A 230,686-nucleotide genomic window follows, 5' to 3' on the forward strand; every position below is an offset into this window, starting at 1 on the left:
TTACGCTTAACTTAGATGCACAAGTTTGTAAAGAATACTGTTTACCTTTTGATGAAGATTTCACATTTTCTTTAACAGGAGAAAAGGTTACTCAAACGGTTGCTGAAGTTGATGATAAAAGTCAATCATTATCGCAATCATTAAACTTAAATTTAAAAAACACAGCCTTATTAAAAAGTACCGCTGAAAAATCATCTGAAGATGGTGGTGACACACTATTAAACATCTTTTTATTAGGGTTTGTAGGTGGTTTATTAGCTTTTTTAACTCCTTGTGTTTTTCCAATGGTGCCATTAACTGTATCGTTTTTCACAAAGCATAGTGAAAACAGAGGAAAAGGAATTGGAAGTGCAGTATTATACGGGTTCTTTATTGTATTAATTTATGCTTTATTAAGTGTTCCTTTTCATTACTTAGACACTTTAGATCCTGAAATTTTGAATAGTATTTCTACCAATATGTGGTTAAACTTATTCTTTTTTACTGTTTTAATTTTCTTTGCTGGTTCTTTTTTCGGTTTTTACGAATTAACATTACCTAGTTCATGGAGTAATAAAGCAGATAGTGCTTCAAATATTGGAGGAATTATTGGGGTTTTCTTTATGGCTTTAACTTTAGCTATTGTTTCTTTTTCTTGTACAGGACCTATTTTAGGATCTTTATTAGCTGGATCATTAGGTAGTGATGGTGGAGCTATGCAATTATCAGCTGGTATGGTTGGTTTTGGTTTAGCATTAGCTTTACCTTTTGCTTTATTTGCAATGTTCCCAAGATGGCTAAACTCTTTACCTAAATCTGGTGGATGGTTAAACACAGTTAAAGTATTTTTAGGTTTCTTAGAATTAGCGTTTGCTTTTAAATTTTTATCAAATGCCGATTTGGTAGGGCACTGGGATTTATTAAAAAGAGAAATTTTTATTGGTATATGGGCCTTAATATCTTTACTAACTGCCTTATATTTATTTGGATTTATTGGGAAAAAATACGGAAAACTAACTTTCTTTAGAGTTCTATTAGGATTAGGTGCATTAGCTTTAGCTATTTATTTAGCTCCTGGTGTTATGAAAAAACCAATGTGGGATCAAAACAAGCTATTAAGCGGATTTGCACCACCGCAATTTCATAGTATCTACAAAAAAGACAATAAATGTCCATTAGGGTTAAATTGTTTTAAAGACTATGAAGAAGGTATTGCATATGCAAAATCAGTAAACAAACCTGTTTTGTTAGATTTTACAGGTTGGGCATGTGTTAACTGCCGTAAGATGGAAGAAAATATTTGGGTAAAACCAGAGATATATTCATTAATAAATGATGACTACGTATTAATTTCATTATATGTTGATGACCACGAAAGACAACTACCTGAAGAAGAACAATTTGATTTTATAAAACCTAATGGTAAAGTAAAAAGAATTAGAACCTATGGTGATAAATGGGCTACCTTACAAGTTGCAAACTTTAAAACAGCCTCTCAACCATTTTATGTATTAATGAGTCCAAATTTAGAATTACTAAACACACCTCAACAATACTCTGACCATACAACCTATTACAATTGGTTAAAAACTGGATTAGATAACTTTAATAAAAATTAATTTTAAAAATAAAAAAAGCCTCTTTTTTAAAGAGGCTTTTTTTATGCTTTATTTTTAGCTATCTTTAACATAAAGAGAAAGTTATGCTAATAAAAACTTATGGATCTGCTGTTTTTGGCATTGAAGCAACCACAATAACTATTGAAGTAAATATTGATAAAGGAATCGGATATCATTTAGTGGGCTTACCTGATAATGCCGTACGAGAAAGTTCCTATCGTATTTCAGCTGCTCTTAATAATAACAATTATAAACTTCCTGGTAAAAAAATAATCATAAACATGGCTCCTGCTGATATTAGAAAAGAAGGTGCAGCTTATGATTTAACAATAGCTCTTGGCATTTTAGCAGCATCAAAACAAATTAGCTCTAACAATATTAATGACTATATTATAATGGGCGAATTATCATTAGATGGAAGTGTACTACCTGTTAAAGGTGCATTACCAATTGCTATAAAAGCGCGTGAAGAAGGTTTTAAACACTTTATTCTTCCAAAAGAAAACGCCAAAGAAGCAGCAATTGTAAATGATTTGGATATACTCGGGGTTGATAATATTTTGGAAGTTATTGATCACTTTAATGATAAAAACAAAATTGAACCAACTGTTATTGATACTCGGTCTGAATTTTATAAACATGTCGATTTTCCTGAGTTTGATTTTAGTGATGTCAAAGGACAAGAATCTATAAAACGCTGTATGGAAATTGCTGCTGCTGGCGGACATAATATTATTCTTATTGGTCCACCAGGAGCAGGAAAAACAATGCTAGCTAAAAGACTTCCATCCATACTACCTCCAATGTCTTTGCAAGAAGCTCTAGAGACCACAAAAATTCATTCAGTAATAGGTAAAATTAAAAATTCAGGTTTACAATACAACCGCCCATTTAGATCCCCACATCATACCTGTTCAGATGTAGCTCTTATTGGCGGTGGTAATAACTTACCGCAACCTGGTGAAATTTCATTAGCACATAATGGCGTATTATTTTTAGATGAATTACCCGAATTTAAACGCGGTGTTTTAGAAGTTATGCGACAACCTTTAGAAGATAGAGAAGTTACTATTTCAAGAGCACGATTTGCCGTAAATTATCCTTGTAGCTTTATGTTGGTAGCAAGTATGAACCCAAGTCCATCAGGTTTTTTTAATGACCCAAGCTCACCAATGACCTCTTCTCCTGCAGAAATGCAACGCTATTTAAGTAAAATATCTGGCCCCCTGTTAGACAGAATTGATATCCATATTGAAGTAACTCCCGTTCCTTTTGAAAAATTATCAGAAGAAAGAAAAGGAGAATCTAGTATCGAAATAAGGAAGCGAGTAACTAAAGCACGTGAAATACAAACCAAAAGATTTAGTAAATCAAACACTGTGCATTACAATGCACAAATGAATGTAAAACAATTACGAGAATATTGCAAACTATCAAACGAAAGTAAAAATTTACTAAAAATTGCAATGGAAAAACTCAATCTTTCTGCAAGAGCCTATGACAGAATACTTAAAGTAGCTCGCACAATTGCCGACTTAGACAGCGCTGTTTCTGTAACAGGAACACATATAAGTGAAGCCATACAGTATAGAAGTTTAGATCGTGAAGGTTGGTTAGGATAATCTATTAAAACACATTTATTTTATAGAATAATCAGTATTTTAGTTGTCTATTAAACCAACATAAAAACATATCTATATAATGAAAAAAATAATTTATTTAATGGCAATTGCAATTATTGCCGTTTCATGTAAACCTGCTACAAATAACTTTGTTACTTTTTCAGGAAAAATCACCAATAAAAATGCTGATTCAATAATTGTCTCTAATCCACAATTAAAGTTTAACAGGGTAATTAAATTAGATGAAAATGGCCTATTTAAAGACACCATGAATATTAAAGATGGGTTTTACCGTGTTTTTGACGGAAAAGAAACTACTTCTTTATATTTAAAAAACGGCGCAATTATTAACATGACACTTGATACTAAAGAGTTTGATGAAACTGTTACTTTTACCGGTGAAGGATCAGACGAAAGTACTTTTTTAGCAAAAACCTCTTTACTGCAAGAAAACCTTCTTAACGACGAAATGTTATTTACTTTACCAAAAGAAAAATTTGATACTAAAGTAAATAATTACGTAAACGACTTTAACTCCCGAATTGCCAATACTAAATTAGACTCTACTTTTGTTGCTTTTCAAAAACAAAACATTAAAGGCTTAACAAACTACCTAAACAAAACACATGCCGATAAGTTATATTTGGCTACAAAATTAGCCGTAGGTGCCGTATCTCCTAAGTTTGTAGACTATGAAAACTTTAACGGTAAAACAACATCTTTAGACGATTTAAAAGGAAAATATGTTTATATTGATATGTGGGCAACATGGTGTAACCCTTGTAAACAAGAAATTCCTTTTTTACAAAAAATTGAAAAACAATATCATGATAAAAATATCGAATTTGTAAGTATTTCAGTTGATAGCGAAAGAGATCATGGAGCATGGAAAACCATGGTTAAAGAAAAAAACCTAACCGGAATTCAATTATACTCTAAAAGAGATAAAACTTTTGCAAGTGCTTATCGTGTAAATAGTATCCCTCGTTTTATCTTAATTGATCCGCAAGGAAATATTGTAACTGCAAATGCACCAAGACCTTCTAGTCCGAAATTAATTGAATTATTCAACTCTTTAAGTATTTAATAAACAATTAAAAAAATATTATAAAAATATTATAAAAAGGACACTTATCAGTGTCCTTTTTATATTTAAATAATCTTAATACCTTCTGGAGACAGAACAATTATTAGTTAAAATTATCCTATAAAACATTTTACTTTTTTAATTATTAGTTTTTATCAAAAAGTATTCATCACATAAGTCTATATAAAAACAACTTATGAATTAACAAAACCCTACTTTTAACTATATTATACCCTTCTTTATCTTCATGCCATAGCCTAAAGTAATATAATAGAAAGATATATTATTTTAGATATAAAGCTATTAGGTTTATTAAGTTATCAAACCATAATGAAACAAAAGGTTTTCTCAAAACATTTACGATAAATAAAAATATTTAAGAGATAGCGTAAACTATTTTTAGAGCCAAATTGAAGAAAAAAAATAAGAGATATTTTAGATATAATCAACTTAACAAGAGATGTGTCTCTAAATTTATTCTTCCCTAATAATCTTCGAAAACAAAATGAAGATTGGTTTTATTATGAAATAATAAATTTACATAACCTCCTTAATAAGAGAGCAATTTTTAAGCTATCAATGATGACAAGATGCGTATATTATGATCTACCTTAAAATCATAGGCTTCTATTTTTAAATTTTCTTAAAACAAGAAAAAAAATTATATTGCACGTAAATTAGTTGCTATAATATTACAAGTCATAAAGCTATAAATGACTCTAAAAAAAATAATCATAAACTTTCTATTCTTTTAGTATTTTATTTCCGTACATAAAAGACTAAAACAATAGTTATTTAAAATATTCTTTCGCGAAGAATAGACATACACCTTGAGTGTCTTTAAATAGTTCAAGGATTTAATCAAATTTATAATTAATTAAAAATGAAAAAATCTATTTTAAACTTAGGAAAAGCATTAAACAAACTTGAACAAACAGAAATTAACGGAGGAGGGCCTTCTGGAAGAAGATGTGATCGTTTATTAAGAAGAGCAGATAGATACTTAGATAACGGAAATCTAAACGGAGCAGATAGAGTATTAGATACTTATGATAGAATTTGCTAATAAAATTAAAAAACCTCGCCAATGGCGAGGTTTTGTATATATACTAAAAACTACCTTTTAATATCTATAATGTTCTGGCTTAAACGGCCCATCAACAGTTACACCGATATAGCTTGCTTGCTCTTCGCGTAACTCAGTTAATTCAACACCAATTTTAGCTAAGTGTAATTTTGCTACTTTTTCATCTAAATGTTTTGGTAACATGTATACATCGTTTTTGTATGCTTCTTTGTTATTCCAAAGCTCGATTTGCGCCAACGTTTGGTTTGTAAATGAGTTAGACATTACAAAACTTGGGTGCCCTGTTGCACAACCTAAATTTACTAAACGTCCTTCTGCTAAAATAATAATATCGTTTCCTGCAATGTTGTATTTATCAACTTGAGGTTTGATAGTATCTTTTGTGTTTCCGTGATTTTTATTTAACCAAGCCATGTCAATTTCGTTATCAAAATGTCCAATATTACATACGATAACTTTGTCTTTCATTGCTTCGAAATGACGTCCTTGAATAATATCTTTGTTTCCTGTAGTTGTAATAATAATATCAGAATTACCAACAACAGTTTCTAAACGCTTCACTTCAAAACCATCCATTGCAGCTTGTAATGCACAAATAGGGTCAATTTCAGTAACTGTAACGATAGATCCTGCACCTTTAAAAGAAGCTGCTGTACCTTTACCTACATCACCATAACCACATACTGTAACACGTTTACCTGCTAACATAATATCGGTTGCACGACGAATTGCGTCTACTGCAGATTCTTTACATCCGTATTTGTTATCAAATTTAGATTTTGTTACAGAATCGTTTACGTTAATTGCTGGCATTGGTAATGTACCTGCCTTTACTCTATCGTATAAACGGTGAACTCCAGTAGTAGTTTCTTCTGACAATCCGTTAATTCCAGCTGCTAATTCTGGGTAACGATCTAACACCATATTTGTTAAATCACCACCATCATCTAAGATTAAATTTAATGGCTTTTTGTCTTCTCCAAAGAATAAAGTTTGTTCGATACACCAATCAAACTCTTCTTCCGTCATATCTTTCCAAGCATAAACAGCTGTTCCAGCAGCAGCAATTGCAGCAGCAGCTTGATCTTGTGTAGAAAAAATATTACAAGAACTCCAAGTTACCTCAGCTCCTAAAGCTTGTAATGTTTCTATTAAAACCGCAGTTTGAATGGTCATATGTAAACATCCTGCAATTCTTGCTCCTTTTAATGGTTGTTCGTTTTTATATTCTTCACGCAAGCTCATTAATCCAGGCATTTCAGCCTCTGCCAATTCAATTTCTTTTCTTCCCCAATCAGCTAAAGAAATATCTTTTACTTTATAAGGAACGTATGTAGCGGTTTTTGTGCTCATATTTTTGTATATTTATGTATCTTAAATTTTAAGTCGCAAAATTACGAAATAACTTTCTAAAATATGCCTGTTCACAAAACATTAACGGTAAACGAAACTACTAAAGTATTGATTTGGAAGATTGAAGAATCTTTTGAAGATTTAGCTGATGGTATTACACTTACGCAAAGAAGTAGCGATCGACTAAACAATATGAAATCAGATTTACATCGACGCGGGTTTTTAAGTGTACGTCATTTACTAAATAAAGTTGGCTATACTGATGCTGATTTAGTTTATGATGAGTTCGGAAAACCGCATTTAAAAGACGGTAAATTTATTTCAATTACCCATTCTTTTACCTTTTCTGGTATTATAATTTCTGATGATAAACCTGTTGGAATTGATATTGAAAAACAACGTGATAAAATTTTAAAGATAGCTCATAAGTTTACGCCGATTGAAGCCTATAAATCAATTGCAAATCATGATGCTTTGGTTAGTAAGTTAACTATAGTTTGGGGAGCTAAAGAAAGTTTGTATAAAATTTATGGAAAGAAAAAACTACTCTTTTTAAATCATATTTATATTGAAGATTTTTCTTTTGAGACTAACGAAACTACTGGTAAAATTTTATATGAAGGTGTTACCGATGAATACCAAATTAACTTTTTAGAAACCGAAGGCTTTACTTGTGTGTATGCGCGTTAAAAAAACATGTATTGCTAAATAGCATTTACAATATTTGTAACTTTGCTTTTTAAAAACATTGGTTATATGAAAATATCAGTAGAACTTACGTTAACACCACTTCAAAACGAATTTGAAACTCCTATTATTAATTTTATAAAAAAGCTAAGAGCTTCGGGTTTAACAATTCTTGAAAATCCGTTAAGTACGCAAGTGTATGGTGATTACGATACCGTAATGAAAATGGTAACAGACGAATTAAAAAATACTTTCGAATTAATAGATAGCGGAATATTATTTATGAAAATTGTAAAATCTGACCGTAGTAACTATGAACCAAGCTTTTAGTTTTCTTTTTGAGCAATACTCAACCTACGACACTATTGATGTTTGGCTAGAAATTATTGCCGTAATTTTTGGTTTTTTGTCTGTTTGGTTTTCTAAACTAAATAAAATATTAGTATTTCCTACCGGAATGATTAGTACCGCAATTTTTGTATATCTTCTCTTAAAATGGGAATTACTAGGTGATATGATGATAAACGGTTATTATTTTATAATGAGTGTTTATGGCTGGTATATTTGGACTCGTAATGTTAATGATACTACTAACGTTACGCCTATTTCTAGCACAACTTTAAAAGAAAAAAAAACAAGTGTTTTTATCTTTATAGCTACATTAGTTTTTGTTTTTGGAGTGTATACCTATTTTGATAAATGGAACAATTGGACAGCCTATGTAGATACAGTTACTACCGCAATATTTTTTGTAGGAATGTGGCTAATGGCAAAAAGAAAAATAGAAAATTGGATTTATTGGATTATTGGGGATATTATTTCTGTTCCTTTATATCTTTACAAAGGTTTTACATTTACAAGTTTTCAATACTTAATATTTACCTTTATTGCCGTTAGTGGCTATTTAGCATGGAAAAAAAACTTACACAAACAAAAAGCAATCTTGTAAAAGTTGTATTGTTCGGGCCCGAAAGCACTGGTAAAACAACACTTTCTGGACAATTAGCGCGTTATTACAATACGGTTTGGGCGCCTGAATTTGCGCGTAAATATTTACAAGATAAATGGAACAACGAACGCAAAATTTGTGAACAAAAAGACATAATTCCGATTGCAGAAGGACAGATAAAACTAGAAAATGATTTAGCACTTAAAGCAGATAAAGTTTTAATTTGCGATACCGATTTACTTGAAACCAAAGTATATTCAGAAGAGTATTATGGCGGATTTGTTGAAGATGAATTAGACGAAGCTGCTATAAAAAGCGAGTATGATATTTACTTTTTAACCTATATCGATACTCCTTGGGAAGCGGATGATTTACGTGACAGACCCGAACAGCGCTTACAAATGTTTACTGCTTTTGAAAATACGCTAAAAAAATACAATCGACCATACGTTTTATTAAAAGGTGATAAAGAAACTCGATTAAAAAAAGCCATCGAAGTAATTGATGAATTACTTGCTAAAAAAGAAAACTTATATTCTTTTTCAAACACCTTAAATAAGCTTTCTTTATAAAATGAATACGCTAGAGTTACTTAAAGAATTAAAATTTAAAGCCATTAGAAGTTCTGGGGCTGGCGGGCAGCACGTAAACAAGGTGTCTTCTAAAATTGAGCTAACTTTTAATCTTACCGATTCTAGCCAATTGTCGGAAAATCAAAAAGAAATCCTATCTAAAAAATTAGCTAACCGGCTTACCAAAGAAGGTGTTTTAATTCTTTTTTCTGATGAAACTCGTTCGCAACACAGAAATAAAGAATTAGCTATAAAACGTTTTTTAGAACTAATTACACAAGGTTTAAAAAGGCCTAAGATTAGAAGAACCACCAAACCTACAAAAGCATCTGTAAAAAGAAAGGCTGAAAACAAACAACGGAATGCCCTAAAAAAAACACTTCGAAAAAAACCAAAACTGGATTAAGTATTCTAATATTAGGCAAACAAACTTAGCCCTGATTGAACGGTTTGTTTGAGCTCTTTTGAGGCACGAAAAAAGCGAGTAGTGAAAGCAGGAAATAGCTTCAAAAAACAGGTGTTAATTTGTTTTTCAATTATAAAATTCGGTTTACCTTTGCACAGTTCTCATAAAGGGGTGCCTATATCGGCTGAGATCATACCCAATGAACCTAGAACAGGTAATGCTGTTTAGGGAGGCGATAATCGCCATTTTGTAAACAAGTTGTTCGTGGATATTTATATGAAATAATCTTATAAAAAATTCTTGTAATAACGTTTTAATTATTCAAAAAAAAACAGAGTAATTACCTCTTTTTATTCGATTTTATTTAAAAAAAATGAGACCGATGTCTTTTATTAAACAAGTGAAGATAGTAGCTTTTTTAATGGTAATTTTTGCAACCTTAACAGCAAACGCACAAGATTTTATTTTATCAGGAAAAGTAGTTAATAATAATCAAGAACCTCTTGTAGGCGCTACAATTGTGCTTGAAGAATTAAAAAAAGGAACAGCTACCGATTTTGAAGGTAACTTTCAGTTAAAATTAGCTAAAGGAAGCCATACAATTAAGGTTACTTATCTTGGTTTTAACACGTACACTCAAAAAATTAAAATCTCAAAAAACAAAAAAATAAGTATTCAATTAAGTACCGGTTCGACTATTTTAGAAGACGTATTGGTTGCTGCTGTTAGAGTACAAGCAGATGCGCCTGTAACACATTCTAACCTTACTAAAAAAGAAATTTCAAAACGTAATTTAGGGCAAGACATTCCGATGTTATTAAACTATTTACCTAACGTCGTTTCATCATCAGATGCAGGTGCTGGTATTGGCTACACCTATATGAGTGTTCGTGGTTCTGATGCATCAAGAGTAAATGTTACCGTAAACGGAATTCCGTATAATGATGCTGAAAGTCAGGGAACTTTTTGGGTAAATATGGGCGATTTTGCTTCGTCTACACAAAGTTTACAATTACAACGTGGTGTTGGAACTTCTACTAACGGAGCTGGAGCTTTTGGTGCTAGTTTAAATATTTTAACAGATGCTGCTGCTACCGAAGCTGGTGGAGAAATTTCAAATTCTTTCGGATCTTTTAATACTCGCAAACATACTGTAAAATTTACCACAGGAAAAGTTAACGAGCATTTTGAGTTTTCTGGTCGTGTATCAAATATTTATTCTGATGGATATATCGATAGAGCTTCGACTGATTTAAAATCGTACTTTTTACAAGGTAGTTATACCGATGAAAACACCTTAATTAAAGCCTTAGTTTTTGGTGGAAAAGAAAAAACTTACCAAGCTTGGGATGGAATTTCGGCGCAACAATTAAAAGAAGACAGAAGACAAAATCCGTTAACCTACGAAAATGAAATTGATAATTTTCAGCAAGATCACTATCAATTACATTGGAATGAAAAATTAAACAACAACTGGACAACTAATGTTGGTTTAAATTACACACGTGGTAAAGGATATTTTGAACAATTTAAAGATGATAGAGATGCTGCAGATTACAACAATTTAATTGTTGATGGTAGCGATGTAATTGTGCGTCGTTGGTTAGATAACCATTTTTATGTCGGTAACTTTAATGCTACTTATAATAATGATAAGTTAGAAATTATTACTGGTACCTCATACAGCCATTATACAAATAACCATTACGGAGAAATTATTTGGGGAAGCGATTTAGCTGCCAACACAAATATTAGAGATCATTATTATGATGGAAAATCAACTAAAAACGACTTTAACGTTTTTTCTAAAATATCATTTAATCTTACTGAAAAATTAAGAACTTTTATCGATTTACAAAGTAGGTTTGTGAGTTATAAAACAAACGGATTAACATCAAAAAGAAAACCTTTAAATGTAGATGAGAATTTTAATTTCTTTAATCCTAAGTTTGGTTTAACTTATACTTTAAATGATAACAACAGTTTTTATACTTCGTTTGCCAAAGCAAATAGAGAGCCTAATAGAAGTGATTTTAAAGATGGTGTAAACACCCATGAAAGCTTAAATGATTACGAATTGGGTTGGCGTTTTAAAAACGATGTCGTTAAATTAAACACCAATGTATACTTTATGGATTATCAAAACCAACTGGTATTAACAGGTGAAATTGATGACACCGGAGATCCTTTACGTGGTACAAGTGGTAATAGTTATCGATTAGGTTTAGAGATTGATGCTGATATAAAATTAACAAACAACCTTTCTGTTCGTCAAAATATTGCGGTAAGTCAAAATAAAAACGTAGATTTTTTTACCAACAGAGATGGCGCTTTACAAGAATTAGGAAATACTACAATTGCTAACTCTCCAAATATTGTAACTGGTAACACATTTACGTATCATCCGTCAGAAAATTTTAAAATTGCATTTTTATCAAAATTTGTAGGCGAGCAATACTTGAGTAATACCGATACCGAAGCTTCAAAATTAGATAGCTACTTTACAAGTGATTTAAATATTATTTATGAGATAGAAACGAAATCTATCTTTAAATCAATTGTATTTACTGGTTTAGTAAACAATATTTTTAATAAAGAGTATGTTGATAGAGGTTATATTTATTTAGATTATTGGTCTACACCTGGTACGACGCAAGAAGCGCAAGGGTATTACCCGCAAGCAACTATTAATTTTTTAGCGGGAGTAACTTTAAAGTTTTAAAATGTTTTTTTAAATATAACATCTTAAAATAATCTTATAAATTATAAGGTAGTAATTTTATATTGCTACCTTTTTTATTTTTTTCAACATAACTTTGGTGAATCTTTAAAAAAGATGCATATTTACTAGCAAATCAATAGCAACTTATAAAAATGAGAAAAATTATAATCTTAACAATCGCCTTTAGCTTTTTATATAGTTGTGAAGACGATTGTACTAAAGTTGTTAATTTACCAAAGTATGACCACCACAAGGGCTTTATTGATAATTATGAGGAAGTTCCGTGTGATTTTGAAGAACCTGTAACCGACCCTGTTAATGATCCTATTTAAAATAAAAATCCGAGCAAAATTGCTCGGATTTTTATTATTTATTTACTCTACCCACGGCACAACTCACAAAAGATTTTGCCTTGTGTAATACTGTATTTTTGTCGCCAACCTCAGGATACCCAAGCTTTGCTAACTTTTCTTTTACTACAACTAAGGTTGTTTCATTTGTTATTAAAGTAACTAACGATTTTTCAACATCAACACTTACTTCACTTACTTTATCAATTGCTTTTAATCCGTTTGTAATTGTATTTGCACAACCACCACATTTTAAATTCTCGATATAAATTTCTTGTTTCATTTTACTTCTTTTTTTGTTTCCATGCGTTATAGCCACCTAAAACATTATAGGTTTCAAATCCTTTTTTTAATAATAATTCTGAAGCTATTTTAGAACGTCCACCAGATCTACAATACAAATAAACTGGTTTTGCTTTATCTAATTTTTTTAAAGCTATATTTTCAAAACCATCTGCAGTTACATTTATTTCTAACGCATTACTAATGGTTCCTTCGGCACACTCAGTTGGGGTACGAACATCTACTAACTGAATAGCTTTATTGTCTTTCAATAACATTTGCAACTCATCAACAGAAATATTTTTTACCTCTGCTACTTTTGATGTACAAGAAAATAACATCACAAAAAACACTCCTAACAAAACAATACTCTTTTTCATACTTTATTTATTTTAATGTTGATGAACAAACTGGAGCTGTTCTAACAATATTAGTTTCTCTAATTGCCTTATAACCACCTGCTACATCAATTACATTATGATACCCTCTTGCTTTTAAAATAGAAGCAGCAATTACCGAACGATACCCACCGGCACAATGAATATAAAAATCTTCTTTTTTAGGAAACTCTTCGATATGCTCATTTAAAAAATCTAACGGAGTATTTGGCACCTCAACAATATGTTCATTATCATATTCACCTGGTTTACGTGCATCAAACACCTTTGCTTTATTATTTAAAGCCTCTTCTAAATCATTCGCTGAAACTGAACGTAAAGTATCTATTTCTTTACCTGATGCTTTCCAAGATTCAAAACTACCTTCTAAATACCCTAAAACATTATCAAATCCAACGCGAGATAGGCGCGTTATTGCTGTTTCTTCTTCTCCTTTTGATGTTACTAATAAAATCGGCTGAGTTACCTCTTTTATTAAAGCTCCAACCCAAGGAGCAAATGTACCCCTCAAACCAATAAAAATAGATTGTGGTATAAATCCTTTTACAAATTCAAATTGATGACGTACATCTAAAATAATTGCGTCTGTTGTATTGGCTACTTTTTCAAAATCTGAAACCGATAACGCTTTTGCACCTTTTTTTATAACCTCATCGATAGATTGATATCCTTCCTTATTCATTTTTACATTTAAAGGAAAATACGCTGGTGGTGGCAACAACCCGTCTGTAACTTCTTTTACAAACTCTTCTTTAGTCATATTTGCTCGTAAAGCATAGTTTGTTTTCTTTTGATCACCAATAGTACCAACTGTTTCTTTACTCAGGTTTTTTCCGCAAGCGGATCCTGCTCCGTGCGCTGGATATACAATTACATCATCTGCTAAAGTCATAATTTTAGTACGTAAACTATCGTATAAAAAACCTGCTAAATCATCCTGTGTTAAATCTCCTTTTTGCGCTAAATCTGGACGCCCGACATCCCCTAAAAATAAAGTATCTCCACTAAACAACGCATGATCTTTTCCATTTTCATCTTTTAACAAATACGATGTACTTTCCATGGTATGACCAGGAGTATGCAATGCGGTTATTGTTATTTTACCTAACTTAAAAACCTCTCCGTCTGTTGCTGTATGTGCTTTATAGTTCGTTTTTGCTGTTGGACCGTACACTATTGTAGCACCAGTTTTTTCGGCTAAGGTTACGTGTCCACTTACAAAATCAGCATGAAAATGGGTTTCAAAAATATATTTAATATTTCCTGTATCCTTTGTTGCTTTTTCTATGTATGCTTGTACTTCTCGCAACGGATCGATAATTGCGACCTCACCATCACTTTCTATATAATAAGCTCCTTGTGCTAAACAACCTGTATAAATTTGCTCTATTTTCATAATATTAATTATTCATACGCTTGATGTATATACTGTGCGTATTTTTTTTGATTTTGATTATCTCCTGTTTTAAAAAAATTTACAGCGCCATTGGCACGCATAAAAAAATGATTTATACTTACCACATCTAAGACTCCTCCTTTAAAAAAATCGTCTCTTACGGGGCCTTTTACTCCTGCAAAATAAAATTCTATATTTCTTTTATTATAGTACTTAATACGTTCTTTAAGCATCTCTACTCCTGTACTATCAACTCTGTTAATACTTTCTGCATCTAATACAATTAACTTTAAATTTTCTCCCTTTTTTGCTGTCATCTCCTCTAACTTTTCTCTAAAATAATTTGAATTAGCATAAAAAATTTGTGCGTCAAAACGAAACACTAGAATATCTTCATCTGTAATTACTTCTTTAAACCTGTTTTTGTTTCTGTAAAAATCAGAATTTGGTACTTTCCCTAATTCTACCACATAAGGTCTAGAGGTTCTGAAAATCAAAACAATTAATGATAATCCTACTCCGATTAATATTCCGTGCTCTATCCCAAAAAAAATTGTTGAAAAAAAAGTTGCCACTAGCAGCCAGAAATCTAAATTATTAGCTTTCCATAATCTTTTTGCTTCTTTTATATTTATTAAATTAAATACTGCAACAATGATAATAGCCGCTAATATTGTTTTAGGTAAGTGATAAAATATAGGTGTCAAAAAGAGTAAAGTAATTACAACCATAATCACAGACACTATTGCTGCAACTCCTGTTTTGGCTCCTGCTTCTTCATTTATTGCCGAACGAGAAAAACTAGAGGTTGATGGATATGATTGAAATAACGAACCTACGATATTACTTAATCCTAAGGCTACTAATTCTTGATTAGGTCTAATTCTGTATTCATCTTGCTTTGCTTCTAATGTTTTTCCTATTGATATAATTTCTAGATATCCAACCATTACCAAAGTTGCTGCTATTGGAAACAATTCTCTAATTAAAGCAACATCAATAATAGGAATGCTAAATTTTGGCAATCCAGAAGGAATTTCTTTTACGATAGCAACATCAATAAAATGATTTTCAAAAAACCGAAGTGTTACTATTCCTAGCGCAACAACTATTAATGCATTGGGTATTTTTTTACTTATTTTTCTACAAAACATAATTATAATACAAGCTACAACTCCTATAATTGTGGTGTTTTTATTAAAATAGTTTACCCTATTCATAATATCTTCAATAAGAATATGTACTTGATCGCTTTGCAAAAAATCGACGCCAAGTAAATTACGAAACTGATTTAACCCAATAATAAGTGCTACTGCTGATGTAAATCCAATAATTACCGGTCTTGATAAAAAATTTACAATAAAACCTAAACGAAATACCCCCATTAAAAACTGAATACTTCCTACCATTAGCGCTAATAAAATGGCTATAGCAATATAACTTTCAGACCCCATTAAAGCTAATGTAGAAACACCTGTTGCTACTATTAAAGAATCCATTGCCACAGGCCCAACTGCTACTTGCCGTGACGATCCAAAAATTGCATACATTAATTGAGGCACTAGTGCTGCATACAAACCATAAATAGGCGGTAAACCTGCAATTAAGGCATAGGCAATTCCTTGCGGAATTAACACCGTTGCTACAGTTACACCAGCTACAACATCACCTTTAAACTGTGATTTTTTGTAGTTTGGTAACCACGTTAATATTGGTATGAGTTTTTTTAAATTCATTTAAAATACTCGCTTAGTTATTTTTTATAAAATAAAATGGAATTTTCCATTTTAATGTTTCATTATCTTCAAACTTTTTTCTTACCTCTATATTATGCATTCCTTTTTTTAGGTTTGAAATGTCTAAATAAGAAACTACCCCAGCTTGCTTGGTTCTTGAATGCCCATTATGCCTTAAAAAATCTACAGGTACTTTTTTATCGTCTATATAAATATGATAGTACTTTTGATAACAATTTAAAGCATAAATATTTTTAGCTTCTCTTTGTAATTCTAGTGAGTTTTCAATTTCTTTTTCAAAACGATTACATAATCTTGTTTGAAAAGTTTTTTCGTAGCTATAAACTGGAATAAATATTTTTAACACATTTGACTCAATTTTATCCGATTCTATTTCTGGTGTTAATAAAAATGTATTCGTTTTATTTTCAGCTTTATAAAAACTCGCATGTACTTTTGTAACGTTAAAATATTTTTCATGTCCTACTAAGTAAAATATATTCGTTTTTATTATTTGGTTTCCAAATAGAAACATACCTGCAAACAAAAAAGATATTACAAGATATATTAATGATTTTTTCTTTTTAAAGTTAGACCCAAAAATCATTGTTATTTGTAAGATCGATTTATATAATGGTCCGTAAGTTACCATTGATGCAAATTTATTTACTTTAAATGCAATCGTTTGCAGTTTCTCTTTTTCTCGGTTATTTTTTAAATTTGAGATAAAAGTAACAATCATCTGTAAAAATATAAGTACACCAATAAACCCAACTGGTATTAATAGGATATAAGTAGGTAAATATTTTGACAACAAATTAAAAACAAGTAGATAAACACTTGTAGATAAAGACATATAGGCATAGATAAATAACAATGTGAATGCAGCTGAAAAAATTACACTACACAATTCATCTGTTTTTTGAATAGAGTCTTTTAATTTAGGTAATATGCTTAATATTTTTTTTGTGTAAATTTTAGAATACACACTATCTTCAATACTATAATCTGGAAAAACTGAATTTAACCCCACTAAACCAATCCAATAAGCTCTTAAAAAAAAATGTATTACAAACATTGCCGTTAACATACTTACAGCTAAAAGACCGAAAGTTATAATAAAATACCCTATAAAATATTGATTAGGATTCAATACATCTATAAAAAAATTGGTTGCCCAATTAACAATATCAAATAATTTAAAGGTTCCAAAAATAGCGATTGCAGAAACCAAGAGCTCTGCCTCCCAACTCTCTTCTTTTAACCTTTGTATCCAGCCACCTGAAGTTGGTTTTAAAATATTTTTTTTCTTTTTTTCAGCTGCCATTTATTATTTATTAAAAAAGCTCTCCTTGATTTTTTTCTTTTACCCTTCCTAAATGTTTATAGGCTAAATCTGTTACTTCTCTTCCGCGTGGGGTACGCATTATAAACCCTTGTTGAATTAAAAAAGGTTCATACACTTCTTCAATCGTTTCTGTATTTTCACTAACTGCTGTTGCAATGGTGCTTATTCCTACGGGACCTCCTTTAAATTTATCGATAATAGTGGCTAATATTTTATTATCCATTTCATCTAAACCATGAGCATCAACATTTAATGCCTTTAAAGCATATTTTGCAATTTCAATTGTAATACTCCCATTTCCTTTTATTTGGGCAAAATCTCGTACTCTTCGTAATAATGCATTGGCAATACGAGGTGTACCTCTACTTCTACCAGCTATTTCAATAGCTCCTTCCATAGATATTGGCACTCCTAAAATATGTGAACTTCGTTGAATAATTGTTGTTAATAGTTCTGTTGAATAATAATGTAAGCGACTACTGATTCCAAAACGTGCTCGCATTGGCGCTGTTAACAATCCTGAACGAGTTGTTGCTCCGATTAGAGTAAAAGGCTCTAAATTAATTTGAACCGTACGTGCATTTGGCCCAGACTCAATCATAATATCGATCTTATAATCTTCCATTGCTGAGTATAAATACTCTTCTACAATAGGGCTTAATCGATGAATTTCATCAATAAATAATACATCACGTTCATCAAGATTTGTTAGTAAGCCTGCTAAGTCTCCTGGTTTATCTAAAACCGGCCCTGAGGTTACTTTTATACCGACTCCTAATTCGTTTGCTAAAATATGTGCTAGGGTGGTTTTACCTAATCCTGGAGGACCGTGAAATAATGTATGATCTAACGCTTCATCTCGTTGGTTAGCTGCTTCTACAAATATTTTTAAGTTTTCAATTGCTTGGTCTTGTCCTGAAAAATCATCAAAAGATAATGGACGTAGTTTTTTTTCTACATCGAGTTCTTCAGTTGAAAAATTGGTGTTTTCAGGGTTTAAATTTTCATTCATATTGGCACAAATATACTTGAAATATAATGGTTGGTTTGTAATAATTGTTACGTAACAATATTAGTAATGCTAAGATACATATTACTAAATAAAGGTATCAAACAAAAAACCTGAAACAAAAAATGCTTCAGGTTTTATTTATTTTATAGTATGTTATGCTTACTTTTTATCTTGTAAAGCAAACACTTGTCGTAACAAAGCAGTATCACGTAAACCTACTTTTTCGCGAATTCCTTTTTCTTCAACAGCAATCATTGTAAAAACTCCTTTTAAGGCTTCAGCTGCTACATAATCTGTTAAATCTGGATTTACCTTATTTACAAATGGAATACTATTGTATTTATTTATTAAATTATTCCAAATTTTATCAGCCCCTACCTTACCAAAAGATTTTTTTATTACAGGGTTAAATTGATTATATAGTGCTGTATTTGTTTTTCCTTTTAAGTAAGAAGTTGCTGCGTTTTTATCTCCTAATAAAATATTTTTTGCATCGTTAAAACTTATTTCTTTAACTGCGTTTACAAAAATTGGCGTAGCTGTTTTTACAGCATCTTCTGCTGTTCTGTTAATTGCTTTTAATCCTTCATCAGCTAAATTACTTAAACCTATTTTTCGTAAGCCTTTATCTACTGCCTGTAATTCTTTCGGCAAAATAATCTTTACCAATTCATTACGATAAAAACCGTCTTTTGCTGTTAATTTAGATACTTGATGTTGAATTCCTTTATCTAACGCTTGTCTTAAACCATTACCTATTTGTTCTTGAGATAAAACACCTCCTGTTGGTAATTGCTTTACAACTTTTTGCAGTTCAGCGCATCCTGTTAATAGAACAATGAATGCTAGTGCTATAATTTTTTTCATTTTTATTTAATTTTTATACTCTATTTATTAGAAACAGTTATTTAATAATTGTCACACTATTTAAAACTATCTGTTTTTTTATCATAACCATACGGACAATGTTTACAGCCATTTTTACAACAATAACCGCGTCTTAAATGATACGACTCTTTAAAAACTCGATATCCATCTTCATTTACATAATACTCATCTGGAGTAGCTTTTAAAATTTTATTTATCATATTACAAATATCAAAAAAAAAGCAACATTAAATCAAATTTTAATCACTTTTGATTTAATGTTGCTTTTATCTTTATTGAAAATTTATTTTACTTATTAATACCTACCGGATATTTAGCCATTATTTTATTTACAAACTCTTTAACTCGCGCTTCCTTTTTTTCAACACTACTTATACTTAATGCTCCAGTACCAATACCTTGCCAAACCAACTCTTTTCTTTTAGCATCTAGCAAATCTATAAACAATGTACCTTCTGTATGTTGTGTTACTGTTAATGTACTTGGGTTATAATACCAAGGATACCAATAATCATTAAAACGATTGTCATTGATATTTATTTTTTCGCGCGATTTTGTAAACAAACTTACTAAAACATCTGGATTTGCCGATTTTTGCATTCCTTTAGCAATCAATTCTGCCTCTACCGCTCTCATAATTCTTTTTTTATCAAGGTCTGAAATTGGTGCTTTATCAATTCCTTTTTTATAAAAAGCAAAGGTTTTATATTGATTAAAATCAACCTGTGTGTCATAATCTGTAGTTACTCTAACCGAGCTACATGATGAAATTATAAAAGCAATAACTGGTAATAAAAGTAGTTTTGATATTTTCATTTTCTTAAGATTTTACATATTTTCTAATAATACATCATTTACTAAATTAGGAATTGTAACGGTTAATTTTTTCTCAACCTTCATGGCTCTTTTCACTGTAAAAACAGCTTCTTCGTTTCTTGCCCAACTTCTTCTTGCTATTCCGTTATTAACATCCCAAAAAAGCATTGATTTTAAGCGTCTTGATGCGTCTTTAGAACCATCAAGAAGCATGCCAAATCCACCATTAATAACTTCTCCCCAACCTACTCCACCTCCGTTGTGAATAGAAACCCAAGTAGCTCCTCTAAAACTATCTCCAATTACATTTTGTATTGCCATATCAGCTGTATAACGAGAACCATCATAAATATTAGAAGTTTCACGGTAAGGAGAATCAGTACCAGAAACATCATGATGATCACGACCTAATACAACATTTCCTATTTTACCTTTCTTAATCGCTTTATTAAAAGCCTCTGCTATTTTCGTACGTCCTTCTGCATCTGCATATAAAATACGTGCTTGAGAACCTACTACCAGTTTATTTTCTTGTGCTCCTTTAATCCACTGAATATTATCAGCCATTTGTTGCTGAATTTCTTCTGGTGAATTCTTTTTTATCTTTTCTAAAACTTTACATGCAATTGCATCTGTTTTTGCTAAATCTTCTGGATTACCCGAAGTACACACCCAACGAAATGGTCCAAAACCATAATCGAAACACATTGGCCCCATAATATCTTGTACATAAGATGGATATTTAAACTCTCTTCCAATTGTTGGATTTTCAGCCATTACATCTGCCCCTGCTCTACTTGCTTCTAGTAAAAAAGCGTTTCCGTAATCAAAGAAATAAGTTCCCTTAGCTGTATGTTTATTAATCGCTTTTGCATGACGACGTAATGTTTCTTGCACTTTTTCTTTAAACAACTCAGGCTCATTTGCCATCATTTCATTGGCATCATCAAATGAAATATCTGCTGGATAATAACCTCCTGCCCAAGGATTGTGTAATGATGTTTGATCTGAACCTAAATCTACATGAACATTTGCTTCATCAAACTTTTCCCAAACATCAACAATATTACCTAAGTAAGCTAGTGATACTGTTTCTTTACTCTCTTTTGCTTTCTCTACTCTTGCTACTAATATATCTAAATCAGTAATTTTTTCATCAATCCAACCTTGATCTAAGCGTAATTGCGTAATTTTTGGATTTACCTCAGCACAAACCGTAATACAACCAGCAATGTTACCAGCTTTTGGTTGTGCTCCACTCATTCCACCTAAACCTGCAGTAACAAATAAGTTTCCTTTTGGCTCTTTATTTATTTTTCTAAATCCGTTTAAAACGGTTATTGTTGTTCCGTGTACAATTCCTTGTGGGCCAATATACATGTAACTACCAGCAGTCATTTGCCCGTATTGAGAAACTCCTAAAGCATTAAACTTCTCTAAATCATCTGGCTTAGAGTAATTAGGAATTACCATTCCGTTTGTAACCACAACTCTTGGCGCATCTTTATGTGATGGAAATAATCCCATCGGATGACCAGAGTACATGGTTAATGTTTGCTTATCTGTCATTTTAGACAAGTACTGCATCGTTAATAAATACTGTGCCCAATTAGAAAAAACAGCCCCATTACCACCATAAGTAATTAATTCATGTGGGTGTTGCGCAACTGCATAATCTAAATTATTCTGAATCATTAACATGATTGATTTCGCTTGTTCACATTTACCTGGATATTCTTTAATATCTCTAGCATGCATTTTATAAGTAGGGCGAAAACGGTACATATAAATTCGACCGTATTGTTCTAATTCATCAGCAAATTCAGGTAATAAAACTTCGTGATGTTTTTTATCAAAATATCGTAAAGCATTTCTTAAAGCTAACTTTTTTTCTTCTGCAGTTAGAATTTCTTTACGTTTTGGTGCTCTATTTATTGAAGAATCGTAAACTGGCATTTCAGGTAATTCATTTGGAATACCTTGTTTAATCTGTTTTTTAAATGACATCATAATTTCTTTTTTTAACGAACTGTAAATTCTTGATTTTTAACCATACTTATTAATGCGTTTATATCATCTTTAAGTACACGATCTTCTTCTAATTTAGCAACTTTACTTCTAATTAACTTAAAGTTTTCTTCAATAATAGGAGAAAATGTATTTGGCCTTCTAAAATCCATTGCCTGCGCAGCGTACATAAATTCAATTGCCAATATCTTATCTAAGTTTCCTAAAATTTGATTAAATTTTCGTCCAGAGATACTTCCCATAGAAACATGATCTTCTTGTCCTAATGAAGTTGGAACACTATCTGCTGATGGAGGAAAACATAATGATTTATTTTCAGTAACCAATGCTGCTGTTGTGTATTGTGGAATCATAAATCCTGAATTTAATCCTCCTGCCTCGGTTAATAACCTAGGTAAACCATGCTTTCCTTCTAATAATAAATAACAACGTCTGTCTGCTATATTTCCTAACTCAGAAACGGCTATTGATGTATAATCTAATGCCATTGCTAATGGCTGACCATGAAAATTACCTCCTGAGATTGCTTCTGTTTCACTTAATACAATAGGATTATCAGTTACAGAGTTCATTTCTATTTCTGCTAATTCTTTTAAATGCGCATATGCATTTCTCGATGCTCCATGTACTTGAGGCATACAACGGATTGAGTATGGGTCTTGTACTCTTGGAAAACTATCATCAGCTGCGTTTTCAGAATCTTTTAACAACATACGCATACGTTCAGCTACTTTTAAATTCCCTTTAAACGGACGAATCTTGTGTAATTCTTCTTTAAACGGAGAAACATTTCCTGAATACCCCTCTAAAGTCATAGCCCCAGTAACATCAGCTAAATCTAACACATATTCCATTTTATTTAAACCTAAAATAGCATGCGCTAAAATAAACTGCGTTCCATTAATTAAGCCTAAACCTTCTTTTGCCATTAAAGTTAACGGTGCTAAGTTATTTTTCTCTAATACTTCTTTCGCTGATAAAATATCATCTCCTTGCCAAAATTCTCCTTCTCCTAATAATGGTAAAAACAAGTGAGATAATGGTGCTAAATCTCCTGAAGCACCTACTGATCCTTGCTCAGGAACAACAGGTAATAAATCGTTTTCAATAAAATAAATAATACGTTCAATCAATTCTATACGTACTCCTGAAAAACCTTGACAAAGTGCTTGCACCTTACAAATCATCATTATTTTAGATAATTTTTTATCAATAGGATTTCCAACACCAACTGCATGTGTAATTAATAAATTCTCTTGTAATTTACTTGTTTCTTCAGGTGTAATTTGCACATCGCACAAAGGACCAAAACCTGTGTTTATTCCGTAAGTAGCAACATCAGAATTTGCCATTACCTCTACCTTTCTTCTACATTCATTTACTTTTTCTTTAGCCTCTTTTGTAATTACTGCTTTTAAAGTCCCTTCTGCTATCGCAATTACCTTATTTACAGTTAATTTATCTATTCCGTACTTAAACATTCGTTTCTATTTTATAGTTATCAAAGTTATTTTTATTTTTGATAACTAACAATATCAATAAAGTTAACCTTTAATAACTATGAGTTATCAAATAGAATTGCGTCATTTTAAATATTTCTTAGCTGTTGCTGAAGATTTACATTTTAGAAAAGCTGCAGAACGTTTGTTTATTTCACAACCAGGTTTAAGCAGACAAATAAAACAAATGGAAGATGACCTAGGTATTCAGCTTTTTATTAGACATAACAGAAAAGTGCAATTAACAACTGCAGGGTTACATTTAAAAAAAGAATTATCTAGAACTTTAAAAGATATTGACAACATTTTTGATGCTGCAAAATTATTGCAAGAAGGAAAGCAAGGAAAACTAAATTTTGGATATGTAGGATCTGCCATGTTAGAAATTATTCCTGATTTGTTACTTCGCTTTAAAAAAGAACATCCTAACGTACAATTTGGGTTAAAAGAAATGGACAATCAAAAACAAATAGAATTGTTACTTTCTCAAAAAATAGATATTGGCTTTGTACGTTTAAATCGTGCTCCAAGAGGTTTAATCATTAAACCTATTTTACACGAAACTTTTTGTTTGGTTTTACCCGAAAACCATTCGGTAAATAATGATAATTTTAAAGGTTTACATACTTTAAAAAATGAGCCTTTTATTTTATTTGATCCTTCTTATAGCCCTTCGTATTACGAAAAAGTAATGCAAATTTTTGATGATAGTAATTTTGCACCAATTGTATCACACAATACCATTCATGCTGCCTCTATTTATAAGTTAGTTGAAAATAATTTTGGTTTATCTATCGTACCAAAATCGCTTTTACAAGGTTATAATATGCGTATAAAATATATAGAACTTAATAACATTCCGCAACGCACCACATTATCTATAATTTGGAATATTAATAATCTAAACCCTATTTTAAAATCGTTACTTAAAACGATAAACTCACAAAATTAAAAACACATCTAATTTAAAATTCTTATTTTTATCCAAAGAAAAAGTTATGATTAACCTATGATTTTCATTTCTAAACATATGGTTCCTAAAGGTTTTATTGGTATAACCTTGTATCCTTTTATTTTTTTAAAACGAAAAGAGTTGAAACACGATTCAGAACTTATTAATCACGAAAAAATTCATTTAAAACAACAACAAGAGCTTTTAGTTATTTTCTTTTTTATTTTTTATTTTATCGAGTGGACTTACAAACTTATAAAATATCGAAATCGATTTTTAGCTTATAAAAACTTAAGTTTTGAGCGTGAAGCTTATGCTAATGAATATAATTTATACTACATTGAATCACGTAAATATTGGGCTTTTCTTAATTATTTATAATCCTTAAACAATTCTTATATCTTTTAAGAAATTCGTAAATTGCCACATCAATTTTCTATAAAATTTACGAATGGAACAAATAGCACCTTATAAACCAATACATAAAGTTAGAATTGTAACAGCAGCTTCATTATTTGATGGGCACGATGCTGCCATAAATATTATGCGACGAATTATTCAATCTACCGGAGTAGAAGTAATTCATTTAGGGCATGATAGAAGTGTTGAAGAAGTGGTTAACTGTGCCATACAAGAAGATGCCAATGCTATTGCAATGACGTCTTACCAAGGTGGACATACTGAGTATTTTAAATACATGTATGATTTATTGAAGGAAAAAGGTGCTGAACACATCAAAATTTTTGGTGGTGGTGGTGGTGTAATTCTTCCTGAAGAAATTAAAGAACTGATGGATTATGGAATTACGCGTATCTACTCTCCAGATGATGGTCGTGAGCTTGGTTTACAAGGAATGATTAATGATTTGGTAAAAACTTCGGATTTTGCTATTGGAGATAAATTAACGATAAAGCTTGATGATTTAGCAAAAAAAGAAATTGGAAGCATTGCAAGAACTATTTCTTCTGCTGAAAACTTTCCTGAAGTTGCCAAAGAAACTTTAGATGCTATTCACGAAAAAAATAAAAACTCTAAAACGCCTGTTTTAGGAATTACAGGAACTGGTGGAGCAGGAAAATCAAGTTTGGTAGACGAATTAGTACGTCGTTTTTTAATTGATTTTCCAAATAAAACAATTGGATTAATTTCTGTTGATCCATCAAAAAGAAAAACTGGTGGAGCTTTATTAGGAGATCGTATTCGTATGAATGCCATTAACAACGAGCGTGTGTATATGCGATCGTTAGCTACGCGTCAATCTAATTTAGCTTTATCGAAATATGTAAATGAAGCGGTAGAAGTTTTAAAAGCTGCTGAATTTGATTTAATTATTTTAGAAACTTCAGGTATTGGGCAATCTGATACCGAAATTATAGAGCATTCTGATACTTCTTTATATGTAATGACTCCTGAATTTGGTGCTGCTACGCAATTAGAAAAAATCGATATGCTTGATTTTGCCGATTTAGTCGCCATCAACAAGTTTGACAAACGTGGTGCTTTAGATGCAATTCGTGATGTGAAAAAGCAATATATGCGCAACAACAATTTATGGGATGTTCATATGGATGATATGCCTGTATTTGGAACCATTGCATCACAATTTAACGACCCAGGAATGAATACGTTGTACAAGCGTATTATGGATAAATTGGTAGAAAAAACTGGTGTTGATTTAAAATCTAACATGGAAATTACCAAAGAAATGTCTGAAAAGATATTTGTAATTCCGCCAAGTAGAGTGCGCTATTTATCTGAAATATCAGAAAGTAATAGAGCGTACAATAAAAAAGTTGATGATCAAGTATTGGTTGCTCAAAAATTATATGGTATTCATCAAACAATTGAATCTATTACAAATTCAGCTGTAGAAATTATTAAAAGTGGATTAAGTGAAGATAAGATTCTGAAACAAATTCAGAATGATGAACAAGATTTTGTTAAACTATTGGTTGCTCAGTTTGATAAGGTAAAATTAAATCTAGATCCACATAATTGGGAAGTTATTTTAAACTGGCAAGAAAAGGTTAAAAAATACAAAAACCCTATTTATACTTTTAAAGTACGTGATAAGGAAATCAATATAAAAACACATAGCGAATCGTTATCGCACACGCAAATACCAAAAGTATCTTTACCAAAATACCAAGCTTGGGGAGATTTATTACGTTGGAATTTACAAGAAAATGTTCCAGGAGAATTTCCGTATGCATCCGGATTATATCCGTTTAAAAGAACAGGTGAAGACCCAACAAGAATGTTTGCTGGTGAAGGTGGTCCTGAACGTACCAACAGACGTTTTCATTATGTGAGTTTAGGCATGCCTGCAAAACGTTTGTCTACCGCTTTTGACAGTGTTACTTTATATGGAAATGATCCTGGTGTAAGGCCCGATATTTATGGTAAAATTGGTAATGCAGGAGTTTCTATTTGCTGTTTAGATGATGCTAAAAAATTATATTCTGGTTTTGATTTAAGCCATGCAATGACTTCGGTTTCTATGACCATTAATGGGCCTGCACCAATGTTGCTAGGTTTTTTTATGAATGCTGCCATTGATCAGAATTGTGAAAAATACATCAAAGAAAATAAATTAGAAAAAACTGTTGAAGCTAAATTTAAAGAAATTTACGATTCAAAAGGGTTAGAAAGACCAAAATATCAAGGAGATTTACCAGAAGGAAATGATGGTTTAGGACTAATGCTTTTAGGTTTAACAGGAGATATGGTTTTACCTGTTGATGTTTATCAACAAATAAAAACAAGCACTTTAGCACAGGTTAGAGGAACTGTACAAGCAGATATTTTAAAGGAAGATCAAGCACAAAATACTTGTATTTTTTCTACTGAATTTGCCTTGCGTTTAATGGGAGATGTACAAGAATACTTTATCGAAAAGCAAGTACGTAATTTTTACTCAGTTTCAATTTCTGGATACCATATTGCCGAAGCTGGTGCCAACCCAATTACGCAATTAGCGTTAACATTATCAAACGGATTTACCTATGTTGAGTACTACTTATCTCGTGGTATGGACATCAATAAATTTGGCCCAAATTTATCGTTCTTTTTCTCAAACGGAATCGACCCTGAATATTCAGTAATTGGTCGTGTAGCTCGTAAAATATGGGCAAAAGCCATGAAACATAAATACGGAGCTAATGCAAGGGCGCAAATGTTAAAGTATCATATTCAAACTTCTGGACGTTCTTTGCATGCTCAAGAAATTGATTTTAATGATATCAGAACTACGTTACAAGCTTTGTATGCAATAAACGACAACTGTAACTCCTTACACACAAACGCCTACGATGAAGCCATTACTACGCCTACCGAAGAATCGGTACGTAGAGCGATGGCAATTCAGTTAATTATCAACAAAGAATTAGGATTAGCTAAAAACGAAAACCCGATTCAAGGAGCTTTTATTATTGAAGAGTTAACCGATTTAGTAGAAGAAGCAGTATTAACTGAGTTCGATAGAATTACCGAACGTGGTGGTGTTTTAGGAGCTATGGAAACGATGTATCAGCGTAGTAAAATACAAGAAGAAAGTTTGTATTACGAAACCTTAAAACATACAGGAGAATTTCCTATTATTGGAGTAAACACTTTTTTGAGTTCTAAAGGATCACCAACAGTTCAACCTGCCGAGGTTATCCGTGCAACGGAAAAAGAAAAGCAGTTTCAGATTCAAACTAAAGAATTGCTAAACAAAGCTAATGACGGTAAAGTGCAAGAGCAATTGGCTATTTTACAACAAGCTGCCATTCAAAATGAAAACTTATTTGATAAGTTAATGGAAGCTACAAAGTTTTGTTCTTTAGGACAAATCACTGAAGCTTTATTTAAAGTTGGTGGTCAGTACAGAAGGAATATGTAAGTAAACAATGTTTACAAATAAGTTAAAAACCTCACATTAATTTGTGAGGTTTTTTTTAGGCTTTTTTTCCTATAATTTGTAATGTTTTAGATAAAAATAGACCAATTGGATAAATGAGATAATATGACCCTTAGAAATCAATTAAAAGAGCACGCTGATAACAGTGCCAAAAACATACCTAAAGAAGCAAAAGATATAATGCTAGCTGGTATTGATAAACTAGAAAAAACTGATATTATAAAAAACGCAACAAAAAAAGGTGATATTTTCCCAGACTTTTCTTTACCTAATGCAAAAGGAGAATTAACTTCTCTTAACGCGCTTCTTGAAAAAGGAAAAGTTGTACTTACTTTTTATAGGGGTGGTTGGTGCCCTTATTGTAATCTTGCTTTAAAAGCATTACAAAATGTAGTGCCACAAATTAAAGAGAAAAATACTACACTAGTTGCTGTTACTCCTGAAACACCCGATAACACGCTTTCGGTTAAAGAAAAAAACGAGTTAGATTTCGAAATTTTAACTAGTAAAGACAACGGACTAGCAAGATCTTTAGGTTTAACTTACAAGTTACCAAAAGAGCTAGCTGATTTATATAAAAAATTCGGAATAGACCTATTAGAAAGTCAAGGAAATAAAACTAATGAGTTGCCTATTGCTGCAACCTATATTATTGAAACCGATAAAAAAATAACCTACAGCTTTATTACTGAAGATTATAAATTAAGAGCAGAGCCTTCTGATATTATTGCTGCACTTTAATTTACTGATTTAAATTTAAAAAAAGTCAGCTCAAGTATTTGAGCTGACTTTTTTTATGTTAAAAGAATCGATTTTAATTACTATTTATTTTCTATTTGTAAAGTAGCTTGTTTACTTGCTTTTCTTCCTTTTAAAAAAAAGAGAATAAAAAATATCATTACAACTCCTAAATAAATGGAGAACCCTCCTATTTTTGCACTTAAAGTTTCTACCAAACCTTTATAGCTAGATAAACTATATATTTCTAAAATACGTAGTGCAAAACCAACATTTAATAAATAAAAACCAATTTTAAAAAGCTTATTTGTAGCCATTGCAATTTCTACCTTTTGATGAAAAATATCTAACATAAATATTTTACTATTTTTAAAAAGGTGATATGACACAAACGTTGTTAATCCAATTGCTATTGGTAAATAAATAATGTAGGCGATTAATTCTAATGAAGTGTTCATAGTTATTGATTTTTAAAGTGTTTGTGAATTAAATAAACTGTATAAATATTAATAAAATGGAGTGAGGCAATTATAAGAATCATATAACTTAACCTATTTGTTATTTCTAGTATTACTTCTTCTAAACTATTTATATGATTCATTGTATTTAAACTCCAAACGATTAAACCAATGTTTAACAAATAATAAGCGATTCTTAAAAGATTATTTATACCGTTTCCAAAATTGATTCTATCAAGAAAATAATTTAGAATATATACTTGCCCATTTTTATAACAAGCCTCTCCTACCCAAAGAACAATTGTACTTGATAGTAATAGGTATATCATGTATGTGAATTGACTCATATTTCTTTTTTTATCATTTCTAAAATATAAGTCCAATGAATTGATAAAATTACTGGTATAGCACATAATATGTAATAAATAATATGGTTTTTGCCGATATTATACTCACCAACAAAAAAACAAGCACTAAAAAAAAGCACAACTGACGCACCATAAATCAACATTAATTTCCGTTCTAACTTGCTAATAGTACCTGAATAAAATAAAGTGAGTAAGAATGAAAACACATGAAAGATTCCTATCACAAAGGCTAAAACAGCTGCTAAAGAGAGGAAATCATTTTCTAAAATTGATAAAATTAAGAGCATTAAAAACGGAATCATTAAAACTCTATTAATCCATGTTATTATTAAGATGTTTATTTTCATAGTTTCAGAAATATTTGAAAGTTTTATTTTAAATTTTTTTACTTTTTTATCATTTTTGTAAAACTCGATAATAACCAGTGTTCATCAGCCTTAATTGTTTTATCAAGAATAGTATTAACTGCATTTGTTACGGTAGCTAAATCTTTCATTACTTTTTTAAACTCCATCGCATCTTCAGAATTATCATTTACATCGTTTTGTAACTCATCTAAAACTTTTAAAACAGGTTCAATCTCTCTTTTCTTGCGCTCTTTGGTAACTTGTTTAAATAATTCCCAAATATCTTTATCAGCAACAAAAAATTCCTTGCGCTCTCCTATTACAAACTCTTTGCTTACGATTCCCCAATCTATTAACGCTCTTACATTCATATTTACGTTTCCTCTAGATATCTTTAGAGTTTCCATAATAGCATCTGCAGACATTGGTTTGTTGGAAACTAACAATAAAGCGTGTACTTGCGCCATTGTTTTATTAATTCCCCAACTTGTAGCTAAGCTTCCCCAAGTATGAATGTATTTTAATTTTGCTTCATCTAAATTCATACTACAAATATAACACTAATTATTAAACTTTCAATAATTACTGAAAATAAAATATTGATTTTTTTTAAATTATTTTGTAATACTTTTAATTAAGCGAATACTAATTAATAAAAACAACTTTGAGTAACGATTTTTATATAACATCTATATTACCACATGCAGGTCTTATTATTAAGTTATGCAGGGCATATACAGATTCACAACAAGATTTTGAAGACTTTTACCAAGAAGCATGCTTACAAATTTGGAAAAGCAGAGATGCTTTTCAGGAAAAATCGAAATGGAGTACTTGGATTTATCGAATTACTTTAAACGTTTGTTTAACCTTAAATAAAAGAAACAAACGAAGAAATAATATCCCTGAAACACTTCATGAAGAGTCAGAAAAAAACACTGCATTTAAAAATGAAGATTTGAATCTTTTATATGATGCTATTAAAAAATTATCTGAAACCGACAGGGCTATTATTTTATTGCATTTAGAAGAAAACCCTTACAAAGAAATTGCTGCAATTATAGGAACGAGCACCAATAATATTGCGGTTCGTATTAACAGAATTAAAAAACAATTAAAAATATTATTAGATGGAAAAATCAATTGAAAAAATATGGGATGAAGCCTTTATTAAAGAAGATACTTTAATTACTCCTAAAATAAATAACCTATACAATCAAAAATCTAAATTAATTATTAATAAAATTAAAAGAACCTACGAACTTGATAATAAAGGTTTATTGCCTATGGCAGGAATTGTTACTATAGGAGGTATTCTTTTATCTGAAACCATTATTGGATTGTATGGTACTTTTTTAATTTTATGTTTGTACATTTTTAATTCACGGCTTTTAAAAAGGTTTCATACTATTGATGTTAAATCAGATAATTTAACCTATTTAAAGGAATATAAAAACGTTATGTATTCGATAATGAAAGCTACAAAAAAACTGTTTATCTTTGGAATACCTGTTGCCATTATCTCAATTTTTGCGCTTTCTTTTTTTATAAAAGAAAATAGTTTTTTATCACGATTTATTTCTGATGATGCCATTTTTATTGAAGTTTTAGGTATTGGTTTTGTTATCGCATTATTTGTTTCGCTTATAAGTACTTTAGTGTATCTGTTATCAACTAAAATTATGTACGGAGTGTATGTATCAAAATTAAATACTATTATTAAAGAAATGGAAGAATTAAAAGCCTAATAAAAAAGGAATTACTATAAATGTAATTCCTTTTTATTTTTAGTATAATTTACTACTGTTTTTTCTGTAAAATCGTCAATGCTATTCGTATTTGTTCATAGGGAACTTTTTCGCCTAAAAATTCGAAATACGGTTTTAAAGCTGTTTCATCTTTTAGTACTTTTTTGGCGTTTGCTACTAGCTTAATAGTTGATGCATCAATAAATTCATCTAAACTTACCTCTTTACCTTCTAAATACAACTTGGATAAATGCGAAAATATGGTTTGTGGTTTTAAATTTCGCTTATTTGCTATTTCATCAATTGAAAACCCTTCTTTGTAAAGCTTATAGGTTTCTAAAGTCGTGTCTTTTTTTCCTTTCTTTTTTTCTTTTACAAAACTTTTTATTTCTTCCATAAACTCACCACCATATACTTCTAACTTTCGTTGTCCTACCCCGCTAATCGCTAAAAATGCACTATCCGTTTGCGGTCGTTCATTTTCTAATTCACGTAAAGTTGCATCACTAAATACTAAGTATGCGGCAATATCTTCTTCTTGCGCTATACGATATCGTAATTTTCGTAAACGTTCAAACAAAGTATCTTTAACGGTTGCTTTAATAGCTTTTTTGCTTTTTGATTTTGCAATTTTAGCTACTGTTTTGATTTCAACAGGAATTGTTAATTGAATTTTTTCTCCATCAAAAAGTACTCTTTTAGAAAACTCAGTTAACTGTAACGTATTGTTTAAATGAAATGCTATTTGACAATACCCTTGATTCATTAACTGAATTATATAGTGTTGCCAATCTTTCCAAGAGATATCGTTTCCAACTCCATAGGTTTTTAAGGTTTGGTAATTTTTATCTAAAATATTAGCATTTTTTGCGCCTCTAAGTACATCTATAACCGTCCCCATTGCTTCTTTTTCTTGTAGTCGATAAATAGCGGACAGTGCTTTTTGTCCAATTACTGTTCCGTCGAAAAACTTAGGAGGGTTTTTACACACATCACAATTGCCACAATTTTCTTCAATTAACTCTCCAAAATAGCTCAACAATATTTTACGCCTACAAACCGTTGCTTCTGCAAACTGTTTCATTCGTTCTAATTTTGCCTCTTGTACTTCTTTATTCCCCGTATTTGCAATAAATTGACGTAATTGAATTACATCTGCATAACTATGAAAAAGTAATGCTTGTGCTGGCAATCCATCTCTACCCGAGCGCCCTATTTCTTGGTAATATCCTTCAATATTTTTAGGCATATTGTAGTGAATTACCCAACGAACATTAGATTTATCAATTCCCATTCCAAAAGCTATGGTTGCACAAATAATTTGCACATCATCTTTTATAAAATCTTCTTGTGTTTTTGCACGTTCATCAAATGCTAAACCTGCATGATATGCCTTAGCATTGATATTTTGTTGTTTTAATTTACTTGCTAGTTGTTCGGTCGCTTTTCTACTTAAACAATATACAATTCCAGATTCATTTGGTATTTTATTAATGAATTTTATAATTTGTTGTACTCTATCATTTGCAGGTCGTACTGTTAAACTAATATTTTCTCTATTAAAAGAACTTACAAATTTCGTGGCATTAGGAATTGATAATTGTTCTAAAATATCTTGTTGTGTTGCTTTATCAGCTGTTGCTGTTAAGGCTACTATTGGAACGTCTGGTAGTGATTTTTTTAAGAAAGAAAGTTGTTTGTAGGCTGGCCTAAAATCATGCCCCCATGCCGATATACAATGAGCTTCATCTATGGCAATACAACTAATATAATTTTGATTTAAAATATTATGAAGCAATGATAAGCTTTCTGGAGCCACATATAACAACTTTATATTTTTTTGTACCACCGCATCAAAAACTTCTTGTTGTTCTTCTGGAGATTGACTACTATTATAATACGTTGCAGGTATTCCGTTTGCCTTTAAACTATCAACCTGATCTTTCATCAAAGCTATTAATGGAGAAATAACAATGGTGATACCTTCAAAAAATAATGCAGGAAGTTGAAAACAAATCGATTTTCCACCACCAGTTGGCATAATTACCAAGGTATCTTTTTTGGTTAAAACATTTTCAATTATTTTTTGTTGTGCTAATCGAAAGCTATCATATCCGAAGTTTGCCTTTAATTTTTCTAATAAATCTTTTGGGGTTACCTGCATCATATTACAAAAATAATCATAAAATTATTCGTATAGTCAAACACAAACTATTTTCAATAAATTAAACAAGGGTATTCTTCTTTATATAAAATAACTAAGAGCTATTATGGTTGTAAATCTTATGACAAAAAAACCTGAACAATAATATATTGTTCAGGTTTATAATGTAATAATCTAAAATTGATTATTTATAATTTTGTTTAAGATGGCTCTTCTCCGTCTAATAATGGTGTTGTTTGTAATACGAAATCTTTTCCGTGTACATACTCATCATTTTCATCGGTTTTACTATAATCATAAGCCCATCTGTGAACTTCAGGAATAGCACCTGGCCAGTTCCCATGAATATGTTCAACTGGAGTAGTCCATTCTAAAGTATTCGATTTCCAAGGGTTTTGTTCTGCTTTATTTCCTCTATAAATAGAGATAAAGAAGTTGGCTAAAAATATTAACTGAGCAGCACCTCCTAAAAATGCCATTAAAGTCATAAATACATTAATTTCTACTAAATCATCAAACATTGGAAAGTTTGAGTTTGTATAGTAACGACGTGGTAAACCTGCTAATCCAACAAAGTGCATTGGAAAGAATACTCCGTAAGCAGAAATAATTGTTAACCAAAAGTGCCAGTAACCTAATGTTTTATTCATCATTCTACCATACATTTTAGGGAACCAGTGATATACACCAGCAAACATACCTAATAATGCAGATACCCCCATTACTAAGTGAAAGTGTGCTACAACGAAATAGGTATCATGTACATTAATATCTAAAGCAGAATCTCCTAAAACTAATCCTGTTAAACCACCTGTTACAAACGTAGAAACTAATCCGATAGAAAATAACATAGCTGGATTTAATTGTAAATTACCTTTCCATAAAGTAGTTACATAATTAAATGCTTTTACTGCTGATGGAATTGCAATTAATACTGTTGTAAAAGTAAACACAGAACCTAAGAATGGATTCATTCCTGAGATAAACATATGGTGTCCCCATACAATTGTAGATAAAAATGCAATCGCCATAATAGATCCAATCATTGCACGGTAACCAAAAATTGGCTTACGAGCGTTTGTTGAAATTACTTCTGATGTTAATCCTAATGCTGGCAATAATATAATATAAACTTCAGGGTGACCTAAAAACCAAAATAAATGTTCAAATAATACTGGTGATCCTCCTTGGTAGTGTAACACTTCTCCTGAGATAAAAATATCTGATAAGAAAAATGATGTTCCAAAACTTCTATCAAAAATTAATAATAATGCTGCTGATAATAATACTGGAAATGAAATTACACCGATAATTGCTGTAATAAAGAATGCCCACATTGTTAATGGCAATCTTGTCATTTTCATTCCTTTGGTACGTAAATTTAAAATAGTTACGATATAGTTTAACGATCCGATTAATGATGATGCAATAAAAATTGCCATCGATACTAACCATAATGTCATCCCTGTACCTGAACCTGGAATTGCTTGTGGTAATGCAGATAAAGGAGGGTAGATTGTCCATCCTGCTGATGCTGGTCCTGCTTCAACAAATAATGAAATAATCATAATTACTGATGATAAGAAAAATAACCAGTAAGATACCATATTTAAGAAACCAGATGCCATATCGCGAGCACCAATTTGTAATGGAATTAACAGATTTGAAAATGTACCACTTAAACCAGCAGTTAAAACAAAGAATACCATTATTGTACCATGAATTGTTACCAATGCTAAGTACATATCAGGATTCATAATTCCATCTGTTTGATGGTTTCCTAAAAATGCTTCAATTATTGAAAATGATGTTTCTGGCCATGCAATTTGCAAACGAAATAACATAGACATAAAACCTCCTATAACTCCCATAAATATACCCGTAACAAGAAATTGTTTCGAAATCATTTTATGATCTTGACTAAAGATGTATTTAGTTACAAATGTTTCTTTGTGGTGATGATCTGACATAATCTATATATATACTTTAAAAAAATATCTTATTTAATAACTTGAGCTAATGTTTTTTGTTCTGATAACCACTTGTTGTATTCAGCTTCTTCAACAACGGTGATTTTCATTTGCATATTGTAGTGAGAAGCACCACAAATTTTATTACATAACAGTAAATAATTAAACTCATAAGGATCTTCTCCTTTTGCTTTTCTTATTTTGTTAATTCCTTCGGTTTTTGCTATTACTTCTGATTGCATACGCATTTCTTCAGTAGTATATTTAGGTGTAAATGCAAATTGAGTTACCATACCTGGCACACAGTTCATTTGTGCTCTAAAGTGAGGCATATAAGCTGAGTGTAATACATCTTGTGAGCGGAATTTAAACAATACTTTTTTACCTTTTGGTAAAACCAATTCGGTTACTTTTTTATCGTCTTGTGCACTTGGATCAGACATATCAACTCCCATAGAATTGATACCTTTAATAAAGTTTACATTTCCTAAACCTAGCTCATTATCTTCACCAGCATAACGTGCTTGCCAATCAAATTGTCTTGAATACACTTCAATTTCAATAGGATTTTCTTCATCACCAACGTACATAATGTTATTCCAAGCCCATAAACCGTAACCAATTAAAAGAACAATTGTTATAGCTGGAATAGTTGTCCATATTAATTCTAACTTATGACTATCTGCATAAAATAACGCTTTGTTTTCTTTTTTTCCTCTGTACTTATAAGTAAAAAAGAAAATTAAGAATTGCATTGCAAACTGTACAATACCGATTAGCCAAAATGTAATATTAAATAAGTTATCATCGTGTTCTCCTTCGATCGAAGCAGATTCTGGTAACATAATTACATTCATTGCTATTAAGCAGTAAATCATCATTGCGTATAGGAAAACTAAAAACCCTATTGCTAATTTACCTTGTGTTTCGTTGTCTTTATCTGTAGCAATTACAGAACGAAGATTCATAATACGAGTAATTTGCCAAAAACTAACTCCTATTGCAACTGCTATGAAAATATAAAATAAAGCGAGCATATTATCTAAACTATTTGTTTATTAATTATAATTATTAATGTTTACTATCTTCTCCTCTGTGTTGGATATTGTAGTAATGGTGTGTTTCACTTTCGTGTAAGAATGGGTTTCCTTTTGCTAGTGGATTTGCTTTTGCAAATGCGCTAAATGTTGCGTAGATAAATAATCCTAAAAAGAATAATATACCACTAATTTCTCCCACTCCAAATCCGTATTGAGCACCAACTGTTCCTGGCATAATCATTACGAATAAATCTAAGTAATGACCTGCTAATATTACAACACCTCCAATAGTTACAAACCAAGGAATGCTTTTAAAATCACTGTTGATTAATAATAATATTGGAAAGATAAAGTTCATTACTACCATTGCTAAGAAAGGTACTTTATATTCGTTAAAACGTAACAAATAATAAGTTGTTTCTTCAGGAATATCGGCATACCAAATTAACATAAACTGTGCAAACCATAAGTATGTCCAGAATACTGAAAAACCAAACATATATTTTGCTAAATCATGAATATGACTATCGTTAACAAATGGTAAGTGTCCTTTTGATCTTAAATAAATAGTTACAAACGCAATTACTGTTAATGCTGATACTAAGAAAGTAGCTAATACATACCATCCGAATAATGTAGAAAACCAGTGTGGGTCTATTCCCATAATCCAGTCCCATGACATCATAGATTCAGTAATCATAAATAAGAATAAGAATATTACTGAAAGATTATAATTTTTCTTATGCAATTTTAAATCTCCATTATCTTGTTCAATAGAACTTTTTCTAATAATGAAACGGTAAGCATTCCAAACTACTAAATAAAAGATACTCCTAATTAACCATCCCGGCGTATTTAAAAACCATTTTTTACCATCTACAACTGGGTCATAATTTGGACTTTGAGGGTCAAAAACACCTTCACCCATCCAAGGAAATAAATGATTCATATGCATAAATGTAGCAATTAAAAACACTAACATTACAACACTTACATAGTGAATGTTTGCTGTAATAGCCTCCATTACTCTAAATAATACGATTGACCAACCTGCTTGTGCTACTCTTTGAATTGCATAAAATGCTAATACTAATAATGTAACTCCTAAAAAGAACATTAGTGCTACAAAAAATGCTGCCCAAGGACGATTTTGCATTTGATGAAAAGCATGTTCTGCGTGTGCATCTTCATGATTTTCAGCATGAGGATTGGTTTTATCGTCATGTGCTACATTTGCTGTTTCTTTATGAGCTTCTTTTATTACTTCGGTATGAGTAGCTACACTATCTTTAGTATGTGCTACTGAAGTTTCTTCTTTTGCCTTAGTTATTGTACTATCATCAATGTGTGTATCAGTTACTGCTTCTTCTTTTGCAGCTACAACATGTGTTGTTTGTACTTGGTGAGAATCAGCTACTGCATGATCACTTCCGTGAGCATCGTGCTGTTTTGCTAAAATTTCTTTTGCTTCTTTTAATGTTTTTGGAGCACTATAGAAACTATAAACAGTTCCTATAAGTCCTAAAGCCATTAAAATAATAGCAAGCATTTTTAATTTTCCTGAAAACTTGTACATATCTTAACTATCTATTATATACTTATTTTAATTCGCTTCTTAATTTCTCAACGTACTGTACAACTTGCCAACGCTCATTGTACTTTAATTGTGCTGCGTGAGATCCCATTAGGTTTTTACCATACATGATTACGTGGTAAATATTACCAGGATTTAAATCTCTATCCTTATAGTTTGGTATACCGTTAAATTTATCTCTTTGAGATAAAACTCCGTTACCATCACCTTTTGTTCCATGACAAGTAGCACAATAAATTCCGTATAATTCTTTACCTTTTGCTAAACTTTTTTCAGTAGTTGGTAATGGGTTCTTTAACTCTGCTTTTGCTTTCTCATACCCTTCTTGCGTATTTGGAATATCATAAGCTACAATACCTTTTCTACTTACTGTACCTGCAACAGGTAATCTGTTTACCATTTTTGCATTTAAACCATCAGCACCATTTACATCATAAGGTACAGATACATACATATCTGGCATATATTGTACTTGTGGTTTACGTTTATTGTTACAAGAAGCTAAGCTTACTATTGCAACTAAAGTGATAATTATTTTTAAACTTTTCATATCTCTTTATTAGTGCGTTTCTACTACATTAATTTCAACAGCTCCTGTTGTTTCTAATAATGAAGTTAATTCTTCTTCATTACCATTTACAGGTATTTCCATTAAAAAATGGTCATCTGTTGTTCTTGGGTCTGGGTTTTCAGCTTCTTTAAATGGCCATATTTTACTTCTCATGTAAAAAGTAATCACCATTAAGTGTGCTGCAAAGAAAACTGTTAATTCGAACATGATAGGCACGAATGCTGGCATGTTAGTTGCCCATGAAAAATTTGGCTTTCCTCCAATGTCTTGCGGCCAATCAGCAATCATAGTATACCATGTTAACCAAATAGCAACTGATAAACCTGTAATACCATACATAAAAGCTGTAATTGCTAAACGTGTTGGTGCTAATCCCATTGCTTGATCTAGTCCGTGAACTGGAAATGGACAAAATACTTCTTCAATATGATGATTTTCTGCCTTGACTTTCTTAACAGCATCCATTAAGATATCATCATCATTATATAATGCGTGAATTACTTTATTAGTGCTCATTGTTTTCTCTTGATTTTTTAAAATTCTCACCTGATGATTTCAAAATAGTTTTAATCTCTGCTGTTGGAATTACAGGGAAGGTTCTTGCATATAATAAAAATAATACAAAGAAAAATCCGATAGTACCAATAAAGATTCCTACATCAACAAAAGTTGGTTCAAAACGCCACCATGTTGATGGTAAATGTCCTTTACTTAATACAATTGCAATAATATCAAAACGCTCAAACCACATTCCTATATTAATAATAATTGAAATGATAAAAGACCAAATAAAACTTCTTCTTATTTTTTTAAACCATAATAACTGTGGTGTAAAAATGTTACAGATTAGTAATGACCAAAATGCCCATCCATAAGCCCCTGCTTCTGCACCAAATGATAAGTACGTGTAATTTTCATAAGGAGATCCTGTATACCAAGCTATAAAAAACTCAGTTGCGTACGCTACTGCTACAATACCACCTGTTAAAATAATTACGATATTCATATACTCAATATGCAAACGTGTAATGTATGCTTCCATATTAGTAACCTTACGCATAATACCTAATAAGGTTTGTACCATTGCAAAACCTGAAAAGATTGCTCCTGCTACGAAATAAGGTGGAAATATTGTTGAGTGCCATCCTGGGTTAATAGAAGTAGCAAAGTCCATCGATACGATTGTATGTACTGAAAGTACTAATGGAGTAGCTAAACCTGCTAATACTAATGATACTTCTTCAAAACGTTGCCAATCTTTTGCTCTACCAGACCATCCGAAAGATAACAATGCGTAAATTTTCTTTTGAAATGGCTTTACAGCTCTATCACGAATTGTTGCAAAATCAGGTAATAAACCAGTCCACCAGAAAACTAATGATACTGACAAGTACGTAGAAATTGCGAATACATCCCATAATAATGGTGAGTTGAAGTTTACCCATAACGATCCGAATTGATTTGGAATTGGCAATACCCAATATCCATTCCATGGACGTCCCATGTGAATAATTGGAAATAAACCTGCTTGGAATACCGCAAAAATTGTCATCGCTTCGGCAGAACGGTTAATTGCCATTCTCCATTTTTGACGAAATAAAAGTAGTACTGCTGAAATTAGTGTACCAGCATGACCGATACCTACCCACCATACGAAGTTGGTAATATCCCATGCCCAGCCAATGTTTTTACTTAATCCCCAAACACCAATTCCTGTTCCGACGGTGTAAAAGATACATCCAAATCCCCAAAGCATTGCTGCTAAAGAAATATAGAATGCTACATACCAATGTTTGTTTGCTTTACCTTCAATAGGTCTTGCAATATCTTCAGTAATATCATGGTAACTCTTGTCACCAAGTATTAAAGGTTCTCTATAAGATGATTCGTAATGAGACGACATATATCTGTATACTTATTAATTTACTATTAAGCTTCGTTTGTATTTCTTACTTTCACTTGGTACACTACGTTTGGTTTTGTACCAATATAATCTAACACGTGGAATGCTCTGTTATCTTCTTTTAATGCTGCAACGGTGTCTTCAGAGTTATTAATATCTCCAAAAACCATTGCTCCTGTAGAACATGCTGATGAACAAGCTGTTTCAAATTCATCTTTATTTACTGCTCTACCTTCTTTTTTAGCTTTTAAAATAGTTGCTTGTGTCATTTGAATACACATTGAACATTTTTCCATAACCCCACGAGAACGAACTACTACATCTGGATTCAATACCATTTTACCGTATTCGTTGTTCATGTTAAAGTCAAACTCTTCATTTTCTGAGTAATTAAACCAGTTAAAACGACGCACTCTATATGGACAGTTGTTTGCACAGTATCGTGTACCAACACATCTGTTATATGCCATTTGATTTTGACCTTGACGACCGTGAGATGTTGCTGCTACTGGACATACTGTTTCACATGGTGCGTGATTACAGTGCTGACACATCATTGGTTGGAAAGCTACTTCTGGATTTTCAGCAGAATTTTCTAAAGCGTCAAATAAATCTCCTTTACTTAATTCTAAAACTCTTTCTGTATACTTTCTCTCAACATCTTTATTTGCTAAACTTGGATTTTCAGCTCTAAACTCTTCAATTGTCATTGAAGCTTCGTGTTGTTTATCTGAAACAGTAGATGAATAGTAACGATCAATACGTAACCAGTGCATATCTCTACCTACACGAACTTCGTCTTTACCTACAACTGGCACATTGTTCTCTGCATGACATGCTACCACACATGCTCCACAACCTGTACAAGATGTTAAGTCGATTGATAAGTTAAAGTGATGACCTATACTTCTATCGTGATCATCCCATAAATCGATGCTTTTCGCTTCAACTTCTTGATGATCATAAGAAACCATTGCTGGCTTATTCCAAGTATGTTTTGGATCTAAGTTCTTGTTAGTTACTTGTTTTAAAGTAGCTTCTTTTAAAATATCATGACGACCTGCAAGAGTACTCTGCACCTGTGTACAAGCAAACTTATGCCATCCTGAAGTTTTTTCTATCGAAACATTGTATTGTACATTGTTTCCATCTTTTAAGAAAGGATACGCGTTGATACCAACTTGCATCTCTTCTTTTAAATTTTGTGTTCTACCGTAACCTAATGCTAAACCAACCGATCCTTTTGCCTGACCTGGCTGAATCATTACTGGTACATTTTTAATAGTTACTCCGTTTACTGTTACACTTGCGTAGTTACCATTAATCGCTCCGTTGTCTTTTACTGGATTTTCAAAACCTAATTCTTTAGCATCAGCCATAGAAACGGTTAAATAGTTATCCCAAGCTGCACGTGTAATAGGATCTGGTAATTCCTGTAACCAAGGGTTATTTGCTTGCTTACCATCACCTAATGCCGTTGATGAATACAAGTTTAATTCAAAACCTGATGCTTTATTTGCTGATCTTACTAGCTGAACTGCTGTTTCATTTATAACTACTGAAGTTTCAAAAGCTTCCTCTCCTAATAACATCTCAGATTTAAAGAAACCGTCATGTAATGCTTGATTCCATGATGCCCCACCTAACACATTAGCACTCCAAAATTCTTTTAAGGTGTCGTAATAATTTACTGAACTACCAGACCATTTTAATAATACATCTTGTAACTGACGTGTATTAAATAATGGAGATATAGTTGGTTGCATTAAACTATATATGCCTTTTGTAGCCATTACATCTCCCCAACTCTCTAAATTATGAGGTGCAGGTAATGCATATTCTACAGCACTAGTTGTTGCATCTTTTTGAGTAGATATTGCAACAGATAATTTTAACTTTTTAATTCCTTCTGCTAAATCAGCTGCATTTGCTAAAGAATATAAAGGGTTTGTATTATAAGTAATTAAACCTTTTACTTTACCATTTTTAATATCAGCTACTAATTGAGCTACGTGAGTATCGTTACCTTGGCGAGTTAAATTAACATCTTTGGTATTAAATATCTCACTATTTAATTTTTCGTTAATTGCAAATGCAATTAACTGTGCGTTTTTATCATTTAATCCTGTAACAACAACCCCCTTAGATCCTGCTTTCTTTAAATCGCTTGCTAGCTTTTTAATTTCCGCATCTAATTTCGTTGCTTTTGACGGAAGAGATTCCCCAGTTACAGCGTTATATAAATTAAGTAAGGCAAATACTTGTTCAGAAGGTTTTACAACCATTCTTTTATCTGCATTTGCACCTGCTAAAGACATATTACTTTCTATTTGAACATGGTAAGACATTTTACCAGATTCAGGTCTACGACCATCAGCATATGATTTTTCATAACCACCTTGCCAATCTCCAATGAAGTCAGCACCAATAGAAACAATTACTTCAGCTTTACTAAAATCGTAGTTAGGTAAAGCACGCGTACCATACATAGCCTCAAAAGCATCTGCAGTTCCACTTTCTGAAATTGCATCATAAACAACATGTTTTACATTTGGATAAGCAGTTGTAAAATCAGCGATTACCTTATCAGTAGACGGACTCGCTAAAGTACCTGTTAATAAAACTACTTCTTCTTCAGCAGATTTTAATTCGTTTAATTTTGCTATAATTTTCGAATCCGCATCTTGCCAAGTTAAAAAAGACTCTCTATCTTGAGGTTCTTTTAAACGTAATTCACTATCATATAATGATAAAACAGAAGCTTGTGTACGTGCATTTGTTTCTCCTCCTGCCAATTTGTTTGGCATTACAAGAATTGGACGTCCTTCGCGCGTTTTTACTAATACGTTTGCAAAATCAAAACCATCAGCAATTGTAGTTGCATACCAATCAGCAACACCTGCAACAATATCATTTGGTTGTACTACATAAGGGATTGATTTTCTAACTGGACCTTCGCAAGCTGCCAAAGAAGCTGCCGCGGTTGTAAATCCAACATATTTCAAGAAATCTCTACGCGAAGTTGATGATGTTTCTAACGTTTCTTTATCACCTAAAAACTCATCTGTAGGAATATCTTGTACAAACTCATTATTACGTAGCGTTTCAACAACAGAACTACCTTTTAGTTCTTCAACACTTTGCCAGTATTTTTTGTTTGAAGCCATTTATATACGTGTTTTTCTACTTTCTAATTGATTAATAGTGGCACTTACCACACTCTTTTCCTCCTAACTGCGCAATTGTCACTTGCTCTACACCGTACTTAGCTGCTAATTCTTTATGAATTTTAGCATAGTACTCATTTCCTTTTAAGTCAACTTTTGTTTCCTTATGACAATCAATACACCAGCCCATTGTTAATGGAGAATGTTGATACACTTCTTCCATCTCCTCTACTGGACCGTGACATTTTTGACATTTTAAACCTGCAACAGTAACGTGTTGAGAGTGATTAAAATACGCAAAGTCTGGTAAATTATGAACCCTAACCCATTTTACTGGCTTGGTTTCTCCTGTATATTCTAAATTTTCAGCATCCCATCCGGCTGCTTCATAAATTTTAGCAATCTCTTTATCTAAATCAGACTTCACTAAAGTATGGTCATCCATCACAACTTTAGTATCTTCAGCTACTTCTGAAATATTTTTATGACAATTCATACAAACACTTACTGAAGGAATCCCTGAAGTTTTACTATGCTTTGCAGAAGAGTGACAGTATTGACAATCTATCTTATTGTCACCTGCGTGAATTTTATGAGAAAAAGCTATTGGCTGAATTGGCTGATACCCTTCATCGACACCAACTTTAAATAACGTCCCAAATAAAACATAAGCCGTAATCAAAGCCCCAAACAACACTACTAATACATGTAAAAAAGTATTCTGCTTAACTCCTTGCCACAATTCAGCCGTTTGTCCTAAGACACCTGGTGTTTTAGGCGCTCCTTTTAACTCACTAATAGTTTTTAACAAACTAGCAATAATTAAAAAAGCTACTATAATAGCGGCAGCCAATATATATATTAACCACTTTGGTGCATCTTCTTTTTCAGCTCCTCCTACTGCAACAACTACCTCTCCTGCTTTTTTAAGCTCTCCAACAGTAGTATAATACAAAATATCATCAATATTCTTATCAGTTAACTGAGGAAAAGCGGTCATGTTTGACTGCTTATACTCTTCAAAGATTTCAATTGCATCTTTATCTCCAGAAGCTCTTAACGCTGCGTTATCTTTAATCCAAGACTTCAACCAATCGTTCTCTCTTCTTTCTTCAATACCTGCCAACTTAGGCCCAACAAGTTTTTTATCCAACTTGTGACATGAAGCACATAAAGATTTAAATAATTTTTTTCCTTCTTTCTGACGCGCCTCATCAACATCTTGTGAAAACGCTGAAAAGCTTACAAATAAAACGAATAAGAAAGCTAAACTCTTTACGAGTGTTTGGGTTAATCTACTGTGATGTTTCACACTTTTCATACTATTAAATATAAGTTTTGTATCGGTTTTGGTACAATTTTTTCTAGTAAGCTACAATAAAAGCAACATAATAGAAAGCTTGACAAAAGTACTACTTATCTCTAAATTGTGAAATGTTAAGAGATTGCTAATTTATAATTTATAACTATTCTAAATAATTAAAACTAACAATCTATTAAATTGCAAGTCGTTACTTTTGTAAAAAAATTATAAAAATGAAAAAAAAGAATTTCTTATTAACATTATTATTGGTGCTTTTTATTAGCATTGTTAATACTTACGCTCAAGATACTTTTACCAGCAATAAAGAAATCACCTCTTTAATTGCTAAAAAAAGAGAGTATAATAAACACAACGGAACTGGTTACCGCATTCAACTATACAACGGACTAGAAAGAAGAGCAAAAAGCTTACGAAACAGATTTCAAGTTGAATACCCTGGCGTTTACACCAAGTTAACATACGACCAACCTGACTGGAAAGCGCAAGTAGGAAATTACAAAACAAGGATACAAGCTGATAGAGCCTTAAATGAAATAAGAGAAAAATTTAATGGCGCTATTGTTATTCCACTATAAGAACAGACTTTATAAAAAAAAGCGAAATCAAATTGATTTCGCTTTTTTTTATAAACTTAAATCTCTTTTTAATAAGCTCTTTCATCACTCCCTTCATAGAAGTTTATAAATGCTTGATTTACCACTCGATTTCCGCCATCCGTAGGATAATTACCTGTAAAATACCAGTCTCCTAAATTATCTGGGCATGCTTTATGCAAGCTACTTACTGGCTGAAATATCACTTCAATATCTGAAGTAATATTTTTAGTTTTTAACATCTGAGCAATTTTAGCAGAAATTTGTTCATCTGTAAAAGGAGCATACATTTCCTTTACATAATTAACAACATCTTTGTCTTCACTAACCTCTTGCGCTTTACACTTTTTATATACTGTATCAATAATATGGTATTGATCTGTTTCTTTCAACAATTCTAACGTTGCCTTAAAAGCGATAAAATCATTAATTTTTGCCATATCGATACCATAACAATCAGGGTAACGAATTTGTGGAGCCGATGAAACTACTACTATTTTTTTAGGATTTAATCGATCTAGTATTTTAATAATACTTTTCTTTAATGTTGTACCACGCACAATACTATCATCAATAATAACTAAATTATCGGTCGATTTTACCACTCCGTATGTCACATCGTATACATGTGCTACCAAATCATCACGACTACTATCATCTGTAATAAAAGTTCTAAGTTTTGCGTCTTTAATGGCTATTTTTTCAAAACGAGGTCTTTTAGATAAAATTTCAGTTACTTTTTCTTTTGATAATTTACCTTCTCCTGCTAAAATAGCAGCTGTTTTTTGCTGATTTAACACATCTTCAGCAGCTTCAATCATTCCGAAAAATGAAGTTTCGGCTGTATTTGGAATGTATGAAAAAACTGAATTTTCGATATCATTATCTATTGATTTCAAAACCTCTGGAAAAACGTATTTTCCCAAGTTTTTTCTTTCTTCATAAATAGCTGCATCACTCCCTCTTGAAAAATATATACGCTCAAAAGAACAAGCTTTCTTTTCACGCTGTTCTAAAACAGGCTTCATTGAAGTTTCTCCGTTCTTTTTAATGATTAGCGCATGCCCTCTATCGATTTCTTTAATCTTGTCAATAGCAACATTAAATACTGTTTGAATTACTGGGCGCTCAGATGCCACCACTACAACTTCATCATCTTGATAATAAAAGGCTGGTCTAATAGCCGATGGATCTCTTAATACAAATGCATCTCCATGTCCTAACAACCCTGCCATCGCATAACCACCGTCCCAATTTTTTGCTGAACGTTTTAATATTCGCTGTATATCTAAATGTTCTTCTATAAACGGAGAGGCGTTTTGTTTATTAAACCCAGCTTCTTTTGCTTTTATATATAAATCAGAAACTTCATCTTCTAAAAAATGTCCAATTTTTTCCATCACTGTTACCGTATCGGTAGCCTCTTTTGGATGTTGCCCTAACTCAATTAAATCATTTAATAGTTGCTTTGAATTGGTCATATTAAAATTACCTGCAACTATTAAGCTTTGATGTTTCCAGTTACTTTGACGTAAAAATGGATGTACACTTTCAATAGAGTTTTTACCAAAGGTTCCGTAACGAACGTGTCCTAAAAACAAGTTTCCTAAGTACGGTATGTTTTCTTCTTGCCATTTAACGTCATCAACTTTTGTTGGATTTTCTTCAAAAACTCCGTTAATTCTTTTATTAACTTTTCCGAAAATATCCTGTATTGGTTGCGATTGATTAGAACGCACTCTACTAATATATCTTGTACCCGGATCTACATTAAATTTGATACTAGCCAAACCCGCACCATCTTGACCACGGTTGTGCTGTTTTTCCATTAATAAGTACATTTTATTTACTCCATAAAATGCTGTTCCGTATTTATCTTTATAGTACTGTAATGGTTTTAATAATCGAACCATTGCGATACCACATTCGTGTTTAATAGCATCACTCATTTAATAATATATTTAATTGCGTATTGTTGTTAGTGTTGTTTTGTTGTATAAAAAAATCCGCGGCAAAAAAGCGCGGATTTTTATTTATGATAATTCTATATCAAACTGTGTTAACTCTTTAAAAGCCTGCAAACGAGCTTGTACTTCATCTTTTGTTAATTCCTCCATACGTTGTGTTCCAAATTTCTCAACACAAAAAGAAGCAAGATTTGATCCGTAAATAATTCCGTTTTTCATATTTTCAAACGAAATATCTTCTGTTTTAGCTAAATATCCACAAAAACCTCCTGCAAAAGTATCTCCGGCTCCTGTTGGGTCAAAAACCTCTGCTAATGGTAATGCTGGTGCAAAAAACATCTTTCCTTCATTAAATAATAAAGCTCCATGTTCTCCTTTTTTAATCACAACGTATTTTGGTCCCATTTCATGGATTTTTTTCGCTGCATTTACTAACGAATATTCTCCGCTTAACTGACGTGCTTCTTCATCATTAATTGTAATAACATCTACACGTTTTAAAACTGTGTGTAAATCATCTAACGCAATATCCATCCAAAAATTCATTGTATCTAACACAACTAATTTTGGTCTTTCTGTCATCTGATCTAAAACCGATGCCTGTGTTAACGGGTGTAAATTACCCAACATAACAATACCTGCATCCTTAAATTCTGTTGGTACTACTGGTGTAAAATGTTCTAATACATTTAACTCAGTAATTAAAGTATCACGAGAGTTCATATCATTATGATATTTTCCGCTCCAGAAAAAAGTTTTTCCTTCTTTAACAACCTCAATACCATCGGTATTAATACCTTTATTGTTCATCATGTCTATATATGACGGCAAAAAGTCGCCTCCAACAACAGAAACCACGCCTGTTTTTACGCCAAATTGCGATGCTGCTAATCCTACAAACGTTCCAGAACCTCCTAATATCTTATCCGTTTTACCAAAAGGTGTTTCAATAGCATCATAAGCTACGGTACCAACTGCTAATAATTTACTCATTTCTTATTTTTTTACTGTAATTTTGCACTTTTAAGTAAAGTGTCTTTTAAAGGTGCAAAAATAGTTTTAAAAAATGACTATCAAAGAAATACAAGAAGAAATTATTGATGAGTTTTCTATGTTTGAAGACTGGATGGAACGTTATGAGTATATAATTGACTTAGGTAAATCATTACCTTTAATAAATGACACTTATAAGTTAGATGAAAATTTAATAAAAGGATGTCAATCAAAAGTATGGTTATATTCTGAATTGAAAAATGATACTATTGAATTTACCGCCGATAGCGATGCTATTTTAACTAAAGGAATTGTGGCGCTATTACTAAGAGTATTTTCAAATCAAAGTCCGCAAGCAATTATTGAAGCTAAAACCGATTTTATTGATGAAATAGGCCTTAAAGAACATTTAAGCCCTACAAGAGCCAACGGATTAGTTTCAATGATAAAACAAATAAAAATGTATGCGATTGCACAGCAATCTAAACTAACAAATTAAAAGAACAAAAGTAATGACTGATAAAGAATTAGACGATTTAGGAGATAAAATAGTTGGTGTTTTAAAAACAATATATGACCCAGAAATTCCTGTAGACATTTATGAATTAGGATTAATTTATGATGTATTTGTTTCTGAAGAAAACGATGCTAAAATATTAATGACATTAACATCACCTAACTGTCCAGTAGCAGAAAGCTTACCTGTTGATATTGAAGAAAAGGTAAAATCATTAAAAGAAATTAACGCTTGTGAAGTAGAAATTACTTTTGACCCTACTTGGACTCAAGAAATGATGAGCGAAGAGGCTAAATTAGAATTAGGAATGTTATAAAATGATTGAAGAAATTACAAACAGAGTTGCCAACAGTAAATTAATAACCGTTGACCTTGAAGATTATTACCCAAAAGGACAACGTATTGTTTTTGACATTAAAGATTGGTTGTATGAAGAGTTAATTCTTCGTGAAAAAGACTTTAGAGAACAGGTAAAAAATCACGATTGGTCTCAATATCAAAACAATTACGTTGCTTTAACTTGTTCATCAGATGCCATTATTCCATCTTGGGCATATTTATTATTAACCGCTCATTTATCGGAATTTGCTAACAAAATTGTTGTTGGTAATTTAGAATTATTAGAAACTGTTATTTATCAAGAAATAATTTTAAAGCTAGACACTACTGAATTTGCTAACAAACCAGTTATTATAAAAGGTTGCACCAACAAACCCATACCTGCATCTGCTTATACTTTTTTAATCAAAAAAATTCAGCCAATTGCCAAAACAATTATGTTTGGCGAAGCGTGCTCAACTGTTCCTTTATACAAAAAAACTAAATAACTCTCTTACCTCCTTTTCAATGAAAAAACTTCTGCTTTTATTGCTTACAGGTTGTTCTTTCATGGTTTTTTCTCAAGAAAAAACAAAAGACAGCATACCTAAAAGACTAAAAATAACTGGTAAATATACTTTTTTATTCAATCAATCTTCTTTTTCTAACTGGGCAGCTGGAGGTAACAATACTGTGGCAGGAAATATGGGACTTGAATATGATTTTAATTATAAAAAGAACAAGTGGAATTGGGACAATAAACTAATTACAAGTTATGGCTTAAGTCATATTGATGAAAAAGGTTTAAGGAAAACAGATGATAACTTTGAGTATAACTCCTTATTGGGGTTAAAAACATCTAAACTTTGGTTTGTTTCTTTTTTTACTAATTTTAAAACACAGTATAGTAGAGGTTATGAATATAAAGACAACATAAAAACACCTATATCTGACCTATTTTCTCCTGCTTATTGGAGTTTTGGCCCTGGTATGTTATGGAAAAAATCTGATAATCAAAGAATAAATATAGCGCCAGCAACTGCACGTTTTACTTTTGTTAGCTCAGAGTTTTCAGGTAAATATGGTGTACAAGAAGGGAAAAACACAAATTTCGGATTAGGATTCAATCTATCAGCTTATTTTAAACAAGAAATAATGAAAGACATTACCATGGAAAACATTATTGCTATTTATTCCGATTATTTAAGAAACCCTTTTAATATTGATGTTAATTATCAATTAAATTTAGTTGTTAAAATAAACAAATATATATCAACCAACCTTGGTTTTCATACTATTATTGATGATGATGCCTCTAGTAAGATACAATTTAAAGAAGTATTTGGAATTGGTGTAAATTATATTTTCCATCAAAAGTGACTTTTAAAAAATTATATTGTCTAAAGCCTAGATAAGGTGTAATTTTACACCCAAAAATAAAACTTATTATAATGAAAAAATTAGTAGCAATAGCTATTTTACTAGGTGCATTATCTATAAATGCTCAAGAAGAAACAGAGAAGAAAGAAGCTAAAGATGGTTGGAAAAGAGGTGGAAATATTTCTTTTCTATTTAACCAATCGGCTTTTAATAATTGGTTAGCTGGTGGTGCAAACAACATTTCAGGAACACTGGGTTTAAATTATGATTTTAACTACACCAAAGGAGATTGGACTTGGGATAATAAATTAATTGCTTCTTACGGATTAACAAAAATTAAAAAAGAAGCTGTTCAGAAAACAGATGATCGTTTAGAGCTAAACTCTTTATTAGGTAAAAGAGCTTCTGGGTATTGGTACTACTCAGCCTTTTTAAATTTCAAAACACAAATGTCATCAACTTATGTTGACAACGTACAAACATCTCATTTTTTCTCTCCTGCATACTTCCAATTTGGACCTGGTATGTTGTGGAAAAAATCTGATAATTTAAAAATAAACATTGCGCCTGCAACTTCTAAATTAATTTTAGTTGACGCTCACTTAACAGATTTAGGACCTGCTTTTGGTGTTAAACAAGGAGAAAGCTCAAGATATGAATTAGGTGCCGCAGTAAATGCTTATTATAAGTTAGATATAATGAAAAACATTTCAGTTGAAAATATTTTAAATCTTTACAGTAACTACCTTGAAGATGCTCAAAATATTGATCTTGACTACACTGTTAATGTTGTAATGAAAGTCAACAAATACATCTCAGCAAATCTTTCTATGCAAGCAATTTATGACGATAATGCATACCGCGGATTTCAAACAAAAGAAGTATTTGGTTTAGGAGTTAATTACGGTTTTTAACAACTTAACACTTATAAAAAAGAAAACCTCAAGGATATTTTCCCTTGAGGTTTTCTTTTTTGTTTATTTTAGCTAAAATTTTAAAAAGAATGACTTTATTAATAATTTACGCAACAGCATCTATCTTTTTTTCTTTTATCTGTTCGATATTAGAAGCCGTATTACTTAGTGTTACTCCAACCTTTGTAAACGTAAAAAAGAAAGAAGGTAAAACATTTGCAATACAATTAGAAGCTTTAAAAAAAGATGTAGACAAACCTTTAATTGCCATTCTTACATTAAACACGCTCGCACACACAGTTGGAGCTATTTTAGTAGGTACTGAAGCAAAAAAAATATTTAATGATGATGGTTATGGTGTTTTTATAGTTTCTGCAATTATGACTATTTTAATACTTGTTGCCTCTGAAATTATACCAAAAACAATTGGTGCTACTTACTGGAAACAACTTGCTAATTTTACAACCAAAGCCTTAAAAATAATGATCTTTCCATTAAGATGGACAGGGGTTTTATGGATACTACAATTAACCACAAAATTAATTGGCGGAAGAAGCGGACATGGTGAAAGTGTTTTAAGTAGGGAAGATTTTTCTGTTATGACAGATATTGCCGAGCAAGAAGGTGTGTTTCATGAAAATGAAAGTAATGTGATTAGAAACATGTTAAACTTTAAAGATGTTCAAATAAAAGATATCATGACACCTCGTACTGTTATTACAATTGCAAATGAAAACGACACTATTCAATCTTTTTTTGACAACAACAAGCAATTACACTTCTCAAGAATACCTGTGTTTTCAGAAAAAACAGATAACATAACTGGTTATTTTTTAAAAAATGAACTATTACTTGCCTTGATTGATAAGAAAGGAAATGAAGCCTTAAAATCAATTAAAAGAGAAATAATAATCGCAAATAGAGATTTATCTATTCCTGACTTATTTGACAAACTAATCAAACAACGTGAGCATTTGGCTTTAGTTGTTGATGAATATGGCTCAGTAAGTGGATTAGTAACACAAGAGGATGTAATTGAAACCTTATTAGGTTTTGAAATTATGGATGAAAGTGATAATGTTGCCGATTTACAAAGTTTAGCAAGGAATAATTGGAAAAAAAGAGCAAAAAACATAGATACTATTGATCATTCTAACGATTCTTAATTCTTAAATTTACATCATAAAAAAACCGAGCAAATGCTCGGTTTTTTTATGATGTAAATTAACTATAGAAATTAGTTATTTATTGTCCAAGAAACATAATATAATTGCCCTATTTGACCAGAACCAGGTGCTACAAAATATTCTTTTCCGAATAAGTTTGTTCCCCCAATTTTAAATTTAGATTTCATTGATGGTATGCGATAATTTAACTGTGCATCTATTACTGTTCTTGCAGACACATTACCTCTTACAAAGGTAGAAACCCATTTGTAATTATCTGACCATCTTGCATTAACATTAAAACCAAAATCTTTAAAAAGTTTATTGTTTCCAAACTGTAATTTTACTGCGTGCTTAGGCGTATTAAAGTTAGGCTCAAATTGACCATTATCTTTATCTTTCATAGAATAATCATTAAAGCTATAATTTACTCCAAAGTCAAAATTTTGAAATAATTTTGTATGTGCTCCTAAAGTAAACCCATATGATTCAATTAATGATTTACTATTGGTAATAATATTAAACTCATTTACAAAACCATTATTAAATGCTATATTAGCTTCTTCATCTAATACCAAAACACCATCCACAATTAAACCGTAAGCATTTTTTGATTCTAATAGTTCATCTGCTGTTAACTTTCTGTTTCCATAAGGATATACTTCACCTCCATTAGGCACAACTACATCTTGAGTAAATACAAAATTATCATGTTTACTATAATAAGCATTTACATCTAAATCAAAATTTGTTTTATTATTTAAACGAAACATACTTCTGTATCCTAGTTCAAATGTTTTTACAACCTCAGGCACAACTTCACCATAATTCGATTTTTGATAAGACTCTCCAGTGTATGAATCAACATCATAATACACCGTTTTTGTTAGTAATGAATTATTAATTATTTCACCACCTGTTAAAGTTCTATATGCACCAACATATTGTCCTGATGCTTCATCCCAAACATTATAAAAACTATTTGGTATATATATCCTATTTAAATTGTCTTTTACTGTACCCACACTAGTTTTAACAGCTGGGTTTAAAAACATATACTGTTCTTGTACAGTTGGGTTTCTAAATCCTGTTTGATAAGAAGCTCTTAAAACATGATTTTTTTCTTCTCCTAACGAGTAATTTAGAGCAATTCTTGGTGAAAAATTACCATCAAAATTATCTGCCTTATCATAACGAAGTGATCCAGTTACTTTTAATTTTTCATTAAATAGTTTCTTTTGAATTTGAGAATACATACCATACTCTTCAATTTCAATAGCTTGATAATAATCATTAAATAATGTTCCTTTAGATGCTGGGTTATACTCTCTAAATGATCCTCCGATTTGTATATCTGCCCAGTTATTTAATAACCTTTTAAAGTTATAATTTCCGTCTAAGTGTATATAACTACTTTTTTCATATAAAGCACTACCCCCTTCAGAGGTTAAAGTTGTAGTAATTTTATTAAATTCGGTATTGAAAGAACTTGTATTAGGCTGTAACCTATTTACGTCAGCCAAACGCCTTGCTTCTTCAATAGTTGTGTTATTAAGGTATCGTTGAGTTACATATTCATCTCTCCAGGCAGCACTATTTGTAGCACTTTCATTAAGCGCAATACCTGTTCTTGTTAAATCATATGAATCACCAGAATCATTACCTGTATAGTAAGCCCTTAAATAAAAGTCTTTACCTTTTACATTAAATTTATGTTGTTGCGTAAAGTACTTTCTTTGAGCAAATCTACTAGTTCCTTGAAAAAGGTTATCTCTTAATGAAAACCTAGAAGATAATTCAATTTCTAAACTTTCATCTTCAAACGGACGAAAATAAAGAGATCCAGAAAATCTTAAATTATTAGTTTTAAAATCATTTCTTAAAAGTTCACTTTCCTTGTATCCTGTTCTTCTCGAAAGTGTTCCCCATGGAATTTCCTCAATACTAGGGTCTATATTTTGTAATGCATTATTATACAATGATAAATCTCCAAAAATTTCGTCTCCGTAAGTATTTACTCCATCATAATTAATTGTTGAAGTTTTATTACCTAAAATTAATTTATTAGTATCAACTTCTTTATTACGTAAATCATTGGCATGCCATTCTTCTGCTTCATAATATGATAAGTTTACTTTTGCTGCAAAAGATTCGTTAAACTTATAAGCCATTCTTACTGCCACATCATAAAAAGGGTTATTACCGCCTTCATTTTGACTCATGTATCCGCTCTTAAACATCGTACTAATTCCTGTATAATTAAACGGGTTTTTAGTATTCATAAGCATTAAACCATTATAAGCATTAGCTCCATATAAAGCAGATGATGCTCCTGGTAAAATCTCAACACTTAGTATATCTAATTCTGAAACACCTGAAAAATTACCAGTACTAAAACTTAAAGCCTGAGCCGCAGTATCCATACCATCTATCATTTGTACAAAACGAGAGTTACTAAAATCAGAAAAACCACGGGTGTTTATAGATTTAAAACCATAACTACCTTCTCTTGATTGAACTCCTTTTAAATTAACCAACCCATCATAAAAAGATTTAGAAGATGTATTTTTAATATCTGTCATACCAAATCGCTCAATTGTAACTGGAGATTCTATAATCCTTTCAGGTACTCTAGAAGCAGAAATTACTATTTGATCTAGTAATACATTTTCTTTTAAAATAATATTAATTGATTTTTTTAGAGTTGTAATAACAAGTTGCTCTGTTTGATAACCAAAAGCAGATACTCTTAATGTAATTGGTAATTTTTTACTCGTTTTTAAGGTAAATTGACCTTCTACATTTGAAGAAACATGTTTACCATCAAAGGTAATATTAGCATTGTAAAAAGGCTCTAGGTATTCATCGTATACCAATCCTTTTATTTCTACTTGTGCGTATGACATTATACTGCACAATGTAAAAACAATTAGTGTTAATTGTTTATTGAACATTTTAAAAAAATTTAATATAAATAATTGTGAAGTTATTCCTCTAATGAGAAGTTTATAGGAAATCCATACTTTACTGAAGTACGTATTCCGTCTTTTTTTGCGGGTTTAAATCTTGGTAATTTTGAAACTACTCGTTGAGCTTCATTATTTAATATTTCGCCATTATCGGGACCTAAAGTTTTGATGTTTTTTACATATCCATTTTTATCAATAATGAATCTTACCCAAACTTCTCCTTCAGTATGCGATATAACAGCTTCTCCAGGATAACTAAAGTGTTTTGATATGTGTTTTACCATTTCTGTATTAAAGCAATCAGACCTTTCATTTCTTTTTGCTTTTTCACAGCTTTTAAATGTTGGTATTTTGTCTACCGCTGTAAATCTTAATGCTTTATCAACCTCTTCTTTAGATAATTTGTTTTTAAGGCTCTCTATATTCTTTTTTAAATTTACCTTTTTAGGTAAATTTACAACATTTAAGGTTGCTGTTTCTTTTTTCGCGGGTGAATTAGCTATTCCTGAAGTACTTAAACTATTCGTTGACGCTATAGTTCTTTTCTTTAACGCTCTTCTTCTAGCAGAAACATTCACTCTAATTTGACGAGATCTTTTATCTTTAGATTTTTTAATTGGAGTAATTGCACATTTGGTAATACTTATAGTATTTAAATCTGCTTCAGCAGCATCAGGTGACTCACAAACCTCTTGAGAAAAAACTGTCACCACACACATCAAGAATCCTAAAAACAATAACTTATTCATAATAAAGGGATAAAAAATAAAAATTAACCTATTTTTAAAGGCCGCAAATTTACAACAAAAACAACAAATAACCACTTAAAACAAAAAAAAAGAGACAAATACATGATTTATCTCTTTTTAACCTTATTTTACTATTAGTTTATAGTCCATGATATATAATACATTGAACCTATTAATCCTGATCCAGGTGCAACAACATATTCTTTTGTTGTTAAATTAGTACCTCCAACTTTAATTACCGATTTTAATGATGGTATTCTATAATTCATTTGTGCATCTAACACTGTTCTACTTTCAACATTACCACTTAAGAAAGCTGATTGCCATAAAAACTCATTTTGCCACCTTGCATTAATATTAAATCCAAAATTATTAAATAAATTATCGTTTCCAAACATTAACTTCACTTGGTGCTCTGGAGTATTGAATCCTGGCTGAAATTCTAAATCTTCTTCCTGATCAAAAACTAGCTTACTTAAAGTGTAATTTAATCCTAAATTAAATGCTTTAAAAACTTTAGTATTCAATCCTATTCCTATTCCATATGACTCTACATTTGCTGTTGTATTTGAATTTATCGCAAAACCTGTTGCATCAAAAGGTTTACCATCAGCGCCAATCATAATTGAATTACCATAATTGGGTACTAAAACATTTTTAGTTGCTACAAAATTATCATATTGATTATAATAACCATTTACATCTAACTCTAAAATATTAGTATCACTTAAATTTACAATACTTCTATAACCTAATTCATATGAAGATACTTTTTCAGGTTTTATAGGCGTAGGGTCTACACTAACAAAACCTCCTGCACCTAATACAAATGCTTTTTCAAAAACATCTGCTCCAGTAATCTCACTGGTTGTTCCATTACTATTTAAAACCTGAGCAGAAAAGCGATCTATATTTTCTTGAGATGTACCTATTAAAAAGCTATCAGGCCCTGATCTTAAACCTAAATATTGCTCAATGGTACTTGGGGTTCTAAAACCTGTTTGATACGAAATTCTTAATATTTTGTTCTCTTTAATTGAGTAATTTAATGCTATTCTTGGTGAAAAATCACCATCAAAATTTTTAGATTTATCATAACGAACAGATCCTGTAAATTTTAAACGATCGTTTAAAAACTTTTTTTGCACTTGAGAGTATACCCCATACATGCTGGTTTTGATAGGCGCTTCTTTATCAGTAAATAATGTTCCTTGAGAATCAATAATAAATTGACGATATGAACCTCCTATTTGAAACTCAGCCCATGTAATTAAATCTCTAAAATTATAGTTTGCATCTGCATGATAAAAACCTGTCTTATCTCTTATACCAGCACCACCTTTAGCTATTGGCGTATCTATAACCTCGTTTAATGCTTGCTCAAAAGCACTTGTTCCTGGCTGTAATCTATTTCTATCAGCATAAGCTCTTGCTGCTGTGTCACTCCCCGGTGCCACACCCAAAATAGCTCCTGAAAATGCTGCTCCATATTCTCCAAACCAGATATTACTTGGATTATATTTTTCATTTAAAGCTATACCTGCAAATCGTAAGTCATGTGTTTTATCTCCTCCATTATTACCTGTATAGTAACCTCGAACAAAATAGTTTTTTCCTAAAACCTCTAACTTATGTTGCTCTACATAAAAATCTTCTTGTGAAAAACGGTTTGATGCTTGATACAAATTATTTCCTTGTGAAAAGCGAGAGTTATAAACAATTTCTAATTTTTCATTACCCATCGGTCTATAATGTAATGACGCATCAAACTTTACTCCTTTTCCATCGTATTCATACAAATCTTTTTCAGCGTAACCTGTTCTACTAACTGTTCCAATACCTGGAAAAGTATAAGTAACTTCATCTCCATAAACATTTACCCCATCATAATCTGGAGTATCTATTCTATTTCCACTTTTTACAACACCTCCAACACCTGTTGTATTTGAATCATCTTCTGCGTGCCATTCTTCAGCCTTATAAGACACTAAATTAACTTTTGCAGCAAAATAGTTACTAAACTTATGAGCCATTCTAACTCCTACATCATAAAACTGATTATTTCCTGAAGCTTTTTGGCTAATAACACCACTTTTAAAATATGCACTTATTCCATCATATTTAAAAGGATTCTTACTCCTCATCAATAAGATACCATTAAAAGCATTTGCTCCATACAAAGCTGACGAAGCTCCTGGCAATATTTCAACATCTCTAACATCCAATTCAGATAGACCGACAACGTTACCCGCAGAAAAATTTAATGCAGGGATTGACGTTTCTACACCATCTACCAACTGAACAAATCTTGTATTATCAAAAGTAGAAAAACCTCTAGAGTTTACCGATTTAAACCCATAACTAGCTTCACGTGATGAAATTCCTTTTAAGTTTGTAACTCCATCATAAAACGACACCGAAGTATTTCTTTTTATATCGGAAATCCCCATTCTTTCAATAGTTACTGGTGATTCAATAACACGCTCAGGGGATCTAGACGCTGAAATTACAACTTCATCCAAGCTTGTATTTTCTTTTAATATAATATTTATTTCTTGATCGAGGGATATTACCTCTACAACTTCTGTTTGATACCCAAATGCTGAAACCTGAATAGAAAACGGTAGCTCTGATTTTAAAGTCAAAGTAAAATTCCCATCAACACCTGAAATTGTTTTACCTTGTAATGAATTAATTAACGCATTAGGGAAGGGTTCTAAATATTCGTCATAAACTTTTCCTGATATTGTAACTTGAGCTGACAACAAGAAACTATAAGTCACAAAAAAACCTAAAAGTAGTTTTTTAAGCATAGTATTTAATTTAAGTTGATTTAATTTTAATATTACTCTTCTAAAGCAAAAGAAATAGGAAAACCATATTTCACTGAAATTCGTCCTCCGTCTTTTTTTGCAGGTATAAATTGAGGTAATTTAGAAACCACTCTAACAGCTTCTTGATTTAAAATCTGTCCATTTTTTGGTCCTAAAGTTTTTATATTCTTTACTTCTCCATTTTTATCAATAATAAAGCGAACCCAAACCTCTCCCTGAATAGATTCTTTAATTGCATCACTTGGGTATCTAAAATGTTTGGATATATGAGTTACCATCTCTTGATTAAAGCAATCAATTCGCTCACCTTTTTTGGCTTTTTTACATGAATTAAATAATGGTATCTTATCAACTGTACTAAATTTTGATGCTTTTCTCAGCTCTTCAGCAGATAATTTATTTTTAATATCCTTTATATTATTTTTTAACGAAATCGATTTCGTTATTTCCGAAGATTGTACGGTATTTTCTATAGAAGCCACTCCTAAATCACTAAACCCTGCTGTTTTTTGTTTTTTTACAGCTTCCCTCTTCTTCAAATAGCGCCTATTTGCAGAAACCTTTACTGTAATTTGTCTTGATTTTTTATTATTTTTATTTTTTGATTCTTTTATAGTACACTTAGTCACACTAATACTATTTAAATCTAACTCTGCTTCTTCTGGTGACTCACAAACTTCTTGTGACATAATGCTGACAGAAAAAGAACACATTAATAACAATAAGATTTTTTTCATAAAAAACGGGATATTACTCTATTAATAAACTATCTACAGAATAACAATTACCTAAGATAGTCTGCAAAGATATTGCTTTATTTATTAAATAATTGAATACAACAACAAAAATAGGAAAAACCCTGTCAAATTAAACATCTATTCCAACGTAAAACTCATAGGAAATGAATATAGAACTTTGACCTTAATTCCTTTTTCTTCTCCTGGTAAAAATTTAGGAAGTAACAAGACAATTCTTTTTGCTTCGTTTTTTAAAAGAACACTTTCACTCGTACCGGTTACTTTTACGCTTGTTACAGTTCCTTTTTCGTTGATAATAAAACTCACTTTTAAATCACCTTGAATTCCTTTCTGCAAAGCTTTTTCAGGGTACCTAAAACTATTTACAATGTGGTTTTGCATTTCTTTATTAAAACAAGCTGTTTCATCTAACTCATTGTCACTACAGGAAATAAATAATGGTATTTTTTCAACAGAATCAAAAGAAATACTTTTATTTGATGCGTTTTTTAGCACTGACAACAGCTGAGTATCTAATTTACTGTCCGTTTTAAAAGTTGAAATATTATTTGTTTTTAGACTACTACTTAAAGAAATTGCTTCATTTAAATAAACTCGTTTTTTTAAATATCTTCTTCTAGATACAACAGCAGTATTTTTGTAGGCTCTTCCTGTTTCTACTTCACACTTACTAATAGTATTTACATCTATCAAAACCTTATCTTTTGACTCACAGATTTCTTGTGAATACATTTGTTGCATCCAAAAAAAAGTGACTATAATTATCGCTAGCTTTTTCATTACATTTCTATTTTACATTAAATCAAGACTCTAATAGTTAAAACTATTCTAGCTCTCTTTAAAAATCATAAAAAAATAATTGAACCTATTTAAACTTCTGGTAATTAAGTTTTCTTTTGGTAATTTAAACCGTGAAGTGTTATTTTTTTTCATTTTTAGGGGGAATAAAATGTATAAAATATTGTTTTTCTTACACTTAACTTTTTAATTAAGCGTTATTAAAAATAATAAAAAATCTTATAAACACAAAGAATTTATAAGATTTTTTATTATTTAGGTTACCAATCAATTAAAATCACTCATAATTTTGATACAAAAAATCATTGTATGGAAAGCGCTGAATGTGTATTTTCTTTACTTCTTCATACACTTTTTCTTTAAAATTCTCTAAGTTATCTTTATTTAAAGCTGATATAAAAAGGCTCTCTTTACCTAAATCATTTATCCATGTTTTTTTCCAATCGTCAAGTGTATAATGAATTTTTGATTTTTCAGTTATCATATCATCTTCAGCAATTGTTTCATGTGTATAAGCATCTATTTTATTAAATACCATTACCACAGGTTTGTTTGCACTACCAATTTCATCTAAAATTTTATTAACCGATGCAATATGATCTTCAAAATTAGGATGACAAATATCAACCACGTGCAACAATAAGTCAGACTCACGCACTTCGTCTAAAGTAGATTTAAATGACTCTACTAATTGAGTTGGTAATTTTCTAATAAAACCAACGGTATCTGTCATTAAAAAAGGTATATTTTTTATAACTACTTTTCGTACAGTGGTATCTAAAGTCGCAAACAGTTTGTTTTCAGCAAATACATCACTTTTACTGATAACATTCATTAATGTAGATTTACCTACATTCGTATACCCTACTAATGAAACACGAACCATTCTTCCTCTATTTTTTCTTTGCACTGCCATTTGCTTATCAATAGTAATAAGTTTTTTCTTAAGCAATGTGATTTTATCTCTAATAATACGTCGATCTGTTTCGATCTCGGTTTCACCAGGACCTCGCATACCAATACCTCCTTTTTGCTTATCTAGGTGAGTCCACATCCTTGTTAAACGAGGTAATAAATATTGATATTGCGCTAATTCTACTTGCGCTTTTGCTGAACTTGTTTGCGCTCTACTTGCAAAGATATCGAGAATTAAATTTGTTCTATCTAAAATCTTACAGTCTAAATAATTTTCAATATTTCTGATTTGAGCTGGAGTCAATTCGTCATCAAAAATTGCAGTACCAATATTATGTGTTTCTATATACGCTTTTACTTCCTCTAACTTACCTGTACCTAAAAAAGTTTTTGGGTTTGGTTTTTCTAATTTCTGAACAAAACGTTTTACTGTTATTCCTCCTGCAGTTGAAGTTAAAAATTCTAATTCATCTAAAAATTCTTCAGATTGTTTTTCATCTTGATGCTGGGTTATAATACCTATTAAAACCGCCTTTTCTGATATCGCTTCTCTTGTTTCTAACATAGAATGCAAAAATACAAATTTATCAACTTATGAAATCTAAATTATTTCTGTTACTTTCTTTTTTAACTTTGGGGGTATTTCTTTTCGATCCAAGGATTTTTTTTCAATCAAAATCTATTTTCTTGGTGATGGGTGTGGCAATACAAAATATGTAGGTAAATATTCTTTATGAGTACTAATCGTTGCTATTAAGGTTTTTCTTTCAGGCAATACTTTTGTGCGTATGCCCCTATTAAAATAATTATTTTTACATTGGTTGTTTTATTCATCAACAGGTTATGCCATTGCGGAGCACATTCTTTCATTTGCGGTAAATCTCCTGATTTGCCTTTTCCTTGATAACAGAAACCCATAGGGATAATACCAAAATTATTAGTATCATAAAACTGACCAACTGTAACTCCTAACCATTTTCTTAATTTTTTTCCACTAGCATCATCCCATGGAATTCAAGATTGATGAACCTTTAACCCTGGCGCTTGACCAATAATTATAATTCTTGATGTTTTATTTACAAGTACAATAGGTTTTGGATCAATACAATATTTACATATTTTACATTCCTTTATTTTTGCTGATAAATTATTCATAGCAAAAAAATTAAAAAAGCATAAAAAAACACTCATTTTCCCTAAAATGAGTGTTTTTCTTCAAAACTTATGTTAAATTAATGATTTATAGCATAGCCAGCAGCTTTACCAAACTCAGCTAATTGCTCAAAAATGTTTTTAAAAAAGTCTTGAATCCCCTTAAATAATTGATTTTTCATAATTAAAAGTTATTAATTAATATTCCCTTATCACAAATATACAAAAACACAACCATCTAAAAAACAGGATAATAACTGTTTTATATAATTAGCTTTTAAAGATGTATAACTGGTATTTATCTTTATTGTAAACAACCAGTATACTCAAGAAACTAAACTTAGGTAACTTTTATTAAGTAAACTTAATGAAAAATCCTACTTTATATAAGTAGGATTTTTTTTGTTATTCGAAAAAGTGGTTTTTTAACTTGTTATAAAACTTTCACAAAATCATCAAAAGCGACATAATAAGGTTGATCTTTAAAAACAGGTGAACCAACACTTTGAGAATTAGCAATACCGATTCCTGCAAACCATATTTTAGCATGTTGTTTTTTTGCATGCTCTTTAAATGTTTCCATCCACAATACATCGTATTCTTGTGGTGTTTGAATATTATTTGTCGTTTTTACTAAAACAAAAATGGTAGGCTCTCCTTTTTTAAACAATACAAACTGGGGATGTTTTTTAAGTTCACTATTTATAGCAACAAATTCGTATCCCATTTCTTGTAGTTTTTTTCCTACAATATTCATTCCTAAATTATGCAGTTCTTGTTTGGTAAGTGCTTGCATTATTTTTTCTTGTTTCGCATATTATAATTCTTATCTCCTCTTGTTTTTGGCTTTTTGTATTTTTTAGCAATTTCTCTACGATATGAACCTCCTTGGTTGGTTTTTTGGTTTTTTTCTTTCTTTTCATGGAAAGCTGGACCTGGAACATACTCTTGAGATGTTCTGTTTTTATTAACCTCTCTTTCTTCCTTCGGACGTTCTTCTTCTGTTAATTGCTTTGATATTTCAACTTGCTCAGGAATTTCTAACTTAGGAATCTCATAATTCATTAACTCCTCTATTCGTTGTTTTGCTTCTTGTTCTTTTTCAGTAGCAAATAAAATTGTTTTTCCTTCATGCTCTGCACGACCTGTACGACCAATTCTGTGCATGTAATTTTCAGGAAAATGTGGCGTATTAAAGTTAATTACGTGTGTAACTTCCTCTAAATCTAATCCACGTGCAATAACATCTGTAGCTATTAAAATTCTCTTTTCTCCTTTATTAAATTGTTCGATAGATCGCAATCGATAATTTTGTGTTTTATTCGAGTGAATTACACATGACTGTGATGGAAACTCTTCTTTTACACATTCAAATAATCTGTCTGCATTTCTTTTGTTATGTGCAAAAATCAATACTTTGCTGTATTCTTTTTTATCAAATAATAATTCATTTAATAAATTAACTTTGGTATAAAAATTAGGCACATCATAACTTATTTGTTTGATGTTATCTAACGGCGTACCACTAACTGCAATAAATATTTTTTTAGGCGCTGTAAAAAAATCATCAATCAAAGCTTCTACATCCTCTGTCATTGTTGCTGAAAACATGATGTTTTGACGTCGTTCAGGTAATAAATCAAAAATATTTAATAATTGAAATCTAAATCCTAAATCTAACATTACATCAACTTCATCAATCACCAACTTTTGAATTGACTTCATTTTTAAAACATTACTCAACGCTAAGTCATATAAACGTCCTGGTGTAGCTACAATAATATCTGCTCCTTGAGCCACCGCTTGTTTATGCCTATTTAAAGGAATTCCTCCAAACACACCAACGGTACGTAGTGTCATAAATTCTGACAACTTTTCAATTTCACTAACCACCTGCACTACTAACTCACGCGTTGGCACCAATACCAATACTCGTGGATGTATTTGTTTTGAAAATTTTAAATCTCTTAATATCGGTAACATGTACGCAAATGTTTTACCGGTACCTGTTTGTGCAATACCTACTACATCCTTACCAGATCTTATAATCGGAAAGGCTTCTTCTTGAATTGGTGTTGGGTTTACGAAACCTAATTCTTCAATTGAATTTCGTAGCGGATTTGATAAATCTAAATCTTGAAAAGTAATCATTTACAGTAATTTGCCGCAAAGGTACGCTTTATAACTTCAAATACCATAAGTATGTTACTTTGTAAAAAACAAACTAAAATTATACGAAAACAAAAAACCGACACATTGCTGTATCGGTTTTAACTATATTATAAAATAATCTATTTTTTATTGAAAAGATTACTTTGTCATATTTACTCGTAATGACATTGAGTTTTTATCCTCCAAAATCATCAAAACGGATGTTTTCGTCGTCAAGACCAAAATCTTCACCCATTTTTTGTACTGCTTGGTTCATTAATGGTGGTCCACAGAAATATAATTCTAAATCTTCTGGTGAATCATGTTTAGATAAGTATTGATCTATTACTACTTGGTGAATAAATCCTACAAATCCGTCTCCAGCTTCATCATTAATATCAGTTTTAACTTTCCAGTTATCTTGTTCCATTGGTTCTGATAATGCCAAGAAGAATTTAAAGTTTGGAAAATCTTTTTCTAATGCTCTAAAGTAGTGAATATAAAACAATTCTGCTTTAGAACGACCTCCGTACCAGTACGTTACTTTTCTACCAGTTTTTAACGTTTTAAATAAGTGATAAATGTGTGAACGCATTGGTGCCATACCTGCTCCACCACCTACGTATAACATTTCAGCTTCTGATTCATTTATAAAAAACTCTCCATAAGGACCTGAAATTGTTACTTTATCTCCTGGCTTTTGATTGAAAATGTATGAAGAGGCAACACCTGGATTTACATCCATCCATCCGCCTTTGGCGCGATCAAAAGGTGGCGTTGCAACACGAACATTTAACATGATCTCTCTTCCTTCTGCAGGGTAAGAAGCCATAGAGTATGCACGCTCTACTGTTTCAGTATTTTTCATTACTAATGGCCTAAGGTTAAACTTATCCCAATCAGCCTCAAACTTATCAGGCTCACCTGGGTGATCCTGTGGATGTGCTGTAATATCCATCTCTGAATATTTTATTTCACAGTTTGGAATTTCAATTTGAATATATCCACCTGCTTTATAATTCATTTCTTCAGGAATTTCAACTACAAATTCCTTAATAAATGTTGCTACATTATAGTTACGTACAACGGTAGCTTCCCATTTTTTTATTCCAAAAATTTCTTCTGGAATAGAAATATCCATGTCTTGTTTTACTTTTACCTGACAAGATAAACGTACTCCACTAGCTAATTGTTTACGTGTAAAGTGTGGTGTTTCTGTTGGTAAGGCTTCACCTCCACCAGCATTTACGTGACATTCACATTGCACACAAGATCCACCACCACCACATGCTGATGGTAAGAATATTTTCTCGTTACCTAAGGTTGATAACAACGTACCACCTGAAGCTACTTCGATTGTTTTATCGCCATTAATTGTAATTTTTACTGGCCCAGATGGAGCCAGTTTTTGTTTTACAAATAATAGCAATCCTACTAAAACTAATACAATTGCTAAAAAAGATATAACTGTTACAGCTATTGTACCTCCTGTACTTACTTCTAAAAATATCATTATTCTATAATTTTTTTAGTATTATCAGCTAATTTTTCAGCTTGCTGTTTTGCTTCTTCTTTCTTTTCTATTTTGATTGCTGCTTTAGGAGCTTCTTCTTTCTTTGCTTCATCATCACCTCCTGTTAACATACCTCCGAAACTCATAAACCCTATTGCCATTAACCCAGTAATAATAAACGTTATTCCTAACCCTCTTAATGCTGGTGGCACAGATGAATATCTGATTTTTTCACGAATTGCAGCAATAGCTACAATTGCTAAAAACCATCCAATACCCGAACCAATACCATAAGTTAATGATAAACCTAAAGTTGGTATTTCACGAGATTGCATAAATAAAGACCCTCCTAAAATTGCACAGTTTACGGCAATTAGTGGTAAGAAAATACCTAAAGAGTTATATAATGCTGGTGCAAACTTCTCAACAATAATTTCTACCAATTGTACCATAGTTGCAATAGTTGCAATGAACATGATAAATGATAAGAAACTTAAATCGTAATCTGCATATTCTGCTCCTAACCAAGATAATGCTCCTGGTTGTAATAAATATTGGTCTAACAACCAGTTAATAGGTACTGTTACTGCTAATACAAAGATTACAGCAGCTCCTAAACCTACAGCTGTTGTTACTTTTTTAGATACTGCAAGGTAAGAACACATCCCTAAAAAAGTGGCAAATACCATGTTATCAATAAATATCGACTTGAAAAATAATTCTAAATGTTCCATTTTTCTATATTTTAATGAATCCTAACTAGGTTAGTCTTCGATTAATGCTTTGTTTCTACTACGCTGTACCCAAATAATAATACCTACAACAATTAATGCCATTGGCGATAATAACATGAATCCGTTATTCTCATATCCTAAAGCATATAATCCTGTTTGTTCTATTGGATCTCCTAATACTTTAAATCCTAATAAAGTACCAGAACCTAACAACTCTCTAAAGAAACCTACCGCAATTAAAATTACTGCATATCCTAAAGCATTTCCAATTCCGTCTAAGAAAGATCTCCATGGTCCATTACCTAAAGCAAAAGCTTCAAAACGTCCCATAATAATACAGTTGGTAATAATTAACCCGACAAATACCGAAAGTGTTTTACTTAACTCGTAAGCAAATGCTTTTAATACTAAATCAACAATAATTACTAAAGCGGCAACTACGATTAACTGTACAATAATTCTAATTTTTGATGGAATGATGTTTCTCATTAATGAGATTACCACATTACCTACCCCTAATACAAATAATACTGAAATAGACATTACAATAGATGCTTTTAACTCAGCTGTAATTGCTAAGGCAGAACAAATACCTAATACTTGTATTGTAATTGGGTTATTATCCGCTAACGGATCCGTAATTAATCCTACGTCTTTTTTTGATAAAAGTCCCATAATTATTTTAATGTTTTAAAGTAAGGTACGTATAAACCTAATTCAGATTTAATCATTGCTGCAACACCGTCTCCTGTAATTGTTGCTCCTGCAATTGCATCTACCTCGTTATCATTTTTATCTTCGTTTTTCGGATCGTTGTTTGATTTAGATACAGTGATTCCTTTAAAAGAACCGTTGTTCATTAAATCTTCACCGATAAAATCATCCATAAAATAACGTTGCTTAATATTGGCTCCTAATCCTGGTGTTTCTCCTTTATGATCAAAAAATGCTCCTTGAATTACCATATTTTTATCCATTGCAACGTATGCCCATACAGCATCCCATAAACCTTTACCTCTAATTGGTGCGATATAAAACATTTTACCGTCTTTTTCACCCACAAATAATGGCAGTTTTCTTACGTTTCCTGCTTTGGCAGCTGTTTGTTGTTTTTTAACATCAATTAAATAAGCTTCAGCATTTTCGGTAACATTATCACCTTCAATAACTAATTGCTTTTTGATGTATTTTGAAAACTCACCAGCTACTTTATCTTTTGATACAAAAACGGCACTACTTTCGTCGTTTTCGTTAACGCCCATAGCATACAATATGTTTTGTTGCTTTTCGATACGTTTATTTCCGTCAATCATTGGGCGAAGTGATGAAGCTGTAAAAGCTAACAACGCACCTACTACTAATACCATTCCGATGGCAAAAAGTAGCGTATATCCATTACTATCTGTCTTCTTACTCATAATTAGGCAGTTTTAACTTTAGCACGTTTTAATCTTCTCTTTACATTTCCTTGAACCACATAATGGTCAATTGTTGGCGCAAAAACGTTCATTAATAAAATAGCTAACATTACTCCTTCTGGGTATGCTGGATTAAATACACGAATCATAATTGAAATAAATCCGATTAAGAAACCGTAAATCCATTTTCCTTTATTGGTTTGTGATGCTGATACTGGGTCAGTTGCCATATAAACGGCACCGAATGCAAAACCTCCAATTAGTAAATGTTTCCAAAAGTCTAAACTCATTAATCCGTAAAACTTACTTGTTTCACCAATCCATCCAAAATCTACTACTTGATTAAAGATGAATCCCATTACTAAGGCTCCGATTACTGCAGATAACATAATTCTCCAGCTTCCAATCTTTGTAAAGATTAAGAAAAGTCCTCCTAATAAAATTAATAATGTTGAAGTTTCTCCTACTGAACCTGGAATAAATCCGAAGAACATATCAGAAACCGAATGTGTTAATGGCTGCGATTGTGCTAAACTACCTAAAATAGTTTCACCAGAAATAGCATCAGCTGTACCAGCTAACTCTCTAGCATCGGCAACCCATACTTTATCTCCACTCATCCAAGTTGGGTATGCGAAAAATAAAAATGCACGAATTGTTAAGGCTGGGTTTAAGATATTCATCCCTGTACCTCCAAATACTTCTTTACCTATTACCACACCAAAAGCTACTGCTACTGCAAGCATCCATAATGGTAAATCAATTGGTACAATTAACGGTACTAACATACCTGTTACTAAGTATCCTTCTTCTATTTCGTGTCCTTTTATAATACAAAACACGAATTCTATTGCTAAACCAACTACGTATGAAACAATTACTAATGGTAAAATTTTAACCGCCCCAACTAATAAGTTGTCTAGGTTCCAAAAATCGCCACTAAAGAAAGACATTCCTTCAGTAAATCCATTAATTGCTGCATAGTGCTGATATCCTGCATTAAACATACCGAACAATAAACATGGTACTAAAGCCATGATTACGATATTCATTGTACGTTTTAAATCATCTGCTGCCTTTATATGAGTTCCTCCGTGAGTAGTCTCATTAGGCAAGTATAAAAAAGTATGAAAACCATTAAATAGCGGTGCCATTTTAGTTCCTTTATACTTTTCTTTTAAATTATGTAAATTTTGTTTTAAGCCCATATCTTATCCTAATTCTTCTCTCATTAAATCTAATCCTTCACGAATTATTTTCTGGTGAGGTTGTTTAGATACACAAATAAATTCTGTTAAACCGAAATCTTCAGGCGCAACTTCATAAGCTCCTAACCCTTCCATTTCGTCAAGATCCTTATACATACATGCTTTTAATAATTGCATTGGATAAATATCTAAAGGAAATACTTCTTCATACGCTCCTGTAACAACAAATGCTCTGTGTTCACCGTTTGTATTGGTGTTTAAGTCGTATTTTTTCTTCGGATTTAACCAAGAAAATGTAAATGCTCTTGAAGTAGAAACTTTGTTAAATACTGGTTTATTCCATCCAAACAATTCATAATCGTCTCCTTCAGGAATCGCCGTAATTGTATTTTCGTAATATCCTAAGTAGCCTTCTTCACCAACCTGAACTCCGCTTAAAACGTTTCCGCTTATTACACGAGCGTTGTTAGCTTCTAAATTTCCTTTTACTATATCAGCAATACTTGCCCCTGCTAAAGCAGTTACGTATTGAGGTTTACTAAATTTAGATCCTGCTAAAGCAATTGTACGCTTTGCATTAAATTTACCTGTTAACAATAATTCACCGATAACAACTAAATCCTGTGGTGTAACTACCCACACAACTTCTCCTTTATTTATCGGATTAATTTGTGCTATTTGCGTACTTACATTACCAATAGGGTGTGGCCCAGATACATTGTATAATTCAACACCTTTGATATCTCTAAGTGGAGATAATGTTGAATCTTTTGCAACTGAAACGTTTACTTTCCCTTCTGTTAGTTTAGTTAAAGCAGTTAAAGCAGCTTGTAATTCGGCTTCTTTACCTTTTAAAGCATAATCATAATCGGCTGCTAGTGGTGCACTTGCGTAGGCAGATACAAAAATTGCTTTTGGTGCTTGATTTGGATTTGCAACAACATCATACGGACGTTGTTTTACAAATGGCCAACAACCGGTAGCTAATAAGTGATTTTTCACTTCTTCACCAGACATTGCATCAATATCTTTTTTACCAAAATCTTTGTATTCCTGCTGTGCATCAGCAGTGATTTTAAATGCTAAAACTTTTCTTCGGGCTCCACGAACGATTTCTGTAATTTTACCACTTACCGGACTTGGAAATAAAATACGTTCATCACTTTTTGAATGAAAAAGTGCTTGACCCGCCTTTACTTCGGTACCTTCTTTTGCTAAAACTTTTGGAATAACGCCGTGAAAATCATCAGGCTTAACTGCAAATGTAGTACCTAACGAAAGTTCGGTAGTTACTTGCTCTGCGTCGCCAACTAGCTTGATATCCAAGCCTTTCTTAATACGGATGTCTTTTGACATAGGAACTGATTAAATTGATTTTCTAAAAACAAGCAAATTTACAGATTTTGATTTTTTTGGATACGAATTTGTATTTTTATCTTTTCAATACCTCTTTATTTATACTTGTTCTAAATAGATATTTGTCTTTGGTCTACATTTTGATACATTTGCACTTATGATAAAACACCTTGCATTACTTTTACTTTTTAGCTCGTACCAAGCGACTTACGCACAAAATATCAAAACAATTCAATTGCGACCTAAACACAATGCCCAACAATTTTCGGCAATTGTAAGATTAGGCCAAGTTTTAGAATTATCTTTTGATGATTTGGATGCCGATAACAAAGAATATCAATATAAAATTGAACACATGACACATGATTGGAAGCCTAGCAATTTAACTTCTAATCAATATATTGATGGCTTTGATGAAAACGAAATCATAAACATCACCAACTCATTTAACACACTTCAACCGTACACTCATTATTCGGTAAACATTCCAAATCAAAATACTATTATTACTAAAAGTGGTAATTATTTAATTTCAGTTTTAAATGATAATTACGAAGTGGTATTTACAAGACGCTGTGTTTTTTATGAAGACATTACTACCGTAGGTGTTGCCGTTTTTAGAAGTAGAGACACAAAGTCTAATAACCAAAAACAAACTGTTCAGTTTACCATAAACCATCAAAACTTAACCATCAACAATCCTAGCCAAGAAATTAACATCTCTTTGTTTCAAAATCATAATTGGAATACGGCTATCAACAATTTACAACCGCAATTTATAAAACCACAACAATTAGTTTACAACCATGTTTTAAAAACAAACTTTTGGGGAGGCAACGAATTTTTAAATTTTGATAGCAAACATTTACGCAACACAAGTTTAAACATTGCTAAAACCGAACGAGAAGAACTCTATCATAGTTATTTATATACTGATGATCAACGAGTAAACAAAATATACACCTACGCTCCTGATATTAACGGACAATTTGTTGTGCGAACTTTAGAAGCAAACAACTCAAAAACAGAAGCCGATTACTCTATAGTTCATTTTTCATTAGATGCCTTTGAACCTTTTGAAGACAAAGAAGTATTCATATACGGGGCGTTTAATAATTATCAACTTACAGACGAAAACAAGTTAAAATACGACCCCGTTAATGAACTATATGAAACTTCAATAAAATTTAAACAGGGTTTTTACAACTATAATTACGCCACCTTAAACAATGATAAAATTGTAAATTTAAATGAGATTGACGGTTCTTTTTATCAAACTGAAAATGAATACACTGTAATAGTTTACTACAAACCCTTTGGCGAAATTTATGATCGTGTTATCGGCGTTGGAAACGGATATTTTAACCAAAACAGGTAATTAAAATTGACAAAAAACTTAAAAAAGAGTATATTTATAGCATGTTTCAACAAATAACAAAAGGCATAAAAATAGCTGTTAAAACTACTTTTAACGGAGTTGTTTATCGTGGCTATCAACAATACCATTCTTTTAGCTATTATATTCTTATCGAAAACAACTCGAAAGATACCGTAAAACTAACCACCCGTTTTTGGGAAATTTTTGACGCACTAAACCATACCGAATATGTAGAGGGTGAGGGGGTAATTGGCGAAACACCTGTTTTAAAACCAAACGAAAGATACAATTACCGATCTAACTGTTTTTTACTTTCAACAACCGGCGCAATGCAAGGCAATTACAAAATGACAAATATGGAAACCTCTGAAGAGTTTTTAGTAACTATTCCAACATTTCAATTAACTAGCACCCCTACTTTAAACTAATGGCTAAAAAAAACAACGTTGTAATTATTAAAGAGCCTAATTGCTTAAATTGTGGATACCCTTTTACCAAAGATGAAAAATTTTGTCCTGAATGCGGTCAAAAAAACAAGGGTAAAAAAATTACATTAGGTAGCTTTATTCGCGATGTTTTTGCTGGGTTTTTCTCTTGGGATGCCAAATTTTGGAGAACAATAATTCCCCTATTAATTAACCCTGGAAAAGTATCGACTGATTACATTGAAGGCAAAAGAAATCGTTATTCTAATCCTTTTCGATTTTACTTAACCGTATCTCTTATCTTCTTTTTAATTATAGGAATCACTCAAAGCTACGACTCTTTTAAAGAACTTCAAAATGGGAAAAAAGTAAGTGAAAACAGTCCGAATATTAAGATCGACGAAAATGGCATCAAAGCACTTGAGGTAAATTTAGATTCGATACAACAAGTTGTTGTTAATGAAATTAGCGCACAAGATTCTACCGAAGCTAAAATGGTTAATGACAAAATAGACTCTTTAAAGGTTGGAGTAAAATCAAAACAATCATTATTAAACATTGGTTTTGATGACACAAATAAATTTTCAAGAATTATAAAATTTCAAAAAGAAAACCCTGACATTACAATAGACACTGCTTTAGATAGTTTAGACATGCAAAAAACTTTCGGAAACAGATTTTTATATTCACGAATTGAAGTTTTTAATACTTTTATTGCTAAAGATAGCGAAACTCAAAAATTTTATCGTCAAATATTATCCTATGCTTCGATAGCCCTTTTTATTTTACTACCGCTTTTTACGTTATTTTTAAGCATCATATACATCAGAAGAAAGTTTACCTATGTTGAGCATTTGGTGTTTGTTTTTCATACCCAAACCGTGTTCTTTTTACTATTTTCTGGCTTTTATTTAATTGGCTACTTAAAGGACACTGAATTTTTATTAGGTATCTTTTTAACCCTTTTTACCATTTACCTTTTTATGGCGATGAAAAAATTTTATGGACAAGGCTACTTTAAAACATTCATTAAATATTTAATGGCAAATTTTATGTTTTTTTTATTAGCACTTATTGGATCATTTACAATTTCATTTATCGCTTTTGTTTTGTACTAGCCTGTTTTAACAGTTGATAGAAATAACTTTGTGGAGAATTTTTAAAACAAATAGAAATTGTTATTTTATTTTTATTTGTCACAAAAGCCTCCAACTTCTTAACTGATTGTAAATATCTATTAAATGTAATAGATGTGTTTTTACTTGTTTTAAGATAGTTTTCAGCATCAAAAGAAAAGGAAAATTTATGCTGTTTATCACTCATAAAGTTAGGCGATTTTTCTCTATTAGAATACAACACCAATTCGTTCGGTCTATTTTTTACATATGTTTTAAAAAGAGGGTTTACTACTAGCAAACTATCGTTAGCCACATACTTAATTGCTTGTTTATTGTATAAATAGTTAAAAAAATTATTACCCCCAAACTTAACCTTAAGATCTGGTTTTATTGTTTCTTGAATAGTTGTTTTTGCTACTTTATTAAAATCATCGTCATACTCGTACGTTACTATGGTATCTTTTTGATTGATAAAAGATGTTATTACTGCATCAACCTCTCCGTTCCAATGTTTTTTTATCGAATCTAACGATAGCGTTGTTAATTTTTTAACCTTGTTTTTTTGTTCATTTTTCACAAAACCAAAAAGCAATTCTTTATTTATTTTTGCTGAAATATGCGCTAAAGATTCAATATTATGCCGAGCTTTATATGGTAAAAAAAAGTCTGTATCATTATTTAAATTACCTAAAAAAAACAACTTATTTTTAGCAATACCTAATTCAATAAAACCATCTTTTTTGGTGGCTATTACTATAAGATTATCTGTTTTTTTAAGATAATCTATAACTTTATTTTTTTCAGGTAAATAGCTATTCTTTTTTAAAATAAAATCAAGGATATGAGTTATATCTTTCTCATTATTAAAATCAAACAACAGTTTTAGTTCATTGTTTTGCACAATACAACTAAAGTTATTTCGCGTAAAAAAAGTAACATTTTTCGAATATTGTTTTTTGATGAAATTTTCTTGCTCTAAAAAAGCCAGCAACTTTTGTTTATCATCAATTTTAATTGCACTACTAATCCAACTATTTTTTAAATTATTATGATTTGTATAGCAAAAAATATCTGTAGGAATATCTACCGCATCTAACAATGATGTCTTACTCTTACTAGTGTTTGTTTTAATTGTTTTTTTACTGGATGAAAAATACAAAAAAGGATGTTTTACAACATCCTTTAATATTTTATATTCTATTTTTCGTAAGTTAACACGAACAACCACATCTGCATAAGCAGGTATTGTATTCGCTATATTTACAGTTGGATTATATCTAAAATACCCAACTGTAAACAAAACACCGACTATAATTAAAACAGTAAAAACTACTTTTTTTAGCATCTAATTACTTTGCTATATCATTAATAATTTTAAACAATAATTGTAACGTATTTTCATCTTTTCCTTTGGTATTTAATCGTAATTCAGATGAAATTTTATTTCCTTTTAATTTTGACACTCTAAAACTAACATCTTTAACATTAGCTTTTGAGATACCTGCCATTTTTTTCTCATCTCTTCCAAACCATTCAGTTGGCATATTTTTAATTAAAGCATTAACATCAGTATAAATAACACTTGAGTTTCTTTTTATTAATTTACCGTGTTTAGTTGCTTTATAATTTATCCTACCAGCTTCAATATTAACAGCTCTTACTTTTGATGTTGTTATATACAACACATCGTTTTTAATTACTGCATATATATTAAAAGGAATATCTTTACTTTTTTTAATAAATTCAAAAACATTGTTAGATACAGTTACAGTTTTGTGTTTTTGACCTAATTTAAATATTTTAGTTAATAATTCTTTTTCTTCTGAACCAATCATTAACGTAAAATCTGGCACTACTGTTTTTTTAGTTTTTGTTACCTCTTTACGCTTGTAGTTTTCATCATACTTATAACTTGTGTAACTAACCTCTTTTTCTGAAAAATCATTTAAAACAAATAATGCATCACCAGTTACTAATTTAGCAATTGCTGCTTCATCAACTAATAATGAAAACAGATCTGCAACAACCGATATTTCTTCTTTAAACTTTGGCACAATACCGCCATACATTTTATTTATCATTGTTGGATACTGCTTTAATAATTCTTCCGTATTCATCGAAACACTCCAAAAAGCCAATGCTTTATTATGATCAAAGCTATTAATTAAAGTACTATTCATTTTTTGATTGTAAATCTTCTTAAAAGATTTCGACATATCATCACTAACAGCCATATCTAAAGTAATGCTTGCATTATTTTCATTAAAAAACAAATTTGCAGTAACCTCTTCTACTCCGTAAATATTTTCTCCTTCTTTAGGCATAAAATAAGTCATTGAAGAACTTAAATTCCTACTAAAAGAACCTATTAAGTCAGACACTAACATTCCGTAATTACGAACCCAAAGCGTAGCAACTGAACCCTTTTTCTTTCCTTTTTGAAAACTTGAATTTGTAGCAATTCCGTTAGATGTTGAATTTTCTAAGATTGAAAAAGCATATTTTTTTGTCCATAATTGTGCAAATCTCTTTCTAACCGAATATATCGATTCTCCTTTTTCTTTTAATTTTTCAAAACGCTCATCATGTTTTTTAAAGTAGCTGCGTGACTTATCTCCGTTAACAATTAAAAGAATTTTATCATTCCAAATTCTTAAATCGTTATACCCCTCAATAAAATTATACCCGTCTTCTTTTCTAATTTTCTTAATATCTCTTTCCGATAACATAGATTCAAACAATGCTCGGTCGTCTAATTCCACTAAGAAAGTATGGTATGAAATACTATCACTTTTTTGAAAAAAGTAATATCCATTCGATTCAATATTAAAACCAGCCTTGCTTACTGATGTAATTTTATCTTCTCTTTTTCTATTAATATTTTTTAATATTTTTTTTCCAATAATATTTTCATCTACATCAGAAACACTTATTAAATCAAATAAATTATCTGCATTTGCCATAATAACAACATCTGCATTATTTGGTATTTTATTTTCTAATTTTTGGGCCTGTAAAACAACAATAGTGTTTACAAATAATAGGATAGCAATAATCTTTTTCATGGTTAATTTTAATTGTTAAGTTGTATTTTATTTTTTATGGTTTGCTTGTTTGATATAATATCTTGGGCAGTAACACGTAACATTACTGCCTTTTTATTTTTTGAAATTTTTGCTTGTTGATTCGTACATGATTTCACTGTAGATTCAAATCGATAAACACCAGTATATGTAGCTGTTTTAAAAACTTTACGATCTTTAATTTTTGTGCTTTGAAATGCTTTACCAATATTAAAATGATGACTACGCACAAATGTTTGTGTTGTTTTATCGTACTTAAAATGCTTGTGTTTTTGCATCACCAAAGCATCTCTTTTAGAGCTAAATGCCTTTAAAACTGTATTAAGTGCCTCAACAGTATCAAAATCACACGATACTGCAACTATATACTCATCAAAGTTTAAAGTGCTTTTTACATGATGAATCCCTTTAGTTACTTTAATTTTTTGAACAATTTTATCCAGCTCTTTTTTTATCGTTTTTTTTGATGGCACTTTATAACCATTAACACTATCTAACAACATTATCGATGCTATTTTAGTTTTACTTTTACTTAAGTTTATGGTTAACATTGCCGACCCTGAGCCATCTTTATTAAAAGATATTTCTTCAATAAACTCAAAACAACTTGTAAATAAAAAGAGAGAAATTACTGATAAAAATAACAGTCGTTTTTTACACATAGCTTTTTTTGGGCAAAAATAACAAAAATCTTTTGTTCGTTACCTCCCTATTTGTAGCCAAAAATGAAAAGTGTAACTATACAAATGGTTGATATTTCATTCCTGTTTTATTTCCTTCTTTTAAAACAGTCGTAACACTTACAGTTTTTACTTGCAATCTTTTCATTTTCAAAGACACATTAGCAGTTCCTTTTGTTTCGTCTGTATGAAAATCAAAAATATCTTTTTGAGAAAATTTTTCATTTTCTTGCAACCATTCATTAAACCAATCACGTCTTAATTGTTTCATTTCATGAGTATACAGCGTAGATGACGACCAAATTTTAGGTTTATTTGCTAATTTTTCGAAGTATTTTTGCGCTCCATCCCACACCAACTCATAAGCATTTAAACCGTTATTCCAATCAATTAAAACGATCGTAAAAGGCTCAATTCCCTCAAAATTAAACTGCTCTATTACAGTTATTACATCGGTTACTTTTAAAAATTCTTTTACAATTACTCCCCTACTCAATCGGTAACTTTCGGCTCGTTTATGTTTTTCAAAACCACCATTTAACAAACAAATTAATCGTTTTTTTTCAGACAAACCAATCCAAGTTCCACCCGCTAATTCATCTTTCGGATACGTTAATTTAACACCCTCTTCAACATATTCTTTAGGCGCTATTGTTTTCCTTTTCGGGTCTTCATCTCTATTTGAAGTTAATATAAAATTATGATCTCCTAAAGGTAAATAAGTTACCGTGCACATATTGTATTATTTTTTGATAAATGAGACGTAAAAACAACTTAGTAATTACTAAAATAAATGGTAACTTTGTAGTACCAAACAATTAAAATTTGTTTGACAAAACGAACCACATAATCTTTGCAAATTAATAGCATTAGATTTTGTTTTTCAATTTTTATTAAAAAATATTTTTTAACACAAACAACATACTAAAATGACAAGAGGATTTTTTAATGTTCCTAAAGCAGTAAACGAACCTGTAAAAGGGTATGCTCCTGGATCTCCAGAAAGAGAAGAATTATTAGCAACATACAAATCAATGTTTAATAGTAATATTGATGTGCCAATGCACATTAATGGTGAAGAAATAAGAACTGGAAACACCAAAAATATTACACCTCCACACGATCACCAACACGTTGTTGGTCAATACCACACAGCCGATAAATCGCATGTAGATACAGCAATTTCAACTGCTTTAGCTGCAAGACAAGAATGGTCTAGTACAAGCTGGATGGAAAGAGCTTCTATCTTTTTAAAGGCTGCAGAATTATTAGCTGGTCCTTATAGAGCAAAAATGAATGCTGCAACAATGATTGCACAATCTAAAAATGTACACCAAGCAGAAATTGATGCTGCTTGTGAAATGATTGACTTCTTCCGTTTTAACGTAGAATTCATGATTGACATATTTAAAGAACAGCCTGCTTCTGCTCCTGGAATTTGGAACAGAGTTGAATATAGACCATTAGAAGGTTTTGTATATGCAATTACTCCTTTTAACTTTACATCTATTGCTGCAAACTTACCTGCTGCTGCTGCTTTAATGGGGAATGTTGTTGTTTGGAAACCATCTGATCATCAAGCATACTCTGCACAAGTAATTGTAGATTTATTTAAAGAAGCTGGTTTACCTGACGGTGTAATTAACGTTGTTTACGGTGACCCTGTAATGATTACCGATACTGTATTAGCTTCTCCAGATTTCTCTGGATTACACTTTACAGGTTCTACACATGTTTTTAAACATTTATGGAAGCAAATTGGTAACAACATCGACATTTATAAAACATACCCAAGAATTGTTGGAGAAACAGGTGGTAAAGATTTTATCTGGGCACACAACTCAGCAAACCCTTTACAGGTAGCTACCGGAATTACAAGAGGTGCTTTTGAGTTTCAAGGACAAAAATGTTCTGCAGCTTCAAGAGCTTACATACCTGCTTCTATTTGGGAAGATGTTAAAGGACACCTTATTGCTCAAGCTAGCGAATTAAAAATGGGATCTCCAGAAAATCCATCAAACTTTATAAATGCAGTTATTCACGAAGGTTCTTTCGATAAAATTGCAAGTTATATTGATGCTGCTAAAGCAGATGATAATGCCGATATAATTATTGGTGGTGGTCATGATAAATCTAAAGGATACTTTATTGAGCCTACTGTAATTGTAGCGAAGTCTCCAACATACGCGACAATGACTACCGAATTATTCGGACCTGTTATGACTATTTTCGTTTACGAGGATGCTGAATGGGAAGCTTCATTAAAATTAGTAGATGAATCTACTGAGTATGCATTAACAGGTGCTATTTTCTCAACAGACAGATACATTGTTGAAAAAGCTTCTAAAGCTTTAGAAAATGCTGCAGGTAACTTTTATATTAACGATAAGCCAACAGGTGCAGTTGTAGGACAACAACCATTTGGAGGAGCAAGAGCTTCTGGAACAAATGATAAAGCTGGTTCTCCTCAAAACTTATTACGTTGGACATCTGCTCGTTTAATTAAAGAAACTTTTGTAACACCAACTGATTATAAATATCCTTTCTTAGGGTAAAATGTATATTATAAAACACATTATTAAACCTCTTGATCTAAAATCAAGAGGTTTTTTTATTATAAATCAATCAGATATTTGTAGCGTTATTAAGTAATATATGACATATCCGCAATAAGTTGCCTCCTAAAAAGTAATAAATCCCCTTAAATTTTAAACCCTTAACTTATGTGTTACGTTTTTTTACATAAAACTGAAACAATTTCTTTTGTAAAAAATAAAAAGGTGCTTTATAAAGCACCTTTTTATTTTTATTGAAGTAAAGTTTTATTTTAACTTCTTCTTTACTGCTACTTCAGTGTAAGCTTCAATTGTATCGCCTTCTACAATATCATTGTATCCTTTAATTTGAAGTCCACAATCATATCCTTTAGTTACTTCTTTAACATCGTCTTTAAAACGTTTTAATGAAGTTAATGAACCATCATGTACTACAATTCCGTCTCTAATAATACGGATTTTAGCATCACGAGTAATCTTACCTGTCATCACCATACATCCTGCAATGTTACCAACTTTAGAAATTTTATAAACTTCTCTAATTTCAACATTACCAAGAACTTCTTCTTTCATTTCAGGAGATAACATTCCTTCCATTGCGTCTTTAAGATCATTAATAGCATCGTAAATAATAGAGTATGTTCTAATATCAACTTCTTCTCTGTCTGCAACTACACGTGCATTTCCTTGAGGACGCACATTAAATCCAACAATAATGGCATCTGAAGCAGTTGCTAATAACACATCCGATTCGGTAATTGCTCCAACTCCTTTATGTAAAATATTTACTTGAATTTCTTCAGTAGATAATTTTTGGAATGAATCTGTTAAGGCTTCTACTGAACCATCTACATCTCCTTTTAAGATAATGTTTAGTTCTTTGAAATCTCCTAACGCAATACGACGACCAATTTCTGCTAATGTTAATGTTTTTTGAGTTCTTACCGATTGCTCACGTTGTAATTGAGAACGTTTTGCTGCAATTTGCTTCGCTTCACGCTCATCTTCAAATACATTAAACTTATCACCAGCTTGTGGTGCACCGTCTAAACCTAATATTGATACTGGTGTAGAAGGGCCTGCTTCTAAAACTTTCTTTCCTTTATCATCAAACATAGCTCTTACTTTACCACTATGTTTACCTGCTAAAATATAATCTCCAATTTTTAACGTACCTGCTTGTACTAAAATTGTTGACACATATCCTCTACCCTTATCTAATAATGCTTCAACAACTGCTCCTGTTGCATTTTTATCTGGGTTTGCTTTTAATTCTAAAATTTCAGCTTCTAATAAAACTTTTTCTAATAACTCAGGAATTCCCTGACCTGTTTTTGCTGAAATATCTTGCGATTGTATGTTACCTCCCCATTCTTCAATTAATAAATTCATTGAAGATAATTGTGTTTTCACATTATCTGGGTTAGCGTTTGGCTTATCAATCTTATTAATTGCAAATATGATTGGCACACCAGCAGCTTGTGCGTGTGATATTGCTTCTTTTGTTTGAGGCATTACATCATCATCGGCAGCAACTACAATAATTACTAAATCGGTTACTTGAGCTCCACGAGCACGCATTGCTGTAAAGGCTTCGTGACCTGGTGTATCTAAAAATGCAATTTTTTGATCGCCAACAGGAACTGCATACGCACCAATGTGCTGCGTAATTCCTCCTGACTCTCCATCAATTACATTTGCTTTACGAATGTAATCTAATAACGATGTTTTACCATGATCTACGTGACCCATTACTGTAATAATTGGTGCACGTGTTATTAAGTCTTCTGGTTTGTCTTCTACTTCTTCGATAGATTCTTCTACCTCAGCTCCAACAAATTCTACTTTATAATTAAACTCTTCTGCAACAATAACTAATGTTTCAGCATCTAAACGCTGATTCATCGTTACCATCATTCCTAACATCATACATGAAGAAATAATGTTAGTTACAGGTACATCCATCATTGTAGCAACTTCACTTACGGTAACAAATTCTGTTACTTTTAAGATTTTGTTATCTAATGCTTGTGCTTCCTGTTCTGCTTCAGTTTGTTCTCTGTGAGCATCTCTTTTATTTCTACGGTATTTTGCTCCTTTTCCTTTTTTAGATTTACCTTGAAGTCTTTCTAAAGTTTCACGTACTTGCTTTTGTACTTCTGCTTCTGTTGGTTCTTCTTTTTTAACGGCTGGTCTTTGAGCACCTCTACCTCTAAATCCTGGGCGATTATTACCGCCTCTATTACCTCCACGGTTTTGATTAGGTCTTGCTGTTCCACCTGTTTTATTAGGTGTACCAGGTTTGCTAATTCTTTTACGTTTCTTTTTATCCCCGTCAGACTTAGCGTCAGGTTTTTTCTTCTTAGGTCTTTCAAATTGTTTTAAATCAATTTTTTGACCTGTAATTTTAGGACCGTCTAATTTTTTATACTGCGTTTTAATTTTCTCAGCAGTTTCTGGAGTAACTTCAGGTGCTTTTTCCTCTTTTACTTCCTCTTTTTTAGTTTCCGTAGCCTTTACTGTTGGTTTTTCTTCAACTTTTTTAGGTGCTTCTTTAACTATTTTAAACTTAGCTTTTACAGGCTTTCGTCTTTCAACCTTTGCAGGTTCTTTTTTAGTTTCCGCTACCTTTTCTATTGGCTTTGGTGTTTCTTTTTTAGGCTCTTCAGCAGGTTTTTCTTCTTTAAGTGCTGCTACTTCTTTTTTAGGTGCTTCTTCTTTAGGTTCTGATTTTTCTTCGACTTTTTTACCAGTACTTACATCAATTTTACCTACAGTTTTAAGCTCTAATTTTTTAGCTTTGGCTTTTAAAACTTCTTGCTTTTTAGCTTCGTCTTCTAACCTCTTCTTCTCTTGCTCTTCTTCTGCCTGTATACGAATAGCTTCTTTTTCTTTACGTTTTTCTTCGCTTACTTCTTTAGAGGCTACCTTCTTAGATTTATCTGTTTGAAAACCATCAAATAATATTTGATATTCTTTATCAGAAATTTTAGTAGTAGGACGAGCTTCTATTTCATGACCACTTTTAGCTAAGTGTTCTACAGCTCTATCTAAAGAAATGTTTAATTCTCTTAATACTTTATTGAGTCTTAATTTGTTGCCTTCAGCCATAAATTATTTTATACTTTATATTCAAAGAACACACTTTATAGGTTAGTATAGTTATGTTCTTTTTCTTTTATTGTCAGATTTCGTATTAATTCTCATCAATTTTGCAGGAGACTGACTTCCTTTATATTGTTTATTCTTCGAATTCTTCTCTTAAAACTCGTTGAACATCTAAAATTGTTTCTTCTTCTAAATCGGTTCTTTGTACTAACATAGAAACATCTTTTTCAAGTACACTTTTAGCTGTATCTAAACCTATTTTTTTGAATTCTTCAATTACCCACGCTTCAATTTCATCAGAAAATTCTGTTAACTCAACATCTTCTTCCTCTAAACCTTCACGTTGTACATCTATTTCGTAACCAGTTAATTCACTAGCTAAACGAATATTAACTCCTGAACGACCAATTGCTTTTGATACTTCTTCTGGCTTTAATAAAACGCTTACACGTCCTTTTTTTCCATTTTTTTCTTCTTCGTAAGGCTTAATATCAACTGAAGTTACTTTTGCAGGGCTTAATGCTCTTGCTACAAATAACGACTCATTTTTGGTATAATTGATTACATCAATATTTTCGTTTCCTAATTCACGAACAATACCGTGAATACGAGATCCTTTTACCCCTACACAAGCTCCTACTGGGTCGATTCTATCATCATAAGAATCAACGGCGATTTTTGCTTTATCTCCTGGTATTCTCGCAACACCTTCGATAGTAATTAATCCGTCGAAAACCTCAGGAATTTCTTGCTCAAATAACTTTACTAAAAATGCTGGTGAAGTTCTTGATAAAATAATAGCTGGTTTGTTACCTCTTAATTCTACCGATTTTATAACTCCTCTAACTGCATCTCCTTTTCTAAAAAAATCTGAACGAATTTGTTCGCTTTTTGGCAAAACAATTTCATTTCCTTCATCATCTAACAAAATTACTGCATTATGACGAATATGGTGTACTTCTGCACTATAAATTTCACCTTCTAAATCTTTAAATTGCTTAAAGATATTAGTACTATCGTGTTCATGTATTTTAGAAATTAGGTTTTGACGTAATGCTAAAATTGCACGTCTACCTAAATCGATTAACTTTACTTCTTCTGATACATCTTCACCTATTTCAAAATCTGGCTCGATTCTTCTAGCTTCTGCAAGCTCAATCTCTTCATTATCATCTTCAGAAAAACCATCTGCTACAACAATTCGGTTTCTCCAAATTTCTAAATCTCCTTTATCAGGATTAATAATTATATCGAAGTTATCGTCAGATCCAAACCTACGCTTTAATGCTGCACGAAACACTTCTTCTAAGATAGCCATTAAGGTTACCCTATCTATACTTTTATTATCTTTAAACTCTGAAAATGACTCAATTAACGCAATATTTTCCATTTCATTCTCTTATTAAAATATGATCTTCACTTTTGCTTCTTTAATATCTTCATACGTTAAAATCATTGTTTTTTCTACCGTATGTTTTCCTTTACCTATCGGTTTAGGTTCTCGTGCTTTCCAATACAACGTAATATTCTCTTCTGTTGCTTCGGTTAACGTCCCTTCGAATTCTTCAGTTGCTGTTTTAACTTTTAAAATTCTATTTATATTTTTTTTATACTGACGTTTAACAGTAAGTGGATGAGCAATATCTGGAGTAGTAACTTCTAAAGAGAAATCTTCTTCCTCTCTATCTAAATTGTTTTCTATTTTTCTACTAATACGAATACATTCATTTAAGGGCACTCCTGAATCTCCGTCTACAATCACTTTTATTTTACTGTTTGCTAAAAATTGCAAATCAATTAAATATAATGATTCGTTTTCTTGCAAAGCTTCGTCTAATAATTCTTTTACTATCTCTTGATTCATCCTAAGGTATAAAAAGAGGGGACTATCGTCCCCTTCCATCCATCTAATTAATAAATTTGCTGCAAAGATAGTAAGTTATTACTTAATACACAAACTCCGTTACGCTTTCTACTTTGATTATTTTTTTGTAAATTGAAAGAGCTATCTATCTTTAAACCTTTTTATTATGAAAAAAATTTTACTTCCAATCGATTTTTCAAAACATTCTGAATACGCATCAAAACTCGCTTCTAAAATAGCTTTAAAAACTGATGGCGAAATTCATTTAATTCATATGATAGAACTACCTAGTGGTTTTAATGATGTCGCTTCAGGAACAAACATAAGTATACCTGAAAGCATGTTATACATTAAAAAAATTAAAGAGAAGCTTATTGATTTTAAAACTAAATTTTTTCCAAAAGTTGAAAAAGTATACCATGCTATACGTTTTCAAAATCCCTATGAAGGAATTAGAGATTATTCTAAAAAAATCAATGCTGACTTAATTATCATGGGATCTAAAGGGCAAACAGCTTTAGAAGAAATATTAATTGGATCTAACACCGAAAAAACAGTTAGAAACTCAGACATACCTGTAATAATCACTAAAAAAGATAACGATAATTTTAAATTAAAAAAACTTGTTTTTGCTTCTACTTTTGAAAATGACGAAGCAAAGGCGCTTGAAGGTTTTTTAGATTTCGCTTCAAAGTTTAAAAGTAAAATACATTTTTTAACAGTTAATACTCCTAATAATTTTGAAAACACAACAGAGTCTAAGAACAAAATAGAAGCTTTTATTAAAAAATATAATGTGAAAGATTATTCTATAAAAGTTTATAATGACAAGACTGTACAGGATGGAATTTTAAATTATTCAAACGAAAATAACATTGATATGGTTTCACTTGCAACACACGGAAGAAGTGGTTTGTCTCGTTTTTTTAACGGAAGTGTATCGATAGATTTATCAAAAAACATTTTAAAACCCGTACTTACTTTTAAAGTATAGTTTACTTAGGGTTAAAAACTTGCTTTCTTTTCCAACTTTTAACTCTTAGTAAACTATTTTCTCGTATATCTTGCCAAAATAAATTGATGTCACCTACATGATAATTTTTAAGAAAAGACATAAAAAAACGTAACGGAAATTTAGGGTTTGTTGCCCAAACTAAACCATCGGTAATTTGAATTGCTAATGCTTTTTTATACATTTTACCATTACCATACAAAAATCCTTTGTGTTGATTTAGAATTGTTTTTTTCTCATTATTCCAAGTTATGGGATTACTTGTTACAGCGCCTTTATACCATTTTTTGTTTTTCGGAAAATGCCCTTTTTTAAAGGTGTTCCATGAAACAAAACCTCCATTTTCATCGGGAGTTATCATTGGTTTTATTGATATAAATTCATCTTTTTCAACTCTCATTCCAGGAATATAAGCTGCAATTAATCTTTTCTGCAAAGGCTTTTCATCAAAAAAATCCTTTAATAATTGAATTGCATGTAAAGCCCCCTGACTATGCCCTGCTATAATTATCGGTCGGTTTTTATTGTATTTTTTTAAATAAACTTCAAAAGCATTTTTTACGTCTTGGTAAGCTAAATTTAATGCCTTATCTCCTCCTATTTTATATTTATTATCAAAAGATCGATAATGTGCTTGCCTATAAAAAGGTACATATACTCTACCTGAAGTTGCAAAGGCAGAGGCTTGATATAATACTGACGAATTGAGTACTTTATCATTTTGAACCTCATCATTTAAAGGAACATTCCAACGATTATCTTTTTTACTTGTATTTAAAGTAGGATAAATAAAAAAAACATCCGCCTGTAAAGTATCTATTTGTTTAGACGCGTATTCTTGAAAATTTTTAGGATATTTAGAAGGTAATACCGCCCATGAACGCTCCAATTGATAGTCTGGTTTTAACGGCGTGTTTTTAACGTTAAATACTTGTGTATCGTACGTAGATTTACAGCTAACTAAAGCAAGCATTAAAACGATAGCAACATTAACTTTAAACACTCTAACCCTATAACTTTTCATACAGTTCCACCAATTCTTGAGCTTCTTTTTTTGCGCTCCAATTTTTTAAAATCTCAGTTCTTGCAACCAATCCTAACTCAGGTAATTCATTTTTAATCACTTTAACAAGTATAGCTTTTAGTTCTTCTTTATTTCCTGCTTCAAACAAATACCCCGATTGATTTTCTGTAATTAATTCAGAGTGTACTCCCACATTTTTTGTTGCTATTGTTGTATTTTCACATGACATTGCTTCAGCACAAACTAAAGAAAAACCTTCTGTATATGATGGAATTACTGCTATTTTAGCTGCCTGATAATACGATACAATATCTGTAGTCTCATCAATAAAATAAACTTGTTTTTCAATGTTATTATCTGCCACAACTTGTTTTAACTCTTCTAAAAACTCAGGTTTATCAACCTTACCCACAATTACTATTGCCCAATCTGTAAAGTTTTTTATTTGAGTAGCCAATGCTGCTACCAAATCTTTTTGTCCTTTTGCTTTTCGAACTCTACCAGCACAAAGAATAATGTTTTTTTGAGATATGTTTTTTAACTGAACTCCTTTTTTAGGCGCAAACAGCGAAGTATTTACTCCATGGGATACTTTTGTATTCTTTATCCCTAAATTTTTATGCATTGATTTTGTTAAAGTAACAACCGCATCTGATTTTTTTAATAAAAACCTTGTAAAGCCCGAGGGGCTTGTTTCGGCATGTCTTGTTGCTACAATTTTAAATTTAGCTCCTAAAAAACGATACCATAAAATTTTAAGAATTTCGTTATTTCTATGGCAATGAACAATGACCTTTTTATTTGAAAATAATAACTTTTTTAATACTGAAGTTGGTATTTTTTCACCTTCAATACCATAACCGTAAAGATAGGTTTCGCATATATTTTTTAAGTCTGGAAGCGTATTTTCAATACTACGCGTAACTCCCGTTCTTCTTTTATGAAAATGTGTATGTATAACTATTAAATCTGATTTCATCTACGAAAACCTTCTTTCAATTATTTCAAATAGTCGTGCTTCATGTACTTCTTTTTCAGACCAATCATAATCTGGCTTTATCATTTTACTGATAAACTTCTTCGCTTCTTTTTCTGTTTTAAATGTATTTAATTGAGACACTACTCTATTAAAATCACTTTGACTACCGTCAAACAAATGCTTTACAAAAACAATCCTATCATTTAAATCTATTTGAATTGTGCTTTGTAAATGATCATTTAATGATTTTTTAGCATCTACTTTTTCAAATAAATCTGCCATCACATCAACCGAAATAGTTCCTTCTAATTCATCTTCAAGAGTTGCTGTTTTTATTTCTCCAACATCTTTTAAATCATCCTTAACAGTATCATCCTCTTTAAATAATAAACTTTCTATCTCATCAAAAGGTTGCTCTATAATTTCCTTTACTTCTACCTCTGCAACTACTTCTTCTTTAACTTTCGTTTCTATAACATCAACTGTTACATCATCTTTTTCATCTTTTATAAAAACTGTCGTATCTTCTTTATTAGGTTCAAAAACCTCTTCTACCTTTTCAATAACAGCTTTAACTTTATTTTCTTTAAGCTTATTTTCTTCAGCCAACAAAACACTTTGCAATAGTTCTTCTTTTGTTTTTAAAGAATTAGGCGTATTATTAATATACTCTTCTACGTATGCTAAAACCGAAAGTTTTTCATAAACTTCGTGTGCTTTCTGCTTCAACACAAACACATCTTCTTTATTTTTCATCTGTAAAATACTGTGTGCTATACTGGTTAAATCGGATGCTAGTTTTTTGTGCATAAGTTGTTGTTTGAATTTAAAATTTGCTATTAAATTTTAATAAATTTGTTGCTTACTCGAAAGTAAGACAAAAATCAATAATTAGCGGTTAAAATTACAAAATGTTTCTTGAAAATACAGTAAATCATACAGAACAATTTGGTTGGATTGAGGTAATTTGTGGCTCAATGTTTTCGGGTAAAACCGAAGAGTTAATTCGTAGACTAAAACGTGCGCAGTTTGCAAAACAGCGTGTAGAAATATTTAAACCTTCGATAGATACTCGTTATGATGATGAAGAGGTCGTATCACATAATGCAACCCGAATTAGATCGACTCCGGTACCAGCATCTTCAAATATTCGTTTACTAGCTAACAATGTAGATGTTGTTGGCATTGACGAAGCACAATTTTTTGACAATGAAATTGTGGCTGTTTGTAACGATTTAGCAAACAGAGGTATCCGTGTTATTGTGGCTGGTTTAGATATGGATTTTAAAGGAAATCCTTTTGGCCCTATGCCAGCATTAATGGCCACAGCCGAATATGTTACAAAAGTACATGCCGTTTGTACCCATACAGGAAACTTAGCACATTATAGTCATAGAAAAGCTTTAAATGACGACTTGGTTTTATTGGGCGAAACCCAAGAGTACGAACCCTTAAGTAGAGCTGCTTACTATAAAGCAATGCAAAAACAACATAAAGAAAAATTATCTGATGAATAATCACGTTACTGTTTTAGAAATTGATGCGAAATCTGTAGCACATAATCTTGCTTATTTTAAACAAAAATTAAACCCTTCAACTAAAATATTAGCTGTTGTAAAAGCTTTTGGCTATGGTAGTGAAGCTGTAGAAATTGCTAAATTACTTCAAGACAAAGTTAATTATTTTGCAGTGGCTTACTCAAATGAAGGTATTATTTTACGTGAAGCTGGTATTAAAACTCCTATTTTAGTTTTACATCCGCAAATACAGAATTTAGCAGAAATTATAAAGCATCGATTAGAGCCTAATTTATACAATTTTAAAATATTTGATGCTTTTTTACAGCTAGCAGATGAAAAAACCTTAATGAATTACCCAGTTCACATCAAATTTAATACTGGTTTAAATAGGTTAGGTTTTTGGCATACTGATACACCTGCTCTTATTGCTCAATTAAAAGAATCAAACAACATAAAAGTTGCTTCTATCTTTTCGCACTTAGCTGCCAGTGAAGACCCCAACGAACAAGAGTTTACCATCGGTCAAATAAATAATTTTGCTTATATCATAAAACAAATTTATGAGCATTTAGGTTACAAGCCTATGATTCATATTCTAAATACTTCTGGCGTTATAAATTATCCACAAGCTCAGTTTGACATGGTGCGTATTGGAATTGGTTTATACGGTTTTGGAAACAACGAACAAGAAACAGCTCAGTTAAAAAACACCCACAGTTTAAAATCAATCATTTCACAAATACACCTAATTCAACCTGGTGAAACTGTCGGATACAATAGAGCATTTGTTGCTAGTAAACCAACACGTAGTGCTACAATTCCTATTGGGCATGCCGATGGTATTTCACGTAAACTAGGAAACAAAGAAGGTTTTGTGTTTATCAACAATCAACCTGCTCCTATTATAGGAAATGTTTGCATGGATATGATCATGGTAGATGTTACAAAAATTGATTGTAAAGAAGGTGATGAAGTTATTATATTTAACCACCAACAACACATACAATACATGGCTCATAAATGCGAAACCATTCCTTATGAAACACTTACAGCCATATCACAACGCGTAAAAAGATTGGTGAAACGCTAATTTTTTTATATTTTTCAACGCTATTAACTATTAAAAACAAAAATAATGGGAATGCTTAAAGAATTTAAAGAGTTTGCAATGAAAGGTAACTTAGTCGACATAGCTGTTGGTTTTGTTATGGGTGCTGCTTTTAAACAAGTAGTAACCTCTTTTACTGGCGGAATCGTTTCACCTTTAATTGGTTTATTATTTAATGCTGATTTTAAAGACCTAAAATACATCGCAAAACAAGGAGTAGCCGATGAAACTGGTAAAATCACAGGAGAAGTCGCAATTCTTTACGGTGAGTTTTTAACTAATATTATCGATTTTATTATCGTTGCATTTGTAATGTTTATGGTTGTAAAAGGTGTTAACGCTTTAAAGAAAAAAGAAGAACCAGCTCCTGAAGCCCCAAAAGGACCTAGCCAGGAAGACTTATTAGGAGAGATTAGAGATTTACTTAAAAATAAATAATATCTGTTACCAATAAAAAAAGCCGGTAAAATTAAATTTTACCGGCTTTTTTTATTGGTTTATATTTTTAAACATGCTTTCCTTTTTCCCAGCCATGTTTCCCTAAATATTGATTTCCACTTTCTACTGCTCCATCTTCAATTGATGTCCCCATAGAATCATTCCATCTATTTAAATATCCGAAGAGAGAAATCACTCCTAACATCTCTACAATTTCACCTTCATCCCAATATTTATACAATTCTGTTTTTATCTTATCATCCACCATATTTGGCACCATCGATGCCGCTAATGAAAAATCTAACGCAGCACGCTCTGCATCCGAAAAAGCAGGGTGTGTTTTATATTCCCAAATATTATCTAACTGCTCCTGTTCTGCTCCATAGCGCTCTGCAGCTCTAATAGCATGCGCTTGACAATACCTACAACCTGTAGCATTACTTGACACCCAAGCAATCATTCTTTTTAAGGCTGATGTTACTTTTCCCTCATTCGCCATTACTGCTTTATTTAAATTGATAAAAGCTTTTGAAATGGCAGGACGACGCTGCATTGTTAAAACCGAATTCGGGCAAAACCCAAGGGTTTCGTTAAAAAATTCAGCTAATTCTTTTGTTTCTTTATCATGCTCTGCTGATAATGGTGTTACTAATGGCATATATTCTATTTTATTAATACTATTTTTACTGTAAGTTTGTCTTTAAGTTCAATAAATTTTATCGACACTATATTAAATTCGCTTACGCAAGAAACAAAAAAAAAATTAGATTATGGCATCACACACAGTTACAACAGTTTGGAAAGAAAACATGCAATTTGAAACCGACAATCCTAGTGGACATAAAACCTTTATAGATGTAGGCGAGGAAAATGGAGGAAAAGGAGATGGATTAAGACCAAAAGCCATGATGTTATCTGCCTTAGCAGGATGCTCGGGTGTAGATGTAATTCCGTTATTAGAAAAAATGCGTATCTCTGTTGATGATTTTAAAATTGAAATTACAGGAGAGTTAACAGAAGAGCATCCAAAATACTATCATAAAGTTTTTGTTGATTATCATTTTTACGGAACCAATTTAAACGAAGATAAAATTAACAAAGCGGTACAATTATCGGTTGATAAATATTGTGGCGTAATGGAAATGTTTAGACGATTTGCTGAAATAAAAATCAATAATCATTTTCATAATCAATAAACATTCGTATTAATTGATAACTTTTACGTCATTCTAAATTTATTTCAGAATCACACATAATAAACAACTGAAGGTTAACTTACTAATCCTTTCGTTTTAAATTAAAAATATGCGTTGGACTTTAAAGCAAGAACCCGATTCTAAAAAAGTAACTCAACTAGCTAAAGAATTATCCATCAATAAAACCCTAGCTAAAATTTTGGTACAACGTAATATTGATAGTTTTGATAAAGCAAAACAGTTTTTTCGCCCTTCATTAAACGATTTACACGATCCGTTTTTAATGAAAGATATGGCTATTGCTGTTCAGCGAATTGAAAAAGCAATTGCTAACAACGAAAATATTTTAGTTTTTGGGGATTATGATGTTGATGGAACTACTGCCGTTTCTTTAATGTCGTCTTATTTAAAAACAATTCACCCAAATATTGCCACTTATATTCCCGATAGATATGCCGAAGGTTATGGTGTTTCTTATATGGGTATTGATTTTGCACACGATAACGATTTCTCTTTAATTATCGCTTTAGATTGCGGTATAAAAGCCATTGAAAAAGTTGCATACGCATCTGATAAAAACATCGATTTTATTATTTGCGACCACCATAAACCCGGAACAGAAGTACCGAAAGCCGTCGCTATTTTAAACCCGAAGCAAGTAGATTGCTATTACCCGTATGATGAATTATGTGGTTGCGGTGTTGGTTTTAAATTGATACAAGCATTGGCATCCAAAAGAAATCAAACGATTGATGACTTAGTAGCTTATTTAGATTTGGTAGCCACTGCAATTGCTGCAGATATTGTACCAATGACTGGCGAAAACAGAACTTTAGCCTATTGGGGATTGCAAATAATTAACTCGCAACCCAGAAACGGAATTAAAGCAATTATTCATCAATTAGATAAAAAAGAATTAACCATTACTGATGTTGTTTTTATTATCGCTCCGCGGATTAATGCCGCTGGTAGAATGAAACATGGTAACCATGCGGTCGAATTACTAACCGAAATGGATTTTGAAACTGCAATTGATTTTGCTGCATCCATAGAAAAATATAATTCTGATAGAAAAGAACTCGACAAAAAAATTACACAAGAAGCCTTACTTCAAATTGAAAACAATGATGAAACTAAGAAATTTACCTCAGTTGTTTATAACGAAAACTGGCATAAAGGGGTTATCGGAATTGTAGCTTCTCGTTTAATAGAAACCTATTATCGTCCAACTTTAGTTTTTACCAAAAGTGGCGATAAATTAGCCGCTTCAGCACGCTCTGTAAAAGGGTTTGATGTGTATAATGCTTTAGAGCAATGTAGTGAGTTTATTGAGCAATTTGGCGGCCATAAATATGCTGCTGGTTTAACGCTATTACCAGAACAATACGAAAATTTTAAAAACAAATTTGAAGAAGTAGTTGCAACAACCATCGATAAAAACTTATTAACCCCAGAAATTAGTATCGATTCCGAGTTAGATTTAGAAGATATATCTCCTAAATTTTATAGAATATTACAACAAATGGCACCTTTTGGTCCACAAAACCTAAAACCAACCTTTACCACCTCATCGGTTAGAGATAATGGTTACGGAAAACCTGTTGGAGCTGATAAAACACATTTGAAATTAAATATTATTTACGGCTCAGACAAAAGAACTTATAATGCTATTGGTTTTAACTTAGGTAATAAAATGTCGTCAATTCAAAATGAATTTGATATTGTATATACCTTAGATGAAAATACTTGGCAAGGAAACACCTCAATTCAATTAGTCTTAAAAGATTTAAAATAATTTATTTAGATTAATTCTAAATAAATTATATATTTGTTTCCATAATAAATTATTTATGGAAGAAATTATAAAAATATACGACAACGAAATAGGAATTGCATTTCATTGGAAAAACAAAAGTGCTAATTTAATTCAGTTAATATTTCGTGACACAGGTTTTCATTTAACCGTACATGAAATTGAAGTTTTTTTAGAGAAGGTACTAGATTCTAAAAACCAAAAAAACTGTGCCACTTGTGTAAAAGGTGATAATTGTAAATCTATCTTATTACAAACACCCTCAAATAAAGTAAGCATGGCGGTATCAATAATAGAACTAAGTCAGATAGATGACTTACTTAAAGGTACTTTATTTCAAATGCGAATGAATAACTACCTTAACGATTTATGTAAAAATTAAAGTTATTTCTCTTTAATTACATACATGTAAACTGGGTAATGATCGCTATAACCGCCAGTGTATTTTCCGCTTGAAAAACTTCTGAAAGGATACCCTTTATAGCGTCCTTTTTTTTCAGTTAAAAATTGTTTATTAAAAATTGCTGACTTAAACATTTTAAAAGATGAAAAATCTTTTTCTCCCCTATCTAAAAGTGGAGCACTAATAATTATTTGATCAAATAAATTAATTTTATCTCGATACATTAACGTATTAAATCCGCGTCGAAACATATTTTCGTAAGGATTATAAAGACTCCCTTCTATAACATCTTTCTTTTTTGCCTTCGTTTTTAAAACCGTTTTTAAACTTGAATTTATAGGGTCGTCATTAAAATCGCCAATAATAAATACTTTTGGTTTCGGGTCATTCTCTTTAATTTTTTCTATAATTTGAGTTACTTTATATGCGGCTTTTTCACGCAATGGCCTACTCTTTTTTTCTCCTCCTCTACGCGATGGCCAATGATTTACGATTACATGAATTAATTCATCATCTAAATAACCAGAAACCCACAATATATCTCGGGTATACACTTTTTTATTTTCTTTATACACATTCGGATTAAAAGCCTCAAAGTGAATCGGTTTAAAATATTTTTCTTGATATAAAAGTGCAACATCAATACCTCGTTTGTCAGGAGAATCAAAATGAATAATTTTATATTCTTTTGATTTTAATTTATCTGAACTCACTAAATCTTCTAATACTTTTTTGTTTTCTACCTCAGCAACGCCCAGAATAGCAGGACTTGTATTTGTTTTTTCTGCACCTAATTGTGATATAACCTTACTTAACTTATCAATCTTATCTTTATAAATTTCTTCGCGACCATGCTGAATATGCATTATCGGACTCGCTTCATCATTTTTTTCAACATCATTAACTGTATCAAAAAGGTTTTCAAGATTATAAAATCCAATAGTTCTTATTTTATAGCTTTTATTGGTTTGTTGCGCATAAGAAAACGACGCTATAAATACTAAAACGATACAAACTATTCTTTTAATCATTTTTAAAATTTTTCTTAAAAATACTATAAAAAAAAGAGAATGGTTACAATTCCCAAAAAAATACTATTTCTACGAAAAAAGTTTCTTAATTTTTCTTTTTAAAAATCAAGCAGGTTATTTACTTTTAAAAAAACTAGATACGTGAAAAGTAGATTACTATCAATAGATATTTTAAGAGGTTTAACTATCTTTTTTATGATAATTGTAAACACTCCTGGATCATGGAGTCATGTTTATAAACCTTTATTACACGCTAAATGGAATGGATGTACTCCTGCTGATCTTGTTTTTCCTTCCTTCCTTTTTGTTATTGGAATGTCGTTATTTATATCTTTTAAAAAGATGTTTAAACTACCCCATGCAACAGTTGCTAAAAAAATAACTAAAAGGGCTTTTTTAATATTTTTAATTGGCTTACTGCTTAATTGGTTTCCTTTTTACAACACTTCTTTTACAGATTTAAGATTTTTTGGTGTGCTACAAAGAATAGCTTTGGCTTTCTTTTTTGCAGGATTACTTATCCTTTTATTAAAAAAAACTAACGCAATTTTAATAGCCTGTATCTCATTAATGTTAGCGCATTGGGGAATACTGTTTTTTTATGGAGATGCAGATAAATATTTAACTTTAGCGGGTAACATTGGCAGGCAATTAGACATTATGATCTTTGGCGAAGCGCACCTTTATAAAGGATACGGAATACCTTTTGACCCTGAAGGTTTATTAGGCACATTATCAAGTATTGCACAAATTTTACTCGGATATTTTATAACATCACTTGCTTTATCTAACAAGAAAAATTCTTTACAAAAAATTAAACAACTTTTATTAACTGCAACAGCAATGCTAGTTTCAGCTATTATATGGAACATTTTTTACCCGATTAACAAATCGCTCTGGACAGGTTCGTATGTTCTATACACCTCAAGTATTTTATTGTTTATATGGGTGCTATTAATTTATATTATTGATTATAAAAAAATTACTCGTTGGACTTTTACATTCAACGTTTTTGGTATAAATCCTTTAATCAGTTATATTTTATCAATCCTTTTTATAAAAATATTTGCTAGCGTTATAGTATTTAAAAACACCAATTTATATGCATATTTATATAATGTTATTTTCCAACCAATTTTTGGCAATAAATTAGGTAGTTTACTTTTTGCTATTGCTTTTACTTTTTTCATCTGGTTATTTGCTTATTGGTTATTTAAGAAAAATAAAATAATTAAAATATAATACCAACAATTACTAATCTGTAAACAAATCCTGAATTAAATTTTATTTTTTTCAGTATTTGTTTAGCTAAAAACCATAAAAAACTGAATAACAATAATATATAAGTTTGTTTTATCTTAAAAAAATGTATCTTTAAATAAAAATTAGCGCGATTAATTAATATAATTAAACAAGCATCTATGAAAAAGATTACAATAGTATTGTTATCAATACTTTCGTATTCACCTATTTTAAATGCTCAAAATAGTGTAATAGGAAAAGTAATTGACCGCGATTCAGAAAAACCCTTGCAAAAAGTTTTTATAAGTATAAAAAATACGAAAATTAAAAACACAACAGATGTTTACGGTTTTTTTAAATTAAACCACATCCCTGAAGGGAAACATATTTTAAACGTTACCTTAAAAGGATATCAAACACAAAACTTTCCCATTCTTGCATCTGATAAAATCATTGATTTAGGCATCATTTTAATGCATAAAAACATCATAGAAGAACAAGACCTTAGTACCATTATAATTACAGACGATGAACTTAATGACGACTCAAGTACAGCTGATAATATTTCAGGACTGCTACAATCTTCAATGGATACTTATTTGCGTACTACTGCTTTTGAATGGAGTTCTTCTTTTTACAGAGTTAAAGGTTTAGATTCAGATAATGCCAAAGTATTAATTAACGGAATTGAGATGAATAAACTATACGATGGCCGTCCGCAGTGGAGTAATTGGGGCGGATTAAACACCGTATTAAGAAATCAAGAATTTAGTAATGGCTTAACTCCATCTAACTATACTTTTGGAGGTGTTTTGGGTAGCACCAATATAAATACTCGCGCTTCTGAGTATAAAAAAGGAATAAGTGTTTCGTATGCTTCTTCTAACAGAAGTTATTCACATCGTCTAATGGCAACATACGCTTCAGGAAGCACAAAAAAAGGATGGTCGTTTGCGGCATCAGGAAGTAAAAGATATGCAGATGAAGGTTTTACAGAAGGCACCAATTACAACGCTTTTTCGATATTTCTCTCCATAGAAAAACAACTTAACAAAAAACATAGTATAAATTTAACCGCCATTCAAGCACAAAACAGTAGAGGAAAATCTGCCGCTAACACACAACAAGTTTACGATATTAAAGGCATAAAATACAATCCCTACTGGGGATATCAGAACGGGAAAATCAGAAATTCGAGAATAAAAAGAATTCACGAACCTATTATTATGTTGCATCATTTTTGGAATATTAACGATAAAACTACACTAAACACGGGTATTGCTTATCAGTTTGGCGAAACAGGTAATAGTCGTATTGATTTTAATGGAGGTGGTGATCCTGACCCAACTTATTACCGAAAACTACCTAACTATTTTTTAAATGATTCCTATGGCGCCGATCATGAAAATGCTTATAAAGCATTGATAAATTTTAAGAATGATGGACAATTAAATTGGCGTGATTTATATATAAGCAATCAAGATAGAAAGGATGACGCGTTATTTGCCTTATATGAAGATCGTAACGACAATAAAAAATTAACAATAAATACTCTTTTAAACACTCAATTATCAGAAAACACCACACTTAACAGCGGATTGAGATACAGTAAATTAGATTCAGAAAATTTTGCAACTGTTTTAGATTTATTTGGAGCCACAGGCTATGTAGATATTAATAAATTTGGTGATCCACTTGAAGATAATTATCAAAATGATTTATTAAACCCTAATCGAATTGTAAGAGAAGGAGATCGTTTTAAGTATAATTACAAATTAACCTCAACTGTTTATAGTGGTTTTTCACAGTTACAATTTAAATATAACAAAGTAGATTTTTACACGGCTGTTTCAGTAAACAACACCACATATCAACGAGAAGGCTTATATAAAAACGGTATTTATCCTGGTAACACCAAAAACGCTGAGATTCCTAACTCTTACGGAAAATCAAAAAAATTATCTTCTTTTGGCTACGGCATAAAAGGTGGACTTACTTATAAATTTACTGGGCGACACTTACTAGACTTTAATGCAGGTTATATTAGTAAAGTTCCGTCTATAAGAAATTCTTTTGCTAACGCTAGATACAACAACCTAACTATTGATGACATAAGTACTTTAGGCAATGAAAAAATTACTACTTTTGATGCTAGCTATATTTTAAGATTACTGTTTATAACATCAAAAATAACAGGATTTTACACCGCTATAAAAGATGCTACAGATATCGCTTTTTACTTTACTGGTAGCGAAGCTTTATTTATACAAGAAATTGTAACAGGAATTAACAAGCAACATTTTGGTGTAGAGTTTGGTTTCGAAGCACAAGTATTATCCACATTTAAACTAAAAGCTGCGGCTAATATTGGTCAATATACTTACAATAATAACCCTAATATTATTCTAACTTCAGAAATTAGTAGCGCTTCTAATTTAGCAGGTTTTGATAAAAGAGGAATTAAAGATTACGGACAAACAAATCTTAAAAATTATAAAGTAGCATCTGGACCACAAACAGCTTATTCTTTTGGCTTTGAATATAGCGATCCTGAATACTGGTTTATTGGGGTAACTGCAAATTATTTAGATAATGCTTATGTAGATATTTCTCCAATAAAAAGAACAACTTCTTTTATTTCTGATGATGGGCAACCTTTTCCAAACTTCAATCCTATCAAAGCAAAGCAACTATTAACACAAGAAAAGTTTGACAGTTATGTTACCCTAAATGCTATCGGCGGAAAAACTTGGCGAATTGGCAATAGCAAATACATCGGTTTTTTTGCTAGCGTAACTAACTTACTAAATAAAGAATATAAAACTGGAGGTTACGAACAAGGACGAACTTCAAATTACGAATTAGAAAATAATGATAATGTAAACGAAACGCCAAATTTTGGCAGTAAATATTGGTATGGAAGAGGAACTACATATTTTGTAAATATAAATTATAGATTTTAAAAAAATGCTGAAAAATGAAAACAATAAACACCTTTAAATTCGTTACAATATTTTTTATTTCGTTCATTTTATCTAGTTGCGTAGAAGATGGAGACTATACCATTCCTACCTTGGGCGATGATAAAGAATACACAGCTATAAAATCATTATCAGAAATTGCACAACTATACCAAGGACGTTTGGTTGAATTTACAGAAGATATTACCACTTTTGGGTATGTAATTTCTAATGACAAAGCAGGTAATTTTTATAAAAGTATTATTATTCAGGATGCACCAGAAAATCCATCTATAGGTTTTGAAATATTAATTGATGATTTTAACTTAAATGCCCGATACGCTATTGGACGTAAAATATTTATCAACTTAAAAGGATTGTTTTTAAATAAAAAAAATGACGCTTATCAAATAGGAATCGAAAACACTTTTAGAAATGGTGTTGATCGAATTGGCCCTAATGATTATGTACATTACATCGATAGAGCATCAGAAATTGCAACCATCGCCCCTACCGAATTAACAGCAGCACAAATAACAGATGCAAATATAAACACCTTAGTAAATATTAACAATCTACAATCTGAAATACAAGGATTAACTTATGCAAACGCTTCGAATACCGATACTGTTGATAGAATTTTTACAAGTTGTGATTCTTTTACATCAATAACATTAACTACTAGTGGTTTTGTCGATTTTAAAGCTTTACCAATTCCTGATAAAAAAGGAAATATCACTGCTGTTTTAAATAAATTGGATTTAGAATACCAGTTATTTATAAGAGATACAAACGATGTACAACTTACCCAAAACTATGGTTGCTACAATAACGCCACTGAAGTTTTATTGAACGATATTAAAACACTTTTTACAGGTAGCGAAACAACTATTACCAATAATTTAAAGGTAAAAGTAATTGTTACTTCTGATCTTTCTAAAAAAAATATCTCAAGCAAAAATGCTTTTGTTCAAGATTCATCTGCAGGAATATTTTTAAACTTTAACGATACGCACAATTTAAATTTAGGCGATGAAATAACAATTGCTGTTAATGGCTTAAAACTTACTAAAAATAATGGATTGTTGCAGTTAAATCTAACTACTTCGAATATATTAAATACAGTAAACGGCACGCTACCGACTCCTGAAATCATCACTTTTACCGAAGCATTATCTGGAAATAATGAAAGTAAATTAGTACAAATTGAAGATATACAATTTAAAAACATTACAAAAAACTATGCCGGTGAAAACACTTTAACATCCGATTGTAATAATGAGTTAAAAATACTTTCTATTAACTCAGGAGCTGTATTCGCAAACAATCAAGTTAGTAACAAAAAAGGAACCATTACAGGAATTATAACTCGAAACAATATCGTTCAATTATATATTAGAGATGAATCTGATATTAACTTTACCCAAACTTATGATTGTACGTCTACCGGAGATGGCTCAGGTAACGATTTATTTTTCTCTGAATATGTAGAAGGTTCAAGCAACAATAAATACCTCGAAATATATAACGGCACAGGAAACACAGTTGATTTATCTACATATAAAATAGAATTATACGGTAATGGCTCTGATAGTGCCACCAGAAGTTTAGATTTTAGTACACTTACTAACACAACCTTAATAAACGGCCAAACGTTGGTTGTATATAGTGCAAGTGCAAATGATTACATTAAAAATCAAGGTAATGTGGCATCAGGCGTAATTTATTTTAATGGTGATGATGCAGTAGCGCTATTAAAAAACAATGTCGTAATTGATGTGATTGGTAAAATAGGTGAAGATCCAGGAACTGGATGGGAAGTTGCCGGAATGCCAGAAGCCACTAAAAATCATACTTTAATTAGAAAAACATCCATTGTTAAAGGAAATATCGACTGGAACACAAGTTCAGGTACAAACACTACTAATTCAGAATGGGAAGTAAAAAACATAGACGATTTCTCTTCCATAGGGAATAGATAATAAATTATATTTAAAAACTCTGTTTTATAAACTCGTTTTTTTTACGCATATTTATCTTATAAATAATATTGATGTCTTCAAATCATAGAATTAGTCGCGCTTTTAAACAAGCTAAAAAATTACCTTTAAATAGCCAATCAAAATATATTTTATTTTCAGATTGTCATAGAGGTGATAATAGCTTTGCTGATGATTTTTCTCACAATCGTAAAATATTTCATTATGCACTATCGCAATACTTACAAAAAGACTTTACTTATATTGAATTAGGAGATGGTGATGAACTATGGGAAAATAAGTTTGTGAATATCTTTAATGCCAATAAACATGTGTATCTTCTTTTAAAAAAGTTTCACGATAAAAATCGCTTACATTTAATATGGGGAAATCATGATATGGACTATAGAAATCCTAAAAATGTAAGAAAAAACTTAAATTACTATTATGATGTTATTGATGGAAAAGAAAAAGAATTAATGATAAATATTTCTTTTTCTGAAGCCATTCGACTAGAACAAGAAGATAAAAAATCAATTTTTTTAATGCACGGTCATCAAGCAGATTGGTTTAACTATAATTTTTGGAAATTAAGCCGCTTTTTAGTTAAAATATTATGGCGACCATTACAACTTATTGGTATAAATGATCCTACAAGTCCTGCTCAAAACTTTAAAGAACTTATAAAAGTTGAAAGCCGTATTGAAAAATGGATTAAAAACAACAATAATCAAATGACAATTACTGGTCATACACACCGCCCTAGGTTTCCGTCTCAAAACGAATTACCTCATTTTAATGACGGTAGTTGTGTTCACCCTCGATGTATAACTGGTCTTGAAATAGAGAACAATAAAATTACGCTTATCAAATGGCATCTTGCCACTAATAAAAATGGAACAATGCAAATTACAAGAACCATTTTAGAGGGCCCCGCGTCAGTAACTCAATATATTTAGGTTTAAATAACCGTTTATTAAATTACTATTAACATTAAGATAAAAGAAAAGAAATACTTTTGACACTCTTCTTATAAGAAACAAAGCCATTAGATAAATATTAGTTTTTGTCGACTATTTTATTAGGCTAACTGCCTTTGGCCGAGGCAGTTTTTTTAATTTAATATCCTGTTAACAATAAGTTAACATTAGTGTTAGTTATTTGCAGCGACAAAAACTAATAAACATCACTAATGAAGCTTAAAACAGCACTTACAATTGTAAGTATGTTTGCGATATCTTGTATGTATGCGCAGCAAAAAAACACTCCTAAATTCGGAAAAGGACTATTCAATTTAATAGGTAAAGATAGTACTTGGTCGATGAATATCGGAGCAAGAATGCAATTTTTAACCATCGCCAAATGGGATTCTCATGCAGATGGACTTTCAAACCCGTCTTCTTCATTTCTAGTAAGAAGAGCTCGATTAAAGTTTAAAGGTTTTGCTTACTCTCCTAAATTAAAATACAAATTAGAACTTGGCTTATCTAACAGAGATATTGGCGGAGCTTCAGAATTTACAAACAACGCTCCTAGATATATTTTAGATGCAGTTATCATGTGGAATTTTTACGAAAATTTTGAGCTGTGGGTAGGACAAACTAAACTACCAGGAAATAGAGAACGTGTGGTATCTTCTGCAAATCTTCAAATGGTAGATCGTTCTTTATTAAACAAACGATTCAATATTGATAGAGATATGGGCTTGCAATTAAGACATCATTTTAACTTATCAGATGACTTTATTGTGCGTGAAGTTTTATCCATCGCACAAGGAGAAGGTAGAAATGTAACTACAGGAAACCTTGGAGGACATGAGTATACTGCTCGTATTGAGGTTTTACCTTTTGGTAATTTTACTAGCAAGGGCGATTATAAAGGTGGAGATTTGAAAAAGGAAAAAACTCCAAAGTTAGCTATTGGTACTAGTTATGATTTTAACAACAATGCTGTTAAAACAAAAGGTAACCAAGGATCGTATATGGTACTAGATACAGGTGAGATGCACAAAACAAATATTACTACCCTTTTTGTTGATGCAATGTTTAAATACAAAGGCTTTTCTTTTATGGGTGAATATGCTTATAGAGACGCCAAAAATCCTTTTGCAGTAAATTCCGATGACTCTATCGCTAGTATCGTTCAGGTTGGTAGTGGATTAAACCTACAAACCGGATACTTGTTAGGTAAAAACTGGGAAGTTTCTGGACGTTATACAAACATTAGCTTAGATAAAAAAACAACTGGTAAAGGTGCTGAAAATCAATATACTTTAGGGGTATCTAAATACATTGTTGGTCATAAATTAAAAGTGCAAGCTGATGCTAGTTATTTAGATTTAGGCCTTGGCACAAATGAGTTAATGTGCCGCTTACAACTTGACATCCACTTTTAAAAAAGATAACATAAACCTAACATAAGCACTAACGTAGTGTTTGTAAATTTGCAAAAAAAACAAAAATAAAAAATGGGAGATCCATATATTTTAATGCTTGTCGCCTTAGCTATTTTAGCTGTCGTTGACTTAGTCGTAGGAGTTAGTAATGATGCTGTTAACTTTTTAAATTCAGCAATCGGTTCTAAAGCCATTAAGGTGAGGAACATCATGATAATTGCTAGTGTAGGTGTATTCTTTGGAGCGATTACCTCTAGCGGAATGATGGAAGTAGCACGTAAGGGGATTTTTAATCCAAATATGTTCATGTTTCAAGACATCATGTTCATATTTATGGCAGTAATGATTACTGATATTTTATTATTAGATATCTTTAATTCATTAGGTATGCCAACCTCAACAACAGTATCTATTGTATTTGAATTATTAGGAGCAGCAGTTTGTATTTCACTAATAAAAATCTCATCAAGTGACTCTCAAACAATCTCAGATATATGGAATTATATCAACCATAAAAAAGCAATCGAAATTATTAACGGTATACTACTATCTGTTGTTGTTGCCTTTTCTGTTGGTGCTATTGTTCAGTTTATATCTAGACTAATATACTCTTTCAATTTTGAAAAAAGAGCAAACTATATAAACGCTTTATTTGGAGGTTTTGCAATTACTGCTATAACTTACTTTATTATTATAAAAGGAATGAAAGGAACCCCTTTTTATAAAGATATAAAGCATTTAATAGAAGGAAACACACTATTAATTATTGCTGGAAGTTTTATGGTTTGGAGTTTAATTTCTCAAGCATTAATTAGCTTCTTTAAAGTAAACGTTTTAAAATTAATTATCGGAGTAGGTACATTCTCTTTAGCAATGGCTTTTTCTGGTAATGATTTAGTAAACTTTGTTGGTGTACCAATTGCAGCTTGGAACTCATTTCAAGCATGGGAAGTTTCTGGCGTAGCCGCCGACGCTTTTTCAATGGGAATATTAGCTAAAAAAGTACCTTCAAATGTTTATTTATTATTATTTGCAGGTGCTATTATGGTAGTTACATTATGGACTTCTAGTAAGGCTCAAAATGTAATTAAAACTGGTATTGATTTATCTAGACAAGGTGAAGGGCACGAAAAATTTCAACCAAACCCATTATCTAGAATAGTTGTAAGAATTGCAATGGGTATTAACACAGGTATTTCTAAAATATTCCCTGCGAAAACACTTGCTTTTGTTGACACTAAATTTCAAAGACCTGTAATTGAATTACCAAAAGATAAAACTTTTGAAATGCCAGCCTTTGATTTAGTAAGAGCTGCTGTTAATTTAGTTGTTGCAGGTATTTTAATATCAATAGCAACCTCTATGAAACTACCATTATCTACAACGTATGTAACCTTTATGGTTGCTATGGGTACTTCTTTGGCTGATAGAGCTTGGGGACGTGAAAGTGCCGTTTATAGAGTTGCAGGAGTAATTAATGTTATCGGCGGATGGTTTTTAACTGCATTAACTGCATTTTTAGCCGCTGCCCTTGTAGCCTACTTAATTAGCTTTAACATGGTAATGATTCCTATTTTATTATTAGTAGTAGCACTTTTAATAGGTAGAAATACATTAAAGCACAGAAAAAAATCGAAAGAAGTAAAAAAACAAATGCATTTTGAAAGAGCTGAATTAATTACAATTAATGGAGTGATTGAAGAAAGTGCTGATCATATTGCTGAAGTTGCGGCTCGTGTAAATAAACTATACACTAGCGTTGTTAACGACTTAGCAAACCATGATTTAAATAAATTGCGTAAAACTGATAAGCACGTTGCTAAGTTAAATGATGAAATTGACGAATTAAAAGATGGAGTATTCTACTTTATTAAGTCTTTAGATGACACATCTGTCCAAGCAAGTAGATTCTATATCTTAGTATTAGGATACCTACAAGATGTTGCACAATCTATTAGTTATATCTCTAGAGCAAGTTTTAAACATGTAAATAATAATCACAAAAATCTAAAGAAAGGTCAATTAAAAGACTTAAAAGAAATTGACAACACCCTTTCTAAATTATTAGATGATATTAGTGCTACTTTTGAAAACAGAAGTTTCGATAATTTAACAACTATTATTAACGAAAAGAAAGAATTGTTAAAAGATGTTGCTGCATCTATCGAAAAACAAGTAGCTCGTATTAGAACAGATGAAACAAGTCCTAAAAACACCACTTTATACTTTAGTGTTTTAATTGAAACACAGGACTTAGTCGCTGCTCTTATGAGTTTATTGGAAACCTATGAAGAATTTCATATAAGTAGTAAAAATGTATAATTTTTACTTAAAATAATAAAAAAACCGAGTGAAGATTTCACTCGGTTTTTTTATTAACTAAACTTTCGTTTTACTTTTTCATTGGTCGTATTAAACCTTCTTGTGCTACTGAAGCTACTAAAACACCTTGCCTTGTATAAATATTACCACAAGCAAAACCACGAGCCCCAAAAGTGTTAGGGCTTTCAATTGAAAACAATAACCAATCATCAAAATCAAAATCGCGGTAAAACCACATAGAATGATCTAAACTTGCCATTTGTGTATTCCCAAAATTAGCTACACTAGCATTCGGGTTTAAGCAAGCCGTTAAAATATTATAATCAGAAATATAGGTTAAAATTTGTTGCTTTAAAGCTAAAGACAATCCTTCTGAATTTCCTTTTAACTTAAACCAAACATCAACTACAGGTGGCAAATCCTTTATATCAAGTGGATTTACAATGTGTACAGGTTTAAAATCTATCGGTCTTTCAATACTTAAAAAACTTTTTAATTTTTTAGGCAAAAAATCACCAAATTGATGTAACATATCTGTCCAACTTAATAACTCTTCAGGTTGCTTTAAGTCTTTTTTAATAGACATTTGATGCTCATGCCCTTCTTCTTTTTTATGAAAAGAACATGCCAATATAAAAATTGTTTTATCGTTTTGATGCGCTGTAACACGACGAGTAGAAAAACTACCTCCATCACGAATAATTTGCACATTATAAGTTATTGGAACTTCTAAATTTCCTGCTTCTAAAAAATATGAATGTAGTGAGTGTAAAACACGACTTTCTTTAACAGTTCTATAAGCTGCATTTAACGATTGTGCTAAAACTTGTCCTCCAAAAACATTTGGACTTCCAATATCTCTACTAATTCCGTTAAAATTATTGTTTCCAACAACCTCTAAGGTTAGTATATCTAATAATTGTTGAGTATTCTTCATTTTATAAATTAGCTTATGCTATTAATTCTTTATTTTAAACGGGTGCTTTTCTTTAAATTCAGAAGGTTGAATTCGTTTTAAAAACAAACTTAAAATACGATTTGTTATTGTTTTTTTATGTCGCAAATAAATAGTTAAATCTTGCGGAACAGCACCTACCGAACTTTTTATTTCACTGGCTGTTCTTCCAAAGTTTATCATAGTTACTTTTTTTTGGATTCCTATTAAAATATAATCATAGAGCATACGCTGATATATAGCGTATTCTTTATTAAGAGCATAATCTATCCCTACAAAATGTGCGTCTAATGAGTTTTTGTTAAAAACACCTGATGAAAACCCTACTAGTTTATCCTCTAACCAATAGGCCCTTAAAAAATAAGCAGCTCCTAAATTATCTTTTAATACTTTATAAGTATTGATATTAAAATCTCCTAAATTAAAGCTTGATTTAGTAGCAACCGTTTTATATAACGTTTTCATTTCTGGCAATAAATCTTTAAGTCTTTCTGCAGTAATATCCTCAGTTTTTAAAGCCTCACTTAACTTTAAAGCTTTTTTTGCTTTTACTCTAAATTTTGTTTTTAATGCAGATAAATAATCATTAAAACCTATCCAAACATGCTCTAACCTTAAAACCATATTAGGTTCTACATTAAATGAATTATAACCTTCATCATGCAGTTCATCAGTAATAAACAATGATTCCTTTTCAAAATCTTTTAGCATAAAAAAATCGACTTTATTCTGAGGTTTTAGTTTAGTAAAGTCAATAATCGCCTTAGCAATTTTTAAAATTATCTCATTTTTATTCTGATCATCTTTTATAAAAACGCCGTGTTCTCCACTTACAAAAGTATTGCCACAGGTAAGTATTTTAAAAGGTTTTTCTGGCGATAAAATTCTTAATTTTCTTCCAACACATTTTATCCATTCTACAATAGATTGCATGTTGTTTTGAACACTATCTAAATAAAAATCTACTATTTGAACTGTAGCAATTGCTACCGCTTTAGTCTCTTTAAATAGAACAATATAAGCGAATTGTATCTTGGGGTGTGTTTGCTGTAATGCTGCTAAATATTTAGGATTATAATATAAATTTTCTGTGCAATTTAATTCTTGCCAAACTTTATTTGGTATATCATTAACTGCATAAAAATATTTAACATTCAAAGTATGCTTTGTACAAGATAAAAAATTCACCAACACCTTTTTATTTTGGATGTAAATTACTAAAAGTTTATGTAAACAATATTACATAACTCCATTATTCCAAACTGGCACCTTTAAAAGCTTACTAATTTTCATCATATCACTTAAAATATACATTTTATCTCCATGATTTAATAAGTTATATCTAATACCTTTATTTGTTATTAAATTTAACTCGTATGAAAAGTAACCTCCGGACGAACCACTTCCGGATGAAAATTTTTGCAATACTTGTAATGCATATACTTGTTGAAATTGTAAAATTTCGCCTCCAATAATAATTTTTCTTTTTCGAGTATGTATAAATACTTTTGGTGAAAACATGAACAACAATACTAAACCAATTAATAAAAAAGGGCCTCCAGAAGTAAAAAACAATTTTCCGCCTTTCATAAAAGTAAGTGGAATATCGTAAATATGATAATACTCATAAAATGAAATCACAACATAATTTAATCCTATCAAGAAAAAACTCCAAGCAAATATTTTTGTAAACGAACTAGATGTTATTTTATAACCTTGTGCTGTTTTTTTATATACTTCACTCGCAAAATTACTAGCAGAGTTTTCTAAAGCATCCCACGATATTTGTTGGCCAATTACATCATTTGTTGGGTCGTCAAAAACAAAATCTATTTGTTTGTTTTTAGGAGATGTTTTCTTTCTATTAGAGATATAACTTGTTAACACCATACCAATTCCCATAAATGCTAAAACAAGTAACATTCCTCCTGTTTTATAAAACAGAAATTGCTCGTTACCGTAAACCTTTTTATGAACAGGCACAGTTATTTCTAATTTTTTAAGTAAATGCTTCCCTTTTGAACTTAGTTTTTTTTCTTGTCTTAAAGAATCTAACCTGTAAATGTCTTTTTGAAGCGTTATTTGATTATTATTATACCTATCGTATTTTTTTTCTAACTCAGGTACAACTACAAAAAATATAATTCCTAAAGGAATTAATAAAAAAAGCCAAGAACTTTTTAATGCTATCTTATTCATTCTGTTTTTTTATAAACTTTTAAAATTCCTTTAGATTATTTATATTTAAGCTTCATTATTACCAAAAATAATGAAGATACAGCTGTTATACTATTCGCTAAAATCATAGGTGTACTTTTTAAATGGATTCCATAGATTAACCACAGTACAATACCTATAAAAAACACAGAATACATTACTAATGATAATCCTTCTGTAGATTTTGTTTTCCATGTTTTGTATACTTGCGGTAAAAATGACGCTGTTGTTAATGTAGCTGCTAACAAACCTAATACTTCATAAAAATTATCCATAGTATTTATTTTTATCAAAAAAAAAAGGAAGACTTTTTAAATTTCAAAAAAAGTCTTCCTTTTATACTTATCTTTATTTTTATCCTACAATATTAATAATTTTACCAGGCACTATAATTATTTTCTTAGGCTCACGTCCTTGTAATTGTGCTTGAGTTCTTTCTTCTGACATTACTATTTTTTCAATTTCATCTTTACTTAAATCTAAAGACAAGTCTAACGTAAAACGCATTTTTCCGTTAAAAGAAACTGGATATGTTTTAGAACTTTCTATTAAGTGAGAGGCTTCAAATTTAGGAAAATCAACTGTAGAAATAGATGTTATATGACCTAACTGACTCCATAGTTCTTCAGCAATATGTGGTGCGTAAGGTGAAATTAGCACTAATAAAGGTTCTAAAATTGCACGCTTATTACATTTTAACGCTGTTAACTCATTTACTGCAATCATAAAAGTAGAAACCGAAGTGTTGAATGAGAAGTTCTCAATATCTTCTGCTACTTTTTTAATTGTTTTATGTAAGGTTTTTAACTCATCTTTCGTTGGTTCAATATCAGTAACAAGTGTTCCTTCTTCACCAATGTATAATTTCCATAATTTCTTTAAGAAAGAATACACTCCTGAAATTCCCGAAGTTTTCCAAGGTTTAGTCTGCTCTAAAGGACCTAAAAACATTTCGAATAAACGCAATGCATCTGCCCCAAATTCTTCACAAATTAAATCTGGATTAACAACATTGTATTTTGATTTCGACATTTTTTCAACTTCTCTATAACATACAAATTGTTTGTCTCTACCAAAAACAAAGTTTGCCGTTTTAAAGTCGTCTCTCCATTCTTTTAGTTTGTCAATATCAACAATTATATCTCCATCAAGCGTGCTTACATTAATATGAATTGGTCTAAAAGTTAATGATTTCTCATTCTCTGCAGTTAAACCTGATGCTATTAATTGTTTATTTCTTCTTGTCCATAACTCAGCATCTTTTTCTGTAATTTGATTTTCTCCTTGAAAATAATCTGATGATAAATAAATATTTTTAGTTTTCCCTTCAAATAATGCTTCATATACAAAAGCTGAAGTTCCTAAAATCATTCCTTGGTTGATTAGTTTTTTAGCAAATTCATCAACTGGCAAAGCACCTTTATCGAACAAGAATTTTTGCCAAAAACGAGCATATAATAAATGTCCTGTTGCATGCTCAGAACCACCAATATATAAGTCTACTTGCTTCCAGTAATCAGCAGCTTCTTTACTTACAAACTCTCCTTCATTGGTTGAATCCATATAACGGTTAAAATACCATGAACTACCTGCCCAACCTGGCATTGTGTTTAGTTCAAGAGGAAAAACAGTAACTCCGTTTATCTCATCATTACTAACAACTTGAGATGTTTCAGTATTCCAAGCCCATTCAGTTGCGTTTCCTAACGGTGGTTTTCCATCTTCGGTTGGTAAATACTTTTCTACTTCTGGTAAAACGATTGGTAAGTGTTTTGCGTCAATCATTTGTGGCATTCCTTCTTTATAAAAAACAGGAAAAGGTTCTCCCCAATAACGCTGACGGCTAAATACAGCATCACGTAAACGATAGTTTATTTTTCCAAAACCAAAACCTTTTTGTTCCATTTCGTAAATCGCTAATTTCATCGCTTTTTTGTACGATAAACCGTTTAAGAAATCAGAATTTGCAATTTTAGTTCCTTCTTTATCTGCATGCGCAGCCTCAGAAATATCTACATTTTCAAAAACATTCGGAATCTCTAATTCGAATTTTTTTGCAAAATCATAATCACGTTGGTCTCCACAAGGTACTGCCATAACAGCACCTGTACCGTAGCTTGCTAACACATAATCTCCAATCCAAATTGGTACTTTTTTTCCTGTAAACGGATGTAAAGCATACGCGCCGGTAAAAACCCCTGAAATCGTTTTTACATCAGCCATTCGTTCTCTTTCAGAACGTTTTGAAGTAGCTTTAATATAATCGTAAACCGCTTTTCTCTGCCCTTCAGATGTAATTTTTGCTACCAACTCATGTTCTGGTGCTAAGGTCATAAATGACACACCATAAATAGTATCAGGTCTAGTAGTAAAAACGTCAATTTTATAATCGTTTTCTACTATCGTTTCTTCAACTTCAACAGTTGATTTTTCAATTGGTTTTGCAAATTGAATTGTATCATTAATTTTAGATACTGCGCCTAAAACATTTTCTAATACTTCTTCGTTTGTAAAACGCACTACGTGAAACCCTTCACTTGTAAAGTAAGCATCTCTTTTTGCTTCATCTTCCTTACCAGAAAATTCTACAATAATATTTTTTGCTAAACATACATAGTCTACTAAATAAGAACCGATAGTATATTTTTTTCTGAATTTAGCAGCGCCTTTTTTATTTTTTAATTCATTCCAAAGTACTTCTTCTGCCTTCGAAAGATTTAAACGCATTTCTTTAACCGCCTCTAACTCTTTAAATGACAGTTTTGCACCTGTATCTGAAACTTCTAAAGGAGCTACCTTAAAAGTTACCATGGCTCCTTGACTTCTTCCAATCCAATTGGTTTGGCTATCTTTTAAAGGTTGTGGCCAATCGATGTTTTGTAGCCCGTCTAACAAACGTTGTGCGTATGCCGAAATTCGCATAGACCATTGGGTCATTTTTTTACGAATAACTGGATGACCTCCACGTTCTGAAACTCCGTTTATAATTTCATCATTTGCCAATACTGTTCCTAATTCTGGGCACCAGTTTACTTCGGTATCTGATAAGTAGGTTAAACGGTATTGTAATAAGATTGCTTCTTGTTCTTTGGTTGAAAATGCTTTCCATTCATCCGCAGAAAAAATAGTAATATCTTCATCAGAAACAGCATTAACTGTTTCGTTTCCTGCTGTTTCAAAAACAGCAATTAAGGTTTCAACATCTTCTGCCTTATCGGTATCTTTATTATACCAAGAGTTAAATAATTGTGTAAAAATCCACTGTGTCCATTTATAATATTCTGGACTAGACGTACGAACTTCACGAGACCAATCGAAAGAAAAACCAATGGTATCTAATTGTCTTCTATAAGTGGCAATGTTTTCTTCGGTGGTTTTTGCTGGGTGCTGCCCTGTTTGAATAGCATATTGTTCTGCTGGTAAACCAAAAGAATCATATCCCTGCGGATGCAATACATTAAAGCCTTTATGACGCTTATAACGCGCGTAAATATCTGATGCAATATAGCCTAATGGATGCCCTACATGTAGTCCTGCTCCTGATGGATAAGGAAACATATCTAACACATAATATTTAGGTTTTTCAGATTCATTACTGGCTTTAAATGTTTGGTTATCTGCCCAAAACTGTTGCCATTTCTTTTCTATCTCTTGATGATTATATTGCATTGTATTTCTTTTAAGAAGCTGCAAATTTACGGTTATTGTGTGGAACAATAAAGCGGATCCCTTTTTTAAATAAAGGCATAAAAAAAAGTGCAAAGAAATGTTTGCACTTTTTAATAAAAGTATATTTTTTGCTTCTCAAAAGAATTTATTTTTTATCCCTTTACAGGTACTGATACAATTGTTTTTCCCCAACCAAAATACATGTTTGCATTATTATCTTCTCCGTCAAAAACGACTGAAAAGGCTTCAATTGATTTTTTTGATTTAGAAACTTTACCTGCTACTCTAGCAACATCTTCGGTTTCATTATAAAAATAAGATCCCCAAACATTTTTAGCAGTACTTAAAATCACTGTCCATTCTTTGTCTCCTGGAATTGTGAATAACGTATATGTTCCTGCTTTTACATCTTTCCCTCCAAAATTAACATCCTTGTAAAAAGTAATTTCAGCTGCCTCATTAGCACCTGTTCTCCAAACTTTTTCATTTGGTGCCAATTTAGAAACTTTTCTCCCTTTTAATTGTGGGCGACTATAAACTACTTTCACTAATTTATCTGAAACTCTATAGCTACTTGGATATGCTGCTGCATCCATTGGGCTTTTATCTAATCCAGCAAAACTTTGTGCAACTGCCTTATTTGTAAATACAAGTGCAATTGTAAATATAAAGATTGATACTACTGATTTTTTCATAATTATGTATTTTAATTTATTTATACTTATCGTTAGTCTTTTTGAAGCAGTAAACTTACAATCTTTTCTCTTAAATTATATGGATTTTATCTTAATTACTAAATTTTAAAGCACGGAGTTTCTCATATAAAAAGATCAAAACTACACTAAAACCAAACATAGGAAACACAATTGAAAGTCCTATAATCAATACTATATTACTTTTAGTTAATTTAAATTTAGTAGACACCTTTGGTACCCCCCAACTTCCTTTTTGCTTTCTATAAATATAAGATATTATAGCTGCCAAACTCATGGCGGTTAAAGCAATTGCTATGCCAAACATTAACCACCAATTCCAAGCTCCAAACTCTCCTTGATGAAATGCCATAACCCACATGCGTCCTCTCATTAAAAAACCAACATCACTCCAAGTATGTTCTTTAACTAATTTACCTGAATACTGATCAAAATGCAACATTTTTTGAGCAGCTAAAGGAAAGGTTTTATTAGAAACACTAAAGGTACTTTTTGCTGACTTTGGAAATCCTAAACTAATTACACCTGGTAAGTTTTGTTGCTTGGCTATTGCAACCATCTCTTCAATTGTAATTCTTTTTTCTTTTAATGTAGATGTTAACCCTCGTCCGCTCCATGTTTTAGGATACCCTGTATTGGTTACTTTCTGCACCCATTTAAAGTTGCTTCCAAAAGCATCTGTCCAAGGAAAACCTCCAGCTAAAATAACTAATAATAAAATAGATATCCAAAAACCAGTTACAGCATGCAAATCTCTATACAAGGTTCTTCTTCCTTCTTTAAATCGAATAACAAAAGCTCCCTTTATTCCTTTAGAAAAAGGCCACCAAATATACAGTCCTGTTAAAATTAAAACAACCATCCAACTAGCAGTTAGTTCTACGATTTTTGTTCCAACTTTACCTCCTAATAATTCTCCATGAAGTTTTCGAACAGTATACATCCAAGTCTTTTTAGCACTGAAACTTCCAGAAACTTTACCCGTATATTTATTTACAAAAACACTTTTTTTACCACCAAATCTTCCTGAAATAAATTCATTACCTTTTGTAACCTCATTATTTAGAATTAATGTATTTGGTTTCTTTTTTAAATACTCCTTTGCATTTTCATATTGCTTTTCATAAGAAACCGTTATAGCCTGAGTACTTTCTATACTTTGAATATTAGCTATTGCTTCTTTTTCTACATCTGGTTTAAATAAATAAATTGCTCCCGTTATAGAAAGCACTAATACAAAAGGTAATGAAATGATTCCTGCAATAAAATGCCATTTCCAAAACCATTGATTTAATTTTTTATCTTTTTTCATTGTTTGAGATTGAATTCCTAATAATACTTATCATTTTGTATCATTAAGAATAATAGAATAAATTAATTATTAAAAATTGTATTTAACCCCTCCATAAAAAGAAACAGGTGCTCCTACACTATATTTAACCGAACCATAGCGATATGAAGCCCTTGTTGAATATAATTTATCAAATAGATTTAAACCTTGTGCCCAAATTTCAAAATTCCTATAAGTATAACTTGCCTTTAAATTAATAAGATGATGACCATCATATACTGTAGTTTGCCCTGATTGACCATTTACTATAGCAGCTCCTTCAAAACTTGAATTATATTTACCTAATTGCTCGTGCTGTAAGGTTAACAATAAGTTCGTTATGGGCTTGTATTTTAAAGATGTTGAAGCAATATATTTTGGTGCGATTGGCATTGCGGTATTAGAACGATCTATAGTAAAATAGTTTCCTGTTTTTCTATCTTTAGCAGCCTCTGTAAAAGTTATGTATTTATGGCTTGCATAACTACCATTGTAATCAAATTCTAAATTATCCGTTATTTTCCAATTAAATCCTAACTCAACACCTTGCGAACGTGTTTTTCCTGCATTTTGAGATAAGTAATTCCCTGCATCATCAGAAGTCGTAACAAAACGATTTTTACCATCTAATCGATAAATAGCAAGATCTAACTTAATATTTGAGTTTAATGTTGCATAGGCTCCAACCTCAAAATTATTAAATTTTGCTGGTTTTAATTCATATAAGTCACCATTTAAACCACTATTTCTAAATAATGAACCTATTTGAGGTGGTGTAAATCCTTTTGAATAATTAGCATATATACCTGACCTTTTATTAAAATTATAGTTTAACCCAATTTTTGGCGCAAAATTATTGTAAGTAACTTTTTGGTCTTCAACTCCAGAAGCCCCCTCATCTTTATTATCATAATCATAACTAAAACCATCGTAGCGAATGGCAGCAGTAAATTTTAGATTATTAATAGGTGATATTTCAAATTGTGCATAACTCGCATAGTTTAATATATCTGCATCGTAAAACATTTTATAATTGTTTGTCACGTCATAATCAATAAATTTTTTGGTGGTAGCATCGTACGTAACTCTAATTTGTTTCGCATAATATTCTTGTGGCGAATAATCTACTGTTCCTCCTACAATTAATGATGCATCAGCAAAATTGAAATCTATTTTATGTTGAATTAAACCTACAACACTTTTAAACTTATTAGAATTAATTTCACCAAATTCACTTCTTGTAGATATTCGATACGATGGAATTTGATTCATTTCATTATTGCGATAAATAAAATTGAATGAGGTTTTATTATTATCATTCCAAATTTTATCTAATGTAGATCGAAAGCGTAGTGATCTTGCTTCTCTTTCTGCGAATGTATGATTGCTTTCATATTTACCTGCTAAATAATTTTCTTCTGACAAAGAACTTGACCCCATATCAGATCGAAAATCTATAAACGACACAGTGTTTGTCCATCGTAAAGATTCACTAAAATCATTTACATTTTTAAAAGTAATTGCAAATTTCTCATAATCTGAATGTTCAATTAATCCATTTACACGACGCACTTTATGTACCCCTACATAAAAACCATATTTATCTAATGCAGTTGTTGAAACCTCTGCTTCAATCTTTTGCAATCCTAATGAGTTTCCCTCTATACCAAATGACCCTCCAAATTCTTTTCTTGGATTTTCAGTAATAAAATTTATACTTCCTCCAATTGCTTCACTACCATAAATACTTGATGCTGGTCCTTTTAAAACCTCAACTCTACCAAAGGATGTGCTATTCATTTCTAAAAGCGCATTATGATTAAATACTGCCACAGGTCTAATTGGCAAACCATCTTCTAAATACAAGAATAATGCTTTGGTTGCGATTGGTGTACGAATGGCCATCATATGTTGTTCGTTACTTGCCGCCATTGATGAACTCATATATACTCCCGGAACTTGATTTACTAATTGATCAACTCCAAAAGCCTTTGTTTCTTCAATATCTTTTGAAGTAACAATACCAATAGCTCCAGGAACCTCAGTTCTTTTCTGCGACTCTCTACTTGCGGAAACAATAACTTCATCTAAACTATGTTGATCTTCTTCTAAGATGACTCTATTAAAATCGCTAATAAGTTTAATCGTTTTTGTTTTATAACCGACACTTGTTATCTGTACTGTTGATTTTTGTAATTTAATTATAAAATTACCTTCAAAATCGGTAGCAACTCCTTTGTTTTTATTTACTGTTGAAATAATAGCAGCTCCTACAATTGGATTATTATCCTTATCACTTATTTTACCTTTGTATTTAACCTGAGTAAACCCTTTATAAATAGGTATTAAAAGTCCTATTAATAAAATTATTTTTAATTTTTTCATCATGTTAAAAATTGTAATTGATATACAAACTTGTTCTATATTTTACCTCAATAGTTCCTTGCGCTAAATTTTGGTTGATTGGATACATTGCTAACCCACCAAATGTCATTTTTTCAGTATTATACTCAACCCCTATGTTTGTAAACAACGCGTGTCCGTTTGTATTTATCACCTGAATATTAAAGTTTTTGTTATGTGCATAAAACTCTCCTGACACACCTAAAGAAGGCACAAAAGCATGATTTTTATTATCTTTAAAAACATAAAAAAAAGTACTATTAAAATTAAACTGATTTCCGAATCTGTACTCTTTTTTATTGGTTGTTTTGTAATAGTAATTTAAGTAGTTTGTTATGCCGAATTTATTGTATTTGTAAACATATTGCATGTTTGCTATATAATCTACACTTCCGGTACCTAGTTGAAAGCTAGGATTGATACTATTGTATATTGCTGCATCATAGTTACCTGTTGGCAACTTTACTCCTACGCCAATTTTTAATAAGTGATTTGAAGAGGAAACCTTATCTGTTACTTCATTATACGCGCCATTTTTTTTATTTAAAATCGTATAATTGGAAAGCACTGTTATATCTCCAAGTCCATTTATTTCATTTATTTTATCTACATAATTTCTATTATGAAAATGAAAAGGAATAAAAACCTGTAGCTCTATTTTTTTTGCAAGAGGAATACGCGACCATACTTGAAGCGTATTAAATGTTTCGTTTATTATTGGTGAATTATTAAAAATTCCATCTCTCGATTCATATTTTTGATATAAATATCTCACTCCTACAAAATTATTATCAACAACACCTCCCATTCCTAAGCTTCCGCCATTATTACTACAACCACAGGCGTCGCAATCTTCTAAAAAAAGACGGTAATCGGCAGGAAAAGGATTTCTAGAATACATGACTATTGTTAACATGCAAAAAAGAAATGTATGTGTTTTTTTACTCAGCAAATCTTTTATCTTCAATAAATTCATCATCGGTTAATGTGTTTAAAAATGCTATAATTTTGTTTTTTTCATCTGTTGCTATTGAAATTCCTAAATTTCCATTAGCATGTTTTAATATGGGATCTAAATTTTGAGTTTCTTGTACTCCGTTTGCATAAAAATTAAGTACTGATGCTAACGATCCAAAACGACCGTCGTGCATATAAGGTGCCGTTAAAGCAATGTTTCTTAAACTTGGTACTTTAAATTTATACTTATCGTCTTCTACAAGTGTAACTCGCATTCTGCCTAAATCATTAATTGCTGGATTTATAGGCAATCCATTATTTCTAAAAGCATCATCGGTAAATAATGCTGTTTTATGACAAGTGGCACATTTACTTTTAAATAAGTCCAAGCCTTCTTTTTCTTCAATTGTAAAATTACCACCAGACTCGTGTCTAACATACTTATCGTATTTAGAGTTTGATGAAACCATCGTTATCATAAATTGCGACAAGGCTTTAAAAGTATTTTCTGTATTTATTTGACCGTCATCAAAAGCTTGATTGTATAATTTTTCATACATTTCGTCTTTTCGTAATTTTTCTAAAATACTGGTTACGGTTTCGCCCATTTCATCTGGATTTGTTATCGGAATAATTGAAAATAAATCTAAATGAAAGGCTGCTCCATCCCAAGAAAACTGTTTTTGAAATGCCATATTTTGTACTGGTGGCGCGTTACGTGTTCCCTTTCTATCGTCTACTCCATGGCTAAACTGATGCCCATGATGTGTAAATGCAAATTTTTGTTGATGACAAAATGCACAAGCAACGACTCCGTCGGATGACAACTTACCTTCATAAAATAGCTTTTTACCTAATTCGACACCTTTTTCGGTAAGCGGATTATTATTTAAAGTATACGTTACTTCGGGAAAGTTACTCGGTTTTACGAATGTTATTGGTACTTTTTCGTAAACTCCTTCATCATTATTACAACCAACAAAAACACACATACCTATTATTAATAGTATATACTTTTTCATCTATATAAATGTTTTTAAGTAATTGAAATAAACCTTAGAAATTTAAAAAACTTCTAAGGTTTAATGTGAGTTTAGTGATGAGAATCACTACCATTATGCACATGGTGTACCGAAAACATTTCCTTGTTATTTTCGGCAACTAACCCTGCTTTTTCTCCGCCCATTATCGTTTCTCCTTCAGAAAGTTTAACTTTATTAGCGCCGTCAAGCATTTTACTTGCATCAACTTGTATATGAATTTGTGGAGATTTATCATTGCTAACCAGTGCTGTTTCCATCGAAAGTGTTACCTCTTTATACAAATCTACCGTGGTCCCTCTGCTTGCAATATGTAACATAAAATTTTTCTCTTCAATTTGTGTAGCTGATTTAAAACCACCTTCTAAAACCACAAATTTATAACCAGCTTGCCAGCTCCAAGTTAAGCTGTAGTCCTCAGCTTTAGTCCAAAAATTTTCTTGCGCTGCTTGTCCTTGAATATATCTTTCTTGATCTACACCAATACCAAATTTTAGTTGAGTATACATCCCAGCAGGAACATCTTCTAACATTACTTTTACATTTTTAACTTTATCACCACCACCTTCGCTAATAATAAAATACCCCTTTTCTTTAGGGTATATAACCTCTTCACCACTTTCAGTAACTAAAACAAAATTACTTACGATATAATCAAAAGCGCTTATGGTTAAGTTTTCGTTATTACCATTAGTGTATGAAGTGTTTCCTAAAATTAAATCATCTCCTTTAAATGAGTTATCAAATTCTATTGAAATATTATTTTTTCCTTCTAAAGCCAAAGGAGTATTATCGCTACAAGACGCGAAAGTAAAGGCAATAGTAATTGCCAATAAAGTGATTGTTTTTTTCATTTTATACGTTTTTAGTGTTGACAAACTGTTTTATGTTTGTCAACTATTTTTTATTTGATCAAACTGCTTTATCTAAAAACTAAAATTAGTTCAGTTTTTTGTACTGTATTTTTTCTTAATTAAATTTTAAACATTTGCTTAAAATTTAACATTAGGAAACAAACAGAAGAATAGATAAATTGATCGAAATTCTATTTAATAAATAGCATGTTATACTCATATTATAAACACAAGTATAAATTAAGCCAACCGTTATAAATGAAAAGTATTTGGTGGATGAAATGTAGCAGATACAAACAAATAAGAATAGGTTTGTTTGTAAAAAAAATGAGTCTGGTTTATATGTTTCTTTTGTTTTTTATCTTTTAAACTAAGCAACTCTACAAAACCAATTGGGTAATCTTCAGCAACAATTCGTAAAGATCTAAAGTCATCATCTTGTTGTTGTTGTATTTTTTGCATTAATTGACATTTACCATTACACTGAAGTGCTGGTTTATCTTTATTTATACATAACACTTTTGATATATAGTCGTAGTTTATTGCATACTCTACAAAGGGAGCTATAGGTCGTAACATAGCGACCATGTACAATAAGATGAAAAAATATATACTTAGTTTTTGTAACAAAACTTATGTTTAAAAATACTTAGTACAAAGATAGTTTAAGTATTTTTTTTACTCAACTAAAACTTAAGAAAATACTATTTTAATTTATTCTAAATAAAGTAGTATATTTGCACCGAATTACATAAGTTATGATTGTATTTTATACTCAAAATAAAAAAGCTCTTCCTGTTGTTTCAATGCAACAAGAAGCCGTATGCACTTCTATTTGCACTGCTAACTGTATAAAACCTAAAAATAAATGCTGCAATAAGTACCAAAAAAAAGGCATCAACTGTAAGCGATGCCCTTTAACTTTTGATATTAAAATAGCTTCTTAATTACGCTACTTTTAATAAAAAATAACTCTTTTTTCCGCGTTGTAATAACACATATTTATCAGCAATTAAATCTTTTGCTGTAATTGTAAAGTCTTCTTTTACTTTTTCTTTATTTACCGATACCGCATTTTCTTTTAAAGCTCTTTTTGCATCTCCGTTAGATTTTAAAAAACTAGTTTTACCTGACAATGCATCAATCATTGATAAACCTTCTGAAATATCTGCTTTTAAAACTTCCGCTTGCGGTACGCCATCAAAAACATCTAAAAATGTTTGCTCGTCTAAACTCTTTAAATCTTCCGATGTAGATTTTCCGAATAAAATATTAGAAGCTGCAATTGCTTTGTCTAATGCTTCTTTTGAGTGTACAAAAGTAGTAACTTCTTCAGCTAATTTTCTTTGCAATGCTCTTTGATGTGGTGCTTCTTTATGTGTCTCAATTAATGAATTTATAGTAGCTTCATCTAAAAAGGTAAATATTTTAATATACTTTTCAGCATCCTCATCTGAAGTGTTTAACCAAAATTGGTAAAATTTATATACAGATGTTTTATCGGCATCTAACCACACATTTCCTCCTTCTGATTTTCCAAATTTAGAACCATCTGCTTTGGTAATTAACGGACAGGTCATTGCATATGCCTTTGCTTCTTCACCAACATTCATTCTACGCACTAACTCGGTACCAGTAGTAATATTTCCCCACTGATCTGAACCTCCCATTTGTAACAAACAGTTATGGTTTTTATACAAATGATAAAAATCGTATCCTTGAATTAACTGGTACGTAAATTCGGTAAAACTCATTCCGTTATTAGAATCACCAGAAATTCGTTTCTTTACAGAATCTTTCGCCATCATATAATTTACTGTAATACGTTTACCAACATCACGCGCAAATTCGATAAATGAAAAATTTTTCATCCAATCGTAATTGTTAACTAAAATTGGAGAGTTTTCAGTACCATTATCAAAATTTAAAAAACGTGCTAAAGTTCGCTTAATTCCATCAACATTTTTAGCTAAAGCTTCTTCATTTAATAAATTACGTTCGTCTGATTTTCCTGACGGATCACCAATCATTCCAGTAGCTCCACCAACTAAAGCAACAGGTTTATGTCCTGCTTTTTCAAGGTGTACAAGCAATATAATTGGCACCAAACTTCCTATATGCAATGAATCAGATGTTGGATCAAAACCAATATATGCTGCCGTCATTTCTTTTTGTAATTGCTCTTCTGTTCCTGGCATCATGTCGTGAACCATTCCACGCCAACGTAATTCTGCTACTAAATTTTTGGTCATTTTTATGAGTTTTAAAGACACAAAGATACATTTATCGTTTAAAAAATTCTATTTTCGTTATATGATTTTAGTTACAGGAGGAACAGGTTTAGTAGGCTCACATTTATTATATCATTTAACTCAAAAAAATGATACGATTCGTGCTATTTATAGAACTGAAGAAAAAAAAGAAAAGGTAAAAAAAATATTTTCTTACTATACCGAAAATATTGAGCAATTATTTAGCAAAATTGAATGGATTAAGGCTGATATTACTGAAATTCCATCTTTAATTCCTGTTTTTAAAGGTATAACAAATGTATATCATTGTGCTGCTTTGGTTTCTTTTAATCCGAAGGATTATAGAAAGATGCGTCAGGTAAATATTGATGGTACCGCAAACATGATTAACTTATCTATTGATGCTAAAGTTGTTAAGTTTTGCTTTGTAAGCTCTATTGCTGCGGTTGGAAAAGCTATAAACGGAAAACCTATTGATGAGGAAAATGAATGGGCAGACGAAGACAACAATAACGGGTATTCGATTACAAAATACGGTGCCGAAATGGAAGTTTGGCGCGGTAGTCAAGAAGGATTAGATGTTATAATTGTTAACCCAGGGGTAATTTTAGGCAGCGGTTTTTGGAATGAAGGATCGGGAAAATTATTTACACAAATAAACAATGGATTTAAGTTTTACACAGAAGGTATTACTGGGTTTGTAAGTGTAAAAGATGTTGTAAAAGCAATGATTTTATTATTGCAATCTGATATTAAAAACGAACGATTCGTATTGGTATCAGAAAATAAATCTTTTAAAGATGTTTTATTTACTATTGCAGATGGTTTGCACAAAAAGAAACCGTATATAAAAGTTGGAACGCTAATAACTTCGTTTATTTGGAGAATTGATTCGGTAATAACTTTGATAACAAAAAAAGAGCCTTTGCTAACTAAAAATTCAGCAAAGGCCTCTCACAATAAATCTTATTATTCGTCAGAAAAAATAGTAAAAAAATTGAATTTTAAATTTGAATTAATCAATACGTCCATCAATCAAATTTGTGAAAATTATAATTCATAATTATTCACGCTTCTTTATATTTAACGGTTTTCTTTTAAAAACAACTTTACTTTCTTCCTTAAAATCTTCTTCTAAAATTAATTTGTCCTCAATTTTTTTATTTTTACCCCTCAAGGTATCTTTTCCTATATAATATGTTTCTATAGAGTCTAAATTCTTTTTCACTTCTTTAATCATATCAGAATATTCTTCTATTTCAGAAGTGTAATATTTATTACTAAGATCAAATCGTAAACTATCAATTTTATACTTTTCATACACCAACATCATATAGTTTTTTTCTTTTTTTAAAAACTTATTTTTAACATTTTCGGCAGATGAAGCGATATACATATCTGTTAACAAAATAACCATAGAGTCTTTAGGGATTAAAGATTTTGGTGCTTTGTAAATAGTATTACTTGTGGTGCATGAAGTAATAAGTAACAGAACGATTATGTAGGTTATTTTTTTCATTTATGCTTTAAACTCTAAGCGTTTTCCTTTTGTGTTCTCGTCGAAAACCCCATTAACAAACATCAAGTTTCCGTTTACAAAAGTGTGTGTTATTTTACTTGAAAACTCAACACCTTCAAAAGGAGACCATCCACATTTATATAATATATTTTCTTTAGCAACCGTCCAATTTTTATCAGTATCAACCAAAACTAAATCGGCATAAAAACCTTCCTTTATAAATCCGCGTTTTTCTACCCTAAATAATTTTGCTGGGTTATGACACATTTTTTCTACCGCTTTTTCAATTGGTAAAACTCCTTCTTTTACTTTTTCTAAGATAGCTGTTACTGCATGTTGTACTAATGGGCCTCCACTAGGTGCTTTTGTATATACATTATCTTTTTCATCTAAAGTATGCGGCGCATGATCGGTGGCAATTACATCAATTCTATCATCCAATAAAGCTTTCCATAATCCGTCTTTATCTTTTTGAGATTTTACTGCCGGATTCCATTTTATGTGAGTTCCTTTTTCCTCATAATCTTTGTCTGTAAACCATAAATGGTGCACACAAACCTCGGCGGTAATTTTCTTTTCTTCTAACGGAATATCATTTCTAAATAATGCTGTTTCTTTAGCTGTTGACAAGTGAAAAACATGTAATCTTGCGCCAGTTTTTTTAGCCAACGCTATTGCTTTTGAAGATGATAAATAACAAGCTTCTTCACTTCTAATAATTGGATGATATTTTAATGGAATATCATCACCATATTTTGCTTTATATTCTTCGGTATTTTTTCTAATGGTAGCTTCATCTTCGCAGTGTACCGAAATTAACATATCAGTTGATGAGAATATCTTTTCTAAAACTTCTTCGTTATCAACTAACATATTTCCAGTTGATGATCCTAAAAACAATTTAATTCCTGCTACATTTTTAGGATTTGTTTTTAACAACTCTTCTAAATTATCATTCGTACCACCAAACATAAATGAGTAATTAGCATACGATGTTTTAGAGGCTGTTATAAATTTATCTTCTAACAACTCTTGCGTAGTTGCTTGCGGTACCGTATTGGGCATTTCAATAAACGATGTTATTCCACCAGCAATAGCTGCTTTACTTTCGGTAGCTATATTTGCTTTGTGAGTTAATCCTGGTTCACGAAAATGTACTTGATCATCAATCATACCCGGAATTAAATATTTTCCTTCTGCATCGATAATTTCAACATTTGAATTCGCATTAATTTCGGTTGAAATTTCTTTTATATAATTCCCTTCAATTAAAACATCGCCTTTAAAAACTTTGTTTTCGTTAACAATAGTTGCGTTTTTTATTAAATATGATTTCATAATTATTTTGGTAAACCTTTTAATTTCATTTTTATAACTCCAAAAATAGCTTCTTTTATAATTCCTGAACTTAGTTTTGATTGTCCTAAAACTCTATCAGTAAAAATTACCGAAACTTCTTTTATTTTAAATTTATGTTTCCAAGCTTTAAATTTCATTTCTATCTGAAAAGCATATCCTATAAATTTAATTTTATCCAATTGTATTTTTTCTAAAACTTTTCTTTTGTAGCATACAAAACCTGCAGTGGTATCATGAATTGGCATTCTTGTAATTAAACGCACATATTTTGAAGCAAAATAAGACAATAACACTCTGCTCATAGGCCAATTAACAACATTTACACCTACAGAGTAACGTGACCCGATAGCTACATCTGCCCCGTTATTTTTGCAAGCTTCGTATAATTTTACTAAATCGTTTGGATTGTGCGAAAAATCGGCATCCATTTCAATAATAAAATCATAACCTTTATTTATAGCCCATTTAAATCCATGAATGTATGCGGTACCTAAACCGTTTTTACCTTCTCTTTTTTCTAAAAAAAGATTATTTGGATATGTTTTTTGTAATTTTTCTACAATATCTGCTGTTCCGTCAGGTGAATTATCATCAACAACTAAAATATCAAACTCTTTTTTTTGATTAAAGGTTGTTTGTATTATTGCCTCGATGTTTTCTTTTTCGTTATAAGTAGGAATTATAACTAAAGCGTCTGATTTCATGTAATTTTCATCTAAATCTGAGCAAATATACACTAAATAATCACTAATTTTGTGTTAAATAAAAGCATAAAACAAATACAATTGCAAGCAATAGAACGCATTATAACTGACAATAATTGGATTACTTTGGTAATTGTATTTGCTATTATTTTATTAGCGTTAATGAAATTACTTGCGCCAAACAAGTTATTTGGTTACACCCTTGCTTTTTTCACCCCTGGTTTTTTTAAAAAAAAAGTAACTAATAACACTTCTTTTTACACACCTTTTAATTTATTATTGTTTTTATTTTCTTCGGTTGTGATTGCTCTTTTTTTAATTTTAATAATCAACTTAACTGATACTGATTATGATGTTAGTTTTTTTAATTATTTAATTATATTTTCTTTCTCTATCTCTTACTTATCTATAAAACATTTTTTAAATTTCTTCCTATCAAATACATTAGGGCTTTCACCTATTATTAAGTATTTTTTAGTACTTAAATCAGAATACTTAAACTCTCTCTGCTTACTACTACTTCCTATTATTATTGTGTATCAATATGCCTTTAATAGTGTTATTTTTTTATTAATGTGTTTTGGTATCTTATTTATTTTCAGAGGGTTTTTAATTTTAAAAAACAACAAAAAGATAGTATTACGTAAGTTATTTTATTTTATTTTGTACTTTTGCACCCTTGAAATAGCACCGCTATTAATTGTTTATAAAATAACAACGACTACGTAAAGAGAAAAATATATGAAAGTAAAAACTATTTTAGTTTCTCAACCAGCTCCTAAGACGGAAACTTCTCCTTATTTTGATTTAGCTGAAAAACAAAAAGTAAAAATTGATTTCCGCTCTTTTATTCATGTTGAAGGTATTGACGGAAAAGAAGTTCGATCTCAAAAAATTGATTTAAACAACTATACTGCAATCATTTTAACGAGTAGAAATGCAGTAGATCATTTTTTTAGAATTGCTGAAGAGATGCGCTTCACAGTACCAGATAGCATGAAATATTTTTGCCAATCAGAAGCTGTAGCTTATTATTTACAAAAATATGTAGTATACAGAAAGCGTAAAATTTATGTGGGTACTCGTACTTTTCCTGAATTAAGTAAATTGATAAAAAAACATAAAGACGAAAAATTTTTACTTCCTTCGTCAGATAAACTAAAACCGTTAATCCCAGCAGAATTAGATAAATTAGGTGTAAATTGGAAACGTGCTGATTTATATAAAACAGTTGTGAGTGATTTATCAGATTTAGAAAATGTTTTTTACGACATCTTAGTGTTTTTTAGTCCTTCAGGAATTGATAGCTTATTTAAAAATTTCCCTAATTTTAAACAAAATGACACTCGAATAGCTGTTTTTGGTAATTCAACAATTAAAGCTGTTGAAGACAGAGGGTTGCGTGTAGATATTGCTGCACCAACACCTGAAACTCCTTCAATGACTATGGCTTTAGATAAATATATTAAAGACAACAACAAAAAGTAACATTTACTTTTTTATAATTATAAAAACCATCAAAGATTTTGTTCTTTGATGGTTTTCTTTTTTATATCCGTAAGTATAAAGTACGTTTTACGTCAAAATTGAAAAATTAAATTCAATGATCTTATTACTTCTTTTTATTGCCGCATGTTTTTTAGCATACAGTAATGGTGCAAATGATAATTTTAAAGGTGTTGCTACCTTATTTGGCGCGGGAATTACTAGTTATAAAAAAGCCATAAATTGGGCTACAATTACAACTTTTTCAGGGGCTGTTGCTGCTATTTTCTTAGCAGAAGAATTAGTAAAGAATTTTTCAGGAAAAGGATTAGTTCCTAATGATTTAATACAAACTCCAAATTTTGCAATTGCTATTGCCTTAGGTGCCGCTATTACCGTTTTTACTGCAACTAAAATAGGAATGCCTATTTCAACAACACACAGTTTAGTTGGTGGTTTATTGGGTGCAGGAATTATGGCCGTAGGTGCAGAATTTAATTTTACAAAACTTAGTAATACTTTTTTAATCCCATTAATTGTTAGTCCACTCATGGCTGCATTTTTAAGTTTAACTGTTTATTTATTCTTTAAATTTTTACGAAAACAAATACCCACATTAAATAAACAACACTCAACTTTATTAAACATAGATTCTAACAAAATTTTAGATTCGTTACATTATATAAGTTCAGGTATTGTAAGTTTTGCTAGAGGATTAAACGACACTCCTAAAATTGTAGGTTTATTAATAATTATTAATACAATTAACATTAAATGGAGCATGATTTCTGTTGCAATTATTATGGCTTTAGGTGGATTGATAAATGCTAAAAAAGTAGGGGAAACAATGAGTAACAAAATTACAAAAATGAACTCAGGTCAAGGCTTTACCGCCAATATAATTACCGGGCTATTAGTAACTACCGCAAGTGTTCATGGCTTACCTGTTTCTACAACACATGTTTCAGTTGGTTCTCTTTTTGGAATTGGAACCGTTACAAAAAAAGCAAACTATAAAGTAATTGGTAAGATTATTTTATCTTGGATACTTACCTTACCAATAGCAGCAATTATGAGTGCGCTGATTTTTAAATTACTAGAAATTGTAGGATAAAAAATTAGTATATTTATTGTGTAGTTACTAACATAATTTATATGTAAATGAATAAATATTTAGACATTATAAAAAACTCTTATACAGATTATTGGAACTATCTGAAACAATCTGTTTTAATGGAATTAAATTGGGAGAATTATTTTTACGGTTTAATTATAATTTCTTTAGTTGTTTGGGCGTTAGAAATAATTTTTCCTTGGCGAAAAAATCAATCAATATTTAGAAAAGATTTTTGGCTAGATGTTTTTTATATGTTTTTTAACTTCTTTATACTGAATTTAATCGTTTTAATAGCTTTATCTAATTCGGCAGCACAATTTTTTAATGATTTTTTAAATACGTTCAATTTATCAATTAAGAGTTTTCAAGTTTTTGATATTAATCAATTTAACTTTTGGATAAGAATTTTTATCTTTTTTATAATTATCGATTTTGTGCAATGGTTTACACATACATTGTTACATAAATATAATTTTTTGTGGAAATTTCACAAAGTACATCATTCAGTAAAAGAAATGGGATTTGCTGCGCATTTACGTTATCACTGGATGGAACCTGTGTTATACAATTCAATGAAGTACATTCCGTTAGCAATTATCGGTGGTTTTACAGCCAAAGATGTAGCTTTTGTTCATTTTTTTAACATTACTATTGGTCATTTAAATCATGCTAACATCAACTGGGATTATGGTTTTTTAAAATACATTTTAAACAATCCTAAAATGCATATTTGGCATCATGCAAAAGAACTTCCAGAAAACAGAAAAACCGGTGTCAATTTTGGAATAACCTTAAGTATTTGGGATTATATTTTTAAAACAAATTACATTCCGTATAATGGAAGAGATATTGAATTAGGTTTTGAAAATGATGAAAATTTCCCACAAGATTTTATCAGTCAAGAATTGTATCCGCTGCGCGAGAAGTAATTAAATGAACTTAAAAATACTGCCCAATTCCAAAAACAAATCCTTTTGATGCATTTTTAGTTAAACCATATCCATAATCAATTCTAAATATTGCATTAAATATTTTTTTATTGATAAACCGTAATCCTAATCCTGAGTATGCTTGTGTATTTTTCGCTTTAACAAAATCACTAAAACTACCCCCTGGTTTTCGCCAACTACCTACATCAACAAAAGCATTTCCTTGTATTGCTAGCCAATTATTTTCATACATTGTGTGTCGGTATTCGGTATTCCAAACAATACTACCTGTACCTCTATCAACTAAAATACCAACACCTCTTAAGTTTACGTTATTATCTAATGCAAAAGGTGCAAACGGACTTTTTATGTTTGATGCCAAGCCTACTCGTAATCTATTTGCCCAATTTCCTTTTTCACCTACTCTTTTGTAATATAAAAAATCATTCCAAAAAACTAAAAAATCATCTTGATATTCATTTTCAGAAATCACGTATTGTCCATAAAATTGACTTTTAAATCCACTTATATATTGATAATGATAATTTAAATTATCGTAAGTATAAACTATTTTAAACAACCACTTATTTACGTTTAGTTTTAAAGGAACCTCGGGCGATGTACTTCCTGATAAATAATTGTATTTTTCTATAAAATAATTCAACCCAAACTGTAGGTTATTTTTAAAATTTGTTTGATACAAAGCAAGCGCTTCGTATGATGTGTTTTGATATTTGTAATTAGCCGTTTTATCATCAAAATACAAAGGCTCTTCACTTATCCATTTTTGATGATTTAACGCCAAACCCCATTTATTAGAAAACAATGTTGGTGCTTTAAAATTAATACCATATGAATCAAATCCGTTATTTTGATAAAATGCTCCGAGAATAATATTTTGCCCTAGAAAATTATAGTCTGAAACCCCAATTTTATACGCTGTTTTTTCATTCGTAGTCGTCCAAAGGTTAAACTCTGGTATTAGCGTATGATTTTCTACAACATTTACAAAAACATTGTACTTGTTTTCATGTGAATGAAATACTTGAAAATAAGCATGTGAAATTGCAGGCAAACGTTTTAAACGCACCATATCTTTACTTAACAAAACAGAATCTAAAGAAGTGTTATTTTTAGTTGCTAAAATCTTTTTTATCAGCCCTATTTTTGTTTTTTTTAACCCTTTAATTTTTACATCAAGAATTTTATTTTTTTGTGAAAATGAACAAAAATTGATTCCAATAATTAAAAACACTATTATTTTATTGCGCATATAATTTTCTAACTAATTCTTCTGTTGGTTTATTTTGTGGCGTAAACCTATTATTTTTTTCTCCACCAACTTCTTGGTGGTTATGAAACCATTTCCAAATAAACCCGCCAGCAAACCAATTTTCTTTCCAAAATTGATTATACAAAGCTTGCATTGCATTTTTTTGATTTTGATGGTTTATTTTATCAATAACCCTTTTAGACTCCCAAGGTTGTTTCCCTGTATAATCTACACTTCTATATCCATACTCTGTAAACAAAACAGGTTTGTTTACTTTTTTTATAACCTTATCAATTTCCTTTTTATGAATTTGCCAACCTTGTTCAAATTCTTTGAGAGTTGGTGATTTTTTATCACTTAACGGAAAATAGGCATCAATACCTATATAATCTAATTCATTCCAAAAAGACACTCTTTTATACTCGTCCCAATTGGCTGCATAAGTAAGTTTTCCTTTATAAATACTTCTAATTTTTTTTATCAGTCCTTCCCAAAAAACCGGTCTATTTTTAACAAATTGTTCTAATTCGGTACCAATACAAAAAATATCAGCTTTTAAATTTTGTGCTGTTTTTGCATACGTTAAAATAAATGCTGCATATGATGTTTCTAAAACCCTCCAATCATCTTCATTTTTCATTGTTATATTTCCGGTAAACTCGCCTTTCCAAACCCATATATGAGGTTTTATCATCAGTTTAATATTATTCTTTTTAAATTCCTCAGCATATTGAATTACTCCTTTTTCAGTTTCGCCAAACCATTGTCGATTTGTATTATGAGTTATTGTAGGTGATGCTAAATCTTTAATAAAACCAAAAGGCATCAGCGCAACATAATTGGCAGACACCTTTATAACTGGGGATGTATGTTTTTGGTTTATCTTATCAGAAGAAGCTACAAAGCTAATTCCGTTTATTTTTTTTGTTTGACTTTTACACGATAAACAGAGCAAACAAAGTAAAAGGAGTTTATATAATTTCATAACTCCTAATTTACACATTTTTTAAAATAACGCTCGTATGCCAATATTGAAACTCTGCCCTAATCCATTATTGGTTCCTCTAACAAAATTACTATACAAAGCTTCTATATTTAACTCTTTAGTTAATTGGTATTTTCCTCCAAAACCTAACGCAGTATAATCTTGTGTAAAATCTCCGAAACGCTCAGAATGTTGAACAAACCCTAAAACAGTTGCTTTAGATGATGGAAAATAACTCATAAAAACACTTGGCACTAATAAATAGCTATTATTAGCATAACTTTTACCTTCCTCTCCAAAACTATATTCAGTATTTAGTTCAGTAAATAGTTGCCATTTACCTCCTTCGAATGTATAGTCATAAAAAAATCTATTTTGAAAAATCCATGAAGCTTGATCTAAAAAAACTCCATTAGCATCTTGCTCAACATCAACTAAAGGAATATGAATTGCAGATTGTATCGATAAATTTCCTAAGCTTTTTAATGGTTGAAATTTAATTGCCGGAGCAATAGAGGTAATTCCTTTTCTTTCGGTTTGTCCACTTTCTAAACTAAAAACAGATAAAGCTTGCCTCCCACCAATTGTATTGGATCTAAACTCTGCTAAAAAACCAATATTAAAACGATTATTATCTGAAATCCCTGTAAAAATCTCAACAGACGATGTAAAAAAGTTTTCTCTTAATTTTGATTTTGAATCTCCGTTTTCATTTGCAAATTTTGTTTCTGTATATAAGTTATTTCCCCATTTAACATCCCATTGCCCTTTATTTAATAGCTTTGATGGTGTATACGTTTGTATATTACTTTTTTCTAACTCTTTTTCTTGAGAGTAACCTTTTATAACGCTAAACAACACTATTGCAACAATGTAACCGAATTTAATTTTCATTTTTAATCTTTTTTAATTGAATTATAAGACGTAGTATTTTTAATTTACTTGCATTTTATCTTTATTTAAAACCATTCTAAATTTATTTATTCTATTAAGTTCTTAACTTTAACAACGACCTAACTGCAAATCAACTTTTATGGAACACGTTGTTATTATCGGTAATGGAATATCTGGTGTTACTGCCGCAAGGCATATCAGAAAATTATCTGACAAAAAAATTACCATTATTTCTTCTGAAACTGAATACTTCTTTTCAAGAACTGCCTTAATGTATGTTTACATGGGGCATATGAAATTTGAACATACGCAACCTTATGAACCTTGGTTTTGGAAAAAGAATAACATCGAATTAAAAAAAGGGTTTGTTAGCCATATAGATACTCAAAAAAAGGAATTAGAATTTAAAAATGGAGAATCTTTTTCTTTTGATAAATTGATAATCGCTACAGGTTCTAAACCTAATAAGTTTGGTTGGCCAGGTCAAGATTTAGAAGGTGTTTTGGGAATGTATCATAAACAAGACCTAGAAAAATTAGAAAAATTTGCTCCTAATAACAAAGTATGTAAAAGGGCTGTAATTGTTGGTGGTGGTTTAATAGGAATAGAACTTGCTGAAATGTTACATAGCAGAAATATACCCGTAACTTTTTTGGTACGTGAACAAAGTTTTTGGGGTGGAGTTTTACCAAAAGAAGAGTCTGCAATGATTAACAAAGAAATTACTAACAATCATATTGATTTACGATTAGGTGTAAACCTAAAAGAGATTAAAGCTGATGAAAATGGACAGGTAAAATCTGTTATAATTGCTGAAACTGGCGAAGAAATAACATGTAACGTAGTTGGATTAACAGCTGGAGTTTCGCCAAATATCGATTTTATAAAATCTTCAGAGATAGAAATTGGTCGTGGTGTAAAAGTAAACTCGTTTTTAGAAACCAACATTAACGATATTTATGCCATTGGTGATTGCGCTGAACAACATGAAGCAATTGGTAATCGCAGGCCAATTGAAGCTGTTTGGTACACTGGTAGAATGATGGGAGAAACTGTTGCGCAAACTATTTGTGATAACAAAACTGCCTACAAACCCGGGCATTGGTTTAACTCTGCTAAATTTATTGATATTGAATATCAAACCTACGGTTGGGTTTGGGCGAAACCTAAAGAAAATGAAGCTCGTTTTTATTGGGAACACCAAAGTGGCAAAAAATGTATTCACATTAATTATGACAAAAACACCCATGAGTTTATTGGAATTAACACTTTTGGTATTAGAATGCGTCATGAGTTTTTTGATGCTGTTTTAACCAACAAAAAATCGGTAGAACATGTTTTAGAACATTTAGCAGATGCTAATTTTGACCCTGAATTTTTTAAACTTCACGAACCAGAAATTATTGCAAAATTCAACAAAGAAAACGACACTAATATTCAACTAAAAAAGAAGAGTTGGAAACGAATTTTTAATAAAGCATAATTACATGAAAACAATTAAAAACATCGGATTGCTAATATGCTTTATCGGTTTTGCAATTTTTACTGCAAGTATATTTACAGGTACAAATAACGTTTCTCAAAAAACTTTTGACACGTGGGCAGCTCAAAAGGTAAAAAGTGAGTTTTTTATAGAAAAGGCACAGCATGAAATTGTAGATAAAAACTTAAGTACCTATGCTTTATCCTCTAAAATAATCGAAATAGCAAAAGCATCAAACCAATACCATAAAGCACAAAAAGAAATTGCTTGGGATAAAATTATCTGGTTAAAATGGAACAAAACATCTAAAGATTTTATATATCCTTTGGTTAGAGAATCGGCAACGGGTTGGGTTAAAAACAATCAAAGTTTATTTTTCTTTTTAACGTTTGGATTAGCAATTTTAGGAGGCACAATTGCTTTTGCTACAGATTACAAATTATTAGGTCCAGCAGGGATTAAAAACAATGGTATTTTTCAACATTCAGCAACCAACAGAGGTTATTTAGGAATTGTAGCTTTTATATTTTTTGTGGGCTTTTATATGTTCCTATACTTTTACCCTAACTATTTGGTAAATCCTATTTTAGCAACCAACCCTATTAGTAAAAACTTAAGTGGTAACCCTGCTAGCCAATGGTTTTTATACGGATTTATGTATTGCGCAGTAATGAGTGTTTTTGCTATAAGAATGTTTATCAAGTACCGTCATAATAACTATCAAATACTACGAACAGCAGTTGTATTATTTTTTCAAATTGCTTTTGCCTTTTTAATTCCTGAAATATTAGTTGCTTTTAACAAACCTTGGTTTGATTTTAAAAATGCCTTTCCGTTAAATTATTCTTTCTTTTTCGATTGGAATATCAACAATTTATTAGAAAGCGGAAACTTAGGTATTTTTATGTTGGTATGGGGAATTTTACTAACCTTAATTATCGTTCCTGTAATGGTTTATTTTTATGGAAAAAGATGGTATTGTTCTTGGGTTTGTGGTTGCGGTGGATTGGCCGAAACCCTGGGTGATCCATATAGACAGTTATCGAGTAAATCATTATTTTCTTGGAAAATTGAACGCTATTTAATACACGGAGTTTTAGTTTTTGCGCTAGGGATGACTGCCTTAACTTTATACACTTATTTTGCTGAAATAGAAAGCTGGAAAGAAATTGCTTTTGGTATTTCTGCTTATGATATACAAACTAGCTACGGATTTTTAATAGGCTCTATTTTTTCTGGAGTTATAGGAACCGGATTTTACCCTATTTTAGGAAACCGTGTTTGGTGTCGTTTTGGTTGCCCGTTAGCTGCTTATATGGGATTTGTACAGCGTTTTAAATCTCGTTTTAGAATTACCACAAACGGAGGGCAATGTATTTCTTGTGGTAATTGTTCTACTTATTGCGAACAAGGAATTGATGTAAGAGCTTATGCACAAAAAGGAGAAAACATTGTTCGTTCTAGCTGTGTTGGTTGTGGCGTTTGTTCTGCTGTTTGTCCGCGTGGAGTTTTAAAGTTAGAAAATGGTCCAGAAGAAGGACGTATAAACCCGACAGAAGTATTACTAGGAAACGATGTTGATTTAATGAAATTAGTGAATGATAAATAAAGTAAAATATAATACTCAAAATATTTTTTTGCTTTTGTTATTATTTATCAGCATTACAATATTAGGGCAAAAAAAATACACAAAAATCAACTTTAAAAATGGCAATATAAAAGCTGAAGGTTGGATTTTAAAAACAGCAAAAGTTAAGTATTGGAAGTTTTACTATAAAAACGGAAACGTTAAAAAAGAAGGACATTTTAAAAATAATCATCCTGATAAATATTGGTACTTTTACCGTAAAGATGCTTCTAAAGAAAAAGAAGGACATTTTAGTAATAGAAAACAAAACGATTGGTGGTTATTTTATGATAAAAATGGAAATGTTAATCATAAATGCCAATTAAAAGACAACCAAAAAAATGGCTATTGTTTACTGTATAAAAATAAAAAATTAACGAAAGCATCTAAATTTAAAAACGGAAAAAAAATAAAAGAATGGGATAGCTTTTCATCTTTCAAAAAAGAAAACAAACTCTCTGACTTACAATAAATAATGAAGCAATCAATTAAAGTTATCATTCCTGCTTACAATGAACAAGATTCAATTGGACTTGTAATTAACGATATTCCATCAATTGTTGATGAAATAATTGTAATTAGTAACAACTCAACCGATGCTACCGAGCAAAATGCAAAAAAGGCAGGAGCAACTGTTTTAACAGAAAACAGAAGAGGTTATGGATACGCTTGTTTAAAAGGTATGGAACACATTGCTAATCAAAAAAACAAACCAGATATTGTTGTTTTTTTAGACGGTGATTATTCTGATTACCCTGAACAACTTACCGAATTAGTATACCCAATCATCAATCAAAATATAGATTTTGTAATTGGTGCTCGGGTTGAAAAATTAAGAGAAAACGGTTCAATGACTACACAACAAATTTTCGGAAATTGGTTAGCTACTTTTTTAATGAAATTTTTTTTTAAGGCAAATTTTACAGATTTAGGTCCATTTAGAGCTATCAAATACGATAAATTACTTGCTTTAAACATGGAAGATAAAACCTATGGCTGGACGGTTGAAATGCAATTAAAAGCTTTAAAACAAAAATTTAGCTATACCGAAATACCTATGAAATATAGGAACAGAATTGGTGTATCAAAAGTTTCTGGTACCGTAAAAGGTAGTATCTTAGCCGGCGTTAAAATATTAACTTGGATATTTAAATACAGTTTTAAATAATGATTTTAGAGTATATAATAATAGTCATTTATACTATTTCGTTGATACTAATTTTTATGTATGCTTTAGCACAATTAAACTTATTGTTTAATTACTTAAAAGCGCAAAAGCAACAAGATAATTCGCCAAAATTCGATTTTTCTAAGCCCGAAGAAATCCCTTTTGTAACCATTCAGCTACCGGTATTTAATGAGTTGTATGTAATGGAGCGTTTGCTAAATAACATTGCAAAAATTAAATACCCGAATCACAAATTAGAAATACAAGTTTTAGACGATTCTACAGATGAATCAGTAATTTCTACCGCAAAACATATCGATCAACTTAAAAAAACAGGATTAGATATTGTACACATTCGAAGGGAAAACCGTCAAGGTTTTAAAGCCGGAGCGTTAAAAGAAGGACTAGAAATTGCTAAAGGAGAGTTCATTGTTATTTTTGATGCCGATTTTTTACCTCAAGAAGATTGGTTAGAAAAAACTGTTCCTTATTTTAAAGATCCTAAAATTGGTGTGGTACAAACACGTTGGGGACATATTAACAGAAATTACTCAACCTTAACAAAAATTCAAGCTTTTGCTTTAGATGCCCATTTTACGTTAGAGCAAGTTGGTAGAAATAGCAAAGGGCACTTTATAAATTTTAATGGTACAGCAGGTATATGGCGTAAACAATGTATTTATGAAGCTGGTAATTGGGAAGGCGACACCTTAACTGAAGATTTAGATTTAAGTTACCGAGCACAATTAAAAAACTGGAAATTTAAATACCTAGAAAATGTAGAAACACCAGCCGAATTACCCGTAATAATTAGTGCAGCTCGCTCACAACAATTTCGATGGAATAAAGGTGGTGCCGAAAACTTTCAAAAGATGTTTAAACGGTTGGTTACCAACAATAATCTATCCTTTAAATCAAAAATTCATGGGCTCTTACATTTGTTAAACAGCTCTATGTTTTTAAACGTATTTATTGTTGGTATACTAAGTATTCCTATGTTATATATTAAAAATGAGTATGCTCATTTAAAACCTTTCTTTTACACAATGAGTTTTTTTGTTATTAGCTCTTTAATATTTTTCATTTGCTATTGGCATATGTATAAAAGAACCTATGGCGCTGGTATTAAAAACTTTTTTAGCTATGTAGGTACTTTTTTCACATTTTTCTCTATTGCTATGGGGTTTTCTTTACATAACTCAATAGCTGTTTTAGAAGGTCATTTTGGTAAAAAAAGTGAATTTGTACGTACACCAAAATTTAATATTAAAAGTCTTAAAGATGGCTGGAAAAACAATAAATACATTCGTAAAAAAGTATCTTTAAACGTAATCATTGAAGGCTTTTTAACCCTATACTTTGCCTTTGGTATGTATAGTGCTTTTATTGTTGGTGATCAAGGAGGTGATTTTGGTTTATTTCCTTTTCACTTAATGTTATTTACTGGTTTTGGATACGTGTTTTTTAAATCTCTTTTTTCTAAATCTTAATGCTCTTGTGGAAAAAATATAATGGAATTACCGCTATAATTTTATGTGTAATTTTATATTTTTTCTTTGGATATTTTTTAGAACGCACGCAGTTTAATTTGCTTTTATTCCTGTGGATTTCTCTCTTCGGATGCTTTTATTGGCTATTAAAAAGTAATACATTCTCTTTTAACACCTTAGCTTTACTTTCTATTTTATTTAAACTGATTTTTCTAGTTGCTATACCAAATTTATCACAAGATTTTTATCGATTTATTTGGGATGGCAGAATGATTTTTGAGGGATTAAATCCTTATTTATCATTACCAAAAGTATTTATCGAGCAGCAAAAATACCCAGTAAACCAAGCCGTTGAATTATACAACGGAATGGGAATAATGAACGGAAGTCATTACACCAATTATCCACCAATAAATCAATTATGCTTTTTAATAGCTGCTATTTTTGCCAACAAAAGTATTTTAGGTAGTGTTTTGGTTATGCGAGTTATTATTATTTTAGCGGATATTGGAATTTTATATTTCGGAAAAAAATTATTAGCATCGTTAAATTTACCAGTTCGTAACATTTTTTTATATGCTTTAAACCCCTTTATAATTATCGAAATGACTGGTAACTTACATTTCGAACCTGTTATGTTATTTTTTTTAGTGTGGAGCTTGTATAAACTACAGCAACAAAAATGGGTGTTAGCAGCAATACTTTTCGCCTGTTCGGTTTCGGTAAAATTAATTCCTTTATTATTTTTACCCTTATTTTTTCAATGGTTTGTAAAAAAAAGGGTTCATAATAAAAGTTTAATTACATGGAATTGGTTTAAGTTTTACTCCGAAAAACCACAAAAATTACTCTATTTTTATCTATTGATTCTAGCGATTATACTTTTATTGTTTTTGCCTTTTTACTCATCAGAATTAATTTCGAATTATTTTAACTCCGTTGGTTTATGGTTTAAAAGTTTTGAATTTAATGCTAGCTTTTATTATATCGCACGAGAAATAGGTTATTTATTTAGAGGTTATAATGAAATTGCTATAATCGGCAAAATAATGCCCATTTTAACTGTTTTATTTTTGATTGGACTAAGTTTTTTTCGCAACAATAAATCAACGATACAACTAATTACAGCCATGTTGTTTGGGTTATCTTTCTATTACTTTACCTCTACTACAATGCATCCATGGTATACTGCTACACTTTTAATTTTAAGTGTATTTACAAAATATAGATTTCCGTTAATTTGGAGTTTTGTAATTATTTTAAGCTATCAAGCCTATGCTAATTTACCATGGAAAGAAAACTTATGGTTTGTTGGCTTAGAATATATAATTCTATATGTTTTTTTAATTTGGGAAGTATCTATAAAAAAACCCACTTAATAAAATCAAGTGGGAAAAATTGCTATGAAAAAGAATGTGGTTTTACAACCACTTCTCAAATATAGAGAAGTCATTGCTTATAAACAAGTACTTTTTTAAAAAATTAGCCTTTTAACACGCTATTATTTTCTAGTTTATATTTTTCCTTACTTTCAAAACAAAATGCTTCTCCTTGATCATTAAACTCTAAACGATGCCCATATTCACTAATCCACCCTATTTGTTTTGATGGATTTCCTACAACCAATGCATAAGGCAGTACTTCTTTTGTAACAACTGCACCTGCACCTACAAATGCGAATTCACCAATATTGTTTCCACAAACAATGGTGGCATTGGCTCCAATACTTGCTCCTTTTTTTACAATCGTTTTTAAGTATTGATCTTGCCTTTTAATTGCGCTTCTAGGGTTAATTACATTGGTAAATACCATTGAAGGCCCTAAAAACACATCATCTTCACAAATTACTCCTGTATAAATAGATACGTTATTCTGAACTTTTACATTGTTTCCTAAAACTACTTTTGGTGATATTACCACATTCTGTCCAATATTACAGTCATTCCCAATTTTACAATCAGGCATAACATGGCTAAAATGCCAAATTTTGGTTCCTTTACCAATATCACTATTAGTATCAATTACAGCTGTTTCGTGAGCAAAAAAAGAATTTGTTGTATCCATAAAACAAAAATAAAAAACTCAACTTAAAAAGTTGAGTTTTTAAAATTATTCTACTTTAAAAGTAATTGGCAATGTGTATTTTACTTTTACGGGTTTATTATTTTGTTTACCAGGTATAAAGTTAGGTATTTTTGTTACTACTTTATTTGTTTCTTTTTCCAATCGCTTATGTGGTGCTCTAATTTTTATTTCAGAAACTACACCTGATTTATCAATTATAAACTGTGTAAAAATTTTATACTTTCCAGCTCTTAAACCTACATCTTGTGCTATTTCTGCGTTAAAATAACGCTGTACATGTTGTTGAATTTTACGTTCAAAACACTTTTTGTTTTCTATTTCTGATAAACCTTCACATCCTTTAAAAACAGGGGTGTTTTGTACGTTATTTATTGACATTGTATTCTCAACTAAGGGTTCTATTATTTTTGGTGTAACTATATTTTGGTTCGAATCAACAATAGGTGTGTTATCCTTGGTAGGCTTAATAATTGTTTCAATTACAGCTTCGGTGCTTTTAATAATTCTAGGAAGCACAACTGTTTTAACTATTTGTTTTTTTACCACTGCCTTTACTTTCTTTTCTACTTTTTTAACAACAATAGGGCGAGAAAATGTAAATACAGTTTCAATCGAATTATCAAAAGGAATAGGCACATCTGCTATTTTCTTTTCTGTTTCATACTCTAACGAGATAAAAACAATAAATAAAGTAAGTACCAAACCTAACTGAGTAAAAATTGATGAAAATTTTTCTAGTTGTTTTCTTGGAGATTTTTTTAGTTTTTTCATAGCTTTAATTTTTTTTAAGTTAATACTATGTTAAAAACAAGAAGTGTGCCAATAAAAAAAAGCAACCCTAATTAGGTTGCTTTTTTTTATATTTTTTGGTAAAATTTACTCTACATTAAAAGTAATTGGTAAGGTATAACCTACTCTTACCGCTCTACCTCTTTGTCTACCTGGTTTCATTTTAGGTATCTTTCTAGCTACACGCATAGCTTCCTTTTTTAATCTTGGGTGAGGTGCTCTTGCATTTACACCTGTTATAGAACCATCTTTATCAATTTTAAATTGAACATAAATTCTCTTTTTACCTGGTGCTAAGCCTAATTCATTTGCTAATTCTGAATCGAAATAGCGCTGAACATGTTTCTGTAATTTTTTATTTAAACAAGCTTTCTTTTGAGATTTTGTTCCTTTACATCCTGGAAAAATTGGTACTTCTTCAATAATTGCAAAAGGTACATCTTCTACCAAAACTTCTTCTTCAACTGCTTCTTCGATATCCTCTACTTCTACGGCTTCTGACTCATCTGTTTCTGTAGATTCAATAATTGTTTCTTCAACTTCTTTTTCATCTTCTACAACTTCTATCTTATCTGGTGCTGGTGGTGGTGGTGTATTAGGTTTTGGTTTTGGCGGTTCTATTTGAAGCTCTATAGTTTCTTCTTCTATTTCAGAAGCCATATTAGCCATTCCTAAATCTCCATACTCTTTATCGTATGTTTTATTTTCAATTGCAATATACGTTACAAATAAAGCTAAAACCAAACCTAACTGCATAAACAGTTTACTATAGTTTTCTAAGTTTGATTTTGGATTTTTCTTAATTTCCATCCTAAATATTTTTTAATAGTTCGCTAATTTAATTAAATTATTTTAACTTTTACAAGCTAATCCTTTAAATAGCTACATTTTTCTTAAAAAAAAGAAAGTAAATAATGTAAGCTATTAAAATACCCATCGTATTTGCTACAATATCTAACAACTCACCTGAACGATGTGTTGTTATTGTAACTTGAAGAGCTTCAATAACTATGCCGAAAAAAAAACAACAAAAAGCTATAAATAATTTGCTAGTTTTTGTTTTTTTAAATGCCAACAACCAAATAAAAGTTAAAATAAAATAAGCTATCAAATGCTTTAGCTTATCTATATTTTTTATTTGAATTTGTTGATTTTCAATTTTTATTAAGCTAAAAACAGCAATACCAATCGTAATTAGTATTGCTATTCTTATTAAATTACGACTTAATAAGTTCTTGATATGCTTCAGCACTTAACAAGTCTGCTGTTTGTGAATCGTCAGATAGTTTTACTTTTATCATCCATCCTTTTCCATAAGGATCTGAATTTACTAACTCTGGCTCATCTTCTAATGCTTCATTAAACTCAATTACTTCTCCTGATAAAGGCATAAAAAGGTCTGATACCGTTTTAACTGCTTCTACTGAACCAAAAACTTCTTCAATATCTAAAGTTTCATCTAAAGTATCAACATCTACATACACGATATCGCCCAATTCTCCTTGCGCAAAAGCTGTAATACCAATAGTAGCTACGCCTTCTTCTACCTTAACCCACTCGTGGTCTTTTGTATATTTTAATTCTGATGGAATGTTCATTGTTCTATTTTTATTGTGTTTATTTTAATTTCCTAAATTGTATATTATATTAATTCCTGCATTGATTGACTGTCTCGGAAATGTAGTTGACACCGCATATTGAAACGTTTGATGGTTATAATAAAACGACGCCGTTAAACTACTACTTAAATTGTAATCTGCTATAAATTTTAATCCAAATAAATTTTCTCCTCCTGTTATTTGACTATTTTCTTCATCAACACTTCGTATTAGAGTTAAATTATCTCTTAGCGAAATATCTGCTCTTAAATTAATATCTCCTTTTAATGTTTCTTTTTTACCTGTAAATCGAGTTACAAATTTAACATCTCTAATCTTATATCCAAACCCAATAACATATTCTGTTCCTTTAATATCGGTTAATGTGTTATTATTAAAGTTTAATGTTAAACTTCTATCTTTTCTTATTTCTCCTTTAAATGAAAATGAATTTTTCATTCTAAAATCTACTTTTACTAATGGCGAAAATTCATCTATTAAAGTTGCTGACGAAAGTAATAGTTCTGATTGATAATTACCAGAAGTATTTGTATTTGTTGGTGCAGATAAATCATATTGGAGATTATTTGTATAATTTCCGATAGTATAGGATGATTTATACCCATGTGATAAGGTAAAAGAAGAAAATGTTTTTTTGAACCACTTATTCTTCATAAAGCCATTAAAACGTAATGTCCAATTAGGTATTGGTATGTTTTTAAACATACCAGTACTTACAGAACTAGCATTATTACCAGAATATGCCGCTATAAAAGCTGGTAACATGGCTTGTTGCCCTGTTGTTTTATATCCTGACCCTCCTGGAGTGTTTGGTAAACCAGAGGCTGCGGACAACCTGTTTGAAATGGTTGTTCGATTATCTAAGAAATTTTGGTATAAAACTTCACTATCAGTAAAAGCTGTTCCTAACATAAAATGACTAATACTATAATTACCTGTTTCAAAGGCCTTAATATTAGGGTCTTGATGAAAACCTCCATTTCCATCAGAAATTACATCTAATTGTTGATTTAAATTACTGGTTTGAATACGGTTTCCTCGTAAATCAACAGTTAGTGTTTTAAATGGTTTTACTGAAATGTTATAATCTAACTTTTTATATCTTGTTTTACCGTAATTTTTACTGTAATATGGTTGATTTTCATCAGTTTGACTTGTTCTTGTTACCAACCACCCGTTTTCAATTGCTTTGTTTAAAATATCTGTTTGACTACCAAACACAAAGCCTAAAGTTGGTGCAGCCCCTCCTCCATAATTATTTCTTCCTAAAAAACCTACTGATGGTTTATATCCTTGTAACAGGGTTCCGTTATTTTGAGTGTAACTAATTTTCGCTCTTTTTACTGAGGTTAATACATCGTACATCCCTTTCATCACTTTATGACCAAAAGAAGCATTCCTTTTTAATTTTGCTTTTTGTTTTGATGCTTTAGCTCCTAAAGTAGCTGCTCCTTTTTTCGCAACTTTCTTTTTGGTTCCTTTTAACAACAACTTATCTAGTTTCAACGTTTTGTAAAAACGTCCAAAATCAATATTAGTATTTAAATTGTGTGTATTGGCATTTTGTATCATATTACCTACCACATCAGTGTAACTTATATTTTGTCCGTTAGGTAACTCTAAACTACTTTGAGAACTTGCTTTCCAATCAAAATCAGCATTATATCCATAATCCGCACTTAAAAAGCTTAAATACGGCAACTTATTAAGTGGTAATTTATAAGTTGCATTTAACTTTTGATGATAATTATCAGGCCTACCAACTGTAAAAAACTGATCGTAAACTTCTAATTCATTTTGCCCAAAATTATCATAAATATGATTATTTGTTGCGTTAAAATTTAATTGTAATGATTTAGTTAAATCAAAACCAATCGTATAATCCCAATTAAATAAAAATCTACGTTGAATGAGTTCTGGTTGTGCTGTTAAACCCTCTATTAAGTTTCTTGATTGTTGTGAATTATAACTTCTATTAATTCGAGAATTTAATGCAATTGTTTTGGGAACTGGATTAAAATTTAAATCTTTTATAAATCGTAGATATTTACTGCTAAACGTTTTCGATTTTTTAAAAGGCTCAATAACAAAAGGTTTAAAATTAAAGTTATAACTCGCCCCTGCCATTACATTTTTATTTTCGAATTTTTCAATATTATAGTCCTTATGAAATTCTTCGCTATGTGCATACGAAACCGAAAAATTTTCTACATCATAAAACTTAGGTTTTTTTGTGCTTTTCGGATTTTTATTCTTTTTAACATTAATAAAGCTAATACTTTTTCTTCGCGTATAATCTTGTGCGTTTTTGCTATTTGGGTTTTTATCTAGCGCGTCTTCTAATTTAACATCCTGAAATTGTGGATCATACTTAGGGTCTCTAAACTCTTCTCCATAACTATAACTCATTGGAACTTGTAAATTCCAGTTTTTAGGCATCATTTTTCCTAACTGAACATTAGTTGCAACGCTGTATTGTTTAATTTCTTCGATGCTTCTTTGCTGCACACGATCTTCAACATTACCAAAACCTATGGTAGACATTCTACCTGCTAAAGATACATCCATAACATCAGCTAAGTTTGCATCTGCATTTACAACGGCTGCCCAACCACCTTTATTGTCAAAACCTACGGCACGCAATTCATTAAACCAAACTTCAACTGTTTTATCTGAATTTGATACGTTTTTAGCTCCTAGCATTACTGTTCTTATTTGGGCTAAAGTAGGGTTTCCTTTTACTGATATTTTTAATCCGTTTGAACTTGTTCCTGAAAAAATATCGGTAATACTTGTTCCTGTACCTGTTGGTCTTTCTATTTTTAAGTTTGCTAATTCTTCTAACGGTACTTCTAAATTGTTAATTTCTGGCCAAACATCTAATGAAGTAGTTCTTTCAGTTGATAATATTAATGGTTTTTCGATTTCATAATAATTATCATTCAAGTCGGTTCCTAACCTTACAATAGCAACCACATCTCCGTCTTGTGTACTTGCTGTACTAGGTTTTTCGGCATGTAAAAACATACGTAAACTTTTATACCTACGCATATCAATACTTATATTTTTAAAAATAGTTCGTACTTCATCAGCAGGTAAATCTGTTGCTTTTAAAGTTACCGATTGTTCATTTTGACGTTGAATTCTATTAGTCCCTTGCAATTGTTCTCTTTGAATACCTGGAGGAAGTTTATAAATTTCTTGATTTTGCTCTATACTTACAACCCCAACTTCAAACTTATTAAGCTGCGTATTATCTAAATCTGCAGGTACGCCTGTATTTGGTAATGTTTTTGTATATCTACGCCAATCTCCTCTTACCAATTCTAATTCTCCAAATCTTAAAACAACAGGAATTTTAAATTGCGAAAGAAACATTCGTATAAAACGAATGCTATTAAAATCTGTAATTCCATTAATTTTTTGAGCGTCAACCACATTTCTAACTGGAATTCTAAACTGATACCATGTTGTGTTTCTAGATGCTCCATTAACTAATGTAATCGGTTCACTTTTCACATCGATAATATGATTTCTACCTAATTGTAAATCACTTTTATTTAATGAAACCTCGTACTCAAAATAACTGTTTACGGGATTCATTGTTTGGTCTTTATTGATATCTTCTACATCTGGGTATGCTGTTGATGATGTAGGGTAAGATTCATTTGACTGACTTGCTGTAGGCGAGTTTCCTTGTGTACCGTTAAAATTTTTATACCTTGATAATACCGAAGAGCTTGATGCTATAGCACCACCTCTAAAATATTGAAAATTATCTCCTGCTGGGTCATCTAAAGAAGCAAATGCTGGATATTTTATTTTTTCTTCTGCATCAGTTAAACCATCTAAACCTATATCTTGCTGCCTTCTTGCATCAGGGCTCGAATCAAAAGCGTATAAAATTGAAGGATTTATTGGTGTATTACCCCAGGTTGTTTCGTTTACATTGGCACCATCAACTTTATCTCCATCAGTAGGCAAACCGTTTTCATATTGTTTTCTTCCGTCTTTTAATATATCTTCAGATACATTTCCTAGATTTATAAATAATTTCCCTACATGGTTACTTGGGTCCTGAGGGTCAACACCTACTGGCACCCCTTCTTCTTGTCTAATTGAGTAGTTTTCATAAGGATCCATTAACCAAAACTGAATATACTCAACATTTGCTTGTTCAAAATTATTAGTTGTTAATGAACGCATAATTCCTCCCCAACGCTCTTCGGGAGTTACTGAACTTGCATTTGCATTATAGTTATATGGTCCTCTTTCAGACGGATAATAGGCCAAGTCTAATGTTCTTACTAAGTTTTGTTGCGTAATATCTAAATCTGTATTTGGAAATAATTCGTTGTAACGTATTTGGCGCACCTCATTTCGTGACAGTTCATTTTCATCAATACTGTTTGGTCTATTTCCGCTACCGTAAAATAGTTGATCTATATTATACCATGCTATTTTACCTCTTTTATAATTATATGTTAAATCACCTGCACCTCCGTTAAACCCTTGTGATTCGGGTGTACTTGCTAAAAACCATTGTTGTGGTGAGCTTAAGTTTATCGGTATTTGAGAGGCTTCAAAATCATCTAAATATGAAGTTGCTGTACCGTCTACATTAATTCCGCTTGGCGATCCTGGTAATAAATATGCCATATCTGCTCTAACAGATACATTTGACGGAGCGTCGGTTTCAACAAATGGCAGCCTATTCGCTAATTTTGTTAAATTAGGTACTTCTGCTGAGTAATCTAGGTTTAATCCTAACATTACATTATCAATCGGTTCTCCTCCAAAATTTACTTTTGGGGTAATTGGTTTTTCGCTTACATTTAAAAATGTTCCACCTAAGATAAACTCTTCAGAAAAGCGATGTTCTACATCAATACCAATAAAGGTTTTTTGTTGTTGACTAAATAGAGTATTGCTTTCAGTTGTTGCGTTAATTGGTACTCCTGAAGCTTCTAATCCTGGATCTAAAATTTGTACACGCCCTAATTGGTAATCTACCACATAATCTATCCCCTCAACCAATTGTCGTCCTCCTGCTGTTACCTTTACAGAACCTCTAGGAATATTAAAGCCTCCTAAAGAAATTCCTCTACTAGTTTCTGATTTAAAATATCCTTTTAAAAAGAATTTATCTTTATTTTGATACTCGTTTTTAGCTTGAATTTTGGTAGTTAAATATAGTTCTTCGAAAAGATATTTATCTTGATCGACTGTACTGGTTAGTACATTTTTTAAATCGCTTCCAAATGGCTCGGGATCTGGAAACAACACGTACCCTCTTTCAGAATTTACAGTAACTCCATCTACATAATCAAAAAAACCATCTCCCTTTGGTACAGCATACTCACTTTGATCTAATTTATCTAAATTAAATATACGTAACAGTGGCTTTTTTCTAACTTGTTTATCTTCATCTGGATCATTTTTATCGGTTTCTGCCTTTTGTAGTGTATTTTGTAGTGTTCCTGTTTCATCATCACGATATAATAACTCAAAACGAAATCCTTCACGTTGTAAAGGAGAGGCTCCTAATGCATAAACATTTTTCATCATTAAACGCCATGTAGGAAAACCTTCATCTTCATTAGTAACCGTGTTTTTTCTTGTTGTATTTAAAATTTCACTACGTAATAATTTTACCACTAAATTTGATGGTGCTACGACTCCATCATTAGAAAACTCTCCTACTTTAAATACTGTTTCTCCTCCTGATGCTCCAACAGCAGTATACTCATAAGCAACAGCTAAAACTTCGCCGTCATTTAATCTTCTATTTAAAGAGATAAAACCTAATTGCGGATGTAACCTAAATTCATTAGCTTGTAATTTTCTTGCATTTTGAAGATAAGAATAGTTAAACCCTTGGCGAGCTGGCATGATGGTATTAATAGCCGAATCTACAGTAGCAACATCTCTAATACCCCCTGTAGTGGTTGCTAATAAAGAGTTTAAATTATTTACCCCGTTATATGGTAATACCTTGGAATTTGCTGAGATAGGACTGGGAACGGTATTTACCTCGTTTGGATTTACTTTGTTTACGTCATTAGATTCTCCTATATCGGCAAGACCTACAATACTACGATAATCAGTAACATTTTGAGTTCTATTGGTTATCCAAACCTCTACTCTTGTAATGTTTATAGGGCTATTTACTAAAGGATAATTACTTAAGGCATCTGTATAATTTTCTCTAAAATATTGTGCTAAAAAAAAGTGACGATCATTATCATAATCAGAGGCTCTTAACTCAAACTCTTCAATGGTTGCACCTCCTTCGGCAATAACTGTTTTAGATTGCGAGTTTTGTTGTGAAAAAGCTGCGGTAACATAGGTTTTACCAAATTGCAGTTCTGTTTTTACACCAAAAAGTGTTTGCGCCCCATTTATTAATGAGTTTTTTATTGGCATACTAATATTACCTGCTTCGATATTTCTTATAATATCATCTTCGGTAGGTGTATACTCTAATTTTATAACATTTTGAAAATCAAAGGTAGATTGTGTATCATAATTTGCCGTTACCTTTAATCGTTTACCAACTTTTGCTTGTAAACTTGTACTTATTTGTTGATCAAAATCAAACGTAAAACTGCTTTGATTTTCAATAGATATTTGAGGGTTTTCATTTCGTTGATAAATTCCTCCCAATTTTATATTTACCTGCCCTGTTGGATTTACTTCAACTGTATTCCCTCCAAAAATAGATTCGAAAAACTTAGAGTTTACATAATATTTTGGTAATAGATTTTTACGAGCTTTTTTGTTTCCTTTTTTCTTAGGGTTCGTAGCATCTACCTTTTCTTTAAAATAATCTTTTAAATCATTTTTTAATCGGTACTTATCGTATTCTTCAGGTGTCATAAAAATAGGAGTACCTACATAATAATCCCCTATTTTTTCAACCATTACAAATTTATTGATTGACTTATCGTACGTTACTTGTTTTACTGTTGGGTTATTTAAAAAAAGACTCCCTTTTTGATTGCTTTTAAAATTATATTTTAAAGGTACAATTGTATCATTTTTAACAGGGTTTGTGCTATTACCCGAGGTGTTTTGTGAAAACGAAACAACACTTACCAATATAGTAAGTGTTGTAAGTAATTTATTAATAATGCTTTTTTTCAACCTTTTTATAAATTTTTCAACGCCTGTTTTATTAGTTTTTCTACACTAGCATCAGGTGTTTCTTTTAAAATATTTCCTATAACTTTATCTGCTTGTTTACGAGCAAAACCAAGTACTTCTAATGCAGATAACGCTTCTTCTTTATTTGTATTGTTTTGAATAACTGAAACTTCATCTAAATCAAAAATCTTTAGCACCTTATCTTTTAAATCAACAATAACTCTTTGAGCAGTTTTGGCACCAATTCCTTTAACAGATTGTATGACTTTTACATTTTCAGAAGCAATAGCTTGTTGTATTTCTTCAGATGTCATTGATGACAACATTGTTCGTGCAATACTTGGTCCTACTCCCGAAACCGAAATAAGTAATTTAAATATTTCTCGTTCAATCTTATTAAAAAACCCATACAGAGTATGTGCATCTTCACGAATTGATAAATGTGTATATAATAGCACATTTTCATTGTCAGGCAACAATGAAAATGTATTTAAAGAAATATGTAATAAGTAGCCTACTCCATTACAATCTATTACTGCATGTGTAGGATTTTTCTCCACAAGTTTCCCCTTAATTTGTGTGATCATTTAATTAATTTTCAACATGCCCAAGTTAGACATTTTTTTTAGTTTAAAAATTTTTAGTTTTTATTTCCTTTATTTTGAGCATCTACCACTGCTACTGCTGCCATGTTTACCATTTCATCTACACTTGCTCCTAATTGTAAAATATGAACAGGCTTACTCATACCTAACAAAATTGGCCCGATAGATTCAACACCATCAACTTGTTTCATTAATTTGTAAGTTATATTTGCAGACTCTAAATTTGGAAAAATTAAAATGTTTGCACGTTTACCGTTTAATTTAGAAAAAGGAAATTCTTTTGCTAACAACTCTGGATTCAAGGCAAAATCTGCTTGTAACTCACCATCAACAATAACATTAGGATGGTAACGGTGTATGTATGAAACTGCCTCTCTTATTTTTGTAGAACTTTCTGCTTTTGACGATCCGAAATTAGAAAAACCTAACATAGCAATATGCGGTTTCATACCAAACATTTTTGCTAAAGAAGAGGTTAACTGGCTAATTTTTGCTAAATCTTTTGCTGTTGGATTAATATTTATAGTTGTATCTGCTAAAAACATAGGTCCTTGTTTAGTTAGCATCATATTGGTTGCTGCCACCCTTGTAACACCTTTGTCTTTTTCAATTAACTCTAACATTGGTTTTACAACCGATGGATATGACCTAGAATATCCAGTAATTAAAGCGTCAGCCTCACCAGTATTCACCATCATTGCAGCAAAGTAATTACGTTCACGCATCCATTTTTGAGCCTCTAAAAAAGAAATTCCTTTGCGCTGTCTTGTTTTCCAAAAAGCCTCTGCATAACGATTTCTTCTTTCGGTTTCTTCATCTGTTTTAGGATCTATAATAAGTACCTCAGCATCAAAACCTAATTCATTTTTTAGCTCTAATATAATATCTTTTCTTCCTAATAAAATAGGAATCCCTATTTTTTCATCATGTACACGTTGTGCTGCTTTAAGCACATCTAAATGATCTGCTTCTGCAAAAACAACACGTTTTGGTGCTTTTTTTGCTCTATTATGTAGCAATCGTATTTCTTTACTTCCTGTACCTGACCGATCCATTAACTCCTCACGATATTTATCCCAATCGGTAATAGGTTCTTGGGCTACACCAGAATCCATTGCTGCTTTTGCAATTGCTGGAGGAATTTCATAAATTAATCTTGGATCAAATGGTTTTGGAATTATATATTCTTTTCCAAAAGAAAGACTTACTTCATCATATACAATGTTTACTTGTTCAGGCACTGACTGTTTTGCCAAATCTGCCAAGGCATGCACTGCTGCCATTTTCATTTCTTCATTAATTTTTTTGGATCTAACATCTAAAGCTCCTCTAAAAATAAACGGAAATCCTAATACGTTATTTACTTGGTTAGGATGATCAGACCTACCAGTTGCCATAATGATATCATCACGAGTATCTATTGCCAATTGATATTCAATCTCTGGTTCAGGATTTGCCATTGCAAAAACGATAGGATCTTTGGCCATAGAAAGTAACATTTTTGGCGTTACTACATTCCCTTTTGACAATCCTATAAAAACATCTGCATTATGCATTGCTTCTTCTAGCGTATTTACATCTTTATCTGTTGCAAATTCGGCTTTTTGTGAAGTCAAGTTATCACGGTCTTTTCTGATAACTCCTTTACTGTCGCACATCACCACGTTTTCTCTTTTTGCTCCTAAAGCTAAATATAAACGCGTACAAGATATAGCGGCGGCCCCTGCTCCATTTACTACAATTTTTATTGTTGCAATATCTTTATTAATAATTTCTATTGCATTTTTTAATGCTGCTGCTGAAATTATTGCGGTACCATGCTGATCATCATGCATTACAGGAATATCTAATTCCTCTTTTAACCTTCTCTCTATTTCAAAAGCTTCAGGTGCTTTAATATCTTCTAAGTTAATCCCTCCAAAAGTAGGAGCTATTGCTTTAACTGTTTCTACAAATTTATCAACATCTGTAGCATCAACCTCAATATCAAAAACATCAATATCAGCAAATATTTTAAACAGTAATCCTTTTCCTTCCATTACAGGTTTAGATGCCTCAGGACCTATATCTCCCAAACCTAAAACTGCTGTTCCGTTAGATATAACAGCTACTAAATTTCCTTTTGCTGTATACTTGTAAACATTGTTTTTGTCTTTAGCTATTTCTAAACAAGGCTCTGCTACTCCTGGGGAGTATGCTAACGATAAATCGTGCTGTGTTGCATACTTTTTAGTAGGTACTACTGCTATTTTTCCTGGTTTTGGTTTTGCGTGGTATAACAAAGCTTCGTGCCTTTTTCTAGAATCACTCATAGGTTCGTTGTTGTTTGTTTGAACTTACAAATATACATTTTTGTTATTTAGTTAAAACTTTAAAACATGACTAAAATCATTTTTTTAAAATAGTTTAGTATCTAATTTTGCCTTAATTATTAAAATAAAAAACCATGAAAAACCCTCCAACATCAATCATCAACAAAGAAGTAAACTGGGATAAAACTCAAACAATAGTAAGTAAAACTGATATTTATGGTACTATTCTATACGCAAACAATGCTTTTACTGATGCCTGTGAATACAATGCTATTGAATTAATTGGCGAACCTCACAATATTATTAGGCATCCTGACATGCCAAAAGTTGCTTTTAAAGCATTGTGGAGCGCTTTAAAAGAAGGTAAAAATTACCACGCTATTGTTAAAAACTTAACCAAAACTGGTAAGTATTACTGGGTAATTACCGATTTTACTATTGATAAAGATGAAACTGGAAAAACCACTGGATATACAGGTCGTAGAAAAGCAGTTCCTAATAGTGTTGTTGAAAAAATAGAACCGATATATAACACTCTTTTGAAAATTGAAAAAACAAAAGGTGAACTTGCTAGTGAACTCTATTTAGATGCTTATTTAAAAGAAGAAATAGGTAAAAGTTATGACGAGTTTGTTGTTGATTTATTTAAAGAAGAATCTAAAAAAGATGAAGAAAAACAAAACGAAACTAGTAAATTTAAAAAAGGATTAAATTGGTTCTTTTTTGGAGATACCAATCCGCAATAAAAACATTTAATTAAGCTTAATATAAGACAGAATAAAGTTGTAATTTCGTTCTCCCAAAAAAAGTGAACAAATTATGAAAAACCACCCTATGCGCCCCCAACAAATTCTCGATGAAGAAATAAAATGGGACAAAACACAAATTATTAGTAGTAAAACGGATGCTAACGGAACAATACTGTATATGAATGATGCTTTTGAAGCAGTATCTGAATACAATAAAATAGAATTAATAGGTGAGCCTCATAATATTATTAGGCATCCCGATATGCCTAAAGTAGTTTTTAAAGTATTATGGGAAAGTTTAAAACAAGGAGAAAACATTCATGCCATCGTTAAAAACCTTACTCGTAGCGGTAGGTATTATTGGGTAATTACCGATTTTACCATCGATAAAGATGAAAGAGGAAAAATTACAGGATATACTGGACGTAGAAAAGCATTACCTAATAGTGTTGTTGAAAAAATAGAACCATTATACAAAACACTTTTAGATATTGAAACTGCTAAAAGTGAAGCTGCTAGTGAATTGTATTTTAAAGCATATTTAAAAGAAGAGATTGGTAAAAGTTACGATGATTTTGTTGTTGACTTATTTGAAGATGAATCAAAAAAAGAACAAAACACTAATAATGCTAGTGAGCCTAATAAATTGAAAAAAGGTATAAATTGGTTTTTCTTCGGAGACACAAATCCTAAATAAAAAAAACAGCCTTTTTTTAAAGGCTGTTTTTTTTTTACATAAACTTTACCTTTTCTTTCTCTTTTTATTTGTAAATAAATACTGACCTTTGTTTTTTTTTTAAATAATTAACTCATTTACATTTATGAAAAAGATTTATAAAATACTTTTAGGTATCGCGCTAGTTTTTTTTATTCTTTTAATTAGCATACCATTTTTATTTCAAGATAAAATAATTGATTTAGTAAAAACCACGGTTAATAATAATGTAAATGCTCAGGTAGATTTTAGCGATGCTAACCTAAGTTTTATTCGAAACTTCCCAAGTGCATCAGTACAATTATCAAATGTTACCGTTATAAACGAAGCTCCTTTTAAAGGTGATACTTTAGTTTTTGCAAAAGATATTTTATTAAAGTTAAAACTTACCGACTTACTTAAAAGTTCGTCTGGTCAATTAAGTATCCAATCTTTTACAATTAATGATGCTTTAGTAAACGTACTTGTTGATGAAAAAGGAAATGCTAATTACGACATTGCTATTCCTTCTGAAAAAACTACAAAAACAGTTGATGAAACCCCTTCAAACTTTGGATTATCAATCAATTCGTATGCAATTACCAACACGGCAATAAAATATAACGACAAACAAGGTAAAGTAGCTGTTGAATTTGCTAATTTTAACCATAGTGGAAGTGGTGATTTTTCACAATCAAACACTGAGTTAGACACTCATACAACAACTGATATTTCTTTTGCTATGGATGGAAATTCATACGCTAAAAACCAAAAAATACAACTCGATGCTGTTTTAGGGATGGATTTAGTTAACAATAAATTTTCTTTCCTAAAAAACGAATTAAAACTAAATGACCTGCCTTTAATTTTTGATGGATATGTGCAATTAAACAATACCAATCAAGAAATTGACATCAACTTTAAAACACCTTCATCAGACTTTAAAAACTTTTTAGGTTTAATTCCGCAAGCTTACACAAAAGGTATTGCCAACGTTACCACAAAAGGAAATTTTAGTGTAAAAGGAAAAGTTAACGGAATTTTAGATGCAACGCACATACCTAAATTAGATATTGTTGTGCAGTCTGAAAACGCTTCATTCAAATATCCTGATTTACCTAAAACTGTTCGAAACATTAACATAAATGCACAGGTAAAAAACACCACCGGTAAACTTAAAAATACTTTTGCGAGTATTAACAATCTTTCATTTAAAATTGACGAAGATACTTTTTCTGGTAAAGCAACGGTGCAGAATATAACAACAAACCCTAAACTAGATGCAACTATAAAAGGAACTTTAAATCTTGCAAAAATTAACCAAGCCTACCCTGTTAATTTAGAGCAAAAATTGAGTGGTATTTTAAAGGCGAATTTACGCACGCAATTTGATATGAATGCTATTAAAAACAGTGCTATAAATCGTATAAAAAATAATGGAACAATACAAATTAACGATTTTGTGTTTTCTTCAAATGATCTTATAAACGCTTTTCATATTAAAGAAGCTGCGGTTGATTTTAAGCCCAGTGTAATTACCTTAACCAAGTTTAACGCAACTACGGGTAAAAGTGATTTAAAAGCCAATGGTACTCTTAAAAACTTACTAGGTTTTTTACTCTCTGATAAAAAATTACAAGGAAAACTAAACGTAAATTCAACCAATTTACACATTGGCGATTTTATGCAAGAAACTTCAGGTACTACCGAAAAGAAAGAGGAAGAAACTACTCCTAAAGATGATACTAATGGAACTTCAATCAAAATCCCTGCATTTTTAGACTGTACACTTTTAGCCAATGCAAAAACAGTGCATTACGATAATTTAGCCTTAAAAAATGTAAAAGGAACCTTATTTATAAAAAACCAAAAAGCAATTTTACAAAACGTTACCGTAGGTATTTTTAACGGTCAAGTTGCTTTAAATGGAGAAGTAAATACGCAAAACGAAAAACCTACTTTCGACATGAAATTAGGTATAAAATCGTTTGATATTGCTGAATCTTTTTCTAGCTTAGAATTACTACAATCATTAGGACCTGTTGTAGGTGCCATGAATGGTAAATTAAATTCTGATATTAATTTATCAGGAGCTTTAAATACTGATTTTACACCAAACTTAACTTCGCTTACGGGTAAAGCTTTTGCTGAATTATTAACCACAAAAATAAATCCAAAGAAAACAAAAGCGTTAAGTTTATTAACAGATAAACTATCGTTTATTAATTTAAATGACCTTGATTTATCTGACGTTAAAACTCATTTATCGTTTAACAAAGGAAAAGTGGTTGTAAAACCGTTTAAATTAAAATATAAAGATATCGGTATTAATGTTGGTGGTAGTCATGGTTTTGACCAAAACATGAACTACAATTTAACCTTAGATGTACCTGCCAAATATTTAGGTAAAGATGTACAGGGTTTACTATCAAAATTAAGTACCGATGAGCAAAATGTTACCGTACCAGTAACTGCTAATATTACTGGTAACATGTCAAATCCGTCTGTAAAAACAGATTTATCTTCTTCTGTAACAAAATTAAGTCAAACCTTAATTAAACAACAAAAAGATAAATTAGTTTCTAACACTTTAAGTAAATTTTTACCTAGTAAAAAGAAGGATACTAGCAAAACAACAAATAAAAAAGAAGACAACGTAAAAAAAGTTACCAATGCTTTAAAAGGCTTATTTGGTAAAAAGAAAAAAGGTAATTAAAATTTACAGGCAACCTTTTTATTATTTGTCTTGTCTATATTTAAGGAGACTTTGTAAGTTATTTAACATTTTTTAAATACACTTTACATAAGTCTTCTTTTATGTTTGCAATAAAAAACTAATTATGAAGAGAATAACTACCCTTTTACTTTTAATAAGCACTTCTTTTTTGGTTGCTCAAATTAAAGGAAAAGTAACAAATACTAAAAAGCAACCACTATCTTTTGTTAGTATTTATTTAGAAAACTCCATTACAGGAACTACCACAAACAATAGTGGAAATTATGAATTACCCATAACGAAAAAAGGAAAACATACCATTGTTTATCAAATATTAGGATACAAAACAATTAAAAAACCTGTTACCATTTCTTCTTTTCCTTTTGTTGTAAATGTGGAGCTTTCTGAGGAAGAAGTTACCTTAGATGAAGTTTTAATTTCTTCGGATGAAAATCCCGCGAATAAAATTATTAGAAACGTGATTGCCAACAAAAGCAAAAACACTGATAAATTTGCTCAATACAAAGCCGATTTTTATTCTCGCGGATTATTTAAAGTAAAAAATCTTCCGAAAAAATTTTTAGGCCAAAAAATTGGCGATATGGGTGGCGGATTAGACTCTACAAGAAGTGGAATCGTATACCTTTCTGAAACAATTTCTAAAATCTCATTCCAAAAAAAACCTCGTAATTTTAAAGAACACATTATAGCCTCAAAAGTTTCTGGTAGCGATAACGGAATTAGCTTTAACCAAGCAAAAGAAGTTAATTTTAATTTATATGAAAACTCTTTTGATTTAGCAGATGCTCAAATGGTTTCACCCATTGCAAATGGTGCTTTTGGCTATTATAATTACAAATTAGAAGGAACATTTTACGATAAAAACAGTAAGTTAATTAGTAAAATAAAAATACTTCCTAAAAGAAAAAATGATCGTGTTTTTAGCGGTTTCCTTTACATTGTTGAAGATGACTGGGCAATTTACGGTGCTGATATTGTTGCTACCGGAGGGCAGGTAGGTATACCTATGATCGACTCTCTTCGTATTAAACAAAACTACAATTACTCATTTAAAAACAAAGCTTGGGTACCTGTTACGCAAACCATCGACTTTAAGGCCGGTATGTTTGGGTTTAATTTTAATGGTCGTTTTTCAGCAGCCTATTCAAACTATAACTTTACCCCTAATTACACTAAAAAATACTTTGGAAGTGAAATTTTATCTTTCGCTAAAAATGCTACTGAAAAAGATAGTTTGTATTGGACTAAAATTCGTCCTGTTACCTTAACTACTGAAGAAGTGGCCGATTACAAATTAAAAGACAGTATTAAAATCATCAGAAAATCTAAAAAATATTTAGACTCTGTTGATGTAAAACAAAATAAATTTAACCTTTTAAATATTCTTACAGGGTACTCATACAATGATACCTATAACAAATGGGGACTTAACTTTTCATCACCTATAACAGATATAAATTTTAACACTGTACAAGGTTGGAACTCTTCTATAGGAATAAACTATTACAAATCTGTAAACAAAAAAGGAAAACGTTTTAATATTAGTACAAATTTTAACTATGGCTTTTCTGATAAAAAATTGAGACCTACTGGTTACTTTTCATACAAATGGAACAATACAACCAAACCTGTTTTAACAATTAGTGGAGGTATTACAACTTCACAATTCAATGCAAAACAACCTATTTCAAAATTCTGGAATACTATTAGCTCAGTTCTTTTTGAAAGAAACTATTTAAAAATTTATGAAAAAACTTTTGCTAAAGTATCTTTTTCAAGAGAAGTAATTAATGGCATTCACATGTCTTCTTCATTAGAATATGCAGATAGAAAACCATTATTTAACACCACTAATTATGTAATGTTTCCTAAAAGTGATGTTGATTACACCTCTAACAATCCACAAAATACTTCCGATTTTACAACTGGTTTTACACCTCATAAAATGTGGACTTTTTCTGTTGGTAGTACCATTAATTTTGATCAAAAATATGTATCTTATCCTAACGGAAAGTATACTGTAAGTAGCAATAAATACCCATCGTTATTTGTGGGATATAAAAAGAATTTTAGTACTGATAATACCAAATGGAACTCAGATGTAGTGTATGCTCAATTAACTCAAAAAACATCCTTAAGTAATTGGGGAGAGTTTAAATACAAAGCAAAAGGAGGTATGTTTTTAGAGAAAAAAGATATCCCATTTATAGACTACGCTCATTTTAACGGAAATCGCTTGTTAATTGCGCCTAACAATAATTATTTAAACAACTTTTACATGTTACCTTATTATCAGTTAAGCACCAATGACAAATACGGAGAATTACATGGAGAATATAATTTTAAAGGCGCCTTATTAAGTAAAGTTCCGTTGTTAAATAAATTAAACTTTCATTTAGTAACAGGTGCAAAAGGTTTGTTTACAGCAGGCAACAAACCGTATACCGAATTTGCTGTTGGATTAGATAATATTGGTTTTGGAAAATGGCGTTTTTTACGCGTAGATTTTGCAAGATCTAACTTTAACGGAAAACAAGAAAACAGAGTGTTATTCGGAATTAAATTGTAATTTTACTTCTGAATTTTAATCAAAAATTACGCGTTTGAAGATAAATGTATTACTTTTTGGTATTGCAACAGATTTAATAGGAAGTGCTTCTTTAAAGATTGCGCTTCCTATTAACTGTAATGTTACTTCTTTTAAAGAACTGATTACAAAACAATATCCTGAATTACAAAAAATGAGTTCGTATGCTATTGCTATCAACGAAAGTTATGCAACTGATGAAACTATTATTACAGAAAATGATGTAGTTGCTATTATTCCGCCTGTTAGTGGAGGGTAACGCTTCGTCACTCTTCCTCGTAATGACCTGTGTTTTATAATTTATAACCAATACTAAACAATACAACTCTTGGCATTATATATGTTTTAGAATCGGTTATTAAATAATCAGAAAAACTGTTGTTTTGTTTAAAAGTAGTATCGAATAAATTTTGAGTTGTTAATTTAAACATCCAAGGACTATCTTCTTTTTGATATGACAACACTGCATTTGCAACGTTGTATTTATTATCAATATTTTCTGCTTTATTTAGATAATTATAATGCGTATAATCAAAATTAAAAACAAATCCGTCTAAAAAGTCATAGTCTATATTTACATACGGTTCGTTGGTTGTAAATTTAGATGTTGAATTGCTAGAAGTGTATTTACCAATATTTCTTCTAAAACCGGTTTCTATAGTTGGGAATTTATCAAACAAGGTTTCAAAACCTACATCAAAGGTATAATCAGTATTTTTATTAGTTACAAAATTATTATTGATATTTTGTATGTAATTAGATTTCATATAATCACCTAAAAGCCTGTAATTAATACTCTTTATTTTTTTTTCAAGAAATACACTTGCATTGTAACTTTCGCTGGGGTTTTCTATCATTTTAATTGTTAAAAACCTATCTATACTATTTGCATTTTCATAAAACTCAATAGTATTATTATACCCTTTTTTCTTTTTGGTATAGTTTAAGTTAGCATTTAAAAATAATCCTTTATAAAAACTAAAATGCCCATAATTAATACTTGCAGAATGATATAATTCATTTTCTAACTTCTCATTCCCTCTAAAAACCGAATTATACGTATTTAAATACAATCTATTAGAAAAGCTTGAGGCATCAGTAAAATCTGTCTTTAAGTTATATTTTATGGCTAAACTTTTTGAGTTGTTGATTTTAATTTTCATTAAAAAATCAGGTAATGCAATCCATTTTTTCTTGTTAAAATTAGTGTTCTGATTTATTTCCCAATCATATTTATGCAAATAAACTCCTTGCTTAAAAGTGAAAATTCCTGTTTTAAATTTATAATGCACTCCTAAAAACAAATCAGTAAAATTAAATTGAGTATCATTACCAAAACCATCTTCCATAAAATCACGCTCTGTTCCGTTATCTAGTAATTGAGAATCGCTTGTAAAAAACTTATTTTTTTGATATATATTTCCTAACGTTACGTAAATATGATTTTTACGGTTTAACACCCAAAAATCTTTAAAAACAGTTGTAAAATTATAATTTTTTGCATTTTTACTTTGCTTAAGTACTATTGTGTTTTGACCATTATCAATAGGTATTAAACCATTAAAAATAGGGTTTGTTGTATTCCACAAAGAATGTAAATTATTGTCATTAAATGTAAAATTAGCAATGGCAGAATATGTATGTTTACCTTTTCCTTTTTTATGCCACTCTATATTCTGATTTATACTAGATGTAATACCATTTTTATCAGTATTAATTTCGTTATCATTAGTATTAACAATTGATGATAGCGCATTTTTGTTATTATTTTTCGAACGTTTTACTTGAGTTTTAAAATACCATTGTTCATTAATGTTTGGCCTATAACTAAAGTTAACCTTACCAATACCCAAAGTATTTTTAGTTATAGTACTATTTTCTTGTTGCTCTAAAAACTCTGCATATGCATTTTTATTGGTTACAAAGCTGTTCGTTTTTATGTGTGAAAAAATGGCATAACCAGAAACGTCTAATTTGGCTGACAAAGTTCGGGTAAGATTTAATGCAGCAAATTGCTCGTTACTTTTTGTGATGTCAGATTTTTCTAAAAACTGCGATAAATTAGAATCTTTCGAATTAAAATCATTTTTGAATACACTATTTACATCACCTTTAAAACTTAAATAATCTTTAAACGTAAATATTTTTTCAGCAATAGTGTTAGAACTGCTGATGAAGTTCATCGTTGTATTTGGCGAATAATAAAATAAATTTGCATTGGCTTTATAGTAATTTTCATTTCCTTTACCTGCTGCTACATCACCAAAAACAAATCGTTTTTTATCTTCTTTTAACTTAATATTCATTGCTAATTTATTAGAATCGTTTAACCCTTTTAAAAATGCAACTTGATTATAATTTTTTATTGCTTCAACTTTGTCAACAGCATCAGCAGGTATATTTTCAACAGCTAACTTTGTACTTCCTCCAAAAAAGGGCTTACCGTCAACCAACATTTTAGTTACTTTTTTTCCTTGTACCGTAACGTTTCCGTTTTTATCTACCTGAACGCCTGGTAATTTTTTTAGTACATTTTTAAGCTTACGTTCGCTACCGTTTACAAATTTATTAGTGTTATAAATGGTCGTATCTCCTTTAACGGTAACAGGCAATTCAATAACCACCTCATCCAATTTATTTTTTGCTTCTAATAAAACAATATTTTTTTGAATATTTTTAGGAGAAGGCTTAATTACAAAATCAACAGTTTTGTAACCAATATGGCTTACACTTACTGTATAAGTGTTTTTACTTTTAAGATTTAAACGGTACCTACCTTGCTCGTCTGTTATAGCAAAACTCATGTTTTTTGTAACATCTTTCGGTTTTGCAATTACATTAGCATAAGATAAAGGAGTTTGTAAACTATCTCTTACAACACCTTTTAAATCTATATTCTGAGCAGTAAGTGTTACTGAATATACTATTAGAATGGTTAAAAAAATATTTTTAATCATATATAATGTATACTTATTTTTTATAATTATAAAAATCAGGAAAAGTCTTTCTTAATAATTTATCATACTCTTTTTTGGTAATCTCCTTTCCTTTAAGTGCTTTTATTTTAATTTTATTTTTTGGATTTAATGTTATTTTTTTAACCTTAAATGTAACTGCCGTTAATTCTAACTCTAGTATTAAACCAGGTAAACCATAATAATCTAAAGGGCCATAGCCTAACGGTATTTCATTAGTGTACCAAGCGACAGGATTAAAGTTTATAAATTCAGAATTTGTTCTAATAGCTTTATAACACAAATATCCTCCAATTTTTTTTGTTTCTTGTGTTAGTTGCCATATTGGTTTTTCGTTTTCTATTACATAACATTCATCTAAAGTTTCACAATCATTCTCTTTATTTTTTTGAGAAACTAATGAAGTAAAATATAATGTATCCCCTCCACTACTACCCTCTAATATAGAAGCTCCTGAACCATAAATTCTTTCATTATCTAGTTCTTCAATAGCCTTATAATTAGCTACACGATTAGAAAAACTTAAAATACCTTCAACCTCTGCTGAATTTTCAACCATTCTTTTAATGCTCCTTATAAGACCTTTATTAAGATACTTCTTATTCATTTTTTTTGCTTTCTCATTTATTTCATCAATAGTTAAATTTAATTTAACTCCATAAATAATTTCACCTGTTGCTTGAGAAAACAAATTGGTTGTTACTATAAATAGTAGTAGTAGTAGTAGTAGTATATGTTTCATGTTTATTTACTTACTTAAAAATACTCTTCGAGCAATAAAAAACTACTCGAAGAGTATTGTAGTTTAATTATACCCCATACAAAGATTATACTTCTTCTTAAAATCGCTTGTTCTTGGTTTATCCCCTCTAATATCTGCTAGAGTGAAAGCCACAGAAATCCCTTCTGCTTTACAATGAAGGTGACCTTTTCGCCCACCTGTAATATTTCTTTGTGCTGTTTTGTTTAATGGTTTTCCTAACTCTAAAATTGATTTTTTCATTATTAAATAATTTAAATGATTAATTATAACTTTGAATGTTTATAACTTTTCAAAGTCTTGAACTATTCTTCGCGAAAGAACATTTCAAATATATTTACATAAAAATTATGAAATTGTAAAAAAACCGTAAAAAAAGTAAGGTAAAACCATAAATATACTTTTATCTTTATGAATAAAACAATATAAAGTTAAGCAATATCTTTATTGATAGAGAAAAATTTCGCTTTATACAATAACATTATTCTTAACTCTTCCTCGTAATGACCTGTGTTTTATAATTTATAACCAATACTAAACAATACAACTCTTGGCATTATATATGTTTTAGAATCGGTTATTAAATAATCAGAAAAGCTATTGTTTTGTTTAAAAGTAGTATCAAATAAATTCTGAGTCGTTAATTTAAACATCCAAGGACTATCTTCTTTTTGATATGACAACACTGCATTTGCAACGTTGTATTTATTATCAATATTTTCTGCTTTATTTTGATAATTATAATGCGTATAATCTAAATTAAAAACAAATCCATCTAAAAAGTCATAGTCTATATTTACATACGGTTCGCTGGTTGTAAATTTAGATGTTGAATTGCTAGAAGTGTATTTACCAATATTTCTTCTAAAACCGGTTTCTATAGTTGGGAATTTATCAAACAATGTTTCTATACCAACATCAAAACCGTAATCGTTACTTTTATTGGTTACAAAACTATTATTGATGCTTTGTTTAAAATTAGAAGCCTTATAATTACCCTCTAAATTATATCTAATTTTTTTAATTTTCTTTCGTAATGAACCTCTAACGATCCAACTTTCATTCGGATTATCTAACATATCAATGGTTAAAAAACGATTTACACCATCAAAATTCACCGCACTTCTAAATCCTTTTACTCTTTTGGTGTAATTTGCGTTTGCAAACAACATTAAACCGCGATACAAACTAAAACGACTATAACGAATACGTGCCGAATGATACAATTCATTTTCTAAATTAGGATTTCCTTTAAATACCGAATTATAGGATTGTAAATAAAATCGACTTGCCAATTTAGAAGCGTTTGAAAAATTAGTTTTTAAATTATAATTCAGTTGAATTTTTTTTGACTTATTAAACTCAATCTTTAGTAGAAAATCTGGCAATACCACCCATTTATTTTTTTTGATTGGTGTTGATTGATTTACACGCCAATTATAATTATGCGTATACGCACCTTGCTTAAAAGTAAATATTCCGGTTCTGAATTTATAATGAACACCTGCAAAAAAATCATTGTGTTTAAAAACCGTAGTATTGTTAAATCCGTTTGATGAAAAATCGTTTTCGGTACCATCATCCAACAGTTGAAAATCATTACTTATAAATTTTTCTTGCTGATGAGTGTTTCCTATCGTTGTATAAATATGATTGTCATTATTTAACACCCAAAAATCTTTAAAAACTGTGTACAAATGATGCTTTTCGTTTTGATTTAATTGATTAATTCTTAAAGAAGCTTGATTCGTATTTAAAGGCTGAATAATTGGTTTTATTCTAGCTAAAAATGATTGTGAAGCATTCCAAAAAGTAGTTGGATTATTTTTATCGAAGGTGTAATTTGCGGTAGCTGAAAACGTGTGTTTTTCAGACTGATCTTTATGCCATTCTATATTCTGATTTACATACCAAATATCATTTTCTTTATTTATATTGATGTTATCTAGTTGAGTATTTATAGACGTATTGGTTAAATTACCTCTTTCTATAGCCGATTTTTTAACCTGTGTTCGTACATACCATTGCTCTTTAATATTGGGAGTATACTCTATATTAAACTTACCAATAGCTAATATGTTTTTTGAAGTTGTTTTACTTTCTTTTTCTTCTAAAAAAGTAGTGTATTGATTGGTTGCCTCATTAAAACTTTGGGTATTATTATGAGAAAAAATAGCATAACCAGAAATATCTAACTTACTGGCTACGGTTTTTGTAATGTTTAAAGCGCCAAAACGCTGTACGCTTTCTAGCACATCCTTGTTTTCTAAAAACTGAGAAAAATCGCCGCCTCGCCAATTAAAATTACCATCAAAAACAGCATTAATGCCGCCCTGAAAATTCATATAATCTTTAAACGTAAATGTTTTTTCGCCAATATTATTTAAGTTACCAATAAAATTAACATTGGTTTTAGGAGAGTAATAAAACAAGTTTGCATTGGTTTTATAAAAAGAATCATAGCCTATATTTGCACCAGCTTCAACATCACCAAAAAGAAAACGTTTTTTATCTTCTTTAAGCTGAATATTCATTGCCATTTCATCAGAATCTGATACATTTTTTAAAAAAGCAACTTCATTGTAATTGTCTATCACCTCTACTTTATCAACCGCATCCGCAGGAATATTTTCTACTCCTAATTTTGTACCACCACCAAAAAACTTTTTACCATCTACCAATAACTTGGTTACTTTTTTACCCTGTACTGTAACGCCTCCGTTTTTATCAACCTCAACACCTGGTAGTTTTTTAAGTACATTTTTAAGCTTGCGCTCGCTACCGTTTACAAACTTATCAGTATTGTAAATAATGGTATCTTGTTTTACCGTTACAGGAAGCTCAATAACTACTTCATCTAATTGATTTTTAGCTTCTTTTAGCACAAAATTTTTTGTGCTATTTGTAGCTGGTATTATTTCAATCTCAACTTTTTCATAGCCCAAATAACTTATACTTATGGTGTATGCGTTGTTTTTAGTAAGCTCTAAACGGTAACGACCTTGCTCGTCTGTAATAGCAAAATTCATGTTTTTAGTAACATCTTTGGGTTTTGCTATAATATTAGTATACGATAACGGATTTTGCAAACTATCTTTTACAGTACCTTTAAAAACTACAGTCTGCGCGCTACAAAAATTAACAGTAATTAAAACTAGTAATGGAAATATAATTCTTTTTAGCATTTTTATTTTCTTTATTTTCTTCCTAAATCTTTAAAGAAATTTCTATTCATTTCTTCATATTCTTCGTTTGTCATTCGTTTTCCTTTAGTTGGTTTTTTTATAACAATTTTCTCTTTAGGATTTAAAACATCTTACCTTGTAACCTGTTTTGTGCTAATAGTAGTGTTTTAAATAAAATATATAAAAGGTAATTTGTAATCCTTTTTTATAATCTATAATGCTACCTATTTTCAAAAGCTTTTTTGCCAATATTATCAAATTCTTTTTTAGTAACTAATTTCCCATTATTAGGCTTATTTATTTTTATTGTTTCTTTTTTCAATGTAATTTTTGATGCTGTATATGTTCTATCTTTAATAGAAAGTTCTAAAATTAAACCAGGCAAACTATTAAATTCAAACGGCCCATAGTTAAACGAAATATCAGGAGTGTACCAAGCCGTATAGGTAGAATAAGGATCAACTACACCTTTAGGTCCATTATTTTTTCTCTTCACCGTGGCTTTATAACAAATATATTTTCCAATCTTTTTCTTTTCATTAACTAACTTCCACTTTAAATCAGAAGTTGCTGATACAATTAAAAAATCTTCTCCAAAAAAAGGTTTTTCCTCTGTCATTTGCCTTTTCTTTAAATCTACAAAATACCTATTATCTCCTTTATTTAAAATAAGAGCTAGTTTATTAAAACTCTCTTCACTATCCATAGCTAAGTTTGAGTTTAAATAAAAAATAGAATTCTTTTTATTGAATTTAAGCGTATATTTTAGTTTCTCAGAAAAAAGGTTGGTTTTCTTTTGAAAACTATGATACATGTTTTTAGATTCTAAGGAATTGTTTAAGTTTTGCTCAGAACTTATTTTAACACTATAAACTACTTCTCCTGATTTAAATAATTCTTGTGAAAATAAGTTAGCAGTTATGAGTAAATAAAATATTGTTGTAATTGCGTTTTTCATTTTATGGTATTTAAAAATTATAAAAATGTAGTCATTTAAAATGACTACATTTTTGCATTATTTTATTCTTTCAATAATTACTGCATCTGGCACTACCGTTTCTGCTACCGTTACCGTTCTATCAAAACAATGTCCGTAGGCTGCAAACCATACTATCCAATAGTCATATCCTCTATTTGAATAGTCACGTGCTACCCTTCCTGCAAAACCACCACATTTATCATACGCTTCTATTTCTTAATATAACTTTATATTAACCTCAACACTTGTATTCGCATTCACTAAACTGCTTGTAGCAAATACCATTACTATCATCAAAATTAGTTTTTACCTTTTCAAATCATTATTGCGTTTCTTGCTTCTTTTTGCAATATTTTAATCTCTTTTTTTTCTTTCTTTCTCTAAATCTTTAATTATTCCATGTGCTTCTTTTTCTGTTTTTATTTTAGCTTTCTTGGGAGGTCTTTTAATTTTTAACTCTTTTGTAGGATTGAAGTTTATTTTTATCGCACTAATATTAAATTTATCTCTATTAATTTCTAAAATTAAACCTGGTAAACCTTTATAATACTTTGGTCCAAAATTTAAAGGAATACTTGGGGTAAACCAAGCTATTATTCTCTTGGTATAATAAAAACCTCTTCTGCTATAAAGTCTTTCTAATGCAATGGCTTGATAACATTTATATTTACCTATATTTTTTGTTTTATTAGTTATTTTCCAATCTAAAGGTTTATGAGCAATATATCCTAAATATTCACTCATTTGAATAATGGATTTTGTTTTGTTATTTGTATAATATGGTGTTGTACCTGCTGAACTACCAATATTATAACCTCCTTCTTCTTCTAGTTTTGGTATGTGTTTATAATATGACTCTTCATTTTTAAAACTCAAAATGAACTCATCTGGTTTTGAGTTTCTATACATTCGTACAACCTCTTGTTTTATACTCATAGGAGTATCTTTTTCTTTATTCAACTCCACCAAAAAGCTGTCAATATACTTTTTATTAAGTTCTGCCTTATATACAATACTTCCTTTTTTACTTTGAGCTATAATCTGTATAGAAACAGCTATAAAAAGTATTAATACCACTCTTGTCTTTAACATTATTTTTATTTTAAAAAAATGTCTTTGATAGTTTTAACATACAAAATACTGCTATAAAAAAACCTATCAAAGACATTATATATTACATTATTAAATACTTTTAACAACCATTTTTATCCATGCAAGAAGCAAAATTACCATAACTATCAGGGTGTGCTTTATCACAAACTGTATAAACAGTAGAACAAGGTACATTCATTTTTAATATTTCTTTTTGGTTAATTTCTTTCTCTCTTTCATTGGGTGTTGACATTGCTGTTAATGCAACAGAAAACACTCCTAAAACTAATATTGATTTTAAAGCTTTCATAAACTTACTAAATTTTTAATTTGATTAATTTATTTATACTCTTCTTTTTTAAGAAGACAACCTTCCTTATTAGATACATAAGGTAACACATCGAAAATTTAAAAAGAAAAATGCGCGCAATTTATAAACATCCTTCTTTTTGATAGCTATCTTATAATAAAAAAGTGATCAACTATTTTACTACTGTTGTAAAACTAAAAATTAAATATTTAAAAAATGTTAACGTTTTTAGGGGTAACCCTATTTCATATTAGGGATAACCCTAATTCATATTAGGGATATCCCTAATTTTTTGTTAAAAAAATGTTAAAAAAAACAACCTTAACCACTCATTATTAACGATTTATATTTACCGAAGGATAAATTCAAAAAAAAATGCTCTTTTTAAAGAAAATGAAAAAATTAAACATATTTAGTTTTTTTGTTTTTTTTTAAACTTAAAGCACCTTTAAAAAACAAAAAACTGCAATTAAAAATTGCAGCTTTTTGTAAGTATAAAATATAATATTGTTTATTTTAAGTACTTGCCAACAAAAAAAGTTCCGAAAGGTAAAATTGATAATAAGCATACAATTCCGAATGTTTTACCATTCCAATTAAGCTCGTACTTTAACATAATAGCCATAATTATGTATACTACAAATAGTAATCCGTGTGGCATTCCTAATAATTTTACATATTCAGGGTTTCCTTGTAAGTATTTAATAGGCGTTGCTATAAAAAGTAATAATATATAAGAAACTCCTTCTAATAAACTTACTATTTTAAATATATTAATCATTTTGTGTGTTTAAAAATTAGTGACTAAAGATACTGAAATATTACGTCCTGCAGCAGAAACTCCACTGGCAAATTCTTTATAATGTTCGTCAAACAAATTGGTAAATTGTGTTTGTACTGATATGTTATCGTTTACAATATATTTTGCATACAAACCTACGGTCATCCAACTTGGAGTACCATAATATGTATCAATATCTTTTGTTGCGGTTTCATTTATGATAGGTGTTTGTTGATGATTATCAATCCCTTCATCTAAATTATAATCAGTAATATCTTTTTTAGCATTAAATACTAAATTTGCACCACCTTCAAGCTTATTTTTTGAATAATTTAATTCGAAACGGCCAAATAATGGCGGAATTGAAGACATTGGTAAATTAGTGTCGTAGGCTTTTCCTTTGGTATAAGTTAAAAAGCCTGAAGTACTCCAATTAGCAAATAATTTCCCTTGATAACTTACCGTTGCTCCCGTAATATAAGCAGTTCCTTTATTTACATTAGCAACAATATCACCAAGTTCGTTATCATATAAAACGGTGTTACTTCCGTTCAATTGATAACCTTCACGATAAATATAATTATTTAACAAGGTATAATATACGTTAGCACCAACTCTAAATTTTCGGTTATTAAAATATTTTTGAACACCAATCTCTGCATTATAAGCATGTTCTGGGTTTAAATTGATATTTGGTACCGTTACTTTACCATTTTTTTCTCTTACTTTACCAACATCGTCAATATTTGGCGAGCGGAATCCTGATGACAACACTGCATTTAATTGCCATGTTTTAACAGGTTTATACACATAACCAATAGTGGCTGTAAGTGCGGTATTGTTTAAATCGATATCGTTACTTGGTAGGGTTATAAAAGTATCGTCTACCCAAGTAGCATCTAATTGTGTGTTTGTTAAACGAATACCTGTATTTAAAGTTGATTTTGAGGTAATATCTTGTCGATAATCTAAATACATTGCCGAGCTAAAGTAACTACTTCCTCCGTCAGGATAACGAGATTGCACTTTAAAATCAGCATCAAAACCAACAATATTATTATCTATTACTCGCAACGTCTTTCCGTAAGAATTAGATTGCACATTATTATAAGCAACTTCAAAACCATAACCTAAATCGCGTTTTTTTGCTAAAGGAACTGTAAAATCGGCCGTTAAACTATACACATTTACTGTTTCCTCTCTATAAGACCTTTCTAAACTACCAAATTTTCTTTGAATTCGACTTTCTTCTATGTTTTGATATGCCGCAGTAATAGTACCTTTATTTAACCATTTTTTATTGGGATTGATTGCTAATTGTGACGAAACTAATAATCTGTTTTGTGGACCATATTGCCATTCAGCAAATTTTAACGAACCACTTTTAAGTTCACTCAACTTATCAAATCTTGGTATATCTGATGATGTTGAATATTGAATATTTACTTTTAAATCGGTTTTTAAGGATAAGGGAATAAAAAATTTCTGCAAAAAATCAGTTTGGCTAAACCCTGTGTTTTTCTGCAAATTTACATCGTTATTCGCAATTGGATTTTCGGCATAGTTTCCATCTAAATTATCAGAATAAAAAAAAGTTTTTCCCCAATCATTAAAACCATGAGAACGGTTTTTACCGGTTTTTAAATCTCCAAAATTACTATGTGACACGCTGGTAAGTGCTGCCCACTTTTTAAACTGTAACTCAGCCGACACCGAATTTGTTACCTCATTATTAACCGAACTGTATCGTAAAAAACTACCTCCTTTAATTTGATTTTTTTCTGATAATTTTGGTGTTTTTGTATAATAATGAATTACACCACCTAACGCATCAGATCCATAAATAACCGATGAGGGTCCAAAAACCACCTCGGTTCTATCTAATAAATTCGGATTTACGGTTATTGAACTTTGCAAATGTCCTTTTCTGTAAATTGCATTATTCATACGCACACCATCAACCACCAATAAAACACGATTACTCTCCATACCTCTAAGCACCGGGCTACCACCACCAAATTGCGACTTTTGTACTTTTATTCCTGGAATTGCAGCCAACAAATCTGCCGATGTTTGTGGCGATACTTTTTGAATTTCTTTTAGTGAAATAACTGCAATTTGTTCGGCAATGCGATTTGTTTTTTCTTTGTTTTTAAAAACTGAAACCACAACTTCATCTAATTGTTCAGAATGTTTAGATAGGTATACCTGATAATTATTTTCTTTTAATGCTGATTTTTTTTCCTGTAACTCAGCATAACCTACATGCGAAAAGATAATAATCTCATTTTTTTTAAAATCTGAAATATTTACAACTCCATCAACACCACTAACCGCAGCGGTTGTTTTATTTTTATTAAATACGGCAACACCGTCAATACTTTTACCTGTTTCGGCATCAGTAATAATAAGGCTTTGTGAAAAAACAATAGTAAATGTTAGTAAAAAAAATAATGTGATAATTTGCTTCATATATTAATTAAATACGGTTTCTAAAACGTCTAATGATTTTGGCTTTTTAAAACTCTCCAAATGTAATTCAAAATATCTAATTATGGTTCTGAGTATTATTTGCCTTTCGTTTTTATTGTACGAAATTGTGTGTATCTCATCAAAATTTATGCCTAACAGCTTTTTAAAAAGTATTAATTCGTGTCCCGTTATAATTAATTTCTCATAAGTGGCATCTGTAAAATTTCCTTCTAATAAATTAAAGGCTGGTTTATCAGATTGAGACACATCAGGATAAAACCCTAAAAAACGAGATAAATTCAATAAAAAAAGTAAATGAAAATTTGCAATACTGTCATGTGTATCTAGCCATACTAAAGCTGTTTCAATATACTCGTATAATACCGAATTTTCTTCTTCTTCTTTAATAATATTTGAAAGCGTTTCAGATAAAAAAAGCACAATAGATTGTTTTATAACCGAAGTATAAATATGCTCATATGGATGAATAACTTGGGCTTCTTTTATTGAATTTAAAGTGTTTTTATTATTATGATTTGCTTCAATTTTCAACTGTGTTAATGGTTGAAAATAAGCTGCCTTAAGTTTTCCTTTTCTTGATTTTAACACTCCACGTATCATGTACGATCGAATTCCGTCCTTTAACGTAAAACACTTTACAATTAAACTAGTATCACCATATTTAAGCGCACTAATAACAATTGCTTTTGTGGTAACTAACGCCATTTAATTTTTTTTTATTTATAAAAACACGCGTCAAAGATAATTTAATAAACACAACAAAATTGGTACATTAGCGTAAAAATGAATCAACTTATATGGCAATAGAAATAGAACGTAAATTTTTAATTACTTCGGATGAATTTAAACAAAAAGCGCATCAAAAAAACTATATAAAACAAGGTTTTTTAAACTCTGATAAAAATCGTGTAGTTAGAGTTAGAATAATGAATGATTTAGGATTTTTAACTATAAAAGGAGCTTCTAATAAAAGTGGAACTTCAAGATTTGAGTGGGAAAAAGAAATTGATTTACAAGAGGCTAAAGATTTACTAAACTTATGTGAAAAGGGTATTATTGAAAAATATCGATATTTAGTTAATATTAGCAATCATACTTATGAAATTGATGAGTTTTTAGGAGAAAATGAAGGCTTATTAGTTGCTGAAATAGAACTAAATAATGAAAACGAACATTTTATAAAACCAAATTGGTTGGGTGAAGAAGTAACCGGTAATATTAAATATTACAACTCAAACTTAAGTAAACTCCCATTTTTAAAATGGTAAACCTATACATGTTTATATATTGCCCAAAAATGACTAAAGCTTCCTAAAAGTACAAAAACATGAAAAATAGCATGATTATAAGGTATTTTTTTTATCGAATATAAGATGGCACCAACAGTATAAAAAACACCTCCAGCCATTAAGTAAAATAACCCATCAGAAGATAAGCTATTCATTAAAGGCTTTATCAAAAAAATTACTTGCCAACCCATTATTAAATATAATGCTGTTGATAATTTATCAAACTTACCTGTAAAAAAAAGTTTTAGCACAACCCCTGCTAATGCAAACAACCACACAAAAACAAACAAATACCAACCTGATGAATCTGGTAAAACCACCAAACAAAAAGGAGTATAACTACCAGCAATTAACACATAAATAGCTGCGTGATCAAAAATATTTAGTCTGCGTCTTAATTTCGGTTCTTTTGCGGCATGGTAAAATGTAGAGGCTGCGTATAAAATAATTAAACTCAGAGAATAAATAACAAAGCTACTTATTTTCCAAAACTCGTTATATTCTAATGATTTTAAAACCAAAAAGGGCATAGCTACAATAGTCAGTACCAAACCAAAACCATGTGTTAATACATTTAGTTTTTCTTCCTTTTTACTATACTGGTGATTTAAACTCTCGCTCATTATTTGGTCGGTTTGTATCTTTCATATATTTTTTATCATTTAACAATTCATTATTCATTAAGTTGAAGCATTGCTTTTTTAAAGCTTCTTTGTCCTGAATTGTTAAATTTTGAGTTGAAATAAATTTTAATTGTTTTACTCTAAAACCCCCTGGGTTTCCTTTAAAAAAATCCCAAGAAAACAATCGTTTTGCATCATAATAAACTTGCGTAACTATTGGCATTTGGTACTCAATTGCTAAGCTAAATGCTCCGTTGGTAAAAGGAGCAAGCACTACATTTTCTGTAGGCACTAATCCTTCAGGGTAAATAGCAATACTTAATCCTTCATCTAATCGTTTTTTTATGCGAGCATATACTTCTTTTCTACTTTTCGGATCTTTTCTATCAACCATAACCACAGCCTTTTTGTAAAAAAAACCAAATACTGGTAATTTTACCAATTCTTTTTTTCCTACAAACAACAACGGGTTTTTATTCATTGCAATCATAATCCAAGGATCTAGTAACGAGGCATGATTTGCAATAAATACATAGCTTTTTTTCGGATCGATTTTTTCTTCTTTATCAATTTTTAAACGAAAACCCATTCCATAAATTAAAAAGAACGACCAAGCTCTCATTAACTTCCAAAAAGTACCGTAATATTTTTCATCAGACAAAAGCACTAATAAAAAAGGAACCATCGCTAAGACAGAAACAATCATCAATAAATAAAACCAAATACGCCAAAGTAATCGGAAAGGAAAAAGTAAGTATTTCATGAATGCGAATGTAGTAATTTCTTTTGTTTCATCAATTTTAAGCTTATTTTTGCTACTATCAAGTAGTCGTAAACATTGTTTACATAATTTTTTTAAAACAAACACATGTCAAGAATTTTAACAGGAGTACAAAGTACAGGAACTCCACACTTAGGTAATTTATTAGGTGCAATTTTACCAGCCATTGAAATGGCAAATGACACTAAAAATGAATCCTTTATTTTTATTGCCGATATGCATTCGTTAACACAAATTAAAGATGGTAACGAATTAAGAGAAAATACTTATAGCGTTGCTGCTACTTGGCTTGCTTGTGGAATTGACATTAATAAAACTGTTTTTTATCGACAAAGTGATATTCCGCAAGTAGCAGAATTATCTTGGTATTTAAGCTGTTACTTTCCGTACCAACGATTAACATTAGCACATGGTTTTAAGGATAAAGCCGATCGTTTAGCTGATGTTAATAGTGGTTTGTTTACCTATCCGATGTTAATGGCTGCCGACATTTTATTATACGATGCCGAAATTGTGCCTGTTGGTAAAGACCAATTACAGCATTTAGAAATGGCTCGTGATGTAGCTAGCAGACTTAATAATATTGTTGGAGAAACACTTGTATTACCTCAAGGAAAAACAAATGAAGACACCAAATTAGTTCCTGGAACAGATGGTGAAAAAATGAGTAAATCAAGAAATAATTTTATCAATATTTTCTTGGCTGATAAAAAATTGCGCAAGCAAATTATGGGTATTCAAACTGATAGCAAAGCGCTAGAAGACCCTAAAGACCCAGACACTGATAATGTTTTTGCTATTTATAAACTACTAGCTTCGGATACGCAAATTGCAGAAATGCGAGCAAATTACGAAGGCGGCAATTATGGTTACGGACATGCAAAACAAGCTTTGTACGAACTTATTATAGAAAACTTTAAAGAGGTTCGTGCTAAATACGCACATTATATGGAAAACAAACACGAAATTGATGAAGCTTTAGCTATTGGTGCTGAAAAAGCAAAAAAAGTGGCGCAAGATGTTCTATCAAGAACTCGTGCTAAAATTGGATATTAAAAATTTTATCATGAAAAAGTTACTTTTTTTATTTTTATTAGGAACCTTAGCTTGTTCAGCTCCAAAAGAAAAAACTTTTATTGCTGATGCTTCTTGCGGTCAATGTAAATTTGATTTAGAAAGCCAAAAAGGATGTGATTTAGCTATTAAAGTTGACGGTAAAGCCTATTTTATTGATGGTGCCCATATTGATGATTTTGGAGATGCACATGACGAAAAAATTGGCTTTTGTAACGTTATTAGAAAAGTAAAAGTTACCGGAAAATTAGAAAATAACAGGTTTAAAGCTACAACGCTTAAAATCGCTGAGTAATTTTTTATAAGTAAGCATAAAAAATCCGAAGTGAAATTTACTTCGGATTTTTTTACCTCTTTACATTTTAAATTATGGTGCAGGGTTTGGAATTATTGCATGTATTGCTTCTATTTCATTTAAAATTTCTTCTGATAAATCAATATTAATAGAATTGATATTCTCTTTTAACTGACTCATTTTTGTAGCCCCAATAATATTACTAGTTACAAACGGCAATTGATTAATATAAGCCAACGATAATTCTGCCAATGATAAACCATGTTTATGTGCTATTTTTTGATATTCTTTAACCGCTTTTAAAGAACCCTCACTCATATAACGTGCAATAAACCTGGGAAATAAAGTACCTCTTGCTCCTTCTGGTGTTTTATTATCTAAATATTTACCCGATAATACACCTTGCGCTAATGGTGAATAGGCTAGTAAACCAATGTTCTCTCGCATAGAAACCTCGCTCATACCAACCTCATAACCTCTATGAATTAACGAATACGAGTTTTGAATAGTTGCCATTCTTGGTAAATTATGTTGCTCGGCAGTTTGTAAATACTTCATCGTTCCCCAAGGAGTTTCGTTAGATAACCCAATGTGTTTTATCTTTCCCTCCTTTACCAAGGCAGCCATTGTTTCTAAAATCTCTAAATGATTTTCGGCTTCTTTAGTAGCTGTTTTATACGGATAATCACGAACACCAAAACAATTTACACCCCGTGAAGGCCAGTGAAATTGATACAAATCAATATAATCAGTTTGTAAGCGTTTTAAACTTCCTTCAACGGCATCAATAATATTTTGTTTGGTAAATCCGCCGGTACGAATATGCTTCGTATAATCACCTCCTCCAGCAATTTTACTTGCTAAAACAACCTCTTCTCTTTTACCTGTTTTTTTAAACCAGTTTCCAATAATTGTTTCGGTTGCTCCATAAGTTTCAGGTGTTGCAGGTACTGAATATAATTCGGCAGTATCCCAAAAATTTACACCTTGTTCTAAAGCATAATCCATTTGTTCAAAACCATCTTCTTGTGTGTTTTGATTTCCCCAAGTCATAGTTCCTAAACAAATTTTAGAAACTTTTATATCGGTATTTGGTAATGTTGTGTATTTCATTGTAATAATATAAAATGAACTAATGTAGCAATGAAACAATAAATTGACACATTGTTATATTAAAAAATTGTTTAATTAATGATCGCTTCAATTCCTGGTAATGTTTTTCCTTCTAACATTTCTAACATTGCGCCCCCTCCAGTTGAAACATAACTTACTTTATCTCCAAAACCGAATTGTTTTACTGCTGCTACCGAATCTCCTCCTCCAACAAGTGAAAAAGCTCCATTTTCGGTTGCAGTTGCAATAGCATTTCCTAATTGAATTGTTCCGTTGGCAAAGTTTTCTAATTCAAAAACTCCTAAAGGACCGTTCCATAAAATAGTTTTCGATTTTGCAATGACTGTTGCAAATTTTTCTGAGGTTTTTGGCCCGCAATCAAGCCCCATCCATCCATCAGGAATTTTAGTTGTATTAACAGTTTGTGTATTAGCATCGTTTGAAAAAGCATCCGCAATAACTGCATCTACAGGTAAATGTATTTCGGTATTTTTCTCTTTCGCTAATTTTAAAATAGATAATGCTAACTCTAATTTATCATCTTCCACTAATGAGTTTCCTATCGATCCTCCTAAAGCTTTAATAAAGGTAAACGTCATACCTCCACCTACTATAATGTGATCTACTTTTTCGATAATATTTTCAATTACTCCTATTTTAGATGATACTTTTGCCCCTCCTAAAATTGCGGTAACAGGTTTTTCTGAATTATTTAAAACCTTGTCTATACTTTTAATTTCGGTTGCTAATAGGTTTCCAAAATATTTATTATCAGCAAAAAACTGTGCTATAACTGCTGTTGATGCATGTGCTCTATGCGCGGTTCCAAAAGCATCGTTTACATAAACGTCTCCTAATTTTGATAATTTTTCAGCAAAAGCTACATCTCCTTTTTTCTCTTCGCTATAAAAACGTAAGTTTTCTAATAATAAAACTTCACCATTTTTTAAGTTAGCAACAGCTTTTTCTGCTTTATCACCAATACAATCTTCAACAAACTTTACCTGTACACCAATTACTTCGGTAACTTTACTAACAATATGTTTTAACGAGTATTTTTTTTCAACTCCGCTTGGGCGACCTAAATGCGACATTAACACACAGCTACCTCCATCTTCTAAAATCTTAATAATTGTTGATTTTGCTGCTTGAATTCTTGTAATATCTGTTACCTGAAATTCATCATTTAAAGGTACATTAAAATCTACACGGATTAATGCTTTTTTGTTTTCGAAATTAAAATCGTTTAATGTTGTCATGTTTGTTGTAATCTTTATAAATCAATTGCTAAAATAATTATTTAATTCTGATTGATTTACATAAAAAGTAGTTTTCAAAACTTATATCTTTGTTAAACTTTTTTACTTAGCTATGAGCAACACATCAATTAAAATTACATCTGAAAAACTTAATTTACAAGAATGTTATAATTTTGTAGAAGATGCTTCTTGTGGCGGAATCGCAGTTTTTGTAGGTACTGTAAGAAATGCCACTCAAAACAAAGCTGTTACACAATTAGATTTTTCTACCTACAAACCAATGGCTATTAAAGAAATGCAAAAAATTGCAGCAAAAGCTTTAGTTCAATTTCCGATAAAAAGAATTGCTATTCATCATGCTGAAGGACTTTTACAAATAAAAGACATTCCTGTAATTATTACGGTTTCTTCACCACACAGAAATGCTGCTTTTGAGGCCTGCCAATTTGCAATTGACACCTTAAAAGAGACTGTACCTATCTGGAAAAAAGAATATTTTGAAGATGGTGAAGTATGGGTAAATGCGCATCCATAATATTATTTTCGCATTAATTATATATATATTACTCAGATAAACAAAGCATTACGATTATTTACAATTTACTTATTAAATTCATTTATATATTTACAATGTTAATATACTTCTGGGGGGAAATATATTTGCGTTTTTCAAATGAGTTTAAAAGAGTAAAATAAATTTTACTCTTTTCTTTTGCGTAAAAATTAATATGGCAAATCTGCTGGTTCGATAAAGTTAACTTTCGGATCATATAACTCTTTTAAAATTTCTTTAATCTCTTCCATAAATTCTTCTAATTTTTTTGATGTAACTTCATTATCGGGATTTCGGTAATTGGATGAGAAATTCATTTTTAAAAAGCCACTTTTTAAATTTTTAAAAGAGATGATTCCTGTTTCTAAGCCATTTTCAAAATTGAAATTTGTTGTTTGTGTGTAAATAAAAGCATACAATAATACCTGAATTGCTTTATGATGTTTTAAATCACGAATATTTGTAAAATCTACCAATTTTAATTTGTTTGCATCAACCATTCCGGTTTTGTAATCTATAATTCTGGTAACTCCATTTAACTCATCAATTCGGTCAACTTCACCATGAATTTTTATTGGAAAATCAATGCCTTCAACAGTTATTTCTGTAGCAATTTTCTTTTCAGTTTCTATAATTTTAAGTTGATTGTTTTCATCTTTTAACAATTCGATTTCTTTCTGTAAAAAATTTTCAACAAAACGATTAGCAACCTCAAAAACCAATCTATTTTTTCCTGTTGAAACATCGCCGTTTTTAAAATGCTCCGTAAAATAATGTGTTACTAGCTCTTTCGATTCTTTTTGCATTTTACAAACATCGTCTAGTTTTAAAAACTTGCCAAAATAAGGCTGATATAGCTTATCTAAAGTATCGTGCACCACTGTTCCCATAGTATTTGCAGCAACGGTTTCTTCAACATTATCAAACTCATTAATTTTTAAAATCTTTTGTTTGTAAAAAGCAATCGGATTGTATAAATAATTGGTTAATGCTGATGGTGATATTCCTCTTTTTGCAATTTCCTTTAATCGGCTTAAAACAGCTTCATCTTTCTTTATTTCTTTTAATTTTACTGATGATGTAACCACTTTTGGACTAATAATTTTTTCTGAAATATCATTTCGCATCATCTCTAATTGCGTAACAAATCGGCTTTTTTCTCCACTTCCAAAAACATCATGTTCGGTATTATATAAAATAAAAATATTTTTTGCTCGTTGTAATAATCTAAAAAAGTGATACGAAAACAACGCGTCTTTTTCTTTATATGTTGGTAATCCGAAGGCTATTTTTACATCAAACGGAATAAAGGTATTTTGTTGACTACTTGCTGGTAATACCCCTTCATTTACCGAAGTAATAATTACGTTTTCAAAATCTAACATTCGCGTTTCTAAAACTCCCATTAATTGCAATCCTTGTAAAGGCTCTCCTTGAAAAGACAAACTTTCTGATTGTATTAATTGCTTAAAAAACTGATGTAATGTTTTTAAATCCTGCACATAATTAAACTCAATATGTAAGTTTTGTAATTGTGTAAATGCCGTATAAAAACGGAATAAATATTCTTTTTCTAAATCGTTGGCATGCTCTTTTAAAACAGCAATTAACCTTAATATTCTTGCCAAAAATTCAGCAACTGTTGTAAATGGATTAAAAATTAAATTTAATGTTAATTTAATTTCCTCATTTAAAGGCGAAAGGAAATCATTAATTTCTTTTTGAGTTATAAAAGTATTGTTTTCTTTAACAATTGTTTCAGAAATAAGATCGGCAATATTTTTAGTTTCATCAAGTTGTAATAACTTATAAACCGCTGCATCTTTTACAAACCTAACAACATCTTTATGATAAAACTGCTGTGTTGTTTGCTTTGCTAATTTTTCTTGATTGTTAAACAACTGAAAAATAGCAAAAATTAAACTTGTTGTAGGAATGTCTTTTAACGGATATCCCATAGTAATATTTATAGCCTCAACACTTTTGGGTAATGAGTTTAATGTTATTGGCAACAATGTTTCATCTGCCAACACCAAGGCTGTATTGTTATGGTTTGGTAATTTTGATAAAATTTCGCCCGCATATTTTATTTGTGTGATATTTTTTGATGCACCAATAACTTCGATATTTTTTGATGCTGAAAAATAATTTTTAATTGTTTGCATCTGATTTTTCTCATAATACTTCCATTGTTTTTTATATTTTCTAAGAAAACTCCCCGCTTGATGGTTTGTTTCATAAAATGCTTTATCAACATCCCAATAAACTTCTGATTTTCCTACTGATAAAAACTCTTGAAACAAGTATTCTTCAGCTGTATTTAAAGCATTAAAACCGATGAAATAATATTTTTTACCATCGTTTTTTTTGATAAAACTTTCAACCTTTTTAGTTGCTTCTCGATATAAAACTCCTTGATAACCAATTTTATTTTCAAGTAAAAATTGATAGAAAACAGCATAAAATTTTTCTAACTTTTCCATGAAAGAAAAATGATCTTTTATCAGTTCTGTTTCTTTAAACTCGCCTTTTACCGACCATTTTTTTAATCGATGAATGTCGCGTAAATACACGAAAATATCTTTTGTATCAATTAAATGTTGATCTATTTCATTAAAATCTTGTAAAACTGTAAAAGCCCATGATGAAAATACATCAAAAGTATCTGGTTCTTTTTCTATCTCTTTATAGATGGTATAAAAATGAAATAATAATTGTACCGAATCTGCCTTGTTAATTTCAGAAATTTCTTCAACAAAATCGCCAATATTAACAACCTTAGGTAAAAAACCTGCTAAAATTTTGTTTTTAAAAGTTTGTTTTACAAATACTCCTGCTCTTTGAGACGGAAGTATAAACACAACGTTTTCAAACGATTTGGTTGTTTGTAAAATATCATCTAAAGTTTCAGAAATAAACGAGTTCATAGCTATTTTTTAATCACCCCAAAGTACAATTTTTATCTTATTTTTGATATGATTAATAATTTCATTTTTTTATAATGAATACAAATAACAAACTTACGGTAGCATTAATTCAGGCTGATTTAGTGTGGGAAAATCCATCTGAAAATAGAAAAAATTTTGAAGAAAAAATAAACACACTTTCTTCAAATATTGATATCGTTATTTTACCCGAAATGTTTACTACTGGCTTTACCATGAACGCTACTAATTTAGCTGAAACCATGAATGGGCCTACCCTGATTTGGATGCAAAAATTAGCTGCTCGAAAAAAATGTGCACTTCTAGGAAGTATTATTATTACTGAAAAAAATCAATATTTTAATCGACTTCTTTTTGTACATCCTTCTGGTAAAATTGATTTTTACGATAAAAAACATACTTTTACTTTAGCTGGCGAACACAAAATATTTTCAGCAGGTAATAAAAAGACTATAATTAACTATATAGGTTGGAAAATTTGTCCATTAATTTGTTACGACTTACGTTTTCCTGTTTGGGCTAGAAATATCGAAAATTATGATTTACTTTTATATGTAGCTAGTTGGCCAATTAATAGAATTGAAGCTTGGGACACTTTATTAAAGGCCCGTGCTATTGAAAACATAAGTTATACTATTGGTGTAAATAGAGTTGGAAAAGATGCTAATAATTACGAATACAACGGTAATTCTGTTGGATATGACCCGCTAGGAAAATGTTTAGCCAAAAATGATAAAGGAATGGAAACTTGTTTGATTATTGAGCTAAATAAAGAAGTTCAAAATAAAATTCGTGATAAATTTAAATTTTTAGACGATAAAGATATTTTTAATCTTCAATAAAAAAAGCAACCTTATCGGTTGCTTTTTTACTATGCTGGAATCATCCATTTAAAATTGAATTTTGTATCAGGAACTACGATACGTTCGGTAATTCGATACATTCTGTCTGGTAATTTCATTAAATAATCACGTGCTTTTTCAGCTTCAGGTGTTAAACCGGTAACTTTATCAATTTCCCAAACGGTGTTTAGTTTTTTAAGAATATCTACATAATCAAAACCAGTGTATACACCTACTCTTTGTGCTACGGTAGAAAAATCGTCAAATAAACTTCCTTTAGCTCCAAATGATTCTCTTAAATGCATTGCAGGCATTACTATTTTGTGTTTCATCATGTGCTGAAAAGCCAACATCATTTCACTTGGGTCAATTTTAAAAATTTCTTTTACAAAATCAGCGTAAGCAATATGATGACGCATTTCATCACCTGCAATAATTTTAGACATTTTTGCTAATGCTTTGTGTCCTTTCTTTTTGGCAATTTTTGCTACATTATTGTGCGATATGTATGTTGCCAATTCCTGAAAACTTGTATATACAAAGTTTTTATAAGGGTCGGTAGCTGTACCAATATCAAAACCATCAGCAATTAAGTGTTGGGTAGATATTTCTACTTCACGCATGTTTACGCGTCCTGAAAGGTATAAATACTTATTTAAAACATCACCATGTCTGTTTTCTTCAGCAGTCCAAGCACGTATCCATTTTGCCCAACCATTGTCTGGTTGCTGTGAAACTCCATCTAAATCTAGTAACCAAGATTCGTATGTTGGTAATGCTTCTTCAGTAATCGTATCTCCTACTAAGACAACCCAAAAATCGTCGTCTAATTCTTTTGATAACTCTCTAATTTCTTCAACTTCTGTTATAAAAGTATCTTTTTGTGAGTTTGGTAAAAAATCGGTTGGTTGCCAAATTTTTTCAGCAGGAATTAAAAATTTATCTACAAAACTGTCAATGTTTTTTTCCAGTGTTTGCATTACTTCCTTTCGGATATTTTGTAATGACATAATATATTGTTTGTTGTTGTTTGTTTCTTTACTAAAAAATTGCTTCTTTTATTGTAGTTTCAACATTAGCAATTAATTCATTAAACGGTAAACTGTTTACTTTTATTGGTGCGTGTGTTTTAATTTTTATTGGACTTCCTAAACCTAATGGAAATTTACCGTATTTAAACACTTTCCATGAATTATTAATTGTTAAAGGTACAATATAGGCATCTGGATTGTATTTTGTAATCATTTTTAAACCATTTATTGAAAATGACTTAGGTTTACCTGTTCTACTTCTTGTACCTTCTGGAAAAATAACCGCTGACCAATTATTCTTATTTATTTTTTTTGAGAATTTTCCTAGTTCAGTTAATGCTTGTCTTGCATCTTTACGATCTATTAAGGCTGCCCCTCCATGCCTTAAGTTAAAAGAAATGCTTGGTATTCCTTTTGCTAGTTCTTTTTTAGATACAAACTTAGGATAATGTTTTCTAAAGTGCCAAATAATTGGCGGTATATCAAATGTACTCTGGTGGTTTGACACAAAAATTAAACTTGTGTTTTCTGGTAATTCTTGTTCATTTTCTACCTGTACTCGAATCCCTAAAATTAATAAAGATTTGATTAAAAACCAATTCATAATATCGACTACATTTTGATGTCCTTGTTGCCCAAACAATTTTAATCCCAACCATTGTAAGGGATGGAATATTATGAGTAGTAAAAAAAACACCAATGCAAATATTGACGATATAATATAACTAAATAATTTCATTCTTTTATTTTAATTAGTGAACAAAAATAAAAAATCCCGCGAAAGCGGGACTATTTATTTAAATTAAAACCAATTATTCCAAGGAATTCTTGATAATATCAATAATAATGCTACTCCATAAAATATTGTAAATGTTTTAAATTTAGCAGCACTTTTTACTTGTTTTTTATGTTTAGACCAACCTATTGTTATTAAAACAATAGCAATAATCATCATTAAAGGATGCTCTAACGCTAATAATCTAACTGGAGCATCTTTCATATCTCCTAATCCTTTTTGAAAGCCGCCAACAAAATATACTAAGAATCCTAATAATAATTGAATGTGAGTTGTTATTAAACTAAATAATCCTAGTCGGAATTCTTTATGGGTAAATTCTTTTTTTTGTATCAAACCAATAACTGCATTTAGTACTGTAAAAATCAATACCGCTACTACAATATATGCCCAATAAGAATGTAATGTCTTTATCATAATTTGTTTGTTTTTTGTTAGCGTAAATGTACTAATTTTTGGGCATAAAAAAACCACCTCTATTGAGGTGGTTTTAAAATATTATTTTTGATTTTGGTTATTTAACTACCCAAGCTCCTTCAACTTTTTCAAATAATCTTTGAAACTCATTTTCACCATTATCGTATACTACGTATGATAATAAATACTTTTGACCTTCAGCTGCTGTAGGTGCATGGTGATCTAAGAATAAAGCTAATGCATAGTTTATTTGAGACTCTGACCAATTATAATCAAAATCTCCATAACTAGCTAAGTTACCTATTAATCCAGCATATTCAGCAGATGTAAGTTGAGATGCCATATATTCATAATCTGCATTTCTTACCAAAGTATACTTAATTGTATTATCTGGCACCCAGTTTGTACCATCGTGACCAAATTGTAAAGTAGTTTCAATTGTAGATTTATAAGCTTCCCAAACTCCATCAGTTTTTGTATATAAATCTCCTCTTACTTGTGCTCCGCTTGAACTAGATACATAATTATACACTACATCTAATACATCTCCATCTTGAGCATAAGGAAATTTAATGTTTAAAAATGTTGGTAAATAATTTGCTGCTGGTTTAGAGCTTCCAAAATTACTTAATCCCATTGATGTAAAATCATCTTCAGTTACTGAGTAATAATTGTCTGTAGGTAATTTCCATGTAGTTCCATCATAGGTGTACATTACAGTAGTAAACACTTTTTCTCCAACAACTTCATCAGGTAATGTTCCGTTATTCATTATTGCTGACCATGTGTTAGCAACACGTATACCATCTACTGTTCCTGTTGGCCCTCCGTTTCCTTGACGGATACCTATTCTTTTTGCTGTATTATTTGGATTACCAGTATTAGTAGCTTCTGGTGTATCTGGTTCAGTATCTGTAACAGCGTCTAACACATATAAATTTGATACTCCATTTGCTGTGTTATAAGATGCAACTATAAGGTAAGTTTTATTTAAATCATAAGCGTTACTTCCGTAAGTTAAAGAGCTAGAGCTAGCGCCAATACCAAATAAAATTTTATCTGACCCATTATTTTTCGCTCCAACTCTTGCAGAAAAAGCATAACTTCCATCCTCTTCCATTAAGTGAAAGAAATAAGTACCATTACCTACTTCGCTTAAATTTATTAAAGCACTAGAATATACCATTCCAGATGTAATATCTGAAGTAAATGCTTTGTTTACATCTTCTGAACCTGCATTAGATAAAGAGATTGCACCTGCAGCATCTGAAGGATAATCTGTCATAGACAATCCTGTTGTTGCATATTGCAGTTGATTATCAGCTCCTGAGTGTTTTACCCATGCTCCTGCTGAAACAGTTGTTAAATCTCCTGCAGTTGCTCCGTAATCAAAGTTTTCTTCTAAAGAAACTTTAGGAGTAACGGCTGTTGTACTACCTGTATATTGTGCATAAGTTGTAGAAACATAATCTCCTTCATCAGAAGAACTATATTTATTTGATAAAATTCCCGGTAAATAATCTGAAGGTGTAACGCTACTTTCAAAAGCATTTGTACTACTTCCGCTTACTGCATAATCACTCTCGCTTAACTCATAGTTTTTTAAACTAAAAGCTCTACCTCTGTATAATTTATAACCTACTAATACAGATGACTTATTTCCCCATGCTGGGTATAAATCTGCTAATAATGCTGGTATCTTTTCTTTAGCATCATCTTCAGAATTGAAACTTCCATAGTTTAGCTCTAACGTATCGTAGTCATCATCTGTTAGTGTATATTCTGCATCACCTACAATTGCATTTTCTTTTGCATCAACTAAGGCGTTGATATCTTCTAATGGCTCACATGAAGTGAAAACCATTGTAAAAACTGTTAATAATAAAAATATTTTTTTCATGGTTTTGTTTATTAAAATTTAACTGTTAAACCTAAACTGAAAGTTCTTCCTGCTCCGTAATATACACCTGCGTTAGTTGCTGTATGCTCAAATACACCAGGGCTTACTTCTTCAGTTTTATCAAATGCGTCAGATATATATTCTACATCAAAAATATTATTCATTTTTCCTGATAAAGAAGCATCTAAACCTCCTATTTCAAAACCATGGTTAAATCCTAAATCAAATAAATGATACTCTGGTAATTGCCATGTATTTTTTCTATCAGTACTTCTATTAATATCCATTTTAGCATATAAATCACCTGCGTAGTTATAATCTATAAAGATAGATGATTTTTCTAATGCTTTATATTTTAAGCCTAAAGACCAAGTAGTTTGTGCTGCATCAGATACTTTTAAATCAGTTGCATTTACCACTACTTCTTCTAACAATGTACCTGATTGGTCAAAAATTCTACCACTTACATCACTTTTCCATCTCCAGTCTCCTAATGATGCCATACCGTTTAAGATAAGGTCATCTGTCATTTTATATACAAAATCAACCTCAATACCTTGGTGTAATGCGTCTAAACCTGCTAAGTTTGCTTCTAATTGCTGACCAACATTATCTGGGTCATTTACACTTTTTGTTAATGATTTATCTAACCAAGAAGTTCTATAAATATTTACATTTGCGTTAAACCTTTCGCTTCTATAACCGTATCCTATTTCTGCACTAAATACTTTTTCATTAAGCGCTTGATCGTTTAATTCTACTGATTCTTTGTCAAGAAATACATTTCCTGTTAAAAAAGGTGCTTTTGAAAAGTAACCAACATTTGCAAATACATTGTGTGTTTCATTGATGTTATAATTTACTCCACCTTTTGTTCCATATCCTAAGAAATTTGCATTATCTGAAACATTTCCGTTTGGATTAGAAGAATCATCTAAGAAACTTGATCTACCATATCTTGTATTAGATATTGTTGTAGATAAAAATGCTGATAAATCATCTTTAGAATATTCTAATTGACCAAAAACACCATATCTTAATACTCTTCCTTCATAATCTCTATTATAACGATCACCAACTTTTAATGGTTGATTATAATTATTATCGTTTGATTTTGGATTTAAAAAATATTGACCTCCCAATAAATCTGTAACTTCATAATAATGAGTTCCTACATAATATCTACCATCGATACCTGTTGATAAAGTTAATTCATCAGACAATTCGGTTTTTAATGTAGATAAAATACCATACCATTTATGCTCGTTAACTGAAGCTGTAAATACATCTGTAGCTCCATTTGCTCCATTTGCTTTGTTCTCTGCAACAATTCTATCAAAATCAATTGGTGTATCAACGTCACCTAATCTATATTCATCGTTTGTGAATTTCCCTGTACCTTCTGTTCTTCTTCCTCCACCAGAACCAAAAGAAGCATATACTGCTGTGGTTACAAAAGTTTTGTCAGAAATTGTCCAATCGTGATTTAAAGATATTTGTGGTTTATGGTAATAGTTTTGTGAAACATTTTCTACCTTACCATTTCTATAACCCCAATCTGGGTTAAATCTTTTACCCCCTTGTTCAGTTGCTCTATTTTGTGCAATTGTTCTTGTATTATATCTTTGTCCGTGCTCTTGTTGTGCTCCTATTATATTAAAAGATAATTTATGATCATCATTTAACTCTTTAGATATATTTAAGAAGTAATTCACTCCATTAAATTGAAGTCCATCAACATAACCGTCTCCTGAAACGTGTGCTGCAGAAGCTGTAATAGCAAGACCATTATCCATTACTCCTGTAGATAAAGTCATTCCATATTTAAAATAACCATCATTTGCTACAGACATTTTAACGTTCCCTCCTTTTTCAGCATCAGTAGATTTAGAAATAATATTAATTGTACCTCCAATAGATGGCACCGCTACTTTAGAAGCTCCTAAACCTCTTTGAACCTGCATTGCAGATGTAACATCTGATAAACCTGCCCAATTAGACCAGTATACTGCTCCGTTTTCCATATCATTAACAGGAACTCCGTTAATCATTACAGCTACATTTTCAGATCTAAACCCACGTAAATTAATTCTTGAGTCTCCGTAACCACCACCAGTTTTAGTTGCATACACACCAGGTGTAGATTTTAAAATTTCAGGAAATTCTTGAGTTCCTAATTTAGTTTCAATTTCTTCTGCTTTAATTGTAGATACTGCAACTGGCGTTTTTCTATCAATAGCAAAAGAAGTTGCCGTTACTACGATTTCGTTTAAAACATTTGAAGGTTCTAATTTAATAGTTCCTAAATCAGTACTTGAAGCTGAATAAGTAACTTCTTTGTTAATGTATCCTATAAAAGATAAAATTACAGACCCTGAAGTTTTTTTAGCATTAAGCTTAAATTCTCCATTAAAATCTGTTGCTATTCCATTTGTAGTTCCTTTAACTACAACACTTGCCCCTGGTAATGGTTCACCCATTTCATCAACCACTGTACCAGTAAGTTTTGTTTGCCCTAAAACTGTAGCTGTTACAAAGAACAGTGCTACAAGTAAAACATTTTTGAATTTTTTCATTTTTAATCTAATTGTTATTAAATGCAGCGCAAAGGTCTTGCTTTTCTTTCCTGCCAATATTAAGTTAATGTTAAGTTTCTTAACATCATTTTAACAAAAATTGCAATAAAAAATTCAATAAATTAGAATATAATTTAACTTGATAGCATTTTTTTAGCAATTTCTTTACCTAATTCTACACCAAATTGATCAAAAGAATAAATATTCCATATGACACCTTGTGTGAAAATTTTGTGTTCATAAGTTGAAATCAACATCCCTAAAGATTTAGGAGACAATTTATTAAAAATAAGTGAGTTACTAGAACGGTTTCCTTTAAAGGTTTTATAAGGTAATAGCTGGTTAATTTCATTTAGTTTGTTTTCCATTTTTAATTCTAAATGGATTTCTTCTTTTGTTTTACCATTTGCTAAAGCCTCCATTTGCGCATAGTAATTAGCCATTAACTTTTTATGATGAGAAGTTACCCCGTATAAAGACTGTTCAAAACCAATAAAATCTGTTGGTATTAATTTGGTACCTTGATGTACCAATTGCATAAAAGCATGCTGCATATCTGTACCAGCTGCTCCCCAAACTACATTTCCGGTTTGGTAGTTTATTTCTTGTCCATTTCTATCAACTCCCTTACCATTACTCTCCATAATAGACTGCTGTAAATAAGCAGGTAGTTTTCTTAAATAATTGCTATAAGGTAGAATGGCTTCTGTTTCACATTCAAAGAAATTAGTATACCAAACCCCTAACAAACCAAGTATTACAGGGATGTTTTTAGAAAAATCAGCCGTTTTAAAATGTTCATCAACTATTTCGGCACCATTTAACAACTCTTTAAAATTATCATATCCGATAGACAAACTTATAGATAAACCTACTGCAGACCATAAAGAAAAACGACCTCCAACCCAATTCCACATTGGAAAAATGTTTTTTTTATCTATTCCAAAATTAATTGCCTCCTCTATATTAGAGGAAACAGCTACAAAATGTTTAGCAACATCAAAAACCAAAGCTGATTTTAAAAACCAATTTCTAATCGTATTTGCATTTGTTATGGTTTCATCTGTGGTGAATGATTTTGATACAACGACAAATAAAGTGGTTTCAGGATTTAACTTACTTAAAGTTTCTGACACATGATCTCCATCAATATTAGATACAAAATGTGTATTCAATCTATTCCTATAAAACTGTAATGATTCTACCACCATTCTTGGCCCTAGATCTGACCCTCCAACTCCAATATTAACAATATCTGTAATTGGTTTCCCTGTAAAACCTTTCCATTTTCCTGAAATTACCTTATTACTAAAGGCTTTTATTTTTCTTAATGTAGTTTGTATTTTAGGTTTTATATCTTTTCCGTCAATTACAATAGGTTCTGCTGAATTACTTCTCAAAGCAGTATGTAACACCGCTCTGTTTTCGGTTACATTAATTTTATGTCCTGAAAAATATTTATCAATTGCATCTTTTAACGCTGTTTCTTCTGCTAAAGATATTAATAAGTCAATTGTTTGCTGAGTTATATGATTTTTTGAATAATCTAACTTTAATTCATCTAAACATACTGAAAAATTGTCCTTTCTATTTTTATCTTTTCTAAAAAGCGTTTTTAATTCATATTCTTTTGCTTCACAAAAATGTTCTGTTAGTTTTTTCCACGCTTCTGTTTGAATGGGATTTATATTTTGTAAAGGCATAATATTAATATGTAGGTGCTGTTTCTTTTTCTATTACTGGTGTAAAAAGCGTATCTTTTTTATACAACTTAATACTATCCAATTGTTTTTTAAGTGGTTTTATAAACTCAAAATACGCTGGTTTAATACTAGGGTCTAGAGGTTCTGCTGATGGCAATTTTTCTTTAAACGGATCTACCTGTTTTCCATATTTCCAAAAACGATAACAAACGTGTGGTCCACTTGTATTTCCTGTCATACCAACCCAACCTATAACATCTCCTTGTTTTACATAATCTCCTACTCTAACATTACGCTTTTTCATATGTAAATACTGAGTTGAATAAGTGCTATTATGTTTTACTTTAACATAGTTTCCGTTTCCTCCTCGTCGTGCAGATTCAACAACAGTTCCACTTGCAGTAGTCATTATTTCTGTTCCGTACTTAGCAGCAAAATCAGTTCCTCTATGAGGTCGAACTCTACCATAAAGCGCTATTTTTCTTCTCAAATTATATCGTGAAGATACTCTGTATTGAAATTTAATTGGTGATTTTAAAAAAGCTCTTCGTAACATATTCCCTTTCTCATCATAAAACTCAGGTATTTTACGAATTGTGTCTCCAATGAATTTATAGGCATGTAAATCTTCTCCTCCATGATTAAAAACTGCTGCTTTCACTTCTCCATAACCAACAAAAACAGTGTCGTTTATAAACTTTTCTTCATAAATTAATTTAAATTTATCTCCTTTTTGAAGGCGATAAAAATCAAGTGTCCAAGCGTAAATATCTGCTACAGTATTGGTTAATGTTGATTTTAAACCTAAACTATCCATGGTAACCGATAAGTTTGAAAAAATCTCTCCTGCTATTTCTTTTTCTACCGTTTTAATTTTTTTTCGAACCTTATACGCCTCAATAATAGAGTCTTTAAAATTTATTACTGTTGCATCTACTTTGTTGTGTTTATATATAAAAACTTGCGCTTTTTCTAATGAGTCTTTTGAGGCAAGAATTGTGTATGTTTTACCTGAGCGTACGCGTCTTACATCAAAAGTGTCTTTAATAGTTGTTGCAATTTTATTAATTTTTGGATACATTACATGATGACGATCTAAAATACCTCCAAAACTTTCGCCACTTTTTATGGTATCATGTATTATCTTGTATTTATCCTTATTAAAACCAAAAACATACGTAGGCTTGGGTTTTATTATCTTTACAGGTATTTTTACATCTTCTTTATTATCTTTTTTACATGAAAAAAAGAGAGAAAACACAAATAACAGAAGGCTATATTTTTTCAAAAAACAATTTTTTTTTAAGATTGTGGTTATCCGCAAAAATACAAATAAAAAGTTTTGATTATTACACTTTAACAGTCAGTAAACAACTTATTATTATTATTTACTTAATTACAATTTCAAAAGGGTTTGCCAAACCTTTATAAGCATCTAATTCTGCTCGTAAAGAACCGACTGATAAAGAGGCTTTAATTTTTACAGGAACTTTATTATCATCAGCCGTTATCCAAATTGTTACGCTTTCTTTAGCTTTAAAAACCCTTCCTGCCTGTACAAAAGGTCTAAATTTTAGGGTTTTGATTTTACCAAATTTTGTTTTTATGGTTTCTTTCCCTAAAAAGCGTAATTTAAATGGATTTGTTTTTCCGTCAAAAAACATATCAATTTTAATTTCCTCACCTTTTTTCATCTTTTTTAAGTTATGCTTTCTTAAAAAGTAAAAAGCAGAAATCATATCTTGAACATTCACAGCCTTTACGGTGGTTGCTTTTTGTTTTATAAAATCCTGAATATGAACAGTATTTTTTTGCTGATTAAAAGCTATTTGTTTATTTTTTTTATACCCGCCTTCATCAATTTTTCTTTTAAATAAATACGGCTTTCCTGTTTGTTTATCAAAATACGATTGATAATTATCATTTACTTTAAAAAACCACTTAATCATTCCTGTTGTCCAACCTTTAGCCGTGGCATGTAGTACTTTTTTACCTTTTAAACTTTCTTCATTTAGCGATAATGTAGCGTTACCTGCTTTTAAAAAGCCACTATAACTCATTTTAAATTTAAGCCATTCACCATCTTTAAATACAGGTTCCTTTTCTTGACTAAAAGTAATTACGGTAAAAAATAATACGGAAATAAAAAATACTTTTCTTTTCATGATTTTCAAACTTATTAAAAAAGTAAGACAATTATTGTTCCAAAATATAAAAAGTTGTTTGAATTTAAAAATCAAACAACTTTTTATATTTTATTATTGAGTTTAAAATGTTCCCCAATTTTTTAACTCTTCTTTACTCCATAAATATGGGAAAAATATTCTTCGCTGATATTTTGGATGCATATATTTACGCCAATTACTACCTCCTGTAGCTTCTAAATCCTTATCGCCACCACCTAAATATTTACCCGCAGCATTATAATGTGCCATTACCCATTTTACGTTTACGGTGTAATCATAATGACGCATTGCAGCTATTAATTCAGGATTTTTTTGAACACCCTCTGGCAATTGTTTAAATTTTGATGATAGATTACAATCCCTATAATCTTCCATAAAATCAATAAAATCGCCCATGTATTTTTTTTCGAAAAGCTTAATTAATATTGATTTTTTTCCTGTTTGATGATTTTTACCCGCTGCTTGCCAATACAAATGTTCAAAAGCATTTTTAAAAGACGAACCCCTATCAATTGTTTCCCTATAACGTGCGTCAATTAAATTAATTAACTCTGTTGATGCAAATTCTATTTTACGATATTGTGCTGATTGAAATCCGCTTGCAGGTGCCAAGGTGTTTCGAAATTTCAGGTATTGTTCTACATCCATTCCGTCTTGCATTACCGTAAAAGAATTACACAACATATCAAAATACCTACTAATACGCATTAAATGTTTCGAAAATTTATCTGCACTAATTACTTCTTCAGTTAATGAAATTTGATCAATTTCCCATAAAATCATTTTAAACAACAGTTCATTTACCTGATGATACATAATAAAAACCATTTCATCAGGCTCAGTTGTTCTTGGTATTTGCAAACCTAACAAGGCGTCTGTTTGAATATAATCCCAATAAGTTATTGGTGTACTATGCAACAACCCCTCTAACATGGTTTCTAACGGGACTCCTAATTTTTCGTATTTGTCCTCTATTGCTTTTAAAAGCGCTTCTTTATTCATTTTTATATTTTATATAAACATTATTAATTAAAATCACCATTTCTATAAGTATTATTACTTATGAAAATGGTGATTTAATGTTTCTATAATTATCCATTTAAATTATAAAGTTCCTCGTTTTTCTTGTTCTCTTTCTATAGATTCGAACAAGGCTTTAAAGTTTCCTGCTCCAAAACCACGAGCCCCCATTCTTTGAATAATTTCGAAAAATAAGGTTGGTCTGTCTTCTACTGGCTTTGTAAAGATTTGCAATAAATATCCTTCTTCATCAGCATCAATCATAATACCTAAAGATTTTAACTTTTCGATATCTTCGTTTAATTCATGACTAAATTCCTCTAAACGACCAGGAACTGATTTGTAATATTCGTCTGGAGGTGTTGATAAAAACTCTACTCCATTTGCTCTTAATTGCGACACTGTTTTTAAAATATCATCTGTTGCAACAGCAATGTGTTGTACTCCTGCACCTTCGTAAAAATCTAGATATTCTTCAATTTGCGAACGCTTTGCTGCTTTTGCTGGTTCGTTTATTGGAAACTTAATTCTACCGTTTCCGTTAGACATTACTTTACTCATTAATGCCGAATATTCTGTATGAATTTGCTTATCATCAAAAGATAAAAAGTTTTCAAACCCCATAACATCTTCGTACCATTTTACCCAAACATCCATTTGGTTCCAACCTACATTACCAACCATGTGATCAATATATTTTAATCCTGCTGATGGTGGGTTGTATTCTGATTCCCATTTTTGAAAACCTGGTAAAAATGCACCATTATAGTTTTTACGTTCTACAAACATGTGTACGGTTTCTCCGTAGGTATATATTCCTGCTCTTACTACTTCACCATGCTCATCTTTATCAACCGTTGGCTCCATATAAGATTTTGCTCCTCTTGAAGTAGTTTCTTCGTATGCTTTTCGTGCATCTTCTACCCAAAGTGCTACTATTTTAACACCATCACCATGTTGTACAATATGGTCGTTTATTGGCGATTTACTATTTAATGGAGTTGTTAGCATTAACTTGATTTTGTCTTGCGTTAATACATAAGATACAGAATCTGTTGCGCCAGTTTCTAATCCGCGATAAGCGTGTGATTGAAATCCGAATGCTGTTTTATAAAAATGTGCTGCTTGTTTTGCATTACCTACATAAAACTCTACATAATCTGTTCCTAAAAGTGGCAAGAAGTCTTGTGCTCCTTCAAATATTTTTTCTAAACCGTAGTTTACTGATTTTATTTCTTTTTTACTCATTGTGTTTATTTTTTTCTAGACCTCACAGGTTTTAAAAACCTGTGAGGTCTTATATTTATAAATTAGCGACTCCTTTGATAAAGCATTATTTATTTAAACAAATTTAGCCCTGATTGAAGCATTTGTTTGAGCTCTTTTTTATTTTTTTTCTAAATAAAAAAAGCGAGTGCGAAAAGCAGGAAATAGCTTCTAATAATTATTTTACTCTAACCACGATTTATAATAATCTTCATCGGCAATTTTCATGGCTTCTTCTGTAACCATTAAAGGTTTAAAAGTGTCTACCATAACTGCTAATTCTTCGGTTTTTTCTTTACCAATGCTTTTTTCGGTTGTTCCTGGATGTGGACCGTGAGGAATACCTGCTGGATGTAATGATATATGACCTTGATCGATGTCATTTCTACTCATAAAATCACCGTCTACGTAATACAATACTTCGTCGGAATCTATATTACTGTGATTGTATGGCGCTGGAATTGAATTTGGGTGATAATCGTATAAACGTGGTACAAAACTACAAATTACAAAGGTATTTGTTTCGAATGTTTGGTGCACTGGTGGTGGTTGATGTATGCGACCAGTTATCGGCTCAAAATCATGAATTGAAAATGCATATGGAAAGTTGTATCCGTCGTAACCAACCACATCAAAAGGATGCGAAGCATAGACCATTTCTATGATCTCGCCTTGTTTTTTTACTTTGATTAAAAAATCTCCTAACTCATTATAGGTTTCTAATTCTTGCGGTCTGCGTAAATCGCGCTCGCAAAATGGCGAATGTTCTAATAGTTGCCCAAACCAGTTTCGGTAACGCTTTGGTGTGTAAACTGGACTGTAAGATTCGACAATAAAAAGTCGGTTATTTTCATCATCAAAATCTAATTTATAAATAATTCCACGGGGAATTACTAAATAGTCTCCGTATTTAAAATCGATGTTTCCAAGATGTGTTCTTAATTTCCCTGTTCCTTTATGAATGAAAATTACCTCATCTGCATCGGTATTTTTATAAAAATAATCGTTGGTAGAGTGTTTTGGAGCTGAAAGAATAATATTACAATCAGAATTTGTTAAAACAACTTTTCTACTTTCTAAATAGTCGTTTTCGGGCGGAACTTGAAATCCGCGAAAACGATATGATTGAATATTATTGGCTTTGGCTATTTTTGGCGCAACAGAATATTGTTTGCGAATTTCTTTGACCATTGTTGGTCTGTGCTCGTGATAACTGTTGGTAGACATTCCGTCAAATCCAATCGTACCAAATAGTTGTTCGTAGTATAAACTACCGTCTTCTTTACGAAATTGCGTATGACGTTTTGGTGGAATATTCCCTAACTTATGATAAAAAGGCATTTTGTTAATGTATTAATGAGTTAATAAATAATGTTACAATTAGCAAGAGCATAAGATTGTTACATTTTTACACTGATAAATTAGTACATTAAAACCTTATTCCGGATTGCGTTTTATCAAAAATTTTAAGTGTGATAATAAGTCTAAATACATTTGTTAGAACTTTTAGTTGCTTGTTTTACAAATATACAGAAATAAAAAAAACATTATATCTTCTTAAAATTCAAATAGTTTTATTTTTTTATTTAAATTAAATCTAAATAAGTTTTGTATTTGTTTTCAAGTAAGGTATTTTTGTCGATAATTATTTGAATTAAATCTAAATTAAAACAAAATGCACAAAATCATACCCACATCATTGGTATTGTTTTTATTTATCACAACAACAATAATTGCTCAAAATAGCACTATTAAAGGAAGCCTCTTTTCAGTAAAAAACGACGCGATACCTTCAGTTAATATAGTATTAAACTCTAATAAAAAAGGAACTATTAGTAACAAAAACGGGGCTTTTGAATTTAAAAACCTTAAAGAAGGCAACTATACAATTAATTTTTCAATGGTTGGTTTTGAAAAAAAATCAATTACTGTTAATCTTAAAAGTAACGAATCGAAAAATGTAGGGAAAATAGTTTTAAAAGAATTAATTAATAAACTAGATGAAGTTACAATTAACGGTGTAAAAAACAAATATTCTAAAAAAAAGGTTTCTAAATCATTACGCTTACAAACACCAATTAAGCAGCTACCTCAAAACATTCAAGTAGTTGGCTCAGAAATTCTACAAGACCAACAAGTTACTAATTTATTAGAAGGTGCTTTTAGAAATGTAAGTGGTGTTAGTAATATTGAACATTGGGGACATTTTGCACGCATAAATATGCGTGGTTTTAGACTACCTGCATTTAGAAACGGTGTAAACATTCAAGACTCATGGGGACCTCTTTCTGAAGATACTTTTATGGTAGATCGCATAGAATTTGTAAAAGGGCCTTCTGGATTTATGATGGCCGCGGGTGAACCTGGTGGATTTTATAACGTAGTTACTAAAAAACCTACTGAAGAAAAAATAGGTACTATAAATGTAATGGGCGGAAGTTTTGATACCTATAGAGCTGCCGCTGATTTTGGGGGTGCATTAACTAAGGATAAGCGATTACTTGCTCGTTTAAATGTTTTATATCAAAACACTGGAAGTCATAGAAAATTTGAAAACACTGAACGTATAGGTATAGCACCTTCTTTATCATACAAAATAAGTGATAAAACCGATTTTTTAACTGAATTTTCTTATCAAAAACTAAATACACTAATTGGTGCCGCTTATATTTTTGGTCCTGTTGATAAAGGTTTTGGAAGCTTACCTAAAAACTTTACAATGATTGATAAAGGTTTTCCTGAAACCGATATAAAAGAAGTTAGTTTATTAAACAAAATAAGTCATCAATTCAACGAAAACTGGTCGGCAGAAGCAAAGTATGTTACTATGCTTTATACACAACAAGGAGCTTCAGCTTGGGCTCGAAATATTGAAGACAATGGAAATGCTATTAGATCTGTAGGTTTATGGGATGCTGTTTCTGAAAGTGAATATTTTCAATTATATACTAATGGAAAATTTAATACTGGATCAATAAGTCATAAAGTTATGGCTGGTTACGACCATACCGATAAAGAGTATTTTGCTGACTTTGGTCAAAATGGATTAATAGACACTCCTAGTGCTCCTTTTAACATCTACAACCCAACTTATGGAAACAGTGTCTTTCCAGTATTTGACAGAAGTGTTCCTTTAAAAGACCGTGCTACTTTATACACATATGGTACAAAAATTAATTCATTATACATACAGGATGAAATAGGTTTTATAAATAATAAAATAAGACTAACATTAGCTGGTAGATACACACACCTTAGTCCTAAAGGAGATAAAACGACAAAAAAAATTACGCCAAGAATTGGTATAAGTGCTGATATTACACCGCAAATTACCGCTTATGGATTGTTTGATCAATCATTTTTGGCTAACGATGCCATAGACAGTACACGAAAAAGATTTGCCCCTATTGAAGGTACCATTTATGAAGCTGGATTTAAAACCAATTGGTTAAACGGAAAAATAAATGCTTCATTAAGTGCTTATTTAATTAATAAGAATAATATAACAACTAATGATCCAACTGATACTACTCGTCAATTTAGTATTTTACTTGGTGAAATAGAATCTAAAGGATTTGAATTTGACATGCAAGCAAATATTAGTAATGAGCTTGATGTTGTGCTAAATTATGCCAATACAGATGTAAAAATAGCAAAATCAGATATTCCTAACACTGTTGGCACAAGAATGGCTGGACATGCAAAACACATAACTAATGGATGGTTAAATTATAAATTTAACAAAAACTCAACATTAAAAGGCTTTGGTGTATCACTAGGGTACCAATACTCAATTGATAGATCTTCATGGACTTGGGATGCTGATAATAATACCGAATTACCTAACTATTTTAGATTAGATGGTGGTGTGCATTGGAAAAATAACAAATTACGTGTTGCTTTAAATGTAAACAACTTACTAAACAAACACCTATACTCTGGCGCCAATTATGGTAGCTATTTATACTGGCAATCTGAACCAGGTATAAATGGTAGAATATCTTTAACTTATAATTTATTTTAATACTTATAAAAAGCATTCTTACTCTAAGAAATAATGAAACTTATACTAAAAATAACAATCCTTTTATTTACCCTTAATATCGTTGCACAACAAAACTATATTAACGGAACAATAACAGACAAGAATCAAACACCACTTACGGGCGTTAATATTTATATAAAAAGTTCAAAAACTGGCGTACAATCTGATTTTGATGGTAATTTTAAAATATTAAAAAAGCCTACTACAAATATTAATTTAACAATATCGTATATTGGGTATAAAACTAAAGAAATAACTGTTTCAGGTGATAAAAATATAAACCTAGGAACTATCGTTTTATTAGAAGGTAATGAGCTTTTACAAGAAATTGTTGTTCAATCAAGAAAAAACTCTTTTTCACGTAAAAAAACCGCTTATGTTTCAAAACTACCTTTAAAAGATATAGAAAACCCTCAAGTATACTCTACAATAACAACCGAGTTACTAGAATCTCAAATTATTACCAATTTTGATGATGCTATAAACAATGCTACAGGAATTAGTAAACTTTGGGAATCTACCGGTAGAGCGCCCGGAGAAGGAACCGGATATTTTTCAACCAGAGGTTTTGCTACACAACCTTCTTTAGTTGATGGTGTTCCTGGCTTTACTTTTAGTGCTATTGACCCTTCATATATTGAAAGAATAGAGGTGGTAAAAGGCCCTTCGGCAACATTATTTGGTAGTACTGTAACTTCATTAGGAGGGTTGATAAATGTAGTAACTAAAAAACCTTATAAAGGTTTTGGTGGAAGTGTTTCTTACACTGCTGGTTCTTTTGGTATGAACCGTATTTCAGCAGATATAAACACTCCTTTAGGTACAAATGACGATTTGTTTTTTAGATTAAATACTTCTTATTTAACACAAGATAGTTGGCAAGATGCTGGTTTTAGAAAAACCTTTTTTGTTGCTCCTTCATTAACATACCGTGCAAATAATCGCTTAAATTTATCTTTTGGTATTGAATATTCTGATACAGAACAAACAAACCCTTCGATGTTATTTGTTAGAAGAGGTTTACCAATGGTGTCAAGAAATGTAAAAGATTTAGGTATAAACCCTAATAAATCATTTACTTCAAATGATATCACATTATCAAGTCCTATTTTTAATACAAGAGCTATTGCAGATTATAAAATTTCTGACCAATGGAACTCTCAAACAATTTTTGCTAGTAGTTATTCTGAAGCAAATGGATATTATCAATACATGATTGAAGGTGCTGGAGCTGCATTTTTAGTTTTACAACCTTTAGCTGCTGTACCAGGAGTAAATGATATTTTATTAGAATCACAATCTTTACTACAAAGAGATGCTTTTACAAGAATTTACGATAAACGCGATGCCAATGCAACAAAATTTAACATTCAACAAAATTTTACAGGTGATTTTAAATTGGGCGATGTTAGAAATCGTTTGGTAATTGGTTTAGATTATGTAAACAGAAATTCAAAAACAAACAACCAAAGCGGAAATCCTACTTTGGCAGCAACTCCAACATTTTCAGGAATTTTACAAACATTAACATATTTAGAAGCTATCAACCATGTGCCAGCAAATACTGCGTTAGGTTTACAAGCGCAATTATCAGGATTTCCATATTTTGATGGAATGTTTGCCGCAGATGGGACAATTATACCTAATAACTTTACACCAAACACAAAACACAGTGTTAAAAAAACTGATTTAGATGCTGTATTTAATCAAGTTCCAACGCGTGAGATAGAAACAGGCTCGTCAACTTTTGCTGTATATGCTTCTGATGTTATTAATATCTCAAAAAAATTAACTGTAAATTTAGGTTTACGTTTAGATTATTTTAATCAAAAAGGAAATAAAAATAATGATTTAGATAATTATACTAAAACAACGTTATCGCCAAATGCAGGAGTTTTATATCAACCTTTTTTAAATAAATTAAGCGTATTTGCAAATTACCAAACTGGATTTGTAAATAATAATCCTGTTGTAAATCAAGACGGAACAGTAGATACTTTTAAACCCACAAAAGCTACTCAGTTTGAAGGTGGATTTAAAACAAATTTCTTTAATGGTAAATTAAATGCAAGTATTAGTTATTATCACATTACCGTTAACGACGCTCTTAATTCTGACCCTAATGGTATTTTATTTCCAACAAGTATTGATATTGAAGAAACTGTAAGCAAAGGGCTAGAGTTTGAAATAAACACCAATCCTTTTGATGGTTTAAACTTAAGAGCTTCTTTTTCTCATAACGATAGTAAAATTACAAAGGCATATAGCAATAAAACAAAAACAGCATATGCTGCATTACAAGATAGAAGACCTGAAGAAGCAGGGCCTAAAAACATTTATAACTTTTGGACAAATTACAAATTTTTAGAAGGTACTTTTTTAGAGAAATTTGGAGTCGGAGCAGGATTTAACGGAGCATCAAAACATTTAATGATGAACAACGGGGTGTCAGGAGAGTTTACCTTACCATCTTACACTATTTACAATGCTTCTGTTTATTACAATGCAAATAAATTTAAAGTAGGTTTTAAAGTAAATAATCTTACTGATGAAACCTATTATAAAGGATGGAGTACTATTAATGCTCAAGCACCTAGGGCATTTTTAGGTACGATACAATATAAGTTTTAAGTGCAATTTGAATTAAGTTTATATTAACCCTTGTAACTCTAAGTTTTATAAACTTAGAGTTGCTTGGCTAATAAAAGTAATATGATAACAAGTAGTTTTTTATTAATTTTTATAGGATTATTTTTTAAATACAACACCTCAAAAAAAATAGAATTAAGTAATTTAAAAAAAATAGAAACCTGGATACAAAACAATACCAAGAAAGCTAATACAATAAGTGTTCTAATATTAATGGCAACACTACTATTAATGATTCGCCAGTTCGGAACAACATCGGGAGTATTATTTTGGTTATTTACGATAACACTTATTTTAAGTTTAATCATAATAATTGCACCTTTTAAAAAAATTAACTACAAACACATAACTTTTCTTTTTGCAATTTCATTTTTAATTGAAATACTATTATAACATGCCAGCTAATCCAAAATATTTAACAAAATCTCCTTTGCAAAAATTTGCTAAAATAACCGCTGGTATTATAGGTGGTTATATTATTACAGCATTAATACACATGTGCTTACCATTGTGGTTACCTAACCCAAAAGAAATAGTTATTACTTCTATTTTCACCCTTTTTATAGTGTGGTGCGCTTTATTAATTATTCCTTTTTTATTTAAAAATGGTTGGAGTGCATGGTTAGTATACTTTATAGCTACAATTTTACTTTACTGTATTTACACTATTGGAAAACAAAACAACCCCTTTATATAATGAGTAAAAGAAATTACAATGTATTTTTTAATACGCATACAGTAAGTGGTATTGTTATTAGTGTTGCTTTATATATAATTTTCTTTGCAGGAGCTTTTGCTTTGTTTAAAGATGAAATTAAAATTTGGGAAGAAGGTAACACGGTTTCACACACACATTCAAAAAACATAAATTTTGATAAAATACTGCATCAATTAAATAAAACTTATGAATTAACAGGAAGAGATCTACAAATGACTTTTGGTGAAAAAACAGACAAAATAGCTGTTTTTATGAGCGCCAGTAAAGATAGTTTAGCATCAAATAAAGGAAAAGAAAGTAATTTTTTTTATGTTGATATAAACACTCTACAAACTAAAAAATATGACGAGCAATATAGTTTAGGAGAATTTTTATATCGCTTACATTTTTTTCATCAACTACCAAGAATCGGAATATATTTGGCAGGTTTTGTTACCCTTTTCTTTTTATTTGCTATAATTACTGGTGTTATAGTTCACTGGAAAAAGATTATTCCAAACTTTTATAGCTTTAATCCTAAAATTATTTTAAAACGAGTTTGGACTGATGCACATACTGCTTTAGGTGTTATAGGTTTACCTTTTCAATTTATTTTTGCCGTTACTGGTGTTTACTTTTCTATTAGTATCCTTGTTTTATTACCCGCTAATTTTTTGTACGAAGGAAATCAAGCTAAATTAATGGAAGATTTACGACCTATAACCAAAAATTATCAATGGATTAAAGTATCAAATCAAAAAACACCTAGTTTTAATTATTTTGCTAAAAAAACAGCTAAAAAATGGGATAACTTTCGACTAACACGTGGATTTATAAAAAATTATGGAGGAAACTCTATGAAATACACCATTATGGGTGAATTAGATTATAAAGATCGCTTTGTTGGAACTGGTTACATAACTTTTAATCCTTATCTAAAAAAAATAGAGGCTTCCAAAGATCCTACAAAATTAAGCTATGTTGAAGATTCTCAATTTGTTTTCGGGCGTTTACATTTTGCTAATTTTGGAGGAATATTACTAAAAACCATCTATTTTATTTTAGCGCTAATTACCTGTTTTGTTATTATAACAGGTGTTTTAATTTGGATTGAAGCACGTAACAAAAAAAGCATGTCTTTAAAGCAACGATTATATACCGCAAAAGTAGGACATATATACTTAGCTATTTGCTTATCTATGTTACCCGTTACCGCATTATCCTTTCTTTTTGTAAAATTTGCAAACGGTAATTTCGAAAATAAAAAAAGCATCATTTACCTCTTTTATTTTATAACTTGGATAGGTTTCATATTCTTTTTTCGCTTTAAAAGAAACAACTATTACACCAATAAAGTTAGTTTATTATTAGGCGCAATTTTTGGATTTATGATACCAATTGTAAATGGAATTAACTCAGGAAACTGGATATGGACTACTATTGCTAACAAACAATACGAAATACTAACAGTTGATTTACTTTGGATAATAATTTCGGTAACCGCTTTGCTATGCTATTTTAAAATTAAACCTAAAGAGGTAATGCAGAGCACATTTAATAAAAATCCAATTGATTATAAAAACATCAAACATTTAAAAACTGAAACGTTTGAAAAAACTAATTTAATAACTAAAAAAGACGACAAAAATCATATACCTATGCGAACAAAAATTATTATTCTTTGGATATTTTTAGCCATTGGCTGGATAGTACACCACATATACGGGTTGTTTAATATTTATTACAACGAAACATTAATGATGGAAGGAGCAACAGGAAAAGCTCCTGTAATTCATCATATTTATCGTATTTTATTTGAAGGCATGTGCTTATTATTTGCATTATTAACCATCGAAATATCAAAAAAATGGTTTAAAATAACATCTCTTGTTTGGGCAAGCATAGCCACCTTATATAACGTATACCATTTCTTTGAAGCTATTATGCATGAATCTACTAATATTTCAGAAATTTTCATGCTTTTATTAGTTGCCATAGCTAGCATATTTTTAATTATCAATATTTACAAATGGATTAGGAAAGAAGCATAATTTGAAAAAAATTATGAAACAAGAATTTACAAAGAAACAATTAGAAGAAATTGAAAAGCAATTAAGTTGTCCTACCGGTGTTAAAGGGATAGAAATAGCGAACTCGATGAATTTAAGTAACATTAGTATGACCAAAAACTCTATTGATGCCTTAAAAATTTCAAATAGTAATCGAATTTTAGAGGTTGGTCATGGAAACTGTGGCCACCTTAAATATATATTAAATAAAGCTACTAACATTAATTACATCGGTTTAGAAATTTCTGAAACAATGATGAAAGAAGCTCTTTTACAATTGGATAAACAGCAAAGGTCTAAAAACATATCTTTTCAATTGTATGATGGAGAAAAAATCCCTTTTAGAAACAATTACTTTGACAAAATATTCACTGTAAATACTCTTTATTTCTGGAAAAGCCCCATTAATTTTTTAACAGAATTATCAAGAGTTTTAAAAAAAGATGGTATATGTATTATAACTTTTGCTCAAAAAAATTTTATGCAAAGTCTTCCTTTTGTAAATAACAAATTTAAATTATACTCAAACGAGAACATAAAACTATTACTAAAAAATACTGTTTTTACAATAGTTAACACACTACAAAAAACTGAACAAGTAAAAAGTAAATCTGGTAATTTGGTAAATAGAAAATATACATTAATCATATTAAAAAAGTAAGTTAATGAATACTGTAATTGGTTTATTTTATGGCTCTGACACAGGCATGACAGAAGAAATTACGCACACTATTGTAGATGAGTGGGACGTTACTGACATTGAAGTTATAGAAATTAATAACGCTAATAGTTCTGATTTTGATAAATTTAACTTTATTATATTAGGACTCTCAACTTGGTATGATGGCGATTTACAAAGTGATTGGGAAAGTTATTTTGATGAGTTTAAAACCATTGATTTTACCAATAAAACAGTAGCCATTTATGGTTTAGGAGACCAGTATGGTTATGGGGAATATTTTATAGATGGCGTAGGCATGTTAGCCGAGGTTGTTATAGCAAACGGAGGTAACATAATAGGTAAATGGCCTACCAAAGGTTACGATTATACTGAATCGAAAGCTAAAATTGAAAATGAAGATTTATTTTATGGTTTAGCAATTGATGAAGACAATCAACCAGAATTAACACAAGAAAGATTATTAAAATGGTTAACTATTTTAAAAAATAACTTAATAAATCAAGCTTAAAATTTTAACAAAAAACGGTTGCTCATTATTAGCAACCGTTTTATTTTTTATCACAATAATATATTGTTTTACCCCTCAGGAGCTAATTCTACCTCCAAACCGTCCATTTCTGGCTTTATTTGTATTTGACATCCTAAACGACTATTATCTTCAACATTAAATGCCTCAGCCAACATTGCATCCTCATCATCTCCCATTTCTGGTAATTCATGATCTGATTTTACATAACATTGACACGATGCACACATTGCCATACCGCCACAAATACCAATAGTTCCTTCAGGAGCTAGTTCATACGAACGTACAACCTCCATTAAATTCATGGCCATATCAGTTGGCGCAACTACTTCGTGTGTTACACCTTCTCTATCTGTTATTTTTAGGGTAATATCTTGTTCCATCTTACAAATTCATTTTTTTACGTAGTGTTTTAGCACGTTTATCTTCACCGTCATGTGTCCAACCAGGTGAATTAAATATATAATTCAATTTATCTGATAACTTATTAGCTCTTTTAACATCATTCCAAATTGCTCCATATTCGTGTGTTGCTACTTTTATAGGATTGTAGGTATTAATATTTACGGTCAATCCATAAATAGGTTTTTCTACCGCTATTAATTCTTCTGAAAAAGTACCAAATAAACGATCCCAAATAATTAAAATCCCTGCATGATTACAATCTAAATAACGAATATTTGATGCGTGATGTACTCTATGGTGTGATGGCGTATTAAAAATATATTCAATTGGTTTTGGCAGTTTATCAATCAATTCGGTATGTATAAAAAATTGATAAATTAAGCTAACTCCCATCATGGTAAACATCATTAAAGGATCAAAACCGAGTAAAGGAATCCATATCCAAAACAAAAACTTATGAGCACGTTCACCAACTCCTTGGCGTAAAGCAGTTCCTAAATTCATATATATTGATGAGTGATGTGGCACATGACCTGCCCAAAATAAACGAACTTCGTGATTTAAGCGATGAAACCAATAGTAGGCAAAATCATCGGCTAAAAACAATATAATCCACGCCCACCATTGACGACCAACAGTATCTTTTAAGGGACTTAACTCATACAAAAAGAAAAAAACAATAAACGCTACAATTTTAGGAATAAACTCAACAATTGCAGAAAAAAGCATCATCAGTAACGAAACTTTAGTATCATTCAAACTGTATTTTTCTTTTGATATTTTATATTCAATAACCATTGAAATAAAAAATATAGGTAAGACAAAATACAAAAGCTTGTCTTGTGATAATTGCTGTATATAATCTGCTAATGCCAATTGTTTTAATTTTAAAGTTGTTAAAAATTTACTCAATTTTTTTTACGACAGCTTTTGGCGCTTCTTTACGTGTACCATCAAAACCGTCTACACCACCAACTGTGGTGTACTTCATTACATATTTTTTATCAGGAAAAATACGTTGAAATGCGCTTTGACACATTAAAGTAGCTTCGTGAAATCCGCATAAAATTAATTTTAATTTTCCTGGGTACGTATTTACATCTCCAATGGCATATATTCCTGGAATATTTGTTTGATAATCTAACGCATTGTTTACTTTAATGGCGTTTTTTTCAATTTCTAATCCCCAATTTGCTATGGGACCTAATTTTGGTGATAATCCAAATAATGGAATAAAATGATCTGTTTTTAAAACATACTCTTCTTCTCCTTTTTTTGAAACTATAACTCCAGTTACCTTGTTTTCTCCTTCGATTCCTTTAATTTCAGCTGGAGTTATTAGTGTTAATTTTTTAGCGTCTTTTAATTCTTGTACTTTATCTACAGAGTCTAATGCACCACGAAATTCGTTTCTACGGTGTACTAAAGTTACCGATTTTGCTACGTCTGTTAAAAAGATAGACCAATCTAAGGCAGAATCTCCACCTCCTGCAATTACCACATCTTTATCTCTGTAAAGTTCTGGTTCTTTTATCATATATTCTACTCCTTTATCTTCAAAGTTAGCAATATTTGGAATTGGTGGCTTACGTGGTTCAAAACTCCCTAAACCTCCTGCAATTGCTACTACTGGTGCTTGGTGCTTGGTACCTTTGTTGGTGGTTACTATAAAACTACCGTCTTCTTGTTTTTCAATAGTATCAGCACGTTCACCTAAGGTAAATCCTGGTTCAAATTGTTTAATTTGCTCCATCAGTTTATCGGTTAAATCGCCTGCTAAAATTTCTGGATATGCGGGGATATCGTAAATAGGTTTTTTTGGATAAATTTCTGAACATTGCCCTCCTGGTTGTGGTAATGCATCAATTAAATGACATCGTAATTTTAGCAATCCTGCTTCAAAAACGGTGAATAATCCTGTGGGACCTGCTCCTATAATTAATATATCTGTTTGTATCATTTTACTTCTAAAATTTTCTTTTTTATACTGATATTCCTGTCTTTAAAATAAAAGACAGGAATATTTTGCGTTAGTGATTGAGCGGTTTGTTTAAGCTCTTTTTAAAATATTTTTTTATATTTTAAAAAAGCGAGTAGCGAAAGCACGCTCGAACGCCCAAAAATAATAAGTTTGTAGTTGTTAAAAGCTGATAAAAATCAAGTTTTATGCTACATTAATTACTTCTTCTATTATTGGTGCATATTTTTTTATGGTTGCTTCGACACCGTTTTTTAAGGTCATTTGATTTACTGAGCAACCACTACAAGCTCCCTCTAACTGAACTTTTACGGTATTATTTTCGATAGACAATAGCTTAATATTACCGCCGTCGCTTACTAAAAAAGGGCGAATTTCTTCTAAAGCTTTTTCTACATTACTTTCTATTTCTGCTGCTGTCATAACTTTTTTATTATTTAGTACTACAACCACTCATGGTAGTGATTCGAACTACTTCGGTTGCTGGTAAATTTTCGTTTCTTTTTAATAGTTGAGAAAGCATTTCTTTAGTTGCATTGGTAAATGCTTTTTCTAAAGGGCTATTTTCTTGTAATGCTACTGGGCGACCAACGTCACCTGCCTCACGAATACTTTGCACTAATGGTATTTCTCCTAAGAAACTTGTTTCAATATCTGTTGCTAAATTTTTAGCGCCACCTTGACCAAAAATATAGTATTTATTGTCTGGCAATTCAGCCGGTGTAAAATACGCCATGTTTTCTACAATTCCCAATACTGGTACGTTAATACTTTCTTGTTTAAACATTGCAACTCCCTTTTTAGCATCAGCTAAGGCTATGTTTTGTGGTGTACTTACTACTACCGCTCCGTTAATTGGCACTGCTTGTACGATTGATAAGTGTATATCACCGGTACCAGGTGGTAAATCAATTAATAAGAAATCTAACTCTCCCCAATCTGCATCAAATAATAATTGGTTTAATGCTTTTGATGCCATTGGTCCACGCCATATTACTGCTTGATTAGGGTCGGTAAAAAATCCTAATGATAATAATTTTACGCCATAATTTTCGACAGGTTTCATTTTAGATCGCCCATCAACTTTTACTGCTAAAGGTTTTTCTAAAGCTACATCAAACATTAAATGTTGTGATGGCCCGTACACATCGGCATCTAAAACACCTACTTTAAAACCCATTTTTGCTAAAGAAACAGCCATATTAGAAGTTATGGTAGATTTACCTACACCTCCTTTACCTGATGCAATTGCAATAATATTTTTAATATTCGGAATTTCTTTTCCTTTTATTTGTGTTGGGTTTTCTTTTGGTTTTGCCTCAACCTTTACATTCACTTTCACGTCAATTGCCTTATCAACATGTTCGTTAATTGCTTTTGTTATTTCAACTTCTACCTTCTTTTTTGCTTGTAAAGATGGATTTGAGATGGTTACATCTACAATTACTTCGTTTCCAAAAGTAACAATGTTTTTTATATTTTCGTTTTCAACTAAACTTTTACCTTCACCAGGTGCAGTAATAGTTTCTAACGCTTTGTATATATCTTGTTTTTTAAAACTCATTAGAGTATTTAATTTAATTAATTACAAGTTACAAAGATACATTTTAACACTTAGAAAATAAAGTGTTTAGATTGTGAAAATTTATGAGGTAATAAGGAGTTTTTATTGTAATTCTGTAGATGGGTTCCAGAATATTTTATCGAAGTTTTGAATTTGATTTTCAACTACAACTACTCCTTCGCTTTCTAGTAATTGTTGCATTAAATTAGTACCGTCAAAATGATGCTTACCTGTTAAAAGTCCTTTTCTGTTTACAACTCTGTGCGCAGGAATATCGTCTAAATTATGTGCTTTGTTCATTGCCCAACCCACCATTCTTGCAGATCTTGCAGCACCTAAATAAACAGCAATTGCTCCGTAACTGGTTACTTTTCCGTGTGGAATTAATCGCGCTACCTCATATACTTTTTCAAAGAAATTTTTATCTGACATGGTTGTAAATATACCTAATTTTTAATCTTTGGCTAAACAATACTTATTATTGCGTTAGTGATTGAAGTAAGTTATAGTGTAAGGCTGAAAGCACGACCCGAAAAAGGAGCGTCCAAAAAAAATTGCAAAAAAAATTCCTACTAGTTGCAGGAATGTCTTTTTTCGATATTAGTAATTTAACTTAAACCGAATATAGGTTATTGGTTTCCCAACTTCTAAATATTGTTTTTCGTAAAAGGTTTGTGTTGAAGTTACCTCTTCAGGAGCGCCTTCATTTTTATACACATTGTGGTTTGCGTGTATTATTTCGTGCCCCTCGCCATGCAATAAACCTAAGGTGTAACCGTGCATAAATTCGCTATCGGTTTTTAGGTTCATAATACCATCTTCTTTTAAAATTGTATGGTATCTTTTTAAGAATGTTGTGTTGGTCATTCTATGCTTGGTGCGTTGGTATTTTATTTGTGGATCTGGAAAAGTTATCCAAATTTCATCCACTTCATTTTCAGCAAAAATATGTGCCACTAATTCTATTTGGGTTCTAATAAAGGCAACATTTTGCATATTGTTTTCTATTGCTGTTTTTGCTCCACGCCAAAAACGAGCTCCTTTAATATCAATACCAATAAAATTTTTATTCGGATTTTTTTCTGCTAATGCAATTGTATATTCTCCTTTACCACACCCTAGCTCTAAAACAATAGGATTGTCGTTTTTAAAAAAGGTATTCCATTTTCCTTTCAATGAAAAATCGTTAATAACCTCTTCTCTTGTTGGCTGAATTACATTTGCAAACGTTTCATTTTCTTTGAAACGTTTTAGTTTATTTTTGCTTCCCAATGTTTCTACAAATTAAGCTCTATCCTCTGTTCCTTCTTTTAAGAAAGTAGCAGATTGCTTCATCCAATAAGCAAATAACACTAATAAGATTAATAAAAACCCCCAGTTAACAGCATTTGAGGTCCACCATCCTAAGTCTCCTTTTGCAACTTCTAAGCGCAACCACTTAAATGGCACTAAAATGAACTCAAATAAATCTCCAATTAATCTAAAAATATTTAATCCTAACATAACTTGATTATCTTTACAGTTGCAAAAGTATAAAAAGAAACTATGTTAGCCAATTTTTTCGGTAAATCTAAGCCTGTTAATTTTCTCGTGATTTTCACGTTGTTTTTAGTGTACTTTTTTTTGCATTTTTTTTACACCGAAATCTCGTTTAATTCGATTAAAGAATTATTTTATTTTGTGGTTATTTTTGCTGTTTTCAACTTTATTCTTGCAAAAAATCAATTAACATTTGACAATTCTTATGCTTTTTTGTTTTTTGTAATACTTATTGGTTTTTTTCCTACTGTAATAAAGATTAATTATACATTATATGCTACTATAACCATATTGCTTTTTTTACGCAAAGTATATAGTTTACAATCATCCAAAAATACGCTTCACAAATTGTTTGATGGCGGTTTGTGGCTAGGTATTTCTTTTTTAATTGAACCTTACACTGCTGTGTTTGCAATATTATTGTACGCTTCAACGTATTTGCACCAACGCTTTACCTATCAAACCTTATTAACTCCTTTAATCAGCTTTGGTAGTGTTATTTTTTTATTTTTTACATATTGTTTTTGGTATGAAAAAACGGCTGATTTTTACCTGCTTTTTAACTGGAGTTATTTATATAATATTGACTTATACTTAAGCACGAAGTATCTTTTTCCTAATATTATTATCGGAATTTTTGTGATTTTAGCTTTTATGCTAAAAAGCCCGAAGGCTTTGGCTGTTTTAAATACTTTTAGAAAAAACTGGATTTTAACTTTTATTCACCTTACAACCTCAATAATTGTTGTTTTATTGATAAATCCTAAAAATGGTAGTGAATTACTGTTCTTGTTTTTTCCTACTGCTGTAATATTAGCAAATGGTTTAGAATTGTTTCAAAAAAAGTGGTTTGTTGATGTATTATTATTACTTTTTTTAATTAGCTCAATACTAATAATATTTATATAAAATTATAGTTTTGCTCCAAAAGCTAAATCACCAACATCTCCTAAACCAGGCACAATATAACCTTTACTATTAAGCTCTTTATCAATATCAGCAATCCATAAATTGGTATTTTCTGGGAAAAATTTTTCTATAAATTCAATACCTTCGGTAGCACCTATTACTGACATAATATGAATTTCTTTAGGGGTTCCGTGTTTTTTTAACGCTTCATAAACTGCCACTAACGATTTTCCTGTAGCAATCATAGGATCGGCTAACAATAATGTTTTTCCCTCAATTGATGGAGAAGCTAAATACTCAACTACAATATCAAACTCAGTATCATTATTAGGGTGATTACGATATGCTGATATAAAAGCATTTTCAGCATCATCATAATAATTTAGCAATCCGTTATGTAATGGTAATCCGGCTCTAAGAATAGAACATACGACCAATCTATTTACAGGAAATTTTGTTTCTTTTACACCCAAAGGGGTTTCGATATCTAATCGTTCGTAGGTTAAATTTTTACTTAATTCATATCCTAATATCTCGCCAATTCTTTCAATATTTCTACGAAATCGCATGGTGTCTTTTTGAATACCGATGCTTCTAATTTCTCTTAAATATTTATTTAAAATTGATGTTTCTTTTGCTAGATGATGAATTTTCATACTTTAATTTATTTATAGCTAAATTACAAAAAAGAGGGGTTTAATGTAAATAAAAAAGGGGATATCCTTAAGCAAAAAAATAGTTATTACTAATTAATAAATCTTTTTAACACCTCTATTAAAATCTCTTTGTCTTCAATATAACTCATGTGTCCATTAGGCAGTTCAATAAAAGGAGTTTTTGTGCGTGCTGCTTCTTCAATGACAGATTGATAATTTAAAACAGTATCTTTTTTACCTACAATAATTAATCGTTTATCAATAGTTTGTATAGTGGCTTCTTTATTTTCTCTTAACTGCATTCCTTTTGTTGCTGCAATATAACCTTGTACTGAAGTTTGTTTAGCTATTTTTTTTACCTCAGCAATTTTTACAGAAAACTGCTCGCGGGTTTGAAGCGTAAATAAATTAGCTACAGACATTTTAACTAAGTTATCATAATTTACTTTTGCCATTTCACAAGCTCTTAAACGCAAACTTTTTCGCTCGTTAGAATCTGCCTGTGCAGTTGAATTTAATAAACATATTCCTTTTATATTTTTCGGATAGAGTTCTGCAAAAGCCAACGAAACATACCCACCCATTGAATGTCCAATCATATAAAATTTACGCAATAGTAAAGTATTTAAAACCTCTTTTACAGCCATAGCCATGTCATCCATTGTATGTACATAACCAATACTATCTGTATTTCCATGCCCTAATAAATCAATACAAATTACTCGGTTCTTTTTTATCAACTCTCCTTTAATATCATTCCATATTGTACTGCTTTCAAGAAATCCATGCAGTAACACAACAGCACTTCCTTTACCAACGTCTGAATATGCTATTTTACTATTTTTATAAATGAGAATCTTTTCCATCTTGCAAAAATATGTATCTTTCGCTAGTATTTATTCTAAAACCATGTTAACGTCACCTTTTTCTTCCTTATCAGATATTGCAGAAAAAAAACTTACTTTTTTTCTTGCTACTGCTACTGTTTGTATACTATATGGCATGTTAAGGATTGATTATTATTTAATAAATGATGTTTGTGAAAACGGAATTTTATCTTTCGAATTTGCAAAAGATTTTAACATTTCAAAAACTATTTTAAACTCTTGGAATACAAAATCGAAAATTTGTGCTGGAATTAGCCTAGGGCTAGATTTCTTATTTTTAATGATTTATCCGCTATTAATTGCTTTATTAATTCACAAGCTTAATGAAACTATTTGGAAAGGGCACTCTTTTTATTTTGTAGGGATAATCTTGTTATTTTCACAACTCTTAACCGCCATTCTTGATACTATTGAAAACATTGGATTGATACAATTGTTACTAGGTAGTACCAATAGTAATTGGAGTTTAATAGCCTATTATTGTGCTTTTATAAAATTTACAATAATCTCAATTGCTCTTATATACTTGGCTATAAATTTTATCCCTCTTATTATTAAAAACACCACAAAAAATGAATAAAACAAAAGATATATATGTTACTGGATTCGCGTTGTTTTCTATGTTTTTTGGTGCAGGTAATTTAATTTTACCTCCTTTTTTAGGTAAAAATGCAGGAAATTTATGGAGCTGGGTAACCATTGGTTTTTTTATTACCGCAGTATTCATTCCTATTTTAGGAATTTTGGCACATGCCAAATTACAAGGAACTTTATATGATTTCGGTAAAAAAGTATCTCCTATTTTTAGCACCGTATACTGCCTCCTTATCTACACTATTTCAATTGCATTACCAGCTCCAAGAACAGCATCCGTTACTCATGAAATGGCAATTGCTCCTTATTTTAATAGTAGCTCACTAATAACAAGCAGTATTTATTTTAGTTTGGTTTTTGTTTTTGTTATGAACCGAACAAAAGTGTTAAATTTATTAGGCAAATTTTTAACTCCTTTAATAATCTTAATCCTATTATCGATTATAATTATTGGAATGTTTTCATCTCCAGAAACAATGAATTTATCTACTTTTAAAACACCTTTTATTAGTGGATTATTAGAAGGATATCAAACTTTTGATGCGATTGGGGCTATTGTTGTTGGTGGTATTTTGGTAATTTCTATCAACTTTAATAAAGAAACTTCTTTTAAGACAAAGAAAGAATTAATTACCAAAGCTGGTTTTATTGCCGGATTAGGACTATTAATTATTTATGCTGGATTGATTTATAATGGTGCATTGTTTAACTCAATTTTTAATCAAACAGCCACTAGATCTGAAGTTTTAACCGCATTAAGCACGCAAACTCTTGGTAATATTGGCACACTATTTTTAAGCGTACTAGTTAGTTTGGCCTGTTTTACTACTGCTGTTGGAATTATTACCGGAACTGCCGATTATATAAAAGGAATTACTAATAATTTACAAGAAACTTATATAGCAACCGCTATTATTGGTTGTGTTCTTGGCGTTTTAATAGGTCAATTAGATGTTCGTAATATTATAAACATTGCTTTACCTGTTTTAATGTTTATTTATCCAATTACTATTGTGCTAATAATTTTAAATGTTATTTCAGATAAATACACCTCTGCACTAGTTTTTAAAATTGTGGTAGCTATAACTTTTGTTTTTAGTGTTCCCGATTTTTTAGAATTTTTTATTGATAAAGAATACTTAACTAAAGTTAAAACTATAATTCCATTAGCAAATCAGCATTTAGGTTGGGTATTACCGGCTACTATAAGTTTTATCTTAACCAATATTATAAAAATAAAAAAGCCTGCATAACGCAAGCTTTTTTATTTTCACATAACTTTATTAAAACCTATACCCTAAGTTTATACCCACTCTTGGTACAACAGAACGAGATTCTGAAGAAAACATATTTCTACCTAGTCCTCCATAAACATCAATTACAAAACCTCCACCAGAAATATATTTAGATCCTATTGCTAAACCCAAAGCACCATCTGTATACTCGTTATTATTGTTAATGCCGTTATTAATTCCTAAAAATACTTCTCCAAAATAATTCCAGTTACTATTGTCTGTAAAATAGTGACGAAAATAAGGAGTAATCATCCATTCTTCGTTGTAAGCAAAATCAGATGATTTTTTTTCAAAATTAAACAAAGCTGACAACCCTATTGATGAACGACTGGCCGTGTAATGTTCATACGAAACCTCTAGGGTTTTTAATGCCAATGCATCAAAAATATCGATTTTTACTTCTTGTTGTGCCTGTGAAAATGAGCTGATTAAAACTACAGCTATTAAAAGTATTTTTTTCATCTTTAAATTTTAAATCAATTATTGTTATACGTAACTTTAACTATCAATTACAATACCACAAACATACATTAATTACAGAACGTGCTACCAATAAAATAATCTATTCTTTATTATCAAGAACAACCACAGTCGGTATTACAATTTTTGCTTTTTTTAGTTTTAATAAAAAACTTATTTACTAAAAAAAGGACTGCTAAACCTACAATTATATATGTAATAATTTCTTGCATTAACTCAATATTTGATAAGCTGCAAAGGCAGATAGATACGCCAAAACTCCCATGCCTACTAATTGTATAATTGGCCATTTCCAACTTTTAGTTTCTCTTTTAACAATTGCTAAAGTTGCCATACACTGCATTGCAAAGGCATAAAATAGTAATAAAGACATTCCTGTTGCAAAATTAAAGCGCTTTTTACCAGTTTCTTGATTTATTTCTGACGCCATTTTTTCTTTAATCGTTGTAATATCCTCACCATCATTTTCAACACTATAAATAGTTGCCAAAGTACCAATAAACACTTCTCGTGCTGCAAATGATGCAATTAAACCAATTCCTATTTTCCAATCATAACCTAATGGTTTTACCACTGGCTCTATCGTTTTACCAGCTATACCTATATAGGAATTTTCTAATTTTTCTGAGGCAATTTTCTGTGATAATTCTGAGGGTGATAACTGCTGATTAGCTGGGTTTTCAACCACATTTTTTTCTACATTTTTAAATGATGTTGGTCCGTGCGATGCTAAAAACCACAATACAATAGAGATGGCTAAAATTATTTTTCCTGCTCCAAAAACAAAGGCTTTTGTTTTTTCTAACACGTCAAAAAACACATTTTTTAATGACGGTAGTTTATAATTAGGCATTTCAACTACAAAAAACGAGTTATTTTTTATTTTTAAAGTTTTATGTAAAATATAAGCGCCAATTATTGCAGCACCAAAACCAAGAACATACAAACTTAGTAAAGTTAACCCTTGTAAGCTTAAAACTCCAAATACTTTTGTATCAGGAACAATCAAAGCTATTAAAATTGCATACACAGGCAAACGTGCAGAACATGTTGTAAACGGTGTTACTAAAATGGTTATCAAACGCTCTTTCCAACTAGATATGGTACGTGTTGCCATAATTGCTGGTATAGCACATGCTGTTCCTGAAATTAAGGGTATTACACTTTTACCACTCATTCCAAAACGGCGCATAATTTTATCCATTAAAAACACCACTCTACTCATATACCCTGTTTCTTCTAAAATAGCTATAAATAAAAATAATATAGCTATTTGTGGTATAAAAATAACTACTCCTCCAATTCCTGGAATAATTCCTTCGGTTAACAAATCAGTTAATTTACCTGACGAAAGGTTCATCTTTGTAAACTCAGCAATGTTAGCAAACAAATCGTCTATAAAATCCATTGGCATAGAAGCCCAATCAAAAACAGATTGAAAGATTAACAATAACAATCCGAAAAAAATAAAATACCCAAATATTTTATGTGTAAAAACCCTGTCTAATTTCGATCGTAAATCGGTTGCTTTTGATGTATCAACCGTATAGGTTTCTTTTAAAATTGAATTTATTTTTTGATAACGATAAATGGTTTCTTTATGCTGATACCTTTTTTGCTTTGGCTCATTTTTCTCAAACAACTCTAGCTCTTTTTTCTCATCCTCAGATAATAAAAAAGTATGCTTTTGGGTAAGCATCATCCACAATTTATAAGATAGAAAACTAGGATTTATCTTTTGTAATTCCTTAAAATAATTTGTATCTATTTTTGATGAAATTTCATTAAAACTAGAATAAGTATCTAACTCTTTATAATTTTCTATTGCAGTTTTTACAGCACCTACCCCTTTATTATTTCTTGCTGATATCAATACTACTTTTGTATGTAAATCCTTTTCTAACTTTTTAATATCAATTGAAATTCCCTTACGCTGCATCTGATCAGCCATGTTTAAGGCTAAAATAGTAGGCATTTCTAAATCTTGAATTTGAGAAAAAAGCAGCAAATTTCGTTTTAAATTCTCAACATCAGCAACAACTACAATTACATCAGGTTTTTCATTTTCATCAGCATTCAACAATGTTTTTAAAACAATACTTTCATCAATTGATGTTGGATTAATACTATAAGTCCCTGGCAAATCGGTTATAATTGCCGATTTTTTGGCTGATAATTTACAAGTTCCTTCCTTTTTATCAACCGTTACCCCTGGGTAATTACCAACTTTTTGATTTAACCCTGTTAATTGATTAAATAATGATGTTTTTCCGGTATTCGGATTTCCAATTAAAGCTACTTTAATACGCTTGTTCATCAGTTATATTTTGGTAATTGTAATTTTACTTGCCGTTTCTTTTCGTATTGCTAAATGACTTCCATCTACACATATATAAACCGGATCATTAAAAGGAGCAACTTGCATTAATTCAACTTCTGTACCTGGCAAACAGCCCATTTCTAATAATTTTAAAGGGATAATATCTAAGCAGTCTTCAGATATAATTCCACGTTCTCCGATAAGTAAAGTTGCAATTGAATTCAAAATAACACATATAAATTGGCTTGCAAAGATACTAAAATAGAACCATTCTAAACAATACACTTGTAACTATCTTACCTTTCATTTTTAAGGTTGTTCTCTGTATTTGAAATCTTATATTTGTTGCATGACTTTCGATCAAATTATAGGACAAGAACATATAAAAAAACATTTACAGCAATCTGCTGAAAATAATAGAATACCACACGCGCAACTTTTTATTGGTAAAGAAGGTACAGGTACATTACCAATGGCAATTGCTTATGCTCAATTTTTGTTATGTAAATCATCAAGTAACGAAGAGGCTTGTGCTATAAAATGCAATAAATTACAGCATCCTGATTTGCATTTTGCTTTTCCTGTAACCACCAACGATTCGGTAAAAAAACACCCTGTTAGCAACTTATTTTTGAATGACTGGAGAAGTTTTATCGAAAAACAACCTTATGGAAACGTTTTTGATTGGTCTAAACATATTGGTGTAGAAAATAAACAAGGGCAAATAGGGGTTGATGAAGCGCAAGATATTGTTAAAAAACTACAACTAAAATCGTATGAAGGTGGTTTTAAAGTAATGATTATTTGGATGGCAGAAAAAATGAATATTGCAGCCGCAAATAAGTTATTAAAATTGATTGAAGAGCCTCCTAATAAAACAATTTTTTTATTGATTACTGAAGATGAAGGGCAAATTATAAACACCATAAAATCAAGATGCCAAGCATTAAACTTTCCTTCACTAAGTGATACAGATATTGCCGATGCTTTAATTGAAAACGAAAACATTTTGGAAAATGAAGCGGTTAAAATTGCGCATCAATCCGAAGGAAATTACAACAAAGCATTGCATATTTTAAATAATAATTCAAATGATTTAATTTTTGAAGAATGGTTTATTACTTGGATTCGTGCAGCTTTTAAGGCTAAAGGTAATGCTGCCGTTATACAAGATTTAATCGGCTGGTCTGAAATTATTGCAAAATCAGGTAGAGAAACACAAAAACAATTTTTACAATATTGTTTACAGTTTTTTAGGCAAGCTCTATTATTAAATTACGGCACACCTGATTTGGTTTTTTTAGAAACAAAATCTGCAAATTTTCAACTTTCAAAGTTCGCTCCTTTTATACATAGTGCTAATATTTTAACTATTGAAAAAGAAGTAAGTGACGCTCAATATCATATTGAAAGAAACGGAAATGCTAAAATAATTTTATTAGATTTATCTATTAAATTAACCCGTCTTTTACATAGTAAAGAAGAAAAAATTCAATCATAATTATGAAAATAAAACATCTTTTTATCTTACTTTTCGGATTACTTTTTGCTACCTGTAATCAAAATAAAAAAGATACCCTTAAAAATTATATGATTGGTAATTGGGAAACCACTTATTTAAAAATAAAAATGGTTACCGTAAACAAAACTGATAGTACATCCGTTTTTGAAGATAATTTTAGTAAACCCAATACAGGTAAAGCCCAATCTTCTTATAAAAAAGATGGAACATTTTCAGCTTGGTTTAAACAACCGGATGGTAAAAAAATAGATGAAACTAGCGGAAAATGGAAAACCAAAAACGATAGTTTATATATTAATTATACATATTTAGGAAAACAAGTACAAGCCTGGTATAAAATAAATAAAACAAAAAAAGGTTTTAAAGGAACCGTAATATACGATTGGGATAACGATGGCGAGTTTGACGATACCTTAATTATGAATACTAAAAGACTAAAACAATAAGTTTGCTAAATATTAAAAACATATCGCTACGAATTAGAATTTTTTTATCAATGATACTATTGGTATTATTGGCCTCTATTTTAATTATAAGTGTTACTATATATCAATACGGTGAACAAACGGATGATTATAATAAACTTCGCTTTGAACGTAAAGAAACATCTACTAAAAATGATATTGAAATTGAATTAAAGCGTAGAACAACATACCCTGTAACCACTAGTAATTTAGCTAAAATTTTTCAAGACCGGATTTATAATATTGCGTACGTTCATAAATTAACAATATCTATGTTTGATATGAATGGGCAATTATTAAAATCGTCAATACCTTATAATTTTGACAAGAAAGAAGGCAAAAACTTAACACAAGAAACCGTTAATAAGCTTGCCAACAGCTCTGAACACCGAATACCAGGAATTGAAATAAAAGAAGGAATTACCTATCAATCATCTTTTTCTTATTTAACAGATACTAGATTTAAAAGAATTGGTATTTTACAAATACAAATAGCCCAAAATAATGAGGAACAAAAACATGAATTACGTGAATTTATATCGCGCTTATTACTTGTTTATCTTTTAATGTTTATAATTGCTATTGCTTTGGCTTATTTTTTATCGAGTTATATTACCCGATCTATTCAAACAATTTCTGCAAAAATTAAAGAAACCCGTTTAAATCAGCGGAATGAAAAAATAACCCTAAACTCAGCAAGCTCTGAAATAAACTCTCTTATTGACTCTTACAATAATATGATTGATCAACTAGAGGAAAGTGCTGTAAAATTAGCTAAAAGCGAGCGTGAACAAGCTTGGAGAGAGATGGCTAAACAAGTGGCGCATGAAATAAAAAACCCATTAACACCAATGCGTCTTTCTGTGCAAAGTTTTGACAGACGATTCAATCCTGAAGACCCAAATATTAAAGAAAAAATGTCTGAATATAGCGAAACATTAATTCAACAAATTGATGTACTAAGCTCCATTGCTTCTGCTTTTTCTGACTTTGCAAAAATGCCTACACAACGTCGTGAAAAACTAAATGTTGTTGATATTGTTAAACATTCTCTTGATATTTTTAACGAAAACTATATTCATTACATACCACAAGAAACTGAAATCTTTGCACATTTAGATAAAACTCAATTAATTCGTGTTGTAACAAACCTAGTTAAAAATGCTACACAAGCTATTAAACAAAATGAAATCAACCCAAAAATAGAAGTAAAAGTAACTTCTGATAGTAATAATTTAAAAATTATTGTTTCTGATAACGGAAAAGGTATTGCAGATACTAACAAAGAATTAATTTTCGAACCTAAATTCACCACCAAAACAAGTGGTATGGGCTTAGGTTTAGCCATGATAAAAAACATAATTGAAGCGTATAACGGAACCATCAGCTTTACATCAACCGAAGGTATCGGAACCGTTTTTACCGTAATTTTACCCAAAACTTAATCCAATGAAATTCGAAAACATTTTAGTAACTATTGCTAGCGGATTAGCAACTATTACCATCAACAGACCAAAAAAATTAAACGCTTTAAATAGTACAACTATAAAAGAATTAAGTATCGCTTTTGAAACTTTAGAAGACGATATTACCGTAAAAACAATTATTATTACCGGTAGTGGTGAAAAAGCTTTTGTTGCAGGTGCTGATATTGCTGAATTTGCTAATTTCTCTGTAGAAGAAGGAGCACATTTAGCTAGACTAGGCCAAGAATCTCTTTTTAATTTAGTAGAAAATTTAGCAACACCTGTAATAGCAGCTGTAAATGGTTTTGCCTTGGGAGGCGGGCTAGAATTAGCGATGGCTTGTCATTTCAGAATAGCATCAGATAATGCAAAAATGGGGTTACCAGAAGTATCTTTAGGAGTAATTCCTGGCTATGGAGGTACGCAACGCTTACCTCAATTAGTTGGTAAAGGAAAGGCGATGGAATTAATTATGACCGCAGGAATGATCTCTGCACAAGAAGCTAAAGAATGGGGATTAGTAAACCATGTTGTTAACCTGGAAGAGCTTTTACCTCTAGCTGAAAAATTAGCTAGTAAAATAATGCGTAATTCATCAGTAGCAATTAGTGCTGCTATTAGAGCCGTGAATGATAATTTTAAAGATGGTGTTAACGGTTTTGAAACTGAAATAGCTGAATTTGGTGATTCATTTGGAACAGAAGATTTTAAAGAAGGTACTACTGCTTTTTTAGAAAAAAGAAAACCCAATTTTCCTAATAAATAAAAAATATTATTTAAAATTAAAAAAGCATCTAGATAACTAGATGCTTTTTTAATTTTAAGGGGAAAAAATTTATAACTAAGGGGATTATTACTTAATGAAGTAAATATATACATTATTATCAATAAACAGCTAATTTAATTAATTATTTTTCACTAAAACAACACATTTACCGAAGCAAAAACCACAAAACACTCTATTTCAATGCATTCCATTCAATATAAAATTGCTTTAAAAATGACTCCATATAATTGTGCCTTTGAATTGCTATTTGTTTCCCTCTTTGAGTATTCATTTTATCTTTTAAAAGTAGTAGCTTTTCATAAAAATGGTTAATTGTTGGCGCTGTTGATTTTTTATACTCATCTTTTGTCATGTTCAAATTAGGTTTAATTTCTGGGTCATATAAAACCCTATTTTTAAACCCTCCGTAATTAAAACAACGCGCTATACCAATTGCACCAATTGCATCCAATCTATCTGCATCTTGAATTACAGCTAACTCTGGTGAGCTAAATTTAACTCCATCTGATAAACTTGTTTTATAAGAAATATATTGAATAATATTTTCTATATGAACAATTGATTCTTCATCCACTTCTTGTTTCTCTAAAAACTTACGTGCTAATTTAGGACCAATTGTTTCATCACCATCATAAAACTTTGCATCAGCAATATCGTGTAATAAAGCCCCTAATGAAACGATAAAATTATCAACATTTTCATCTTCAGCTATTAATAAAGCATTTTTGTAAACACGTTCAATATGAAACCAATCATGTCCACCTTCTGCACCTTGTAACGTCTTTTTTACAAATACTATGGTGTTTTTTATTGTTTGTTGTGTATCCATTTTTCAAAAATAAAAATCCTGTGTTAAAAAAACACAGGATTCTAATAACTAAGACAATTTTTATGTCTAAATTAAATTATTAGCCACTAAATACTCGGCTATTTGTATTGTATTTGTTGCTGCTCCTTTACGTAAGTTATCAGAAACAACCCATAGGTTTAACGTGTTTTCTTGCGATTCATCTCTACGAATTCTTCCTACAAAAACCTCATCCTTATTATGTGCTGTTATTGGCATCGGATACAAATTATTTGCTAAATCATCTTGTACAATAACTCCATCTGTATTGTTTAAAATTTCACGAACTTCTTGTAAATCAAAATCATTATTAAACTGTACATTTACTGCCTCTGAATGCCCTCCTGCTGTTGGAATTCTTACTGCAGTTGCCGTTACAGAAAAAGAATCATCTCGTAAAATTTTCTTAGGCTCTTTTACCAATTTCATTTCTTCTTTGGTGTAACCATTTTCTAAAAAAACATCGCAATGTGGTAAAGCATTTCTTCCTATTTTATGAGGATACGCCATCTCTCCATCAATACCAGCTTCTTCATTATTTAATTGTGTTACTGCTTTTACTCCTGTTCCTGAAACAGATTGGTATGTAGATATTACCACACGTTTCATAGTATATTTTTTATGTAACGGTGCTAACGCCATTACTAACTGAATTGTAGAACAGTTAGGGTTCGCAATAATTTTATCATCAACAGTTAAAACATCTCCATTGATTTCAGGAACCACTAGTTTTTTTGTTGGATCCATTCTCCAAGCCGATGAGTTATCGATAACAGTTGTACCAACCTCGGCAAACTTTGGAGCCCATGCTAACGAAGTATCTCCTCCTGCAGAAAACAACGCAACATCTGGTTTCATTGCTACTGCGGTTGCTAAAGTTACCACCGTATAATCGATACCATTATAATTTATTTTTTTTCCAGCAGAACGTTCTGAAGCAACAGGAATTAATTCTGTTACCTTAAAATTTCTTTCTGCTAATACTTTTAACATTACGTTTCCTACCATTCCGGTAGCACCAACAACTGCAACTTTCATTTTTTAATGTGTTACTAAAATTAATATATACAAAGGTTTAAAAAAATTGAATTAGTTGTATCTGTTTTTATTGATATTTTTAAGTAAAGTTTAAAAAATATCAAATTAATTCAAAAAGTATGTTTTTAAACAGTTAAGAGCAAAAAAACTGTACATTTGTAGCGATTTTTTTATAAATCAAAAACATTTTGTAAAACTTAAAAAAGTATAGCATGCAACTGTACAACAAGTTAAGCGCAAAAGAACGCGCTACTTTAATTGACGAAGCGGGAAAAGACCGTTTAACCATTTCTTTCTATCAATATTACAAGATAGAAAATCCACAAATTTTTAGAGATAAATTATTTATCGAATGGAACGGGCTTGATGTTCTTGGTAGAACCTATGTTTCTTACGAAGGTATCAATGCGCAAATTTCTGTTCCAGCAGAAAATTTCTTAAAATTAAAAGAACAACTAGATGCGATTTCTTTTTTAAAAGATATTCGTTTAAACGTTGCAGTTGAACAAGACAATAAATCGTTTTTAAAATTAAAAGTAAAGGTTCGTAACAAAATTGTTGCTGATGGGTTAAATGACAACACTTTTGATGTTACTAACAAAGGAATACACTTAAACGCCAAGGAATTTAACGAAATGTTAGCCAATCCAAATACGGTTTGTGTTGATATGCGCAACCATTACGAAAGTGAAATTGGGCATTTTGATGGGGCTGTAACCCCGGATGTTGATACATTTAGAGATTCGTTAGATATTATTGAAGAAGATTTAAAAGATAATAAAGAAGATAAAAACTTATTGATGTATTGTACTGGCGGAATTCGTTGTGAAAAAGCTTCTGCATACTATAAACACAAAGGTTTTAAAAATGTTTTTCAGTTAGAAGGCGGAATTATAGAATACACTCGACAAGTAAAAGACGAAGGAATAGAAAATAAATTTATTGGTAAAAATTTTGTTTTCGACCACCGAAGAGCCGAGCGTATTACCGATGATGTAATTTCTAATTGTCATCAATGCGGTAAAGCTTGCGACACACATACAAATTGTGCCAACGAAGCGTGTCATTTACTTTTTATTCAATGCAGTGAATGCGCCGAGAAAACCGAAAATACTTGTTCTACTAATTGCCAAGAAATAATCCAATTATCTTTTGAAGAGCAAAAAGAATTGCGAAAAGGGAAAGGAAATAGCAATAAGATATTTAAAAAAGGACGGTCAGAAGTTTTAAAATTTAAAAAATAAAACAAATCAAAAGCACTCAATTGAGTGCTTTTTTCTTTTTAAATATGTAATTTTATATTCTAACTATACCCTAAAAAATGCCGCTGAAACCACCTTATCGTAAAATTATTCATGTTGATATGGATGCCTTTTATGCTTCGGTAGAACAGCTCGATAATCCTAAATTAAGAAACAAACCACTTGCTGTTGGTGGTAATGAAATTCGCGGTGTAGTTTCTGCTGCAAGTTATGAGGCTCGAAAATTCGGAGTTAAATCTGCAATGAGTGGATTTTTAGCTAAAAAAAAATGTCCCCATCTAATTTTTGTTCCGCCCAGATTTGATCGATATAAAGAAATATCATCTAAAATTAGGGCTATATTTTATGATTATACCGATTTGGTTGAACCACTTTCTTTAGATGAAGCCTATTTAGATGTTACTGAAAATAAAAAAAGTAATTTATCTGCTAGTTTAATTGCTCAAGAAATTAGGCAACGTATTTGGGATGAACTACAATTAAGAGCATCCGCAGGAATATCAATCAATAAATTTGTTGCAAAAATTGCCTCGGATATTAATAAACCTAACGGGCAAAAAACAATAAATCCAGAAGAAGTAATTCCTTTTTTAGAAGAATTGCCTGTAAATAAATTTTATGGCGTTGGTAAAGTTACAGCGGCTAAAATGCATAATTTAGGTATATTTAAAGGCATTGATTTAAAGAATAAGACTCTCGAAGAACTATCTTTATTGTTTGGTAAATCTGGCTTGCATTATTACAATATTGTGAGAGGAATTCACAACAGCAAAGTAAAACCTGACAGGGTTAGAAAATCAATCGCTGCCGAAATTACTTTTAATGAAAACTTATCATCTGAAGTTTTTATGTTGCAGCGCCTTGATAAAATTGCTGATGAATTAGAGCGTAGAATGCAAAAACATAGTACCAAAGGTAAAACAGTCACTTTAAAGATTAAATACAGTGATTTTACTCAACAAACCAGAAGTAAAACTGTAAACCATTATATTCAAGATAAAAAAGAATTTTATCCGATAGTAAAAGAACTTTTATATCAAGATGTTTTAAAAAATTCTGTTCGATTACTTGGTATTTCATTTAGTAATTTAAATACTAAAAAAAAAGAATCAACATGGGTTCAATTAAAATTTAACTTCTAAACCAAAGGTATTTTTAACGATACTATGGTACCACATGCATTATCATTTTCGTCAACTAAATCTGTATAATCCAATGAATAATCATTCTCAAATTGCACCGAAAAATTACTTAATCGTTCTTTGGTTAAATTTATTCCAATTGATTTTCGATTTAATGTTTTATTACTCTTAATTCTAAAAGCTTCTTTACGTCCTACCCCATTATCTTCTATATCTATTTGATAAAATTTTTCAGATAATTTATTTACAGATAATTTTATTTTTTTTTCTCCTTTTTTTGAAGACAAACCATGCCAAATAGAATTTTCTAAAAAAGGTTGCAAAACTAAAGGAGGAATTTTAACTGTCTCTAAATTGAGGTTTTTATTAAAATTCTCTTCATAATCTATTTCATTTGAAAACCGAATATTTTCAATACTCATATATAGCCCCATCGTTTTCAACTCTTCTCCAAGAGTTACCTCCTTTACAGTAGATGACTCTAATATGCTACGAATTAACTTTGAAAACTTATTTAAATACCGAACAGCATTTTTTTGTTCATTATTTATAATATATAATTTTATCGAATTTAGTGCATTAAATACAAAATGTGGATTCATTTGAATACGTAAAGCATCTTGTTCTAAATGTAAAATTTGCTTATCATTTTTCAATAAATTTTGTCGATAAATTGAATACAATAACACCCCGAATAAAGCAATAGATACTAATGCTATTATTAAGATGTTACGGTTTCTTAATAACTTTAACTTA

The 230,686-nt window shown here is 30.7% G+C and carries 203 protein-coding genes (2 of these 203 cut by a window edge); 78 read left to right on the forward strand and 125 right to left on the reverse strand.

The features are described from left to right. From BA195_RS00765 to BA195_RS00780, 4 genes are all read left to right on the forward strand, one after another. A protein-coding gene (locus tag BA195_RS00765; RefSeq protein ID WP_068701445.1) for a protein-disulfide reductase DsbD family protein crosses the window boundary here: on the forward strand, positions 1-1,598 show its 3' portion. Its footprint begins 367 nt before the window's first position; the window shows 1,598 of its 1,965 coding nt (coding positions 368-1,965); its start codon lies off the left edge, out of view; it ends in the stop codon at positions 1,596-1,598. 83 nt (positions 1,599-1,681) lie between these two features. After that, the gene (locus tag BA195_RS00770; RefSeq protein WP_068701447.1) at positions 1,682-3,220 is read left to right on the forward strand and encodes a YifB family Mg chelatase-like AAA ATPase; all 1,539 of its coding nucleotides are present in this window, start codon (positions 1,682-1,684) and stop codon (positions 3,218-3,220) included. Between the two features lie 79 nt (positions 3,221-3,299). Further along, complete coding sequence (locus BA195_RS00775) at positions 3,300-4,307, forward strand: TlpA family protein disulfide reductase (RefSeq protein WP_068701449.1); 1,008 nt, start codon at positions 3,300-3,302, stop codon at positions 4,305-4,307. Between the two features lie 883 nt (positions 4,308-5,190). Next, entirely contained in the window at positions 5,191-5,373 is a 183-nt protein-coding gene (locus tag BA195_RS00780; protein WP_068701452.1) for a hypothetical protein, read from the forward strand. Positions 5,374-5,430: 57 nt separating this feature from the next. Here the strand turns inward: BA195_RS00780 and ahcY are convergent, their stop codons facing one another. Beyond that, a complete protein-coding gene (gene ahcY, locus BA195_RS00785) occupies positions 5,431-6,747 on the reverse strand; it encodes an adenosylhomocysteinase (protein WP_068701454.1) in 1,317 nt (438 codons plus the stop codon). Between the two features lie 63 nt (positions 6,748-6,810). On the opposite strand from ahcY, the gene BA195_RS00790 reads away from it, so the two are divergent. The 7 genes from BA195_RS00790 (at position 6,811) to BA195_RS00825 (ending at position 12,415) form a co-directional block, all read left to right on the forward strand. Next, positions 6,811-7,437, forward strand: a complete 627-nt coding sequence (locus BA195_RS00790) for a 4'-phosphopantetheinyl transferase family protein (protein WP_068701456.1) — start codon at positions 6,811-6,813, stop codon at positions 7,435-7,437. 66 nt (positions 7,438-7,503) lie between these two features. Then, a complete protein-coding gene (locus BA195_RS00795) occupies positions 7,504-7,764 on the forward strand; it encodes a hypothetical protein (protein WP_068701458.1) in 261 nt (86 codons plus the stop codon). Then, a complete protein-coding gene (pnuC, locus tag BA195_RS00800; RefSeq protein WP_068701460.1) occupies positions 7,748-8,383 on the forward strand; it encodes a nicotinamide riboside transporter PnuC in 636 nt (211 codons plus the stop codon). Before BA195_RS00795 ends, pnuC begins: the two co-directional genes overlap by 17 nt. After that, the gene (locus BA195_RS00805) at positions 8,344-8,955 is read left to right on the forward strand and encodes an AAA family ATPase (protein ID WP_068701462.1); all 612 of its coding nucleotides are present in this window, start codon (positions 8,344-8,346) and stop codon (positions 8,953-8,955) included. The genes pnuC and BA195_RS00805 overlap by 40 nt, the downstream gene beginning before the upstream one ends. Position 8,956: 1 nt before the next feature. Next, positions 8,957-9,361 carry an alternative ribosome rescue aminoacyl-tRNA hydrolase ArfB gene (arfB, locus tag BA195_RS00810; RefSeq protein ID WP_068701464.1) on the forward strand — a complete coding sequence of 135 codons (405 nt, stop codon included), beginning with the start codon at positions 8,957-8,959 and terminating at the stop codon, positions 9,359-9,361. Positions 9,362-9,743: 382 nt separating this feature from the next. Further along, positions 9,744-12,083: a TonB-dependent receptor gene (locus BA195_RS00820; protein ID WP_176714930.1), complete on the forward strand. Its 2,340-nt coding sequence runs from the start codon at positions 9,744-9,746 to the stop codon at positions 12,081-12,083. A 152-nt stretch (positions 12,084-12,235) separates the two neighbouring features. Next, a complete protein-coding gene (locus BA195_RS00825; RefSeq protein ID WP_068701468.1) occupies positions 12,236-12,415 on the forward strand; it encodes a hypothetical protein in 180 nt (59 codons plus the stop codon). 34 nt (positions 12,416-12,449) lie between these two features. Here BA195_RS00825 and BA195_RS00830 read toward each other — a convergent pair whose 3' ends face one another. The 11 genes from BA195_RS00830 to hutH form a co-directional block, all read right to left on the reverse strand. Continuing rightward, positions 12,450-12,716 carry a heavy-metal-associated domain-containing protein gene (locus BA195_RS00830; protein ID WP_068703860.1) on the reverse strand — a complete coding sequence of 89 codons (267 nt, stop codon included), beginning with the start codon at positions 12,714-12,716 and terminating at the stop codon, positions 12,450-12,452. Position 12,717: 1 nt separating this feature from the next. Beyond that, positions 12,718-13,095, reverse strand: coding sequence for a rhodanese-like domain-containing protein (locus tag BA195_RS00835; protein ID WP_068701470.1), 378 nt, complete (start codon positions 13,093-13,095; stop codon positions 12,718-12,720). A 7-nt stretch (positions 13,096-13,102) separates the two neighbouring features. Then, complete coding sequence (locus BA195_RS00840) at positions 13,103-14,509, reverse strand: MBL fold metallo-hydrolase (protein ID WP_068701472.1); 1,407 nt, start codon at positions 14,507-14,509, stop codon at positions 13,103-13,105. 8 nt (positions 14,510-14,517) lie between these two features. Next, positions 14,518-16,245: a SulP family inorganic anion transporter gene (locus tag BA195_RS00845; protein WP_068701474.1), complete on the reverse strand. Its 1,728-nt coding sequence runs from the start codon at positions 16,243-16,245 to the stop codon at positions 14,518-14,520. A 13-nt stretch (positions 16,246-16,258) separates the two neighbouring features. Next, positions 16,259-17,572: a hypothetical protein gene (locus BA195_RS00850; protein WP_068701476.1), complete on the reverse strand. Its 1,314-nt coding sequence runs from the start codon at positions 17,570-17,572 to the stop codon at positions 16,259-16,261. A gap of 10 nt (positions 17,573-17,582) precedes the next feature. After that, the gene (gene ruvB / locus BA195_RS00855) at positions 17,583-18,605 is read right to left on the reverse strand and encodes a Holliday junction branch migration DNA helicase RuvB (RefSeq protein ID WP_068701478.1); all 1,023 of its coding nucleotides are present in this window, start codon (positions 18,603-18,605) and stop codon (positions 17,583-17,585) included. A 159-nt stretch (positions 18,606-18,764) separates the two neighbouring features. Further along, the gene (locus tag BA195_RS00860) at positions 18,765-19,472 is read right to left on the reverse strand and encodes a DUF4197 domain-containing protein (RefSeq protein ID WP_068701482.1); all 708 of its coding nucleotides are present in this window, start codon (positions 19,470-19,472) and stop codon (positions 18,765-18,767) included. Between the two features lie 56 nt (positions 19,473-19,528). Beyond that, a complete protein-coding gene (locus BA195_RS14295; RefSeq protein WP_176714931.1) occupies positions 19,529-19,693 on the reverse strand; it encodes a C1orf53 family protein in 165 nt (54 codons plus the stop codon). Between the two features lie 88 nt (positions 19,694-19,781). Next, complete coding sequence (locus tag BA195_RS00865; RefSeq protein ID WP_068701484.1) at positions 19,782-20,309, reverse strand: DUF4136 domain-containing protein; 528 nt, start codon at positions 20,307-20,309, stop codon at positions 19,782-19,784. Positions 20,310-20,321: 12 nt separating this feature from the next. Continuing rightward, complete coding sequence (locus tag BA195_RS00870; RefSeq protein ID WP_068701486.1) at positions 20,322-22,316, reverse strand: urocanate hydratase; 1,995 nt, start codon at positions 22,314-22,316, stop codon at positions 20,322-20,324. 14 nt (positions 22,317-22,330) lie between these two features. Then, positions 22,331-23,818: a histidine ammonia-lyase gene (gene hutH / locus BA195_RS00875; RefSeq protein WP_068701488.1), complete on the reverse strand. Its 1,488-nt coding sequence runs from the start codon at positions 23,816-23,818 to the stop codon at positions 22,331-22,333. Between the two features lie 79 nt (positions 23,819-23,897). On the opposite strand from hutH, the gene BA195_RS00880 reads away from it, so the two are divergent. The 4 genes from BA195_RS00880 (at position 23,898) to BA195_RS00895 (ending at position 29,430) form a co-directional block, all read left to right on the forward strand. Next, entirely contained in the window at positions 23,898-24,788 is an 891-nt protein-coding gene (locus BA195_RS00880; RefSeq protein ID WP_068701490.1) for a LysR substrate-binding domain-containing protein, read from the forward strand. A 57-nt stretch (positions 24,789-24,845) separates the two neighbouring features. Continuing rightward, entirely contained in the window at positions 24,846-25,169 is a 324-nt protein-coding gene (locus BA195_RS00885) for a hypothetical protein (RefSeq protein WP_068701492.1), read from the forward strand. 70 nt (positions 25,170-25,239) lie between these two features. Then, positions 25,240-28,671 carry a methylmalonyl-CoA mutase family protein gene (locus BA195_RS00890; RefSeq protein WP_068701493.1) on the forward strand — a complete coding sequence of 1,144 codons (3,432 nt, stop codon included), beginning with the start codon at positions 25,240-25,242 and terminating at the stop codon, positions 28,669-28,671. A gap of 123 nt (positions 28,672-28,794) precedes the next feature. Further along, positions 28,795-29,430 (forward strand): peroxiredoxin-like family protein, encoded by a 636-nt coding sequence (locus tag BA195_RS00895; RefSeq protein WP_068701495.1) that lies wholly within the window; start codon positions 28,795-28,797, stop codon positions 29,428-29,430. Positions 29,431-29,510: 80 nt separating this feature from the next. Here BA195_RS00895 and BA195_RS00900 read toward each other — a convergent pair whose 3' ends face one another. From BA195_RS00900 to BA195_RS00915, 4 genes are read right to left on the reverse strand one after another with little or no spacing between them, the layout of a single operon-like run. Then, positions 29,511-29,885 carry a Yip1 family protein gene (locus BA195_RS00900; RefSeq protein WP_068701498.1) on the reverse strand — a complete coding sequence of 125 codons (375 nt, stop codon included), beginning with the start codon at positions 29,883-29,885 and terminating at the stop codon, positions 29,511-29,513. A gap of 2 nt (positions 29,886-29,887) precedes the next feature. Beyond that, entirely contained in the window at positions 29,888-30,232 is a 345-nt protein-coding gene (locus BA195_RS00905) for a hypothetical protein (protein WP_141677634.1), read from the reverse strand. After that, positions 30,229-30,600, reverse strand: a complete 372-nt coding sequence (locus tag BA195_RS00910; protein ID WP_068701502.1) for a hypothetical protein — start codon at positions 30,598-30,600, stop codon at positions 30,229-30,231. Before BA195_RS00910 ends, BA195_RS00905 begins: the two co-directional genes overlap by 4 nt. A 38-nt stretch (positions 30,601-30,638) precedes the next feature. Continuing rightward, on the reverse strand, positions 30,639-31,145 hold the full coding sequence (locus tag BA195_RS00915; RefSeq protein ID WP_068701504.1) for a GbsR/MarR family transcriptional regulator: 507 nt from the start codon (positions 31,143-31,145) through the stop codon (positions 30,639-30,641). Between the two features lie 119 nt (positions 31,146-31,264). On the opposite strand from BA195_RS00915, the gene BA195_RS00920 reads away from it, so the two are divergent. Both BA195_RS00920 and BA195_RS00925 read left to right on the forward strand, forming a co-directional pair. Next, positions 31,265-31,747, forward strand: coding sequence for an RNA polymerase sigma factor (locus tag BA195_RS00920; RefSeq protein WP_068701506.1), 483 nt, complete (start codon positions 31,265-31,267; stop codon positions 31,745-31,747). Beyond that, on the forward strand, positions 31,731-32,348 hold the full coding sequence (locus tag BA195_RS00925) for a hypothetical protein (protein ID WP_068701508.1): 618 nt from the start codon (positions 31,731-31,733) through the stop codon (positions 32,346-32,348). The genes BA195_RS00920 and BA195_RS00925 overlap by 17 nt, the downstream gene beginning before the upstream one ends. A gap of 52 nt (positions 32,349-32,400) precedes the next feature. On the opposite strand, the gene recQ is transcribed toward BA195_RS00925, so the two are convergent. The 9 genes from recQ to BA195_RS00970 all read right to left on the reverse strand — a co-directional run bounded on the left by recQ (position 32,401) and on the right by BA195_RS00970 (position 46,078). Then, on the reverse strand, positions 32,401-34,515 hold the full coding sequence (gene recQ / locus BA195_RS00930; RefSeq protein ID WP_068701511.1) for a DNA helicase RecQ: 2,115 nt from the start codon (positions 34,513-34,515) through the stop codon (positions 32,401-32,403). A gap of 197 nt (positions 34,516-34,712) precedes the next feature. After that, positions 34,713-36,482, reverse strand: coding sequence for a cytochrome c oxidase subunit I (locus BA195_RS00935; protein ID WP_068701513.1), 1,770 nt, complete (start codon positions 36,480-36,482; stop codon positions 34,713-34,715). 29 nt (positions 36,483-36,511) lie between these two features. Further along, a complete protein-coding gene (locus tag BA195_RS00940) occupies positions 36,512-37,519 on the reverse strand; it encodes a cytochrome c oxidase subunit II (RefSeq protein ID WP_068701515.1) in 1,008 nt (335 codons plus the stop codon). Between the two features lie 34 nt (positions 37,520-37,553). Then, positions 37,554-39,098, reverse strand: a complete 1,545-nt coding sequence (locus tag BA195_RS00945; protein ID WP_068701517.1) for a quinol:cytochrome C oxidoreductase — start codon at positions 39,096-39,098, stop codon at positions 37,554-37,556. A gap of 22 nt (positions 39,099-39,120) precedes the next feature. Then, on the reverse strand, positions 39,121-39,666 hold the full coding sequence (locus tag BA195_RS00950) for a c-type cytochrome (protein WP_176714932.1): 546 nt from the start codon (positions 39,664-39,666) through the stop codon (positions 39,121-39,123). A 9-nt stretch (positions 39,667-39,675) separates the two neighbouring features. Then, positions 39,676-40,203, reverse strand: coding sequence for a DUF3341 domain-containing protein (locus tag BA195_RS00955; protein WP_068703864.1), 528 nt, complete (start codon positions 40,201-40,203; stop codon positions 39,676-39,678). After that, a complete protein-coding gene (gene nrfD / locus BA195_RS00960; RefSeq protein ID WP_068701519.1) occupies positions 40,193-41,590 on the reverse strand; it encodes an NrfD/PsrC family molybdoenzyme membrane anchor subunit in 1,398 nt (465 codons plus the stop codon). Before nrfD ends, BA195_RS00955 begins: the two co-directional genes overlap by 11 nt. 26 nt (positions 41,591-41,616) lie before the next feature. Further along, positions 41,617-44,757 carry a TAT-variant-translocated molybdopterin oxidoreductase gene (locus BA195_RS00965; protein ID WP_068701521.1) on the reverse strand — a complete coding sequence of 1,047 codons (3,141 nt, stop codon included), beginning with the start codon at positions 44,755-44,757 and terminating at the stop codon, positions 41,617-41,619. Between the two features lie 31 nt (positions 44,758-44,788). Then, positions 44,789-46,078 carry a c-type cytochrome gene (locus BA195_RS00970; RefSeq protein ID WP_068701523.1) on the reverse strand — a complete coding sequence of 430 codons (1,290 nt, stop codon included), beginning with the start codon at positions 46,076-46,078 and terminating at the stop codon, positions 44,789-44,791. A gap of 215 nt (positions 46,079-46,293) precedes the next feature. On the opposite strand from BA195_RS00970, the gene BA195_RS00975 reads away from it, so the two are divergent. Beyond that, positions 46,294-46,656 (forward strand): SPOR domain-containing protein, encoded by a 363-nt coding sequence (locus BA195_RS00975; protein ID WP_068701525.1) that lies wholly within the window; start codon positions 46,294-46,296, stop codon positions 46,654-46,656. Positions 46,657-46,724: 68 nt separating this feature from the next. On the opposite strand, the gene BA195_RS00980 is transcribed toward BA195_RS00975, so the two are convergent. Next, positions 46,725-48,623, reverse strand: a complete 1,899-nt coding sequence (locus BA195_RS00980) for an amidophosphoribosyltransferase (RefSeq protein ID WP_068701527.1) — start codon at positions 48,621-48,623, stop codon at positions 46,725-46,727. Positions 48,624-48,707: 84 nt separating this feature from the next. After that, the gene (locus BA195_RS00985; RefSeq protein WP_068701529.1) at positions 48,708-49,634 is read right to left on the reverse strand and encodes a PfkB family carbohydrate kinase; all 927 of its coding nucleotides are present in this window, start codon (positions 49,632-49,634) and stop codon (positions 48,708-48,710) included. 73 nt (positions 49,635-49,707) lie between these two features. Here BA195_RS00985 and BA195_RS00990 point away from each other — a divergent pair, with 73 nt between their 5' ends. From BA195_RS00990 to BA195_RS01015, 6 genes are all read left to right on the forward strand, one after another. Next, on the forward strand, positions 49,708-50,133 hold the full coding sequence (locus tag BA195_RS00990) for a SufE family protein (RefSeq protein WP_068701531.1): 426 nt from the start codon (positions 49,708-49,710) through the stop codon (positions 50,131-50,133). Between the two features lie 13 nt (positions 50,134-50,146). Further along, on the forward strand, positions 50,147-50,467 hold the full coding sequence (locus BA195_RS00995) for a DUF59 domain-containing protein (protein ID WP_068701533.1): 321 nt from the start codon (positions 50,147-50,149) through the stop codon (positions 50,465-50,467). Position 50,468: 1 nt separating this feature from the next. After that, complete coding sequence (locus BA195_RS01000; protein ID WP_068701535.1) at positions 50,469-50,978, forward strand: DUF2480 family protein; 510 nt, start codon at positions 50,469-50,471, stop codon at positions 50,976-50,978. A gap of 19 nt (positions 50,979-50,997) precedes the next feature. Next, a complete protein-coding gene (locus tag BA195_RS01005) occupies positions 50,998-51,849 on the forward strand; it encodes a DUF3078 domain-containing protein (RefSeq protein WP_068701537.1) in 852 nt (283 codons plus the stop codon). A gap of 71 nt (positions 51,850-51,920) precedes the next feature. Beyond that, positions 51,921-52,763, forward strand: coding sequence for a DUF3078 domain-containing protein (locus BA195_RS01010; protein ID WP_068701539.1), 843 nt, complete (start codon positions 51,921-51,923; stop codon positions 52,761-52,763). Between the two features lie 89 nt (positions 52,764-52,852). Next, the gene (locus BA195_RS01015; RefSeq protein WP_068701541.1) at positions 52,853-53,929 is read left to right on the forward strand and encodes a CNNM domain-containing protein; all 1,077 of its coding nucleotides are present in this window, start codon (positions 52,853-52,855) and stop codon (positions 53,927-53,929) included. A 71-nt stretch (positions 53,930-54,000) separates the two neighbouring features. Here BA195_RS01015 and BA195_RS01020 read toward each other — a convergent pair whose 3' ends face one another. From BA195_RS01020 to BA195_RS01090, 16 genes are all read right to left on the reverse strand, one after another. Then, on the reverse strand, positions 54,001-56,835 hold the full coding sequence (locus tag BA195_RS01020) for a TonB-dependent receptor (protein WP_176714933.1): 2,835 nt from the start codon (positions 56,833-56,835) through the stop codon (positions 54,001-54,003). An 80-nt stretch (positions 56,836-56,915) separates the two neighbouring features. Then, positions 56,916-57,647 carry an energy transducer TonB gene (locus BA195_RS01025; protein WP_084442987.1) on the reverse strand — a complete coding sequence of 244 codons (732 nt, stop codon included), beginning with the start codon at positions 57,645-57,647 and terminating at the stop codon, positions 56,916-56,918. Between the two features lie 134 nt (positions 57,648-57,781). After that, the gene (locus BA195_RS01030; RefSeq protein WP_068701547.1) at positions 57,782-60,460 is read right to left on the reverse strand and encodes a TonB-dependent receptor; all 2,679 of its coding nucleotides are present in this window, start codon (positions 60,458-60,460) and stop codon (positions 57,782-57,784) included. 32 nt (positions 60,461-60,492) lie between these two features. Continuing rightward, positions 60,493-61,218: an energy transducer TonB gene (locus BA195_RS01035; RefSeq protein ID WP_084442989.1), complete on the reverse strand. Its 726-nt coding sequence runs from the start codon at positions 61,216-61,218 to the stop codon at positions 60,493-60,495. A gap of 138 nt (positions 61,219-61,356) precedes the next feature. Further along, on the reverse strand, positions 61,357-62,019 hold the full coding sequence (locus tag BA195_RS01040; protein WP_084442990.1) for an energy transducer TonB: 663 nt from the start codon (positions 62,017-62,019) through the stop codon (positions 61,357-61,359). Positions 62,020-62,314: 295 nt separating this feature from the next. Further along, entirely contained in the window at positions 62,315-63,517 is a 1,203-nt protein-coding gene (gene hflX / locus BA195_RS01045) for a GTPase HflX (RefSeq protein WP_068701553.1), read from the reverse strand. A 188-nt stretch (positions 63,518-63,705) separates the two neighbouring features. Beyond that, complete coding sequence (locus BA195_RS14600) at positions 63,706-63,966, reverse strand: uracil-DNA glycosylase family protein (protein ID WP_338116841.1); 261 nt, start codon at positions 63,964-63,966, stop codon at positions 63,706-63,708. Beyond that, positions 63,967-64,107 carry a hypothetical protein gene (locus BA195_RS14515; protein ID WP_245662304.1) on the reverse strand — a complete coding sequence of 47 codons (141 nt, stop codon included), beginning with the start codon at positions 64,105-64,107 and terminating at the stop codon, positions 63,967-63,969. 430 nt (positions 64,108-64,537) lie between these two features. Next, positions 64,538-64,900 (reverse strand): Na(+)-translocating NADH-quinone reductase subunit F, encoded by a 363-nt coding sequence (locus BA195_RS01055; RefSeq protein WP_068701555.1) that lies wholly within the window; start codon positions 64,898-64,900, stop codon positions 64,538-64,540. Further along, positions 64,900-66,252 (reverse strand): DEAD/DEAH box helicase, encoded by a 1,353-nt coding sequence (locus tag BA195_RS01060; protein ID WP_068703866.1) that lies wholly within the window; start codon positions 66,250-66,252, stop codon positions 64,900-64,902. The genes BA195_RS01055 and BA195_RS01060 overlap by 1 nt, the downstream gene beginning before the upstream one ends. 199 nt (positions 66,253-66,451) lie before the next feature. After that, positions 66,452-67,768, reverse strand: a complete 1,317-nt coding sequence (gene nqrF / locus BA195_RS01065) for an NADH:ubiquinone reductase (Na(+)-transporting) subunit F (RefSeq protein ID WP_068701557.1) — start codon at positions 67,766-67,768, stop codon at positions 66,452-66,454. Beyond that, on the reverse strand, positions 67,768-68,502 hold the full coding sequence (gene nqrE, locus BA195_RS01070; RefSeq protein WP_084442992.1) for an NADH:ubiquinone reductase (Na(+)-transporting) subunit E: 735 nt from the start codon (positions 68,500-68,502) through the stop codon (positions 67,768-67,770). Before nqrE ends, nqrF begins: the two co-directional genes overlap by 1 nt. A 30-nt stretch (positions 68,503-68,532) precedes the next feature. Beyond that, complete coding sequence (locus tag BA195_RS01075) at positions 68,533-69,177, reverse strand: NADH:ubiquinone reductase (Na(+)-transporting) subunit D (RefSeq protein WP_068701561.1); 645 nt, start codon at positions 69,175-69,177, stop codon at positions 68,533-68,535. Positions 69,178-69,179: 2 nt separating this feature from the next. Beyond that, complete coding sequence (locus tag BA195_RS01080; protein ID WP_068701563.1) at positions 69,180-69,920, reverse strand: Na(+)-translocating NADH-quinone reductase subunit C; 741 nt, start codon at positions 69,918-69,920, stop codon at positions 69,180-69,182. Between the two features lie 2 nt (positions 69,921-69,922). Next, positions 69,923-71,128, reverse strand: a complete 1,206-nt coding sequence (locus BA195_RS01085) for an NADH:ubiquinone reductase (Na(+)-transporting) subunit B (protein WP_068701566.1) — start codon at positions 71,126-71,128, stop codon at positions 69,923-69,925. Positions 71,129-71,131: 3 nt separating this feature from the next. Then, positions 71,132-72,484: a Na(+)-translocating NADH-quinone reductase subunit A gene (locus BA195_RS01090; protein ID WP_068701568.1), complete on the reverse strand. Its 1,353-nt coding sequence runs from the start codon at positions 72,482-72,484 to the stop codon at positions 71,132-71,134. A gap of 157 nt (positions 72,485-72,641) precedes the next feature. Between BA195_RS01090 and BA195_RS01095 the strand changes: the two genes are divergently transcribed. From BA195_RS01095 to BA195_RS01105, 3 genes are read left to right on the forward strand one after another with little or no spacing between them, the layout of a single operon-like run. After that, the gene (locus BA195_RS01095) at positions 72,642-73,862 is read left to right on the forward strand and encodes a type IX secretion system plug protein (RefSeq protein ID WP_068701570.1); all 1,221 of its coding nucleotides are present in this window, start codon (positions 72,642-72,644) and stop codon (positions 73,860-73,862) included. A gap of 41 nt (positions 73,863-73,903) precedes the next feature. After that, entirely contained in the window at positions 73,904-74,290 is a 387-nt protein-coding gene (apaG, locus tag BA195_RS01100; RefSeq protein WP_068701572.1) for a Co2+/Mg2+ efflux protein ApaG, read from the forward strand. Next, positions 74,290-75,405, forward strand: coding sequence for a DUF3667 domain-containing protein (locus BA195_RS01105; protein WP_068701574.1), 1,116 nt, complete (start codon positions 74,290-74,292; stop codon positions 75,403-75,405). Before apaG ends, BA195_RS01105 begins: the two co-directional genes overlap by 1 nt. Here BA195_RS01105 and BA195_RS01110 read toward each other — a convergent pair. From BA195_RS01110 to BA195_RS01125, 4 genes are all read right to left on the reverse strand, one after another. Continuing rightward, on the reverse strand, positions 75,383-76,750 hold the full coding sequence (locus tag BA195_RS01110; protein ID WP_068701576.1) for a hypothetical protein: 1,368 nt from the start codon (positions 76,748-76,750) through the stop codon (positions 75,383-75,385). The two genes, BA195_RS01105 and BA195_RS01110, sit on opposite strands and share 23 nt — an antisense overlap. 4 nt (positions 76,751-76,754) lie before the next feature. After that, entirely contained in the window at positions 76,755-78,470 is a 1,716-nt protein-coding gene (locus tag BA195_RS01115; protein ID WP_068701578.1) for a hypothetical protein, read from the reverse strand. A gap of 8 nt (positions 78,471-78,478) precedes the next feature. Beyond that, complete coding sequence (locus BA195_RS01120) at positions 78,479-79,150, reverse strand: hypothetical protein (protein ID WP_068701580.1); 672 nt, start codon at positions 79,148-79,150, stop codon at positions 78,479-78,481. Positions 79,151-79,226: 76 nt separating this feature from the next. Then, entirely contained in the window at positions 79,227-79,904 is a 678-nt protein-coding gene (locus tag BA195_RS01125) for an NRDE family protein (protein WP_068701583.1), read from the reverse strand. Positions 79,905-80,097: 193 nt separating this feature from the next. Between BA195_RS01125 and pruA the strand changes: the two genes are divergently transcribed. Continuing rightward, a complete protein-coding gene (gene pruA / locus BA195_RS01130; RefSeq protein ID WP_068701585.1) occupies positions 80,098-81,723 on the forward strand; it encodes an L-glutamate gamma-semialdehyde dehydrogenase in 1,626 nt (541 codons plus the stop codon). 267 nt (positions 81,724-81,990) lie between these two features. On the opposite strand, the gene infB is transcribed toward pruA, so the two are convergent. From infB to rimP, 3 genes are all read right to left on the reverse strand, one after another. Continuing rightward, positions 81,991-84,834, reverse strand: coding sequence for a translation initiation factor IF-2 (infB, locus tag BA195_RS01135; protein WP_068701588.1), 2,844 nt, complete (start codon positions 84,832-84,834; stop codon positions 81,991-81,993). A 130-nt stretch (positions 84,835-84,964) separates the two neighbouring features. Then, entirely contained in the window at positions 84,965-86,221 is a 1,257-nt protein-coding gene (nusA, locus tag BA195_RS01140) for a transcription termination factor NusA (RefSeq protein ID WP_068701590.1), read from the reverse strand. Positions 86,222-86,233: 12 nt separating this feature from the next. After that, on the reverse strand, positions 86,234-86,695 hold the full coding sequence (gene rimP, locus BA195_RS01145) for a ribosome assembly cofactor RimP (protein WP_068701592.1): 462 nt from the start codon (positions 86,693-86,695) through the stop codon (positions 86,234-86,236). A 166-nt stretch (positions 86,696-86,861) separates the two neighbouring features. On the opposite strand from rimP, the gene BA195_RS01150 reads away from it, so the two are divergent. Beyond that, positions 86,862-87,689, forward strand: a complete 828-nt coding sequence (locus BA195_RS01150; RefSeq protein ID WP_068701594.1) for a universal stress protein — start codon at positions 86,862-86,864, stop codon at positions 87,687-87,689. Position 87,690: 1 nt separating this feature from the next. Here the strand turns inward: BA195_RS01150 and BA195_RS01155 are convergent, their stop codons facing one another. The 3 genes from BA195_RS01155 to BA195_RS01165 are packed head-to-tail and all read right to left on the reverse strand — an operon-like array spanning position 87,691 to position 90,520. Then, a complete protein-coding gene (locus BA195_RS01155; RefSeq protein ID WP_068701596.1) occupies positions 87,691-88,731 on the reverse strand; it encodes a DUF3089 domain-containing protein in 1,041 nt (346 codons plus the stop codon). After that, on the reverse strand, positions 88,718-89,710 hold the full coding sequence (locus BA195_RS01160) for a glycosyltransferase family 4 protein (RefSeq protein WP_068701598.1): 993 nt from the start codon (positions 89,708-89,710) through the stop codon (positions 88,718-88,720). Before BA195_RS01160 ends, BA195_RS01155 begins: the two co-directional genes overlap by 14 nt. Further along, positions 89,711-90,520: a hypothetical protein gene (locus tag BA195_RS01165; protein ID WP_068701601.1), complete on the reverse strand. Its 810-nt coding sequence runs from the start codon at positions 90,518-90,520 to the stop codon at positions 89,711-89,713. 101 nt (positions 90,521-90,621) lie between these two features. Between BA195_RS01165 and BA195_RS01170 the strand changes: the two genes are divergently transcribed. Genes BA195_RS01170 through mscL form a run of 3 tightly spaced genes read left to right on the forward strand, consistent with a single transcriptional unit; the run spans position 90,622 to position 92,776 of the window. Next, positions 90,622-91,227, forward strand: coding sequence for a thymidine kinase (locus tag BA195_RS01170; protein WP_068701603.1), 606 nt, complete (start codon positions 90,622-90,624; stop codon positions 91,225-91,227). Further along, entirely contained in the window at positions 91,220-92,320 is a 1,101-nt protein-coding gene (gene alr, locus BA195_RS01175; protein WP_068701605.1) for an alanine racemase, read from the forward strand. Before BA195_RS01170 ends, alr begins: the two co-directional genes overlap by 8 nt. 45 nt (positions 92,321-92,365) lie before the next feature. Next, entirely contained in the window at positions 92,366-92,776 is a 411-nt protein-coding gene (gene mscL, locus BA195_RS01180) for a large-conductance mechanosensitive channel protein MscL (RefSeq protein WP_068701607.1), read from the forward strand. A 67-nt stretch (positions 92,777-92,843) separates the two neighbouring features. Here the strand turns inward: mscL and BA195_RS01185 are convergent, their stop codons facing one another. After that, positions 92,844-93,434 (reverse strand): carboxymuconolactone decarboxylase family protein, encoded by a 591-nt coding sequence (locus BA195_RS01185; protein ID WP_068701609.1) that lies wholly within the window; start codon positions 93,432-93,434, stop codon positions 92,844-92,846. A gap of 112 nt (positions 93,435-93,546) precedes the next feature. Between BA195_RS01185 and BA195_RS01190 the strand changes: the two genes are divergently transcribed. The 3 genes from BA195_RS01190 (at position 93,547) to BA195_RS01200 (ending at position 96,167) form a co-directional block, all read left to right on the forward strand. Next, positions 93,547-93,972, forward strand: coding sequence for an OsmC family protein (locus tag BA195_RS01190; protein WP_068701611.1), 426 nt, complete (start codon positions 93,547-93,549; stop codon positions 93,970-93,972). A gap of 109 nt (positions 93,973-94,081) precedes the next feature. Next, a complete protein-coding gene (gene recJ / locus BA195_RS01195; RefSeq protein WP_068701613.1) occupies positions 94,082-95,767 on the forward strand; it encodes a single-stranded-DNA-specific exonuclease RecJ in 1,686 nt (561 codons plus the stop codon). Positions 95,768-95,822: 55 nt separating this feature from the next. Then, positions 95,823-96,167, forward strand: coding sequence for a hypothetical protein (locus tag BA195_RS01200; RefSeq protein WP_068701615.1), 345 nt, complete (start codon positions 95,823-95,825; stop codon positions 96,165-96,167). 2 nt (positions 96,168-96,169) lie between these two features. Here BA195_RS01200 and BA195_RS01205 read toward each other — a convergent pair whose 3' ends face one another. Continuing rightward, positions 96,170-97,216 (reverse strand): endonuclease/exonuclease/phosphatase family protein, encoded by a 1,047-nt coding sequence (locus BA195_RS01205; RefSeq protein ID WP_068703867.1) that lies wholly within the window; start codon positions 97,214-97,216, stop codon positions 96,170-96,172. Between the two features lie 144 nt (positions 97,217-97,360). On the opposite strand from BA195_RS01205, the gene BA195_RS01210 reads away from it, so the two are divergent. The 6 genes from BA195_RS01210 to BA195_RS01235 all read left to right on the forward strand — a co-directional run bounded on the left by BA195_RS01210 (position 97,361) and on the right by BA195_RS01235 (position 108,117). Then, the gene (locus BA195_RS01210) at positions 97,361-98,461 is read left to right on the forward strand and encodes an acyltransferase family protein (RefSeq protein ID WP_141677636.1); all 1,101 of its coding nucleotides are present in this window, start codon (positions 97,361-97,363) and stop codon (positions 98,459-98,461) included. A gap of 179 nt (positions 98,462-98,640) precedes the next feature. Continuing rightward, positions 98,641-101,424 (forward strand): TonB-dependent receptor, encoded by a 2,784-nt coding sequence (locus tag BA195_RS01215; RefSeq protein WP_068701619.1) that lies wholly within the window; start codon positions 98,641-98,643, stop codon positions 101,422-101,424. A gap of 14 nt (positions 101,425-101,438) precedes the next feature. Continuing rightward, a complete protein-coding gene (locus BA195_RS01220; protein WP_068701621.1) occupies positions 101,439-103,403 on the forward strand; it encodes a DUF5689 domain-containing protein in 1,965 nt (654 codons plus the stop codon). Positions 103,404-103,474: 71 nt separating this feature from the next. Next, on the forward strand, positions 103,475-104,359 hold the full coding sequence (locus BA195_RS01225) for a metallophosphoesterase (protein WP_068701623.1): 885 nt from the start codon (positions 103,475-103,477) through the stop codon (positions 104,357-104,359). A 233-nt stretch (positions 104,360-104,592) separates the two neighbouring features. Further along, positions 104,593-105,795 carry a porin gene (locus BA195_RS01230; protein ID WP_068701625.1) on the forward strand — a complete coding sequence of 401 codons (1,203 nt, stop codon included), beginning with the start codon at positions 104,593-104,595 and terminating at the stop codon, positions 105,793-105,795. 72 nt (positions 105,796-105,867) lie between these two features. Continuing rightward, positions 105,868-108,117, forward strand: coding sequence for an inorganic phosphate transporter (locus BA195_RS01235; RefSeq protein ID WP_068701628.1), 2,250 nt, complete (start codon positions 105,868-105,870; stop codon positions 108,115-108,117). Positions 108,118-108,187: 70 nt separating this feature from the next. On the opposite strand, the gene BA195_RS01240 is transcribed toward BA195_RS01235, so the two are convergent. The 13 genes from BA195_RS01240 to tyrS all read right to left on the reverse strand — a co-directional run bounded on the left by BA195_RS01240 (position 108,188) and on the right by tyrS (position 124,507). Further along, the gene (locus tag BA195_RS01240; RefSeq protein WP_068701630.1) at positions 108,188-109,054 is read right to left on the reverse strand and encodes an acyl-CoA thioesterase; all 867 of its coding nucleotides are present in this window, start codon (positions 109,052-109,054) and stop codon (positions 108,188-108,190) included. Between the two features lie 21 nt (positions 109,055-109,075). Next, a complete protein-coding gene (locus tag BA195_RS01245; protein WP_068701631.1) occupies positions 109,076-110,230 on the reverse strand; it encodes a hypothetical protein in 1,155 nt (384 codons plus the stop codon). A gap of 81 nt (positions 110,231-110,311) precedes the next feature. Then, a complete protein-coding gene (locus BA195_RS01250) occupies positions 110,312-111,271 on the reverse strand; it encodes a hypothetical protein (RefSeq protein WP_068701633.1) in 960 nt (319 codons plus the stop codon). A gap of 35 nt (positions 111,272-111,306) precedes the next feature. Then, positions 111,307-111,564 carry a SemiSWEET family sugar transporter gene (locus BA195_RS01255; protein ID WP_068701635.1) on the reverse strand — a complete coding sequence of 86 codons (258 nt, stop codon included), beginning with the start codon at positions 111,562-111,564 and terminating at the stop codon, positions 111,307-111,309. A 79-nt stretch (positions 111,565-111,643) separates the two neighbouring features. Then, entirely contained in the window at positions 111,644-114,958 is a 3,315-nt protein-coding gene (locus BA195_RS01260) for a leucine--tRNA ligase (RefSeq protein WP_068701637.1), read from the reverse strand. A 152-nt stretch (positions 114,959-115,110) separates the two neighbouring features. Continuing rightward, the gene (locus BA195_RS01265) at positions 115,111-115,653 is read right to left on the reverse strand and encodes a DUF2911 domain-containing protein (protein WP_068701639.1); all 543 of its coding nucleotides are present in this window, start codon (positions 115,651-115,653) and stop codon (positions 115,111-115,113) included. A gap of 91 nt (positions 115,654-115,744) precedes the next feature. Next, positions 115,745-116,983: a PepSY-associated TM helix domain-containing protein gene (locus tag BA195_RS01270; protein ID WP_068701641.1), complete on the reverse strand. Its 1,239-nt coding sequence runs from the start codon at positions 116,981-116,983 to the stop codon at positions 115,745-115,747. A 69-nt stretch (positions 116,984-117,052) separates the two neighbouring features. Continuing rightward, positions 117,053-119,389, reverse strand: coding sequence for a TonB-dependent receptor (locus tag BA195_RS01275; protein WP_245662305.1), 2,337 nt, complete (start codon positions 119,387-119,389; stop codon positions 117,053-117,055). 1 nt (position 119,390) lies between these two features. Beyond that, the gene (locus tag BA195_RS01280) at positions 119,391-120,320 is read right to left on the reverse strand and encodes a transporter family protein (protein WP_141677637.1); all 930 of its coding nucleotides are present in this window, start codon (positions 120,318-120,320) and stop codon (positions 119,391-119,393) included. Between the two features lie 25 nt (positions 120,321-120,345). Further along, positions 120,346-121,383: a cytochrome-c peroxidase gene (locus tag BA195_RS01285; protein ID WP_068701646.1), complete on the reverse strand. Its 1,038-nt coding sequence runs from the start codon at positions 121,381-121,383 to the stop codon at positions 120,346-120,348. A 71-nt stretch (positions 121,384-121,454) separates the two neighbouring features. After that, the gene (locus BA195_RS01290; RefSeq protein ID WP_068701648.1) at positions 121,455-122,255 is read right to left on the reverse strand and encodes an MbnP family protein; all 801 of its coding nucleotides are present in this window, start codon (positions 122,253-122,255) and stop codon (positions 121,455-121,457) included. Positions 122,256-122,507: 252 nt separating this feature from the next. Continuing rightward, the gene (locus tag BA195_RS01295) at positions 122,508-122,834 is read right to left on the reverse strand and encodes a hypothetical protein (protein ID WP_084442997.1); all 327 of its coding nucleotides are present in this window, start codon (positions 122,832-122,834) and stop codon (positions 122,508-122,510) included. Between the two features lie 368 nt (positions 122,835-123,202). Next, positions 123,203-124,507, reverse strand: coding sequence for a tyrosine--tRNA ligase (tyrS, locus tag BA195_RS01300; RefSeq protein WP_068701652.1), 1,305 nt, complete (start codon positions 124,505-124,507; stop codon positions 123,203-123,205). Between the two features lie 4 nt (positions 124,508-124,511). Here tyrS and BA195_RS01305 point away from each other — a divergent pair, with 4 nt between their 5' ends. Continuing rightward, the gene (locus BA195_RS01305; RefSeq protein ID WP_338116831.1) at positions 124,512-125,570 is read left to right on the forward strand and encodes an NAD-dependent epimerase/dehydratase family protein; all 1,059 of its coding nucleotides are present in this window, start codon (positions 124,512-124,514) and stop codon (positions 125,568-125,570) included. Here the strand turns inward: BA195_RS01305 and BA195_RS01310 are convergent, their stop codons facing one another. The 3 genes from BA195_RS01310 to BA195_RS01320 are packed head-to-tail and all read right to left on the reverse strand — an operon-like array spanning position 125,571 to position 128,089. Continuing rightward, positions 125,571-126,026 carry a DUF4296 domain-containing protein gene (locus BA195_RS01310; RefSeq protein WP_068701655.1) on the reverse strand — a complete coding sequence of 152 codons (456 nt, stop codon included), beginning with the start codon at positions 126,024-126,026 and terminating at the stop codon, positions 125,571-125,573. After that, positions 126,027-127,364, reverse strand: coding sequence for a dihydroorotase (locus BA195_RS01315; protein ID WP_176714935.1), 1,338 nt, complete (start codon positions 127,362-127,364; stop codon positions 126,027-126,029). Positions 127,365-127,366: 2 nt separating this feature from the next. After that, positions 127,367-128,089 carry a polyprenol monophosphomannose synthase gene (locus BA195_RS01320; RefSeq protein WP_068701659.1) on the reverse strand — a complete coding sequence of 241 codons (723 nt, stop codon included), beginning with the start codon at positions 128,087-128,089 and terminating at the stop codon, positions 127,367-127,369. Between the two features lie 81 nt (positions 128,090-128,170). Here BA195_RS01320 and BA195_RS01325 point away from each other — a divergent pair, with 81 nt between their 5' ends. The 4 genes from BA195_RS01325 (at position 128,171) to BA195_RS01340 (ending at position 131,620) form a co-directional block, all read left to right on the forward strand. Then, the gene (locus tag BA195_RS01325; RefSeq protein ID WP_068701661.1) at positions 128,171-128,818 is read left to right on the forward strand and encodes a DUF4271 domain-containing protein; all 648 of its coding nucleotides are present in this window, start codon (positions 128,171-128,173) and stop codon (positions 128,816-128,818) included. A gap of 12 nt (positions 128,819-128,830) precedes the next feature. Next, the gene (locus BA195_RS01330) at positions 128,831-129,577 is read left to right on the forward strand and encodes a uroporphyrinogen-III synthase (RefSeq protein ID WP_068701663.1); all 747 of its coding nucleotides are present in this window, start codon (positions 128,831-128,833) and stop codon (positions 129,575-129,577) included. A gap of 115 nt (positions 129,578-129,692) precedes the next feature. After that, positions 129,693-130,688: an inorganic phosphate transporter gene (locus tag BA195_RS01335; RefSeq protein ID WP_068701665.1), complete on the forward strand. Its 996-nt coding sequence runs from the start codon at positions 129,693-129,695 to the stop codon at positions 130,686-130,688. Positions 130,689-130,735: 47 nt separating this feature from the next. Beyond that, a complete protein-coding gene (locus BA195_RS01340; protein WP_068701667.1) occupies positions 130,736-131,620 on the forward strand; it encodes a sterol desaturase family protein in 885 nt (294 codons plus the stop codon). A gap of 10 nt (positions 131,621-131,630) precedes the next feature. Here BA195_RS01340 and BA195_RS01345 read toward each other — a convergent pair whose 3' ends face one another. The 3 genes from BA195_RS01345 to BA195_RS01355 are packed head-to-tail and all read right to left on the reverse strand — an operon-like array spanning position 131,631 to position 134,772. Beyond that, entirely contained in the window at positions 131,631-132,893 is a 1,263-nt protein-coding gene (locus BA195_RS01345) for a BamA/TamA family outer membrane protein (protein WP_068701669.1), read from the reverse strand. Then, entirely contained in the window at positions 132,883-133,878 is a 996-nt protein-coding gene (locus BA195_RS01350; RefSeq protein ID WP_141677638.1) for a glycoside hydrolase family 113, read from the reverse strand. Before BA195_RS01350 ends, BA195_RS01345 begins: the two co-directional genes overlap by 11 nt. Before the next feature lie 21 nt (positions 133,879-133,899). After that, on the reverse strand, positions 133,900-134,772 hold the full coding sequence (locus tag BA195_RS01355; RefSeq protein ID WP_068701674.1) for a transporter: 873 nt from the start codon (positions 134,770-134,772) through the stop codon (positions 133,900-133,902). Between the two features lie 139 nt (positions 134,773-134,911). Between BA195_RS01355 and BA195_RS01360 the strand changes: the two genes are divergently transcribed. Genes BA195_RS01360 through BA195_RS01385 form a run of 6 tightly spaced genes read left to right on the forward strand, consistent with a single transcriptional unit; the run spans position 134,912 to position 141,919 of the window. Continuing rightward, positions 134,912-136,255: an NAD(P)/FAD-dependent oxidoreductase gene (locus BA195_RS01360; RefSeq protein WP_068701676.1), complete on the forward strand. Its 1,344-nt coding sequence runs from the start codon at positions 134,912-134,914 to the stop codon at positions 136,253-136,255. Between the two features lie 4 nt (positions 136,256-136,259). Next, entirely contained in the window at positions 136,260-137,864 is a 1,605-nt protein-coding gene (locus BA195_RS01365; protein ID WP_068701678.1) for a 4Fe-4S binding protein, read from the forward strand. Beyond that, complete coding sequence (locus BA195_RS01370; RefSeq protein ID WP_068701680.1) at positions 137,854-138,354, forward strand: toxin-antitoxin system YwqK family antitoxin; 501 nt, start codon at positions 137,854-137,856, stop codon at positions 138,352-138,354. The genes BA195_RS01365 and BA195_RS01370 overlap by 11 nt, the downstream gene beginning before the upstream one ends. Before the next feature lie 3 nt (positions 138,355-138,357). Continuing rightward, complete coding sequence (locus BA195_RS01375; RefSeq protein ID WP_068701682.1) at positions 138,358-139,050, forward strand: glycosyltransferase family 2 protein; 693 nt, start codon at positions 138,358-138,360, stop codon at positions 139,048-139,050. Beyond that, positions 139,050-140,540: a cellulose synthase family protein gene (locus BA195_RS01380; protein ID WP_068701684.1), complete on the forward strand. Its 1,491-nt coding sequence runs from the start codon at positions 139,050-139,052 to the stop codon at positions 140,538-140,540. The genes BA195_RS01375 and BA195_RS01380 overlap by 1 nt, the downstream gene beginning before the upstream one ends. After that, on the forward strand, positions 140,540-141,919 hold the full coding sequence (locus BA195_RS01385; RefSeq protein ID WP_068701686.1) for an MptA/MptB family glycosyltransferase: 1,380 nt from the start codon (positions 140,540-140,542) through the stop codon (positions 141,917-141,919). The genes BA195_RS01380 and BA195_RS01385 overlap by 1 nt, the downstream gene beginning before the upstream one ends. A 103-nt stretch (positions 141,920-142,022) precedes the next feature. Here the strand turns inward: BA195_RS01385 and BA195_RS01390 are convergent, their stop codons facing one another. The 8 genes from BA195_RS01390 to BA195_RS01425 form a co-directional block, all read right to left on the reverse strand. Further along, complete coding sequence (locus tag BA195_RS01390) at positions 142,023-142,604, reverse strand: acyltransferase (RefSeq protein WP_068701688.1); 582 nt, start codon at positions 142,602-142,604, stop codon at positions 142,023-142,025. Positions 142,605-142,649: 45 nt separating this feature from the next. Further along, complete coding sequence (locus tag BA195_RS01395; protein ID WP_068701691.1) at positions 142,650-143,396, reverse strand: energy transducer TonB; 747 nt, start codon at positions 143,394-143,396, stop codon at positions 142,650-142,652. 105 nt (positions 143,397-143,501) lie between these two features. Further along, positions 143,502-144,224, reverse strand: coding sequence for an energy transducer TonB (locus tag BA195_RS01400; RefSeq protein WP_068701693.1), 723 nt, complete (start codon positions 144,222-144,224; stop codon positions 143,502-143,504). A 64-nt stretch (positions 144,225-144,288) separates the two neighbouring features. Beyond that, positions 144,289-144,666: a VanZ family protein gene (locus BA195_RS01405; RefSeq protein ID WP_084442999.1), complete on the reverse strand. Its 378-nt coding sequence runs from the start codon at positions 144,664-144,666 to the stop codon at positions 144,289-144,291. Beyond that, on the reverse strand, positions 144,632-145,012 hold the full coding sequence (gene gcvH, locus BA195_RS01410) for a glycine cleavage system protein GcvH (RefSeq protein WP_068701695.1): 381 nt from the start codon (positions 145,010-145,012) through the stop codon (positions 144,632-144,634). Before gcvH ends, BA195_RS01405 begins: the two co-directional genes overlap by 35 nt. A 24-nt stretch (positions 145,013-145,036) precedes the next feature. Next, positions 145,037-152,179 carry a T9SS outer membrane translocon Sov/SprA gene (gene sov / locus BA195_RS01415; RefSeq protein WP_068701697.1) on the reverse strand — a complete coding sequence of 2,381 codons (7,143 nt, stop codon included), beginning with the start codon at positions 152,177-152,179 and terminating at the stop codon, positions 145,037-145,039. Between the two features lie 5 nt (positions 152,180-152,184). After that, positions 152,185-152,766, reverse strand: a complete 582-nt coding sequence (gene ruvA, locus BA195_RS01420; RefSeq protein WP_068701700.1) for a Holliday junction branch migration protein RuvA — start codon at positions 152,764-152,766, stop codon at positions 152,185-152,187. Between the two features lie 53 nt (positions 152,767-152,819). Further along, positions 152,820-155,096 (reverse strand): NADP-dependent malic enzyme, encoded by a 2,277-nt coding sequence (locus tag BA195_RS01425; RefSeq protein WP_068701702.1) that lies wholly within the window; start codon positions 155,094-155,096, stop codon positions 152,820-152,822. A 134-nt stretch (positions 155,097-155,230) separates the two neighbouring features. Here BA195_RS01425 and BA195_RS01430 point away from each other — a divergent pair, with 134 nt between their 5' ends. The 5 genes from BA195_RS01430 to BA195_RS01450 all read left to right on the forward strand — a co-directional run bounded on the left by BA195_RS01430 (position 155,231) and on the right by BA195_RS01450 (position 162,122). Continuing rightward, positions 155,231-155,842, forward strand: a complete 612-nt coding sequence (locus BA195_RS01430; protein ID WP_068701704.1) for a PAS domain-containing protein — start codon at positions 155,231-155,233, stop codon at positions 155,840-155,842. A 73-nt stretch (positions 155,843-155,915) separates the two neighbouring features. Further along, on the forward strand, positions 155,916-156,542 hold the full coding sequence (locus BA195_RS01435) for a PAS domain-containing protein (protein ID WP_068701706.1): 627 nt from the start codon (positions 155,916-155,918) through the stop codon (positions 156,540-156,542). A gap of 124 nt (positions 156,543-156,666) precedes the next feature. Beyond that, complete coding sequence (locus tag BA195_RS01440) at positions 156,667-159,255, forward strand: AsmA-like C-terminal region-containing protein (RefSeq protein ID WP_068701707.1); 2,589 nt, start codon at positions 156,667-156,669, stop codon at positions 159,253-159,255. Positions 159,256-159,379: 124 nt separating this feature from the next. Then, positions 159,380-161,845 (forward strand): DUF5686 and carboxypeptidase regulatory-like domain-containing protein, encoded by a 2,466-nt coding sequence (locus tag BA195_RS01445; RefSeq protein ID WP_068701710.1) that lies wholly within the window; start codon positions 159,380-159,382, stop codon positions 161,843-161,845. A 34-nt stretch (positions 161,846-161,879) separates the two neighbouring features. Further along, positions 161,880-162,122, forward strand: a complete 243-nt coding sequence (locus BA195_RS01450) for a MoaD/ThiS family protein (protein WP_068701712.1) — start codon at positions 161,880-161,882, stop codon at positions 162,120-162,122. A 34-nt stretch (positions 162,123-162,156) separates the two neighbouring features. Here BA195_RS01450 and BA195_RS01455 read toward each other — a convergent pair whose 3' ends face one another. The 10 genes from BA195_RS01455 to recO form a co-directional block, all read right to left on the reverse strand. Further along, positions 162,157-164,820, reverse strand: coding sequence for a carboxypeptidase-like regulatory domain-containing protein (locus tag BA195_RS01455; RefSeq protein WP_068701714.1), 2,664 nt, complete (start codon positions 164,818-164,820; stop codon positions 162,157-162,159). A 13-nt stretch (positions 164,821-164,833) separates the two neighbouring features. After that, a complete protein-coding gene (locus tag BA195_RS01460) occupies positions 164,834-165,580 on the reverse strand; it encodes a GLPGLI family protein (protein WP_084443003.1) in 747 nt (248 codons plus the stop codon). Positions 165,581-165,643: 63 nt separating this feature from the next. Further along, the gene (locus BA195_RS01465; RefSeq protein ID WP_068701718.1) at positions 165,644-165,841 is read right to left on the reverse strand and encodes a hypothetical protein; all 198 of its coding nucleotides are present in this window, start codon (positions 165,839-165,841) and stop codon (positions 165,644-165,646) included. Positions 165,842-166,113: 272 nt separating this feature from the next. Further along, positions 166,114-168,783, reverse strand: coding sequence for a TonB-dependent receptor (locus BA195_RS01470; protein ID WP_068701720.1), 2,670 nt, complete (start codon positions 168,781-168,783; stop codon positions 166,114-166,116). A 220-nt stretch (positions 168,784-169,003) separates the two neighbouring features. After that, a complete protein-coding gene (locus BA195_RS01475) occupies positions 169,004-169,741 on the reverse strand; it encodes a GLPGLI family protein (RefSeq protein WP_068701722.1) in 738 nt (245 codons plus the stop codon). A gap of 375 nt (positions 169,742-170,116) precedes the next feature. Continuing rightward, the gene (locus BA195_RS01480; protein ID WP_068701724.1) at positions 170,117-170,854 is read right to left on the reverse strand and encodes a GLPGLI family protein; all 738 of its coding nucleotides are present in this window, start codon (positions 170,852-170,854) and stop codon (positions 170,117-170,119) included. Positions 170,855-170,954: 100 nt separating this feature from the next. After that, positions 170,955-171,164, reverse strand: coding sequence for a hypothetical protein (locus BA195_RS01485; RefSeq protein ID WP_068701726.1), 210 nt, complete (start codon positions 171,162-171,164; stop codon positions 170,955-170,957). 511 nt (positions 171,165-171,675) lie between these two features. Continuing rightward, positions 171,676-171,945 carry a DUF3817 domain-containing protein gene (locus BA195_RS01490; RefSeq protein WP_068701728.1) on the reverse strand — a complete coding sequence of 90 codons (270 nt, stop codon included), beginning with the start codon at positions 171,943-171,945 and terminating at the stop codon, positions 171,676-171,678. A 9-nt stretch (positions 171,946-171,954) separates the two neighbouring features. Then, positions 171,955-174,417: a TonB-dependent receptor gene (locus BA195_RS01495; RefSeq protein ID WP_068701730.1), complete on the reverse strand. Its 2,463-nt coding sequence runs from the start codon at positions 174,415-174,417 to the stop codon at positions 171,955-171,957. Positions 174,418-174,420: 3 nt separating this feature from the next. Next, entirely contained in the window at positions 174,421-175,143 is a 723-nt protein-coding gene (recO, locus tag BA195_RS01500) for a DNA repair protein RecO (protein ID WP_068701732.1), read from the reverse strand. 92 nt (positions 175,144-175,235) lie between these two features. Between recO and BA195_RS01505 the strand changes: the two genes are divergently transcribed. Continuing rightward, entirely contained in the window at positions 175,236-175,706 is a 471-nt protein-coding gene (locus tag BA195_RS01505; protein ID WP_068701734.1) for a CYTH domain-containing protein, read from the forward strand. Positions 175,707-175,708: 2 nt separating this feature from the next. Here the strand turns inward: BA195_RS01505 and trhA are convergent, their stop codons facing one another. Beyond that, positions 175,709-176,350: a PAQR family membrane homeostasis protein TrhA gene (gene trhA, locus BA195_RS01510; RefSeq protein ID WP_068701736.1), complete on the reverse strand. Its 642-nt coding sequence runs from the start codon at positions 176,348-176,350 to the stop codon at positions 175,709-175,711. Then, on the reverse strand, positions 176,322-177,113 hold the full coding sequence (locus tag BA195_RS01515) for a lysophospholipid acyltransferase family protein (RefSeq protein WP_068703872.1): 792 nt from the start codon (positions 177,111-177,113) through the stop codon (positions 176,322-176,324). Before BA195_RS01515 ends, trhA begins: the two co-directional genes overlap by 29 nt. A gap of 105 nt (positions 177,114-177,218) precedes the next feature. Here BA195_RS01515 and trpS point away from each other — a divergent pair, with 105 nt between their 5' ends. Together trpS and BA195_RS01525 are read left to right on the forward strand one after the other, a co-directional pair. Further along, complete coding sequence (gene trpS / locus BA195_RS01520; protein ID WP_068701738.1) at positions 177,219-178,187, forward strand: tryptophan--tRNA ligase; 969 nt, start codon at positions 177,219-177,221, stop codon at positions 178,185-178,187. A 10-nt stretch (positions 178,188-178,197) separates the two neighbouring features. Continuing rightward, the gene (locus BA195_RS01525; protein ID WP_068701740.1) at positions 178,198-178,500 is read left to right on the forward strand and encodes a DUF6370 family protein; all 303 of its coding nucleotides are present in this window, start codon (positions 178,198-178,200) and stop codon (positions 178,498-178,500) included. A gap of 72 nt (positions 178,501-178,572) precedes the next feature. On the opposite strand, the gene BA195_RS01530 is transcribed toward BA195_RS01525, so the two are convergent. Together BA195_RS01530 and BA195_RS01535 are read right to left on the reverse strand one after the other, a co-directional pair. Beyond that, positions 178,573-179,613 carry an aldo/keto reductase gene (locus tag BA195_RS01530; RefSeq protein WP_068701742.1) on the reverse strand — a complete coding sequence of 347 codons (1,041 nt, stop codon included), beginning with the start codon at positions 179,611-179,613 and terminating at the stop codon, positions 178,573-178,575. Positions 179,614-179,684: 71 nt separating this feature from the next. Beyond that, positions 179,685-180,872 (reverse strand): phosphoglycerate kinase, encoded by a 1,188-nt coding sequence (locus tag BA195_RS01535; protein ID WP_068701744.1) that lies wholly within the window; start codon positions 180,870-180,872, stop codon positions 179,685-179,687. A 112-nt stretch (positions 180,873-180,984) separates the two neighbouring features. Between BA195_RS01535 and BA195_RS01540 the strand changes: the two genes are divergently transcribed. Continuing rightward, positions 180,985-181,407: a molybdenum cofactor biosynthesis protein MoaE gene (locus BA195_RS01540; protein ID WP_068701745.1), complete on the forward strand. Its 423-nt coding sequence runs from the start codon at positions 180,985-180,987 to the stop codon at positions 181,405-181,407. Between the two features lie 188 nt (positions 181,408-181,595). Here BA195_RS01540 and BA195_RS01545 read toward each other — a convergent pair whose 3' ends face one another. Continuing rightward, the gene (locus BA195_RS01545; protein ID WP_068701747.1) at positions 181,596-184,352 is read right to left on the reverse strand and encodes a PD-(D/E)XK nuclease family protein; all 2,757 of its coding nucleotides are present in this window, start codon (positions 184,350-184,352) and stop codon (positions 181,596-181,598) included. Positions 184,353-184,426: 74 nt separating this feature from the next. Here BA195_RS01545 and BA195_RS01550 point away from each other — a divergent pair, with 74 nt between their 5' ends. After that, positions 184,427-185,212: an amidohydrolase gene (locus tag BA195_RS01550; protein ID WP_068701749.1), complete on the forward strand. Its 786-nt coding sequence runs from the start codon at positions 184,427-184,429 to the stop codon at positions 185,210-185,212. 29 nt (positions 185,213-185,241) lie between these two features. On the opposite strand, the gene BA195_RS01555 is transcribed toward BA195_RS01550, so the two are convergent. From BA195_RS01555 to BA195_RS01605, 11 genes are all read right to left on the reverse strand, one after another. Next, complete coding sequence (locus BA195_RS01555; protein WP_068701751.1) at positions 185,242-186,222, reverse strand: acyl-ACP desaturase; 981 nt, start codon at positions 186,220-186,222, stop codon at positions 185,242-185,244. Between the two features lie 31 nt (positions 186,223-186,253). Next, positions 186,254-186,982 (reverse strand): lysophospholipid acyltransferase family protein, encoded by a 729-nt coding sequence (locus BA195_RS01560; protein ID WP_068701753.1) that lies wholly within the window; start codon positions 186,980-186,982, stop codon positions 186,254-186,256. Between the two features lie 63 nt (positions 186,983-187,045). Further along, positions 187,046-187,456 (reverse strand): hypothetical protein, encoded by a 411-nt coding sequence (locus BA195_RS01565; protein WP_176714936.1) that lies wholly within the window; start codon positions 187,454-187,456, stop codon positions 187,046-187,048. A gap of 97 nt (positions 187,457-187,553) precedes the next feature. Beyond that, positions 187,554-189,356: a hypothetical protein gene (locus BA195_RS01570; protein ID WP_068701755.1), complete on the reverse strand. Its 1,803-nt coding sequence runs from the start codon at positions 189,354-189,356 to the stop codon at positions 187,554-187,556. 11 nt (positions 189,357-189,367) lie between these two features. Continuing rightward, positions 189,368-191,932, reverse strand: coding sequence for a TonB-dependent receptor (locus tag BA195_RS01575; protein WP_068701757.1), 2,565 nt, complete (start codon positions 191,930-191,932; stop codon positions 189,368-189,370). Between the two features lie 134 nt (positions 191,933-192,066). Next, positions 192,067-193,635, reverse strand: a complete 1,569-nt coding sequence (pgi, locus tag BA195_RS01580) for a glucose-6-phosphate isomerase (RefSeq protein ID WP_068701759.1) — start codon at positions 193,633-193,635, stop codon at positions 192,067-192,069. 4 nt (positions 193,636-193,639) lie between these two features. Further along, positions 193,640-194,923 carry a peptidoglycan DD-metalloendopeptidase family protein gene (locus BA195_RS01585; protein ID WP_068701761.1) on the reverse strand — a complete coding sequence of 428 codons (1,284 nt, stop codon included), beginning with the start codon at positions 194,921-194,923 and terminating at the stop codon, positions 193,640-193,642. 100 nt (positions 194,924-195,023) lie between these two features. Further along, positions 195,024-195,800, reverse strand: coding sequence for a DUF3108 domain-containing protein (locus BA195_RS01590; protein WP_068701763.1), 777 nt, complete (start codon positions 195,798-195,800; stop codon positions 195,024-195,026). Positions 195,801-195,902: 102 nt separating this feature from the next. Continuing rightward, positions 195,903-196,823, reverse strand: a complete 921-nt coding sequence (locus tag BA195_RS01595; RefSeq protein WP_068701765.1) for a tryptophan 2,3-dioxygenase family protein — start codon at positions 196,821-196,823, stop codon at positions 195,903-195,905. A 102-nt stretch (positions 196,824-196,925) separates the two neighbouring features. After that, positions 196,926-198,089, reverse strand: coding sequence for a 4-hydroxyphenylpyruvate dioxygenase (gene hppD, locus BA195_RS01600; protein ID WP_068701767.1), 1,164 nt, complete (start codon positions 198,087-198,089; stop codon positions 196,926-196,928). A 201-nt stretch (positions 198,090-198,290) separates the two neighbouring features. Continuing rightward, a complete protein-coding gene (locus BA195_RS01605) occupies positions 198,291-199,448 on the reverse strand; it encodes a homogentisate 1,2-dioxygenase (protein WP_068701769.1) in 1,158 nt (385 codons plus the stop codon). Between the two features lie 334 nt (positions 199,449-199,782). Here BA195_RS01605 and BA195_RS01610 point away from each other — a divergent pair, with 334 nt between their 5' ends. The 7 genes from BA195_RS01610 (at position 199,783) to BA195_RS01640 (ending at position 208,757) form a co-directional block, all read left to right on the forward strand. Further along, a complete protein-coding gene (locus tag BA195_RS01610) occupies positions 199,783-202,131 on the forward strand; it encodes a TonB-dependent receptor (RefSeq protein WP_068701771.1) in 2,349 nt (782 codons plus the stop codon). A 33-nt stretch (positions 202,132-202,164) separates the two neighbouring features. Then, positions 202,165-204,783, forward strand: a complete 2,619-nt coding sequence (locus BA195_RS01615) for a TonB-dependent receptor (protein WP_068701773.1) — start codon at positions 202,165-202,167, stop codon at positions 204,781-204,783. Positions 204,784-204,864: 81 nt separating this feature from the next. Beyond that, entirely contained in the window at positions 204,865-205,194 is a 330-nt protein-coding gene (locus BA195_RS01620; RefSeq protein ID WP_068701776.1) for a hypothetical protein, read from the forward strand. A gap of 1 nt (position 205,195) precedes the next feature. Then, positions 205,196-205,498 (forward strand): hypothetical protein, encoded by a 303-nt coding sequence (locus BA195_RS01625; RefSeq protein ID WP_068701778.1) that lies wholly within the window; start codon positions 205,196-205,198, stop codon positions 205,496-205,498. Continuing rightward, entirely contained in the window at positions 205,498-207,549 is a 2,052-nt protein-coding gene (locus BA195_RS01630; protein ID WP_068701780.1) for a PepSY-associated TM helix domain-containing protein, read from the forward strand. Before BA195_RS01625 ends, BA195_RS01630 begins: the two co-directional genes overlap by 1 nt. A gap of 13 nt (positions 207,550-207,562) precedes the next feature. Then, on the forward strand, positions 207,563-208,228 hold the full coding sequence (locus tag BA195_RS01635) for a class I SAM-dependent methyltransferase (RefSeq protein WP_068703876.1): 666 nt from the start codon (positions 207,563-207,565) through the stop codon (positions 208,226-208,228). A 4-nt stretch (positions 208,229-208,232) separates the two neighbouring features. Beyond that, on the forward strand, positions 208,233-208,757 hold the full coding sequence (locus BA195_RS01640) for a flavodoxin (RefSeq protein ID WP_068701782.1): 525 nt from the start codon (positions 208,233-208,235) through the stop codon (positions 208,755-208,757). Between the two features lie 68 nt (positions 208,758-208,825). Here the strand turns inward: BA195_RS01640 and BA195_RS01645 are convergent, their stop codons facing one another. From BA195_RS01645 to BA195_RS01680, 8 genes are all read right to left on the reverse strand, one after another. Then, a complete protein-coding gene (locus BA195_RS01645) occupies positions 208,826-209,158 on the reverse strand; it encodes a 2Fe-2S iron-sulfur cluster-binding family protein (protein ID WP_068701784.1) in 333 nt (110 codons plus the stop codon). A 1-nt stretch (position 209,159) separates the two neighbouring features. Next, positions 209,160-210,092, reverse strand: coding sequence for a sterol desaturase family protein (locus tag BA195_RS01650; RefSeq protein ID WP_245662306.1), 933 nt, complete (start codon positions 210,090-210,092; stop codon positions 209,160-209,162). After that, the gene (locus BA195_RS01655) at positions 210,085-211,140 is read right to left on the reverse strand and encodes an NAD(P)/FAD-dependent oxidoreductase (protein WP_068701786.1); all 1,056 of its coding nucleotides are present in this window, start codon (positions 211,138-211,140) and stop codon (positions 210,085-210,087) included. The genes BA195_RS01650 and BA195_RS01655 overlap by 8 nt, the downstream gene beginning before the upstream one ends. Positions 211,141-211,344: 204 nt before the next feature. After that, on the reverse strand, positions 211,345-211,581 hold the full coding sequence (locus BA195_RS01660; RefSeq protein ID WP_068703880.1) for a NifU family protein: 237 nt from the start codon (positions 211,579-211,581) through the stop codon (positions 211,345-211,347). A 10-nt stretch (positions 211,582-211,591) separates the two neighbouring features. Next, complete coding sequence (locus tag BA195_RS01665; protein ID WP_068701788.1) at positions 211,592-212,722, reverse strand: Mrp/NBP35 family ATP-binding protein; 1,131 nt, start codon at positions 212,720-212,722, stop codon at positions 211,592-211,594. Positions 212,723-212,824: 102 nt separating this feature from the next. Beyond that, positions 212,825-213,154 carry an MGMT family protein gene (locus BA195_RS01670; RefSeq protein WP_068701790.1) on the reverse strand — a complete coding sequence of 110 codons (330 nt, stop codon included), beginning with the start codon at positions 213,152-213,154 and terminating at the stop codon, positions 212,825-212,827. Positions 213,155-213,322: 168 nt separating this feature from the next. Next, positions 213,323-213,994 carry a tRNA (guanosine(46)-N7)-methyltransferase TrmB gene (gene trmB, locus BA195_RS01675; protein ID WP_068701792.1) on the reverse strand — a complete coding sequence of 224 codons (672 nt, stop codon included), beginning with the start codon at positions 213,992-213,994 and terminating at the stop codon, positions 213,323-213,325. Between the two features lie 12 nt (positions 213,995-214,006). Continuing rightward, on the reverse strand, positions 214,007-214,225 hold the full coding sequence (locus BA195_RS01680; protein ID WP_068701794.1) for a DUF6341 family protein: 219 nt from the start codon (positions 214,223-214,225) through the stop codon (positions 214,007-214,009). A 42-nt stretch (positions 214,226-214,267) separates the two neighbouring features. Between BA195_RS01680 and BA195_RS01685 the strand changes: the two genes are divergently transcribed. Next, positions 214,268-215,170 (forward strand): DUF6427 family protein, encoded by a 903-nt coding sequence (locus BA195_RS01685; protein ID WP_068701796.1) that lies wholly within the window; start codon positions 214,268-214,270, stop codon positions 215,168-215,170. A 2-nt stretch (positions 215,171-215,172) separates the two neighbouring features. Here the strand turns inward: BA195_RS01685 and upp are convergent, their stop codons facing one another. Next, the gene (upp, locus tag BA195_RS01690) at positions 215,173-215,826 is read right to left on the reverse strand and encodes a uracil phosphoribosyltransferase (protein WP_068701798.1); all 654 of its coding nucleotides are present in this window, start codon (positions 215,824-215,826) and stop codon (positions 215,173-215,175) included. An 89-nt stretch (positions 215,827-215,915) separates the two neighbouring features. Further along, on the reverse strand, positions 215,916-216,692 hold the full coding sequence (locus BA195_RS01695) for an alpha/beta fold hydrolase (protein WP_068701799.1): 777 nt from the start codon (positions 216,690-216,692) through the stop codon (positions 215,916-215,918). Between the two features lie 43 nt (positions 216,693-216,735). Between BA195_RS01695 and BA195_RS01700 the strand changes: the two genes are divergently transcribed. Further along, entirely contained in the window at positions 216,736-217,293 is a 558-nt protein-coding gene (locus BA195_RS01700) for a hypothetical protein (protein WP_141677640.1), read from the forward strand. Continuing rightward, entirely contained in the window at positions 217,286-218,560 is a 1,275-nt protein-coding gene (brnQ, locus tag BA195_RS01705) for a branched-chain amino acid transport system II carrier protein (protein WP_068701803.1), read from the forward strand. Before BA195_RS01700 ends, brnQ begins: the two co-directional genes overlap by 8 nt. A gap of 30 nt (positions 218,561-218,590) precedes the next feature. Here the strand turns inward: brnQ and BA195_RS01710 are convergent, their stop codons facing one another. The 4 genes from BA195_RS01710 to BA195_RS01720 form a co-directional block, all read right to left on the reverse strand. After that, positions 218,591-219,064 (reverse strand): DUF3575 domain-containing protein, encoded by a 474-nt coding sequence (locus BA195_RS01710; RefSeq protein WP_068701805.1) that lies wholly within the window; start codon positions 219,062-219,064, stop codon positions 218,591-218,593. Positions 219,065-219,177: 113 nt separating this feature from the next. Further along, positions 219,178-219,372, reverse strand: coding sequence for a FeoB-associated Cys-rich membrane protein (locus tag BA195_RS14635; protein WP_472725597.1), 195 nt, complete (start codon positions 219,370-219,372; stop codon positions 219,178-219,180). Beyond that, positions 219,294-221,399: a ferrous iron transport protein B gene (gene feoB / locus BA195_RS01715; RefSeq protein ID WP_068701807.1), complete on the reverse strand. Its 2,106-nt coding sequence runs from the start codon at positions 221,397-221,399 to the stop codon at positions 219,294-219,296. Before feoB ends, BA195_RS14635 begins: the two co-directional genes overlap by 79 nt. A 3-nt stretch (positions 221,400-221,402) precedes the next feature. Continuing rightward, entirely contained in the window at positions 221,403-221,627 is a 225-nt protein-coding gene (locus BA195_RS01720) for a FeoA family protein (RefSeq protein WP_068701809.1), read from the reverse strand. A 124-nt stretch (positions 221,628-221,751) separates the two neighbouring features. Here BA195_RS01720 and BA195_RS01725 point away from each other — a divergent pair, with 124 nt between their 5' ends. From BA195_RS01725 to BA195_RS01740, 4 genes are read left to right on the forward strand one after another with little or no spacing between them, the layout of a single operon-like run. Further along, positions 221,752-222,903, forward strand: a complete 1,152-nt coding sequence (locus BA195_RS01725) for a DNA polymerase III subunit (protein WP_068701811.1) — start codon at positions 221,752-221,754, stop codon at positions 222,901-222,903. A 2-nt stretch (positions 222,904-222,905) separates the two neighbouring features. Continuing rightward, on the forward strand, positions 222,906-223,370 hold the full coding sequence (locus tag BA195_RS01730) for a hypothetical protein (RefSeq protein ID WP_068701813.1): 465 nt from the start codon (positions 222,906-222,908) through the stop codon (positions 223,368-223,370). 50 nt (positions 223,371-223,420) lie between these two features. After that, positions 223,421-224,833 (forward strand): sensor histidine kinase, encoded by a 1,413-nt coding sequence (locus tag BA195_RS01735; protein ID WP_068701815.1) that lies wholly within the window; start codon positions 223,421-223,423, stop codon positions 224,831-224,833. Between the two features lie 4 nt (positions 224,834-224,837). Beyond that, positions 224,838-225,620, forward strand: a complete 783-nt coding sequence (locus BA195_RS01740) for an enoyl-CoA hydratase/isomerase family protein (protein WP_068701817.1) — start codon at positions 224,838-224,840, stop codon at positions 225,618-225,620. Positions 225,621-225,813: 193 nt separating this feature from the next. On the opposite strand, the gene BA195_RS01745 is transcribed toward BA195_RS01740, so the two are convergent. Further along, positions 225,814-226,470, reverse strand: a complete 657-nt coding sequence (locus BA195_RS01745) for an HD domain-containing protein (protein WP_068701819.1) — start codon at positions 226,468-226,470, stop codon at positions 225,814-225,816. A 66-nt stretch (positions 226,471-226,536) separates the two neighbouring features. Next, on the reverse strand, positions 226,537-227,526 hold the full coding sequence (locus tag BA195_RS01750; protein ID WP_068701821.1) for an aspartate-semialdehyde dehydrogenase: 990 nt from the start codon (positions 227,524-227,526) through the stop codon (positions 226,537-226,539). Positions 227,527-227,738: 212 nt separating this feature from the next. On the opposite strand from BA195_RS01750, the gene trhO reads away from it, so the two are divergent. Then, complete coding sequence (trhO, locus tag BA195_RS01755) at positions 227,739-228,770, forward strand: oxygen-dependent tRNA uridine(34) hydroxylase TrhO (protein ID WP_068701824.1); 1,032 nt, start codon at positions 227,739-227,741, stop codon at positions 228,768-228,770. A gap of 77 nt (positions 228,771-228,847) precedes the next feature. Next, complete coding sequence (gene dinB, locus BA195_RS01760) at positions 228,848-229,930, forward strand: DNA polymerase IV (RefSeq protein ID WP_068701826.1); 1,083 nt, start codon at positions 228,848-228,850, stop codon at positions 229,928-229,930. On the opposite strand, the gene BA195_RS01765 is transcribed toward dinB, so the two are convergent. Further along, a protein-coding gene (locus BA195_RS01765; RefSeq protein ID WP_176714937.1) for a tetratricopeptide repeat-containing sensor histidine kinase crosses the window boundary here: on the reverse strand, positions 229,927-230,686 show its end. It continues 1,121 nt past the right edge of the window; 760 of the gene's 1,881 nt are visible here — the last part of the coding sequence; the start codon falls outside the window, past its right edge; it ends in the stop codon at positions 229,927-229,929. The two genes, dinB and BA195_RS01765, sit on opposite strands and share 4 nt — an antisense overlap.

It is taken from the genome of Tenacibaculum soleae (assembly GCF_001693415.1).
GTDB lineage: Bacteria > Bacteroidota > Bacteroidia > Flavobacteriales > Flavobacteriaceae > Polaribacter > Polaribacter soleae.

What these genes read in the sequence shown, in the direction of transcription:
- BA195_RS01550 (WP_068701749.1), top strand. Translation starts at nt 184,427, where the DNA reads ATGAATACAAATAACAAACTTACGGTAGCATTAATTCAGGCTGATTTA.
- BA195_RS14515 (WP_245662304.1), bottom strand. Translation starts at nt 64,107, where the DNA reads ATGAATAATTTATCAGCAAAAATAAAGGAATGTAAAATATGTAAATAT.
- BA195_RS01080 (WP_068701563.1), bottom strand. Translation starts at nt 69,920, where the DNA reads ATGAGTAAGAAGACAGATAGTAATGGATATACGCTACTTTTTGCCATC.
- BA195_RS00925 (WP_068701508.1), top strand. Translation starts at nt 31,731, where the DNA reads ATGGAAAAATCAATTGAAAAAATATGGGATGAAGCCTTTATTAAAGAA.
- BA195_RS01645 (WP_068701784.1), bottom strand. Translation starts at nt 209,158, where the DNA reads ATGGAACAAGATATTACCCTAAAAATAACAGATAGAGAAGGTGTAACA.
- BA195_RS01220 (WP_068701621.1), top strand. Translation starts at nt 101,439, where the DNA reads ATGAAAACAATAAACACCTTTAAATTCGTTACAATATTTTTTATTTCG.
- BA195_RS01025 (WP_084442987.1), bottom strand. Translation starts at nt 57,647, where the DNA reads ATGAATAAGTTATTGTTTTTAGGATTCTTGATGTGTGTGGTGACAGTT.
- BA195_RS01320 (WP_068701659.1), bottom strand. Translation starts at nt 128,089, where the DNA reads ATGAAATCAGACGCTTTAGTTATAATTCCTACTTATAACGAAAAAGAA.
- BA195_RS01055 (WP_068701555.1), bottom strand. Translation starts at nt 64,900, where the DNA reads ATGCAAGCACTTACCAAACAAGAACTGCATAATTTAGGAATGAATATT.
- BA195_RS01530 (WP_068701742.1), bottom strand. Translation starts at nt 179,613, where the DNA reads ATGAAATACACAACATTACCAAATACCGATATAAAAGTTTCTAAAATT.
- BA195_RS01695 (WP_068701799.1), bottom strand. Translation starts at nt 216,692, where the DNA reads ATGGAAAAGATTCTCATTTATAAAAATAGTAAAATAGCATATTCAGAC.
- BA195_RS00970 (WP_068701523.1), bottom strand. Translation starts at nt 46,078, where the DNA reads ATGAAAAGTGTGAAACATCACAGTAGATTAACCCAAACACTCGTAAAG.
- BA195_RS00835 (WP_068701470.1), bottom strand. Translation starts at nt 13,095, where the DNA reads ATGAAAAAGAGTATTGTTTTGTTAGGAGTGTTTTTTGTGATGTTATTT.
- BA195_RS00945 (WP_068701517.1), bottom strand. Translation starts at nt 39,098, where the DNA reads ATGTACAAGTTTTCAGGAAAATTAAAAATGCTTGCTATTATTTTAATG.
- BA195_RS01030 (WP_068701547.1), bottom strand. Translation starts at nt 60,460, where the DNA reads ATGCTTAAAAAACTACTTTTAGGTTTTTTTGTGACTTATAGTTTCTTG.
- BA195_RS01275 (WP_245662305.1), bottom strand. Translation starts at nt 119,389, where the DNA reads ATGATGAAAAAATTAAAAATAATTTTATTAATAGGACTTTTAATACCT.
- recJ (WP_068701613.1), top strand. Translation starts at nt 94,082, where the DNA reads ATGCGTTGGACTTTAAAGCAAGAACCCGATTCTAAAAAAGTAACTCAA.
- nqrF (WP_068701557.1), bottom strand. Translation starts at nt 67,768, where the DNA reads ATGATATTTTTAGAAGTAAGTACAGGAGGTACAATAGCTGTAACAGTT.
- pruA (WP_068701585.1), top strand. Translation starts at nt 80,098, where the DNA reads ATGACAAGAGGATTTTTTAATGTTCCTAAAGCAGTAAACGAACCTGTA.
- BA195_RS01635 (WP_068703876.1), top strand. Translation starts at nt 207,563, where the DNA reads ATGAAACAAGAATTTACAAAGAAACAATTAGAAGAAATTGAAAAGCAA.
- hutH (WP_068701488.1), bottom strand. Translation starts at nt 23,818, where the DNA reads ATGTTTAAGTACGGAATAGATAAATTAACTGTAAATAAGGTAATTGCG.
- hflX (WP_068701553.1), bottom strand. Translation starts at nt 63,517, where the DNA reads ATGTTAGAAACAAGAGAAGCGATATCAGAAAAGGCGGTTTTAATAGGT.
- BA195_RS01350 (WP_141677638.1), bottom strand. Translation starts at nt 133,878, where the DNA reads ATGAAATTATATAAACTCCTTTTACTTTGTTTGCTCTGTTTATCGTGT.
- BA195_RS01155 (WP_068701596.1), bottom strand. Translation starts at nt 88,731, where the DNA reads ATGAAAAGTTATAGGGTTAGAGTGTTTAAAGTTAATGTTGCTATCGTT.
- rimP (WP_068701592.1), bottom strand. Translation starts at nt 86,695, where the DNA reads ATGAATCAAGAGATAGTAAAAGAATTATTAGACGAAGCTTTGCAAGAA.
- BA195_RS01105 (WP_068701574.1), top strand. Translation starts at nt 74,290, where the DNA reads ATGGCTAAAAAAAACAACGTTGTAATTATTAAAGAGCCTAATTGCTTA.
- BA195_RS01380 (WP_068701684.1), top strand. Translation starts at nt 139,050, where the DNA reads ATGATTTTAGAGTATATAATAATAGTCATTTATACTATTTCGTTGATA.
- BA195_RS01085 (WP_068701566.1), bottom strand. Translation starts at nt 71,128, where the DNA reads ATGGGCTTAAAACAAAATTTACATAATTTAAAAGAAAAGTATAAAGGA.
- BA195_RS01685 (WP_068701796.1), top strand. Translation starts at nt 214,268, where the DNA reads ATGTTAGCCAATTTTTTCGGTAAATCTAAGCCTGTTAATTTTCTCGTG.
- BA195_RS01305 (WP_338116831.1), top strand. Translation starts at nt 124,512, where the DNA reads ATGAGTTTTAAAGACACAAAGATACATTTATCGTTTAAAAAATTCTAT.
- upp (WP_068701798.1), bottom strand. Translation starts at nt 215,826, where the DNA reads ATGAAAATTCATCATCTAGCAAAAGAAACATCAATTTTAAATAAATAT.
- trhO (WP_068701824.1), top strand. Translation starts at nt 227,739, where the DNA reads ATGCAACTGTACAACAAGTTAAGCGCAAAAGAACGCGCTACTTTAATT.
- BA195_RS01310 (WP_068701655.1), bottom strand. Translation starts at nt 126,026, where the DNA reads ATGAAAAAAATAACCTACATAATCGTTCTGTTACTTATTACTTCATGC.
- BA195_RS01390 (WP_068701688.1), bottom strand. Translation starts at nt 142,604, where the DNA reads ATGGATACAACAAATTCTTTTTTTGCTCACGAAACAGCTGTAATTGAT.
- BA195_RS01575 (WP_068701757.1), bottom strand. Translation starts at nt 191,932, where the DNA reads ATGAAAAAATTCAAAAATGTTTTACTTGTAGCACTGTTCTTTGTAACA.
- BA195_RS00775 (WP_068701449.1), top strand. Translation starts at nt 3,300, where the DNA reads ATGAAAAAAATAATTTATTTAATGGCAATTGCAATTATTGCCGTTTCA.
- BA195_RS01535 (WP_068701744.1), bottom strand. Translation starts at nt 180,872, where the DNA reads ATGACAACATTAAACGATTTTAATTTCGAAAACAAAAAAGCATTAATC.
- BA195_RS01335 (WP_068701665.1), top strand. Translation starts at nt 129,693, where the DNA reads ATGATCTTATTACTTCTTTTTATTGCCGCATGTTTTTTAGCATACAGT.
- BA195_RS01035 (WP_084442989.1), bottom strand. Translation starts at nt 61,218, where the DNA reads ATGAAAAAAATCTTATTGTTATTAATGTGTTCTTTTTCTGTCAGCATT.
- BA195_RS01620 (WP_068701776.1), top strand. Translation starts at nt 204,865, where the DNA reads ATGATAACAAGTAGTTTTTTATTAATTTTTATAGGATTATTTTTTAAA.
- BA195_RS01485 (WP_068701726.1), bottom strand. Translation starts at nt 171,164, where the DNA reads ATGAAAGCTTTAAAATCAATATTAGTTTTAGGAGTGTTTTCTGTTGCA.
- BA195_RS01710 (WP_068701805.1), bottom strand. Translation starts at nt 219,064, where the DNA reads ATGAAAAAAATACTTTTAATAGCTGTAGTTTTAATCAGCTCATTTTCA.
- tyrS (WP_068701652.1), bottom strand. Translation starts at nt 124,507, where the DNA reads ATGACCAAAAATTTAGTAGCAGAATTACGTTGGCGTGGAATGGTTCAC.
- BA195_RS01125 (WP_068701583.1), bottom strand. Translation starts at nt 79,904, where the DNA reads ATGTGCACGGTAACTTATTTACCTTTAGGAGATCATAATTTTATATTA.
- BA195_RS01480 (WP_068701724.1), bottom strand. Translation starts at nt 170,854, where the DNA reads ATGTTAAAGACAAGAGTGGTATTAATACTTTTTATAGCTGTTTCTATA.
- BA195_RS01280 (WP_141677637.1), bottom strand. Translation starts at nt 120,320, where the DNA reads ATGTTAACAATAGTCATGTATTCTAGAAATCCTTTTCCTGCCGATTAC.
- BA195_RS00825 (WP_068701468.1), top strand. Translation starts at nt 12,236, where the DNA reads ATGAGAAAAATTATAATCTTAACAATCGCCTTTAGCTTTTTATATAGT.
- BA195_RS00955 (WP_068703864.1), bottom strand. Translation starts at nt 40,203, where the DNA reads ATGAGCACTAATAAAGTAATTCACGCATTATATAATGATGATGATATC.
- BA195_RS00915 (WP_068701504.1), bottom strand. Translation starts at nt 31,145, where the DNA reads ATGAATTTAGATGAAGCAAAATTAAAATACATTCATACTTGGGGAAGC.
- BA195_RS01570 (WP_068701755.1), bottom strand. Translation starts at nt 189,356, where the DNA reads ATGAAAAAAATATTTTTATTATTAACAGTTTTTACAATGGTTTTCACT.
- BA195_RS00805 (WP_068701462.1), top strand. Translation starts at nt 8,344, where the DNA reads ATGGAAAAAAAACTTACACAAACAAAAAGCAATCTTGTAAAAGTTGTA.
- BA195_RS01370 (WP_068701680.1), top strand. Translation starts at nt 137,854, where the DNA reads ATGATAAATAAAGTAAAATATAATACTCAAAATATTTTTTTGCTTTTG.
- BA195_RS00880 (WP_068701490.1), top strand. Translation starts at nt 23,898, where the DNA reads ATGAGTTATCAAATAGAATTGCGTCATTTTAAATATTTCTTAGCTGTT.
- gcvH (WP_068701695.1), bottom strand. Translation starts at nt 145,012, where the DNA reads ATGAACATTCCATCAGAATTAAAATATACAAAAGACCACGAGTGGGTT.
- BA195_RS01040 (WP_084442990.1), bottom strand. Translation starts at nt 62,019, where the DNA reads ATGAAAAAGCTAGCGATAATTATAGTCACTTTTTTTTGGATGCAACAA.
- infB (WP_068701588.1), bottom strand. Translation starts at nt 84,834, where the DNA reads ATGGCTGAAGGCAACAAATTAAGACTCAATAAAGTATTAAGAGAATTA.
- BA195_RS01460 (WP_084443003.1), bottom strand. Translation starts at nt 165,580, where the DNA reads ATGAAACATATACTACTACTACTACTACTACTATTTATAGTAACAACC.
- BA195_RS01395 (WP_068701691.1), bottom strand. Translation starts at nt 143,396, where the DNA reads ATGAAAAAACTAAAAAAATCTCCAAGAAAACAACTAGAAAAATTTTCA.
- BA195_RS01680 (WP_068701794.1), bottom strand. Translation starts at nt 214,225, where the DNA reads ATGTTAGGATTAAATATTTTTAGATTAATTGGAGATTTATTTGAGTTC.
- pgi (WP_068701759.1), bottom strand. Translation starts at nt 193,635, where the DNA reads ATGCCTTTACAAAATATAAATCCCATTCAAACAGAAGCGTGGAAAAAA.
- ruvB (WP_068701478.1), bottom strand. Translation starts at nt 18,605, where the DNA reads ATGAATGAAAATTTAAACCCTGAAAACACCAATTTTTCAACTGAAGAA.
- feoB (WP_068701807.1), bottom strand. Translation starts at nt 221,399, where the DNA reads ATGAACAAGCGTATTAAAGTAGCTTTAATTGGAAATCCGAATACCGGA.
- BA195_RS01270 (WP_068701641.1), bottom strand. Translation starts at nt 116,983, where the DNA reads ATGAAAAAAGATAAAAAATTAAATCAATGGTTTTGGAAATGGCATTTT.
- BA195_RS01640 (WP_068701782.1), top strand. Translation starts at nt 208,233, where the DNA reads ATGAATACTGTAATTGGTTTATTTTATGGCTCTGACACAGGCATGACA.
- BA195_RS01010 (WP_068701539.1), top strand. Translation starts at nt 51,921, where the DNA reads ATGAAAAAATTAGTAGCAATAGCTATTTTACTAGGTGCATTATCTATA.
- hppD (WP_068701767.1), bottom strand. Translation starts at nt 198,089, where the DNA reads ATGAGTAAAAAAGAAATAAAATCAGTAAACTACGGTTTAGAAAAAATA.
- BA195_RS01515 (WP_068703872.1), bottom strand. Translation starts at nt 177,113, where the DNA reads ATGAAATACTTACTTTTTCCTTTCCGATTACTTTGGCGTATTTGGTTT.
- BA195_RS00940 (WP_068701515.1), bottom strand. Translation starts at nt 37,519, where the DNA reads ATGCTCGCTTTATTTTATATTTTCATAGCAGTTGCAATAGGAGTTAGT.
- BA195_RS01215 (WP_068701619.1), top strand. Translation starts at nt 98,641, where the DNA reads ATGAAAAAGATTACAATAGTATTGTTATCAATACTTTCGTATTCACCT.
- BA195_RS01655 (WP_068701786.1), bottom strand. Translation starts at nt 211,140, where the DNA reads ATGATACAAACAGATATATTAATTATAGGAGCAGGTCCCACAGGATTA.
- BA195_RS01360 (WP_068701676.1), top strand. Translation starts at nt 134,912, where the DNA reads ATGGAACACGTTGTTATTATCGGTAATGGAATATCTGGTGTTACTGCC.
- BA195_RS00910 (WP_068701502.1), bottom strand. Translation starts at nt 30,600, where the DNA reads ATGAAAATAAACATCTTAATAATAACATGGATTAATAGAGTTTTAATG.
- BA195_RS00980 (WP_068701527.1), bottom strand. Translation starts at nt 48,623, where the DNA reads ATGAGTGATGCTATTAAACACGAATGTGGTATCGCAATGGTTCGATTA.
- BA195_RS01730 (WP_068701813.1), top strand. Translation starts at nt 222,906, where the DNA reads ATGAAAATAAAACATCTTTTTATCTTACTTTTCGGATTACTTTTTGCT.
- alr (WP_068701605.1), top strand. Translation starts at nt 91,220, where the DNA reads ATGAATAATCACGTTACTGTTTTAGAAATTGATGCGAAATCTGTAGCA.
- BA195_RS01095 (WP_068701570.1), top strand. Translation starts at nt 72,642, where the DNA reads ATGATAAAACACCTTGCATTACTTTTACTTTTTAGCTCGTACCAAGCG.
- BA195_RS01660 (WP_068703880.1), bottom strand. Translation starts at nt 211,581, where the DNA reads ATGACAGCAGCAGAAATAGAAAGTAATGTAGAAAAAGCTTTAGAAGAA.
- BA195_RS00965 (WP_068701521.1), bottom strand. Translation starts at nt 44,757, where the DNA reads ATGGCTTCAAACAAAAAATACTGGCAAAGTGTTGAAGAACTAAAAGGT.
- BA195_RS01435 (WP_068701706.1), top strand. Translation starts at nt 155,916, where the DNA reads ATGAAAAACCACCCTATGCGCCCCCAACAAATTCTCGATGAAGAAATA.
- BA195_RS01590 (WP_068701763.1), bottom strand. Translation starts at nt 195,800, where the DNA reads ATGAAAAGAAAAGTATTTTTTATTTCCGTATTATTTTTTACCGTAATT.
- BA195_RS00975 (WP_068701525.1), top strand. Translation starts at nt 46,294, where the DNA reads ATGAAAAAAAAGAATTTCTTATTAACATTATTATTGGTGCTTTTTATT.
- pnuC (WP_068701460.1), top strand. Translation starts at nt 7,748, where the DNA reads ATGAACCAAGCTTTTAGTTTTCTTTTTGAGCAATACTCAACCTACGAC.
- BA195_RS00985 (WP_068701529.1), bottom strand. Translation starts at nt 49,634, where the DNA reads ATGAGTAAATTATTAGCAGTTGGTACCGTAGCTTATGATGCTATTGAA.
- BA195_RS01375 (WP_068701682.1), top strand. Translation starts at nt 138,358, where the DNA reads ATGAAGCAATCAATTAAAGTTATCATTCCTGCTTACAATGAACAAGAT.
- BA195_RS01735 (WP_068701815.1), top strand. Translation starts at nt 223,421, where the DNA reads ATGATACTATTGGTATTATTGGCCTCTATTTTAATTATAAGTGTTACT.
- BA195_RS01250 (WP_068701633.1), bottom strand. Translation starts at nt 111,271, where the DNA reads ATGAATAAGATAGCATTAAAAAGTTCTTGGCTTTTTTTATTAATTCCT.
- BA195_RS00895 (WP_068701495.1), top strand. Translation starts at nt 28,795, where the DNA reads ATGACCCTTAGAAATCAATTAAAAGAGCACGCTGATAACAGTGCCAAA.
- BA195_RS00990 (WP_068701531.1), top strand. Translation starts at nt 49,708, where the DNA reads ATGACTATCAAAGAAATACAAGAAGAAATTATTGATGAGTTTTCTATG.
- BA195_RS01560 (WP_068701753.1), bottom strand. Translation starts at nt 186,982, where the DNA reads ATGAAATTATTTAGTTATATTATATCGTCAATATTTGCATTGGTGTTT.
- BA195_RS01295 (WP_084442997.1), bottom strand. Translation starts at nt 122,834, where the DNA reads ATGTTACGACCTATAGCTCCCTTTGTAGAGTATGCAATAAACTACGAC.
- BA195_RS01200 (WP_068701615.1), top strand. Translation starts at nt 95,823, where the DNA reads ATGGAAGAAATTATAAAAATATACGACAACGAAATAGGAATTGCATTT.
- BA195_RS00995 (WP_068701533.1), top strand. Translation starts at nt 50,147, where the DNA reads ATGACTGATAAAGAATTAGACGATTTAGGAGATAAAATAGTTGGTGTT.
- BA195_RS01750 (WP_068701821.1), bottom strand. Translation starts at nt 227,526, where the DNA reads ATGAAAGTTGCAGTTGTTGGTGCTACCGGAATGGTAGGAAACGTAATG.
- BA195_RS00795 (WP_068701458.1), top strand. Translation starts at nt 7,504, where the DNA reads ATGAAAATATCAGTAGAACTTACGTTAACACCACTTCAAAACGAATTT.
- BA195_RS01425 (WP_068701702.1), bottom strand. Translation starts at nt 155,096, where the DNA reads ATGAGTGATTCTAGAAAAAGGCACGAAGCTTTGTTATACCACGCAAAA.
- BA195_RS01700 (WP_141677640.1), top strand. Translation starts at nt 216,736, where the DNA reads ATGTTAACGTCACCTTTTTCTTCCTTATCAGATATTGCAGAAAAAAAA.
- BA195_RS00845 (WP_068701474.1), bottom strand. Translation starts at nt 16,245, where the DNA reads ATGAATTTAAAAAAACTCATACCAATATTAACGTGGTTACCAAACTAC.
- BA195_RS00900 (WP_068701498.1), bottom strand. Translation starts at nt 29,885, where the DNA reads ATGAACACTTCATTAGAATTAATCGCCTACATTATTTATTTACCAATA.
- BA195_RS00790 (WP_068701456.1), top strand. Translation starts at nt 6,811, where the DNA reads ATGCCTGTTCACAAAACATTAACGGTAAACGAAACTACTAAAGTATTG.
- arfB (WP_068701464.1), top strand. Translation starts at nt 8,957, where the DNA reads ATGAATACGCTAGAGTTACTTAAAGAATTAAAATTTAAAGCCATTAGA.
- BA195_RS01235 (WP_068701628.1), top strand. Translation starts at nt 105,868, where the DNA reads ATGGGAGATCCATATATTTTAATGCTTGTCGCCTTAGCTATTTTAGCT.
- BA195_RS01015 (WP_068701541.1), top strand. Translation starts at nt 52,853, where the DNA reads ATGACTTTATTAATAATTTACGCAACAGCATCTATCTTTTTTTCTTTT.
- BA195_RS00870 (WP_068701486.1), bottom strand. Translation starts at nt 22,316, where the DNA reads ATGTCATTTAAAAAACAGATTAAACAAGGTATTCCAAATGAATTACCT.
- BA195_RS01440 (WP_068701707.1), top strand. Translation starts at nt 156,667, where the DNA reads ATGAAAAAGATTTATAAAATACTTTTAGGTATCGCGCTAGTTTTTTTT.
- BA195_RS00840 (WP_068701472.1), bottom strand. Translation starts at nt 14,509, where the DNA reads ATGAAAATAGAGCAAATTTATACAGGTTGTTTAGCACAAGGAGCTTAT.
- brnQ (WP_068701803.1), top strand. Translation starts at nt 217,286, where the DNA reads ATGAATAAAACAAAAGATATATATGTTACTGGATTCGCGTTGTTTTCT.
- BA195_RS00830 (WP_068703860.1), bottom strand. Translation starts at nt 12,716, where the DNA reads ATGAAACAAGAAATTTATATCGAGAATTTAAAATGTGGTGGTTGTGCA.
- BA195_RS01670 (WP_068701790.1), bottom strand. Translation starts at nt 213,154, where the DNA reads ATGTCAGATAAAAATTTCTTTGAAAAAGTATATGAGGTAGCGCGATTA.
- BA195_RS01465 (WP_068701718.1), bottom strand. Translation starts at nt 165,841, where the DNA reads ATGAAAAAATCAATTTTAGAGTTAGGAAAACCATTAAACAAAACAGCA.
- recO (WP_068701732.1), bottom strand. Translation starts at nt 175,143, where the DNA reads ATGGCGTTAGTTACCACAAAAGCAATTGTTATTAGTGCGCTTAAATAT.
- trhA (WP_068701736.1), bottom strand. Translation starts at nt 176,350, where the DNA reads ATGAGCGAGAGTTTAAATCACCAGTATAGTAAAAAGGAAGAAAAACTA.
- BA195_RS01150 (WP_068701594.1), top strand. Translation starts at nt 86,862, where the DNA reads ATGAAAAAAATTTTACTTCCAATCGATTTTTCAAAACATTCTGAATAC.
- BA195_RS01225 (WP_068701623.1), top strand. Translation starts at nt 103,475, where the DNA reads ATGTCTTCAAATCATAGAATTAGTCGCGCTTTTAAACAAGCTAAAAAA.
- BA195_RS01190 (WP_068701611.1), top strand. Translation starts at nt 93,547, where the DNA reads ATGGCATCACACACAGTTACAACAGTTTGGAAAGAAAACATGCAATTT.
- BA195_RS00905 (WP_141677634.1), bottom strand. Translation starts at nt 30,232, where the DNA reads ATGAGTCAATTCACATACATGATATACCTATTACTATCAAGTACAATT.
- BA195_RS01185 (WP_068701609.1), bottom strand. Translation starts at nt 93,434, where the DNA reads ATGCCATTAGTAACACCATTATCAGCAGAGCATGATAAAGAAACAAAA.
- nqrE (WP_084442992.1), bottom strand. Translation starts at nt 68,502, where the DNA reads ATGGAACATTTAGAATTATTTTTCAAGTCGATATTTATTGATAACATG.
- BA195_RS01745 (WP_068701819.1), bottom strand. Translation starts at nt 226,470, where the DNA reads ATGGATACACAACAAACAATAAAAAACACCATAGTATTTGTAAAAAAG.
- BA195_RS01400 (WP_068701693.1), bottom strand. Translation starts at nt 144,224, where the DNA reads ATGGAAATTAAGAAAAATCCAAAATCAAACTTAGAAAACTATAGTAAA.
- BA195_RS01315 (WP_176714935.1), bottom strand. Translation starts at nt 127,364, where the DNA reads ATGAAATCATATTTAATAAAAAACGCAACTATTGTTAACGAAAACAAA.
- ahcY (WP_068701454.1), bottom strand. Translation starts at nt 6,747, where the DNA reads ATGAGCACAAAAACCGCTACATACGTTCCTTATAAAGTAAAAGATATT.
- BA195_RS01525 (WP_068701740.1), top strand. Translation starts at nt 178,198, where the DNA reads ATGAAAAAGTTACTTTTTTTATTTTTATTAGGAACCTTAGCTTGTTCA.
- BA195_RS01260 (WP_068701637.1), bottom strand. Translation starts at nt 114,958, where the DNA reads ATGCAATATAATCATCAAGAGATAGAAAAGAAATGGCAACAGTTTTGG.
- BA195_RS01540 (WP_068701745.1), top strand. Translation starts at nt 180,985, where the DNA reads ATGAGCAACACATCAATTAAAATTACATCTGAAAAACTTAATTTACAA.
- BA195_RS01355 (WP_068701674.1), bottom strand. Translation starts at nt 134,772, where the DNA reads ATGAAAATTAAATTCGGTTACATTGTTGCAATAGTGTTGTTTAGCGTT.
- BA195_RS00890 (WP_068701493.1), top strand. Translation starts at nt 25,240, where the DNA reads ATGGAACAAATAGCACCTTATAAACCAATACATAAAGTTAGAATTGTA.
- BA195_RS01630 (WP_068701780.1), top strand. Translation starts at nt 205,498, where the DNA reads ATGAGTAAAAGAAATTACAATGTATTTTTTAATACGCATACAGTAAGT.
- apaG (WP_068701572.1), top strand. Translation starts at nt 73,904, where the DNA reads ATGTTTCAACAAATAACAAAAGGCATAAAAATAGCTGTTAAAACTACT.
- BA195_RS01725 (WP_068701811.1), top strand. Translation starts at nt 221,752, where the DNA reads ATGACTTTCGATCAAATTATAGGACAAGAACATATAAAAAAACATTTA.
- BA195_RS01165 (WP_068701601.1), bottom strand. Translation starts at nt 90,520, where the DNA reads ATGCACAAAAAACTAGCATCCGATTTAACCAGTATAGCACACAGTATT.
- BA195_RS01595 (WP_068701765.1), bottom strand. Translation starts at nt 196,823, where the DNA reads ATGAATAAAGAAGCGCTTTTAAAAGCAATAGAGGACAAATACGAAAAA.
- BA195_RS01430 (WP_068701704.1), top strand. Translation starts at nt 155,231, where the DNA reads ATGAAAAACCCTCCAACATCAATCATCAACAAAGAAGTAAACTGGGAT.
- ruvA (WP_068701700.1), bottom strand. Translation starts at nt 152,766, where the DNA reads ATGATCACACAAATTAAGGGGAAACTTGTGGAGAAAAATCCTACACAT.
- nusA (WP_068701590.1), bottom strand. Translation starts at nt 86,221, where the DNA reads ATGGAAAATATTGCGTTAATTGAGTCATTTTCAGAGTTTAAAGATAAT.
- BA195_RS01490 (WP_068701728.1), bottom strand. Translation starts at nt 171,945, where the DNA reads ATGATTAATATATTTAAAATAGTAAGTTTATTAGAAGGAGTTTCTTAT.
- BA195_RS00865 (WP_068701484.1), bottom strand. Translation starts at nt 20,309, where the DNA reads ATGAAAATATCAAAACTACTTTTATTACCAGTTATTGCTTTTATAATT.
- BA195_RS14635 (WP_472725597.1), bottom strand. Translation starts at nt 219,372, where the DNA reads ATGGCCAATTATACAATTAGTAGGCATGGGAGTTTTGGCGTATCTATC.
- BA195_RS01625 (WP_068701778.1), top strand. Translation starts at nt 205,196, where the DNA reads ATGCCAGCTAATCCAAAATATTTAACAAAATCTCCTTTGCAAAAATTT.
- BA195_RS01255 (WP_068701635.1), bottom strand. Translation starts at nt 111,564, where the DNA reads ATGGATAATTTTTATGAAGTATTAGGTTTGTTAGCAGCTACATTAACA.
- BA195_RS01340 (WP_068701667.1), top strand. Translation starts at nt 130,736, where the DNA reads ATGAATAAATATTTAGACATTATAAAAAACTCTTATACAGATTATTGG.
- dinB (WP_068701826.1), top strand. Translation starts at nt 228,848, where the DNA reads ATGCCGCTGAAACCACCTTATCGTAAAATTATTCATGTTGATATGGAT.
- BA195_RS01230 (WP_068701625.1), top strand. Translation starts at nt 104,593, where the DNA reads ATGAAGCTTAAAACAGCACTTACAATTGTAAGTATGTTTGCGATATCT.
- BA195_RS01000 (WP_068701535.1), top strand. Translation starts at nt 50,469, where the DNA reads ATGATTGAAGAAATTACAAACAGAGTTGCCAACAGTAAATTAATAACC.
- BA195_RS01385 (WP_068701686.1), top strand. Translation starts at nt 140,540, where the DNA reads ATGCTCTTGTGGAAAAAATATAATGGAATTACCGCTATAATTTTATGT.
- BA195_RS01075 (WP_068701561.1), bottom strand. Translation starts at nt 69,177, where the DNA reads ATGGGACTTTTATCAAAAAAAGACGTAGGATTAATTACGGATCCGTTA.
- BA195_RS00885 (WP_068701492.1), top strand. Translation starts at nt 24,846, where the DNA reads ATGATTTTCATTTCTAAACATATGGTTCCTAAAGGTTTTATTGGTATA.
- BA195_RS01160 (WP_068701598.1), bottom strand. Translation starts at nt 89,710, where the DNA reads ATGAAATCAGATTTAATAGTTATACATACACATTTTCATAAAAGAAGA.
- mscL (WP_068701607.1), top strand. Translation starts at nt 92,366, where the DNA reads ATGGGAATGCTTAAAGAATTTAAAGAGTTTGCAATGAAAGGTAACTTA.
- BA195_RS01005 (WP_068701537.1), top strand. Translation starts at nt 50,998, where the DNA reads ATGAAAAAACTTCTGCTTTTATTGCTTACAGGTTGTTCTTTCATGGTT.
- BA195_RS00950 (WP_176714932.1), bottom strand. Translation starts at nt 39,666, where the DNA reads ATGAAAAGTTTAAAAATAATTATCACTTTAGTTGCAATAGTAAGCTTA.
- BA195_RS01665 (WP_068701788.1), bottom strand. Translation starts at nt 212,722, where the DNA reads ATGAGTTTTAAAAAACAAGATATATACAAAGCGTTAGAAACTATTACT.
- BA195_RS01565 (WP_176714936.1), bottom strand. Translation starts at nt 187,456, where the DNA reads ATGATAAAGACATTACATTCTTATTGGGCATATATTGTAGTAGCGGTA.
- BA195_RS01285 (WP_068701646.1), bottom strand. Translation starts at nt 121,383, where the DNA reads ATGAAAAAGTATATACTATTAATAATAGGTATGTGTGTTTTTGTTGGT.
- BA195_RS01020 (WP_176714933.1), bottom strand. Translation starts at nt 56,835, where the DNA reads ATGTCATACGCACAAGTAGAAATAAAAGGATTGGTATACGATGAATAC.
- BA195_RS01330 (WP_068701663.1), top strand. Translation starts at nt 128,831, where the DNA reads ATGAAAGTAAAAACTATTTTAGTTTCTCAACCAGCTCCTAAGACGGAA.
- BA195_RS01365 (WP_068701678.1), top strand. Translation starts at nt 136,260, where the DNA reads ATGAAAACAATTAAAAACATCGGATTGCTAATATGCTTTATCGGTTTT.
- BA195_RS01110 (WP_068701576.1), bottom strand. Translation starts at nt 76,750, where the DNA reads ATGCTAAAAAAAGTAGTTTTTACTGTTTTAATTATAGTCGGTGTTTTG.
- BA195_RS01545 (WP_068701747.1), bottom strand. Translation starts at nt 184,352, where the DNA reads ATGAACTCGTTTATTTCTGAAACTTTAGATGATATTTTACAAACAACC.
- BA195_RS01170 (WP_068701603.1), top strand. Translation starts at nt 90,622, where the DNA reads ATGTTTCTTGAAAATACAGTAAATCATACAGAACAATTTGGTTGGATT.
- BA195_RS01740 (WP_068701817.1), top strand. Translation starts at nt 224,838, where the DNA reads ATGAAATTCGAAAACATTTTAGTAACTATTGCTAGCGGATTAGCAACT.
- BA195_RS01555 (WP_068701751.1), bottom strand. Translation starts at nt 186,222, where the DNA reads ATGTCATTACAAAATATCCGAAAGGAAGTAATGCAAACACTGGAAAAA.
- BA195_RS01290 (WP_068701648.1), bottom strand. Translation starts at nt 122,255, where the DNA reads ATGAAAAAAACAATCACTTTATTGGCAATTACTATTGCCTTTACTTTC.
- BA195_RS01265 (WP_068701639.1), bottom strand. Translation starts at nt 115,653, where the DNA reads ATGAAAAAATCAGTAGTATCAATCTTTATATTTACAATTGCACTTGTA.
- BA195_RS14295 (WP_176714931.1), bottom strand. Translation starts at nt 19,693, where the DNA reads ATGATAAATAAAATTTTAAAAGCTACTCCAGATGAGTATTATGTAAAT.
- nrfD (WP_068701519.1), bottom strand. Translation starts at nt 41,590, where the DNA reads ATGTCGTCTCATTACGAATCATCTTATAGAGAACCTTTAATACTTGGT.
- BA195_RS01115 (WP_068701578.1), bottom strand. Translation starts at nt 78,470, where the DNA reads ATGAAAAAGATTATTGCTATCCTATTATTTGTAAACACTATTGTTGTT.
- BA195_RS01475 (WP_068701722.1), bottom strand. Translation starts at nt 169,741, where the DNA reads ATGAAAAACGCAATTACAACAATATTTTATTTACTCATAACTGCTAAC.
- BA195_RS00935 (WP_068701513.1), bottom strand. Translation starts at nt 36,482, where the DNA reads ATGTCAGATCATCACCACAAAGAAACATTTGTAACTAAATACATCTTT.
- trpS (WP_068701738.1), top strand. Translation starts at nt 177,219, where the DNA reads ATGTCAAGAATTTTAACAGGAGTACAAAGTACAGGAACTCCACACTTA.
- BA195_RS01345 (WP_068701669.1), bottom strand. Translation starts at nt 132,893, where the DNA reads ATGCGCAATAAAATAATAGTGTTTTTAATTATTGGAATCAATTTTTGT.
- BA195_RS00820 (WP_176714930.1), top strand. Translation starts at nt 9,744, where the DNA reads ATGTCTTTTATTAAACAAGTGAAGATAGTAGCTTTTTTAATGGTAATT.
- BA195_RS01505 (WP_068701734.1), top strand. Translation starts at nt 175,236, where the DNA reads ATGGCAATAGAAATAGAACGTAAATTTTTAATTACTTCGGATGAATTT.
- BA195_RS01470 (WP_068701720.1), bottom strand. Translation starts at nt 168,783, where the DNA reads ATGCTAAAAAGAATTATATTTCCATTACTAGTTTTAATTACTGTTAAT.
- BA195_RS01495 (WP_068701730.1), bottom strand. Translation starts at nt 174,417, where the DNA reads ATGAAGCAAATTATCACATTATTTTTTTTACTAACATTTACTATTGTT.
- BA195_RS00780 (WP_068701452.1), top strand. Translation starts at nt 5,191, where the DNA reads ATGAAAAAATCTATTTTAAACTTAGGAAAAGCATTAAACAAACTTGAA.
- BA195_RS01240 (WP_068701630.1), bottom strand. Translation starts at nt 109,054, where the DNA reads ATGAAGAATACTCAACAATTATTAGATATACTAACCTTAGAGGTTGTT.
- BA195_RS00770 (WP_068701447.1), top strand. Translation starts at nt 1,682, where the DNA reads ATGCTAATAAAAACTTATGGATCTGCTGTTTTTGGCATTGAAGCAACC.
- BA195_RS01090 (WP_068701568.1), bottom strand. Translation starts at nt 72,484, where the DNA reads ATGTCAAAAGACATCCGTATTAAGAAAGGCTTGGATATCAAGCTAGTT.
- BA195_RS01445 (WP_068701710.1), top strand. Translation starts at nt 159,380, where the DNA reads ATGAAGAGAATAACTACCCTTTTACTTTTAATAAGCACTTCTTTTTTG.
- BA195_RS01615 (WP_068701773.1), top strand. Translation starts at nt 202,165, where the DNA reads ATGAAACTTATACTAAAAATAACAATCCTTTTATTTACCCTTAATATC.
- BA195_RS00860 (WP_068701482.1), bottom strand. Translation starts at nt 19,472, where the DNA reads ATGAAAAAAATTATAGCACTAGCATTCATTGTTCTATTAACAGGATGC.
- recQ (WP_068701511.1), bottom strand. Translation starts at nt 34,515, where the DNA reads ATGATGCAGGTAACCCCAAAAGATTTATTAGAAAAATTAAAGGCAAAC.
- BA195_RS01120 (WP_068701580.1), bottom strand. Translation starts at nt 79,150, where the DNA reads ATGTGTAAAAAACGACTGTTATTTTTATCAGTAATTTCTCTCTTTTTA.
- BA195_RS00850 (WP_068701476.1), bottom strand. Translation starts at nt 17,572, where the DNA reads ATGGCAGCTGAAAAAAAGAAAAAAAATATTTTAAAACCAACTTCAGGT.
- BA195_RS01455 (WP_068701714.1), bottom strand. Translation starts at nt 164,820, where the DNA reads ATGATTAAAAATATTTTTTTAACCATTCTAATAGTATATTCAGTAACA.
- BA195_RS01605 (WP_068701769.1), bottom strand. Translation starts at nt 199,448, where the DNA reads ATGCCTTTTTATCATAAGTTAGGGAATATTCCACCAAAACGTCATACG.
- BA195_RS01610 (WP_068701771.1), top strand. Translation starts at nt 199,783, where the DNA reads ATGCACAAAATCATACCCACATCATTGGTATTGTTTTTATTTATCACA.